The 228,513-nt window shown below is 69.3% G+C and carries 211 protein-coding genes and 1 pseudogene (1 of these 212 only partly in view); 111 read left to right on the top strand and 101 right to left on the bottom strand.

Going from position 1 to position 228,513, the window contains the following annotated elements:
• Positions 1–820, top strand: the 3' portion of a protein-coding gene (locus VF632_RS27395; RefSeq protein ID WP_331026148.1) for a hypothetical protein. Its footprint begins 296 nt before the window's first position; 820 of the gene's 1,116 nt are visible here — the last part of the coding sequence; its start codon lies off the left edge, out of view; its stop codon occupies positions 818–820.
• A 1-nt stretch (position 821) separates the two neighbouring features.
• Here VF632_RS27395 and VF632_RS27390 read toward each other — a convergent pair whose 3' ends face one another.
• Positions 822–1,376, bottom strand: coding sequence for a metal-dependent hydrolase (locus VF632_RS27390; RefSeq protein WP_331026147.1), 555 nt, complete (start codon positions 1,374–1,376; stop codon positions 822–824).
• A 156-nt stretch (positions 1,377–1,532) separates the two neighbouring features.
• Between VF632_RS27390 and VF632_RS27385 the strand changes: the two genes are divergently transcribed.
• Positions 1,533–2,186: a 4-vinyl reductase gene (locus VF632_RS27385; RefSeq protein WP_331026146.1), complete on the top strand. Its 654-nt coding sequence runs from the start codon at positions 1,533–1,535 to the stop codon at positions 2,184–2,186.
• 4 nt (positions 2,187–2,190) lie between these two features.
• Here the strand turns inward: VF632_RS27385 and VF632_RS27380 are convergent, their stop codons facing one another.
• From VF632_RS27380 to VF632_RS27335, 10 genes are all read right to left on the bottom strand, one after another.
• Complete coding sequence (locus VF632_RS27380; protein ID WP_331026145.1) at positions 2,191–3,357, bottom strand: bifunctional oligoribonuclease/PAP phosphatase NrnA; 1,167 nt, start codon at positions 3,355–3,357, stop codon at positions 2,191–2,193.
• Between the two features lie 385 nt (positions 3,358–3,742).
• Positions 3,743–4,435, bottom strand: coding sequence for a hypothetical protein (locus VF632_RS27375; protein WP_331026144.1), 693 nt, complete (start codon positions 4,433–4,435; stop codon positions 3,743–3,745).
• A complete protein-coding gene (locus tag VF632_RS27370; RefSeq protein WP_331026143.1) occupies positions 4,432–4,710 on the bottom strand; it encodes a hypothetical protein in 279 nt (92 codons plus the stop codon). Before VF632_RS27370 ends, VF632_RS27375 begins: the two co-directional genes overlap by 4 nt.
• Positions 4,711–4,744: 34 nt before the next feature.
• Positions 4,745–5,677 carry a serine hydrolase gene (locus tag VF632_RS27365; protein WP_331026142.1) on the bottom strand — a complete coding sequence of 311 codons (933 nt, stop codon included), beginning with the start codon at positions 5,675–5,677 and terminating at the stop codon, positions 4,745–4,747.
• A 93-nt stretch (positions 5,678–5,770) separates the two neighbouring features.
• Entirely contained in the window at positions 5,771–6,529 is a 759-nt protein-coding gene (locus VF632_RS27360; RefSeq protein ID WP_331026141.1) for a class I SAM-dependent methyltransferase, read from the bottom strand.
• A 14-nt stretch (positions 6,530–6,543) separates the two neighbouring features.
• Positions 6,544–7,398: a DUF3667 domain-containing protein gene (locus VF632_RS27355; protein ID WP_331026140.1), complete on the bottom strand. Its 855-nt coding sequence runs from the start codon at positions 7,396–7,398 to the stop codon at positions 6,544–6,546.
• A gap of 404 nt (positions 7,399–7,802) precedes the next feature.
• Complete coding sequence (locus tag VF632_RS27350; RefSeq protein WP_331026139.1) at positions 7,803–8,201, bottom strand: hypothetical protein; 399 nt, start codon at positions 8,199–8,201, stop codon at positions 7,803–7,805.
• Positions 8,183–10,075 carry a KAP family P-loop NTPase fold protein gene (locus VF632_RS27345; RefSeq protein WP_331026138.1) on the bottom strand — a complete coding sequence of 631 codons (1,893 nt, stop codon included), beginning with the start codon at positions 10,073–10,075 and terminating at the stop codon, positions 8,183–8,185. Before VF632_RS27345 ends, VF632_RS27350 begins: the two co-directional genes overlap by 19 nt.
• Before the next feature lie 47 nt (positions 10,076–10,122).
• Complete coding sequence (locus tag VF632_RS27340) at positions 10,123–10,515, bottom strand: hypothetical protein (RefSeq protein ID WP_331026137.1); 393 nt, start codon at positions 10,513–10,515, stop codon at positions 10,123–10,125.
• The gene (locus VF632_RS27335; RefSeq protein WP_331026136.1) at positions 10,515–10,754 is read right to left on the bottom strand and encodes a helix-turn-helix transcriptional regulator; all 240 of its coding nucleotides are present in this window, start codon (positions 10,752–10,754) and stop codon (positions 10,515–10,517) included. Before VF632_RS27335 ends, VF632_RS27340 begins: the two co-directional genes overlap by 1 nt.
• Before the next feature lie 124 nt (positions 10,755–10,878).
• Between VF632_RS27335 and VF632_RS27330 the strand changes: the two genes are divergently transcribed.
• Positions 10,879–11,160: a hypothetical protein gene (locus tag VF632_RS27330; protein WP_331026135.1), complete on the top strand. Its 282-nt coding sequence runs from the start codon at positions 10,879–10,881 to the stop codon at positions 11,158–11,160.
• Here VF632_RS27330 and VF632_RS27325 read toward each other — a convergent pair.
• The 4 genes from VF632_RS27325 to VF632_RS27310 all read right to left on the bottom strand — a co-directional run bounded on the left by VF632_RS27325 (position 11,149) and on the right by VF632_RS27310 (position 14,411).
• Entirely contained in the window at positions 11,149–11,385 is a 237-nt protein-coding gene (locus VF632_RS27325; RefSeq protein WP_331026134.1) for a hypothetical protein, read from the bottom strand. The two genes, VF632_RS27330 and VF632_RS27325, sit on opposite strands and share 12 nt — an antisense overlap.
• A gap of 72 nt (positions 11,386–11,457) precedes the next feature.
• The gene (locus VF632_RS27320) at positions 11,458–12,471 is read right to left on the bottom strand and encodes a site-2 protease family protein (protein ID WP_331026133.1); all 1,014 of its coding nucleotides are present in this window, start codon (positions 12,469–12,471) and stop codon (positions 11,458–11,460) included.
• Positions 12,468–13,139 carry a hypothetical protein gene (locus tag VF632_RS27315; protein ID WP_331026132.1) on the bottom strand — a complete coding sequence of 224 codons (672 nt, stop codon included), beginning with the start codon at positions 13,137–13,139 and terminating at the stop codon, positions 12,468–12,470. The genes VF632_RS27320 and VF632_RS27315 overlap by 4 nt, the downstream gene beginning before the upstream one ends.
• Positions 13,140–13,274: 135 nt before the next feature.
• Positions 13,275–14,411, bottom strand: coding sequence for a cellulase family glycosylhydrolase (locus tag VF632_RS27310; protein WP_331026131.1), 1,137 nt, complete (start codon positions 14,409–14,411; stop codon positions 13,275–13,277).
• 110 nt (positions 14,412–14,521) lie between these two features.
• Here VF632_RS27310 and VF632_RS27305 point away from each other — a divergent pair, with 110 nt between their 5' ends.
• Positions 14,522–15,055: a GNAT family N-acetyltransferase gene (locus VF632_RS27305; RefSeq protein ID WP_331026130.1), complete on the top strand. Its 534-nt coding sequence runs from the start codon at positions 14,522–14,524 to the stop codon at positions 15,053–15,055.
• Positions 15,056–15,068: 13 nt separating this feature from the next.
• Here VF632_RS27305 and VF632_RS27300 read toward each other — a convergent pair whose 3' ends face one another.
• Positions 15,069–15,536, bottom strand: coding sequence for a DUF1579 domain-containing protein (locus VF632_RS27300; protein WP_331026129.1), 468 nt, complete (start codon positions 15,534–15,536; stop codon positions 15,069–15,071).
• 269 nt (positions 15,537–15,805) lie between these two features.
• On the opposite strand from VF632_RS27300, the gene VF632_RS27295 reads away from it, so the two are divergent.
• From VF632_RS27295 to VF632_RS27285, 3 genes are all read left to right on the top strand, one after another.
• Entirely contained in the window at positions 15,806–16,954 is a 1,149-nt protein-coding gene (locus VF632_RS27295; RefSeq protein ID WP_331026128.1) for a lamin tail domain-containing protein, read from the top strand.
• A 150-nt stretch (positions 16,955–17,104) separates the two neighbouring features.
• The gene (locus VF632_RS27290; protein ID WP_331026127.1) at positions 17,105–17,272 is read left to right on the top strand and encodes a hypothetical protein; all 168 of its coding nucleotides are present in this window, start codon (positions 17,105–17,107) and stop codon (positions 17,270–17,272) included.
• Positions 17,273–17,488: 216 nt separating this feature from the next.
• A complete protein-coding gene (locus VF632_RS27285; protein ID WP_331026126.1) occupies positions 17,489–19,681 on the top strand; it encodes a DNA/RNA non-specific endonuclease in 2,193 nt (730 codons plus the stop codon).
• 62 nt (positions 19,682–19,743) lie between these two features.
• On the opposite strand, the gene VF632_RS27280 is transcribed toward VF632_RS27285, so the two are convergent.
• The 3 genes from VF632_RS27280 to VF632_RS27270 form a co-directional block, all read right to left on the bottom strand.
• Positions 19,744–21,030: an RNA polymerase sigma factor gene (locus tag VF632_RS27280; RefSeq protein ID WP_331026125.1), complete on the bottom strand. Its 1,287-nt coding sequence runs from the start codon at positions 21,028–21,030 to the stop codon at positions 19,744–19,746.
• Complete coding sequence (locus tag VF632_RS27275; RefSeq protein ID WP_331026124.1) at positions 21,027–21,425, bottom strand: YciI family protein; 399 nt, start codon at positions 21,423–21,425, stop codon at positions 21,027–21,029. Before VF632_RS27275 ends, VF632_RS27280 begins: the two co-directional genes overlap by 4 nt.
• A 143-nt stretch (positions 21,426–21,568) precedes the next feature.
• Positions 21,569–22,009: a hypothetical protein gene (locus VF632_RS27270; protein WP_331026123.1), complete on the bottom strand. Its 441-nt coding sequence runs from the start codon at positions 22,007–22,009 to the stop codon at positions 21,569–21,571.
• A gap of 255 nt (positions 22,010–22,264) precedes the next feature.
• Here VF632_RS27270 and VF632_RS27265 point away from each other — a divergent pair, with 255 nt between their 5' ends.
• A complete protein-coding gene (locus tag VF632_RS27265) occupies positions 22,265–25,384 on the top strand; it encodes a CHAT domain-containing protein (RefSeq protein WP_331026122.1) in 3,120 nt (1,039 codons plus the stop codon).
• 57 nt (positions 25,385–25,441) lie between these two features.
• On the opposite strand, the gene VF632_RS27260 is transcribed toward VF632_RS27265, so the two are convergent.
• Both VF632_RS27260 and VF632_RS27255 read right to left on the bottom strand, forming a co-directional pair.
• Entirely contained in the window at positions 25,442–26,431 is a 990-nt protein-coding gene (locus tag VF632_RS27260) for a hypothetical protein (RefSeq protein WP_331026121.1), read from the bottom strand.
• 73 nt (positions 26,432–26,504) lie between these two features.
• Positions 26,505–27,284 (bottom strand): sigma-70 family RNA polymerase sigma factor, encoded by a 780-nt coding sequence (locus tag VF632_RS27255; RefSeq protein ID WP_331026120.1) that lies wholly within the window; start codon positions 27,282–27,284, stop codon positions 26,505–26,507.
• A gap of 206 nt (positions 27,285–27,490) precedes the next feature.
• Here VF632_RS27255 and VF632_RS27250 point away from each other — a divergent pair, with 206 nt between their 5' ends.
• From VF632_RS27250 to VF632_RS27230, 5 genes are all read left to right on the top strand, one after another.
• Positions 27,491–28,330 (top strand): hypothetical protein, encoded by an 840-nt coding sequence (locus VF632_RS27250; protein ID WP_331026119.1) that lies wholly within the window; start codon positions 27,491–27,493, stop codon positions 28,328–28,330.
• Between the two features lie 65 nt (positions 28,331–28,395).
• Positions 28,396–29,259, top strand: a complete 864-nt coding sequence (locus VF632_RS27245; protein ID WP_331026118.1) for a caspase family protein — start codon at positions 28,396–28,398, stop codon at positions 29,257–29,259.
• A gap of 177 nt (positions 29,260–29,436) precedes the next feature.
• Positions 29,437–30,531 (top strand): serine hydrolase, encoded by a 1,095-nt coding sequence (locus tag VF632_RS27240; protein WP_331026117.1) that lies wholly within the window; start codon positions 29,437–29,439, stop codon positions 30,529–30,531.
• Between the two features lie 147 nt (positions 30,532–30,678).
• Positions 30,679–31,773 carry a hypothetical protein gene (locus VF632_RS27235; protein ID WP_331026116.1) on the top strand — a complete coding sequence of 365 codons (1,095 nt, stop codon included), beginning with the start codon at positions 30,679–30,681 and terminating at the stop codon, positions 31,771–31,773.
• 165 nt (positions 31,774–31,938) lie between these two features.
• Positions 31,939–32,493, top strand: a complete 555-nt coding sequence (locus tag VF632_RS27230) for a carboxymuconolactone decarboxylase family protein (RefSeq protein WP_331026115.1) — start codon at positions 31,939–31,941, stop codon at positions 32,491–32,493.
• 37 nt (positions 32,494–32,530) lie between these two features.
• On the opposite strand, the gene VF632_RS27225 is transcribed toward VF632_RS27230, so the two are convergent.
• The 6 genes from VF632_RS27225 to VF632_RS27200 form a co-directional block, all read right to left on the bottom strand.
• Positions 32,531–32,830, bottom strand: coding sequence for a hypothetical protein (locus VF632_RS27225; protein WP_331026114.1), 300 nt, complete (start codon positions 32,828–32,830; stop codon positions 32,531–32,533).
• Positions 32,831–32,885: 55 nt separating this feature from the next.
• On the bottom strand, positions 32,886–33,662 hold the full coding sequence (locus VF632_RS27220; RefSeq protein WP_331026113.1) for a M90 family metallopeptidase: 777 nt from the start codon (positions 33,660–33,662) through the stop codon (positions 32,886–32,888).
• 48 nt (positions 33,663–33,710) lie between these two features.
• On the bottom strand, positions 33,711–35,138 hold the full coding sequence (locus tag VF632_RS27215) for a peptidylprolyl isomerase (RefSeq protein WP_331026112.1): 1,428 nt from the start codon (positions 35,136–35,138) through the stop codon (positions 33,711–33,713).
• A gap of 64 nt (positions 35,139–35,202) precedes the next feature.
• Complete coding sequence (locus tag VF632_RS27210; RefSeq protein ID WP_331026111.1) at positions 35,203–35,553, bottom strand: VOC family protein; 351 nt, start codon at positions 35,551–35,553, stop codon at positions 35,203–35,205.
• Positions 35,554–35,648: 95 nt separating this feature from the next.
• Positions 35,649–37,010 (bottom strand): solute carrier family 23 protein, encoded by a 1,362-nt coding sequence (locus VF632_RS27205; RefSeq protein ID WP_331026110.1) that lies wholly within the window; start codon positions 37,008–37,010, stop codon positions 35,649–35,651.
• 686 nt (positions 37,011–37,696) lie between these two features.
• Positions 37,697–38,044 carry a hypothetical protein gene (locus tag VF632_RS27200; protein ID WP_331026109.1) on the bottom strand — a complete coding sequence of 116 codons (348 nt, stop codon included), beginning with the start codon at positions 38,042–38,044 and terminating at the stop codon, positions 37,697–37,699.
• Between the two features lie 366 nt (positions 38,045–38,410).
• Between VF632_RS27200 and VF632_RS27195 the strand changes: the two genes are divergently transcribed.
• The gene (locus VF632_RS27195) at positions 38,411–38,599 is read left to right on the top strand and encodes a hypothetical protein (protein ID WP_331026108.1); all 189 of its coding nucleotides are present in this window, start codon (positions 38,411–38,413) and stop codon (positions 38,597–38,599) included.
• A gap of 335 nt (positions 38,600–38,934) precedes the next feature.
• Positions 38,935–39,141: a hypothetical protein gene (locus VF632_RS27190; protein WP_331026107.1), complete on the top strand. Its 207-nt coding sequence runs from the start codon at positions 38,935–38,937 to the stop codon at positions 39,139–39,141.
• Between the two features lie 202 nt (positions 39,142–39,343).
• Here VF632_RS27190 and VF632_RS27185 read toward each other — a convergent pair whose 3' ends face one another.
• Positions 39,344–41,872, bottom strand: a complete 2,529-nt coding sequence (locus VF632_RS27185) for an excinuclease ABC subunit UvrA (RefSeq protein ID WP_331026106.1) — start codon at positions 41,870–41,872, stop codon at positions 39,344–39,346.
• 516 nt (positions 41,873–42,388) lie between these two features.
• Here VF632_RS27185 and VF632_RS27180 point away from each other — a divergent pair.
• Complete coding sequence (locus VF632_RS27180) at positions 42,389–42,673, top strand: hypothetical protein (RefSeq protein ID WP_331026105.1); 285 nt, start codon at positions 42,389–42,391, stop codon at positions 42,671–42,673.
• A gap of 10 nt (positions 42,674–42,683) precedes the next feature.
• On the opposite strand, the gene VF632_RS27175 is transcribed toward VF632_RS27180, so the two are convergent.
• The 4 genes and pseudogenes from VF632_RS27175 to VF632_RS27165 form a co-directional block, all read right to left on the bottom strand.
• Positions 42,684–43,907: a pentapeptide repeat-containing protein gene (locus tag VF632_RS27175; protein WP_331026104.1), complete on the bottom strand. Its 1,224-nt coding sequence runs from the start codon at positions 43,905–43,907 to the stop codon at positions 42,684–42,686.
• A gap of 372 nt (positions 43,908–44,279) precedes the next feature.
• A pseudogene (locus VF632_RS28155) lies at positions 44,280–44,626 on the bottom strand (excinuclease ABC subunit A); the annotation flags it as partial.
• Between the two features lie 869 nt (positions 44,627–45,495).
• On the bottom strand, positions 45,496–47,124 hold the full coding sequence (locus tag VF632_RS27170; protein WP_331026103.1) for a sensor histidine kinase: 1,629 nt from the start codon (positions 47,122–47,124) through the stop codon (positions 45,496–45,498).
• 194 nt (positions 47,125–47,318) lie between these two features.
• Positions 47,319–48,374, bottom strand: a complete 1,056-nt coding sequence (locus tag VF632_RS27165) for a serine hydrolase domain-containing protein (protein ID WP_331026102.1) — start codon at positions 48,372–48,374, stop codon at positions 47,319–47,321.
• A gap of 238 nt (positions 48,375–48,612) precedes the next feature.
• Here VF632_RS27165 and VF632_RS27160 point away from each other — a divergent pair, with 238 nt between their 5' ends.
• Positions 48,613–48,825, top strand: a complete 213-nt coding sequence (locus tag VF632_RS27160) for a hypothetical protein (protein ID WP_331026101.1) — start codon at positions 48,613–48,615, stop codon at positions 48,823–48,825.
• Positions 48,826–49,010: 185 nt separating this feature from the next.
• On the opposite strand, the gene VF632_RS27155 is transcribed toward VF632_RS27160, so the two are convergent.
• Together VF632_RS27155 and VF632_RS27150 are read right to left on the bottom strand one after the other, a co-directional pair.
• Positions 49,011–50,486, bottom strand: coding sequence for a protein adenylyltransferase SelO (locus VF632_RS27155; protein ID WP_331026100.1), 1,476 nt, complete (start codon positions 50,484–50,486; stop codon positions 49,011–49,013).
• A gap of 132 nt (positions 50,487–50,618) precedes the next feature.
• Positions 50,619–51,818 (bottom strand): serine hydrolase domain-containing protein, encoded by a 1,200-nt coding sequence (locus VF632_RS27150; RefSeq protein WP_331026099.1) that lies wholly within the window; start codon positions 51,816–51,818, stop codon positions 50,619–50,621.
• A gap of 693 nt (positions 51,819–52,511) precedes the next feature.
• On the opposite strand from VF632_RS27150, the gene VF632_RS27145 reads away from it, so the two are divergent.
• Positions 52,512–52,724 (top strand): hypothetical protein, encoded by a 213-nt coding sequence (locus VF632_RS27145; protein WP_331026098.1) that lies wholly within the window; start codon positions 52,512–52,514, stop codon positions 52,722–52,724.
• 663 nt (positions 52,725–53,387) lie between these two features.
• Here VF632_RS27145 and VF632_RS27140 read toward each other — a convergent pair.
• Both VF632_RS27140 and VF632_RS27135 read right to left on the bottom strand, forming a co-directional pair.
• Positions 53,388–54,242 carry a hypothetical protein gene (locus VF632_RS27140; RefSeq protein ID WP_331026097.1) on the bottom strand — a complete coding sequence of 285 codons (855 nt, stop codon included), beginning with the start codon at positions 54,240–54,242 and terminating at the stop codon, positions 53,388–53,390.
• A 482-nt stretch (positions 54,243–54,724) separates the two neighbouring features.
• Complete coding sequence (locus VF632_RS27135; protein ID WP_331026096.1) at positions 54,725–55,771, bottom strand: 5'-nucleotidase; 1,047 nt, start codon at positions 55,769–55,771, stop codon at positions 54,725–54,727.
• A 621-nt stretch (positions 55,772–56,392) separates the two neighbouring features.
• On the opposite strand from VF632_RS27135, the gene VF632_RS27130 reads away from it, so the two are divergent.
• From VF632_RS27130 to VF632_RS27120, 3 genes are read left to right on the top strand one after another with little or no spacing between them, the layout of a single operon-like run.
• Entirely contained in the window at positions 56,393–57,766 is a 1,374-nt protein-coding gene (locus VF632_RS27130; protein WP_331026095.1) for a S41 family peptidase, read from the top strand.
• A gap of 11 nt (positions 57,767–57,777) precedes the next feature.
• A complete protein-coding gene (locus tag VF632_RS27125) occupies positions 57,778–58,878 on the top strand; it encodes a sensor histidine kinase (protein ID WP_331026094.1) in 1,101 nt (366 codons plus the stop codon).
• A 5-nt stretch (positions 58,879–58,883) separates the two neighbouring features.
• Complete coding sequence (locus VF632_RS27120) at positions 58,884–59,630, top strand: LytTR family DNA-binding domain-containing protein (protein ID WP_331026093.1); 747 nt, start codon at positions 58,884–58,886, stop codon at positions 59,628–59,630.
• 84 nt (positions 59,631–59,714) lie between these two features.
• Here VF632_RS27120 and VF632_RS27115 read toward each other — a convergent pair whose 3' ends face one another.
• The 3 genes from VF632_RS27115 to VF632_RS27105 all read right to left on the bottom strand — a co-directional run bounded on the left by VF632_RS27115 (position 59,715) and on the right by VF632_RS27105 (position 63,637).
• On the bottom strand, positions 59,715–60,707 hold the full coding sequence (locus VF632_RS27115; protein WP_331026092.1) for a heme-binding protein: 993 nt from the start codon (positions 60,705–60,707) through the stop codon (positions 59,715–59,717).
• 117 nt (positions 60,708–60,824) lie between these two features.
• A complete protein-coding gene (locus VF632_RS27110) occupies positions 60,825–61,346 on the bottom strand; it encodes a PEGA domain-containing protein (protein WP_331026091.1) in 522 nt (173 codons plus the stop codon).
• A 365-nt stretch (positions 61,347–61,711) separates the two neighbouring features.
• Positions 61,712–63,637 carry a hypothetical protein gene (locus VF632_RS27105; protein WP_331026090.1) on the bottom strand — a complete coding sequence of 642 codons (1,926 nt, stop codon included), beginning with the start codon at positions 63,635–63,637 and terminating at the stop codon, positions 61,712–61,714.
• Between the two features lie 391 nt (positions 63,638–64,028).
• On the opposite strand from VF632_RS27105, the gene VF632_RS27100 reads away from it, so the two are divergent.
• Complete coding sequence (locus VF632_RS27100; protein WP_331026089.1) at positions 64,029–65,141, top strand: hypothetical protein; 1,113 nt, start codon at positions 64,029–64,031, stop codon at positions 65,139–65,141.
• 162 nt (positions 65,142–65,303) lie between these two features.
• Here VF632_RS27100 and VF632_RS27095 read toward each other — a convergent pair whose 3' ends face one another.
• The 3 genes from VF632_RS27095 to VF632_RS27085 form a co-directional block, all read right to left on the bottom strand.
• The gene (locus VF632_RS27095; RefSeq protein ID WP_331026088.1) at positions 65,304–66,863 is read right to left on the bottom strand and encodes an amidohydrolase; all 1,560 of its coding nucleotides are present in this window, start codon (positions 66,861–66,863) and stop codon (positions 65,304–65,306) included.
• Between the two features lie 119 nt (positions 66,864–66,982).
• On the bottom strand, positions 66,983–68,257 hold the full coding sequence (locus VF632_RS27090; RefSeq protein WP_331026087.1) for a hypothetical protein: 1,275 nt from the start codon (positions 68,255–68,257) through the stop codon (positions 66,983–66,985).
• A gap of 231 nt (positions 68,258–68,488) precedes the next feature.
• Positions 68,489–68,731, bottom strand: a complete 243-nt coding sequence (locus VF632_RS27085; RefSeq protein ID WP_331026086.1) for a hypothetical protein — start codon at positions 68,729–68,731, stop codon at positions 68,489–68,491.
• A gap of 201 nt (positions 68,732–68,932) precedes the next feature.
• Here VF632_RS27085 and VF632_RS27080 point away from each other — a divergent pair, with 201 nt between their 5' ends.
• Entirely contained in the window at positions 68,933–69,226 is a 294-nt protein-coding gene (locus VF632_RS27080) for a hypothetical protein (protein ID WP_331026085.1), read from the top strand.
• A 108-nt stretch (positions 69,227–69,334) separates the two neighbouring features.
• Here the strand turns inward: VF632_RS27080 and VF632_RS27075 are convergent, their stop codons facing one another.
• The 6 genes from VF632_RS27075 to VF632_RS27050 form a co-directional block, all read right to left on the bottom strand.
• On the bottom strand, positions 69,335–70,273 hold the full coding sequence (locus tag VF632_RS27075; RefSeq protein WP_331026084.1) for a hypothetical protein: 939 nt from the start codon (positions 70,271–70,273) through the stop codon (positions 69,335–69,337).
• Between the two features lie 62 nt (positions 70,274–70,335).
• Positions 70,336–70,614, bottom strand: a complete 279-nt coding sequence (locus VF632_RS27070) for a hypothetical protein (RefSeq protein ID WP_331026083.1) — start codon at positions 70,612–70,614, stop codon at positions 70,336–70,338.
• 110 nt (positions 70,615–70,724) lie between these two features.
• Complete coding sequence (locus VF632_RS27065; protein ID WP_331026082.1) at positions 70,725–71,147, bottom strand: DUF6998 domain-containing protein; 423 nt, start codon at positions 71,145–71,147, stop codon at positions 70,725–70,727.
• A gap of 486 nt (positions 71,148–71,633) precedes the next feature.
• Positions 71,634–71,864: a hypothetical protein gene (locus VF632_RS27060; protein WP_331026081.1), complete on the bottom strand. Its 231-nt coding sequence runs from the start codon at positions 71,862–71,864 to the stop codon at positions 71,634–71,636.
• Between the two features lie 60 nt (positions 71,865–71,924).
• Complete coding sequence (locus VF632_RS27055) at positions 71,925–74,795, bottom strand: FAD-binding and (Fe-S)-binding domain-containing protein (protein WP_331026080.1); 2,871 nt, start codon at positions 74,793–74,795, stop codon at positions 71,925–71,927.
• Positions 74,796–74,992: 197 nt separating this feature from the next.
• Positions 74,993–77,254: a hypothetical protein gene (locus tag VF632_RS27050; protein ID WP_331026079.1), complete on the bottom strand. Its 2,262-nt coding sequence runs from the start codon at positions 77,252–77,254 to the stop codon at positions 74,993–74,995.
• A gap of 51 nt (positions 77,255–77,305) precedes the next feature.
• Between VF632_RS27050 and VF632_RS27045 the strand changes: the two genes are divergently transcribed.
• Positions 77,306–77,497, top strand: a complete 192-nt coding sequence (locus VF632_RS27045; protein WP_331026078.1) for a hypothetical protein — start codon at positions 77,306–77,308, stop codon at positions 77,495–77,497.
• Positions 77,498–77,641: 144 nt separating this feature from the next.
• On the opposite strand, the gene VF632_RS27040 is transcribed toward VF632_RS27045, so the two are convergent.
• The 10 genes from VF632_RS27040 to VF632_RS27000 all read right to left on the bottom strand — a co-directional run bounded on the left by VF632_RS27040 (position 77,642) and on the right by VF632_RS27000 (position 86,920).
• Entirely contained in the window at positions 77,642–78,892 is a 1,251-nt protein-coding gene (locus VF632_RS27040) for a GGDEF domain-containing protein (RefSeq protein WP_331026077.1), read from the bottom strand.
• A 74-nt stretch (positions 78,893–78,966) separates the two neighbouring features.
• Positions 78,967–79,656 carry a DUF1707 SHOCT-like domain-containing protein gene (locus VF632_RS27035; protein ID WP_331026076.1) on the bottom strand — a complete coding sequence of 230 codons (690 nt, stop codon included), beginning with the start codon at positions 79,654–79,656 and terminating at the stop codon, positions 78,967–78,969.
• 134 nt (positions 79,657–79,790) lie between these two features.
• Entirely contained in the window at positions 79,791–80,771 is a 981-nt protein-coding gene (locus VF632_RS27030) for an NAD(P)H-quinone oxidoreductase (RefSeq protein ID WP_331026075.1), read from the bottom strand.
• Complete coding sequence (locus VF632_RS27025; protein WP_331026266.1) at positions 80,771–82,402, bottom strand: N-acetylmuramoyl-L-alanine amidase; 1,632 nt, start codon at positions 82,400–82,402, stop codon at positions 80,771–80,773. The genes VF632_RS27030 and VF632_RS27025 overlap by 1 nt, the downstream gene beginning before the upstream one ends.
• A 63-nt stretch (positions 82,403–82,465) precedes the next feature.
• Positions 82,466–82,765, bottom strand: coding sequence for a DUF433 domain-containing protein (locus VF632_RS28150; RefSeq protein WP_349264039.1), 300 nt, complete (start codon positions 82,763–82,765; stop codon positions 82,466–82,468).
• Between the two features lie 17 nt (positions 82,766–82,782).
• Positions 82,783–83,241 (bottom strand): hypothetical protein, encoded by a 459-nt coding sequence (locus VF632_RS27020; protein WP_331026074.1) that lies wholly within the window; start codon positions 83,239–83,241, stop codon positions 82,783–82,785.
• A 3-nt stretch (positions 83,242–83,244) separates the two neighbouring features.
• Positions 83,245–85,875 carry a M1 family aminopeptidase gene (locus VF632_RS27015; RefSeq protein WP_331026073.1) on the bottom strand — a complete coding sequence of 877 codons (2,631 nt, stop codon included), beginning with the start codon at positions 85,873–85,875 and terminating at the stop codon, positions 83,245–83,247.
• Positions 85,876–85,906: 31 nt separating this feature from the next.
• On the bottom strand, positions 85,907–86,089 hold the full coding sequence (locus VF632_RS27010; protein ID WP_331026072.1) for a hypothetical protein: 183 nt from the start codon (positions 86,087–86,089) through the stop codon (positions 85,907–85,909).
• A gap of 90 nt (positions 86,090–86,179) precedes the next feature.
• Complete coding sequence (locus tag VF632_RS27005; RefSeq protein ID WP_331026071.1) at positions 86,180–86,617, bottom strand: HigA family addiction module antitoxin; 438 nt, start codon at positions 86,615–86,617, stop codon at positions 86,180–86,182.
• A gap of 9 nt (positions 86,618–86,626) precedes the next feature.
• Complete coding sequence (locus VF632_RS27000) at positions 86,627–86,920, bottom strand: type II toxin-antitoxin system RelE/ParE family toxin (RefSeq protein ID WP_331026070.1); 294 nt, start codon at positions 86,918–86,920, stop codon at positions 86,627–86,629.
• A 227-nt stretch (positions 86,921–87,147) separates the two neighbouring features.
• Between VF632_RS27000 and VF632_RS26995 the strand changes: the two genes are divergently transcribed.
• The 3 genes from VF632_RS26995 to VF632_RS26985 are packed head-to-tail and all read left to right on the top strand — an operon-like array spanning position 87,148 to position 89,836.
• Entirely contained in the window at positions 87,148–87,786 is a 639-nt protein-coding gene (locus VF632_RS26995; protein WP_331026069.1) for a hypothetical protein, read from the top strand.
• Complete coding sequence (gene ligD, locus VF632_RS26990) at positions 87,783–88,805, top strand: non-homologous end-joining DNA ligase (protein WP_331026068.1); 1,023 nt, start codon at positions 87,783–87,785, stop codon at positions 88,803–88,805. The genes VF632_RS26995 and ligD overlap by 4 nt, the downstream gene beginning before the upstream one ends.
• On the top strand, positions 88,802–89,836 hold the full coding sequence (locus VF632_RS26985) for an ATP-dependent DNA ligase (protein ID WP_331026067.1): 1,035 nt from the start codon (positions 88,802–88,804) through the stop codon (positions 89,834–89,836). The genes ligD and VF632_RS26985 overlap by 4 nt, the downstream gene beginning before the upstream one ends.
• 416 nt (positions 89,837–90,252) lie before the next feature.
• Here VF632_RS26985 and VF632_RS26980 read toward each other — a convergent pair whose 3' ends face one another.
• Positions 90,253–91,101 carry a hypothetical protein gene (locus tag VF632_RS26980; RefSeq protein WP_331026066.1) on the bottom strand — a complete coding sequence of 283 codons (849 nt, stop codon included), beginning with the start codon at positions 91,099–91,101 and terminating at the stop codon, positions 90,253–90,255.
• Positions 91,102–91,487: 386 nt separating this feature from the next.
• Between VF632_RS26980 and VF632_RS26975 the strand changes: the two genes are divergently transcribed.
• Positions 91,488–92,135, top strand: a complete 648-nt coding sequence (locus tag VF632_RS26975) for a hypothetical protein (protein WP_331026065.1) — start codon at positions 91,488–91,490, stop codon at positions 92,133–92,135.
• Between the two features lie 360 nt (positions 92,136–92,495).
• Here the strand turns inward: VF632_RS26975 and VF632_RS26970 are convergent, their stop codons facing one another.
• Together VF632_RS26970 and VF632_RS26965 are read right to left on the bottom strand one after the other, a co-directional pair.
• Complete coding sequence (locus VF632_RS26970; protein ID WP_331026064.1) at positions 92,496–93,329, bottom strand: L,D-transpeptidase; 834 nt, start codon at positions 93,327–93,329, stop codon at positions 92,496–92,498.
• A 146-nt stretch (positions 93,330–93,475) separates the two neighbouring features.
• Positions 93,476–94,264 (bottom strand): hypothetical protein, encoded by a 789-nt coding sequence (locus VF632_RS26965; protein ID WP_331026063.1) that lies wholly within the window; start codon positions 94,262–94,264, stop codon positions 93,476–93,478.
• A gap of 268 nt (positions 94,265–94,532) precedes the next feature.
• Here VF632_RS26965 and VF632_RS26960 point away from each other — a divergent pair, with 268 nt between their 5' ends.
• The 7 genes from VF632_RS26960 (at position 94,533) to VF632_RS26935 (ending at position 101,388) form a co-directional block, all read left to right on the top strand.
• Positions 94,533–96,656, top strand: coding sequence for an FAD-dependent oxidoreductase (locus VF632_RS26960; RefSeq protein ID WP_331026062.1), 2,124 nt, complete (start codon positions 94,533–94,535; stop codon positions 96,654–96,656).
• A 53-nt stretch (positions 96,657–96,709) separates the two neighbouring features.
• Complete coding sequence (locus tag VF632_RS28145; protein ID WP_349264038.1) at positions 96,710–96,895, top strand: type II toxin-antitoxin system HicA family toxin; 186 nt, start codon at positions 96,710–96,712, stop codon at positions 96,893–96,895.
• Positions 96,896–96,899: 4 nt separating this feature from the next.
• Positions 96,900–97,118, top strand: coding sequence for a type II toxin-antitoxin system HicB family antitoxin (locus VF632_RS26955; protein WP_331026061.1), 219 nt, complete (start codon positions 96,900–96,902; stop codon positions 97,116–97,118).
• A 102-nt stretch (positions 97,119–97,220) separates the two neighbouring features.
• Complete coding sequence (locus tag VF632_RS26950; RefSeq protein ID WP_331026060.1) at positions 97,221–97,727, top strand: HIT family protein; 507 nt, start codon at positions 97,221–97,223, stop codon at positions 97,725–97,727.
• Positions 97,728–98,116: 389 nt separating this feature from the next.
• Positions 98,117–99,208: a thiamine pyrophosphate-dependent dehydrogenase E1 component subunit alpha gene (locus VF632_RS26945; protein WP_331026059.1), complete on the top strand. Its 1,092-nt coding sequence runs from the start codon at positions 98,117–98,119 to the stop codon at positions 99,206–99,208.
• A 355-nt stretch (positions 99,209–99,563) separates the two neighbouring features.
• Positions 99,564–100,133, top strand: a complete 570-nt coding sequence (locus tag VF632_RS26940; RefSeq protein ID WP_331026058.1) for an NUDIX hydrolase — start codon at positions 99,564–99,566, stop codon at positions 100,131–100,133.
• Entirely contained in the window at positions 100,114–101,388 is a 1,275-nt protein-coding gene (locus VF632_RS26935) for a hypothetical protein (RefSeq protein WP_331026057.1), read from the top strand. The genes VF632_RS26940 and VF632_RS26935 overlap by 20 nt, the downstream gene beginning before the upstream one ends.
• Positions 101,389–101,501: 113 nt before the next feature.
• On the opposite strand, the gene VF632_RS26930 is transcribed toward VF632_RS26935, so the two are convergent.
• The 6 genes from VF632_RS26930 to VF632_RS26905 all read right to left on the bottom strand — a co-directional run bounded on the left by VF632_RS26930 (position 101,502) and on the right by VF632_RS26905 (position 107,975).
• A complete protein-coding gene (locus tag VF632_RS26930) occupies positions 101,502–103,334 on the bottom strand; it encodes a long-chain fatty acid--CoA ligase (RefSeq protein WP_331026056.1) in 1,833 nt (610 codons plus the stop codon).
• Positions 103,335–104,132: 798 nt separating this feature from the next.
• Positions 104,133–104,546: a BrxA/BrxB family bacilliredoxin gene (locus VF632_RS26925; protein WP_349264037.1), complete on the bottom strand. Its 414-nt coding sequence runs from the start codon at positions 104,544–104,546 to the stop codon at positions 104,133–104,135.
• A gap of 30 nt (positions 104,547–104,576) precedes the next feature.
• Entirely contained in the window at positions 104,577–105,176 is a 600-nt protein-coding gene (locus tag VF632_RS26920) for a cob(I)yrinic acid a,c-diamide adenosyltransferase (protein ID WP_349264040.1), read from the bottom strand.
• Positions 105,177–105,178: 2 nt separating this feature from the next.
• Positions 105,179–105,892, bottom strand: a complete 714-nt coding sequence (locus tag VF632_RS26915; protein WP_331026053.1) for a hypothetical protein — start codon at positions 105,890–105,892, stop codon at positions 105,179–105,181.
• Positions 105,889–106,824 (bottom strand): LD-carboxypeptidase, encoded by a 936-nt coding sequence (locus VF632_RS26910; RefSeq protein ID WP_331026052.1) that lies wholly within the window; start codon positions 106,822–106,824, stop codon positions 105,889–105,891. The genes VF632_RS26915 and VF632_RS26910 overlap by 4 nt, the downstream gene beginning before the upstream one ends.
• Positions 106,821–107,975, bottom strand: coding sequence for an MFS transporter (locus VF632_RS26905; protein WP_331026051.1), 1,155 nt, complete (start codon positions 107,973–107,975; stop codon positions 106,821–106,823). The genes VF632_RS26910 and VF632_RS26905 overlap by 4 nt, the downstream gene beginning before the upstream one ends.
• A gap of 495 nt (positions 107,976–108,470) precedes the next feature.
• Between VF632_RS26905 and VF632_RS26900 the strand changes: the two genes are divergently transcribed.
• Positions 108,471–109,097 (top strand): hypothetical protein, encoded by a 627-nt coding sequence (locus tag VF632_RS26900; protein ID WP_331026050.1) that lies wholly within the window; start codon positions 108,471–108,473, stop codon positions 109,095–109,097.
• Between the two features lie 164 nt (positions 109,098–109,261).
• Complete coding sequence (locus tag VF632_RS26895) at positions 109,262–109,576, top strand: tetratricopeptide repeat protein (protein WP_331026049.1); 315 nt, start codon at positions 109,262–109,264, stop codon at positions 109,574–109,576.
• A gap of 64 nt (positions 109,577–109,640) precedes the next feature.
• Here VF632_RS26895 and VF632_RS26890 read toward each other — a convergent pair whose 3' ends face one another.
• The 4 genes from VF632_RS26890 to VF632_RS26875 all read right to left on the bottom strand — a co-directional run bounded on the left by VF632_RS26890 (position 109,641) and on the right by VF632_RS26875 (position 113,008).
• The gene (locus VF632_RS26890) at positions 109,641–110,987 is read right to left on the bottom strand and encodes a serine aminopeptidase domain-containing protein (RefSeq protein WP_331026048.1); all 1,347 of its coding nucleotides are present in this window, start codon (positions 110,985–110,987) and stop codon (positions 109,641–109,643) included.
• Between the two features lie 34 nt (positions 110,988–111,021).
• Entirely contained in the window at positions 111,022–111,669 is a 648-nt protein-coding gene (locus VF632_RS26885) for an SdpI family protein (protein WP_331026047.1), read from the bottom strand.
• Positions 111,666–111,938, bottom strand: a complete 273-nt coding sequence (locus tag VF632_RS26880) for an autorepressor SdpR family transcription factor (protein WP_331026046.1) — start codon at positions 111,936–111,938, stop codon at positions 111,666–111,668. The genes VF632_RS26885 and VF632_RS26880 overlap by 4 nt, the downstream gene beginning before the upstream one ends.
• A gap of 113 nt (positions 111,939–112,051) precedes the next feature.
• Positions 112,052–113,008 (bottom strand): cyanophycinase, encoded by a 957-nt coding sequence (locus VF632_RS26875; protein WP_331026045.1) that lies wholly within the window; start codon positions 113,006–113,008, stop codon positions 112,052–112,054.
• Positions 113,009–113,340: 332 nt separating this feature from the next.
• On the opposite strand from VF632_RS26875, the gene VF632_RS26870 reads away from it, so the two are divergent.
• The 10 genes from VF632_RS26870 to VF632_RS26825 all read left to right on the top strand — a co-directional run bounded on the left by VF632_RS26870 (position 113,341) and on the right by VF632_RS26825 (position 127,702).
• Positions 113,341–114,378: a TerC family protein gene (locus tag VF632_RS26870; RefSeq protein WP_331026044.1), complete on the top strand. Its 1,038-nt coding sequence runs from the start codon at positions 113,341–113,343 to the stop codon at positions 114,376–114,378.
• Positions 114,379–114,629: 251 nt separating this feature from the next.
• Positions 114,630–115,880 carry an AI-2E family transporter gene (locus VF632_RS26865; protein WP_331026043.1) on the top strand — a complete coding sequence of 417 codons (1,251 nt, stop codon included), beginning with the start codon at positions 114,630–114,632 and terminating at the stop codon, positions 115,878–115,880.
• A gap of 76 nt (positions 115,881–115,956) precedes the next feature.
• Positions 115,957–116,124: a hypothetical protein gene (locus VF632_RS26860; RefSeq protein ID WP_331026042.1), complete on the top strand. Its 168-nt coding sequence runs from the start codon at positions 115,957–115,959 to the stop codon at positions 116,122–116,124.
• Between the two features lie 77 nt (positions 116,125–116,201).
• The gene (sigZ, locus tag VF632_RS26855) at positions 116,202–116,795 is read left to right on the top strand and encodes an RNA polymerase sigma factor SigZ (protein ID WP_331026041.1); all 594 of its coding nucleotides are present in this window, start codon (positions 116,202–116,204) and stop codon (positions 116,793–116,795) included.
• Between the two features lie 81 nt (positions 116,796–116,876).
• Complete coding sequence (gene polA, locus VF632_RS26850) at positions 116,877–119,690, top strand: DNA polymerase I (protein ID WP_331026040.1); 2,814 nt, start codon at positions 116,877–116,879, stop codon at positions 119,688–119,690.
• 122 nt (positions 119,691–119,812) lie between these two features.
• Positions 119,813–120,787 (top strand): MoxR family ATPase, encoded by a 975-nt coding sequence (locus tag VF632_RS26845; protein ID WP_331026039.1) that lies wholly within the window; start codon positions 119,813–119,815, stop codon positions 120,785–120,787.
• A gap of 588 nt (positions 120,788–121,375) precedes the next feature.
• On the top strand, positions 121,376–122,446 hold the full coding sequence (locus VF632_RS26840) for a DUF58 domain-containing protein (protein ID WP_331026038.1): 1,071 nt from the start codon (positions 121,376–121,378) through the stop codon (positions 122,444–122,446).
• Positions 122,443–124,584: a transglutaminase TgpA family protein gene (locus VF632_RS26835; protein WP_331026037.1), complete on the top strand. Its 2,142-nt coding sequence runs from the start codon at positions 122,443–122,445 to the stop codon at positions 124,582–124,584. The genes VF632_RS26840 and VF632_RS26835 overlap by 4 nt, the downstream gene beginning before the upstream one ends.
• Positions 124,585–125,303: 719 nt before the next feature.
• A complete protein-coding gene (locus VF632_RS26830; RefSeq protein WP_331026036.1) occupies positions 125,304–125,858 on the top strand; it encodes a hypothetical protein in 555 nt (184 codons plus the stop codon).
• A 146-nt stretch (positions 125,859–126,004) separates the two neighbouring features.
• Positions 126,005–127,702, top strand: coding sequence for an alkaline phosphatase family protein (locus tag VF632_RS26825; RefSeq protein ID WP_331026035.1), 1,698 nt, complete (start codon positions 126,005–126,007; stop codon positions 127,700–127,702).
• Positions 127,703–127,972: 270 nt separating this feature from the next.
• On the opposite strand, the gene VF632_RS26820 is transcribed toward VF632_RS26825, so the two are convergent.
• The 3 genes from VF632_RS26820 to VF632_RS26810 are packed head-to-tail and all read right to left on the bottom strand — an operon-like array spanning position 127,973 to position 131,324.
• On the bottom strand, positions 127,973–129,535 hold the full coding sequence (locus VF632_RS26820; protein ID WP_331026034.1) for an amidase family protein: 1,563 nt from the start codon (positions 129,533–129,535) through the stop codon (positions 127,973–127,975).
• Between the two features lie 50 nt (positions 129,536–129,585).
• Entirely contained in the window at positions 129,586–130,209 is a 624-nt protein-coding gene (locus tag VF632_RS26815; protein WP_331026033.1) for a thermonuclease family protein, read from the bottom strand.
• Entirely contained in the window at positions 130,209–131,324 is a 1,116-nt protein-coding gene (locus tag VF632_RS26810) for a PilT/PilU family type 4a pilus ATPase (RefSeq protein ID WP_331026032.1), read from the bottom strand. Before VF632_RS26810 ends, VF632_RS26815 begins: the two co-directional genes overlap by 1 nt.
• Positions 131,325–131,565: 241 nt before the next feature.
• Between VF632_RS26810 and VF632_RS26805 the strand changes: the two genes are divergently transcribed.
• The 3 genes from VF632_RS26805 to VF632_RS26795 all read left to right on the top strand — a co-directional run bounded on the left by VF632_RS26805 (position 131,566) and on the right by VF632_RS26795 (position 133,980).
• Positions 131,566–133,044, top strand: a complete 1,479-nt coding sequence (locus tag VF632_RS26805) for an MBL fold metallo-hydrolase (protein WP_331026031.1) — start codon at positions 131,566–131,568, stop codon at positions 133,042–133,044.
• Positions 133,045–133,122: 78 nt separating this feature from the next.
• Positions 133,123–133,473 (top strand): hypothetical protein, encoded by a 351-nt coding sequence (locus tag VF632_RS26800; RefSeq protein ID WP_331026030.1) that lies wholly within the window; start codon positions 133,123–133,125, stop codon positions 133,471–133,473.
• 3 nt (positions 133,474–133,476) lie between these two features.
• Positions 133,477–133,980, top strand: a complete 504-nt coding sequence (locus VF632_RS26795) for a GNAT family N-acetyltransferase (RefSeq protein ID WP_331026029.1) — start codon at positions 133,477–133,479, stop codon at positions 133,978–133,980.
• Between the two features lie 4 nt (positions 133,981–133,984).
• Here VF632_RS26795 and chrA read toward each other — a convergent pair whose 3' ends face one another.
• Complete coding sequence (gene chrA, locus VF632_RS26790) at positions 133,985–135,331, bottom strand: chromate efflux transporter (RefSeq protein ID WP_331026028.1); 1,347 nt, start codon at positions 135,329–135,331, stop codon at positions 133,985–133,987.
• Positions 135,332–135,466: 135 nt separating this feature from the next.
• On the opposite strand from chrA, the gene VF632_RS26785 reads away from it, so the two are divergent.
• The 8 genes from VF632_RS26785 to pdeM all read left to right on the top strand — a co-directional run bounded on the left by VF632_RS26785 (position 135,467) and on the right by pdeM (position 143,282).
• On the top strand, positions 135,467–135,595 hold the full coding sequence (locus VF632_RS26785) for a hypothetical protein (RefSeq protein ID WP_331026027.1): 129 nt from the start codon (positions 135,467–135,469) through the stop codon (positions 135,593–135,595).
• 512 nt (positions 135,596–136,107) lie between these two features.
• Positions 136,108–136,653, top strand: a complete 546-nt coding sequence (locus VF632_RS26780; RefSeq protein WP_331026026.1) for a hypothetical protein — start codon at positions 136,108–136,110, stop codon at positions 136,651–136,653.
• A gap of 106 nt (positions 136,654–136,759) precedes the next feature.
• On the top strand, positions 136,760–137,557 hold the full coding sequence (locus VF632_RS26775) for a DUF5995 family protein (RefSeq protein ID WP_331026025.1): 798 nt from the start codon (positions 136,760–136,762) through the stop codon (positions 137,555–137,557).
• 13 nt (positions 137,558–137,570) lie between these two features.
• Positions 137,571–138,437 (top strand): class I SAM-dependent methyltransferase, encoded by an 867-nt coding sequence (locus tag VF632_RS26770; protein WP_331026024.1) that lies wholly within the window; start codon positions 137,571–137,573, stop codon positions 138,435–138,437.
• Positions 138,438–138,539: 102 nt separating this feature from the next.
• Positions 138,540–139,385, top strand: coding sequence for a hypothetical protein (locus VF632_RS26765; RefSeq protein WP_331026023.1), 846 nt, complete (start codon positions 138,540–138,542; stop codon positions 139,383–139,385).
• A 109-nt stretch (positions 139,386–139,494) separates the two neighbouring features.
• The gene (locus VF632_RS26760) at positions 139,495–140,049 is read left to right on the top strand and encodes a nuclear transport factor 2 family protein (RefSeq protein WP_331026022.1); all 555 of its coding nucleotides are present in this window, start codon (positions 139,495–139,497) and stop codon (positions 140,047–140,049) included.
• A gap of 87 nt (positions 140,050–140,136) precedes the next feature.
• Positions 140,137–142,632, top strand: coding sequence for a ligase-associated DNA damage response DEXH box helicase (locus tag VF632_RS26755; protein ID WP_331026021.1), 2,496 nt, complete (start codon positions 140,137–140,139; stop codon positions 142,630–142,632).
• A complete protein-coding gene (gene pdeM / locus VF632_RS26750; protein WP_331026020.1) occupies positions 142,629–143,282 on the top strand; it encodes a ligase-associated DNA damage response endonuclease PdeM in 654 nt (217 codons plus the stop codon). Before VF632_RS26755 ends, pdeM begins: the two co-directional genes overlap by 4 nt.
• 58 nt (positions 143,283–143,340) lie before the next feature.
• Here pdeM and VF632_RS26745 read toward each other — a convergent pair whose 3' ends face one another.
• From VF632_RS26745 to VF632_RS26720, 6 genes are all read right to left on the bottom strand, one after another.
• Positions 143,341–145,071: a PQQ-dependent dehydrogenase, methanol/ethanol family gene (locus tag VF632_RS26745; protein ID WP_331026019.1), complete on the bottom strand. Its 1,731-nt coding sequence runs from the start codon at positions 145,069–145,071 to the stop codon at positions 143,341–143,343.
• 12 nt (positions 145,072–145,083) lie between these two features.
• Positions 145,084–145,650: an MSMEG_3727 family PQQ-associated protein gene (locus VF632_RS26740; RefSeq protein WP_331026018.1), complete on the bottom strand. Its 567-nt coding sequence runs from the start codon at positions 145,648–145,650 to the stop codon at positions 145,084–145,086.
• A 335-nt stretch (positions 145,651–145,985) separates the two neighbouring features.
• Positions 145,986–146,918, bottom strand: coding sequence for a TIGR01777 family oxidoreductase (locus tag VF632_RS26735; RefSeq protein WP_331026017.1), 933 nt, complete (start codon positions 146,916–146,918; stop codon positions 145,986–145,988).
• A 242-nt stretch (positions 146,919–147,160) separates the two neighbouring features.
• Positions 147,161–148,219, bottom strand: coding sequence for an alkaline phosphatase D family protein (locus tag VF632_RS26730; protein ID WP_331026016.1), 1,059 nt, complete (start codon positions 148,217–148,219; stop codon positions 147,161–147,163).
• A 336-nt stretch (positions 148,220–148,555) separates the two neighbouring features.
• Positions 148,556–149,932: an aspartate aminotransferase family protein gene (locus tag VF632_RS26725; protein WP_331026015.1), complete on the bottom strand. Its 1,377-nt coding sequence runs from the start codon at positions 149,930–149,932 to the stop codon at positions 148,556–148,558.
• A 149-nt stretch (positions 149,933–150,081) separates the two neighbouring features.
• Positions 150,082–151,023, bottom strand: coding sequence for a hypothetical protein (locus tag VF632_RS26720; RefSeq protein ID WP_331026014.1), 942 nt, complete (start codon positions 151,021–151,023; stop codon positions 150,082–150,084).
• Positions 151,024–151,333: 310 nt separating this feature from the next.
• Here VF632_RS26720 and VF632_RS26715 point away from each other — a divergent pair, with 310 nt between their 5' ends.
• From VF632_RS26715 to VF632_RS26675, 10 genes are all read left to right on the top strand, one after another.
• A complete protein-coding gene (locus VF632_RS26715; RefSeq protein WP_331026013.1) occupies positions 151,334–151,876 on the top strand; it encodes a DNA-3-methyladenine glycosylase I in 543 nt (180 codons plus the stop codon).
• A gap of 828 nt (positions 151,877–152,704) precedes the next feature.
• Entirely contained in the window at positions 152,705–154,030 is a 1,326-nt protein-coding gene (gene egtB / locus VF632_RS26710) for an ergothioneine biosynthesis protein EgtB (protein ID WP_331026012.1), read from the top strand.
• On the top strand, positions 154,023–154,988 hold the full coding sequence (gene egtD, locus VF632_RS26705) for an L-histidine N(alpha)-methyltransferase (RefSeq protein ID WP_331026011.1): 966 nt from the start codon (positions 154,023–154,025) through the stop codon (positions 154,986–154,988). The genes egtB and egtD overlap by 8 nt, the downstream gene beginning before the upstream one ends.
• Before the next feature lie 8 nt (positions 154,989–154,996).
• Positions 154,997–156,247, top strand: coding sequence for a glutamate-cysteine ligase family protein (locus VF632_RS26700; RefSeq protein WP_331026010.1), 1,251 nt, complete (start codon positions 154,997–154,999; stop codon positions 156,245–156,247).
• A gap of 123 nt (positions 156,248–156,370) precedes the next feature.
• The gene (locus VF632_RS26695) at positions 156,371–157,672 is read left to right on the top strand and encodes a hypothetical protein (RefSeq protein ID WP_331026009.1); all 1,302 of its coding nucleotides are present in this window, start codon (positions 156,371–156,373) and stop codon (positions 157,670–157,672) included.
• A 53-nt stretch (positions 157,673–157,725) separates the two neighbouring features.
• Entirely contained in the window at positions 157,726–159,141 is a 1,416-nt protein-coding gene (locus tag VF632_RS26690) for an amidohydrolase family protein (RefSeq protein WP_331026008.1), read from the top strand.
• Positions 159,142–159,180: 39 nt separating this feature from the next.
• Positions 159,181–159,471 carry a CBU_0592 family membrane protein gene (locus VF632_RS26685; protein ID WP_331026007.1) on the top strand — a complete coding sequence of 97 codons (291 nt, stop codon included), beginning with the start codon at positions 159,181–159,183 and terminating at the stop codon, positions 159,469–159,471.
• 32 nt (positions 159,472–159,503) lie between these two features.
• A complete protein-coding gene (locus VF632_RS28340) occupies positions 159,504–159,737 on the top strand; it encodes a DUF4160 domain-containing protein (protein ID WP_414682917.1) in 234 nt (77 codons plus the stop codon).
• Complete coding sequence (locus VF632_RS26680) at positions 159,727–160,200, top strand: DUF2442 domain-containing protein (protein WP_331026006.1); 474 nt, start codon at positions 159,727–159,729, stop codon at positions 160,198–160,200. The genes VF632_RS28340 and VF632_RS26680 overlap by 11 nt, the downstream gene beginning before the upstream one ends.
• Before the next feature lie 27 nt (positions 160,201–160,227).
• Positions 160,228–160,620 carry a DUF2442 domain-containing protein gene (locus VF632_RS26675; RefSeq protein ID WP_331026005.1) on the top strand — a complete coding sequence of 131 codons (393 nt, stop codon included), beginning with the start codon at positions 160,228–160,230 and terminating at the stop codon, positions 160,618–160,620.
• Positions 160,621–160,679: 59 nt separating this feature from the next.
• Here the strand turns inward: VF632_RS26675 and VF632_RS26670 are convergent, their stop codons facing one another.
• Positions 160,680–162,515, bottom strand: coding sequence for a DegV family protein (locus tag VF632_RS26670; RefSeq protein WP_331026004.1), 1,836 nt, complete (start codon positions 162,513–162,515; stop codon positions 160,680–160,682).
• A gap of 205 nt (positions 162,516–162,720) precedes the next feature.
• Between VF632_RS26670 and VF632_RS26665 the strand changes: the two genes are divergently transcribed.
• Genes VF632_RS26665 through VF632_RS26650 form a run of 4 tightly spaced genes read left to right on the top strand, consistent with a single transcriptional unit; the run spans position 162,721 to position 164,867 of the window.
• The gene (locus VF632_RS26665; protein WP_331026003.1) at positions 162,721–163,623 is read left to right on the top strand and encodes a deoxyribonuclease IV; all 903 of its coding nucleotides are present in this window, start codon (positions 162,721–162,723) and stop codon (positions 163,621–163,623) included.
• A 2-nt stretch (positions 163,624–163,625) separates the two neighbouring features.
• Positions 163,626–164,138 carry a CAP domain-containing protein gene (locus VF632_RS26660; protein ID WP_331026002.1) on the top strand — a complete coding sequence of 171 codons (513 nt, stop codon included), beginning with the start codon at positions 163,626–163,628 and terminating at the stop codon, positions 164,136–164,138.
• Between the two features lie 4 nt (positions 164,139–164,142).
• The gene (locus VF632_RS26655) at positions 164,143–164,415 is read left to right on the top strand and encodes a hypothetical protein (protein WP_331026001.1); all 273 of its coding nucleotides are present in this window, start codon (positions 164,143–164,145) and stop codon (positions 164,413–164,415) included.
• Positions 164,412–164,867, top strand: coding sequence for a YhcH/YjgK/YiaL family protein (locus VF632_RS26650; RefSeq protein WP_331026000.1), 456 nt, complete (start codon positions 164,412–164,414; stop codon positions 164,865–164,867). Before VF632_RS26655 ends, VF632_RS26650 begins: the two co-directional genes overlap by 4 nt.
• 453 nt (positions 164,868–165,320) lie before the next feature.
• Here the strand turns inward: VF632_RS26650 and VF632_RS26645 are convergent, their stop codons facing one another.
• Positions 165,321–166,181, bottom strand: coding sequence for a L,D-transpeptidase (locus VF632_RS26645; protein ID WP_331025999.1), 861 nt, complete (start codon positions 166,179–166,181; stop codon positions 165,321–165,323).
• A 54-nt stretch (positions 166,182–166,235) separates the two neighbouring features.
• Positions 166,236–166,943 carry a hypothetical protein gene (locus VF632_RS26640; protein ID WP_331025998.1) on the bottom strand — a complete coding sequence of 236 codons (708 nt, stop codon included), beginning with the start codon at positions 166,941–166,943 and terminating at the stop codon, positions 166,236–166,238.
• A gap of 206 nt (positions 166,944–167,149) precedes the next feature.
• Here VF632_RS26640 and VF632_RS26635 point away from each other — a divergent pair, with 206 nt between their 5' ends.
• Entirely contained in the window at positions 167,150–167,527 is a 378-nt protein-coding gene (locus VF632_RS26635; protein ID WP_331025997.1) for a DUF423 domain-containing protein, read from the top strand.
• Positions 167,528–167,552: 25 nt separating this feature from the next.
• Positions 167,553–168,239 (top strand): uracil-DNA glycosylase, encoded by a 687-nt coding sequence (locus VF632_RS26630; RefSeq protein ID WP_331025996.1) that lies wholly within the window; start codon positions 167,553–167,555, stop codon positions 168,237–168,239.
• Between the two features lie 6 nt (positions 168,240–168,245).
• On the opposite strand, the gene VF632_RS26625 is transcribed toward VF632_RS26630, so the two are convergent.
• Positions 168,246–169,394 (bottom strand): PQQ-dependent sugar dehydrogenase, encoded by a 1,149-nt coding sequence (locus tag VF632_RS26625; RefSeq protein WP_331025995.1) that lies wholly within the window; start codon positions 169,392–169,394, stop codon positions 168,246–168,248.
• A 120-nt stretch (positions 169,395–169,514) separates the two neighbouring features.
• Here VF632_RS26625 and VF632_RS26620 point away from each other — a divergent pair, with 120 nt between their 5' ends.
• The 3 genes from VF632_RS26620 (at position 169,515) to VF632_RS26610 (ending at position 173,682) form a co-directional block, all read left to right on the top strand.
• Positions 169,515–171,017, top strand: coding sequence for a CoA-acylating methylmalonate-semialdehyde dehydrogenase (locus VF632_RS26620; RefSeq protein WP_331025994.1), 1,503 nt, complete (start codon positions 169,515–169,517; stop codon positions 171,015–171,017).
• Positions 171,018–171,080: 63 nt separating this feature from the next.
• Entirely contained in the window at positions 171,081–172,442 is a 1,362-nt protein-coding gene (locus tag VF632_RS26615; RefSeq protein WP_331025993.1) for an aspartate aminotransferase family protein, read from the top strand.
• A 4-nt stretch (positions 172,443–172,446) separates the two neighbouring features.
• Positions 172,447–173,682 carry a P1 family peptidase gene (locus tag VF632_RS26610; RefSeq protein ID WP_331025992.1) on the top strand — a complete coding sequence of 412 codons (1,236 nt, stop codon included), beginning with the start codon at positions 172,447–172,449 and terminating at the stop codon, positions 173,680–173,682.
• A gap of 9 nt (positions 173,683–173,691) precedes the next feature.
• Here the strand turns inward: VF632_RS26610 and VF632_RS26605 are convergent, their stop codons facing one another.
• The 4 genes from VF632_RS26605 to VF632_RS26590 form a co-directional block, all read right to left on the bottom strand.
• Entirely contained in the window at positions 173,692–174,153 is a 462-nt protein-coding gene (locus VF632_RS26605) for a hypothetical protein (RefSeq protein ID WP_331025991.1), read from the bottom strand.
• Between the two features lie 205 nt (positions 174,154–174,358).
• Entirely contained in the window at positions 174,359–174,817 is a 459-nt protein-coding gene (locus VF632_RS26600; RefSeq protein WP_331025990.1) for an HIT family protein, read from the bottom strand.
• Positions 174,818–174,888: 71 nt separating this feature from the next.
• Complete coding sequence (locus tag VF632_RS26595; RefSeq protein WP_331025989.1) at positions 174,889–176,367, bottom strand: M28 family metallopeptidase; 1,479 nt, start codon at positions 176,365–176,367, stop codon at positions 174,889–174,891.
• Positions 176,368–176,684: 317 nt separating this feature from the next.
• Positions 176,685–177,005 (bottom strand): hypothetical protein, encoded by a 321-nt coding sequence (locus tag VF632_RS26590; protein ID WP_331025988.1) that lies wholly within the window; start codon positions 177,003–177,005, stop codon positions 176,685–176,687.
• Positions 177,006–177,351: 346 nt separating this feature from the next.
• Here VF632_RS26590 and VF632_RS26585 point away from each other — a divergent pair, with 346 nt between their 5' ends.
• The gene (locus tag VF632_RS26585; RefSeq protein WP_331025987.1) at positions 177,352–178,035 is read left to right on the top strand and encodes a hypothetical protein; all 684 of its coding nucleotides are present in this window, start codon (positions 177,352–177,354) and stop codon (positions 178,033–178,035) included.
• Between the two features lie 121 nt (positions 178,036–178,156).
• Positions 178,157–178,933, top strand: a complete 777-nt coding sequence (locus VF632_RS26580; protein ID WP_331025986.1) for a creatininase family protein — start codon at positions 178,157–178,159, stop codon at positions 178,931–178,933.
• A gap of 9 nt (positions 178,934–178,942) precedes the next feature.
• Here VF632_RS26580 and VF632_RS26575 read toward each other — a convergent pair whose 3' ends face one another.
• The 5 genes from VF632_RS26575 to VF632_RS26555 all read right to left on the bottom strand — a co-directional run bounded on the left by VF632_RS26575 (position 178,943) and on the right by VF632_RS26555 (position 184,276).
• Positions 178,943–179,269, bottom strand: a complete 327-nt coding sequence (locus VF632_RS26575) for a hypothetical protein (protein ID WP_331025985.1) — start codon at positions 179,267–179,269, stop codon at positions 178,943–178,945.
• A 406-nt stretch (positions 179,270–179,675) separates the two neighbouring features.
• Positions 179,676–180,011 carry a hypothetical protein gene (locus VF632_RS26570; protein WP_331025984.1) on the bottom strand — a complete coding sequence of 112 codons (336 nt, stop codon included), beginning with the start codon at positions 180,009–180,011 and terminating at the stop codon, positions 179,676–179,678.
• 140 nt (positions 180,012–180,151) lie between these two features.
• The gene (locus tag VF632_RS26565; RefSeq protein WP_331025983.1) at positions 180,152–180,673 is read right to left on the bottom strand and encodes a hypothetical protein; all 522 of its coding nucleotides are present in this window, start codon (positions 180,671–180,673) and stop codon (positions 180,152–180,154) included.
• A 159-nt stretch (positions 180,674–180,832) separates the two neighbouring features.
• Positions 180,833–182,791 carry an acyl-CoA dehydrogenase family protein gene (locus VF632_RS26560; protein ID WP_331025982.1) on the bottom strand — a complete coding sequence of 653 codons (1,959 nt, stop codon included), beginning with the start codon at positions 182,789–182,791 and terminating at the stop codon, positions 180,833–180,835.
• A gap of 201 nt (positions 182,792–182,992) precedes the next feature.
• Entirely contained in the window at positions 182,993–184,276 is a 1,284-nt protein-coding gene (locus tag VF632_RS26555) for a tetratricopeptide repeat protein (protein ID WP_331025981.1), read from the bottom strand.
• A 319-nt stretch (positions 184,277–184,595) separates the two neighbouring features.
• Between VF632_RS26555 and VF632_RS26550 the strand changes: the two genes are divergently transcribed.
• A complete protein-coding gene (locus VF632_RS26550) occupies positions 184,596–186,119 on the top strand; it encodes a DUF1990 family protein (protein ID WP_331025980.1) in 1,524 nt (507 codons plus the stop codon).
• A gap of 221 nt (positions 186,120–186,340) precedes the next feature.
• On the opposite strand, the gene VF632_RS26545 is transcribed toward VF632_RS26550, so the two are convergent.
• Positions 186,341–187,624, bottom strand: coding sequence for a DUF1343 domain-containing protein (locus tag VF632_RS26545; protein ID WP_331025979.1), 1,284 nt, complete (start codon positions 187,622–187,624; stop codon positions 186,341–186,343).
• A gap of 170 nt (positions 187,625–187,794) precedes the next feature.
• Here VF632_RS26545 and VF632_RS26540 point away from each other — a divergent pair, with 170 nt between their 5' ends.
• The gene (locus VF632_RS26540) at positions 187,795–189,045 is read left to right on the top strand and encodes a GNAT family N-acetyltransferase (RefSeq protein ID WP_331025978.1); all 1,251 of its coding nucleotides are present in this window, start codon (positions 187,795–187,797) and stop codon (positions 189,043–189,045) included.
• A gap of 88 nt (positions 189,046–189,133) precedes the next feature.
• Positions 189,134–190,825, top strand: a complete 1,692-nt coding sequence (locus VF632_RS26535) for an ABC transporter substrate-binding protein (protein ID WP_331025977.1) — start codon at positions 189,134–189,136, stop codon at positions 190,823–190,825.
• 146 nt (positions 190,826–190,971) lie between these two features.
• Here the strand turns inward: VF632_RS26535 and mrdA are convergent, their stop codons facing one another.
• Positions 190,972–192,819, bottom strand: coding sequence for a penicillin-binding protein 2 (mrdA, locus tag VF632_RS26530; RefSeq protein ID WP_331025976.1), 1,848 nt, complete (start codon positions 192,817–192,819; stop codon positions 190,972–190,974).
• Positions 192,820–193,156: 337 nt separating this feature from the next.
• On the opposite strand from mrdA, the gene rho reads away from it, so the two are divergent.
• Positions 193,157–194,335 carry a transcription termination factor Rho gene (rho, locus tag VF632_RS26525; RefSeq protein ID WP_331025975.1) on the top strand — a complete coding sequence of 393 codons (1,179 nt, stop codon included), beginning with the start codon at positions 193,157–193,159 and terminating at the stop codon, positions 194,333–194,335.
• Between the two features lie 181 nt (positions 194,336–194,516).
• On the opposite strand, the gene VF632_RS26520 is transcribed toward rho, so the two are convergent.
• The gene (locus tag VF632_RS26520) at positions 194,517–195,050 is read right to left on the bottom strand and encodes a superoxide dismutase family protein (protein ID WP_331025974.1); all 534 of its coding nucleotides are present in this window, start codon (positions 195,048–195,050) and stop codon (positions 194,517–194,519) included.
• Positions 195,047–195,634: a superoxide dismutase family protein gene (locus VF632_RS26515; protein WP_331025973.1), complete on the bottom strand. Its 588-nt coding sequence runs from the start codon at positions 195,632–195,634 to the stop codon at positions 195,047–195,049. Before VF632_RS26515 ends, VF632_RS26520 begins: the two co-directional genes overlap by 4 nt.
• A gap of 164 nt (positions 195,635–195,798) precedes the next feature.
• Here VF632_RS26515 and VF632_RS26510 point away from each other — a divergent pair, with 164 nt between their 5' ends.
• From VF632_RS26510 to VF632_RS26495, 4 genes are all read left to right on the top strand, one after another.
• Positions 195,799–196,173 carry a BlaI/MecI/CopY family transcriptional regulator gene (locus tag VF632_RS26510; protein ID WP_331025972.1) on the top strand — a complete coding sequence of 125 codons (375 nt, stop codon included), beginning with the start codon at positions 195,799–195,801 and terminating at the stop codon, positions 196,171–196,173.
• On the top strand, positions 196,173–197,816 hold the full coding sequence (locus VF632_RS26505) for a M56 family metallopeptidase (protein WP_331026265.1): 1,644 nt from the start codon (positions 196,173–196,175) through the stop codon (positions 197,814–197,816). The genes VF632_RS26510 and VF632_RS26505 overlap by 1 nt, the downstream gene beginning before the upstream one ends.
• Before the next feature lie 1,003 nt (positions 197,817–198,819).
• Positions 198,820–200,121, top strand: coding sequence for an amidohydrolase family protein (locus tag VF632_RS26500; protein WP_331025971.1), 1,302 nt, complete (start codon positions 198,820–198,822; stop codon positions 200,119–200,121).
• Positions 200,121–201,323: an amidohydrolase family protein gene (locus VF632_RS26495; RefSeq protein WP_331025970.1), complete on the top strand. Its 1,203-nt coding sequence runs from the start codon at positions 200,121–200,123 to the stop codon at positions 201,321–201,323. Before VF632_RS26500 ends, VF632_RS26495 begins: the two co-directional genes overlap by 1 nt.
• Before the next feature lie 90 nt (positions 201,324–201,413).
• Here the strand turns inward: VF632_RS26495 and VF632_RS26490 are convergent, their stop codons facing one another.
• Positions 201,414–202,247, bottom strand: a complete 834-nt coding sequence (locus VF632_RS26490) for an EAL domain-containing protein (protein ID WP_331025969.1) — start codon at positions 202,245–202,247, stop codon at positions 201,414–201,416.
• A 206-nt stretch (positions 202,248–202,453) separates the two neighbouring features.
• Entirely contained in the window at positions 202,454–202,891 is a 438-nt protein-coding gene (locus VF632_RS26485) for a hypothetical protein (protein WP_331025968.1), read from the bottom strand.
• 315 nt (positions 202,892–203,206) lie between these two features.
• Between VF632_RS26485 and VF632_RS26480 the strand changes: the two genes are divergently transcribed.
• Both VF632_RS26480 and VF632_RS26475 read left to right on the top strand, forming a co-directional pair.
• Complete coding sequence (locus VF632_RS26480) at positions 203,207–204,133, top strand: S1/P1 nuclease (protein ID WP_331025967.1); 927 nt, start codon at positions 203,207–203,209, stop codon at positions 204,131–204,133.
• A 221-nt stretch (positions 204,134–204,354) separates the two neighbouring features.
• A complete protein-coding gene (locus tag VF632_RS26475; RefSeq protein ID WP_331025966.1) occupies positions 204,355–204,714 on the top strand; it encodes a hypothetical protein in 360 nt (119 codons plus the stop codon).
• Between the two features lie 309 nt (positions 204,715–205,023).
• Here the strand turns inward: VF632_RS26475 and VF632_RS26470 are convergent, their stop codons facing one another.
• Positions 205,024–206,040, bottom strand: a complete 1,017-nt coding sequence (locus VF632_RS26470) for a diacylglycerol kinase family protein (protein ID WP_331025965.1) — start codon at positions 206,038–206,040, stop codon at positions 205,024–205,026.
• A gap of 194 nt (positions 206,041–206,234) precedes the next feature.
• Here VF632_RS26470 and VF632_RS26465 point away from each other — a divergent pair, with 194 nt between their 5' ends.
• The 22 genes from VF632_RS26465 to VF632_RS26360 all read left to right on the top strand — a co-directional run bounded on the left by VF632_RS26465 (position 206,235) and on the right by VF632_RS26360 (position 228,346).
• Positions 206,235–206,666, top strand: a complete 432-nt coding sequence (locus VF632_RS26465) for a division/cell wall cluster transcriptional repressor MraZ (protein ID WP_331025964.1) — start codon at positions 206,235–206,237, stop codon at positions 206,664–206,666.
• Between the two features lie 22 nt (positions 206,667–206,688).
• Positions 206,689–206,889 carry a hypothetical protein gene (locus VF632_RS26460; protein ID WP_331025963.1) on the top strand — a complete coding sequence of 67 codons (201 nt, stop codon included), beginning with the start codon at positions 206,689–206,691 and terminating at the stop codon, positions 206,887–206,889.
• Complete coding sequence (gene rsmH, locus VF632_RS26455; RefSeq protein ID WP_331025962.1) at positions 206,886–207,827, top strand: 16S rRNA (cytosine(1402)-N(4))-methyltransferase RsmH; 942 nt, start codon at positions 206,886–206,888, stop codon at positions 207,825–207,827. Before VF632_RS26460 ends, rsmH begins: the two co-directional genes overlap by 4 nt.
• Entirely contained in the window at positions 207,824–208,219 is a 396-nt protein-coding gene (locus VF632_RS26450) for a hypothetical protein (RefSeq protein WP_331025961.1), read from the top strand. The genes rsmH and VF632_RS26450 overlap by 4 nt, the downstream gene beginning before the upstream one ends.
• Positions 208,216–210,213, top strand: coding sequence for a penicillin-binding transpeptidase domain-containing protein (locus VF632_RS26445; RefSeq protein ID WP_331025960.1), 1,998 nt, complete (start codon positions 208,216–208,218; stop codon positions 210,211–210,213). The genes VF632_RS26450 and VF632_RS26445 overlap by 4 nt, the downstream gene beginning before the upstream one ends.
• A complete protein-coding gene (locus VF632_RS26440; protein WP_331025959.1) occupies positions 210,210–211,724 on the top strand; it encodes a UDP-N-acetylmuramoyl-L-alanyl-D-glutamate--2,6-diaminopimelate ligase in 1,515 nt (504 codons plus the stop codon). Before VF632_RS26445 ends, VF632_RS26440 begins: the two co-directional genes overlap by 4 nt.
• Positions 211,721–213,133 carry a UDP-N-acetylmuramoyl-tripeptide--D-alanyl-D-alanine ligase gene (locus tag VF632_RS26435; RefSeq protein ID WP_331025958.1) on the top strand — a complete coding sequence of 471 codons (1,413 nt, stop codon included), beginning with the start codon at positions 211,721–211,723 and terminating at the stop codon, positions 213,131–213,133. The genes VF632_RS26440 and VF632_RS26435 overlap by 4 nt, the downstream gene beginning before the upstream one ends.
• A gap of 3 nt (positions 213,134–213,136) precedes the next feature.
• Positions 213,137–214,246 carry a phospho-N-acetylmuramoyl-pentapeptide-transferase gene (mraY, locus tag VF632_RS26430; protein WP_331025957.1) on the top strand — a complete coding sequence of 370 codons (1,110 nt, stop codon included), beginning with the start codon at positions 213,137–213,139 and terminating at the stop codon, positions 214,244–214,246.
• Positions 214,246–215,622: a UDP-N-acetylmuramoyl-L-alanine--D-glutamate ligase gene (gene murD, locus VF632_RS26425; RefSeq protein WP_331025956.1), complete on the top strand. Its 1,377-nt coding sequence runs from the start codon at positions 214,246–214,248 to the stop codon at positions 215,620–215,622. The genes mraY and murD overlap by 1 nt, the downstream gene beginning before the upstream one ends.
• Complete coding sequence (locus VF632_RS26420; protein ID WP_331025955.1) at positions 215,619–216,845, top strand: putative peptidoglycan glycosyltransferase FtsW; 1,227 nt, start codon at positions 215,619–215,621, stop codon at positions 216,843–216,845. Before murD ends, VF632_RS26420 begins: the two co-directional genes overlap by 4 nt.
• On the top strand, positions 216,842–217,969 hold the full coding sequence (gene murG / locus VF632_RS26415; protein ID WP_331025954.1) for an undecaprenyldiphospho-muramoylpentapeptide beta-N-acetylglucosaminyltransferase: 1,128 nt from the start codon (positions 216,842–216,844) through the stop codon (positions 217,967–217,969). Before VF632_RS26420 ends, murG begins: the two co-directional genes overlap by 4 nt.
• Positions 217,966–218,472: a hypothetical protein gene (locus VF632_RS26410; protein WP_331025953.1), complete on the top strand. Its 507-nt coding sequence runs from the start codon at positions 217,966–217,968 to the stop codon at positions 218,470–218,472. Before murG ends, VF632_RS26410 begins: the two co-directional genes overlap by 4 nt.
• 97 nt (positions 218,473–218,569) lie before the next feature.
• Positions 218,570–219,976, top strand: a complete 1,407-nt coding sequence (murC, locus tag VF632_RS26405) for a UDP-N-acetylmuramate--L-alanine ligase (protein ID WP_331025952.1) — start codon at positions 218,570–218,572, stop codon at positions 219,974–219,976.
• Positions 219,977–219,978: 2 nt separating this feature from the next.
• Positions 219,979–220,743, top strand: a complete 765-nt coding sequence (locus VF632_RS26400; RefSeq protein WP_331025951.1) for a cell division protein FtsQ/DivIB — start codon at positions 219,979–219,981, stop codon at positions 220,741–220,743.
• A complete protein-coding gene (gene ftsA / locus VF632_RS26395; RefSeq protein ID WP_331025950.1) occupies positions 220,743–222,002 on the top strand; it encodes a cell division protein FtsA in 1,260 nt (419 codons plus the stop codon). Before VF632_RS26400 ends, ftsA begins: the two co-directional genes overlap by 1 nt.
• A 71-nt stretch (positions 222,003–222,073) precedes the next feature.
• Complete coding sequence (ftsZ, locus tag VF632_RS26390; protein ID WP_331025949.1) at positions 222,074–223,375, top strand: cell division protein FtsZ; 1,302 nt, start codon at positions 222,074–222,076, stop codon at positions 223,373–223,375.
• Between the two features lie 112 nt (positions 223,376–223,487).
• Positions 223,488–224,774 carry a M23 family metallopeptidase gene (locus tag VF632_RS26385; protein WP_331025948.1) on the top strand — a complete coding sequence of 429 codons (1,287 nt, stop codon included), beginning with the start codon at positions 223,488–223,490 and terminating at the stop codon, positions 224,772–224,774.
• 180 nt (positions 224,775–224,954) lie between these two features.
• Complete coding sequence (locus VF632_RS26380) at positions 224,955–225,155, top strand: hypothetical protein (RefSeq protein WP_331025947.1); 201 nt, start codon at positions 224,955–224,957, stop codon at positions 225,153–225,155.
• Complete coding sequence (locus VF632_RS26375; protein WP_331025946.1) at positions 225,152–225,559, top strand: type II toxin-antitoxin system VapC family toxin; 408 nt, start codon at positions 225,152–225,154, stop codon at positions 225,557–225,559. The genes VF632_RS26380 and VF632_RS26375 overlap by 4 nt, the downstream gene beginning before the upstream one ends.
• Positions 225,560–225,680: 121 nt before the next feature.
• Positions 225,681–226,436 carry a 1-(5-phosphoribosyl)-5-[(5-phosphoribosylamino)methylideneamino]imidazole-4-carboxamide isomerase gene (gene hisA, locus VF632_RS26370; RefSeq protein ID WP_331025945.1) on the top strand — a complete coding sequence of 252 codons (756 nt, stop codon included), beginning with the start codon at positions 225,681–225,683 and terminating at the stop codon, positions 226,434–226,436.
• A complete protein-coding gene (locus VF632_RS26365; protein WP_331025944.1) occupies positions 226,433–226,666 on the top strand; it encodes a hypothetical protein in 234 nt (77 codons plus the stop codon). The genes hisA and VF632_RS26365 overlap by 4 nt, the downstream gene beginning before the upstream one ends.
• A gap of 246 nt (positions 226,667–226,912) precedes the next feature.
• A complete protein-coding gene (locus tag VF632_RS26360; RefSeq protein WP_331025943.1) occupies positions 226,913–228,346 on the top strand; it encodes an ATP-binding protein in 1,434 nt (477 codons plus the stop codon).
• Positions 228,347–228,513 lie beyond the last annotated feature (167 nt).

The raw sequence follows: 228,513 nt of genomic DNA, 5'->3' as shown, positions 1-228,513 counted from the left end.
GGCCGGGCCGGAGCGGCGGGGAACGCACCACGTGCCCGACCTGGCCCTGTACGATGCCGCGCTGCGGGCGGGCTTCGCCGCGCACCTGCTGCCGGACGGCGCCCGCCCACGGGTAATCTCGCTCGTCCCGCCACCGTCCGCGCTGCCCGACTCGTCGCTTTCGCACATGGCGGGTGCGGTGATGGCGGATTTCGGCGGGGAGGGCAGCGGATGGTTCGTGTCCCCGGACGGCGGCATCGACCACCAGGGGCTCGGTGACGCACTGTGTGCCGCGGAGAGGGATGGCGAGCCGGTGTGCATCCTGGGGACGGCCTTCGCGTTCGTGCACTGGCTGGATGCGCTGCGCGAGGCCGGCGTGCGCCACCGTCTGCCAGCGGGGTCGCGGCTGATGGACACGGGGGGATTCAAGGGGCGCTCGCGAGAGGTGACGCGCGAGGAGCTGTACGCCGGGTTCGACGAGCTGCTGGGGGTTCCGTTCGCCTGGTGCGTGAACGAGTACGGGATGACGGAGATGAGCTCGCAGTTCTACGACGGCGTCGCGGGGTCGGCGCTCCCGCCTTCGCGGCGGCTGCACATGGGCCCCGCGTGGGTTCGGACGCAGGCGACCGATCCCGAGACGCTGAAGCCGCTTCCGCACGGCGAGACGGGCGTGCTGCGCCACGTGGACCTGGCCAACCTCCACTCCGTCGCCGCCATCCAGACGGCGGACCTGGGCATCACCTCGCCGGAAGGCATCCGCGTGCTGGGCCGCGCCCGGGGGGCGGAGGCGCGTGGCTGCTCCATCGCCATGGACGACCTGCTTTCCGACATCGGCCGCTGACTCAGGCGACCGACACGCGCTCCCGCCGGCCGCGGATCAGCCGCGCGAGCAGGAGGAAGACGGCGAAGAAGCCGGTGGCCATCGCCGTCTGCGCCGCCAGCAGCATCAGCGACTCCGGGCTCAGGACGTTCAGCGCCGTGTCGGCCATCCCGTCCCCCTCCACCGGCACCTTGGGGAAGAGCTTGCCGATGGAGTACGGCCGCTGCCCCGAGAACGGCCATCCCAGCATCAGGTTGGTGGGCCCGCTTTCGTCCAGCAGGTCCGCCACCAGGTGCGAGGCGTAGCCCACGCCGAACACCGCGGCCCACCGCCCCCCGCCGACGGCGTACCCGATCAGCGCCCACACCACCACCGCCGACAGGCTGTGGGTGAACGTGCCGTGGTACGAGCCGCCCTTGCCCAGCAGAATCCCCAGCACGATGTCCACGTCCGGCAGCGCCGCCATCCCCGCGCCGACCGCCCAAGCCTGCCAGCGGGGCAGGGGGTCGCGCATTCCGGAGCGGGCGACCTCCGCCAGGCCGGCGCCGATCAGCATGTGTGCGGGAGGAAACGGCATCGATCTCCAGGTACGGTGGTGCGGTGGACGCTTCGGGACGACGGACGGCGTCACGGCAAGGCAGGAGTCGTTCCGGCGCCCCACCTTGCCAGGAGGCGGGTATCCGGGCGAGATTGGGCGCCTTCATCCACCGAGATGCACGGATCCTCCGCGAGAATGAGCAGGACCTCCAGCCGCCGGCCCGTTGGGCCCAACACGCCCAGCGTGACCCCCGTCTTTCCGTTGATCCTGCTGGAAACCATGCGCGACATGGACCGGCCCGAGGAGCTGCTGGAAGGCGAAGACCTGGCCGCCAGCATGCCCCGCCGCCTGGGGCTGAGCGACGTGGTGTACCTGCAGATCCACAAGTTCCGCGAAGAAACGCGCAAGAAGAGCCTGCAGAGCAGCGCCACCGTCGAAGACCTGATCCGGCTGGTGATCCGCCGGCCGGACTGCGACGAGATCTTCGAAGAGGCGGGGCGCCGCGTGGCGCGCCGCGCGTGGGAGGAAAAGTCGGGGGCCTCGCGGCGCTGGGCGCGCCTGCTCCCCTCGGGAATGAAGATGCGCGCCGCCGCCCGCGCCGCGCGCCGGGTGATCGGGCAGCTGGCGGGCACGGCGCAGCTGCAGGTGCAGCCCCGGCCCTTCACCGTTCGCCTGCGCGGTGCCCTCACCAGCAACGCCGACCCCGGCGGCGCCGCCTGCGCCTTCTACACCGGCGTGGTCAGCGAGCTGATGTCGCAGTACGGCGCCCGGCCGCACAACGCCAAGCACGTGGCCTGCACCGCGCGCGGCGCGGACGCCTGCGAGTGGAACGTGTTCGTCGCCGGCTGACGCCTCACTCTTCGTCGGGCCCGCAGATCTCGTCCAGCTCTTCCACCCCCGCCGCGCGGAAGAGCTTCCGCCGGATGCGGCGGTCGAACAGGGCCCACTTCATGGCCTGCTGGTTCGGATCGTCCTCGTCGCCCTTCAGGAACCCCACGTCGATCTCGAACCCGCCCGCACGGCTGCGCCCGCCGCCGTACGGGCGGCCGCGCAGGTCTTCGCCCAGGGCGCGCTTCAGGAACTCGTCCACGTGCAGCGTGGGCCGGTGCGTCCGCAGGCTTCCCGACACCACCTCGCGCCCGTCCTCTTCCGCCAGCAGCCCGAAGACCACGGAGGTGTGCACGTTCTCCTCCGTCAGCAGGAAGTCGGCGGCCACGGGAATGGAGTCGCGCTCGGCCCACCGCACGTAGCCCACCCCCGCCACCGAAAAGCCGTTGCGCACCACGCGGTTGTGCAGCGCCTGCTCGATCACCGACAGCGTGGCGTGCGACTTCTGCACGCACAGCACTTCTTCCAGCAGGTCCGGGTCGATGAAGGGCGCCAGGTGTGCCGCCGCGCGGTACTCGGGCGCCCGCGCGTGCACGAAGCCGTCGGTTTCGCTGTGCAGGCCGTGCATCAGCGCCGTGGCCAGGCGGGTGTGGTGCTCGTTGTTCCGTTCCAGCGTCAGCAGCTCGCCGCTGGACAGGTACTCCACGAACATGGTGGCCGCGGCGCCCATCGGCCGCACGTCGGAAAAGATGGGGTCCAGCACGTCATCGGGGTCGTGGTGGTCCACCACCGCCAGCGTGGGCACGCCCGCTTCCTTCAGCCGGTCCGTCAGGTGGGTGGTGGAGCCCTGGTTGTCGACGAACACGGCGGCGGCGTACGTCTCCAGGTCCATCTCGGGCTCGTACTGCTGGATGGGAACGCCCAGCAGGTTCACGAGCGCGCGGTTTTCCGGGTGGCTGATCTGCCCGTCGTACACCAGGTCGGCGGCGATGCCGAACCGGTGGGCGATCTCGCGGTAGGCCAGGCCGCACGAGATGGCGTCGGGGTCGGGAAAGTCCTGCAGCGCAACGATGTGCCGCTCGCCTCGCCGCCCCTGGAGCAGCTGCGCCAGCTCGGCGGCGCGGCCGGTGCTGGCCAGCTGCGACGGGGGCGTCACTTCCAGGGCGGCCACGGGACCGGCTTGCTCGGACACTGCGTTCTCCTGGTGACGAGTCGGGTTTGCGGGCGGGTGCATCGGAAGCTGCGTGCCAGAGGGGACAGCAGTGCGTGAGTGCGTCAGTGCGGAAGTGCGGGACGCATCGGGAGCGGGTGAACCCTGCACGCACGTCGCACCTGCCGAAGCACACGCTATCATCCCGACGGAGCGGCCACGTAGAACCTGCCGGTTGACCAAACTTCGCAGCGACCGAGGGATCCGCCACACACCGCGCACCACGCGCCGTTCTCCGCCATCGCCATACTCCGGCACCCCTCCGGCCGGCGGCACACCGGCCGGGATTCGCGGCTCAGTCGTCGGTGAACCACGGGGTTTGGCGCTTGAACCGGTTCCAATGGCGAACAGCGAACTCCCGGAACGCTCAGGCGTGGGCGTGCGCGGGCACCAGGTCGCAGTACGCGAAGCGTTCGCCGCGCATCACCACCTCGCCGACATCGTACGGGATGGGCTCGCGGAAGCCGGGGCCCGCCGAGACGAACGTGTGGAACTCGCCGTTCTCGCCGCACGCGTCGGTGCCGTCCGGCAGGTCCGCCAGCAGCGATTCGTCGTACGGCCGTCCCGCGAACGCGGCGGGGAGTGCATCCGTGTCTACGCAGACCAGCCGGGCTTCCATCCCGCGGCTGATCACCTCTCGGGCGAGCAAGTCCGTCGCCTCGCCCCACAGCGGGAATACGGCGCCGTACCCGGATGCGGCGATGCGCTGCTCGCGGTACTGCCGCACATCCTCCAGGAAGATGTCGCCGAACGCGATCCGCCGGACCTCCGGGTGCCGTTCGCGCAGCCGATCCAGCGCCTCCGCCAGCGCCGCATCGTACGCCTCGTTGCTGCTTTCCGGCTGCAGCGTCACCTCGTGCACCGGAACGCCGATCGCCTCCGCCTGCGCATCCAGCAGCGCGCGCCGGACGCCGTGGATGCTCACGCGGTCGTAGCCGGCGGTCACGGTAGTGAGCAGGGCCACAACTTGGAAGCGCGGATCGTCGAGGAGTCGCGCCAAGGCAAGCGCGCTGTCCTTGCCGCCGCTCCAGCTCAGGACGATGGACTCGGGGGCGCTCACGGATGAGCACCGGCTTCAACCATGGCTACGTACTGGCGCATCGCCGATCCGTAGTTTCGCACGGTGTTGTCGGCTCTCATCCCGCGGATCCGCCTCAAGATCCGTTCGACGTCTCCCTCGTCGGACAGGATCTCCGGTGAGATCGCCTCACCGAGGAGACTGGAAACGGACCGGAGATAGGAGATGTACGACGCCGCGGAATCTGCAACGCGATCCTTGGAGCCGACTCCCTGCTTCTGCAGCCAGCGCTTGTAGCTGGATTCGTGGACGATCATGACAGTAAAGCAGAGGTCGTAAGATGTGGACCCATCATCGCGCCGGGCGCCAGGTGTCTTCCGGGTTGAAGTGCTCGTAGACCGCGCGCGAGACGGCCTGCAGCAGGCGCGATCCCTCGTTGCCGGGCTGGTAGCCGGTATCCACCTGGTTCTTGGTGATGATGGCCAGCACGTAGTCGCCCGTGGGCGCGTTCACCAGCAGCACCTCGGAGCGCGACCGGTCGACGAAGCCCTGCTTGGAGGCGGCCTGGATGGTGGGCGGAATCTGCGAGAGCGCTTCCTGGTCCCAGTAGCTCCGGGTGAGCATGCGATACATCTCTTCCGACGCGCGCGGGCTGACGGCGCGTCCCTCCCGGATCATCACCAGCGCCTCGGCGATCTCGCGGGGCGTGGTCTGGCCCCACCCGTAGACGGACCGCGCCTGCTCGCGCCCCGGCGTCCGCGAGTTCACGCGGGTGTGGCGGAACCCGTGCTCATCCAGCCACTCGTTCACCGCCGCGCCGCCCCCCACCAGCGCCTGGATCCACAGGCTCGCGTGGTTGTCGCTGATGGTCAGCATCAGGAACGCGAGCTCCCGCAGCGGCAGCGTGTCGCCCGCCGCCATGTAGCCCACCACGTCGGTCGCTTCCGTGTAGCGGTAGGTGAGCGTGTCGGGGTAGGGCACGCGCGCGTCCAGGCTCAGCCGGCCCTGCTGCACCTGGTCGTACAGCGTCAGCAGGATGGGTACCTTGATCATGCTGGCCGTGGGGAACACCGTGTCGGCGTCGATGGCCACGGTGGCGCCCGTGGGCAGGTGCCGCACGTAGATGCCCACGTGGCCGCGAAAGCCGCGCACCAGGCTGTCGAGCCGCGCCGTGAGCGCCGCGTCCGTCCGCTCCGGCGGCGGAGGCGCACCCTGCTGCGCCCGCGACGGGGCAGCGAGCACCAGCGCGAGCATCAGCGAGAGCCGGGCGATGCGGATCATCATCAGGGGAAGGCGAGAGGTGAACGCGGCGTACCTGACGCGGCGGAAGGGATGCCGCGTGCCCCGGGACCGCCGGAGGAGGCTCGGACCGACCGTTCAGTATGCGTGACGGGACCCCGCCGAGGCAACGATCAGGCGATAGCCGATGTCGAGCGCGGTGCGAGCCAGGAGGTAGCCGTGGCGCACGTTCCACGAGCCATCCGCGAGGTCGGCCCGCAGCCGCTCCAGGCCGGGGCGCGGATCGCGGAGCTTGGCGAACGCCGAGATGGCCCCGCGCGCGCCGTCATCCAGGTAGCGCTCCGGCCGGCGCCAGTAGCCGCCGAGAAAGCCGTCCGTGCAGTCCGCCGGGACAAAAACGGGACGGACTTCCACCGGGCCCAGGACGCTCTCCATCTGCGCGATCGCAGGCATGGTGAGCAGGTCCATCTCCACGATTTCGGGGAAATAGTCCTGCACCAGCCAGAACCCGGGATGCTCGGGATCCCACGTGAGGATGACGACGCGGTCGCGGGCACTCCGCCGCATCTCCTGCAGCCCGGCTCGCCAGTCCGGCCAGTGGTGGATGGTCAGCACGGCAAGCGCGGCATCGAACGAGCCGTCGCGGAAGGGCAGGTGGTCGGCGTAAGCGCGTACGGCCGGCCCCGCGCCGGGAAGCCGCTGGCGGATCATCTCCCCGGACGGCTCCACCGCGGCCACCCTCCGGTCCGCCGGCTCGTACGATCCTGCCCCGGCGCCCACGTTCAGGACGGTGGACGCCGTGCCCAGCGCGTCGGCGATCTGCGCGGCGATGCGAGGGTCGGGGCGGCGATAGGCGGAGTAGCCGATGCCGATGGTGTCGTAGATGGGCTGTCCCATGCTGCCGGCCGTCGTCAGAGGAGCACCGTAAAGGCGAGCGCGATGGCGGAGAGCATCCAGAGGCTGAGCAGCACCTGATAGAGGAGGTAGAGGCACACCGTCTTGAGGACGGTTGGCAGCCAGCCTCCCCCGTACACCCGGTGAAGGGCGACGCCCAGGTAAACGGACGCGATGAGTGCAATCAGCGCGTCCGTCAGACCGGGAAGCTGGCCCGGGGGGCGCGCCGGCAGCAGCCGGTCGAGGATCATCAGGAGCAGGAAGAACGCGCTCCAGTGCAGCGAAAACACGACGTGGCCCACGTACCCGGCGGGCGCGCGGCGATGGAACAGGTGAAGCACCAGCCCGAACAGCAGCACCGACGCCACCAGGAACGCGGGCAGGTATCCGGTTACCGTCGCCTCGAAGCGCTCGCGGAACAGCTCCATCGAGATGCCGCGCGACGCCAGCGGCGCGAGCGATTCCCTGCTGACGGTGCCGCTGACGCCGATGGCGTTGAGCGAGCTGACGACCCTCGTGGTCCGCGGATCGAACGTCAGGAACGGGCGATACGCGTTGACGAAGAAGAACGCCGCCGCGGCTCCCAGGTACAGCTGCAGAGGCTGCGTGTACCGGACGCGTCGCCCGTCCAGGTACTCGCGGGTCAGCCGCCCCGGACGCCCCAGCAGCGTGCCCAGCGTGCGGAGAAGGCGCGAGTCCAGGTTGGTGAGGTCGGCCGCTGCCTGGCTGGCGAACGCCCGCACCGACGCCGCTGGCGGGCCGGCCGCCTGCCCGCAAGCATGGCAGAACGCGCCGACGAGCACCGTCGCGCAGTTCTCGCACGCGGGATCGCTCATGTTCTCCGATGCACCCAGCGCAATAGTATTCGTCACTCCGCAGTCTGCGCCCCGGCCGACACGGCCAACGTGATGTCGCAGCCCGCCGCGCACGCACCGAGCCAGCAAACGACGATCAGCGGGAGTGTGGACGGAGGCATCGGGAGGGACACGCGGCTGTTGGAGTGTTTTACCGTCCCGGACGGGGCGGCGACGCCTGCCAAACATAGACGCATCGAGCCCGGCCATCAACGCGGCCTCTGCGCGGCTCTCGCGGTCTGATGATTAGCTTCGGTGCCCCGCAGCATCGCCCCATCAACCGCGTCTCCGGGCGCCGCAACTCGTAGCTACCCAGCATGTCATCACACCTGGCCGATCATGCAGCGCGCAGGGGTAACGGCGTTAGGGGCCATCACCTCCCGATTGTCAATCAGCAATTTACAATTTGGGGCTGATCACCTTCAAAGCGGCTCGTCATCATCGTCATCCCAGGTGTCTAGGCGGCGGGAGCCAACTTCATTCGACTGCGCCCAAAAGCCGCTCTCCTCTAAGCGTTGCCACCATGCGGGCAGCGGCATGGGTTCATCCGTGCCTAGGTGAGCTGCAATCTGTTCGCGGTGTTGCCGAAGTGAGCCAGCGACACGCGGATTCAAAGGCCGGGCGGTGGAGGCACGCCAGATGAGACGCAACAGCTCTGTATTCTCGAGCAGGCGCAGACAACCGGAACGAGAGAAGCTTCCTCCCTCTGTTGCTCCATACGCAAGTTGTCTAAAAAACGTTAAGAAATTCAGTTGCACCACGATGTTGTCACCTGCCTCAGCGCTGAGGATCTCAAATCTTTCTAGATGTTTTTGGTCCAAAAAATCGGCTTCGATTCGGACAGCAATGCCTTTTTACCACTCAAGTCCTGCTCGCCCCACAGGAGTGCAACCCCGCCGGGAGAAGTGAAGCTCGCGAGAAACTCCTGGACAAGACTATTCCTCGCTTGGCTCCGCAGGCCCTTTGACACGGCAACAAAGCCGGCTCCAGGCGCAGGATCACGCGTTGTGACTACTCGTAAGGTGGTATACAGTCTGCCCTGATCAGCCGGTGACAATTGAGAGAACGAGTACTCAAGAAAACTCCACTCATCTCGACGGATTCGCTCCTGCACCTCGCCGTGCGTAAAATGCGCCCAACTGATGATGTGGCTTCGCAGTGTTTTCCATTCATCGGCTCCTAAGAAACCCGCGCGGTAACCGAAGCGACCGGCCCAGAATTCGCGCAGGAGTTCAAGTAGCTGGCCTGCGGTTTCGAGACCTTCGACCAGTTCATCCTCGAGCTCCTTATCAACGACTGCATCAACATGGTTGCTGCGCATTTCGATGAAGGTAGCCCAGATTGCATGCACCTTGTCCGGATCTCTCCGTCCAATGCGATCCAATGCCAACGTGAAGTCCTGTACTTTGGATACATCGTTAAGGGCGGTAAGCCATCGATCAGCGATATCATTCGCTTCCTTCATAGTTATCGCGGGGATGAGTTCCGGAATCGCTAGCAGACCAGCCAGTCCATACCGTCCCCATGCGAGCATGCCACGTTCGCGGAGTGCATTGCACAAGAGGATGAATCGGGGGCGGTCCGGGTGATCGGCGGCTATGTGATCGTACTCGGGACGGACGGCATTCTCGTCATTCTCCGGGCTCACGTCGGATAAGCTCCTACCCACATTCCGAAAGAAACTTAATTCGATGTCCTTAATGGCTTCTATATCCCCAATGAGTGATTCGACTTCCTGCGGGAACTCAGTTTTCAGTAACTGCGCGATGTAGAAGGCCCGCCTGTCGAACTCATTTGTGTCGAAGCGATCTACAAGAGAGCTAATACTAGCAAGGTATCGGATGAACAGCTTGATCCTCCGCGGATTCGACGGTAAGTAGGAGGCGACGTCCAAAACTGCGGCCGGATCAATCTTGGGCCCAGCAATGGTGAGCAGGTCACGCACGTAGCGCTGAACGCTTTGTTGTGATGGCTTGGGGAGGAACCGAGGAAGCTCGACAATTTTTTCTAGAAACTGTCGTGGTTCTCCCCACCCTGCGTGGATGGAAGCCAGGCCGCGCTCCACTACCTCCGGTGCCAGGGCCAAGACGTAATAGTAGTCAGGATGATCAAGTGCTTCTCGGAGCGTCAGCAATAATGTTGGTACGAGGTCTGGGCGAACACGGTCGAGATCATCAACAAATACGATGAGCTTTCTCTGCCCTAGCCGCTCTTGAACTTCGGCAATCAATGTTCGAGCAGCTCCTTCGCCATACTTGCCGAGAATACTCTCCAGTGCCGGGCCAATCACGGTATCAGCAGCTTTCACTCGAATATCAACGTCAGCGAACGTTCGAACTTTCTTGAGAGCGCGAGTGGAAGACTCGGCGTGCTTCAGTTTCTTGAGGTCAATGCCGAGCGCACGAGCAATCTCTCGAGTAATTTGTGAAGAAACTGCATCTTTCGACTCGGTGATCCATGGATTTAGCCATATACAGACGTGACCGCGCTCCTGTAAAAAGCCGCGCATCATCGCCAAGACTGAGGTCTTGCCCTCGCCCCAACCCCCATAGATGCCTATTCGAAGGGTTGAGCCCGCAGGAGCATTGTTTACGGCCTCGGCCATATTGAGCGCGAAATCCCGTCGGCCGAGTAAATCATCCTCGCCACGGGCAATCGGCCGGTCAGGAAGGAGCGATAAATTGCTTATCTGCATCGTCTACACCGAAGAGTGGACATCTGCCTTGCACATCGCCGTTTGAGTTACTCACTGAAGTGAGCGATCCAGCGTGGTAGACGTGTTCTCTGGCCGCCGAGCGTCTCGACGACGCCCAACAGGTGTTGCACCGCGCCGTTGCGTTCGCCGGGCGGGAGGTGCGCCACCAGTAGCGAGAGCGCGCCTGCGGCGCCCTCGCTGCTCACCTCGCCGTCGTCACTCGCCTGCCTCTGGACGTACCACTCGTTGAGCTTGCGGAGGGTGCCCGCGTGCGGCTCGGAGCCGCTCAGGAATGCGCGAAAGCCGGTGCCCGACAAGCCGATCGCGCGCGCGGCTTGCCGCTGCGAGGTCGCTTCCGCATAGGCGCGGGCAGCCTCGCGAAGCGCGTCCAGGGAGACGACGCGATCACGAATCCGAGCACTCACTCCGTCGGTCACCATCAGCCGCCCGCATCCAAGCCCTTCAGCAGGTCAGCCGGCGCGATCTCCAGCGCCTCCGCGAGCCTGACGATGTTCACCAAGGCAACGTTCCGCTCGCCGCGCTCAGCGCCGCCCACGTACGTGCGGTCGATCCCGGCTTTGGCCGCAAGCTTCTCCTGCGAGAGTCCAGTCGGTTGCCGGGCTGCGCGCAGATTCTCGCCAAAACGCTTCAGGATGTCGGCTCGGGATAGTGCGGGCATGCGGAGGGAGCGCTGGAACTGGAGGGGACCTGGCTATGAGGATGATGCGAAGCTTGCCGACGATCCGTCCACGGATTATAAGTATCAGATGATTATAAGTAGCAGGCGGAAGAGGAGGAGCCGGATGAGGACCACGGGGGAGGGCGGGAAGCAAGCCTCGCCGATAAGGTTGCTGGAGATGCTGTCGGACCGCTTCGGTGCGTTCGAGACGATCGCGTTTGCATCGTTGCATATGGCTGGGACTGGCGATCACGAGAACGCCCCGCCGATGAGCCGGATGACTGCGAACGCGATCCTGGAGTTCGGGGATGATCTGCGGCAGGCCTATGAGGCAGCGCAGCAGTGGGCTGATGCGCGGAACACAACTGGCGCGGCGAAGGAGGATCGCGGGATGTCAGTCGGCTGATTCGTCGAGGGGGGCGGCCCGCCCGTGTTCAAGGACCATCCCACTCTCGCGAGTCAAGCGCTCGATTTTCCGATCGCTCCGATGGACGAGGACGCACCCGATGATCGTAATCGTGCCCTGCAGCACCAGGAACCCTCCGTGGATCAGGTCCAGCGTCTTGCCTTGCCTGAATTGAGGAACGCTGATCCCGATCAGCGCCACGCCGAGCAGCGCGTATCCCCACAATGGGATCCTGAGAGCCCAGCGCTCCCGACCTGTATTCATCTCATCGCCCGGTGATTCCTGTCAGTGCCCGGATCAGCCGCCGTACGGCACGATCATCATCAGCGCGGTGAGTGCGGCGACCAGGAAGAGGTACGTGCCCAGGGCGCCGTTGTCCTCCTGCTCCGGGGCAGGCTGAAAGAGCTGCCACCCGGCGCCCAGCAGGAGAAGGAACAGCATCCCCTCGTGCGACACCGCCCATGCACCCGCCACGAACGCCGCCGCCACCGCCCGGTGCGTGCGGGTGAGCGCCTGAAAGCCTCGTCCGCCGTCAAGCTGCCAAATGGGGATCAGGTTGAACAGGTTGAGGAAGGCGCCCGTATGGGTGATCGCGGCCCAGATGGGCGAGCCGGTGGCGAGGTACACCCCGTACGCCGCGACCGCCGCGCCCAATCCCCAGACCGGCCCCGCCAGCCCGATGCGTGCGTCCGTGCGCGCGTCGGGCGGGTTCATGTGCAGGCGCACGAACGCGCCCAGGCCGGGGATGAACACCGGCGCCGACGCCGGCATTCCAAAGCGCCGCAGCGCCGCCACGTGCCCCATCTCGTGGATGTAGATGGAAACGACGATCCCCGCCGCGAACTTCCACCCGAAGAGGCTCCAGTAGACGCCCAGGAATGCCAGCATGGAGAGCAGCGTGCTCATCTTGGTCAGGCCCAGCACCAGCAGCTTGCCCTTCGTCACGATGAACAGGAGCGCGGCCGCGCCGATGGCACCCGCCTTGGCCCCCGCGTGAGATCCGTGCGGCTTCGCCGTTCCCGGCGTCGCGGCGTCCAGGGGGCCCAGCGCGGCGAGGCGGGCGGCGATGGCGTCGCGCTGGGCGGTGCCCTGCGGCAGCAAGGCCAAAGCCCGGTACCACAGCTCCGCCGCGCGGGCACGGTCGCCGGCGTGCGTGGCGGCCTCGGCCTCGGCGGCCACGCGGCGCAGTTCGTCGCCGTGCAACAGCCGCCGGCAGGCGGGGCAGGCGAGCAGCCCCGCCGCCACCTGCGAGCCGCACCCGGCACAGACAGCCGCGGCAGGCGGCGCTGGCGAGACGACGAGGTCGGTCACCCGGCGAGCTGCGGCTGGGGAGTGGGCGCTACGGCGTACGGGCCGGTGACGGTGAGCTCGGGCCGCTTGGTCTCGCGCCACGCCTGGTAGAGTCCGAAACCCAGGATCAGCACCCCGATCGGCGCAGAGGTGATGGTCAGGACGGGCAGCGTGAGCGAGAAGATGAACGCCCCGATGTAGATCAGGGCACCGGGGACGCCGGCGGCGTCGCCCGATGCACGCCATGCCTCCAGGATGGCCGGGATGAAGCTCGTGCAGATGGCCAGGTAGGTGAACCCGATGGCTACCACCTGGTACACCCACCCACCGCGGCCATGCGAGCCGATGCTCACGGCGCGGCCGACCATCCAGCCCACCAGGATCGCGATCAGCCCGATCTCGTAGCCCGTGGCGGCCAGCACCACGAAGTAGAGGAGGCTGCCCGCCACCGCCGCGCCCGCGCCAAAGAGGATCGCGCGGCCGATGCGCCCGGTCCGGCTCCCCTGCGGCCCCGCCTCCAGCGCATGGCGGCACGGAGTGCAGACCACCTGCATGTTCGCCATGTGGTACTCGCCCTCGATGGGGCGCTTGCAGCCGGTGCAGGACCGCTCGGTGGTGGCGGCCGACGGCTCGGCCGTGTCGAACTGGAGCGCACCCGTGGCGGGCGCCGCCGGCGTAAGGTCGGACATGGTTGTCTCGGGGAGATTGGAACGCTTGAAGGGGTGGCGGGACCCCCGAACGTTACACGACATTCCGGCGTCGCGCAACATGCGTTTCCCCACGCGGGGCCGCCTTGTCTACGATGTGCTCGATGGTACCTGCGCTCACGAACCGCGCGCGCCCGTGAGCGACCGGATCAGCTGCACCTCTTCCGCGCGGTACGGGGTGCCGTCGGGGCGGAAGATGTCGTGGAACCAGACGGGCGGCTCCGACGGGTAGGCGCGCTGCCACGAGTCCCACGGGTAGATGGTCTGCGACTCGCCCGAAACGAAGCCCCAGTTGTACGCATCCACCGCCTGCTGCTTGAAGTACGGCAGGATGCTCTCGAAGGTGCTGCCGCGTGGGCGCGCCATGTACTCCGTGCACAGCACCGGGCGCCCGTGCTTTTGAAGCGCCGCCACCTGCCGCTGCAGGTTCGGAAGGTCGTCGTAGCTGTGGAAGGTGATGACGTCCGAGTTTTCCAGCATGAACGTGGTGATGGGCAGCGTCTGGCTGGGATCCACGTAGTCGCCCTTCCACGGCCCTGCGGTCAGCGGCTGCGTGGGGTTCATCTCCCGCGCCCACTGGAAGGTGCGGCGCAGCAGCGCCAGCGCCATCTCGCCCTTGTTCACCGGCTCGAACGCGCTGTACGAGCCGCCGTTGCGGTTGTCGGGCTCGTTGAACAGGTCCCACGCCACGATCCGCCGGTCATTCGCGAACCGCCCGACCACGCCCTTCACGTACGGCTCCAGCTCGCGATGCCGCATGCTGTCGCGCAGGATTTCCACGCCCGGCGACTGCAGCCAGCCGGAGTTGTGGAGCCCCGGCACCGGCTGCCGCTGCGGGCCCAGCCGCGGAAACGGGTCCCACACGGCGTCGAACAGCACCAGCATGGGCCGGATCCTGTGCCGTTCGGCGATGGCCAGGAACTGGTCCACGCGGTTCAAAAAGCCCTGCGGGTCCTGCTTGTAGGCCAGGTCGTGAAGGAACACGCGCATGGTGTTCATCCCCAGCCCCTGCGCCCAGCCCAGCTCACGGTCGATCGTCCGCGGGTCCCAGCTTTCCGCCTGCCACATGTCCAGCTGGTTGATGGCCGACTGCGGCGCGTAGTTGGCGCCCACCAGCCATCCGGTCTCGCGCTCCCACGCCATCGCGCGTTCCGCGGACCAGCGCCCGGGAAGCTGCTGGCCCTGCGCGGCGGCGGCCGTGGCGACGACGGCCAGCAGGGTGAAGGTGCCGCGGAGAATCCTGCGCTGCATCATGGGAAATCCGGGGGATCGGTGGAACGGGAGGGCCGCCCGGCAAGCTAACCACGCCGGGACGGCGCGCAAGCGAGTGGCGTGGCGGGGATGGCGCGGATAGAGTTCAGCCCATGCCGAACGATTCCATCGACACCGAGCGCCTGACGCTTCGCCAGCCCACGCTGGCCGACTTCGCGGACTCCACCGCCATGTGGTCGTCCCCGGACGTGGCGCGGTACACCACGGGCCGGCCGTCCACGCGCGAGGAGGTGTGGGCGCGGCTGCTGCGCTACGCCGGCCTGTGGGCGACGCTGGGGCTGGGATACTGGGTGGTGCGGGAGCGCGCGACGGGGCGGTACCTGGGCGAGGTGGGTTTCGGCGACTTCCGCCGCGACATCACGCCTCCGCTGGACGGCATCCCGGAGATGGGATGGGTGCTGGACCCGCGGGCACACGGGCGCGGCTACGCCACCGAGGCCGTGCGCGCGGGCCTCGCCTGGGCGCACGAGAACCTGCCGCGCGCGGCGGACGGGTCGCCGGGGCGGATCGTGGCCATCATCCACCCCGATAACGCGCCCTCCATCCGCGTCGCCGAAAAATGCGGATTCCGCCGGGGCGCGGACGCCATCTACAAGGACGAGCGCACGCTGGTCTTCGAGCGGTAGCCCACTCGTCCGCTCAGGTGACGCGGCGGTAATGCGAGGTCATGAAGTGCTTCCACTCGCCATCGCCGCCCACATAGCGGGACGTCAGCACCCGGTGGTCGTCGCCCCTGAACTCGATGGTGTCCTGGTACCTGGCCATCGTGCCTTCCTGCTCGTAGCTGGGTCCCTCGGTGTCCAGCGTCAGAAGGTTTCCCGAGGCGTCCAGCTCGCCGTCGTAGATCCAGATGTGCGTCATCATCGATCCCACGAAGGTGCCCTTGAAGCGCTGCGTGGCGGGGTCGTAGCCCAGCGTCATCAGCGTCGACATGCTCTCCCCGTCGCGCCCGTCGCACAGCGCCCACGTGGTGCCCAGCAGCCGCACGCTCTCCGAACCGGTGCCCTTCATCGGCGTGCCGTCCGGCTCTGAGGCGTCCATTTCCCACGTCCATTCGCCCACCAGGCGCTCAAGGAACTCGTGCGGGGTCTGCGGTTCGCCGTTCATCGATGTCTCTCCATGGGGACGAGGTTGGATCAGGGCCAGCGGATGCGCAACCTAAACGCGCCCGGTGCACGGGCCAAGGCGTTCGTTGGCGGCATGGGCACGTTCTCCGCCCGCGCGACAGGTGGCGATGCCCGAATGACCAGCGAAGCGTCGGTTTACGCTCGCTGGGCGTCAAACCCTTGTTTACCGGGATGAATCCGTTAGGTTGTGAAGCTCCTTCCGACTGTGGCCGCACCGGCCGCCCTCCTCCGTAGTCCCCGCGAGACAGCTTGAACAGCATCGTCCGTATCCTGTCGCAGGCGCGGTTTCCGCTTGCGATGCTGCTGGTCACCGCCGCGTGCGGAGACGTGCAGCTCACCGGGCCCAGCCTCGCGGCCGAGAAGTTTCCGGCACTGCAGGTGCTCGACTGCACGGCGAACGTGGCCTCCGGGAGCGTGTCGTGCACCAGCCCGCTTCCGGTGGGCGCGAGCATGGCCATCATCGGTGGGCAGAACGACAACGTCAGGCTCACCTCGTCGAACGTGACGGCCGGCGGGGGGATCTTCGAGTTCGAGGTCACCGTTCAGAACCTGTTGCCGGAGGCCATGGGTACGCCCAACGGCGTGGCTCTCGACACCGCCGGGATCTCGGTGTTCTTCCACCGGGGGCCGACCGTCACCGCGGGAACCGGCACCGTGACCGTGGCCAACGCGGACGACATCAGGGAGTTCACGGCCCCCAACCAGCCGTTCTTCCGGTACAACGAGGTCCTGTCGCAGGACGAGGTCTCGGCTTCCAGGACCTGGCGGCTGGCCTACACGGCTGGCGTGCAGACGTTCACCTTCCGGGTGTACGTGGCCACCGTGCTGCAGCCGCTACTGGTGATCAACGAAGTGCTGGCGAACCCCAGGAGCGGCACTTTGCCGCCGGGAACGACGGGCATTACGGACGCCAACGGCGAGTGGTTCGAGGTCTACAACGCGGGGCGGTTCCCGGTGCAGATGCAGGGGATGACGATTTCCGATTCCTCCTCCGGCACCAGCGGCAGACAGAAATACCACGTGATCGCCTCGTCGCTGCTGGTTGAGCCGGGCGCGTACGTCGTGCTGGGCAACAACGCGAACACGGAGACGAATGGTGGAACGCCCGTCGACTACGCGTACGGGAGCACCGCGCTGATGCTGGCCAACGGGATAGACGCGATCAAGCTCTCGCGCTCGCTCACCCCGGGCGACACGCTGGCCCTGTTCACGGTCGATCGAATCCAGTTCGCCACCTCGACCAAGGACGGCATCTCGCGCGAGCTCCTCAACCCCGCGCTCGACAACGCGAACATGGACGGTGCCTTCTGGGCGGATGCCCTGTCGGCGGCCGCGTACGGTCCGTCGGGGCTCACGCGCGGCACGCCCAAGGCGCAGAACTCCACGTACACCCCCTGATTGCCCGCCGCGGGCCCCGGCGAGCGTCTCGCCCGGGCATGGCCGCGCATCCACGTTCGTCAGCGTTCCCGGGCCGCCCCGCGGCCCACGAGAGACACGTTTCCGTGCACCGGCGCACGCCGGTGCACTCGACCCCTGAGGCTGAAGCTGATGTCGACCAAGAACTCTTCGCCCGCAGAGAAGCCCGCCGCCGGCCGCAAGGCCTGGGTGGCCCCCCGCGTGGAAACGCTCCCGCGGCTGACCAACCTGACGCTGGCGACCGGCGCTGCCATCGACGGTAGCGGCGACGTGAACAACCCGGGCAGCAGCGTGTTCTAGCCCGCGGCTGCACGCGCTCCGACCATTCCCCGCCCCCAGCCGCGCGCCCCGGGTCGGGGATTGTTTGTTTCCGGGCAAAGTCCCTGCCGTTTCACTACCTGCGGGGCCTTGTCGAAACGCCCGGAATGCGGTAGTGTAGTACATAATCCGCCACAGCGGGGTCCCCCTCCGCATTCCCGCATCCTGGGCTACCTGGTGCTGCGCACTCTGTCTTCCGTGGCCGCTCGCCGGCCGTGGCGCTCTGCGTTTTCCATCATCGCGGGCGCACTTCTCGTCATCGGCTGCACAGACAGCATCGTCACGCCCACGGTAACGGAGCCCACGCCCGTGCCCCCGGCGGGCCCGGTGAGCATGCAGCTGACCTGCGTGGCCAGCGTGCAGAGCGGCTCCGTCTCCTGCAGCACCCCGGCCATGCCGGCCGGCGTGCGCGGCGCGGTGACGTACGGCGGGCAGAACCAGTACGTGAAGCTTACGTCCACCAACGTGACGTTCGACGCGGGCACGCGCATCATGGGCGCCGACGTGACGCTGCAGAACCTTCTGCCGCAGATCATCGGCTCGCTGGACAGCGCCACGGTGCACCCGAACGGCATCCGCGTGTTCTACGCGAGCGGCCCCACCACGTCGGACCCGGGCACCGTGACGGTGCGCAGCCCCGACGGAACCGAGACTTTTCTCAATCAGTCGGCGCCCTACTACCAGTGGTCGCAGGCGCTGCGGACGAACGCCGTGTCCACGGTCAAGCGCTGGGAGTGGAACGTGGGCGCGGGGGTGAACACGTTCACCTTCTCCGTCTACGTGCAGACCGAGGTCACCCCCACGCTGGTCATTACCGAGATCATGGCCAACCCCAGCGCCGTGGACGACTCCGTGGGCGAGTACATCGAGGTGTACAACCCGGGGCTCGCGACGGTGGACCTGAGCGGGTACCGCATCGTGTCGCGCTCGGGCTCGTCGACGGAGCAGGTGACCATCGCGTCGGGCGTTACGCTGGCGTCGCGCGCCTACGGCGTGATCGCCGCGCGGTCCAGCACCGCGCGCAACGGCGGCGTTACGGCCATCGCCGAGTGGGGCGGCACCGCCATCCAGCTCAGCAACAGCACCAGCGCCACGGCCCCCGACTACGTGGCCATGCGCCGGCCCAGCGTCGTCGCCGGAACGTTCTTCACGATGGACTCGGTGGTGTGGGCGCCCACGGGCAACACCACGGCGCCGCCCACGGGCCGCACGCGCGAGCTGCTGGATGTAAAGGCCGACAATACGCAGATGACCAGCGCCGTGTGGAACACGGGCTACACCAAGTACGGCGTGGGGGACGGGAACGGCGAGTTCGACCGCGGCACGCCGGGCGCGGCCAACGGCGCGCTGGTGGCACCCGGCCCGGTGGTGTCGGTGCGCATCTCGCCGGGGTTCGCGGTCATCGACACCCTGAAGCAGTTCCGTCGCTTCTCGGCCGTTGCCGAGGACACGCTGGACCAGGCGTCGTCGACCACCATCACGTGGACCACGGACAACCCGGCCATCGCCACCATCGACCAGACAGGGCTGGTGACGCACGTGGACACGGGGCAGGTGCACATCATCGCGACCGCCTCCAACGGCGTCGCCGACACCACGCTGTACTCGATCTTCAAGTACTCGCCCGCGTCCATCTACCGGAACCACGTGGAGTTCGGCGTGCCGGTCACCGGCCTGCCGAACGACAACGACAACATCGTGATCCTGAGCGACCGGCGGACGCACTACAACCTGTCGTACAACGCCAGCCGGGGCGGGCCCAACTGGGTGAGCTGGAACCTGAACCGCACGCAGTTCGGCAAGATCCCGCGCGCGCCCACGTTCTACACCGACCCGCTGCTGGTTTCGTACGGCGCGTACCAGGTTACCACCTGCGACTACACCGGCAGCGGCTACACGCGCGGCCACATGGTGCAGAGCGAGCAGCGCACGCAGACGCGCGCGGAGAACGACACCACGTTCCTGATGACCAACATCCTTCCGCAGACCAACGAGCTGAACACCGGCCCGTGGGGCGACCTGGAGGAGTACGGGAACGAGCTGGCGCGCTTCCACCAGAAGGAGATCTACAACGTGGCCGGCGGCACCTGGCCCGCGTCGCCGCAGTACCTGACCACGACGTGCGGCAACGCGAACAAGGTGCAGATCCCCACCACCACGTGGAAGGTCATGGTCATCATGCCGTACGGACAGGGGCTGGCAGACGTGACTTCGGCCAGCAGCGTGCGGGTGATCGCGGTGGACATGCCCAACACCTTCACGGCCAACAACCAGCCGTGGACGGCGTACAAGGTGACCGTCGACCAGATCGAGGCCATCACCGGCTACGACCTGCTCGCCGCGCTTCCGGACGCCATCGAGGCCGCGGTCGAGTCGTCGATCGACCCCTGATCGCCGGCTCCTGGTGAGGAAGGAACGCCGCCCCGGGCTTCGTGCCCGGGGCGGCGTTTCTTTCAGGCTGCCGTTCCGCTCGGCTTCTCGTTCTCGAGCGCGGAGAGGCGGGCCGCCTTGAGCGTCAGGTAGTCGCGTTCGGGGATGCTGGCCGTCCGCTCCGCCGCGGCGCGGTAGTGGGCGAAGGCGCGCGCGGGGTCGCCCGCCCGCTCGTACAGGTGCGCGCGCACGGCATCCAGGCGGTAGTGCCCGCGCATCCGCGGTTCGTCGTCCAGCGCCTTCAGCAGCTCCAGCCCCGCTTCCGGCCCCTTCACCATCGCGGCGGCGATCACGCGGTTCAGCGTCACCATCGGGTTGTCCGACATCCGCTCCAGCACGCCGTACAGCGCCAGCACCTGGGGCCAGTCGGTGTCGTCCGCAGTCGCGGCTTCGTCGTGGACGGCCGCGATGGCCGCCTGCAGCTGGTACGGCCCCACGGCTCCGCGCGAGAGCGCTTCCGAGACGAGCGCGACGCCCTCCACGATCATCCCTCGATCCCACAGCGCGCGGTCCTGCTCGTCCAGCGGGATCAGCTCGCCGTGGGGCCCCGTACGCGCGGCCCGGCGCGCGTCGGTCAGCAGCATCAGCGCCAGCAGCCCCGCCACCTCTGAGTCGTTCGGGAGCAGGGCGTGGAGGGTGCGGGCCAGGCGGATGGCTTCGTCCGACAGGTCGGGCCGGTGAAGGTGCGGGCCGGTGCTGCTCGTGTATCCCTCGCTGAACAGCAGGTAGAGCACGTGCAGCACGGATTTCAGCCGCTCCGCGCGCTCGGCGGCGGAAGGCATTTCGAACGGAACCGCGGACGACTTGATGCTCGCCTTCGCCCGGCTGATCCGCTGTGCCATGGTGGCCTCGGGAACCAGGAACGCGGCGGCGATCTGCGCCGTGGTGAGTCCTCCCACGGCGCGCAGGGTGAGGGCGATGGCGGATGCGGGCGTCAGCGCGGGGTGGCAGCACATGAACAGCAGCACCAGCGTGTCGTCGCCATCCACCCCCACCTCCACGTCCGGCGGGGGGACGAAGGCCCAGTCGGCCCACACCTGGCTGGCGACGGCGTCCTCACGGCGGCGGCGCGCCATCTCGCCGCGCAGGTGGTCGGTGAGGCGCCGGAGGGCGACGTGGTACAGCCAGCCGCGCGGGTTCCGCGGAACGCCCTCCGCCGGCCACTGCGCCGCCGCGGCGATCAGCGCCTCCTGCACGGCATCTTCCGCCGCCTGGAAGTCGCCGTGCCTGCGCGCCACCGCGCCGAGCACCTGCGGCGCAAGCTCGCGCAGCAGGTGCTCGATCGTGGGTTGGATGGAATCCGCCGTCACGCGTCCGTGGTCGGCGGCGCGCTCATCACCTGGCGCACCTCGATGCCCATGTTCAGCGGCGCGCCGCCGGGGCCGGGCGCGGCCGATGCCTTGGCCGCGAGCTGGTAGGCGCGCTCGGGCGAATCCACCTCCACGATCCAGTAGCCGGCCAGGAACTCCTTGGATTCGGGGAACGGGCCGTCCGTGACCGGCGCGCCGTCCTTGCCCGCGCGCACCAGCTTCGCTTCGCCGGGCGAGGCCAGCCCCTGCGCATCCACCCACTCGCCGGAGGCCGTGAGATCCTGGTTGAACTGGTGCATGAACCCGATGTGGGCCTGGAAGTCTTCCGGCGACCACTGGCCGACCTGGTAGTCACCGGTTCCGCGCGGCGCGTGCATCATCATCATGTACTTCATGGTCGTTCTCCCGTTCAGTGGTTCGGCCGTCGATCGGCCCGTGCGAAGCAGCCCTCGTTGGCGCTTGCGTACAGTAGTCGGAGCCGGCGGCGCGTTCTCTACATCATCTTCCCAACGACTTCAAATGATCGTCATCGCGAACCTCATCTCCCGTCGACCGCCGGGATCCAGCGGCCCTGGATGCGGAACGCTTCCAGTCGCGGGAACGCGAGATCGGACGGCACCCGCCACCACGCGGCGAGGTAGACGCCATTGGCCACGGGCTCGATGCGCGTCTCTCCGCGGAAGGATACCCGCACCTGGTCCGCACCCTCAGGGGCGACGTCCCAGTCCACGAGGGTTCCGAGTTCGCCATCCTTCTCGGTGCTCGTCCAGCCGGGCCCGTTGCTGCTCGTCCCCTCCCTCCAGCCCTCATCCTCGCGAGCCACGCACGACCCGTACAGGTATGGGTACCCGGGTTCACCGGTGTCCAGGAGAACGTACGCGTCGTCTCCAGAAACGCGAGTGGCGACGACCCGGCAATGCGCGCCCGGAAAGCCGTCCAGGGCCGCGGCTTCCGGCGTGTCGAAGGTGTCGGCGTGCATGGACCTGGCTACGCTGGCAGAGCGGGAAACGCCGGAGCGGGCGGGACAGAGTAGTGGTGCCAGCCTCTCCGGTCCACCTTGCACCGGCCGGCGGAACAGGTTGGACAGGCCGGAGTGCGACAATCTTGTGTTGCAGCGCTTCGCGGCCCACCTTCCTGCCAGCGCTTTCCCGCGCCCTGGCCGATCAACGTCGTACATTGCGGTCCCGCTGATGTGCATTGCCTGCCGTATCGCGATCCACCTCAGGGTGGCCCTATGAAGCGCCGCGGCCTCGCGGGCGCGGCCGGGGTGCTGTTGGCCGCGGCGGCGGGCGTCCGCCTGCTCGGCGGCGCCTCCGAGCCGGCCCGCTCGCTGATGGGGGAGCTGGTGCACACGCGGCCGGACCGCGCTTTTGCGGCACGGCTGTCCATCCCCGTGACGTACCAGCACTGTGCGGTGCCGGTCGATGCGGCAGCGGCGCAGGTGCCTCGCGAGGTGTGCGGGGACGCCGCCGATCCGCCCGTGGACCTGGAAGCGTTCGCCGCCGCCAGGGCCAGCGTAGACGCCGACTCGCTTCATGCGTCGGCATTGGCTGACGTGATCTGGCCCGACCGCTCGGAACCTACGGCGCACGCGGTGCTCCTGCGGCTGGAAAAGGCACTTCGGCTCAGCCGCCGCCCGGTTCCGCTGCTGGTGGACCTGTCGGCGGTGTACCTGGTGCGCGCCGAGCGGATGCAGGACCCGCGCGACCTGATGAAGGGACTGGACCTGGCCCGTGAGGCGCTGGTGAGCGACCCGCGCAACGCGGCCGCCCTGTTCAACACCGCCCTCGCGCTGCAAGCCTTCGGAGTGGATGGCGAGGCCGCCAGGGCCTGGGACAGGTACCTGGCCGTGGACTCGAACTCGGCTTGGGCCCGGGAGGCGCGCGAGCGGCAGCGCGCCGTGATTTCGCGTCCCGCCCTGCCGCCCCGGCCCGTGCCCGGCGCGGCTCCGGCCCAGGTGCGGGCCTATGTGGACAGCGCCCCGCAGGAGGCGCGGCTGCTAGGATGGGACGTGGTCCTGGGCGAGTGGGGCAACGCGGTGGCGAAGGGTGATCGCGTGGCCGCCGCGGCGCACCTTGCCGTGGCCGAGTCGCTGGGAGCGGCCCTGGAGCAACGCGGGGGAGATGCCTCGCTGGCCGACGCCGTCCGGGTGATCCGCCGCGCGGAGGGCGACGCCCGGGCGACGGCGGCCCTCGCGCGGGGCCACAGCGCGTACGCCGTGGCGCAGGCGCTCTATGGCGCTACGCGATACAAAGACGCCCGGGCCGCCTTCAGCCGGCTTCTGCGCGCCGCGCCACCCTCGCCCACGCTCGTGGAATGGGCGATGGTATTCCACGCCGGCACGCAGGTGTACGCAGACGAGATGGAGGTGGCGAAATCCGCTCTCCGCACGTTGCTCTCCGCCGTGGATTCCAGCCGCTACTCCGCCGTGGAAGGGCGGGCGAGGTGGATGCTCGGCACGCTGCTCTCCCGGACGGACTCGTCGGCACAGGCGCGGGCGGAGTATCGACGGGCGGAGGCGATTTTCGGGCGCTTGGGCGAGACCGAGCACCAATCGGCCGTCCTGAACCTGGATGGCGGGCTGGCCTACGACCAGGGAGACGCGCTCGCCGGCTACAACGCCATGCACGGCGCCCTGCGGGCCCTGCGGCACTACCCAAACTCGCTGCGGCTGCACAACCAGTTGGTGGACCTGGCCGACCGCGCCAGCCAGGACGGCATGCCTTGGGCTGGCTCCATCCTTCTGGACGAAGCCGTGTCGGTGGCGGCACGGTTCGGCGAACCGCTGGTGATGCTGGAGGCGCGGCTCGCGCGAGCGGACCTGCGCGCCGTGCTCGGCGATCACCGGGGCGCGGTGAGCGACCTGGATTCCATCGCGCCGCTGCTGCCGCTTCTCAACGATCAGGACGCGAGGGATTGGACCGCTGCACGGCTGGGGTACACGCGGGCGGTGGTGATGTCGGCGATGGGCCAGCCCCCCGCACCCGCCGTGATGGATTCGGCGGTGGAGTACTTCCGCAGCGCGAAGAACCTGGCGTGGCTGGTTCCCACGCTGCTCCGGCGCGCGGACGTCAGGATGGCCGCGGGCGACGGTGCCGGCGCCACGGCCGACCTCGAAGCCGCGGTGGGGTACATCCGCAACGCGCCGGGCGACGAGCGTGACGTGATGCTGCGTTCCGCGGTAATGGAGCGTGTGAGGAGCCGTTTCGATCAGCTGGTGATGCTTCGCCTGCGCGAGAAGCGCCCCGACGATGCCCTGCGTGCGCTGGAAAACGGCCGCACGTCGTTCGCGACGGCGCCGCTGCGCCGCGCGTTCTTGAGGGCGCCGAATGGAGAAGTGGCGGTGGAATACGCGCTGATCGGCGACACCTTGTTGATATGGACCGTCCGGGGCAACAGCTTGCACTTGGTGCGTAAGACGGTGAACCGCGGCGAGTTCCTGCTGACCGTGGAGGAAGTGGGCGCGGCGCTGGAATCGCCCGCGGGCGAAGCCCGCGCCGTTGCCGGCCTGACGCGGCTGTACGACTGGCTGGTGCGCCCGGTGTGGGACCGCCTAGGTGAAACCGAGACTCCGGTGGTGATCCTGGCGGATGGCGAGATTGCGCGCGTTCCCTTCGCCGCGCTGGTGGACTCCGCTTCAAAGCCGCGCGGCCGGGCGCCGGGCCGCTACCTCGTGCAGGACCACCCCCTGCGCTTCGCTGCGACCCTTTCCGACGCGCGGCGCACGCTGCCTCGCGCACCGCCCGGGCGGGCGCTGCTGGTGGCGGACCCTGCGTTCGACCGGCTCGCGCATCCCACCCTGGACTACTTGCCGGGCGCGCGCCAGGAGGTCGACTCGCTCAAGAAGCTCTACCCGGATCACGTCCCCCTGGAACGGGCGCACGCCACCCGAAGCGCGGTGACGGCCGAGGCCACCTCGGCACAGGTGATCCACTACGCGGGGCACGCCGTGTTCAACGATGCGCGCCCGGAGCGCTCCATGCTGGTGTTGGCCGGCCCGGATACCACCGCTCCGCTCACTGCCGAAGCCTTCCACCGGATGCGGCTGCCCAACGTTCGGCTGGTTGTGCTTTCCGCGTGCGGCACCCTGCGCTCCCGCAACGGCCGTTCGGGCGGCTTCGCGGGGTTCTCGGGTGCGCTGCTGGCCGCGGGCGCGGGCGGCGTGGTGGGAAGCCTGTGGGACGTGAACGACGAGCGCACGCGGCACCTGATGTGGGCGTTCCACGCGGAGTACGTCGATTCAGGCAACGCCGCGGCGGCGCTTCGGGCGGCGCAGCTCAAGATGCTGAGCGACCGGGATCCCGACCTTAGTTCACCCTCCACGTGGGCAGCGTTCCGCTACGCCGGCCGCTGATCGACAGCTTCCGGCCGAAACGGCGCGGGCCGCTCCGGAGAGCGGCCCGCGCGTCTTTCATCCACCCGTGATCTTCGCCTGCAGGGTGTCGAGGGCCGCCGTGAGCTCGTCCCAGCGCGGCGGACCCGTGGCCGGAATGGCCGCCCGTACCTGCTCCAGCGCCCGTGCCGCGGCGATGTCGGCGGCCAGCAGCCCCTCTGCGCTGGGCGGCACGGCGCCTTCTCCCCGGAAGAACTCGCCGTTGCGACCATGCGCGGCCAGACGTGCCGCTTCTACCCAGGCGCCCAGCTCCAGCGATTCGCGCCCCAGGCGGTTGGCCAGCCGCTCCGTCCCCGCCGACAGAAGCCGCTGAAGCGAGTCTACTGGCGCTCCAGGGCGCTCGGATATGCGCTGAAAGGGGCTGGCGGATGTTTCCGAATCGAAGCCGTACCGCAGTTGGCCGGAAAGCTCCCGGATGTCCACCGTGTCGCGGGCCTGCACCGCCACGGAAAGGTCTACCAGCAGCGCCCCGGCGTGCGCGGCCCGGGCTGCTCGTACGTCGCTCCCTTCTCCACCGCGCGCCAACTCCAGGGAGCGCTCCCACTCATCGGGCAGTCCTCCCTGCAGGTGATTCAGCTCGCCCGCCAGTCGCATGGGAACGGATTCGGCGGAAGAGCCCTGCCGCGCGACGAGTGCGGCCGCAGCGGCAATCCCCGCGATGCCCGCGGCAATCGCCCACCGCCGCCACGGACGCGTGCGCGTCCGTGGGCGAAGCGGGATGACATCCTCCGCGACGAGCGTAGCGCCGGCCCCGTCGCCCTCGTCGATGTGGCGGAAGACAGGCGCGGTGTCGGCGATGTGCTCGTGATAGACGCTCTCCTGCACGAGCGAGGCAGCGGCCGCGTCTTCCTCCTCCATCCTGCGGAGGACCGAGGCGGTGTTCGTCAACACCTGGTAATCGTGATCAGACGCGGCTACGTCCGCGAGCAACTTCTCGCGCTGCCGTCGATCCAGCTTTCCGTCGAGGAGGGCAGCCAGCCTCTCGTCGTCGTTCCGGGGCTCCTTCACGGTCACCCTCCCGCAGTGGATATAGAACATACCCATTGGACGGCCGTGGGGGGCAAAAGTCTCCGTCCCGCCATCAAGAACCATCCTCTTCCAGAAAGATTCCACGGACGTCGGTGTCCTGCACCCCTTCTGCCTCAAGCGCCGTACGCAGCCGCTGCCTGAGCTTTTCTACCCTACGGTAGAGTGGCTTCTGCTCTAGCCCCAGCACTCTCGCAACATCGGCTAAACTGTGGCCGTCAGCGAAGCGCATTCGGAAGATCAACCGGTTCTCGGGATCCAATTGCGACATGACCCGATCCAGGGCGGACAGCATCCTGGCGCGAAAGGCATCGGTCTCCCCCAAGTCCATGTCCGGCTGAGATTTACTGGGCATTTCGTCCAGCACGGAATCGGTGGACACCTCCTTGGGGCGGTGCCGCGAGTGCTCGGGAAGCCGGGCCAGCAGACGGGCGAGCTCTGTGTCGGAAAGCTGGGTGCGCCCTGCGGTCCTCAGCTTTTCCCCGGCCTGAGCCAGCGAATATCCCTCGCGATACACCAGAATTTCCAGGTCCTTCGCCGGCGGCCCCAGCCGCTCCGCCATGGCCGAGGCGCGCCACCGGCCACGCATTGCTCGCCAGTACTCAAAGAACTGCCGCGAGACCACCGTCGCGAGGTACGTCTTGATGCTGCTCTCGGCGCGGAATCTTTGGATGATGGCGTAGTCATCCTCCATCAGCCTCAGCTTGATCCAGGAGACGAAGTCTTCGGCCTCGGCGCCCCGCACACCGTGGTCGTTGCAGGTCATCTCCGCCACTCTCTCGATGTGGCGGAGGTGCTCCAGGAACAGGCTCTCGGACTCAAGCCGGTCAGGCATCCGCTACCCGGGACGGAGGATCGCGTGCAAGCACGTGTGGAACCCGTCCCCAAAGTATCGGCTCACAGGGCGTGCATCAACACGGAAGAGACAGGAGTGGGGGAAATCCGCAAGCCACGGCCGACTCTTGTTCCGCACCGCAGAACACCCCGCTCCGCACGGTGGCGGTTTGGGGATGAGACGTCCACGCCGCACCCACTGGTACAATGGCTTTCACCCTCCGCATGACCTTCTCGGGGCTGTGCCTGTTCGCCCCCGAGCCCGCCGGCCGCGGCAACGTCCGCGGCGCCACGGGACGCATGCACGTGCTGATGCCCGGCATGTTCGGGCACGAGCACGGAACCGACCGGCACGTTCCCGTCCTGTCGTACGACGCCGGCTACCTGGCGCAGGGCGGCTCCCTCCTGGGCATTCCCGCGCTGGCCAAGCTCACCGGGCTTACGCTGGCGCCGGTGGCCGGGCAGGAAGCCAGCCTGGCGCTGTGTGGCCACATCGTGGACCTCAAGGAGATCACCAACCGCCCGGTAGACCCCGACCACCTGGGCGCCGACACCAAGAAGAAGCTGGTGTCGCGCGTGACCCTGGGCGGCGGCGGCATCACCCGCGTGGCACCTGGCGCGTGCTGGGAGTGGCGGCCCGGCGAGTTCCGGCCGATCGCCAACAAGGTGGAATGGGAGATCCGCGACGTCCAGGGCGATCGGCTGGAGCTGGTGGGCGAGGCGCTGGGCGGCGGCGGTGCTCCCAAGCCGCTGGGGACGCTGTACCCGGTGAACGGCCGCATCAACCTGGACGTGCTCCACGACACGGGCGAAGACCTGCTAGCCGACCCGATGGCGATGGACCACTCCGCGCCTCCCATGCCGGGCGAGAGCCCGCGGCACTTCTCCGCGTACTACGGGGTGTTCGGCGGCCCGGTGCCCATCGTGCTGCCTAAGTACTGGGGCGCGCTGAGTGATGCTCCCCAGATCGCGAACGGCTGCGAGGTCATTCCGCCGGACATGGGAACCAAGATCTACAACTGCCTGGTCGCGTCCGTGTCGGCTTGACGGGAGCCCGGGGCGCGCCGGCGCGCCCCGGGAAGGGGATCGTCCACTGGGGAGAAGCAAACGACATGTCACGCGCCGTTTCCATTCACATCGGGGTCAACCAGCCGCAGGGGCGGCACGCCGGCCGGCCCCTGCAATACGCCGAAGGGTCCGCCTGGCGGATGGCGGAGCTGGCCAGCCAGGCGGGGTTTGGCTCCATCCTGGTGCTCCGGGGCTCCGAGGCCACGACGCAGGCGCTGCACGAGGCCCTGGCGGGGGCGGCGCAGGCGCTGTGCGGGGGCGACCTGCTGCTCCTGTCGTTCTCGGGGCACGGCAGCCAGGTGCGCGACCGCAACCGCGACGAGGGGTTCGGCTGGGACGAGACGTGGTGCCTGGCCGACGAAGAGATCCTGGACGACAAGCTGGCCGGGTACTGGCGGCTGTTCGACGCCGGCGTGCGCATCGTGGTGGTGTCCGAAAGCTGCTACGGCGGCGGAATGGGCCGGGACGACGAGGATGTGCCTCCGGCTTCGCCGCCCGTGCATCGCCCGCCCGTGATGCGCAACGGCGGGCGGGGCGGATGGGGAACGGCGCGCGGCTTTCGGGCAGAGCCGGAAATGGAGGCGGCGGCACCGTGCATCGCGTCCGCCCCGGCCGACGACCTGGGCATCCGCGCGAGCCTGCTGCTGATCTCCGCGTCCAGCGAAGACCAGGCGGCGCGCGACGGGCTGTTCACCCGCTACCTGCTGGACGTCTGGAACGACGGAACGTTCCGCGGCAGCTACTGCGACCTGTACCGCCGCGTTCGCAAGCACGTGATGGACGAGGCGTGCAGCCAGGAGCCGCAGATCCTGATGCTGGGCGCGCCCGACCTCGCGTTTCCCATGGAGCGCGCCTTCCGCCCGCGCGAGCGGGGCCCCGTCACCCGCGGCCCGCTCGTCCATCGGTAACCACGCCGACGTTTTCCACCGCGTCGGGCGGCATCATCGCGGGGCCATTCATCATCGACGGCTTTCATCCAGAGCGGGGCAGGCTCCTTCGGGCGCCTGCCCCGCCGCACTTCGTCGCGCCGGACGGGTATCATCCCGCGTTCCCGTCGTTCCGAAGGCCCGGATCTGCTCCGCCCCATGATTGCTCGACCGATTCTCCTTCTGGCCCTGCTGCTCGCCGGCTGCGACGCCCCGCGGGAGCGCGGCGCCGAAGCCGACGCCGGGCCGCCCGCCGCCGCCCGCACGCTCGCCCCCGCGCCGGCCGTGGAGCGTGGCGACACCGCGCTGCTGGCGCAGGCCCTGGCGCGTGCGGCGGAGCTGCCGAACCTGCGCGGCATCCTGGTTTCGCAGCGCGGCGAGATCGTGCTGGAACGCTACATCGGCGGGGCGGGCGCGGACCGGGGGACCAACGTGAAGTCCGCGTCCAAGAGCGTGCTTTCCGCGCTGGTGGGCATCGCCATTTCCGAGGGCCACATCCGCGGCATCGACCAGCCGATCTCCGACTTCTTTCCCGCGTACTTCGCGCGTCCGGGCGTGGACCCGCGGAAGCGCGCGATCACCGTGGGCCACCTGCTGTCGATGCAGTCGGGGCTGGAGTCCACCAGCTTCAGCGAGTACGGCGCCTGGGTCAGCAGCCGCCACTGGGTGAACGCCGCGCTGGACCAGCCGATGGTGGACGAGCCCGGCGGGCGCATGCTGTACAGCACGGGGAGCACGCACCTGCTTTCCGCCATCCTCACGCGCGCCACGGGCCGGAGCACCTGGGCGTACGCCAACGAGAAGATCGCGGCGCCGCTGGGCTTCCGCATCCGACCCTGGCAGCGCGATCCACAGGGCATCTTCTTTGGTGGCAACGACATGTACCTGACGCCGCGGCAGATGCTGCGCTTCGGGCAGATGTGGCTGGACGGCGGCGTGTACCGGGGCCGCCGGATCGTCCCCGAGGCGTGGGTGCGCGAGAGCGCCCGCCAGCGCACCACGTCACCTTTCAACGGGCATGGCTACGGGCTGGGCTGGTGGACGCGCGAGTCCGGCGGGCGGCGCGTGGCGTTCGCCTGGGGGTACGGCGGGCAGTACATCTTCGTCGTCCCCGAGCTGGAGATGGTGGCCGTCTTCACCTCGCGATCCGACGGCCCCCGCGCGCCCGGCCACCTCCCCGCCATCCACCGCATCGTCGACGAGAACCTGGTGCCCGGCGCGGCCGCCCGGCTGAACTCGAGCCCCGCGCGCTGACCCGGCGGGCGAACGCGAAGGCTGCCCAATCGCGCTTCCGACCCCGTTCGCGACCTTGCGTCGGGTGCGTAAACATCCGGCACGCCGGTTGCCTACGTGCGTTCCCCCCGGAAGGAGCCGGGGGATGTACAACCATGGAGGTACCCGATGCGCGCCAGGCCCACGCTCGCCCTCGTCGTCACGCTCGCCATCACGGGGTGCGACCGGTCACCGACCGACAATACGCAGCGCCCCACCGAGCCGGTAGACCCGTTGACCGCGCAGGCGGCCAGCACGGGGTGCTCCAGCCGGTGCGGATACCTGATCGACGTGCAGCCGTCCGGCTCGTCGCTCGTGTTCCGCATTACCGAGGATGCCCGGCTGCTGGGCGATCACTCGGACCAGGCGTACAACACGACGGGGGTCTTCGCCTGGAGCCGCGCGCGGGGCACCGTGAGCACTCCGCTGGGCATGCCCCCCGGCGAGGCAGAAGCCCATGCCGCCGCGCGGAACAACTGGGGGCAGACGGTGGGAACCACCTACGGCAATGCTACGGCGTGGGAGCCCAACGGGACTCCCGTGCCGCTGCGCGACCCCGCGACGTCGCGCCGCATCCGGGGCTGGGGGCCGTCGGACATCAACGAGAACTCCGTGATCGTCGGCGGCGGCTACCTGGACGGCTCGCCCAACAATTCGCGGCCCTTCCGCTGGCACTACCAGGAAGGCTTCCAGTTCCTAGTTCCCGACAGTACGACCGGCACGGCGGCGCGGGTCAACGACGCCGGCACCATCATTGGCAGCTACAGGCAGGCGGGATCCGAGGGACCGATGACCTGGTTCACCTGGACGAAGGCTGCCGGCCGCGTCGACATGGGCCCGGGCGAAGCCAGCGCCATTAGCGAGAACGGCCACATCGTAGGCGTGGATGGGGCCGGGGATGGATGGATGCGCACGCCGCAGGGCGAGATGGTCGCGCTGCCCAAGGGCTGGCGGCCGGTCGACGTGAATGATTGGGGCGAGGTGCTTCTGCGCGGCACCGCGGGCGTGGTGCCGCCGAACACGTGCGTGGGTGCCGTCTGGTACAAGGGATACGGGCTGCTCCGGCTGACCTCGCCGAACCCGGATATCCCCTGGTGCAACGTGGTGTCCATCAACTCCTGGGGCGACGTCGTGGGCCACCTGCTCATCGGGAGCAACCAGCCGCGGCGCTACCCCGTCGTCTGGACCTGGAAGAACAACGCGTACCGCTACGTCGCGCAGTAGCGGATATTCCTCCGCAACCGCACCCGCGTTCCGAGCCGCCGCCGAACTTTCCGTTCGGCGGCGGCTTCCGCATGTGCGGTCCCACCCTTTCCCCCGCGCCCGGCGCCCGTGTATTCTGGGCGGTGCGTCGGCACCCGCGTCCCTCTTGAGAATCCTGGTGGAACCATGCACCTGAGCGCCATCGAAAATCCCTCCAGCTCGTGGCTGAAGCTGGCGTACAAGGCTTCGGCGAAGCGGTTCGGAAAGGTGATCGGCCCGCTGAAGGTGATCTATGCCCGCAAGCCGGGGCTGATGGTGCTGGCCCTGCACATCCAGCGCACGATGGAGCACGGGCTGTCGCTGGAGCCGTCGCTGCGCCGGCTGGTGCAGACGCAGGCGGCGCGGCAGAACGGATGCACGTTCTGCGCAGACATCACCCTGGCCGAGGCCATCCGCCAGCGGGTGGGGGCGGAGAAGTTCGCGGCGCTGCCGGACTACCGCACGAGTCCGGTCTTCACGGACCGCGAACGCGCCGCCCTGGCGTTCGTGGAAGAGGCCACCATGCACCGCTCCGTGTCGGCCGAGACGGTGGCGGCGTTGCGCGAGCACTTCAGCGAGGTGGAGATCGTGGAACTCACCTGGCTGAACGCGGCCGAGAACTACTTCAACCTGCAGGCGGCGGTGCTGGGCATCGAGTCCGATGGGCTGGCGGCGCTGGCCTCGGCGCCCCGGAGGGGCTGAATCGGCTGCACGGACGCGCCGCCCGCCGTGCAGACACTCACGGTCCGCACTTCGGGCAGCGGGCGACGAGCTTGCCGTCCCCCGGCAGCTCGCGGGCGAGCCACGCGCGCAGGGCCGACTTGGTGTCGGCGCACACCTGCCGCGCGCCCTTGGCCCCCAGCCGGCCCGGGTGCACGTCGCGGTCTACCTCCGGGCACGTCGCGCGGTGCAGCAGCGGGGCCGAGCGGGTGCGCACCGCCAGCACGAACCCGTCGGGGTGCGTATTGAGCCACCAGCCGTACTCCGCGTCGTCCGCGAACTCTTCCGTCGCGGTCATCGGATCGGGTGAATCGGTCATTCGTCTCCAGGGTAAGCACCAGATTCCAGGAACGCGGATCGGCTGGGCCGCGTCCTCAGGCCGGCGTCGCCGCGCGGGCCGGGTCCTGGCCGTAGTAGCTCGAAAGCTCGTCGTACAGCTCGGGATGGCGTGTGCGAAGCTGCACCGGGCGCTCGAAGAAGCACTCGCTGGCGACGGCAAAGAACTCGGCCTCGTTGGTGGCGCCGTACTGGTCCAGCAGCGTCTTGCGCCCCGTGCGCGCCGCCTTGCGCAGCGCCAGGTAGTGCTCGCTCAGCACCCGTGCCCACGGCGCGTAGAACGCCAGGCGGTCCAGCTCCGGCGTGCCGTCCGCGGCGCCGTCTTCCTGGTCCAGCTGGTGCGCGAACTCGTGCAGGACCACGTTCTTGCCGTCGCGCGGATCGGCGGCGCCATGGCGGGCGCTGTTCCACGACAGCACCACCGCCCCGTCGCCCCACGACTCCCCCAGGTGCACCGCATCGTGTTCCCGCACGATCTCCCCGGCCCTCGCCTCGCGCGGCACCTTGTACGCGGAGGGATACACGATGATGGACCGGAGCCGCGGATAGTAGTCGTCATCGTCCAGGCGCAGCAGGAGCATGCAGGCCTGCGCGGCGATGGTGACGCGCACCTCGTCCGTCATGGTCAGCCCGCCCGCCCCCTCGAAGTTCTTTTCGGCGATGAACACCAGCACCCGGCGCAGCAACTCGTCCCGGTCGGCCTCCGAAAGGCGGGCGAACATGGGCACGTTGCGCTGGATGATCACCAGCCACTCCGGCGGAAACGGCTCCGCGCGGATGCGATCGCGGCGGCGCTTCTTCAGAAATCCAAACACGATGAACCCTGGGTTGCGGGGCGGATAGGAATCTGCGCAACGCGGTGATCAGCGCCGGCGCGCATCCGGCTCCACTCGCATGGACGCGACCACGTCCCCCTCCAGGATGCCGTCGACCACCTCGATCCCCTCGATCACCTCGCCGAAGACCGTGTACTCGCGAACCAGGCGGGGATTGTCCTTGAGGTTGATGAACCACTGCGCATCACCCGTGTCGTGCCCGCGCGTGCTCATCGCCACGGTGCCGCGGGGATGCGCGACAGTGCCGAGCTCGTCGCGCAGGTAGTGGTGATGGCCCACGTACTCGTTGGTGCCCGGGGCGCCGCCCTGGATCACGAAATCCGGCTCCACGCGGTGCCAGTTGCCGCCGTCGTAGTAACCGCCGCGCACGAGCTCCAGCACGCGAGCCGCCATCATCGGCGCCACGTCGCCGCGCAGCCGCACCACGAACGACCCGCCGCCGGCATCGGGGGACATCGTCACGCGGACGCGCACCTCCTGGCCGAGCGCGAGTGCCACCGCGTCCGGCGGGAGATCGAACCGCGGCGCGGGCGGGCGATCGTCGCTCACGGGGCGTCCGGCCGCTTCGAGCAGCGCCACGCGAACGTCGCGCTCCGATTCGTTCGCGCGGTGCACCCAGCGATCGAAGGCGTCGTTGGCGGCTGTGCGCACGCCGGGCGCGGAGGACCCCTTCAGCGCGATGGCGGCGGCGCGGACGGCCTGCGCCTGATCGCCAGCCAGTGCCGCCAGGTACACGTCATCTTCCGCATGGCCCGTCAGCTTCGACAACGCGTCGAGCGCCGCCTCCTGCACGTTGCCGTCCGGGTCGCGTGCGAGGGCGCGCAGGCGAGCGGTGTCGGCCAGGATGGCGGCGGCGCGCGCGGCGTACAGGCGCACGTGCCAGTCGGAATGCGTCGCGAGCCCGCCGAGCCGCGCCCGCGCCTGCTCCGGCGCGATCCGCGCGAGGCTGACCGCCGCGTGGGCGCCCGCATGCCACGACACGCCTCCCGCGGCGCGCCTGCGTGTCTCGCCCGGCAGCGAATCCACCCACCCGCTCAACACGCGCACGAAGGCCGAATCGGCCCCGCACGTGGTGTCCGCGACGGCGGCGGCGCGGAGGCGCACGTGCCACACGCTGTCGTCCAGCGCGGTCCGGAGTGCGCCACAGTCGGCGCGCTGGGCGGCGAGCGCACGGTAGCGAAGGCGCCACGCGGGCTCGGGCCATGCGTGAGGCGCGGCGACCGAGGGCAGCGAATCGCGCGCGCCGAAGAGCGGATCGCGGATGCGCCCCAGCGCGCGGCGGGCGATCAGCCGCACGCGCGGGTCGGCGTGCCGCAGCCCCGCCGGGATGGCCATGGTAGAATCACGCCGGTCTTCTGCGACGAGAATCCGCCCGATCAGGGCCGAGTCCACACGCGTTTGCGCCAGGGTGGGCGCGGGCGCGAGCAGCAGGAGGAGGATCCAGAGCTTTTTCATCGATCGGAGCCGGATTCGGGAGCGGCCGTTTGTCAGGGCTGAGGAAGTTGGCGCCCGGAGCGCACTATTCGGGCTGCCACAACTCGATGGCGTTCCCCTCCGGATCATGGATACGCGCGAAGCGGCCGACGCCCGGCATGTCCCACTCGGGCTTGGTGATTACCTCGATCCCCGCCGCGCGGAGCGCCGCGCACTGGCCGTCGAGATCGTCCACGCGCAGGTTGAGCATCCACTGGCGGTCCGCGGCAAAGTAATCGGTGTCGGACTTGAACGGCGCAAAGACGCTGGGCCCCGCCTGCGTGTCCCACGAGCCGTAGGGGGCCGACCCCACGCCGAGATGCTCGGCATACCAGGCCTGCAATGCCTTCGGATCCTTTGCGCGGAAGAAAAACCCGCCGATTCCGGTCACGCCCATTCTCGCCTCGCCGTTGAAAGCTTCGAAGATCCCGCGGCCCACTCCAGCCTTGTGCAGATCGTGGCGCTGCCGGCATCCCGTTCCCCTGCTGGGCCTCAGTGTACCGCCGTGGATGGCACCGTGGCGAGGTCCACGCCGGAATCCGCCACGGCCAGGGCGTCGTGGCGGCCGGCCGGCTCGCGCAGCAGCTGGTAGATGATGATGGCGCCGAACGTCGCGGTGCCGATGCCCCCGATGGAGAACCCGCCCAGCTTCAGCACCAGGTCGCCCGTGCCGATGATCAGGGTGACCGAGGCCGTCACCAGGTTGCGGTTGTTGGAGAAATCCACCCGGCTCTGCACCCAGATACGCGCGCCCGTAACCGCGATCAGCCCGAAGAGCACCAGCGACAACCCACCGAGCACCGGACCCGGGATGGTCCCCACGAGCGCGCCGAACTTGGGTGACAATCCCATGATCACCGCCGCGACCGCCGCCACCACGAAGATGAGGGTGGAGTAGATGCGCGTCACCGCCATCACCCCGATGTTCTCGGCGTAGGTCGTCACACCCGTGCCGCCGCCCGCCCCCGCCACCATGCACGCCAGCCCGTCGCCCAGGAACGCGCGGCCCAGGTAGCGGTCCAGCGACTCCCCCGTCATGGCCCCCACCGCCTTGACGTGCCCCAGGTTCTCCGCCACCAGCACCAGGGCCGCCGGGGCGAAGAGCAGCGCCACGTCCCAGCGGAAGACGGGACGCGAAAAGTTGGGAAGGCCCACCCACGCCGCCTCGCGCAGCGGCGCGAAGTTCACCGCCGGCCCCAGCCCCATTCCGTTGGCCAGCACCAGGTACAGCAGGTAGCCGAGCACTCCGCCCAGCAGGATGGGCACGCGGCGCAGCAGCCCGGGCGCGTAGACGGCCACGGCGCAGGTCGCCAGCACCGTCGCCAGCCCGATCGCCGTGTCGAAGCCGCTGCCGCTGATGCCGCGCACCGCCACAGGCGCCAGGTTCAGCCCGATCACCGCCACCACCGCGCCGGTGACCACGGGAGGCATCAGCCGCTCCATCCACCGGTATCCGGTCGCCATCACGATCAGGCCGATGAGGGCGTACAGCGCCCCCGCCGCGATGATGCCGCCCAGCGCCACGCCGATGTTGGGGTTCGGCCCCTTGCCCGCGTACCCCGTGGCCGTCGCCGCGACCGCCACGAAGGCGAAGCTGCTCCCCAGGTAGCTGGGCACCCTGCCGCCCACGACCACGAAGAAGAGCAGCGTTCCGATCCCCGAGAAGAACACGGAGGTGTTGGGATCGAAGCCCATGAGGATGGGCACCAGCACCGTGGCGCCGAACATGGCGAACACGTGCTGCACTCCGACGACGAGTGTCTGTCCCCATGGCAGGCGCTCCTCGGGGCCGATCACCCCGCCGGCGGCGGGCGTCCAGCGTGGGAAAAAGCTTGCGCGTGCGGGCGAGGGCATGGATGGACCGATGGGGACGATGTGGACGTGGCAGGGCGGGAGGCACCAAACAAGCACACCGGAGGCGGGCCGCGCAAGGCGGACCGCCCTACGACGGCGGTGCCCGGGCCAATGTAAGTCGCTGCCGGCGATCACGCCCACGTCGTGGCGCCACGCGCGCAGTTGCATATATAAAATGGCATATTAAGTTTGCTGGACCTGTGAGCGGCTCGTCCGGACCGGACGAGTACCCCCGACAGCCAGCCTTTCGTCAGCGAGGTGGACGATGAAGAAGAAGCTCAGATTGCAGATCGACGAACTGCGCGTGGAGCAGTTCAACACACATCCGGACTCGCCAGTGAGCCGCGGAACGGTTCATGGATTCGAAACGGACGGTATTGGCCTCAGCGAGCCGTGCAGGTACTGCCTCCCCCCTCCGTATGAAACTTGGTCCTGTGATTGGAGCGGGTGCTGCTGAGCCTCCGTTCACCATCAACAACAAGTGGATAAGGTAAGTGCGGAGGCACTCCCTGGTCGAACGGAGCGCCTCCGCTGCGTCGTGCGAACGTCTTGCTTTGTCCGCTCACCCCAGCCCGAGCGGGCGGCTATCCTGATGGAAAGTGACGGGTGAACGAAGGTCCGGCCGCGCAACGTTGCGCTGAGGTCGGCGGCGCCCGCCGGACAGCGCGCGGTCGTCGGCTGGGAAATCAGCCCAGGGTGAGCACCAGCGCGACGATCACCGCGATCGCGACGGCTACCGCGGCGAGCATCCCCACTCTCGACGGGGAGCGCGAGGGGGCAGCGGCCTCAGCCCGGGGCACGCCGCCGCCGGCCTTTTCCACCATCACCTCGTACAGCGGAAACAGGTCGGCCGCGGTGAACTCGGTCGCGTACCCGCCGCGCTCCAGGGGCTCACGAACGTCCCGCGCCTGCAGGATCCAGGCATCGAGCTCTTCCGGCGTGCCCGCTACCGTCCCGTCACGTACGGTTTGGGCGGCCATCTCGCGTGTGGCCGAGCGGACTTCGTCGGGAAAGTGGTACCGCGGCGGTCGCATGGATGATCTCTTCTCTGGGTTCGGCTGGCTGCCTGGTGGCGCGTCCGAACGATCCCGACAAGCAAGAACCCCACCGCCCATGTGACGGGACTGCCCTCCCTCCAATTCTCGTGCGAGATCGGGTGCGGCTCTCCGATGTCTGCGCCACGACGGCGGGCGGGTCGGCGGTGACGCGGACGCCTTCCGCGCCAGGGCTGATGTCGACCACGCAGTCGCTGCCGGCGATGACGTGCATGCCGTACACTCCACGTACGGTGCCTTGCTTAGCGAAATCAGTCGTATTACGTTTTGTCGCAACGTCGGATGCGGCTTGCCCAGCATGGGCGAGTGCCGCCCGGTCCTAACGTGTCAGCAGCGAGGTGAGCAATGAAGAAGAAGCTCAAATTGGAGATCGAGAAGCTGTCCGTCGAGCAGTTCGAGGCACAGCCGGACTCGCCGGTGACCCGCGGAACGGTGCATGGCTTCGATTCCCACTATTCCTACAGTGAGCCGGACCGCTGCATCTGCCAACCTATGCCGGGCAGCCAGCACCTGTATTTCAGCGACTGCTGCTGAACCTCACCGCGCACCAGCATCAACAAGCGAAGAACGCGTGCGGAGGCGCTTTCCTGGATTGAAGGGAGCGCCTCCGCTGCGATTATGCGAATCGTCGTGCTTTGGCCCCTCACCCTTAGCACCCGCGCGAGGTAGGGCGCGGTGCGGCTCCCTGGCGCGGCAGCCATGGCGGGCGGACCGGCGGCGACCACGCGCCCGCCTTCCTCGCCCGCGCCGGGGCCGACGTCGATCACCCAGTCGCTGCCGGCGATCACGTGGGTTGCGCTGTGCGCCTACTCCAGGTAATTTCACCTCAACCGATACGTAATCCGCAACATTTTTGAGGAGGGCGAAACATGAGCATCAACCCGAAGAAACTGCGGCTGAACGTGGACGAGCTGAAGGTAGAGGCGTTCGCGACCGGCAAGGGCGCGGCAACGCAGGGGACTGTGAACGGCTACGACCCCAGCGGCGGCACGGACGGCACCTGTGACGGCAACAGTTGCAGTGGTCCCGACAATTGCTTCTGCCCGCTGACCGAGCCCCCGACCGCCTGCTGCTGAGGACGGCCCTATACCAGGAGGCGTCGGGTTATCCCGGCGAAAGGACGACCGAGACATGGCTTTTGCCGTGGCGCGGTCGTTTTTGTCTGCGGATGAGTCCTGTCAGGGGGCGCTGAGCCAAAGCGTGCAGATCGGCAGCTTCATACTGGCTGATTGGCTGGCGCCACCGGGGCCTCATCTGCCGCCGATGCGAAGGGCTGCCTCACCCCAACTCTCGTGCGAGATAGGGCGCGGTGCGGCTTTCCGGCGTCTGCGCGACTACGGCGGGCGGGCCCGCGGCGACCACGCGGCCGCCTTCCTCGCCCGCACCGGGGCCGATGTCGATCACCCAGTCGCTCCCGGCGATCACGTGCATGTCGTGCTCGACCACCACGACCGTGTGGCCGGCATCCACCAGCCCGTGCAGCTGCGCCACCAGCTTCTCCACGTCGGACGGGTGCAGGCCGGTGGTGGGCTCGTCCAGCACGTAGAGCGAGTGGCCGCGTTGCGAGCGCTGCAGCTCGGTGGCGAGCTTGATCCGCTGCGCCTCGCCGCCGGATAGCTCCGTGGCGGGCTGGCCCAGGCGCAGGTAGCCCAATCCGACTTCCCGCAGCACGTGCAGAGAGCGGCGCACGGTATCTTCCCCCGCGAAGAACTCGTACGCGGCATCCACCGTCATCCCCAGCACCTCGGCGATGTTGCGCCCTCGCAAACGGATCTCCAGCGTCTGCGCGTTGTAACGCGCGCCGTGGCAGGCGGGGCAGGGCGCGTAGACGCTGGGGAGAAAGAGCAGTTCCACCATCACGAACCCCTCGCCCTCGCACGTCTCGCAGCGCCCCTTAACCACGTTGAACGAGAACCGGCCCGCGTCGTAGCGCCGCTTCTTCGCGTCCGGCGTGGCGGCGAAGAGGCGGCGGACGTGGTCGAACAGCCCCGTGTACGTCGCCAGGTTGCTGCGCGGCGTGCGCCCGATGGCCTTCTGGTCCACCTGCACCAGGCGGCGGATGCCCTCCATCCCGCCCGCGATCCGCCCGCCGACGGGGATGGTGGACGGATGGTCGGCATCGTCCTCGTCTTCCGCTGACGTGGGGATCTCGTGGCCCAGGTGCCCGGCGACGAGCTCCACGAGCACCTGGCTCACCAGGCTGCTCTTGCCTGATCCCGATACGCCGCTGACGCTGGTGAACACGCCCAGCGGAAAGCGCACATCCAGCTCGTGCAGGTTGTTGCGGGTGACGGATTCCAGGGCCAGCCATCCCTTCGGCTCGCGCGGCATGCCCGCGGGCGGCCGCGTCTCGCCGAAGAGGTGGCGGCGCGTCTGCGACTCGGCCACGTCCGCGAGGCCCGCGGGCGGGCCGCTGTAGAGCACGCGTCCGCCGCCCTCGCCCGCTGCGGGGCCCACGTCCACGATCCAGTCGGCGTGGCGGATGACATCCATCTCGTGCTCCACCACGAAGAGCGAGTTGCCCGCGGCCAGCAGCCCGTCCAGCGCGCGGAGCAGCGCCTCGGTGTCCGCCGGATGCAGGCCGGCGGAGGGCTCGTCGAGCACGTAGACCACGCCGAACAGGTTGGATCGCACCTGCGTGGCGAGCCGCAGCCGCTGCAGCTCGCCAGGGGAGAGCGTGGGCGTGCTGCGCTCGATGGACAGGTATCCCAGTCCCAGGTCCAGCAGCACCTCCAGCCGCGCCGCCAGGTCCTGGGCGATGCGGTGCGCCACGAGCGCCCGTTCCGGGTGATCCACATCCTCCGCTCCCCCCGCCGTTCCTTGCGCGTACGGGCGGACGAGCGCGGCCAGGCGCGCCAGCGGCAGGCGGCCTAGCTCGGTGATGTCCATCCCCGCGAACGTCACCGCCAGCGACGCCGGGTTCAGCCGTTTGCCGCCGCACGCGGGGCAGTCGGTGCTGAGCATGTACTGCATCACCCGCCGCCGCATGGACGCGCTCTGCGTGTTGGCGAAGGTGTGCAGCACGTGCCGGCGCGCGCTGCTGAAGGTGCCCATGTAGTTGGGCTCCTCCTTGCGCTTGAGCGCCTTTCGCGTCTCCTCCGGCGTATAGCCGGGGTAGACGGGGACGACGGGCTGCTCGTCGGTGAAGAGGATCCAGTCGCGGATGTCCTGCGGCAGGTCGCGCCAGGGACGGTCCACGTCGTAGCTAAGGGTGACCAGGATGTCGCGCTGGTTCTGCCCGCCCCACGCCTGCGGCCACGCGGCGACGGCGCGCTCGCGGATGGTGAGCGACGGGTCGGGCACCATGGACTGCTCGGTGACCGTGTAGATGCGGCCGTGCCCGTGGCACTGGGGGCAGGCGCCCTCGGGGGTGTTGGGGGAGAAGGCCTCGGCGTAGATGATGGGCTGGCCGGGCGGGTAGTCGCCGGCGCGCGAGTACAGCATCCGCAGCAGGTTGCTGAGCGTGGTCACGCTGCCGACGGACGAGCGCGTGGTGGGCGTGCCGCGCTGCTGCTGCAGGGCCACGGCGGGCGGAATGCCGTCGATCTCGTCGACGTCGGGGATGCCCATCTGGTGGAACAGCCGCCGCGCGTACGGCGCCACCGACTCCAGGTATCGCCGCTGCGCCTCGGCGTACAGCGTGCCGAACGCGAGCGACGACTTGCCCGATCCTGAGACCCCGGTGAACACCACCAGCGCGTCGCGGGGAATGTCGACGTTCACGTTCTTGAGGTTGTGCTCCCGCGCCCCCCGCACCCGCACGAACTTATGTGCGCCACCCGTCCCGCCGCTGTTCCGTGCCTTCATGCCTTCAGCCGCCCGTGGTGTTTCTGATGATGCAAATTTTCCGAAGCGTGGTAGACAAGATCGTATACGGATTTAGCCATCCTGCTCCAGTCCGTTGCGGAGCCGGAACGCCAAGTATTGGAGCCGCGTCGCACGCCGCTCCAGCCCAGCAGCTAGCTGTTCCGCGCTCTGTGACGTCGGATTCCGATTACCGGATAGCCACGCTTCGATTGCAGCACGGCTAATCTCCGCATCCTTCGCGAGAAGGGTGCGGGGCAGCTCACTCTCCCGGATGATCTCCTGTACTAACCGTTGCAGCTTCTCCGATTCACTCACGCTCCAGCCTCCGACGAGCGGTACGGGAATCCGTTGACAAAATCAAGTAGGCGGATTACCATACAGAGACAAGGAAGGGCAGTCGCTCACCCCGCCAAGAGTTCGCGACTGCCCTCTATCTCCCAATCTGCCGGATGGCAGATCAGGATGTCTACACGATAGGCATCCTCCGCCGGAGGCGCAAGCAACGAGGAGGATGCGATGAAGATGGATGGAGCCTCACCCGCGCGCTGGCTGGAGATGCTGGTTGATCGCTTCGGTGCTCTGGAGGCCGTCGCGTACTCCTCAATCAAGCTCTCCCGCTACGTCTCCGAGTGCGAGATGTCAATGGACCTGCTGGTTGCCGAGGCCGTGCTGGAGTTCGGTGAGGATCTACGCAACGCGCAGGAGGCCGCGGGCGAGTGGACCGACGAGGTGCTGGCCCAAGCTTCCGGCCGAGACGTGACGCATGAGAGCCTCCACAACGCGATCTCACAAAGCTCGTAGCGCGCGGTAGCTACGGCTCGGTCTGAGTAACGTTATGACGTAACTTCTGTGCACAATCGCTGTCGGTTGCCATCTCGGTTAGGAGAGCCGCTGAAATTAGAGAACCCTCAATGCTGCTTGCTCGACAGAGCCTTGCTCCTAAAGTCCGAACTTCGTTATGGCGACCCAAGTTGATTGTAGTGTTGATCATTTTTGCGCCCTCAAACACAACATGTTGTAAATTAGCGTCTGTGAAATCAACTCCTGTCAAGGTCGCGTATGAAAAATCGGCCCCTATCAGTTTTGCCTCCTCAAAATCTACGCTGCTCAGATCGGCATAGCGAAAATCCGCCTTTTCAAGCCGTACTAGTTTAAACGATCCATCTTCAAGGAGGGACGATCGGAAGTTTGACCCGGCGAGTGATATTTCATCCGGTCTTAGGATTATAGTATCACCGATAATCGTGACCTGCGAGACAACCATCCTCTCTTGACCAAGATCAAAATCACGGAAGCGTATTCCGGGCAAATCAGAATATTGGAAATTGGCTTGAGTGAGTATGCGAGACATGTCAATTTGGGAGTTCATCAATGCCGTGAGGAGTTGGCCCCGTTCTGGGCTAAGGGCCATGGGGGTAAGGTTATCCCCGTCTAGGTAGCGATACGGTCGTAGTGACCTACTCAGGGCAATGATACGACCCTCTAGCCTTAATGGGAGACGCGGCTTACCTGAGTCAGCCTCCGCGACAGTCAGCGCACCCATTTCCTCGTCTATCTTATCCAAAATCGCAGTTTGCTCGAAGATCAGGGCGGAACGCCGTGCTGATTCGGCGAGTTCCGTTTGCCGATTTATCAATTCAGTCTGTCGCGTTAGAGCGATAAGCTGTAGAACCGTAATAATGAGTGGTAAGGAAGCGAGAATAACAAAGGTCAGTCCAACCCTAGTGAACCGAGCTACCAGTGCGGCGGCGAAGTCGCGCGTTGGCGACTCGGGCCATGGTAACCCCTCGCCGGAACGAACCCAAGTGCTCCATGCGTTCCACAGGTCAACCGTTTTCCGAAAGAGCTGCGATCCAGCAAAGGTTCTGAGGCCAACCGTAGACACGAAGAAACCGATTCGGCTCCTGCGTCTTGCACGTAGCTGCGCTTCGTGTTCCAGTTTCTGCAAAGCGGCTTGCAGGCGGTGGATCTCGTTGCGCAGGGCTTCCTGCGATTGACCTTCAAGGTTGGACGTATCGCGAGTATTTTGTTTCATATAGGCCCTGTAGAGGAGGGAAAGGCTCTTCAGAACTGCGGTTCACCTCCCCTCCGACGACGGCTTGCCAGTTGCTTGGAGAAGATGGCTTGCCTGCCGATGCAACCCCCGGGAGCGGTGCTCCAGCCCTTCCGCCAATTGAATGCGACTAGCCCGTCCGCGGCGAGCGTGCACCGATGTGCTGGCCCAAGGCTATCGCCCGAGACGTAACCCATGAACAAGTTACTATTTCCTCTCCGTCCCTGCACCATAGCGGCGACGCGGCCGGCATCAAAATACATTTGGCCTGTCCGAGCACGCGGGCGGCCGGTCGGACGAACGACCCTTGAGCACGGCCGGGGACACGCCATCGTTTGCCGCACATGGCTGTTCCGATCCCTGCGGTAAGTGCATGGTGGGCGTACCCCGCTGCTGCAGGGCCACGGCAGGCGGAATGCCGTCGATCTCGTCGACCTCGGGGATGCCATCTGGTGGAACAGCCGCCGCGCGTACGGCGCCACCGACTCCAGGTAGCGCCGCTGCGCCTCGGCGTACAGCGTGCCGAACGCGAGCAACGACTTGCCCGACCCCGACACGCCGGTGAACACCACCAGCGCGTCGCGCGGGATGTCGACGTCCACGTTCTTGAGGTTGTGCTCCCGCGCTCCCCGCACCCGCACGAACTCGTGCTGCCGCGCGGCCTCAACGCCCGGCGTCTCGCCGCTGTTTCCTGCCCTCATCCGCCCCGCCTACCCGAAGGTGTGTACTTGGACAGCGGGGATGATGAGGATCGGAAGATGGAGATGGAACACGCATCATGCAGGGCCCAAGATCTCGCGGCGCTTTGCCTACATATCGCGACGCGGCGGAGTGCCTCTCCTTTGTGGATCTTCTGGATGTGCGGACGGGATGCTGCTGGCCCAGTACTTCAACATCCCCGAATGTAAGCCTCTGTGGCGCCCTCTGTGGCGGAACATCGATGGTGACCAGTGGTGCGGCGGCGGGTGCTGATTCGACCGACTCTGCTGCACTACTTCCGCGCTAAGCCGGGGACAAGAGGAGGGTCGAGATGAGCACCAAGAGTTCGCCAATGTCACGGAGGGGGATAACGACACCTCTTCAGTTGGTGGCAGTTGCCCACGGGCGTCTGATCATGTTTTGTGCACCGCTCGCAACGGCAGGCGTCGGAACTGGTCATTCCGAACTGGCATGGGCCGCAGTCACGCTGGTAGGCGTATCCTCACTATTCATCATCTTTCGTCCAGTTCTTCTAGCGAAGTCGTACACAGAACTGGGCAGTTAGTCTGAGTGCGATCACAACCGCCTTTGGGAAGTGTTGTCGAGCGCCCATCGACGGGAGCAGAGCTTCTCCCTTTTACGGGGCAGCTGATGCTGATCTTCGTGAGTCGGTATACTCGTGGAAGGGCACGGTGCAGGCGGCGCTACACGCGAGCGACGATTTCGCCGGTGAACACCACCAGCGCGTCGCGGGGGATGTCGATATTCACGTTCTTGAGGTTGTGCTCCCGCGCCCTCGCACCCGCACGAACTCATGCTGCCGCGGGCCCTCCGCGTCCGGCGGCCCGACGCTCTTCCGTCCTCTATGCCCTCAGGCTCGTGGCAGTGTCAGCGTGAAGGTGCTTCCCACGCCCGGGGTGCTCTCCGCCGTCAGGTCGCCGCCCATGCCGCGCGCGAGCTCGCGGCTGATCGCCAGCCCCAGCCCCACACCCTCGTGCTGACGCGTGAGCCCCTGGTCCACCTGCACGAAGGGCTCGAAGATGCTCGCCAGCTTCTCGGCCGCGATCCCCACCCCGGTGTCGGCCACCGCGATCGCGACCTGCGCCTCGCGCTCGGCGCAGGTCACGTGCAGCTCGCCCCCGGTCTCGGTGAACTTCACCGCGTTCGTGAGCAGGTTGAGGAGCACCTGCTGAAGCTTGTCGGGGTCTGCCCGCGCCACGAGCCCGGGCGGGCATTCCCCGAGCGCAAGGGTGAGCCCGCGCGCCCGGGCCTGCGGGAGAACGAGTGCCTCCGCCCCCACGAGCGCGTCCGCCAGCGGCACCCGGGCCAGGTCGTAGCGCACGGCGCCCGCGTCCACGCGTGTGTAGTTGAGCACCTGGTTGATCAGCCCGAGCAGGTGCTTCTGGCTCGCCTGGATGCGCGCGAGGTCGGCCCGCTGCGCATCGGTGATCGGGCCGCGGATGCCCAGCTCGAGCAGCTCGGCGTAGCCGCCGATAGCGTTGAGGGGCGTACGCAGCTCGTGGCTCATCACCGCCAGGAACTCGCCCTTGGCGCGGTTCGCGGCCTCGGCGGCCGCCTGGGCGCGCTCGGCCGCCGCGCGCGCCTCGCGCTCGGAGGTCACGTCGGCGTTCGTGCCCACCCAGCGCACCACCCGTCCGCTGGCGTCCCGCAGCGGCACGACGCGCGTGAGGAAGGGGCGGAACTGCCCGTCGGCGCCGCGGAGCGGAAAGGTCATCTCGAACACCGCGCCGGTCGCGATGGAGGCCTGCCACCGCGCGATCACGTCGGGGAGCGCCGCCGGATCGTGCACCGACTGCCATCCCCAGCCTTCCATCTGTTCGGGCGTGGTGCCGGTGTATTCGTACCAGCGCGCGTTGTACCAGTCGATGTAGCCGTCGGCCTGCGCCGTCCAGGCGAGCGTGGGGATCGCGTCCGCCAGCATACGGAACTGCACCTCGCTGGCCGCGAGCGCCGCCCGGGCGGCCTCGGCCTCGGCGCGGGCCCGTTCGCTCCGGGCGAGCAGCTCCTCGACCGCGCGCCGCGCGCCCACCTGCTCGGTGACCTCGACCGCCAGGTTCAGCACACCCACCACGCGTCCCTCCGCGTTGCGCACCGGCTCGAAGCGCAGGTCGAACCATGTGTCCATCACGCCCGTGCCGTCGCGGTCGAAGCGCACCAGCGTCTCGGGGCCCACCCACGGCTCGCCGGTGGCGTACACCTGGTCGAACACCTCGTGGATGCCGCTGCCCGCCAGCTCGGGAAACGCCGTGCGCGGCGTGAGGCCCGTGACGTCGCGCCCGCCGCCGCTGATCCGCTTGTACGCCTCGTTGACGAGCGTGAACCGGTGGTCCGGGCCCTCCGTCAGCGCGAGCGGCGCCGGCGTGTGCAGGACGACGGACCGCAGCCGCTCGCGCTCGGTCGCGAGCTCCGCGACCAGGCGCGCGCGCTCGGCCGCCGCCTCACGCCCGCTGCCGTCTCCTTCGCTGGTGGTGCGTGGCACGTATCCCCGCGCTCCGAATGACTCTGGTCCGTGTCCCGCCGCCGGCACCTCCGGCTGGCTGCCTGGACCGCCGCCGCGAACCTATGGCATGTCCGGCCCGCTCGCGATGCGCACGAGGCGGGCCGCCGACCCTTACGGAACCCGCATCCCGAGCTGCCTTCCCGGCCCGGCTCGGGGCTTCGCTCCGATGACGGTCAGGGGGCAGAGAGGATGATGCGGAGTGCTCCACGGCTTACCTGGCCGGCGAGCTCTTCCGGGGAGTTGGAAAGCAGCACCAGCGTCAGGCCGCTGGCGGGAAGGACGTACACCCAGCCGTAGTGGTCCAGTCCAGTCTCCGCGCCGGAGTGGGTGATCAGAGGAACGCCGCTCCGTTCCGCGAGGAACCAGCCGTATCCGATGTCCGAGGCGTCGCCGGACCGGTCCACCTGGGTGCCCATGGCGCGGGCCGCCGATCCCGGCGAAACGATGCGCCCGCCGCGCAGGGCACGGGTGAACGCCAGCAGGTCGTCCACGGTGCTGTACATCCCCGTGGCGCCGCGATACCCCCAGTTGGGGCGCGCGATCTCCGGCCGCGGCATGCTCCCGACCGGCGCGATGGAGGCCGCGGGACCCGGCCAGAACCCGCTGTGCGCCATCCCCGCGGGGTTCAGCACCGCCTGCTCCACGAATTGCTCGTACGGGCGGCCGGATGCGATCTCTACGATGGCCGCCAGCAGCGTAAAGGCGTCGTTGCTGTAGGAGGCCTGCGCCCCCGGCCGCCGTTCGAGCGGAAGAGCAAGGATGGCACGCACCGCTGCGCCGCGGTCCGTGATCCCCTCAGCCACGTACGCGTGGGGAAGCCCGGACGTGTGCGTGAGCAGATGATGGACGGTGATCTCCCGTTTGTCCGCGGGTACGCCGCCCAGGAACCGCCCGATGGAATCGTTCGTCGAGAGCCGCCCCTCGTCCACGAGCTTGAGGATGGCGGACGCCGCGATCGGCTTGACGAGCGATCCAATCCAGAAGGCGTTCTCCGGAGTGATCGTCCCACCGGGTGAATAGCCCGCCCTCAGCACCGTCTCGCCCTCGCGCGCGACCAGCACCGCGCCCGAGAACCCGGAGCGGGCCGCCGCCTGGAAATGTGCATCGAGCCTCGTCCGGAGGTCGGCGGCCGGCGCCGGCTCCATGCGGGACTCCAGGTCCGCCGCCGGTGGGGAGCAGGCCGCGACCGCCAGCGCGCAGGCGAGGGTTACGGGGGAGAGACGCCGCATGCTTTCACTCCAGGAGGGAAGCTCGAACCAGGGAACGCCCAAGATGCCGGGTGGCCGGCGTTACGACAATCCGTGCACTCCGGGTCCTCGCATGCCACCTTCTGCGCGCGTCGTCGGCACCGGGCTCGAAGACACTGCTTGGGAATTATGGCAGTATAGGTTATTGTAAGTGGCGGTGCGGCCTCGCCAGCGCAGACGAGTGCCGCCCGCATCCCACCCTGAATGCAGGAGCTGGACGATGAAGAAGAAGCTTAGATTGCAGGTCGAGAAGCTCAACGTCGAGCAATTCGAGGTCGAGCCGGGCTCCCCCGACGCCCGCGGAACGGTGCACGGCTTTGAAACGCAGGGCCCCGACACGTGCAACTGCGGCTCGATGGGCCCTAGCGATCCCTGCCTGTACTGCGTGGACATGCCCATCACGTGGTCCTGCGACGTGAGCCCCTGCGGTTGAACTCCAGGCCCATCAGCCACTGGAGGCAGCAGCAAACCGGCACCACATGGGGAGGAGCTTCCTGGATACCAGGAGGCTCCTCCCTTGCTTCGTGGTCTCGTCATCCGCTACGCCGCACCCCCGACACCAGGGCGAAGCAGGGCGGCGGTGGCGGTTCTTCGGGAAGCGCGCCACCGTGCATTCGCCTACGTGCCGCAGAAGGTCTGGTGCACCCGCTCGTGCGCCGCCGGCGGCTCCATGTACCGCGCGAAGGCCGGCTGCGAGTCGAACGGCCTGGCCAGCACCGTCAGCAGCTCCTCGAAGGGGGCGAAGTCGTTCCGGTCGACCGCCGCGCGGATCACTGCCTCTATGCGATGGTTGCGCGGGATGAAGGCGGGGTTCACGGCGAGCATGGCTTCGCGGCGCGCGGCGGCGTCGCCCGGCTCTTCCCCGAGCCGGTGCCGCCACCGGGGCGCCCACGCGTCGTATGCGCCGGGGTCGTTGAAAAGGCTCCGCACGTGCGCATCTGCCTCCTCGTCCGCCGCCGCCTCGCTCAGCCCGCGGAAGGTGAGCGTAAAGTCAGCGAGGTTCGCCGCCATCGCCTGCAGCAGTTCCTCCGCGAGCGCGGCGTCACCTGGACGTTCGGTAGACAGGCCCAGCTTGCGCCGCAGGCCGCCCTGGTAGGCCCGTTCGAACGCCGGGCCGAATGCCTCCAGCACCTGAACGGCATCCTCGGCCGCGGCGTCGGCGTCGTCCCCCAGGAGCGGGAGAAGGCACTCCGCCAGCCGCGTCAGGTTCCACTGGGCGATGGCCGGCTGGTTGCCGTAGGCGTAGCGTCGGTAGAGGTCGATGGAGCTGAACACCGCCTGGGGATCGTATTCGTCCAGGAAGGCGCACGGGCCGTAGTCGATGGTTTCACCGGCGACCGACGTGTTGTCCGTGTTCATCACGCCGTGGACGAAGCCGACCAGCAGCCACCGGGCGACCAGCTCGGCCTGCGCCTGGACCACGGCCTCGAGGAGCGCGCGGTGAGGGTGCTCGGCCTCGGCGGCGTGCGGATAGTGCCGCGCGATGACGTGGTCCGCGAGCGTGCGTACGCCCTCCACGTCGCCACGGCTGGCGAAGAACTGGAACGTACCCACCCGGATGTGGCTGGATGCCACCCGCGTCAGCACCGCGCCGGGAAGCATCGTCTCCCGGACCACCCGTTCCCCGGTGGTCACCGCGGCCAGTGCGCGGGTGGTGGGGATGCCCAGCGCCTGCATGGCCTCGCTGACCAGGTACTCGCGCAGCACCGGGCCAAGCGCCGCCCGTCCGTCGCCGCGGCGCGAGTAGGGGGTGGGGCCCGCGCCCTTGAGCTGCACGTCGCGCCGGGTTCCGCCCCGGTCGATGACCTCGCCCAGCAGGATGGCGCGGCCGTCGCCCAGCTGCGGTACGAAGCCGCCGAACTGGTGGCCGGCGTACGCGGTGGCGATGGGCGTGGCCGTGTCGGGAACGCGGTTCCCGGCCAGGACGGCCACGCCTTCCTCGCTGGCGAGCCAGTCCGGGTCGATGCCCAGCTCCGCCGCCAGCGGCGCGTTCACCCGGATCAGCCGTGGTGCCTTCACCGGGGTGGGCGTGACACGGGCGAAAAACCGGTCCGGGAGCCGCGCATAGGCGCTGTCGAAAGCGGGTTGAGCCATGCGGAAAGCGCTGCGATTCGGGTGTCGGACTCGCACCGCTCGATTCCATCGACGGTGCGAAACGTCCGAGCATCCCTCGCACAAGCCACGCCTAACGTGATGCACAACGCGCGGTTCCGCGTCCTCGCCGCTCTATTCCCTGTTCCCCAACGCGGAGTAGACCAGCTCCTGGAACGTCGCCTCCAGTGGAACGCGGCTTCCGGGGGAGAGCTGGGTCCAGACCATGGCGATCAGGTCGTTTTCCGGGTCCACCCAGAAGTACGTCCCCAGGTACCCGGACCAGCGGAAGATGCCGGCCGGTCCCGGCCGCGTCGCCCGCGCGGTGTCGACCTTGACGGCTACGCCCAGCCCGAACCCGTACGTGGGGTCGCGCAGCGTGCCGCTCGGCACCGGGGTCAGTTCCGGCGGCACCGTATTGTGGGTCATGAGCGCGACGGTCTCCGGCCGCAGGATGCGCGTCTCCCCGAACACGCCGCCGTCCAGGAGCATCTGCGTGAACCGGAGCATGTCGTCGGGCGTGGAAAGCAGGCCGCCGCTCCCCCAGAAGAAGCGCGCCTCAGGCTCGAACATCGCCATGAGCCCGTCGCCCCGGACGGGTTGCAGCGTGCCATCGGGGCCGGTGGTGTACACGGTCGCGAGGCGGTCCCGCATCTCCGGGCGGATGCGGAAGCCGGTGTCGCGCATCCCCAAGGGGCGGAAGAGCTGCTCGTCGAGAAAACGGTCGAGCGTCTGCCCCGACGCGACCTCTATCACCCGTCCCGCGACGTCGAGCCCGGAGCCGTAGCTCCACTGCGTTCCCGGCGAGAAGAGCAGGGGAATGCGCGCGAGGCTGTCGGCGAACTCCTCCAGCGTGCGGCCCGCATCGTACAGCTTCGCCCGGCTGAAGATGGTATCGACTGGCCCGGGCGTCAGCCCGTACGCCAGGCCGGAGGTATGGTTCAGGAGCTGGCGGATGGTGATCGGCGAGTCGGGCGCCCGGAGGATCGGGGCATCCGCAGTTCCCCCGGCGAACACCTTCACGTTCGCGAACGATGGGATGTACTTCGACACCGGATCATCGAGCCCCACCCTGCCCTGGTCCACGAGGCGGAGCACACCCACGGCGACCACCGGCTTGGTCATGGAGTAGATGCGGAAGATCGCGTCCGGGCGCATGGGGGTGCCGCGCGCCAGGTCCATCCGCCCGAAAGTGCGCTCGTACCGGATGCGGCCGTGGCGGGCGATCACGGCGTAGATGCCGCTCACCTTTCCCGAGTCGACGAACGCCTGGAGAGCGGGGTCGATGCGGTCGAGCGCCGCCTGCGAAAAACCGAGCGTTTCAGCGCGCGCCATGGGGAGCGCGGGCGTTCTGGTCGCGGCGCAGGAGGCGAGCGCGCCCACGCACGCGATCGCGACAGCCGTCCTCAGAAGCCGGTTGAACATGCCTCGGCGCGGATTTGGGATATCCCCACTCTGGAGGCATTCTGAGAAATTTGGTGGTCAGATAACACGTGGCCCCCCTCGATGCTCGCCAAAACGAAGAATTTCTGATCCTACGCGAATCCGAGTGTGAGCTATATATCAATACACTGCGCTACTTTGGTTCGTCCATCTGCTCCCGCAGCGCGAGCAATCTGACCGCAAGTTGCTGGAGGTGGTTTACCCGTCGCATAAGGCCATTGGCCAGTTGCTCTACGCTCTCGCTCTGCGGGGTCCGTACGCCAGACATCCAAGCTTCGAGCGCAGCGCGACTCAATTCCGCGTCGCGTGCGAGTAGCGCGCGTGGAAGCTCGCTCTCTTGAATCACCTCTCTGACGACCCTCTGGATTCGCTCAGGCTTAACCATACAGGCCTCCGTTTATGGTGTAGGAAGAAACCGTTGACAGGTGTCCGCCTACACATTATTCATACAGCCAATGCCGAAGGGCAGCCGCTCACCCCGCCAAGAGTTCGCGACTGCCCTTACAATCCACCCGCCGCGAGGCAGATGGGATGTCTACACGATAGGCATCCTCCGCCGGAGGCGCAAGCAACGAGGAGGATGCGATGAACATGGAAGGAGCCTCAGCCGCGCGGATCTTGGAGATGCTGGCGGACCGCTTCGGCGCGCTGCAAGCCGTCGCGTACTCGTCGATCAAGCTCTCCCGCTATGTCTCCGAGTGCGAGATGTCGATGGACCTGCTCGTCGCCGAGGCGGTGCTGGAGTTCGGTGAGGATCTGCGCAACGCGCGTAAAATCGTAGGAGAGTCAACGAAGTAGTGCCTCCACTTCCTAAAGGATGGGCCGTTTCGAAGTGTTTGCTGTTCCTTCAAGTGTCTCCGGATGGGAGTCAGCTTAGTATGAAAATCCTTGTAGGCAGATTCGGCGTTCTTTCCCGAATGGAATGAGTGTACGCGGGGAGCCGCGTAGATGGTTTTGTCCAAGCGATCGATCCAACCATTAACGTTCGCAGAAAACAGCGACTGCGCCAGTTCTGGACAGACGACATTGGCCGACAGCAGGCGCTCAAGATCGACGATGAAGTGTTCAACCTGCGATACGCACGCGATGAACCTTTCATCTGAGGCGTAGGCATCAAGCGGCATCCTGCCGAGCAACACGTCGTCGCAGATACGCGCTGCGTAGCCCCGCGCGTCCATAAGGTGTGGCGAAGACCACATTTGGTGAAGCGCAAAGGCTGCAGCACGCCTCTCTGAGCGGCGCTGCTGGCGGTGTGTGTAGACGGCGAATATGAAAGCCAAAATGCTGGCCGCAGCCGCGCACACGGTGGCTATATCAGTGGGAACTTCGAATTGTGCGTCCATCTGCTGTAGGGGCAGGAGGGGGGGCGTCTCTGCGAAACCCAGGAACGGTTTCCATCTCGGATCCGATGAACTCTCGCGGCCACATACTCGTCCCGTGTAGTGTCCGACGCGCAGTATATCATCTCCGGGCGGGCTTACCGCCGCGCTTCTTTCTTGAACTCCGCACTCGTTCTGAATTGGGTAGCATTTTTTCTGCGTTTGCTGCTGGGGCGGCACTTCTTGGCGAACGTTCCACCGTTGCCGGAGAACGGACTCTGCCGTTCCGCAGCGTTAACCACAGATCATGCATGAAGCGATGCACCTGCATTGGCCTTGAAGGCCTATCGGAGTGCGTTGGATTGTGTACACCGCTTAGGTTCTCCATCCTACGCACGGCTGAATTAATACCCTCAATCCATCCTGCTTGGAGATGCCGATGCACCGGGGCGTGGTCGTTAACCTGATCCTGTAGCGCCTTCGCAAAGTGGGCGAGGAACGCATAATAGTGCAGGAACCAAGAGTAGAGAAATAGATCTGCAAGCCGCTGGTCAAGCAAATTCTTGTCACAGCAGATCTGCACACGGGCAATGAAGTAGATGAAGTTCGCCAGTCCATGGCTGCGGACAAACTCTTCCTCGTTGCGGTCGTCTCTCGCGGCATCGATCAGCACGGGCTGTTTGTCGTGCCCGCGGCCGAAGTGAGAATATCCACAGCCCGGAGACCACTCCAGATGGGACGAGTCGACCAAAAAGCTCCAGACTTCCCGCTCAAACGCCTGTGCGCCGGTGGGGTTCTCGCTGAACTTCCGGAGCGCCAGCACGGCATTGTGCCGATCACGCATCATCTCTGTGCTATTCAATTCACGGAGAAATTCCAGAACAATCCGCCGGCGTTCGATAGTCCGCGCGATCCGGAATGCGAGGAACGAAATGATTGCGGTGATCGCGATTGAGATCAGCGTGATAATGAGTGGTGCGTCGTCGCGCAGTGTCATGCTATACCAAGGGGCGGTAGCAGTATCGGAGTTAAGCAGATCGTAAGGCCACATGGTGTGATTATCTGAGGCGAGAGGGTGGGTTAGGTATTGAAGCGAGTGCTTGGCGATATTGGGAATGAAGCCATTCGTTTTGCCATATATGTGTTCCCGTGGACAGCTTCACCGTTCTGCGGACAAGATTGAGGGTAGGCACACATGAGAATCCTAATCGGTCTAGAAGCGTTGTGCAACCGGAGAGGTGGCGTCACATTCGGCAGAGGTTTTTACCCAGGCCGTTCAGCACGTAGGCCACACCGAATACTGAAGATGCTGTTGGACCGCTGCGGCGCGCTAGAAGCCCGTCGCATAATCCTCGATCAAGCTCTCCCGCTACGTCTCTGAGTGCGAGATGTCGATGCACCAGCTGGTGGCTGAAGCTGTGCTTGAGTTTGCGGATGATCTGCGGAATGCGGCAGCGGCAGTCTCCACTTAACCGACGGTTACTCTGGAGGAGAGCCAAAGTCATCGCCGAGTCGTTCACTTTCCGCATTCGAGCCAGGCTCAGCCCCGAGTGGCTCCGCCTCTTTCAGCACTGCCGGGGAGGCTAATAGTGAACCAGTGAGGTAGGGGACGCGCCCGCTAGGCACTAAGCCGGCGGCGTCGCGTAAGTGTACCTCTTGGTCATCAAAGAAGATATGTGGTTTGAATGCACCGAGCACTTTCCCTTTACCAACCCCGCCAAGAAAGAATGCCTGGTCTACGTAGACACCCCACTCCCGCATAGTGCGAATCACACGCATCTCTGCGGGGCTGTTGCGGGCGGTCACGATGGCGATTCTAACCGGTGAATGCTCTACCCGCATCGGGAGCCGCTCCTGCATTTTCGCCAGCTTTTTCAAAAAAGCCGCATACGGGCCTTCCGGCAGAGGGACATGCTGGAGGTTGTCCTCAGCTTGATGGAATGCGGCGAGCCCATGCTTCTTGTAAACCAATTCGCTCTCTTCATCAAAAAGCACAGCATCACCGTCAAACGCGATCCGCACCTGCTCTTCCGGAGGTTCCGGCGCGTTTCGAGGAGGGGGCGACAGAACAGCGGCAGCGCACGTACGGCTATCAATAACCCGTTGCGCATCGGCAACACTCGTCGTGAGGAATAGATCAACGTCGAACGCTTCAAGGTAATCCGTTACAGGTTCGCCAGCTGTGAACGCGGAGCGGGAGATCCCAAGGTCCATCGCCCTGATGGTTTGAAGGACGCGGATTCCGGTTTCCGGGCTATTCCGCGACATCACGACTACCTCAACGATGGGCGGAGCGCCTGGAAGTGTATGCTGATTGAGACGGAGTAGTGCCTTGATCAGAGGAAAGCCCGTTCCAGGGGAAAGCAGATCATCCTCCCGCGCCAGCATGTACGCGCGGTATTCGTCGATCGCGGTATCGGGATCTAGTGCCGCTTTCTCCGAGAACATGCGGTCCGCCTCATGAAGATCAAACAGCGCGGTAGCACTGATACCTATAACGAGTGTCGTGGACAAATCGAGGGGCATTGGATGTACAGAGTTCGGGTGGTGTGTTGTTATCCCGGCCCTAGGTTTCACACATCCACAGGACTGGACTCGAATTCGCCCTGCTCTAGCTCGGAACTGGCTACACAACCGCCTCGCCCGAGGCGGCTCACCGACGGCATTCACGTCGAGGATGTCGAGACGTTCAGGGCTCGGCGATCCACGATATTCATGCCGCAGACACATCGGCCGCACCGACCTGCGCTAGTCGGTGATTACCCCGCTACTCCGGCCCTGATCAGCACGAAATCGATCGGGCACTCCAATGCTGCATTATTCCCAAACAGTCGGAGCGCAGAACTCCCTCGGTTCCGAGCATCCGCTCGCATCGAAAGCCCCCCTCCATCCCACAGCATCCACTCTCCGCTACCGTACCTCCAACCGCTCCACCTTCGGCAGCACCTGCAGCGAAAGGCTGCATACGGCCAATCTATCACCCTTGGTCCATTCCCGCACCAGGGAGATGACGGCTCGCCACCCGGCGCCGCTACCGCCCGCTCGGGCGCGCGGGTGGCCGGTTGGGCGAACGACGCTTGAGCGCGGCGCGGGGACACGCCACCGTTGCTGCACGTGGCAGTTCCGTTCCCCGCACCGTTTCGGTCGATGATGCATTCTCTCAGCCGTCTTCTGATCCCCCTCCTGCTCACGCCCGCGCTCGCGTCCGCCGCCCCTGCGCAGGAGCGGCCCGAACTCGCAGGCAACTGGCTCGTCCGCGTGGCCGGCCCGCGGCCGTTGACGACCGTGCTGTCGCTGGACGAGCGCGGCGGTGTGCTCACTCCCCGCGCCTTCTCCTGGCAGCAGACCGTCGTGCCCACCTCCGCCACGCGGACGGACTCGGGGCTCGTGGTCGCCCTGACGGCGAGGGGAGTCGAGTCCGCGCTGGACGTGGCCGTGCGAGGCGATTCCCTGCGCGGCAGCTGGCGCGCCGCTGGCCAGGCGCCCCGCTCCGTGTCCGGCATGCGCCTGCCGCGCGAGACGCTGGCCCCGTTGACCGGGACGGCGGTGTTCGACAGTGTTGTGGGGGTGCTGCAACGGCACTTCTTCGATCCCGGGTACAACGGCGCCGACTGGGCCGGGCTGGTGGCCGAGGCGCGCGGCCGCGTCGCCGCCGCCAGCTCCGACGGCGAGGCGTACGCGGTCATCAGCGGGCTCCTTCGTGCGCTGGGCACCTCGCACCTGGGCTTCACCCCCGTGGTGCGCCTTGCGGCGCCGCCGTCGGCGAACACGGCAACCCCGCCCGCGCCGGCCGCGCCCGCCCCGTCCGTGAGCTGGCAGGTGCTGTCGCCGTCGATGGGGTACCTGCGCATCGCCAGCTTCAGCCCGTCGGGCGCGGCGCTGATGCCCGAGGTGATGCGGATGGACAGCGCCTTCGCGGCGATGGCGGGGCTGCCGGCCATCGTCATCGACCTGCGCGGAAACGAGGGCGGCTCGGTAGACCTGGCCTACCGACTGGGGCAGCACCTGAGCGCCAGGCCCGTGCCCGCCGGCTACTTCGTCGTTCGCCGCGGGTTCGACAGCCGGGGCATGCGATCCGCGGCCGCGCTGGACCCGGCGACCATCCCTCCGCTGCCCAGCGACGGCTCGGTGAGCGGCGCCATGCTGACGGGCGCGGTGGATGCCGCCGGGGGGGCGGCCATGCTGTACATCGGCGGCGGCATCGCGCGGCCGTACACGGGGCGCATCGCCATCCTCACCGACCAGAATACCGGGAGCGCCGCGGAGGCCGTGGCCGCCATCCTCAAGGAATCGCGTGGAGCCGTCACCATCGGCGAGCGCACGGCGGGCGCCATGCTCTCGGCGGCGGACGTGATGGTGGCGCCCGGATGGCGGCTTCGGTACCCCGCGATGGACTTTCGCACCGCCGCCGGCGTCCGCGTAGAAGGGAATGGCGTGGCGGCGGACGTGCCCGTTCCCCCCGCGGACCGCGCCGCGCTGCTCCGCGCCGCTGCCCAGGCCCTGCGCGTTCCCGCACCCTGATCCGCATGACCATGGCAATGACCGCCGGCTCCGGCCGGCGCCGCTGGGCCCTGTACGCGGTGGCGTGGCTCCCCATGCTGGCCGCGTACTTCGGCGCCATCATGGCCGCTGGCGGCCCCGTGGGCCCCATCTTCATGCTGGCGGTGAGCAACACCCTTCCGGCCGCACTGGCCGGGATCGGGGTGGTGCACGCGTGCGCGCGCATCCCGTGGGGCAGCCGCGGCCGCGTCGCGTTCTTCGGCATCCACGTTGGGCTGGCCATCGCCTACTCGTTGGCGTGGTGCGGCGGAATGCTGGCCGTGCGCACCCTCGTGGAGTCGCTGTGGATGGGGCGGCTGCAAGTCGCCACGCTCACCTTCGAGGAGCTTCGCTGGCAGCTGGGGGCCGGCGTGCTGCTGTACGTGACCATCGCGGCCGTGCGCTACGTGGCCGAGGTGGGCGATCGCCTGCGCCAGCAGGAGGCGCGCGCCGCCCGGGCCGAGGCGCTGCGGACGCGCGCGGAGATGCAGGCACTGCGCGCGCAGATCAACCCGCACTTCCTGTTCAACACCCTTCATTCGCTGCTGGAGCTGGTGAGCGCGGGCGATGGGCGGGCCGAGGAGGCCATCGAACGATTCGGCACGCTGCTTCACCGCACCTGCGACGTTCGCCTGGACGCGGCCGACGACGTGCCGCTGAACGAGGAGATGCAGCTGGTGCGCGACTACCTGTGGATCGAGCAGCTTCGCCTGGGCGCGCGCCTGATCGCCGAGCTGGAGGTGGATGACGACACATTGCGGTGCACCGTGCCGGCGTTCGTGCTGCAGCCGCTGGTGGAGAACGCGGTGAAGCACGCGGCGTCCATGCGCGTGGCGCCGACGTGCATCCGCATCCGCGCGGCCCGGGACGGCGGCCGGCTGCACCTATCGGTGGAGGATGACGGGCCGGGCGCCATCCTCGAGCAGGTGGAGCGTGCGCCGGGCGCGGGGCTGCGGCTGGTGCGCGGCCGGTTGGTGGCGCGCGATGGAGACAGCGGACAGATGCGGATCACCACCGCGCCCGGGGCAGGGTTCCGCGTCGATGTGGGGCTTCTAGCGGGCGCTCCTGCGTTAGCCGCGGCGGGGCAGGGGTGAGTGCGATGGCGCTGCGGACGGTGATCGCGGAGGATGAGCCGCTGGCCCGGCAGCGGCTGCGGCGCTTCATCGAGCGCGACCCGCGCCTGGAGCTGGTGGGCGAGGCGGAGAGCGGGATGGCCGCGGTGGAGCTGATCGACCGGCTGGCGCCGGACGTGGTGTTCCTGGACGTTCAGATGCCGGAGTGCACCGGGCTGGAGGTGCTGGACCGCGCCGCGCACCGCCCCGCGCCGGTGTTCACGACGGCGTACGCGGAGTATGCCCTGCGCGCGTTCGAGGTAGAGGCGTACGACTACCTGGTGAAGCCGTTCGGATGGACGCGCTTTCAGGCCGCGGTGGACCGGGTGGCGCGCCGCCTGGCCGCCCCGCCGACAGCGCCGACAGCGCCGACAGCGCCGTCACCGCAGGTCCCCGCCGCGGAGCCGTACCTAGAGCGGCTGTTCGTGCGCAGGCGCGGCGAGATGGTGCCCGTGAGCATGCGCGACGTGCACCGCATAGAGGGCGCGGGCGACTACGTAACGCTGTGCACCGGCGCTGGCCAGGTACTGGCCGACATCAGCCTGAACGAGCTGGAGCGCCGGCTGGATCCGGCGAGCTTCCGGCGCGTGCACCGGGCGCACATCGTGAACCTGGACCACATCTCCGCCATCCGCCCCTACGACGAGCGGCGCCTGTCCATCCGCTTCGCCAACGGCTCGGAGGTGGTAGCCAGCCGCGCCGGCTCCCAGTCCCTGCGCGAGATGGTGCGCTGACGGCGATTGGCGGAGGGACAGCGGCTGTGCGGGATGCCCGGCGGGGCGTGGAACGGTGGGGGTTCCACGCCCCGCCTGCGGTAGCTATTGCTTGACCAGCGTATTGACGTTGACGTGGGGCCACACGATCAGCCCGCTGCCGTCCGGGCTGCACCCGCTGCCGCACTTGATGAACTCCAGGTTTGTCTGCTGCGAATACTGCAGCTGGTCGAACGTCTCGCCCGTTGCGTCGTTCTTCACCGTCTCGATCCAGAAGATGGCCTCGAAAGTCGTGGCGTTGGCGTTCTTCTGGATGAACGGGATGTTCACGATCCCGCCGCCGCCGCTGGGCGGCTGCGTCGAAACCGAGATCGTCAACGTGTTCAGAATGTCCTGGCCCTCGATCGCCGTGCGCAGCACGGCGTTGGCGTCCGCGGTGCTGAAGGGCGGCAGCCCCGGCACCTGGGGCAGCTCCGGGTGCAGGTACACGTCGGTGTAGCCAAGCCGCGGCGGGTCCGGGCTGCCCACGGGAAGGGTGTTGAGTTCGGCAATGGTCGGCGGCCCGTCGAACTGCTGCGAGTTGCCCAGCGCGAGCACCGAGTTGCCGTGCGGGATGGCGGCCTGGCGCACGATCGTCGGCGCATTCGGATCCTGCGGGTCCGGTGCGTAGAGCCACATCCCGTTCTCCAGGTGCAGCGGCTCGTTCGTCACCAGGTCGCTCACTTTCAGCGAGTACTCCAGGCCGTTGATGTTCAGGATTTCGGAGGCGCCGCGGTCGGGAACCATCACGCCCAGCGGGGTGAAGGTGATGGTCTCGTAGTACGGCCGGATGAGGAGTGTGAAACCTTCGGGCTTGCTGCGGGGGGTGGGCACGGCGATCAGGTTCCACCCCTGTCTGCCGGTCCAGGTGCCAACGAGGCGCGCGAGCGGACCGAGCTCCGGGACGATCTCGGCGGGGGCGAGGCGAACGAACTGCGGCAACTCGAGCGATCGTTGTTGTCCTTTGATCTGCATGAATGGGCTCCGTGGATGTTTGGGGGGCTGTAACAGAGTGTTGCAGAGACAGAGTAGGGTGCCGCCGGCCACGGTGTCAATCATTTTCTGTCGGATGGGGATCTTGCACGGGGCAGGCGGATCGCACGGACGCCCGCCAGGAATCGATGTCCTGACGGGCGTCGGTGCTCTACGCCTACCACCAGCGTACCCGCGGCACTGCTACTTGGCGACGATGACCTGCTGAGTCTGCGTGTCCACGATGGCGATGCTGCCGCCGAACACCTGCGGGATGATGCTGTTCCCCTCGGCGTCCCGGGCGAGCTCGTCCATCAGAACCACGTGCTGAACCCCTAGCTGCTGCGCCATGCTGGTGCGCCGCTCCAGGTCCATCTGGTAGTCCTTGCGGTCGTACTTCATGATGGAGCCGGTCGCGGCATCGATCCCCCACCCGAGAATGCTGGCCAGGTTCAGCACGCTGACGACGTTGAACTCCTGGCTCAGCTCGAACGTGCGGTCCTGGTAGCCGGCCATACGGAGGATGACGGTCTTGCCCGACAGGCTCCTCTTCACGGGAACGGTGATCGGCGTCTTGCCGACTTCGATCCCGTCGATCAGCACCGTCGCGCCGGCCGGATTGGAGTTGAAGTTGATCGTGTCCTTGGTGCCGGTGAACAGCGTGGCGCAGGCATTCAGCGCCAGGGCCGTAAGGGGGACGAGGGCCAACATCATCTTCTTTCGCATGAACCATCTCCTGGAGCGGGGGTGGCGTCGCGTGACGAACCGGTGGGTTCAGGCAAGCGAGCGCCGTGAACGGCGGAGCGTGGACCGCCCCGACAAGGCGAGCGTCGATGTACGCTTCGCGGGTATAGGGCCCCAAACAGGGGGCGCGTACTGGATCGTGGGTCGTGGGTCGTGGGTCGGGGAAGAGCGGTTTTCGGGAGCTACGAGGACCAAGCGGGCGGCAAACTATCGTCCCTGGGCCGCGTTGTCGAGTGGGTGTCCTGAACAGCCCACGACCGGCCGGAAAGGACGGCGCCGATCATCGGGGGGGTGGTGAGCTCCGCCGGCCGGGCACCGTCGCGATGGGTCCGGCGGAGAAGCCCGGTTCAGGAGGATGGTTCGGCCCAGGGCCACGCGGGGGGCTTGGCGAGGCCGATGAAGATGACCACGCCGTCGCCGCCCGGGTTGCCCGTGTCGGTCGGAAAGTTCGTGCGAAAGCGCGGCTTCCAGTTGTTGACCACCCACACGTTCCCCGCCTGGTCGATCTGGCAGCTGGTGGCACGCATCAGCGGGCTGTAGCACTCCGTGCCGTCCTTGTAGACCGGATCGCCATTGTGCAGCAGCACGGGCTGCCCGGCGCTGGGGAGCGTGTAGCCGGTGGGGGGAGAGATGGCGTCGCCCGCGTTCAGCCCCGCGGGGCGCGTGGCGGGGTTGGCGCCCGCCAGCCGGGTGAGCCCGGCGTACGTGTAGTCGCTCTCCAGCCCCAGCGCGCCAAAGTTGCCCACCCATACGTGGTCGTCCCCGTCCACGCACAGGCCCCACGGCGCGTCCATCCCGCCGACGCCCGTGTACGCGCCGACCACTTCGCCCTCCGGGTTCAGCTGGTACACCCTGCTGTCCGCGCCCGAGGCGAGCCACGCGTTCCCCAGCGAATCCGTCGCGATCACCTTGCACCCGGCGCCCACCGTGACGGCGTCGAGCGTCTGCGTCAGCGCGCCGTCCTCCAGGCGGTAGCGCGTAACGCTCCCGTCGCCCACCTTCGGCCACCCCAGGCCGCCGCTGTTGGAAACCCACGCGTCCCCGTCCGGGCTAAAGGCGATGCCGAACGGCTCGTCGCCGCTGGGCAGCGAAACCGCCTTCTCCGGGTCGCCACCGGGAAACACCACCACGTCGCCGCTCCCGAAGCTGGCCATCCAGATGTTCCCCTCCGCGTCCGCCACGGTGGCCTGCGGGCGGTCCAGGCCCCCGCCGCCGTAGCCCGCGTCGCCCGACAGCGGCGTGCCATCGGGGCCAAAGGCAGACACGGTGCCATTCACCGGGTACTGCGTGTCGGGATCGCCCCAGCCGAAGTTGCCCACCCACACGTTGCCGTTCGGGGCGATGGTGATGCCCCAGCCGGGCCCGATCAGTCCGCCGCCGGACACGGGCGACTTCGGAGTGCCGTCCCGGCCGTCCGCCGGCGTTCCGTCCGGCTTGAGCACGACGACGAAGTTTCCCGAGTTGGGCGTGCCCTGCACCACGTTGTTGGCGATCCAGGCGTAGCCGTTCCGGTCGAATGCCATGTTGGCCGGCCCGCCGAACATGTACTGGTCATCCCCCGAATCGTTCACCTTTACGGCCAGCGTCCAGGCGTTCGGCGCGCTGAACAGCGGCGGCGAGTACACCGTGGGCACCCCCTGCGACTGGTTGAACAGGGGGCCTGCGTTGTTGGCGGGATGCTGGGCGATACTCGCCAGCGCCTGGAAGGTGTTGCCGGGCCGGGCGCCGCCGGCGGGCGTGGCGAGCTCCATCAGCCGGTCTTCCGCGCCGGGCACGCCGCGCACGCACCCCGCCAACAGGTTGGCCAGCGAGCGAGTGGAGCGCAGCGCATTGGTCTGGTCGGCATTGGGCGGAGACAGCAGCACCTGCGACGACGCCCCCGTCCGTGGATCGACCAGGTTCTCGTTCATCATCGCGGCGATGCGCAGCCCGAACGCGCTTCCCGCGATGGCGGCCCCGTCCGTGAACTGCGCCATGCTGAACGCCGCGGCCACGGTGGTGAGTTCGTTGATCACGGCCTCGTCCCCGATCCGCGGCCCCACGATGGTCGCCAGGACGGCCCCCTCGCGGACCGCCGTCGCGTAGAAGATGCTCTCCGTCTCGTCCTCCGCGAGCGGGATGGAGAAGCTGCCGTCCTCACTCGTCGTGGCGCTCCCGAGGCGGGTGGGGGCGGCCGGGGTGGCGCGGTACAGCGTGACGGTGTAGCCCGGCAGGGGCGCGACGGGCCCCGTGCCGCCCGACTGGACGGTGCCCGCGAAATTCTGATTGGCCATGGGGGGGTGGCTCCGGGAAGTGAATGCAGGAGGAAATCAAGCCGGCCTGCTCAACGATCGTCGCGAATGAATGGGGTCGCGCCAAATGTAGGGCAAGCGCCATCGCGCGCAGCCGACGCGATTCGGTGGATTTCGCGCGGAACAGCCGGGAGCGCCGACGGGGCGAGATGGTCCCCGATCCATGCGCGACGCGCACCGCATCGAGGGCGCGCGGGCGACTACGTGCCGCTGTGCACCGGCGCTGGCCAGGTGCTCGCCGACATCCCCAACCGCAGCGCTACTGCCGTGGAACTGCTCGTTTTGTACGCGCCGTGGCGATAAACATACGGCACACCGATTGCCTGCGTGGCCTGCTCCACGGTCGGGGAGGAGTACACACAGGGAGGTATCCATGCGCGCCAGGTCCACGCTCGCCGCCGTCGCCGCTCTCGCTATCACGGGCTGCGACGGCTCACCCACCGGCAACGTCGGGTCGGAGCCCACCGGCCCGGTAGACCCCATGACCGCGATGGCGGCCAGCACCAGCTGCTCCGGCCGCTGCTCGTTCGTGCTGAACGTCTCCGGGGCGGGGCAGCCCGAGGTGTTCCGCGTAACGGAAGACGCGCGCGTGCAGGGACGCCGCGACGCGGCGGGCGCCCCCTCGGTGTTCACCTGGAGCAAGAGCGGCGGTACGAAGACCACCACCCTGGGCGAACCCGCGCCGGGGGCGGGCGGCATCGCGCTGAACAGGAACGGCTGGGGGCAGAGCGTTGGGCACTCCGAGTATCGCGCCGTGGCGTGGGAGCCGGACGGCACGGGCGTGTACCTTCGCGGGCCCAACCAGGTGCAGGTCATCGGCGTGGCGACGCACATCAACGAGAACTCGGTGATCGTGGGCACCGGATATCTGCCGGGCGACAACTCCGACCTTCCGCGGGCGTTCCGCTGGCACTACCAAGACGGATTCCAGTACCTGCTCCCCGCGAACACCCGCGGTGAAGCGTTCGACATGAACAGCTCCGGCGCGGTCGTCGGCTCGCTGGGCAAACACTTTCGGGGGGCGTCGTCCGACTGGTTCCTGTGGACACCCGCGAACGGCTTTCAGGACATGGGCGGGGGCCGGGGACTCGCCATCAGCGACAACGGCCACATCGCCGGGTACGACGGCGGAGGGGTGAACTTCCTGCGGACGCCCCAGGGCGAGACGCTTGCGCTGCCCGGCGGTTACCTGGCCAAGGACGTGAACGACTGGGGTGAAGTGGTCCTGGTGGGCAACGGCATCTCCGCCGGGACCGACGGTACCTGCGGGTCCGCGGTGTGGTACCGCGAGTACGGCCTGCAGAAGCTGCGGTCGCCCGTTCCCGATGCTCCGCTCTGCTTCCCCGTTTCCATCAACTCGTGGGGTGACGTGGTCGGCACGGTGGCCAGGGAGATCGTGCAGGAGGGCCAGCCCAAGATCTTCCAGCACGCGGCGGTGGTGGTGTGGACCTGGAAGAACAACGCGTACCGCTTCGTTGCGCAGTAGCGGCAGGCGTTCCCGCGGGAACGCAAACCGCCGCCGAGCCCCGGCTCGGCGGCGGTTTGCGTCTGCGGGGCTCTCCTCCCGTTCCCCATACGGTACGTGTGCCCGAAGGATAGCGTCCGCACGGCGGGATTCCGGCATGCCAGGCCCGCCGATCCGCGCGATTCAGGGCGCCGCGGCCGAGAAGTCGGCTGCCTGATATGCCACGCGGCCCCCGACGAGGGTCAGCACGCTCACGGTATGGGGGAGCATCTCGGCGGGAACCGTGAAGATGTCCTGGGAGAGGACGGCAAGGTCGGCGAGCATTCCCGGCACGAGCCTGCCCTTGTCGCGTTCGGCGAATTCCGCGTACGCCGAGCCCAGCGTGTACATGGTCACGGCCTGCTCGCGCGAGAGCGCCTCCCGGGCGTCGGACGGCGACGTGGCGACCATCAGGTTGTGGAAGGGGCTCGCCACCCCGTCCGATCCGTAGGCCAGCGGAATGCCGGCCGCGCGCCACGTTGCCAGCGGCGCGCCCGCCCGTGGCTGGGCGATGATGATCCCCAGCCGCCGGGCGCGGTCCACCTGCGTACCCACGATCCCGCGCCCGTGCTCGATGCGCACCCGCCGCACCCGCCACGCCGAAGCCGGCGCGAGCGCCTCCATCTGCGCCAGCACCAGCTTTGTCGCGCTGTCGCCCACCACGTGCAGGTGAAGCTGCGGCGCGCCCGGCCGCAGCCCTTCGGCAAGGATGGAGCGCACGGTATCCAGCGGAAAGTTCAGGCGGCCGTACCACCCGGGGCGGCCCGGATACGGCGTGCGCCTCAGCGCCAGCTCTTCGTTGGGCGTGCCGTCGATCACCCACTTCCGCCCGGATACCGTGACTCTCGGCGCCGGGTGCGGATCGGCCGCGTCCCACTCCCGCTCCAGGCGAGCGCGAGCCGAGGGAATGGGCCAGCGGATGAGCCGCACCCGGATGGGGAGTGCCGCCGCGCGGAACACCCGCACCGTCTGGGCGGCCTCGGCGTTGCTCGCCATGTTCTGCACGGAGGTTACGCCCATCCGCAGCGACTCGTCGGCGAAGCGGCGCAGGCTGAACACCAGCGCGGTGTCGGGGAGAAACGAGTACAGCCGGCGGAGCGCGCCGTACTCGGCGTACTCGTCCATGCGCCCGGTGAGCCGCCCCGCGGCATCGCGCTCGTACCACCCGCCCGGCGGATCGGGCGCGTCGTCCGCGATTCCCAGCGTGCGCAGCGCGGTGCTGCTCGCCACGGCGCCGTGCCCCCACCACGTCCACAGCAGCACCGGGTGATGCGGCGCCGCCGAATCCAGCGCGGCGCGGCGCGCGGCCGGGTCGTTCAGCATCCCCAGGCCGATGGTGGTCTGGATCCACGTTCCCGGCGGAGTTCGGGCGGCGAGCGCTCGGATAGAGTCGAGCACCGGCCCGAGCTCGGGATTCGGCGTGGGCGAGGGGCCGGTGCGGAACGCGCCGGGCAGCGCCACGTCGGGCACGTGCTCGTGCGCGTCGTTGATGCCGGGGATGACCACGCGTCCGCCCAGGGCGATGCGGCGCGTGGCCGGGCTGGCGAGCCGCTCCACCTGCTCGTTGGTGCCCACCGCCACGATGCGCTCGCCGCGGATGGCGAGCGCTTGGGCCCACGGGCGCGCGGAATCCGCCGTGAAGACCTTCCCTCCGGTCAGAATGAAGTCCGGCGGCGCCGCACCGGACTGCGCCGTCGCGGGCATCGAAAGCGCGGCGGAGAGCGCTAGGCACGCTGTGATCCGGGAGAGGGTCAAGAGAGTCTCCGGTAGGGCCGGACGGGGTCTCGGTGCTGAGCCCCCGGATGAATGCGCGAAATCGTGCCTCAGGGCCGGAAGAGCGCCGCGTGCCCAAAGGCCTCGCCGGTGTCGCCGTGCGGCCAGCGCTCACGGCGGAAGCTCACGCCCAGGCTGCCGTCCGGTGACCGGAACGAGTCGTCCCACGACAGGCGCCCGGTGGCGGGATCCACCCGCGCCATCAGCATGCGCTCCTCACCGCTGGTCTCCGCGCCCACGATCAGCCGTTGCGAGCCCGGGTCCTTCGCCAGCCAGTGCGGCCGGAAGAGGGTATCCGCCACCAGGCGCGAAACCTCCACGGGGCGCGCGGGGTCCCGCACGTCCAGGGTCACGAGCATGTTCATCCGGCCCACCGGCATCACCCAGTAGGGGCCGACCACGACCGGAATGCCGCAGGCACCCCTGCGGTCGGCCGGCACGCCTGTGAGCTCGACCGTGTACACGTTCCGGAGCCGCGGCGCGTCCGTGCCGATGCCCGTCAGGTGGTACAGGCCGCACCCGAACGCGTTCAGCAGCACGCTCCCGTCCGGCATCGCGCGCGGCTCGAAGGGGAGCTCGTGCCCCTTCGGCAGCACGCTTCCGTCCTGTCGCCGGGCGGGGGGCACGGCCAGCGTGTGGAGCAGCGCGAGGTCCGAAAGCCGCCAGACCTGCACCACGTCGGCGCTGCTGTGCTCCATCATCCCGGCGCTGGTGGTGACCACCCGGTCCGATTCGGGGAGCACCGCAAAGGCGTAGGGGCGGATGGGCACAGTCCAGGCCGGGTCCGCCGCGCTGGCGGTGCGGAGCGGGCGGCCCTCCGGGTCGAGCTCCGCGATTCCGCCGTGCCCGCCCGGCATGGTGGTATCGCCCGGCTCCGGGCTGGGACCCTCGCTGCGCAGGTAGCCCACGAGCACGTTGCCGTTGGGCAGCCGGAAGAAGTCGTGCGGATAGCGCAGCGGCGCCGGCGGCGGCAGCGTGCGGGCCAGCCGCGGCCGCTCCGCCTCCCGGGTGTCGAAGAGCAGGATCTGCTCGTGGTGGTGCGCGTTGGCGAACAGCAGGCGGTCGGATCCAGGAAGCTCGTACTCCAGGTGGTGCGGCATGGAGCCCGTCAGCCCCACGGGCTCGGTGGCGATCACCTGCGCGTAGGTGGCGCTGCCGGGCTGAACGTCGACCACGGCCAGGAAGTCCTGGTGCTTCTCGTCGGCGTCGCCGGCCCACACGTACAGGTAGCGGGCGGGCGCCGATTCGGGGGCGGGCGGGCCTGCCGGCACGGCGTGGGCCGTACAGCCGGCCGCGCACAGCAGCAGGGTGAGCAGCTGTTTCATGCGAGTGGTTCCTGCTGCGGGAGGAAGGGACCGCCGGCGAGACAAGTAGTATACGGGTGTGGCACTCGCCTTACCACAATGGCGGCTGTCCGTCCGCTTCGCGACGACTCCGAGGTGGTGGCCAGCGGCGCGCGCTCCCAAGTCCCGGCGCGACATGGTACGCTGATCGGCCGATCCGTTACGCGCGGAAACCCCGTTCAGTTCGCCTGGTAAACAAAATTGTTCACCCGATCATCCATCCTGCTCCAGTCGGTTGCGGAGCCGGAACGCCAGATACTGGAGCCGCGTCGCCCGGCGCTCCAGTCCCGCGGCCAGTTGTTCCGCGCTTTGGGACGTAGGATTGCGATTACCAGATAGCCACGCTTCGATAGCCGCGCGGCTGATCTCCGCATCCCTCGCGAGCAGGGTGCGCGGCAGCTCGCTCTCACGGATGATCTCCTGAACCAGCTTCTGCAGCCTTTCCGATTCACCCACGCGTCACCCCTCCAACAAGCGGTACGGGAATCCGTTGACAAAATCGAGTAGGCGGATTACCATACAGAGACAAGGAAGGGCAGTCGCTCACCCGGCCAAGAGTTCGCGACTGCCCTCTATCTCCCAACCGCCGGATGGCTGATCGGGATGTCTACACGATAGGCATCCTCCGCCGGAGGCGCAAGCAATAAGGAGGATGCGATGAACACAACGGGAGCCTCACCCGCACGCCTGCTGGAGATGCTGTCGGATCGCTTTGGCGCTCTGGAAGCCGTCGCGTACTCCTCGATCAAGCTTTCCCGCTACGTCTCCGAATGCGAGATGTCGATGGATTTGCTGGTTGCTGAGGCCGTGCTGGAGTTTGCGGACGACCTGCGGGATGCTTGTGCGGCGACAGCGGATACGGTGCTAGCGGAAAATAATGCATCCTTGACTAACGCGCGCGTGGCGACTGAATCGCGAGAAGCACCACGCGCTCGCCGCAGGGCCGGCTAACCCTCGGGGTGGCCCTGCTCGGACGAAAGCTGCCTGCCATCCCGCAGGATCCGCATCCAGAGGTTAAACACGACACCGCCTTTGGCACCCTCGGAGCAATCGGTGGATTCAACTTGAACTCGGCGCGTCTCCTTCGCCAAGAACCTGAGTGATTTGATCGTAGGCTGAGTTCAGGGCTTCCAGTACCGCGTCGCCTTCTGCCCAGAATTCCCGCCGGGATGCTCCCCCATCCAGGAAGAGCATGTGCTTTCGAAGGCTACGCAAACGCTTCCCCGCATCATCAAGTATCCCTGAGACACCAGATGAATCATCTGTAATCATGCTGCGGAAATGCGCAACCTCATCCGCTGCCCGCGCGAGGATGTATTTGCCTTCGTCTATACTGTGCGGATGGCTGTCGCGTTCAGCTACCCATTCAGCTGTAAGCCTTCGCAGAAAGGCACCGAACTGCAGTTGAAATTCGCGAACCGCCGCACGTTGTTCAGCCAACGGATCAGCATTCGGCGACGGAGCAACGGAATGCTGTGGATCCGCCGCTTGTAGAAGGTCGATCATCGTCCCGGCAATGTGCCGCTGGAGTTGCTCCCGAAACTCACCCAAAGAATCGTATCGAGAATAGAGACCATCTCGTGCCAGACGCTCACGATAGCTGACCAATGCTCGATACTGATCCTGATCCAGACTTTCTGGTACCACGGGAGCAGATGAAAAGTACAGGAGCACTGGTTTACCAGCCGCACGAAACTGCTCGATTTCTTCAGCGGTACCGGATTCGGCTACCCCGGTTGGTGTGCCTAACCGCGTCCAAAAAGCTCCGATGAGCAGATCACAGCGTTCGACGAGTTGCTTGTTGATGATGCCCTGCGGCCGGTCTCCCATCGCCGGCCGGACATGCGTCTCCCACAAGACTGGTTCGATGACAGCGGCGCTCGCGACGGAATGCACAGCATTCCACGCTGCTATCACCTCAGGGATGATTCTTCTCTCGTCAACGCAGTCGCCCGGTGAAGCTACGAGCACTCGGAATATCAAGCCCTGCTGTGGCATGTGCTAGCGCTCCGGAATAGGATGGAGTATACGCCTTTAATCGACCCGTTGGGGCTGTGAGGTCACCCCGCCATCGCCAGCAACTCCGGCGTGGACACCGACCGGCGCTCGTCGCAGAAGTCGGCGATCTGGTGGCGGCAGCTGAAGCCGGGGGCGACGACCAGGTCGTCGGCCTTGGCGCCGCGGACGGCGGGGAAGAGCACGCGCTCGCCGCAGGCCTTGCTCACGTCGTAGGGGCCTTCCTCGTAGCCGAACGAGCCTGCCACTCCGCAGCATCCGCTGTCAGGGATCTCGAACTCCGGCCCTTCCACCCGGCTCAGCACTTGGCGCGTGGGCTCCATGCTGACCAGGCCCTGTGATGGCGCGCGCTCCGAGGGGCCGAGCCATGCTGGCGCCTACCTTGACGTTCGTGCCCAGACACGTCGGCCGATTGACTTGAACTTGCTTACTGCTAGCGCGCCACGTTCGTTTCGCGCTTTAGACCTGGTGCGAGCAATGCGGCTTCGATGGCGTCCCGATCCGCCTCGTAGATTTCCACGGCGTCGAGATCCTCGTCCATCAGAACCACCAAAACAGCATCCCACTCTTTCTCCAGTCGAATACTGCCGAGGCGCTGACTCGGGCTGGAGGCATCGGGTACACACCGGCCCTTGATCTGTAAGCGCCATTCACCGTCAGGTGTATGCAGGACTGCATCGTAACCTGGCTGTCGGGCAGTGGAGAGTTCTAGCCCGAGGAGCCGAGCCGCTTCGTACTCTGCTACCTCACCTGTGATACCGAGTGGTTTACCGGTGAGTTGGCGGAACTCTTCCGCGAGCTTCTTAGCCTCGGCTAGAAGCTCGAACACACGTTCGGAGGTGTTCGGCATCTGCATTTTAGTTGTGGGATCAGAGAAACTTTATGGCAAGTTTCCACCTGATCGGTCCTGCAACCATCTCAAGATACTGATAACGTACTTTGATTCCCGCGTGAGTGGGTTGAACGTCTTTCGTGGAATCTCGCGACGAAGATAGTCGTCCCACCTCTCGTACACGGCTTCGACGTCTGTACGCCTGACCGACTGAAGGGTAATCGCGCCTGGCGCATCGACCATGACCATGTTGGCGCTGATGCTGGCGATCTTGAACGGCTCGCCGATGACCCCGCTGTGGACAGTCCAATTCGGAATCGTTGTGCCGGGTTCCAAGTGGGCCTGTAGAGCGGCCCAAGTCTGGACGAATGCCATAGACTCTCCGAGTTCTCGTAATAGCACATCATACCCAGGCCGCCAGCAGTTCAGCCGTGTGCAGCGATCAATGGTTGTCGCACGAATCAGATCTGCTGGCAGTGTCTGACGCCTAAACTTGCGCGCTATCCGGAGCTATCTCCGCAGATCCTCAATGAACATCCGAACGTTGATGCGGGAAGCCCGCCCAACACTGTTGATGATCTGCCGCGCGACCTGATCGTCAAGCTCCCTGTTCCACTCAGCGAAGCTTTCGCGAGGGAACTCATCGCGGAAAACCTGCTCTACAGTACGCTCCGCATCCTCAAGCCGGTTGATCATGTTCGAATTGACCAAACAGGTTCCTATGATGGTGCTGCACGTCATGGCCAAGTCCCGGGTTGAGGTTTACGCGGATGGTTGCTGCTCAGGAAGCGCGCGACTCAGTTACCCCGCCATCGCCAGCAGCTCCGCCGTGTGCAGGCTCCGGCGGTTGTCGCAGAAGTCGGCGATCTGGTGGCGGCAGCTGAAGCCGGGGGCGACGACCAGGTCCTCGGCCGAGGCACCGCGGACGGCGGGAAAGAGCACGCGCTCGCCGCAGGCCTTGCTTACGTCGTAGTGGCCTTCCTCGTAGCCGAACGAGCCCGCCATCCCGCAGCATCCGCTGTCCAGGATCTCGAACTCCAGCCCCTCCACCCGGCTCAGCACCTGGCGCGTGGGCTCCATGCCGACCAGCGCCTTCTGGTGGCAGTGGCCGTGGACCACGGCGCGCGCGTCCAGCCGCCCCGGCTTCCAGTCCGGCAGGCTGGCCAGGAACTCCTCCAGCGTCACCGACGCCGCGGCCAGCGACTTGGTCCGCGGGTCGCGCACCAGGTCGGGAAGCTCGTCGCGCAGCGTAAGGATGCAGCTGGGCTCCACGCCCACGATCCACGCGCCGTTCTCCACCTCGGGCGCCAGCGTGTTCAGCAGCGTGGTCTGCAGGTCGCGCGCGTGGTCCAGCAGCCCCTTGCTCACCGCCGCGCGCCCGCAGCACACCTGCGTCTTCGGCAGCTGCACGTTGAAGCCGGCGCGCTCCAGCACCGTCACGGTGGCCTTCAGCGGCTCGGTGCCGAAGAAGCCGTTGAAGGTGTCGTCGAACAGGATCACCGTCGGGCGATCGGCCGTCGCGGGCTGCGGGCGGCGCTTGAACCAGCGGCGGAACGGCTCCGGCGCGAAGGTGGGCATGTCGCGGCGCGGATCGATGCTGCCCATCCGCTTGATCATCCCCGACAACATCTTGTTCCCGAAGTTGGCGAACCCTGGTGCGATGGATGCCGCGCGCGCCACGTCGTGGATGCGCCCGAAGAACTGCGCCTTGCGGTCCACCCCGTGCTCGCGGTGGTGCTGGGCCAGGAACTCGGCCTTGTAGCGCGCCATGTCGACGCCCACGGGGCACTCCGTCTTGCACGCCTTGCATTGCAGGCACAGGTCCAGCGACTCCAGCACCTCCTTGCTGCGCATTCCCGGCAGGCTGCCCGTCATCGCCTCGCGCAGCGCGTTCGCGCGGCCGCGCGTGCTGTGCTGCTCCTCCAGCGTCACCATGAACGACGGGCACATGGTCCCCGCGTCCAGCTTTCGGCAGACGCCCATGCCGTTGCACTTCTCCACCGCCACGGCGTAGTCGCCGTCCTCCGAGTAGTCGAACCACGTCTCCGGCGGATGCGCGCGATACGCCTCGCCGAAGCGCAGGTTCTCGCTCATCCGCTGCACGGGCGGCACGATCTTGCCCGGGTTCATGCGGCCTTCCGGGTCCCACGCGCGCTTCACCTGCCGGTGCAGCTCCATGATCTCCGGCCCGAACATGATCGGCAGGAACTCGCTGCGCGCCAGCCCGTCGCCGTGCTCGCCGGAAAGCGATCCGCCGAACTCCACCACCAGTTCCGCCACCTCGTGCGCGATGGACTGCATCCGTCCGACGTCCTCGCCGCGCTTGAGGTTCAGGTCTACGCGGATGTGAAGGCAGCCCTGCCCGGCGTGCCCGAAGAAGCCTAGCGTGGTGCCGTTGCGCGCGACGATCTCCTCGAACCGGCGCGTGTAGGCGCCCAGCTTCTCCGGCGCAATGCCGGTGTCCTCGACGAACTCCTGCGGCTTGATGTCGCGATGCGCGGTGGTTCGATACAGCAGCCCCGTCGCCGCTTGGCGCAGTGCCCACGCGGCAGTCTGCTCGCGCGCGGAAAGGTAGACGGCCGCCGCGGGACGGCCCGGCAGCCCCGGGGCGCGCCGCGCAAAGTCGTGCGCCAGCTCGGCCACCTCGTCCGCCGTCTCCCCGCTGAACTCGCAGAACAGCACGCCCAGCGCGTCTGGCGATGCCATCAACGCGGTGGAGCGGAAGTCCAGCAGCTCGCGCGCGCCCTGCATCACCCGCGAATCCACGATTTCCAGTGCGGAAAGGCCGGCCTCGTTCAGGATGTGCGGCGTGGCGTCGAAGGACGTGAACCGCTCGCGGAAGCTCAGCAGCACCAGCGCGCGATGCGGAGGCACGGGCACCAGCCCCAGCTCGGCCTCCACGACGGTGGCCAGCGTCCCCTCGGACCCGACGACCAGGTGCGCCAGGTTCAGCTCCGGCGCCTCGAGCATGGCGTCGAGGTTGTAGCCCGAAACGCGGCGCGGCACCTTGGGATAGCGCGAAAGGATGCGCTCGCGCTCCGGCTCCAGCAGCCCCAGGACCTTTCGCGCCAGCTCGCCCTCCACGCCCGCCATCCCCTCCACGCTGTCGCGCCCCACCGGCCCGAAGTGCGCGCCGCCGCCGTCGTGAAGCACGCAGTCCAGCGAGTGCACGTGGTCGCCCGTCTTCCCGTAGACGAGAGACCGCGCGCCGCACGAGTTGTTGCCGATCATCCCGCCCAGGCAGCACTGGCGGATGGTGGCCGGGTCCGGCCCAAAGGTCAGCCCGTGCGGCGCCGCGGCGCGGTTCAGCCGATCCAGCCGCACGCCCGGCTGCACGCGCGCGCGCCGGCGGTCGGGGTCGATCTCGATCACGCGGTTCATGAACTTGCCGAAATCCAGCACCAGCGCGGGACCCACGGTCTGCCCCGCCAGCGCCGTCCCGCCACCGCGCGGAAGCACAGGAACGCGGTTCTCCGCCGCCAGCCGCACCGCGTTCTGCACGTCCTGCGCGTCGCGGGGCACCACGACGCCCACGGGGAGGATCTGGTAGAGCGAGGCGTCAGTGCTGTAGAGCAGGCGCGACTTGGCGTCGAAGCGAACCTCGCCGCGGATGCGCTCCTTGAGGGCGCGCTCCAGGCGGGCTCCCTTTGCGTCGGGCTGAATGACGAGCATGTGCCGTGGTTGTCGAGTTCCGTGCGGGCGAAGGCGGGATGGCACCCCGCCGCTGCGCCGGGCGTTTGGAAGAAGATACGATGCCGCGCCTGCTGCGGCACGCACCGGGCCAGCGGGACGGTAGCGAGCGATCTCGATAGAAGCGGCGCGCCCGCCGAGCACAGTGCTCGGCGGGCGCGATGGGTGGCGCTCAGGTTTCAGGGCTTGGGGTCGCCGCCACCGCCCCTCGTATCGCTCTCGCTCTCGCCCTCGCCGCCGCCGCCCTCTCCGCTGTCACCGCCTTCCTCTCCGCTCTCCCCGCCTTCCCCTTCCTCTACGCCCTCACCCTCCTGCCCGCCATCCTCCTCCGTGTCGCCGGATCTCTTCGCGTCCAGGCCCTTCTTGCCGGACCCATCCGCCTCGTCCGGCTCTTCCCCGCCCAGGTTCAGCCCGAAGCGCTTCTCTGCCCAGTGCCAGACGTTCTCACTGAAGACGGCGCCCACCAGACAGGTGAACAGCAGGGCGTAGGGGTTGGGCTCGGCCTCCTGCGTAAGCACCGACAGGCCGCCCATGATGCCCAGGAACACGACGATGGCGGCAGAGCCGCCCCGGATCACTACGCTGGGCAGGTTGAGCACCAGAGGCTGCGACGGCCTGTCCGGGGTTGCGGCATCGGCCTTGGCGGCGGCATCGGCCGCGGCTTCCTTGTGCGAGTCGGAGGGCGGCCGCTTCGCGTACTCCCGCTGCCAGCGCCGAATCCAGGCGGATTCCCGGCGCTCGCGCCGCGTTTGCTCCCGCACGAACGTGGACGCCGCCGCGCCCAGCAGGCCAAAACCCAGCATCCCCACGATGAGGGTGAGGGGCATGGAATCCGTCTTCAGCAGCCACCCGCTGACGTATTGGAACGGACCCAGCCCCTCGCCCCGTTCTGGAAGCGGGTCGCGGAGACGGGGCGTGCGCTCGTCGCCGACCGCGGCTTCGGCGCTCAACCGCAGGCCATGCCGGCGAACCGCCTGGAACTGCGCGGGATCCGGAGCATCGCTGGTCAGGTAGCCCGAAGCAGCCATGCTCCAGTTCCTCAGCCTGCGCTCCAGGCGAAGCACATCCACGCGAGAGTCGTCATAGTCGGCCCGCAGGTCCGACTGCACCTCCACGAACCATCGCTGCAGCCGGTGGAAGTACGTTCGCTGCTCGCGCAGCCGACGCGTGGTGTCGGTGTCCACGTAGGCGGCTGCGGCCAGGAGCCGGGCTTCGCTGCTCTCCCGGTTCAGGGTGGAGACCGTGGAATCGAGCTCGGCCGTTCGATCTCCCCATACCTGCCGCAGCTCATGCAGTTGAGCCTGCAGCGCCGTTTTGTGCTGCGCCGGAATGCGGGGATTGATGCGCGGGATCGCCGGGGCTCCGGTGGCAGAGTCGGGCTGAGCTACCGGAGCCGGGGCTCCGGTAGAAGAATCGCGTTGCGCCACCGGTTCCGCTGTCGTCGCGGGTTGATCCGCGCGGCCCTCACCGACCACCGTCTCCGTCTGCGCATTCTGAGGGCCCGCGCCGGTCGTCGTGGTTTGGGTTGCGGCGCCATCCTGCGCCCGATCGTCGCTCGCGATCCGTGGAGCCTCGTTCCTCCCGGTGTCGGCGGCGACATTGGCTCCCTTTCTGGTGAGAGTCCCGGGACTACGCCGCGCAGATTCGCCCGTCGGGCGGTTCCTGTTTTCGGCGGTGGCGCCGGTGGCGGCCGGAACGAGGGCTGGGTACAGGATGCGCTCCGCGAGCGCGAGCGGGTTGTCTAGATTTTGTGACCCCTCCCCGATCGCCAACTGCTGTTTCACCAGGTTCTGCGTGAGGGTAACGGACGAAAACGCGGTGGGAACGCTCCCCTTTTCGGGTCTCAGGTCAGGGATGGCGGCGATGGATGCAAGGCTGAGATACGCGCCGATGAACAGGATCAGGAAGAAGAGGAAATTCTGCCTGGCGACCTTGAAGTCTTTGTCCACCAGCAGGTCGCGCACGTCGAGGTCTTTGCCCTCCTTGCCCCGTGTGAAGATCGCGTTCAGTGCGTGGGTGGCCAGCGCCCAGAGCGCCAGAAAAAAGATTACGTAGCCGAACCCGATGGACAGAATTCCGGATGCGCGAAACGCGGAGGCGATCCCCCCGCCCGTGGCTTGCGCAAGCACCAGCAGGGTGTCACCGACGCAGCGCGCCCCCGCGGGATCGCAGACGTCTACCTGCGTGCGCCAGTGGGCGAGGAGGTGGCGGGGGAGGCGGTCGGTAAGGGCCACCAACAGGTTGAGCACCGCCCGAGCCAGGCGGTTGATGAGCGGCGTAAACAGCAGCGCGCTGATCGCCAGGCCCAGCAGCTTGATGCGCGCGCTGCCGGCCAGCACCGTGCCCCTGGTTCCGAACGAGCCGCCCACCGCACGAGCGGCGGCCCAGAGCCCGCGGAACACGGCCCACAGGACCAGGAGCGAAAGCGCGACGTACAGCACGGCCGCGACAAGCGTCCAATCGATGGATGTCATAAAACGGATGCAGGGGTGATGAACAGGAAGGAGGTACTGCGGAGCGGAACGAAAGAGTTTTCCGACACGTCCTATCTAAGGCGCAAGCGCGAGCGCCGCAACAGCCTTGTACGCGCGAAACAATCAGGGGACGACTGGCTGCTGGCCGAAACCGGGCGAGCAGATCGAAAAATGAAGGGAACGCTGTGTTTCGCTGAGGCGGGGGCGTGATGGGGGACTCTGAGCCGCAGGCAGTTTCCGAGCGGGGCGATGACAGCGATGCGCGCTAGAGAGCTGGCGGGTGCGTGCAGGTGAAGCCTCGCGGGGTTTGCGAGGCTTTCCGCGGTTGTTGCGGCGGATTCATCCGCTCCAGCGCTACGCCACGGGCACCCGCGGGGGTGCCATGGCGCGGTTGCGCGCCTTTTCCTGGTACATGGCCTGATCGGCGCGGTGGACGGCGGCGGGCAGATCTTCCAATCCTCCGAAGTCCGCCGCGCCCATGCTGGCTTCGATGCCCAGGCGCTCGTGCTGTCCCGCATCCAGCCCCTCGTTCGCCTCGCGAAGGGCCGCGCGGATTCGCGGCATCACGTCCTCCGCCCGCGCTGCGGGAAAGAGCACCAGGAACTCGTCGCCGCCCAGCCGGTACACGCGGTCCAGCGGGCGGACGGACTTCCGCAGCGTCTCCACGGTGCGCCGCAGCAGGTCATCGCCCGCGGCGTGGCCGTAGGTATCGTTGACGGACTTCAGGTTGTCCATGTCCATCACCAGCGCCGTCCCGAAGCGCGCGCCCACCGCCTCCAATCCCACGCCCTCGTCGTACGCCCGGCGGTTCAGCGCGCCGGTGAGTGGATCGTACAGCGACACGCGGCGCAGGTGATCGTGCGCCACCGCCAGCTGCGCGCGCGCGTCGTCGGCCTCGCGGCGGGCATCCTCCAGCAGCACCACCACCATCCCGAACCCCAGCAGCATCTGCGCGAGCAGATCGAAGTAGCTGTTGTACTGCAGCACGAAGTTCAGCGGCCGCGCAACTCCCAGAACGCCGTAAATCTTCACCATGGCCAGCGCGACGCCGTACAGGGCCCACAGCCCCGCGATGCTCCCGAACACCACGCCGATGGCCCTGCTGCCCAGCGTCGCGCGCGACCGGGGCAGGCGCAGGAAGAGAAGGGAGCACGCGCCGAACGCGGCGACCACCACGGGCGCCTGCATCAGCATCACGTAGTTCAGGTCCAGCCCGGGGATCAACGAGGTGACCAACGCGAACCCGAGCGCGGACGGGAGCGCCACCCGGCGGAACCGGAGCGGGTCCAGCCCCAGCAAGTAGTTGAGGGTTCCGCCGACGAGGTAGGCGATGAACAGCAGCTTGCCCACCTGGTAGATCACCCCGGCCGCACGCACGATGGGCGTGGGATCGCCCGTGGGCAGCACCGGCAGCAGGTACAGGATGCCGACGCCCGCAAGCGCGGTGACGAGTGCCGCCCAGCCGCGCGTCCAGTACGCGAAGTACGGCCGGCGCTGGTTGGCCCGCAGCAGCACGGAAAACAGCACCAGCATCAGCACGGCGCCGCCGGCCTGGGTCAGCAGGCCGACCGTGGAGATGAGTGCGCCGATGTCCTCGGGTGTCATGTCGGGCGGGAAACGCGGGGAGGGTGGAACGGGCCAGGGACGGGGAGTGCCCTGGCCGTCGGATGGGGGCGGAGCTACGAGCCCAGGCTGCGGCGGCCGGAGGCGAGCTTGGCGGCTTCGCGTGAAAGGCGCTCGCGGCGCTTGGCATCGCTGGCCTTTTCGCCGGGGTAGCGCACGCTCACCTCCACGCCGCCCATCAGGCAGAAGCCGCCGATGCGCAGGATGGGCGCGCTGCCGTCGCCCGGCGCCTCGGTGTGCCCCTTCTGCGTAAAGCCGCCCATGATGGCGACCCCGCTCATGTCCAGGTGCACGCCGGGCGGAATCACGATGTTCGCGCCGCCCATCATCGCCAGGATGTTGATTTCCGTCACCCCGGGCGCGAACCGCGCCTCGCGCAGGTCCAGCTCCACCCCGCCCATCAGCGCGATCACCGTCGTCATCCTGGCGGGCGACCAGGCGCCGTTGCGCTCGGCGCCGCCCATGATCCCCACGATGATCTGCGAGTCGGCGTTGTACGACCCCATCTCCGCGGGCGCGTACGCCGGCGACTGCGCGGTGGCCATGCTTGCCTGGGTGTGCAGCACGGGCAGGTCCGACACGAGCGAGCGAAGCTCTTCGAGCGAACCTGCGGCGTGCGCGCGGTCCAGCCGCTCCTCCAGCCCCGCGTCGGTCAGGTTGTCGACCGCGTAGTGCTGGCAGAGCTGCTGAATGGTCTGCTCGCGCGTCCGCTCCAGCGGTACGGGAACGGAACTGGGCTGGGACATGGACTCACTCACCTGCGAGGGGACGATCTGCACCGAGCGTCAAGCGACGCCCGGTACGCAACAACAAGATGGCGAACGAAACGCCGGACGGGAAGTTTCAGATGCGCCGGCCCCTGATCCTCATCCCCCGGCCCCTACCACGTCAGCACGATCTTCCCGAAACTCTCGTTGGCCTCCATCCGCGCCTGCGCCTTGGCCACCTGGTCGAAGCGGAAGACGGAATCCACCACCGGCTTGATGCGCCCGGCCGAGATCAGCGGGATTACCGCGTTGGAGAACTCGCGCGCCAGGGCGATCTTTTCCTCCAGCGGCCGGCTGCGGAGCACGGTGCCGAACAGGTGGATGCGCCGGCGCAGCAGCAGCCCCAGGTCCACCTCCACCTTGGAGCCGCCCGTCGTGCCGACGACCACCACGCGGCCGCGAAGGGCCACCACGCGCAGCGATGCCTCCAGCAGCTTGCCACCCACCAGGTCCAGCACCGCGTGCACGCCGCTGCCGTAGGTGGCCTGGTTCACCGCCTCGGCCAGGTCTTCGCGCGAGGTGTCGACGCCGGTCTCCAGCCCCAGCTCGGCCGCGCGCTTCAGCTTGGCCGCCGTACGCGACGTGCCGATGACGGTGGCCCCCGCCGCGCTGGCCAGCTGCACCGCCGCCGTCCCCACGCCGCTGCCGACGGCCAGGATCAGCACCCGCTCGCCGACGGTCAGGTCCAGCTGGCGGAAAAGGGAGTCGTACGCGGTCAGGAACGCTTCGGGGATGGCAGCGGCGTCTTCCCACTCCAGGTTCTGGGGAATGCGGATGCCCTCGCGCTCGTGCACCACCACGTATTCCGCGTGCCCGCCGCCGCCCACGATCCCCATCACCCGGTTGCCGACGGCCCAGAGCCCGGCGCCCTCGCCCACCGCATCCACCTCGCCGGCGTACTCCAGCCCCGGGATGTCGGCCGGGGCGCCGGGCGGGGCGGGGTAGGCGCCCCGCCGCTGCAGCAGGTCCGCCCGGTTGAGCGCCGAGGCGTGCACCTTTACGCGAATTTCTCCCGGCCCGGGCTGCGGAACCGGGCGATCCTGCATCTCCAGGACTTCCGGCCCGCCCGGCTTGGTGATGACGAGCGCCTTCATCAGCGAGCCCCGCCCGCGCGCTCGCGCAGGAACGCCTCGATGCCGCGGAGGTGCGCGTCGGCCAGGCGCTCCACGAACTCGGGATTGCGCAGCGCGGCTTCCTGCTCGGGGATGGGCATGAAGAGCGATTCCGTCAGCGCGGTGGGCATCCACGTGGGCCGGGCCAGCGCCAGGTTGCTCGATCGCGCGCCGATGTCGGGAATGCGCGTGACCGCCACGATCTCGCGGTCCAGCGCGCGGGCCAGCGCCGCCGAGAACGGGTGGAAGTAGTACACGCTGGTGCCGTGCGCCCGGAACGGGTTGGCCCCCTCGCCGAACGCGTTGTTGTGCACGGAGATGAGCATCTCGGCGTCGCGCTGGACGGCCAGCGCCACCCGCGCGCGCAGCTCCGGCCCGGACTGGGTGGAGCTGACCATCCCCTCGCGGTTCGTACGCGTCATGATGACCTCGGCGCCCGCGGCACGGAGCTTTTCCGCCAGCGGCAGCGCAATCGCCAGGTTCGCGTCGCCCTCATACAGGCCCGTGGGCCCGGTGGCGCCCGCGGGCGGGTGGCCGGGGTCGATCACGATCCGGCGTCCGCGCAGGGGATTGGCAGGGTCGATGGCGGGCGGCCGGCGCACGCGGACCACCAGCGTTCCATCACCCTCGTACCACGCCTTGTAACCCCAGGGCGCGCTCGCCAGCTGCAGCGCGTACTGCGTCGATGCTCCTGCCGCCGTGGTCGTGGCGCCCCGGTACCAAGCATCCGCCGGGGCCTCGCTGCGCGCCTGAGCGCTCGTCGCGCCGTAGACGGTGATCGTCGCCCCCGTCTCCGACGTCTCCACCAGGAACGGCCGCCCGCGCGCCGCCACCCTCACGTCCAGGTTCTGGCCGGAGCGAATGACGCGCGCGGCCTGGATCGGGGTGGCATCCGGCGGCGTGGCCGTCGTATCCGCCAGGCCGATGTTCTCCGCATCCACCCAGGCCTCGGTCGCGCCGTCGAGCTGCACGCGGTACTGGCTGCCGCGCCGCTCCAGCACGCTCAGCCGGGCGCCGCGCGGAAAGAACCAGCGGTAGGAGCCGGTCGGCGTCGGGCGGGCGTAGATGGCGTCGCTGCCGGTAGCCAGGGTGTCGGCGCCGCCGGTGACGGTGCCCAGCCGCGCGCGGCTGAACACCGCGTTCTGCGATGGCGTCGCGGGGGTGGCCGGGCTACCGCCGCCGGACGGTTGCGCGTAGGCGACCTGCTCGGTGTCTTCCTGCCCGTCGGCCATGGCGCGCAGACGCCACACGCCATCGCTCGGCATCGGCAGGTAGCCGATGAACGCGCCGTTGCGGGCCACGGGAACGGGCGTGCCGTTGATCAACAGCGCCACGCCGCCCCTGCCCACGGAGCCGTAGATGAAGGTGGAGTCCACCCGCGGCCGGCCCTGCGTGGGCGTGGGATGGATTACGCGGATGTTCAGCGCGCCGTTCGCCTCCGGGATCGGTGGCAGGGCCGGGCTGATCGGCTGATATTCAAGCGCGCGCGGCGCGGCGGGTCTCCCCGGCGTGGGGTCGGGCCTGGGATCAGGCGAGGGGCCGGTCGCCGGGGCACCGGGGGTGCAGGCGGCCAGCAGCGCGGCAAGCGCCAGGGGCGCGTAGATGCGATCCATCACGGCAGTACCAGGAACGGTTGTGAAACGCGGGGGAGCAGCCACTCCCCCGCGCGTTTCATCTCACCCGCCCTCTACTGCAATCTGCGGGCAACCCGATCTGGCGGGCGCTACTACGGGTTTATCTTCCCCCGAGCGTGGCGGCAAAGAAAACGAGGGTTCCCGCATGGATTCCGCGGCGAACGCGAAGATCGAGCGTAGCGTTTCCGGAGTAAGTTGAGGATAGGCCTTCAGGATCTCAGCCGAAGGCCATCCTGCCGCGAAGAGCCCCAGCAGGAACTCGACGCCCAGCCGGCTATTCCGAAGGACGGGCTTTCCCGCCAGGACAGCTGGATCCGAATGGATGTGCTCGCGCCAGTCCACGTTCGAGGCCGTCCTTCTTAGAAATGGAACCCGCCCTTGACGAACTGCGGCACGGCCACGATCACACCGAAGCGGATCAGGCGTCCGAGCGAGCCCAGGATGATGAACCAGGCCAGGTTCATCCGCGCCGCGCCAGCTGCCACGCTCATGATGTAGAACGGCGGGAGGCCCACGCTGGCGCTCGCGAACACGAGCGCGCCGCCCATCCGGGGATGCTGTTCCATGTGGCTGTTCACCTTTTCCATCGCCACCTTCCAGCGCGTACCCGGCAGCTTCAGCGCGCCCATCCCCATGTAGTACATCGCCGTTTTTCCCAGCATCTGCCCCGCGGTCGCCGCCACGATCAGCGGCACCACGAACGCGGACGGTGCCAGGGCCGAGGCGCCGAGCAGGTAGATTTCGATGTTCACCACCGGCACCAGCGCGCTGAGCAGCGCGACGCCGAACGTCGTCAGCCAGACCGTGAGCAGCGACATCCGCTAGCGCGCCGCCGCTGCCGCACGGACGCGAACCGTCCGCTCCAACTCGTCCCGGGACTGCAGCACCTTGCGGCGGATGTCCATCGGCAGGCCGGGGTTCTCGGCCAGGAAGCGGTCGATGATGGCCAGCGCCTCGGGGCTGTCCTGCCCGCCGACGAAGGCGCTGATCCAGCGTGGAAGGAAGAAGATGCGCCGGTTGTCGCGAACCCATTCCAGCCGGTCCAGCGAGGGACGCAGGTACTTGAGCGTGAGCTCGGAATGCAGTGGCGTGTTGAACGGTCCCGTGGCCGCCGTCACCCACTCCTCGTTCAGCCGCGGATCGTCCAGGAACCGCGCGAAGTACCCGGCCTTGGCATCCGCCGTGGGGATGCCCGCTGCGGCGATGAACGCGCGGCGCGGGCTTTCCGGCGTGGTGTCGCGCGCGGCCTCGGCGTCGATCAGCGCCTGCGGCCCGGGCGCTCCCAGCGCGATCAGGCGCTCGACCATGGACCAGCGCGTCGGCTGCTTGATTGCCGCGCCCTCGAACGTACGGGTCTCCCCCAGGAACTCCAGCAGCAGCCCGCGCCCGAAGGCGGTCCGCGCCGTGCCGGCCAGCATGTCCAGACTGGCCTTGCGTGCGCCATAGGTCAGCGAGGCATCTTCGGAGCGCGCGAGCAGCAGCCGCTCCCAACCGCCCATCAGTGGTGCGGCGCGATCCTCCAGCAGGTAGGACGAAAGCGCTGTCCAGGCGCGGCCCATGTTCAGCCCGGCGATCTGCTCGTCGCGCTCGCGCGGCAGCTCGCGCATGGCCGTCCGGGCGAACGCCGCCGGGTCCATCCGCCCCTCGCGCACCTCGTCCCACAACGCGCCCCACAGCATGGCGCGGCGCAGCCCGTCCTCCTCCCGCCCGATGTTTTCCGCCACGTACGCCGCGCTCGCGGAGTCCAGCAGGAACAGGCCGTAGCCGTAGTCGCCCTCGTTGCTCCACACGTAGTCGGGCGCGGGCAGCCCCTCGGCCGTCGCGACACGCGTCACCTCGCCGGTGAACGTCACCGGGATCGCCACGTCTTCCTCGTCGTGGTACGCCAGGCGCACGAGCACGCGGCCAGGCCACCATCCGCCCGGGTCGCCGGCCAGCTCGCGGGCGGGGCGCTGGTGCAGCGTCAGGCCAGTGATCCGCCCGTTCACGATCTCCATCCGCGGCTGCACCACCGGCATTCCGGCGCGCTGGATGTACTGCTCGCCGAATGCGTCCAGGCTGGTTCCCGACGTCGCCTCCAGCGCATCCAGCAGGTCCCGCCATGTCGCGTTGCCGTACGCGTGGCGGGTGAGGAAGCGCGTGAGCCCCGCCTGGAACGCCGAATCACCCACCAGAAAATTCAACTGCTTGATGATGGATGGCGCCTTGTTGTAGACGATGGGGCCGTAGTTGCTCTTCGCGAGGTCCAGGTTGGGCAGGTCCTGCCACACGGGCGTGGTGCCCGACGTCTGGTCCGTTCCGTAGGCCAGCGGCTTATTGCGCAGGTAGAACGTCTTCCACGCCTCGCTTTCCGGGTCCAGCTCGTCCTGCATCCGCGCGGCCATGTAGGTGCTGAACCCCTCCTTCAGCCACAGGTCGTCGAACCAGCGCATGGTCACCAGGTCGCCGAACCACTGGTGCGCCACCTCGTGGTAGATGGTGGACTTGCGCCCGATCTGCTGGCCCAGCGTGGGCGCCTCGCGGAAGATGAACTGGTTTTCGTTGTAGAAGATGGCGCCCACGTGCTCCATCCCGCCGAACGGAAAGGCGGGGGCGAGCAGCATGTCGAACTTGTCGAAGGGATACGGCACGCCGAAGTAGCGCTCCAGCCACGCTACGGCGCGCCGGTTCACGGCGATCAGCGTGTCGGCCTCCACCTCCGCGGCGCGGCTGGCCCGGGCGAACAGGCCCACGCCCCCCGTCGACTCCGGCCTCCACACTTTCCACGGCCCCGCCGCGAACGCCGCGAGGTAGGTGCTGATGGGATCCGTCTCCGCAAACGACCAGCGCCTGGCCTCCCCGACCGGCACCACACCCGTCGCCGCGCCGTTCGCCAGCACCTGCCACTCCGTGGGCGCGACGATGCCGACGGTGAAGCGGGCCTTGAGGTCCGGCTGATCGAAGCAGGGAAAGAGCTGGTTTGCGTCGGCCGGCACCAGCAGCGTGTACAGGTACGTGGAGCCGTCCGCATCGTCCTTGAAGCGGATGATGCTCGCACCCGACGCCGCGATCCGCGCCGTGAACTCGGCGGTGACGGTGTTCTCGCCCGCGCGCAGGTGCCGTGCCGGGATGCGCAGGTGCCCGTTCCTCCACTCCCGGTCCGCCACCGTCCGCCCGTTCGCCGTCACAGTCCCGAGGGACGGCCCCCGGAAGTCGATCACCAGGTCGCCCGCATCCGCGGCGCGGGTGAACGTGGCCGCAACTCGGCCGGACGCGGTGGAATCGCGCGTCACGTCCAGCTCCAGGCGATAGCGCACGTCGCGCAGCGTGGCCGCGCGGTGCCGCGCCAGCGCGGCGGACACGCCCGGGCTCATCATCTCGCCCACAGGCGGCGCGGCGGCCTGCGCCGCGAGCGGGGGCACGGCGGACAGCATCGCGACAGCGAGAAGGAGACAGGCACTTCGAGAGATCATCGTCAGTCCAACGTTGAGTCGCGCATCCGCGTCACAGGCCCTTGAGCATGCAGCCCAGGATCAGCAATGCGCCGGCGAGCAGGAGCGCCCATCGCCCCAGTTCCCACGGCAGCTGGATACCCGCGAGCATCTCCAGCGCTCCCACCAGCCACAGGACGATCGCGATGCCCAGCGTGATGCCGCGGGGAGACTGCGGGCGGATGTAGAAAGCCATGCGACGCTCCGAGCAGGGGGGCGCGGAAGAGGAGAGCCCAAGTTAGGCGCGCGCGGAGCTGGGGGACAAGCAGCGCGCCGCCCTGGCAGATCAGTCGGCGGCGGACTGCTCGGGCACGGCGGGGAATTCGTCTTCTTCCTCGATATCCGCCTCACCCATCTCCGGCCACATCGGCTCGATCTTCTCAATATCAGTGGCCACGGGCGAGTAGATCACGTGCCACATGTCCCATAGCATCTGCCCCGTCATCCAGAACTCCACGCTAACCCCGAATAGGCGGGCCAGCCGCAGGGCGGTATCGGGCGTGAGGCTACGCTTCCCATTCACCAACTCGTTTACACGCGGGTACGAAACGCCGATGCGCCTGGCGAGTTCGGCCTGTGTCATCCCCGTCGGCTCCAGAAATTCGTGCAGCAGCATCTCGCCCGGGGAACTCGGAGGGCCACCGATCGGGAGCATGTGGTGGATGTGCACGCTCAGGCTTTCGGCCGCCGCCGTCCGATGTGAGTGTCGTTTGATGGCCATCATGGCTCCTCATCAGTGGTAGTCGACGATCTCAACGTCCCCCGCGCCCCCTTCTTCCCATCGGAAGCAGACACGATACTGGTCGTTGATCCGGATGCTGTACTGCCCGAATCGGTTCCCCTGCAACGCCTCTAGGCGATTTCCCGATGGCGTGCGCAAATCTTGAAGCCTGTTCGCTCGCTGAAGGCGCTCGAGCCGCGCGCGTGCCGACGGCCACAGAATGGGAGGGCAGGTTCGCCGCGCTGCCCGGGTATCGAGCTTCACCGAAACGTCGTATGTGCCCTGATCTCTGAACGAGACGATCATCGTACGGGCGGGAGGGCTGGGGGGGGCGAGTGGCCGTCCAGATCCTCTCCTCGCCGACTATAACGGATAGCGTTATACGTAGCAAGAGTGTGCATCGTGGACAGACGGGCGCGGTACTATGCTCTCCCGTCCCATCCTCCGCAACCCCATGCACTTAACTGGTACCACGTGTGGCGGGATGTGAACGGGGTGCACAGCCCGGCACGCGTTCTGCTCGGCCGTGTCTTATGGATTACCCTCGAATTTTCCTGCTGTCGCCTGCGTACTCCGGGGGCAAGCGCGGGCAGATGGTGATGCGCGACGCGGCCTCGTTTCCACTCGCGCAGAAGCTGCGCGAGCCGGGCGGCGCGCCGCTGGGCGACGTGTTCAGCTTTCTCAGCGGGTTGTACTTCCGAGGCAAGATCGCCTACTCCCGCGCCTTCGCCGCGCCGCCGGCGGGATTGCCGGGTGCGCTCGTGATCACGCCGACGCGCGGGCTGGTGCCTCCGGAGTCGCCCATCCCGCTCTCGGTGCTGCGCGAGTTCGCCGAGCAGGGCGACGTTTCGGTGACCAACGCCGGCTACCGCGGGCCGTTGGAGGAGCACGCGCGGGCGCTGAACGAGGCGGCCGGGCCGGGAACGGCATTCGTTCTGCTGGGAAGCGTGGCGTCGGGCAAGTACGTCGACGTGCTGGCGGGGATCTTCGGGGAGCGGCTGCTGTTTCCCGTGGACTTCGTGGGGCGCGGCGACATGAGCCGGGGCGGGCTGATGCTGCGCGCCGCCGCCGACGGGCCTGAGCTGGAGTACGCGCCCGTGCTCGGGGCGGTGCGCACCGGCAGGCGCCCGCCCAAACTGTCACCTCGATCGTGGAAGAAATCCGCCCCATGACGCCACGCGCCGCACAGCCCGCCTCTCCCCGCGCCAAGCCCAGGGCGGCCTCGCGGCCCCGGCCCGCCACCGCCAGCGTTCCCGACGCCGAGGCCACGCCCGACATCATCCCCCAGAAGGGCAAGGCGTGCGAGGTGCGCGTCGGCGGGCGGGCGGTGAACCTCACCAACCTCCACAAGCCGTTCTGGCCCGAGCTGGGCATCACCAAGGGCGACCTGCTGCGCTACTACGTCGCCGTTTCGCCGTACCTGCTGCCGCACCTGGTGGACCGCGCCATGGTGATGAAGCGCTATCCAAACGGGTGGAACGGCAAGTTCTTCTTCATGAAGCGCACGCCCGAGAACGCGCCTTCGTGGCTGAAGACCTGCTCCATCGAGCACGCATCGGCGAGCGTCATCGACTTTCCGATGGTCAACAACCTGGCGTCGCTGCTGTGGCTGGTGAACCTGGGGTGCATCGACCTGAACCCTTGGTACTCTCGCTGCGACGACACCGACCGGCCGGATTACCTGCACTTCGACCTGGACCCCGTGCCCGGCGCCGACTTCGCGAAGGTGCGGCAGACGGCGCTGATGGTGCGCGACAACCTGCGGAAGCTGGGGATGACGTCGTACGCCAAGACCACGGGCTCCAGCGGCATCCACGTGTACGTGCCCATCGTGCACGGGCCCACGCAAAAGCAGGTGTGGAGCTTCGCCAAGGAGTTCGCGCGGGCGATGGAAAAGATCGATCCCGCGCTGGTGACGGCCGAGTACCGCGTCGCCAAGCGGCCGCACGGGCGGGTGCTGGTGGACTACAACCAGAACGCGTGGGGCCGCACGCTGGCGTCGGTCTACTCCGTTCGCGCCAAACCGGGGGCCACGGTGTCCATGCCGGTGACGTGGGAGGAAGTGGAGGGCGGCGTCGAACTGGAGGCGTTCGACCTGCGCAACGCCCCCGCGCGGCTGGCGAAGACGGGTGACCTGTGGAAGCCGCTGACGCAGAAGCGCGGACGGTTCAACCTGGCGGGGCTGCTGTGAACCTGCCGATCGCCACCGACTTTCCCGTCGCCGAAAGCGAGCAGTGGGACGAGCTGCCGACCGGCGACGAGTGGCAGTATGAGCCCAAGTGGGACGGCTTCCGCTGCCTGGCTTTCCGCGACGGCGACGAGGTGGAACTCCGGTCCAAGGCCGGCAAGCCGCTGGGCCGCTACTTTCCCGACGTGGTCGACGCCCTCCGCGGGCTGAACGCCAGCCGGTTCGTGCTGGATGGCGAGATCGTCGTTCCCGTGGGCGACGCGCTGTCGTTCGAGGAGCTTCAGCTACGCCTGCACCCGGCGGCGAGCCGCGTGAACAAGCTGGCGGCGGCGCATCCCGCGATCATGGTGGGCTTCGACCTGCTGCTGGGCGCGCGCGGCGGCCCGCTGACGGACCGCCCCCTGCGCGAGCGCCGGGAAAAGCTGGAGGCGTTCGCCGGGCAGTTCTTCGGCGGGGCCGTGCGCCTGTCGCCCGCCAGCTGCAGCGAAACGCAGGCGCGCGCGTGGCTGGAGCAGGGGGAGCGGGGGCTGGATGGGGTGATGGCGAAGCGGCTGGATCTGCCGTACCTGTCCGGCGAGCGCACGGGGATGGTGAAGATCAAGAACGTCCGCACGGTGGATTGCGTCGTCGGCGGGTTTCGCTACGCGCAAAAGGAGCCGATCGTCGGATCGCTGCTCCTGGGCTTGTTCGACGACCAGGGCCTGCTGAACCACGTGGGGTTTTGCTCGGCGATCAGCCGCGAAGAGCGCGAAGCGCTCACGCCGCGGCTGGAGGCGCTGCGCGGGCCGCCCGGCTTTACCGGCTCTGCGCCCGGAGGCCCCAGCCGGTGGACGCGGATGAACGAGCGGTCCACGGAATGGGAGTCCCTGGCGCACGAACTTGTCGTGGAAGTGGGCTACGACCACATGAGCGGCGGACGATTCCGCCATGGGACCAGGTTCGTCCGCTGGCGCCCCGACAAGGCCCCGGAGCAGTGCACGTACGCACAGCTCGGGGTGGCGGGCAGGTCGTCGCTGCGGCTGCTGGCTGGATAGCTGAGACAGGTATGAGCGTAGTTCGTGTGCGTGGCCTCGGCTGCCGTGGGGCCCTCACCCGGCCGCGCTGACACGCGTGCCACCCTCTCCCACAAACAGCGTGGGAGAGGGGGTACACCCCAGGGTGGAGGCGTGGGTGGGCAGGCCCGGCGCGCGGGCCGGCGCCCCCCATCCCCAACCCTTCCCCCGCAAACGGCCGCAGGGGAAGGGAGCCAGTACGGTGCACCTTCCCAAGCCGAAGTGCAATCGAATTCTCCCTCTCCGGATGCGCAGCATGCGGGGAGGGGCCGGGGGAGGGGCCCACCCGCGGCATGCGCCGGCCTCCATCGAAACTCACCTTGATCACGAGGCACAAAAAATCCGCCCCCAGCCCGGAATCCCGGGCGGGGGCGAATCTTCACATCACCTTCCGTGCGTCAGCGCACCGTGATCTGGCGCGCCATCCCGTGGGCGATGTGCGGCTTGCCGTCCTTGGCGTCGGGCAGCATGCAGAGCAGCGCGTACTCGCCCGGCTGGAAGTCGGCCGTGATGTAGTTCACCTCGCCGCGGTCCAGGCCCGTGGTCCCGGCGACGGGGCGCCCCGGAGGGGGCCCGTTCTCGTTCATCATCCACGCCATCATGTCGTGCAGCGTCTTGCCCGGGGCCAGCTGCACCAGGACCACCTCGTGCGGCTGCACGGCCACGTTCTGCACCTTGATGGTCCGGCGCCCCGCCGTGAGCTCGGTGTTCGTGGCGAACGAGTAGTCCGCCAGGTTCATGTCCAGGTCCGCCACGGGAGCCGCGGCCGGGGCGCCTTCCGCGGGAACCACGGTCAGCGGCTTTACCATTCCCTTGGCCACGTGCGGTACGCCGTCCTTGGACGGAATGAAGCAGAGCATGGCGTACGTGCCGGCCTTCAGGTCCAGCGTGGCCTCCGACACGCCACCGCCCGGGACGGGCGTGTTGGGCCCGCCCACGAAGTGCACCCAGGGCGGCGGCGGCCCGTCGTGCCCGCCCATGCCCTGCATCAGCTCCTGCACGGTGTGCCCGTCGTCCAGCCGCACGAGTTGAACGTGGTGCAGCTCGGTGCCGTCGTTCACAAGGCGGATGGTCGTCATCCCGGCGGGGATGGTGGCCGGCGACTGGTAGGTGAAGTCGGCGGCGGTGATGGTCACCACGTTGGGCGCGGCGGCGGTGTCGGCCGTCTTGGCGTTGCCCTGCGTGCAGGCGGCGGAGGCGGCGGCGAGCGCCAGGGCGGCAAAGAACTTCAGCGAGGTGCGTTGCATTTTCGTCGCTCCGAGGTCGGCGTTCCCCGTCGTCGTCGCGGGGAGGTCAGGCTCCGGGGCACCGTGCCCCGGAACGCGCCACAAGGATAGGCGGTTCTACCCATGCCTACATGAGTCGGTTGACCCAGACCAGGGCGGTGCCCCGGTAGCAGTTTCCGAAGGAGGTGCGTGCTGCTCCAGAGGTTTGGAATCCAACTTGCTGATCTGCATTGGCTTGCGTGCGGAACGGCCGATTTCAGGACGAGGCGGGGTAGGCCGAATGGGTCGCCCGACCTTTGACCCGCCCGGCCATTCGCCGCATATTATCTCCCAACCGGAGCCCTGCCGTGCTCCGGCACAGGCGCGGAAATGGTCCGCGTGAAACCTGTTTCGTAAAGGATCGAGCGATGAAGAAATCTGTCGCTGGACTGTTCGCGGCCGTCGCCACGCTGGCGTTCGCGGGCACTGCCCAGGCCCAGATCTGCGCGGGCTTCCCGTCGTCCGACCGCGGCTTCTACTTCGGCGTGCGCGCCGACTTCCCGGAAGACGTGGATTCGTACGGCGTCGAGGCCAACTACAACTTCTCGGGCCCGCTGGGCGTGTACGGCGGGCTGAACGTGATCTCGGCCGAGGACGGGGAGGAGGGCGAGGACAACAGCCTGGACGAGCTGTACGCGGGCGTGGCGTTCGAGGCGGTGTCGCTCGGGCTGATGGTTGGGCCGCGCGTGTCGGCATGCGCCGTCGGTGAAGTGCGCAACATTTCCGAGGACGGCTTGAACTACACCGAGATCCCCCTTGGCGTCGGCATCGGTGCCAGCCTCGGCATTCCCCTCGTGGAGGCGGCGGGCTACGTGCAGCCGCAGGTGGTGTTCACCCGCGCCAGCTTCGAGGACGAGGACGAAACCGACACCAACTTCGGCATCAAGGCGGGTGCCACGCTGGGGCTGGGCCTGGTGACCGTGGGCGGTGAGGTGCGTCACATGTTCCTGTCGGACGACGCTCTCTCCATCCGCGATGAGACGACGTTCGGCATTCGCGTCGGCATCGCGCTCTGATTTCACCCGCAGTTGCACAAGCCGCCGGGCGCACGAAAGTGCGTCCGGCGGTTCTCTCTTTCAGGGATGTCGAGCGGACCGATGTTATCCCGATGGAGCGGCCACGGGAGAGCTGCCGGATGCACCATCGATGGAAGCGACTGAGGGATCTGCCACACACGGCGCGCGATGCCACCGACCGGGGGGCACGAGCCTGATCGCGTTGCTTCCTCTCGCCCCGGCGCGCGATCCAACCCAGAGAACTGCAACTGCGGGCCTCACGCAGAGCCGCAGAAGAGAACGGCAGAGGGAACGTGGACAACGACAAGAGGCCCCATCCGCGGCGGCGGATGGGGCCTCTCCTCTTGATCCAGCCTGCGCTTAGTAGATGTAGACCGGCGTGCCGACGGGGGCGTTCTCGTAGACGAACTGGATGTCGTCGTCGAACAGGCGCACGCAGCCGTGGGTGCCCCAGAAGCCCACGGCCAGCGGATCGTTGGTGCCGTGGATCAGGATGCCGTCGCCCGTGTCGAGCTTGAACTTGCCCAGCACCTCGGGGATCTTGCGGTTGACGGTGCCGAACGGCGGAATGTACAGCACGCCGTTGAACATCAGCGGGCGCTCGGCGGGGATGGCCTCGAACTCGCCCCCGCGCACGATTCCAACCTTGTCGCCGCGCCGCACCACCCGGCCGCTGTCCCCCAGCGAAATGCCGCCCGCGGGGAACGGACGCACCACCTCGGCCTGGCCCCAGTAGTGCCAATCGGGCGGGTTCCACAGCGGGTTTTCTTCCTTGGCCAGCACCGTGCGGCGCCCGCGCGGGGTGGAAAAATCGTAGCTGCCGATGCCGCGTGGCCCGCGCACCACGCCCATCCCCACTCCTGCCGCCGCCTCGATCAGCGTGTCCTGGCCGTTGATCAGCCACAGCTTGCGGTCGTAGATGGATACCACGATGCGCCGGCCCGTCGCCGTGTTCGCCGCGCGCCGCCAGCGCACCCACTCCACGCTGTCGGCGCGGTTGCGGGGCGCGGTGGGCGCCGGGTCGGGGTTGTCGACGCCCAGCTGCCGCAGGCGGTTTTCCATCAGCTCCTCGCGGGTCACCAGCCCGCGCGGGCGGTTGTCCACCATCTGCGCCGGCGTGCCGGTGCCCTGCGCTTCCGCCCCGGGCACGGCCGCGCAAATCCCGAGCGCCGCCAGCCACAGGGCCGTAACCATCCGTTTTGTCACAGTACAGCTCCCGCGGGGTGTAACCGAAATCCAGGTCTATAATTGGGGCCAAACATCCGGCGCGTCAATGCCGGGCGCACGCACGAGCGGGCCCCGGGGACGCCCGGAGCCCGCTCCCGCCGCCATCGGCGCGGTTACGGCCGATGGCTGTTTCCCACGCCGTACCCGGTGTAGTACTGGCCGGTGGGCACGCCGCCGCTGCTGCCGTTGCGGAAGCGCTCCATGCCGTACGGCCCGTACGCGCCGTAGCGCCCGCCCATCCCGCCGTCGGCATCGCCCACGCCCATGTTGCCGGCGTTGTACTCGCCGCCGCCCGAGCCCAGGTTGCCCGTGTTGCCGCCGCGGTAGTCCGCACCGTAGCGGCCCATTCCGCCACGGTTCGCGCCGCCGTAGCCGCCGCGCATTCCGGGCTCGTCCATGTCGTTGCGGTAGCCGCCGCCGTACCCGGCGTTCCCCTGGCTGCCCATGTAGCCGCGGCCCCCGACGTGGCCGCCGTACCCGCCCTGGCCGCCGCCGCGATAGCCGCGGTCGTCGTCCCAGTCCACATCCGCGAAGCCGTGTGAGGGGCGGTAGCCACCGGTGTCGTGGCTGCTCCAGCCGTCACGCCCGTGGCCGGCACGGTAGCCCGCGTCGTACCGGTTTCCGCCGCCCTGGCCGGTGTAGTTGGTGCCGGTGTACCCCGAGCCGAAGTTGCCGCGGCCCATTCCGCCGGTGTACCCGCCGTTGACGTCGCCCATCTCGCGGTAGCCGCCGTGCTGGTTCCAGCCGCCGCGGTCGTGGCCGCCGCCGTACATGCCGCCGTTGTGCATCCCGCCGCCGCGGTAGTCGTGGCCGTAGTCGTCGCGGCCGCCGAACCAGCCGCGCACCGTCTCGGCCGCGCGATCCATGAAGTTGCGGTTCCCGTAGTCCCGTCCGTAGTTCATCCTCCGCTCCTTTTCCCGGGTTCTCCGCCTGCTCCCGCCGCGTGGCGGCGGGGTGGGCCCGGGTTGCAAGAGGCGGGCCGCTTTCCGTCCCTATCTCCTTGCTAGATGGTGCTTTGACTCGGCTTTAGGGGCGCCTGCGCCAGAACCCGCCACCGGTCGGCCGCGTTGACAAACAGGAGTGTGCGCCGCAACGTTCACCGGCCCCACCCGTCCCCATCGCACGTCCTCCCCTTCCGGGCCTCCAGGCCCGAACCCGCTGCGCATTCGAATGCTTTCGCCGCGCCAGCAAGCCACGCTCGTCGCCCTGTGCAGGCGCATGGTGCCCCTGCCGGACGAGCCCGACCCGTCCGCTGCGCGGCTGGCCCGGGCCGTGGAGGTGCGCATCGGCACGCTGGACGCCGAGCGTGCACGCCGCGCCGGGTTCGTGCTGAACCTGCTGGATTCGCGCCTCGCTGGGCTGGCCGGCGCGGCCCGGCCCTCCGGCTTTTCCGCGCTGGATTCGGCGCGGCAGGATGCGTGGCTGCGGCGGTGGGAGGTGAGCCCCGCGCCGGCGCTCCGCACGGCGTTCCAGGCGCTGCGCCGGCTGGTGCTTTCCACCTGGTACGCCGATCCCGCCAACCATCCGCCCGGCTACCGTGCCCCGTTCCACCTGCGCCGTCCCGAGCTTGCGTGGGAGGGCCCGCTCCCCGGGCCCAACCAGCCGGACGAGCCGGTCGCGCGGACGGGCGCGGGAGGGCCGCGGAGCGCGCGGGTGATCTCCATCCGCCCGCAGCTGGATCTGCTGTCGGACCCGGAGATCAGCGGCGTGGTGCAGGGCGCGCGGCTGCGGGGCGACACGCGGGTGCGCGCCGGGGTCTGCGTGATCGGCAGCGGGGCGGGTGGAGCGGTGGCGGCCGCACGCCTGGCCGAGGCGGGCCACGAGGTGGTGCTGCTGGAGGAGGGTGCGTTCTGGCGGGCCGAGCAGTTTTCGGAACGCGAGTCGGAGATGATGCCGCGCCTGTACGCGGATGGGGGAACCCGCGCCACGGACGACCTGTCGATTCCCCTGCTGCAGGGCCGCGCCGTCGGCGGGGGCACGACGGTCAACTGGCTGGCGATGCTGCGCACCCCCGACTGGGTGCTGGACGAGTGGGCATCGGAGCACGGGGCGGTGGGGATGCGCCCGGCCGACATGGCGGCCGTGTTCGACCGCGTGGAGGAAGAGACGTCGGCGCGGCGCGTGCCGGACGACGCGCACAATCCGCCCAATCGCGCACTGCTGGATGGCGCCCGCGCGCTGGGGTGGAGCGCGGGCGCGGTCCGCGTGAATGCGCACGGGTGCGTGCGGTCGGGCTCGTGCGGGCTGGGGTGCCGGTACGGCGCGCGGCGCGGGGCGGCGGACGTGTACGTGCCCGCCGCGCTGGCCGCCGGCGCGCGCCTGTTCACGGATGTGCGCGTGGAGCGGATGGAGCTGGCGGAGCGCGGAGGCGGGTCGCCGCTCAAGCGGGTGCACGCCACGGTGCTGGACAGGGAGACCGGCACGCCGCGGGGCACCCTCGTCGTCGAGGCGCCTATCGTCGTGGTGGCGGCGGGCGCGGTGGGCACCCCGGTGCTGCTGCAGAAGTCGGGGATGGGCGGCGGTGGCGTCGGCGACTTTCTGCGGCTGCACCCCACGACGGCGGTCATTGGCCGGTACGCGCGGGAGATGTACGGCGGGGCGGGAATCCCGCTCTCCGCCATCTGCGACGAGTTCCTGCGCGGCGGTGACGGATACGGGTTCTGGATCGAGACGCCGCCGATGTACGCCGGGCTGGCCGCCGCGTCCATGCCGGGGTTCGGCGCGCCTCACCGCGACCTGGTCGAGGCGGGGCCCCACCTGGCGTCGATGATCGTGCTGGTGCGTGACGGGGCGGAGCGCGGCCGGTCCAGCGGCGGGGTGACCGTGGATCGCGCCGGCCGCATCCGCATCCGCTACCGGATGTCTTCGCCGGACCGCGACCGGCTGCTTCGGGGGATGGAGGCCGCGGCACGCATCCAGTTCGCCGCGGGCGCGGAGGAGGTTTCGACCCTTCACGCCACCGCCTGCCGGATGCGCTCTCCCGCGGAGCTGGGGACGATCGCGGCGCGGCCGGCGGGCCCCAACCAGCTGGGGGTGATGTCGGCGCACGTGAACGGCACCTGCCGCATCGGCAACGACCCGCGAATCAGCGGCTGTACGCCCGACGGCGAGCGGCACGGCGTCCCCGGTGTCTACGTGGCGGACGGCTCGCTGCTGCCCACCGCACCCGGCGTGAACCCGCAGGAAACCATCATGGCCGTCGCCACGGTGGTCGCCGAACGCATCGCCACCCGCCACCCCGCGGGACGGTCCGGCAGTGCGGGCAGTACTGGCGCTTTGGTCAGCAGCAGGTAATCTGCTCCGAGTCGTTCATCTTTCGGAGCAGAAGGAGGGCTGGACCTGTGCCAATGACCGTAGCGCAGGTAGTCGCAATGCTGGAGGCGGATGGTTGGGTTCTTGCGCGGACGAAGGGAAGCCATCGTCAGTTTAAACACCCGGTGAAACGCGGAACCGTCACCGTTGCCGGGAAGCGGAGCAAAGATGTGCCACCGGGGATATTGAAGAGTATCGTCAAACAAGCATCGCTGGAGTAGCCAAATGGAATACGCGATCGTCATCGAAAGGGGCGAAACCAGCTACGGCGCTTATGTTCCGGACCTGCCAGGCTGTGTCGCCGTGGGAGATTCAGAAGCGGAAGTACGCGCCCTCATCCGTGAGGCCATCGAATTCCATCTGGACGGGATGCGGGAGGACGGGGAGCCGATCCCCCCACCCGCTTCACGGGTGGAGTACGTGAAAGTGCCGGTGGCGGCGTAGGATTCTGCTCGCTCTCGGCCTGCCTCTTGCACCCCGCGTGGTACTTGAGCGCGGCGTGCGCGCCGCATTTCGAGAGGTCAGACAACACCGCCGGAGGCCGGAGTGGATCCCAATCAGAACCCCAACTGCGTCTTCTGCCGCATCATCGGCGGGGACGAGATGGTGAGCGTCATCCACGAGGACGAAGAGATCATCGCGTTCCTCGATATCCAGCCGCTGCACCGGGGGCACGTGCTGGTGGTGCCCAAGGAGCACTACAAGAACCTGTTCTACGTTCCCGAAGAGCTGGCGACGCGCACGTTCGCCGTGGCGAAGCGCATCCTTCCCGGGCTGCGCAAGGCGACCGGCTGCCGGGCGGTGAACATCTTTTCGCCCAACGGCGCCGACGGCGGACAGGACGTGTTCCACTTTCACGTGCACCTGATTCCGGTACCCAAGGACGCGCCGTTCCCGCTTCAGCTACCGGACCCCAACGCCGAGGTGCCCACGCGCTCGCAGCTGGACGTGATGGCCACGCACATCACGCGTTGCGTGCACGACGAGGACGCCGACGCGTATGCCGCCGCCGCCCCGCAGGAGCAGCCCGAAGCCGAGCCGGCGACGGCCTGATCGGCCCAGTGGCGGATGGAATGGAACTGCCCCGCGCGATGCCTGCGCGGGGCAGTTTGCGTGGTGGGTGCGGGTCGGCCGACGGATCTGCCGCGCAAATCGAGAGATGCCGTGGTGCCCGCGGTTGGGGAGCGCTTCGGCGAGTGTGTGGCGGATTCCTCAGTCGCTGCGGGCGGCGGTGTGCGGGCCGGGTTGGTCGTGGCCGCTCCTTCGGAATGACAACCGAGGCCCGTCACGCAGTTTCGCACTTTCGCACTTTCGCACTCCCGCACTCCCGCACTCCCGCACTCCCGCACTCCCCCACTCCCCCACTCCCCCACTTCTTGCCGTCCCCGCCCCCACACCGTAAGCTCCCCCGCCCTGAAATCCCCGCGCCCGAGCCGACGCAGATGAAGCGTTTCGCAGCATACGACCCGCCTGAGTACCAGAACTGGACTGCCGCGCCCGAGCAGCTTCGCGCGTACCGCGAGCGCATCGACGCCAGCGGCGAGCGCGCGGAGGTCATCCGCGCGCTCTCGCAGGAGCAGCTGCTCGACATCTACGCCGGGCTGCTCCGCAACCGCCTTCACGACGTCGCGCTCAAGCGCTGGGTGAAGAACGGGGTGATCAGCAAGGCGTGGCTGGGCGTGGGCGAAGAGGCCGCGACCATCGGGCCGGTGCACGCGCTGCGGCGGTCCGGGCCGGGGCACGACGTGGTGGCGCCCATGATCCGCAACTCGGGCGCGTGCCACGAGATGGGGATGCCCGTGGCCGACATCTTCCGCAGCTACCTGGGCACCGCGGACGGCCCGTCCATGGGCCGCGACCTGCACGTGGGCGACCTGGGCACGGGGGTGCTCCCCCCCATCAGCCACGTGGGCGACGTGGTGCCGGTGATCGCCGGAATCGCGCTCACCTTCAAGCAGCGGGGCGAAGACCGCGTGGGCCTCACCTGGGTGGGCGACGGCTCCACCAAGACGGGGGCGTTCCACGAAGGAGTGAACTTCGCGGGCGTGCACCGGTTGCCGGTGATCTTCATCATCCAGAACAACCAGGTGGCGCTGGGAACGCGGCTCACCCAGCACGCCGCAGGGTCGTTCGAGGACTGGCCGGCGATGTACGGCTTGGCGGGCGGCCTGTTCGACGGCAACCACGTGCTCGACGCGTACGCCGCCACGCGCATCGCCGCCGACCGCGCGCGCGCCGGTGAAGGCCCGTCGCTGCTCGTCGCCGAGACCTTCCGCATGGGCGGCCACGCCACGCACGACGAGCGCGAGGCGCGCAGCATGTTCGACGCGGAGCTGTTCGCGTCGTGGGGCCGCCGCGATCCCGTGGGGCTGTACGAGGCGTGGCTGGAGGAGGAGGGGATCGCGCGCGGCACGCTGGACGACATCGAGGCGCGCGTCACCGCCGAGATCGACGCCGCGGCCGAGGACGCGCTCCGCAGCCGCGAAACCGCAATGCCGTCGCCCGAATCCGCGTTAGTCGGCGTCTACGGCTGACGTCGCCGCGCCGGGGCTGGGCCCCGTTGCGCGGGGCGTCGTATGAAGCGGGCGGCGACTACGTCGTCGCGTCTTGGACGGTGCAGGGATTCCAACGCAGTCACGGATGCCACCGACAACGAACACGGCTTTGGTCCCACACACGTTGTTTCGTCACGCCCTCCGGGCGTCCCGGCGGAACTGTCCACGGACGCGCTCTAAGCGATTCGCCGCCCGCGTTCCTGCCCGCTGGAGCACGACGGCTTGGTCCCAGGCGATGTGACCATAGCTGGCTGACCCCGTAATGACGCGCGCATCGCCAGCTTTTCGCGCAAGCACTCCGCGGAGAAACGTCGGGAACGTGGGAGGGCAAGTGATGAGTGACCCCGAGATCCGAATCATTCAAGAGAGACTCGTCTACGAGAGCCGATATGGGCGGCTGTACGACGACTTCGTCGAGTTCCTTCCACAAGGCGCTACTGGAACATATCTAAGATGGGAGTGGGAGGCGCCGTACTCCATCGCTGTCCTCCCGATTTTGCTAACGGGCGAGATCATCCTTGTGGAGAGCTTCCGGCATTCCGCGCGTGGAACCGTGTTAGAAGTACCCAAGGGATTTGGCCGGACCGGCACTGCTCCCGTTCAGATCGCGCACGAAGAACTCGCGGAAGAAGTGGGGCTCCAAAGCACCGAGATCCGATCAGCGGGCATGATCTACACGGACCCCGCGTTTGCGTATGCTCCCTTCCACCTCTTCGTTGCGCAAGGGTGTTCAGGAACGCAGGCGCGACCTGAAGAGTCGGAAGTGATCGTGCGTTCCATGAAGTATGCGTTGAGTGAAGTACCGGGGTTGCTTGCAGCAGGAACGGTCAATGACGCCGTGACCGTTCTGCTTCTACAGCAATATCTTCTCGGAGGATTGAATCATGAGGAAGCCGACAGCTAAGCTTTTTCTCAGCGAGATCGATACACATCATGAAAATCCACTCGCCGGCGGAAAACTCCGGGCGTACATCCTCTCGCAGGCGCTGTTTTTCGACCGCCTCATCATCGGGGATTCACAAATCAACAACAATTTCCGGTTGCGCGCGCTACTGTGGGATGCCGAGAACTCTGCTCGCGTAGATAGTTCTCCGAGCGACCTCTGGGTACTATTGCGTCTAGGGCTCCTTACTCCTGCGCTGCGTAGCGGGAGCGGTTCGCTGGACGAATTACGACGAGAGCATCATGCAAGAGGGGTCGCGAACGTGCCCTCGCCTGCGTTTGTGGAGTACGTCGAAGAGCATCTAGCAGGAGTACGGGAAGAATACGATATCGCCAAGGTCAGTTCGTTGTTCAAACACAGAACGCTAGCGTCGCTCAGGGATGATGCGGCTATTGGAAGGGGTCGTCTCAGCCGAGACGTTCGGGCCCGGGTGTACGATTACGTGCAGAACCAGCCGACGCTCCTTTACAAAACTCTTCGCGATTGGCTCGACACACAACTCAGCAGTGGAGCTCTGGCGCCCCGTGCAGCGCGGCGGATTGATCGTATCGTCGCAAGTGCATACCGCCATAATGTCGCGATCGCAATGCATACAAACCTGGATGTCCCCGCTCCTATCGGCCAACGCCTCTCTCCGGTTGACCTAACGCTCGGGGATCGGCGTCTGGTCAGGCGTCTTCGGGAACAGAAAATATCCTCGAAAGCCTATGACTTGCCACCTACTGCGGTTCTGTCTCGGGAGTTCCTGAACTGGATGCCAGCGTCGTCCCTAGCGGCAGTGACACAGTTGAAGTCCAGGGCAAAGGTTGTCAGAGCGATGGAGGCGTTTCGCAATGGACGGGTTCCGAACATGCCAGAATTCCTCGCCTCTTTGGAGGCATATCTGTTCGAGGTGGACTACGCTGTTGCATCTCACCTGACCCAAAAGCAGGCAACTCGCTTCAAGGATCTTAAACGCCGGGAGACGGCCCGGACACAAGTCAACCTGATTGTCGAAGGCACACTCACTGCCGTGCAGTTTGCCTTTCCTGCGTTGAGTGCGGTCGCGGCTATCGCACAGGGATTGGAAGCGACTCACATGGGGTATGCGGCCCTCGGGGACTTTCGCTCACCACGGGCACTCTTGTTGGGAGGTTACATACTAGGACGGAGTATAGAGTGCGAGCGACTGCTGTTGGACGTAGTATCTGGCGATGAGCGCGGGACTGCATCATGAGGTAGGCGATATCCTGTTGGGGGATCGAGGCGGTGCGTAGGTAGGGGGTGCAGGTGGCGAAAGCGGCGGCATCCTCTCGGGATGCCGCCGCTTCGTTCTGGTGACGGTGCGGGTCAGGTCGGCAGCGCGGGGCCGCCGTACAGGCCCTCGATCACCTCGCGGTACACCTGCTCCACCACCTTGCGCTTGATCTTGAGCGTGGGTGTGAGCATCCCCGACTCGATCGTGAACTCGTCCTGGATGACAGCGATCTTCTTGGGCCGCTCGTGCTGGGCGAAGTCGCGAAGCGCACTCAGGACCTCCGCCTCCAGCAGCTTCCTGACCCTGGGATCGGCGGCCAGGGCGGCGGAATCGCTCGACGGGAGGCCGTTGGCGGCGGCCCAGGGGCGCAGGTTCTCCCACTCCGGCACCACCAGCATCACCGGATACGCCCGCCGGTCGCCGAGCATGACGGCCTGCGAGATGTACTGCGACATCACCGCCAGGTTCTCCATCGGTGCCGGCGCCACGTTCTTGCCCCCGGCGGTAACGATCAGGTTCTTCAGCCGGTCGGTGATGCGCAGGTAGCCATCGGCCGTCAGTTCGCCGATGTCGCCGGTGTGGAACCAGCCCTCCGCGTCGATGGCGTCCTGCGTGCAATCCGGATCGTTCCAGTAGCCCCGCATCACGTGCGGGCCGCGGGTGAGGATTTCGCCCGTGGACGGCTCGATGGCCAGCTCCACCCCCGGCACCGGCTGCCCCACGGTGCCCATCCGCATCTTCCCCGGCGCGTTGACCGCGATCACCGGCGACGTTTCCGTCAACCCGTAGCCCTCGTACACGGGAAGACCGGCGCCCAGGAAGAAGCGCGCGACCTCCGGCGACAGCGGCGCCCCGCCCGAGACGAAGGCGCGCACCCGCCCGCCGGTGCGCTCCCGCAGCTTGCTGAACACCAGCCGGTCCGCCAGCCGGTTCTGCACGGCCAGCAGCCCCGCCGGCTCGCGGCCCTCCTCGCGCAGCGCGGCCACGCGGCTTCCCACGCCCCGGGCCCAGGCGACGACCCTGGCCTTGAATCCCTCCGCCCCGATGGCCTTGCTGTAGATCTTGTCGAACAGCCGGGGCACCGAAACCGTCACCATCGGGCGCGTCTCGGTAAGGTGGTCGGCCACCTTTTCCACCTGCGTATAGGCGATGGTGGTGCCCACGTCCCAGTACAGGTAGTCCACCATCCGCTCGAACACGTGCGAAAGCGGCAGGAACGAGAGGGTGACGTCGCCCGGGCGGATGATCTCCGTCATCCCGTGCTGCAGGCAGGCCGCCAGGTTCGCCGCCAGGTTGAAGTGCGTGAGCATCACGCCCTTGGGGTTGCCCGTGGTACCCGACGTGTAGATGAGCGTGGCCACCTGCTCGCGCGGCACCGACAGCGCGCGCTGGCGGAAGCCGGTGTATCGCCCGGCGGCCAGTTCGCGTTCGCCCTCCGCCAGCCAGTCCGCGAACGATTCCACGCCGTCCGCGGCGCCCTCGAAGGCCACCAGTCTCTCCACTTCCGGGAGCTGAACCCGGAACTCGCGGATCTTGGCCGCCTGGGCGGCATTGGAGACGAACACCACCTTCGCGCCGCAGTCCGCGACGATGTACTGAACCTGGTTGGCGGGAAGGGTGGGGTAGATGGGGACGGTGATGGCGCCCAGCCCGGTGATGGCGTAGTCACAGATGGCCCACTCCGGCCGGTTCTCGGCCAGCACCACCACGCGGTCGGCGGAAGCCACCCCGGCCGCCGACAGCGCCACCGCGAGCGTGGTTACCCGCCGCTCCACCTCGGCGTCGGAGAGCGCGTGCCACTGCCCCGCCGCCTTGTACATCATCGCCGCGTCGCGCCCGTGCCGGTCGATGCCCCCGAAGAAGATCTTGGGGATGGTGTCGCGCTCGACGGTGCGGAGCGGAACGACGGTGTTCATCTGCCGCATCAAAGCTCCTGAATGGCTGCCTAAATGATGAGCCGCGTGTACGTGGGGCGGTGCGGGCGGAACGCGACCTTCCCGGGAAGATGCCGGGCGCTACGGACGTAGACAAGTGGCGCCCCACCCCCCCGCTCGCGTGCGATCCGCGAGCGGGCCCCTCCCCCGGCAAACTGCGCCGGGAGAGGGGGGAACGCCGTGCCGGATCGGCTGACACTGGCGCATGCCGCGGCCGCCCCCCTCTCCCGGCCTCTCCCCCATACACCCCATGGGGGAGAGGAGAATTCGATTGCGCTCCGGCTAGCTTCGTCGCATGCTGCGGCAGCCCCTTCCCCCGGTCCCCGCTGCGCAGGGGAGGGGGAGACCTTCGATGCGCTCCGGCTGCCGAAGCGCGCCAAACTGGCTCCCTTCCCCCGCGCAGTTTGCGGGGGAAGGGCTGGGGATGGGGGGCGCCGGCCCGAGCACCGAGCTTGCCTCGACGCGCCAACTCCTGAAGTGTACCCCCTCTCCCACGCTGTTTGTGGGAGAGGGTGGACGAGCATAAGCGAGGACGGGTGAGGGCCCCACGGCAGCCGAGGCCTCGGCTACGGTGACCGCTGCCGCGCCCCTGGCCTGTACGTGTCCGCGGCTAGATCCTTCGGCCCGCGAGGCTTGTACTGCGGGCTAGTCTGGTGCGCCTGGGCCTCAGGATGACAGGCTCTCGTTCAGATGACAGGTTCTCGTTCAGGGGCCGCCCCTTCGACGGCAAACGCCCCCGCCCGGAACTCCGGGCGGGGGCGTCTGCGTCTGCGTCTGCCAAAAACGCGATCAGCAGTAGCGGTTGAAGGCTTCGACCAGGTCCTGGGCGATGTCCTCGGCCGTGCGGCCCTCGATCTGGTGGCGCGGGATCATGTGCGCCACTTCGCCGTCCTTCAGCAGGGCGATGGAGGGCGACGAGGGCGGGTAGCCATGGATGAACGCGCGCGCGGCCGCCGTGGCTTCCTGGTCCTGGCCGGCGAAGACCGTGGTCAGCTTGACCGGCTTCTTCTCGTTCTGAAGCGCCAGCGCCACAGCGGGGCGCGCGTTGCGCGCCGCGCAGCCGCACATCGAATTGACCACCAGCAGCGTGGGCTCACTGGTGTCGGAAAGGGTGGCCTGCACCTCGTCGGGGGTCTTCAGCTCCTGCACGCCCAAGCGCGTAAGCTCCTGGCGCATGGGGGCGATCAGCATCTCCGGATACATATGGGCATCCTCTCTAGTAGGATCGGTTCATCACGGCGGGGCACCCTCTTCGGCCGCGCCGCGCGGGTTCGGCATCCACGGAACATCATCGACCCCGGCGCGCCGGTTGGCAAGGCGCGCCAGGGTGAACAGCAGGTCCGAAAGCCGGTTGAGGTATCGTACCCATTCCGGGCCCACGTGTGCCTCTCGCGACAGCGTGACGACGTGCCGCTCGGCCCGGCGGCAGACGGTTCGCGCCAGGTGCAGGTACGACGCGCCGCCCGATCCGCCGGGGAGCACGAACGATTTCAGCGGCTCCAGCTCCGTCTCCGCCGCGTCGATCCACGCCTCCAGCTCCTCGATGCGGCCCGGCGCCAGCGCGGGAATCCACGGCGACTCGCGGCCGCCGTCCTCCACCGAGGGCGTCGCCAGGTTGGCGCCGACGGTGAACAGGTCCGACTGCACGCCGCGCAGCCCCCCCGCCAGCTCCGCCTGCCCATCCGCCTCCAGGTGCCACACGGCCACGCCGAGCAGCGAGTTCAGCTCGTCGACGTCGCCGTAGGCCGCCACGCGCACGTGGTCCTTGGCCACGCGCTGGCCGCCGAACAGCCCCGTCTCGCCCCGGTCGCCCGTCTTCGTATAAATTTTCAGCGTCATCCGTTCTCCGCTTCCGCCGCTTGCAGCCCCGCCAGCGCGATCACCCCGAGGGTCCATTCCAGCCCCAGCAGCCGCCGCAGCACCTTGCGCGGCGTCCACTCTTCGCCGTCCAGCTCCAGCCGCCGCGCCCGTGCGTCGTCCGGCAGCGTGGTCATCCGGTCCACCACCAGCGCGGCGGCAGTGTCCAGCCGGGCCAGCGTGTGGTCCGGCGCCCCAGCCATGGGGCTGGCGCCCAAACGGCTTAGCAACAACCACTGCGCCCGCGCCAGTTCTTCCAGAACCTGCCGAACCGTGGCGCTCGTCGCCGGCGCGGGCACGTCCAGGTTCAGGTTCCGCCGCCGGCGCACGCGCGCCAGCAGGAGCCCGCGGATGTCGCCCAGCCGCCGCACCCCCAGCTCGGCCTCGTCCTGCAGCAACGGTGCGAGGTCGGCTTCGAAGAGCGCGGTAGACACGGCCCCGCCGACCCGCGCGTCCGTGGCGATCCACTCGTCCACGGAAACCTGGATCTCGTCGTCCGGCGCCGGGACGCGCTCCCCGGTGGAGGCAAGGAACCGCAGCCAGAGAGCGAGAGAACGCTCGAACTCCCGCATCGCCTCCTCTGCAGACGCGCCGATCGCGACGCATCCGGGCAGGTTCAGCGCATGCGCCATCAGCATGCCGTCCGCGCCTTCCTCCAGCCCCACGCGAATGTGCCTGAGGTCGTCCATCATCCTCGCTCCGCCACCGCTGGCTCCAGCAGTTCCAGCGTTCCCGCGCCCGCGTCCAGCCGCGCGCGCACGCCCAGGGGCAGCGTCCAATTGTCCTCCACGTGGCCGAAGGGGAAGCCGAACGCTACAGGAATGCCCAAGTCGCCCAGCCGGTCCTGCAGCAGCTCGCGCACGGTCGGCCGTCCTTCGCTGCCCTCGTCCGGCACCTCGCTGAACGCGCCGATGGCGATGCCCGCTACGGCGTTCAGCACGCCCGCCAGCTTCAGGTGCGAAAGCAGCCGGTCTAGGCGGTAGACGTGCTCGCCCACCTCTTCCAGGAACAGGATGGCGCCCCGCGGCTGGATGGCGAACGGCGTCCCCAGCGTGGACGCGACCAGCGACAGGTTTCCGCCGAGGAGCGGCCCCTCGACCCGGCCCTCCACCAGCGCCTCCGCGCATCCCGCCGAGCCGGCGGGGAAGGGGAGCACGCCCGCGGGCCGCGCCTCCGTCAGCACGGGAAGAAAGGTGTCGCGCGCGAAATCCGGGAACTCGGCGGTGTGCGGATGCGGACCGTGGAACGACACGACTCCGGCGCGCTGGGCGGCCAGGTGCACCGCCGTGTTGTCGCTGAAGCCGATCAGCGCCTTGGGATGCGTCGCGAGGGCCGGCCAGTCGATCCGGTCAAGGATGCGCATGGTCCCGTAGCCGCCACGCAGGAACCAGATCGCGTCGAGCCCGGGATCGGTCAGTGCCGCCTCCAGGTCCGCCGCGCGCTCGTCGTCCGTGCCGGCCAGGTAGCCGCTGCACCGCTCCCGACAGAACCGGCCCGCGACGGGCTCCCAGCCGAAGGCGCGAACGCGGTCCATCGCGCGCTCCACTCCCCCGGGGGGAAGCGGCCCCGCGGCGGCGACCAGGGCGACGCGCGACCCGGGACGAAGGGCGGGCGGGCGGATCATGCGGCCACCTCCCCGCCGCGAACCGCCACCGCCAGCACGCCCAGGGCGACGAGGGCCAGCGCCGCCGCGGCCAGGTAGGGGACCGAGATGCCCACGTGGGCGAACGCGATCCCCGCCCACCAGGGGCCGACGACGCGCGCGGCGGCGGAAAGCGACTGCGAGGCGGAAAGCACGCGGCCCTGCTCGGACGCGCCGCCCTGGCGCGAGATCATGGCGCTGACGGACGGCACCGTGGCACCCTGGCCGACGGCGAACACCGCCGCGGCGGCCAGCACCCAGGCGGGCGAGGGCGCCAGCGGAATGCACGCCATCCCCACCGCCGCGAGTGCCAGCCCCAGCAGCGCCGCGCGCCGCTCGCCGACGCGCCGCACCAGGCGGCCCACCATCAGCCCCTGCGCGAGGGCGGCGACCACGCCCATCGCCGCGAATCCGTAGCCTACGGCCTCCTGCGAAAGGCCCCAGCGCCGGTCGGCCCAGAGCGAAAGTGTGGCTTCCATTCCCGCCAGCCCCAGCGTGGTGATGAACGAAACGGCGAACAGGCCGCGCAGCACCGGCGGCGACGCGATGACCGTCCGCAGCCGCGCCCGTAGCCCGGTTTCGCGGCGCGGGATGCTGGCGCGGACGTGCGCGGGAAGCGACTCGGGGAGCCGGAAGTACGCCAGGACGCCGTTGGCGCCGGCCAGCGCCGCCGCCCCCAGGAACGGCGCCGCGGGATCGATGCGCGAAAGCAGCCCGCCGATCGCCGGGCCGAAGATGAAGCCCAGCCCGAACGCCGCGCCGATCATCCCCATTCCCCGCGCCCGCTCCGCCGGTGGCGTGATGTCGGCGATGTAGGCCTGGGCCACGCCCACGTTGGCGCCCATCGCCCCGTTCACGATGCGCGCGGCGAACAGCATCCCCAGCGACCCGGCAAGGCCGAACGCCAGGTACGAGAGTGCCGACCCCGCGATGCCCACCAGCAGCACGGGGCGCCGGCCCACGCGGTCCGACAGGCGGCCCCACCAGGGCGCCAGGAAAAACTGCATGAGCGAGTACACCGCCAGCAGCCAGGTAACGGCTACGGGACCGGCACCGAACCGCTCGGCGTACAGCGGCATCAGCGGAATGACGATGCCGAACCCCACCAGGTCCAGGAACACGGTGAGGAACACCACGGTCAGCGGCGAACGCCCGCGCCCTGGTAAGCCGGCGGGACGCGGCACGAGAGGCCGCCCGGCTACCGCGCCGAAACCGCGTGAGCCCGCGGAAATGGTTGATCTGCTCAAAGCCCTGCTTTCACCCCTTCCGTGTGAGGGCGCTAAGATACCGCCTGCCCCCGCCGCTGACAACGCGCCAAGTGCCGCCACCGCCGCGATTTCGCCCGAGCCGGTGGCAACGGGATCGCGAGCGCCCCACCCCGACTCGCTCGTGTAGCAAAGTGGAAATCCCTCGCATCATTGCCCAACGTGGGGCGGATCTCTACCCTGTCCCGATTCGCCCCGTAAGGCGTTCTCGCTTCCACGTGGCTGCGCCTTCCCCACATCCGATCCATCTGGCTCCGCCTTCTCCACATCCGATCCCCTCTCATGCTTCGATTTTCCCCTCGTGCCGGACTTCTCCTGCTCACGCTCGCGGCAGCATGCGTACTTCCTACCACCCCCGGTCGCGTGATCGTGGCCGAGGTGCAGGTGAGTACGCACGGCCGTGGCGCCGACTCCACCCACGTGCAGGCCACTTTCATCGCGTTGAGCGGTGGCGAGCGGATCGATTTCCGAAGTGACACGCTCCGCGTGCAGAATGCGATCGGAACGCGAACGCAAAAGCGGCAATTCTCCGCCAGGGTGCCGCTGGACAGCGCGGTCGTGGCGAACGGCCTTGGGGTGCGGCTTCCCGTGCCGACGCTTGGCGCCGTGCCGTTTTCGAACTTCACGGTGTATAGCGTGGCGCGCCGGGGCAGCCCGTCGATGACGCTCCGCGCCCGGCAGGACCTGGTGCTTCCCATCTTTCCTGGCTCTTCCGGTACGCTCCCGGCGCCGGGGTACGAGCGATGGCACGTATCCTTCACGAGGGGAGGCCCCGGCTTCAGCATCTCCGGAGAGGGGCCGCTCCCCTCGCCCATCCTGATTCCGTGGGAGCTCATTCCCACCGTGGGATCGGACACGATGCAGGTCAGGGTGTTTTCCAGCCGCGACTTCCGCGTGAGCGCGCCGCCCGCGGCCGGATCCGCGCCGCGACTGCTCACCGAGATTCGAGCCGACGCGAACCTGGAGTGGGTCGTCCTGATCGTCCCCTGAACACCCGATCCAGCCTGATCGGGCTCATTCGATAAGCCGCCTCCGCGGCCATGTTTTCGAACCGTTGGACAAGGCCCGAATCTACCGGCATTCGCTCCGCTGGATCAGCACGAACTTCAGCGGCACTACGTAGATTGCGCGCCGCGCCGCAACCAGGAGGCACCGTGACGACAGAAGCGCGAATCGCAGCGCTCAGGAAGATGCTGGATGCCCATCCCGACGACCCGCGGCCCCGGTTCGGGCTGGCGCTGGAGTACGAAAAGGAGGAGCGCTGGGACGACGCGGTCGAGGCCCTGCGCGGCTACCTGGCCCGCACCGACGACGAGGGCAACGCGTGGGGGCGGCTGGGTACCGCGCTGCGCCACCTGGGCCGCGACGACGAAGCGCGCGAGGCGTACCAGAAGGGGATCGAGGCGGCCAACCGCCACGGGCACCCCACCATGGCCGGCGAGTTCGAGGACGTGCTGGACGCGTGGTGACGGCGGGGGAACGAAAGCGGGGACGCAGCCTGGTGGCGGCGCCCCCGCTTTTTTGCAGCCGTGGTCAGCGAAGGCGCTGCGCCAGCCAGTCCGCGAGTGAGCCCAGCACCTCGCCGGGAACCCGCTTTTCGGGGAGGCGGGCGTAGCGGGCTGGATCCGCCGTTCCTTCGGCGTCCGGGAGGAACAGGTGGTTCAGCGCGGGGAACACGCGCACCGTCACGTCGCGGTTCCCCCCCGCGCGGATGGCGGCCTCCAGCTCCGGCGCCTGGTCCGGCGTCACCTGGCGGTCGGTGGCGCCGTGAAGGATCAGCACGGGCGCGCGCACCTGCCGCGCGACGGGCAGCGGATCGTGCTCCAGGAACCACCGCACCCACGGCACCTCCGCCGCGGCGGATCGGGCGGCGACGGCCGCCGCGAAGGCTGAATCCAACGAGGCGCCGGCCAGACCCTGTGCGATGAGCGCATCCCGCACCTGGAAGTCGACGATGCGGTTGCCTGTGCGCGACGTGGCCGCCAGTAGCACGACGGCGCGGATGCGCGGGTCGCCGGCCGCGATGAGCGGCGCGATGATCCCGCCCTCGCTGTGCCCCGCCAGGCCGATGCGCTCGGGATCGATCTCCGGCCGGGCGCGCAGGAAGGCGATGCCGGCGCGGATGTCGTCCGCGAAGTCCGCGGTGGTCGCGGCGGACGGGTCGCCCTTGGAACCGCCCCAGCCCTGGTCATCCATGCGCAGGACGGCGATGCCGCGGCGGGACAGCGTGTCCGCAACCTGGCGGAAGAAGCGGTAGTCCGGGATCAGCGGCGAGTGCGCGTCGCGGTCCTGCGCCCCTGATCCGGTGATCAGCACCACCGCGGGCACCCGGCTCCGCGCGTCCTTCGGCAGGGTGAGCGTGCCGGCGAGGGTGTGGCCGCCCGCGTTCACCGTCACCTCCTCCGCCGTGTACGGCGCGTCCGCGGGGGCGGCGTAGTCCGACGCCTGCGGGCGCGGCGCGATGAAGTAGCCCGCCGCTCTCCACTGGCCCTCACCCCCGAGCGCGATGGCGCTTTCCGTCGCGACCCTCCCGCCTGCGAACGTCACCACGAACCGCACGCGCACCCACTCGCCCGCGGGCGCGCCGGGCGGGGCGGGGACGACCTCGGACGATTCCAGCACGCGTCCCGACACCGTGCCCAGGCTGCCGCGTGCACCGCGCAAGCTGGCCTCCCACGCCGGCAGCGGAACGCGCTCCTGCACGGCCGGGGCAGCCTGCCGCCACGCCTCGTCATAGCGGCCGTCGTCCACCAGCTTCGTCCACGCTTCCATCGCACGCGCCGCGTCCTGCTCTGGCGTCTGCGCATCCACGGCAGGCGCCGCGATCAGCAGGCCAACCAACGCCGCCATCATGCGGACCGCCATCATCCGTCCGTTCATCGGAGTCACGTTTCGATTGGGAGAGAATGCGTGATCACAGCGGCCGGCCGGCCACGTCGCGCCGCCATGCCACGTACGAGTAGATCAGGGGAATCACCACCGCGACGACGATGGACACGAGTGTCAGCGCCGGCCTGACGGCCACCGGCAGCAGGGCGGCCACGCCCAGCATCAGTCCCGCGGTGACGAAGGTGCGTCCGCCCACCCGGTGCGTGGCGCGCCAGACGCGCTCGTTGTCCATCGTCCACGGGGTACGGATGCCCATGAACCAGTTGCTGCGCACCCGCGGCAGGTAGTTGCCGATGCCCACGAACAGCAGCGCCACCGACACCAGGCTGGCCCGGCCCAGGTCCACCGGCCAGCCGAGCGCGTGGCCCAGCGTGGTGACCTCCACCACGGCGAAGAACAGCACGATCAGGTTCAGCAGCAGCCGCCAGTCGCCCTGGAACTTCTCCACGTTCGCCGCGCGCGGGTCGATGCGGGGCACCAGGTGGATCAGGCCGACCATCGCCGTGGCGATGATGGCGGGGAGGAACGCGCCGTAGGCGCGCGGCATCCAGCCGTCCACCTCACCCGCCAGGTTCACGTGCGACGGCACCATCGCGGGCAGCCGCCCGAACATGGCCAGCGCGAACGCCCACATGGCCAGCGTGACGGCCGGGGCCAGCCAGCGGTTTCTCATCGTTCGTCTCCCTTGCCGAAAAGATCCAGCATCTGCTGAAGGAACTCCTGGAAAACCGTGGTTTCCAGCGAGTACACAAGGTTGCGCCCGTTGCGCTCCGACTTCACCAGCCCCGCCTCCTTGAGCACGGACAGGTGGTGCGACACCGAGGCGGCGGTCATGGGAAACCGGCCCGAGATTTCGCCCGCCGTCAGGTCGCCCGCGCGCAGCACCCGCAGGATCTCCCTGCGGGTGGGGTCGCCCAGGGCGCGCAGCGTTTCGTCGAGCATCGGTGGCCGGAGCGGTCGCGTGTAAGGCTCGTCACTTAGACGATCGTCTATTAGACGATCGTCTAAATAAGCGGATTGGGACCGGAAAGTCAACCTTCCCGGAAAGCGGGGGATCAGGGCAGTGTGGCTCGCCCGGTGGCAGGGTCGAACACGGTGCCGGGAACGAGCAGGTGGGTGCGGATCGCGGATGCGCCCAGGACCGGCGCGCTGGCCGGGGTTACGCGGGCGTCGCGGGCATCGTAGACGAATACCGCGCTCGCGCCGCGTACGGTCCAGCGGCCGTCGGGGGCCACTTCGAGCGCGGTGGATTCGTCGATGCCGACGCCCAGCAGCGTCGGGCGTTCCAGCACGGCCGCCAGCAGCCGGTTGTGCCGTTCGCGGCGGATGAAGTGCTGGTCGATGAGGGTGCCGGGGAGAAACCCCAGCCCGGCGACCACCTGGATGGCGCCGCGGCGTACGTCCGGGTACTCGTCTCCGTAGTAGCCCACCGTGTCGGTGCCGGCGCGCACCTGGTTGCCCGTGAGCATGGAGTCGGGCATCACCGCCGCGCCCGCGCTGGTGCCCGCCACCACGGCCCCGGCGCGCCAGCGGGCCCGGATGGCATCCAGGGTGGGCGTCCCCGCGAGAACGGCGGTCAGCCGCGACTGGTCGCCGCCCGAGAACCACACCCCGGTGGCGCCGTTCAACAGCCGCGCCGCCGAGTCGGTCAGCGCCTGGGCACGCGACAGGTTCAGGACGAAGGCGTCGGCCCCGAGCCTGCGGAGGTCCGCGGCTTTTTCGCGGCCGGACTCCTCGGCTGCCTCGCTGGCCATCGGCACGACGGCGATGCGGGCGCGGCCGGGCCCGCCGGCGAGCTCCACGAACCGCTCGACCAGCTCCGCGGGCTGCGTACCGCCACCTACGATCAGCAGGTGCCCGTGGGCGGACGGCGTCGCGGCGGAGGCGCCGTCCGGCACAGCGGGAGCGCAGGCGGAGGCGGTCAGGAGCGAGGCGGCCGCGGCGCACAGGGCTCGGCGAAGCCGTTGGTGCGTGTGCATCAGCAGGTTCGGTTGCTCCACTCGAGTGATCATCGCGTGAATGATGTGGCTGTCGCACTCCGCGGGCCAGCACCGGGGAGCGGCTTGCGTTGACGGCAGGGGAATTGCCGGATAGCTTCCGCACTCAGGAAGGGGAGTAGCTCACCGGCGAGACAGCCGGCGGCCGGATCGTCAAGACTGCGGGGCAGCCCGCACGGTCCGGTTGGGACGCAGGCGCCGCGGGGCGCCCGCCGTCAGGGCGAGACCTTCGTCGCACGGGAACGTGCCGCACGCGCGGCCGGGTCCGGGACGAGGGTTTCGCCCCTTTTCGTGCGCGTAACCGAACTTCGCGCCGCGACCATCGCGGCGCCGCACCGGAGGAAGGCTTGAGCAGAGACGTTCTGGCATACGGGGGGTTCACGCTCCTGGTGTTCGTCATCCTGGCGATCGACCTGGGCGTGCTGAACCGCAAGGCGCACGTGGTAAAGGTGCGCGAAGCGGGCATTTTTGCCGCGATGACCGCGGCCCTGGCGCTGATCTTCGCCGGGGCCATCTGGACGGGGTACCTGCCCGTCGAGGGCGTCGAAGGCAAGCAGAAGGCCCTGGAGTTCCTGACGGGCTACCTGATCGAGCTGGCGCTGTCGGTCGACAACATCTTCGTCTTCGTCCTGATCTTCGCGTACTTCAAGGTGCCTCCGCAGTACCAGCACCGGGTGCTGTTCTGGGGCGTGCTGGGCGCCCTGGCCATGCGCGGCATCATGATCGCCGCGGGCGCCCTGCTGATCGAGCGCTTCCATTGGATCATCTACGTGTTCGGCGCATTCCTGGTGTACACCGGCATCAAGATGGCCACCCAGGACGAGATGGACGTGGAGCCGGAGTCCAATCCCGCGCTCAAGCTCATCCGCCGCTTCATTCCCATCACCAGCCAGTACGAGGGACAGAGCTTCTTCGTCAGGCAGAACATCGGCGGGAAGATGCAGAACGCCGCCACGCCGCTGTTCGTGGTGCTGGTGCTGGTGGAAACGACGGACCTGATCTTCGCGGTGGATTCCATCCCCGCCATCTTCGCCGTCACGCGCGACCCGTACCTGGTGTACACGTCCAACGTGTTCGCCATCCTGTGCCTGCGGTCGCTGTACTTCCTGCTGGCGGGGGTGATCGACAAGTTCCACTACCTGAAGCTGGGGCTGTCGGTGGTGCTGATGTTCATCGGCGCAAAGATGCTGGTGACGGCGCTGCACTTCCACATTCCCGTGGCCATCTCGCTGGTCGTGGTGGCGGGCGTGCTGGGGTTCTCGGTGGTCGCCTCGCTGATCTGGCCCAAGGCGCTCGAGGAGCACCAGCCAGTCACGCACGACCCGCTGGACGCGTCCGACGACCCTCCCGGGCCGATCATCCCGCCAGAGGACCCGCGCGGCTGATCTCGCGTCCGCGGGAGCTAACGGCGGTTTCACACGGAGGGCACGGAGGCCACGGAGGAAGTTCTTCCTTCGTGGCCTTCGTCGTATACGCGGCCGACGCGCAGATGGATCGCTGATTCGTTAGATTACGGCCCTGCTAACTTACAGGGCTGTAACTTACACGAGTGTAACCAACCGGCGCCCGAAATCCGGCGGGGCGCAAGTTCTGCACACCTGATGGAAGATGGTCTTCCGCCCCTGTGACACGGCCCATGTCTACCAATCTCCCAGGCGAATCCACGCCACAGCCCGAGGGTGACGTTCCCGCCGCCGCTCCAAGCGGCGACTCGGTGCTCACGCCCGACGTGGACGCCACCGCGCAGGCACGGCCGGTGGAAGCGGGCGCGCCCACGCCGGACCTGGGCAGGACCGGCGAGGCCATGGACAGCGCGCGTGGGCGCTCCGCCGGCATCACCACGCTCACCGTGCTGGCCCTGCTCTACACGTTGTACTTCGCGCGGCCCTTCCTGCTGCCCATCGTGGTCGCGCTGCTGCTCAGCTTCCTGTTCAGCCCGCTGGTGCGGGCGCTGGCGCGGTTCAAGATCCGCCCGCCCGTGAGCGCGGGACTCATCATCCTGGGGCTGCTGGGTACCGTGGGCTTCGTGGGATACGAGCTTTCGGGGCCGGTGCAGGGGTGGGCGTCGAGCGCGCCGCAGACGTTCGCCACCGCGCAGGCGCGGATCCGCGAGGTGCTGAAGCCGTTCGAGCGCGCCAGCCAGACGGCGGCGCAGGTGGAAGACGCGGCGGGCGCGGTGGGCGGGCCGGAAACGGCGCAGGAAGTCGTCGTGCGCCAGCCCAGCCTGGTCGCCCGGGTGTTCGGCACCACGCAGAAGTTCCTGATCGCGGCGATGGAAGTGCTGATCCTGCTGTACTTTCTGCTCGCGGCCGGCGACCTGTTCCTGCAAAAGCTCATCAAGGTTCTCCCCAACCTGCGCGACAAGCAGAAGGCGGTGGAGATCGCGCGGAAGACCGAGGCGTCCATCTCCACCTACCTGCTCACCACCTTCGCCATCACCTTTACCGAGGGCATCGTGGTAGCGCTGGCCATGTGGGCGCTTAAGATGCCCAACCCGCTGCTGTGGGGCGCGATGGTGGTGGTGCTGGAGTTCATTCCGTACCTGGGCGCGGCGATCATGACGGCCATCCTGACGCTGGCCGCGCTGACCGTGTACGACACCATCGGCCAGGCGCTGCTGGTGCCCGCCGTGTTCCTGGTGATCAACATCATCCAGGGCAACTTCATCAGTCCGGCGCTGATGGGGCACCGGCTGGCGCTGAACCCCGTGGCGCTGCTGGTGGGGCTTACCTTCTGGTTCTGGATCTGGGGGCTGCCCGGCGCGTTCATCGCCGTGCCCCTGCTGGCGACGTTCAAGATCTTCTGCGACCACATCGAGTCGCTGGCGGCCGTCGGCGAGTTCCTGGGTGAGCGCGACCGCGGCGAGCGGCGGGCGGTGATCCGGTAGGCTGCGTCCTTTTCGTGACCCGTCCGTCTCCCTGAGTGAAGGCCATTGAAGGACACACTCAACGGGAGACCCGACCATGACCACGCAGACCCACCCGGAGCCCGCCCGCCCCGTCGTCGCGGAAATCCCCGCGCCCTCCTCCTGCTGCTCGACGGCCAAGCAGGAGGTCTGCTGCGAGCCGGCGGCGAAGTCGTCGTGCTGCGGCACGGAGCCGGCGGCGGGGCAGGGGTGCGGGTGCCAGTAGCCGCGCACATCGTGGGACGGCGGACATCGCGTCCGCCGTCCCTTTCCGTCCGCGACGATACCGCTGACACTCCGCCGATGATCGCCGTCCACGACGAATCGCTCTGGCGCACGTACCGCGAGCAGCTGTTCCGCTTCGTCCAGCGCCGCGTGGAGGACCACGCAACGGCGGAGGACATCGTGCACGACGTCCTGGTGCGCGCGTACCAGAAGCGCGACACGCTGCGGGGCGGGCAGAAGTTCGAGCCGTGGCTGTACCAGATCGCCCGGAACGCGGTGATCGACCACTACCGCGCCCGCCGGCCCACGGAGGAGCTGCCCGCGGACCTGGCGGAGGCCGAAGGAGAGAGGAGCGATGCCGCGCGCCGGGAGCTGGCGGAATGCATCCATCCTCTCGTGGACGCGCTTCCCGAGCACTACCGCGACGCGGTGCGGCTTTCCGAACTCCACGGACTCACGCAGCAGGAGACCGCGCGGCGGCTGGGCCTTTCGCTCTCCGGCGCGAAGTCGCGGGTGCAGCGCGCCCGGCGGAGGCTGGAAGAGATGCTGCTGGCGTGCTGCCGGGTGGAGTTCGACGGCCGCGGCGCCATCGTGGATTACGAGTCTCCCGACGGGTGCGGCCCAGGCAGGGGCGGCGCGGAAGACGGCTGCGGGAGCTGCGGAGGCGCGTAGCTCCCGCCGGGGCGCCTGTCGGACGGGCGGCGCGGCGGGTAGATTGGCGGCGCCCGAAGACCCCTGTACCCGGCCCGCCCGATGCCCGTAGAAAAGCCAGAGAAAACCCGCGAGCGCCTGTACCTGATCGACGGCTACGCGCTGATCTACCGCGCGTTCTTCGCCCTGATCTCGCGGCCGCTGATGTCGTCCAAGGGCGAGAACACCTCCGCCGCCTGGGGCGTCGCGCGCTTCCTGATCAAGGTGATGGAGAAGCACCAGCCCGACTACCTGGGCATGGTGTTCGACGCGGGCGACTCCGAGCGCGTGGAGATGTATCCGCAGTACAAGGCCACGCGCGAAAAGATGCCCGACGAGCTGGCGCTTTCCATCCCCCGCATTCGCGAGCTGGTGCAGGCCTTTCGCATTCCCGTGCTGGAGCTGGAGGGCTACGAGGCGGACGACGTGATCGGCACGCTGGCGCGGAAAGCGGTGGACCAGGGGCTGGAGGCGGTGATCGTTTCCGGCGACAAGGACTTCTACCAGCTCATCCGCCCCCACGTCTGCCTGCTGAACCCCGGGCGCGGCGGCCCCACGGCGGTGGAAGAGGAGTGGGTGGACGAGCGCAACGCCCACGAGCGCCTGGGCGTAAAGCCGGATCGCGTGGTGGACTACCTGGGGCTGATCGGTGACGCCAGCGACAACGTGCCGGGCGTCAGCGGCATCGGGCCGAAGACGGCGGTGCAGCTGATCGAGCAGTACGGCAGCATCGAAGACATCATCGCCCACACGGCGGAGATCAAGAGCAAGCGCGCCCGCGAGGCGCTGGAGGCGTTCGCCGACTCGGCGCGGCTTTCCAAGCGGCTGGTGACCATCCGCGAAGACCTTCCGGTGGAGCTGGACCTGGAGGCCATCAAGCTCCAGGAGCCGGACCGCGCCCGGCTCAAGGACCTGTTCCTGGACCTGGAGTTCCACACGCTCGCCCGCGATTGGGCGGCCCCGGCCGAGGAGCCGGAGGTGCGGACCAACCGCCTGGCCGGCACCTACACGCTCCTGTCCACGGTGGACGAGGTGCGGGCGGTGGTGGACCAGGCGCGCGGGGCCGGCCGGTTCGCCGTCGACACGGAAACGGACAGCACCGATCCCATGCGGGCGTGCCTGTGCGGCATCTCCATCGGCGTGAACCCCGGACAGGCGTACTACCTACCGTTCCGCCACCGCACGCGCGGGCCGGAGCAGGGCGAGCTGCTGGGCGACGCCACGCCCATCACCGGCACCGAGGGCGGGCCGCAGTGCGAGGTCGTCCGCAACCTGCCGGACCTCCATTCCGAGGCCATGCGCCCGCTGCTGGACCTGCTGGAGGACGAAGGCGTCAAGAAGGTCGGCCAGAACCTGAAGTACGACTTCCTGGTCTTCCGCCGCGAGGGGATCGACATCCGGGGGATCGACTTCGACACGATGGTCGCAAGCTACGTGCTGGAGCCGGGGCGCCGCGAGCACGGGCTGGATTCCATCGCCCTCCAGCACCTGGACCACAAGACCATCTCGTACGAGGAGGTGGCGGGGAAGGGCAAGGCGCAGATCCCCTTCGCCGAGGTGGAGCTGGAGAACGCCTGCACCTACGCCGCGGAGGATGCCGACATCGCGCTGCGCCTGGCCGAGAAGTTCGGGCCGGAGATGGAGTCGCTGCACCTGGACCGGCTGTTCCGCGAGGTGGAGATGCCGCTGGTGCACGTTCTCGCGGAGATGGAGTGGAACGGCATTCGGATCGACGAGCCGTTCTTCGCGCGGATGGGCGAGGAGCTGAGGACGCAGCAGAGCCGCGTGGAGCGCGAGATCTACGCCGAGGCGGGCACCGAGTTCAACATCGGCAGCACGCCGCAGCTGCGGGAGATTTTGTTCGGCAAGCTGGGGCTCCCCGTCATCAAGAAGACCAAGACGGGCGCGTCGACCGACGTCGACGTGCTGCAGGCGCTGGCCGCGCAGGGCCACACCCTGCCCACGCTGCTGATGCAGTACCGGCAGATCGACAAGCTGCGCGGCACCTACGTCGACGCGCTTCCGCGCATGGTGAACCCCGACACGGGGCGCATCCACACGTCGTTCAACCAGACCGTGGCCGCCACGGGACGCCTTTCGTCCACCGACCCCAACCTGCAGAACATTCCCATCCGCACGGAGATGGGCGCCGAGATCCGCCGCGGCTTCATCCCCGCCGAGGGGCACGTGTTCGTCTCCGCCGACTACTCGCAGATCGAGCTGCGCATCCTGGCCCACTACTCGGGCGACGAGGCGTTCGTCACCGCCTTCCGCGCCGGCGCCGACATCCACCGGCAGACGGCCGCGCTGATCTTCGACGTGGCGCCGGACGCGGTGACCAAGGAGATGCGCGACCGGGCCAAGACGGTGAACTTCGGCATCATCTACGGGCAGGGGCCGTTCTCGCTGGGCCAGCAGCTGGGCATCCCCCAGTCGGAGGCCAAGGCGTTCATCGAGCAGTACTTCGAGCGGTTCCCCGGCGTGCGCCGCTACCTGGACGAGCAGATCGAGCTGGCGAAGTCGCGTGGGTACGTCGAGACGCTTACCGGGCGGCGGCGCTACATCCCCGAGCTGAAGTCCAAGAACTGGAACATCCGTGCGTTCGGCGAGCGGGCGGCGACGAACGCGCCCATCCAGGGCTCGTCGGCGGACCTGATCAAGATCGCCATGATCCGCATTCAGGACGACCTGGCCGCCGGCGTGGTCCCCGCCAAGATGCTGCTGCAGGTGCACGACGAACTGCTGTTCGAAACGCCCATCGGCAGCGAGGACGCGGTGCGGGAGTTCGTCCGCGAGCGGATGGAGGGCGCGGCCACGCTGAACGTTCCGCTGAAGGTGGAGGGCGGCGTGGGGATGAACTGGCTGGAGACGAAGTGAGAGTGCGTGAGTGCGAAAGTGCGAAAGTGCGAAAGTGCGAAAGTGCGAAAGTGCATCGATCGCAGGGCGGCGGTGTACATGGAAGCTTCCCGTCCCTCTTCAGATCCTGATCCCGAGCCGGCATGCTGAACGCCGTTTCCGTTGAAGCTCCCGAGGTGGACCTCGGTCTGCTGGACGACCTGATCGCGCAGGTGGAGACGGCGTTCCGCGGCAAGCGCGAGACGGTGCGCCTGTCGCTGGCGGCGCTGCTGGCCCGCGGGCACCTGTTGTTCGAGGACATCCCCGGCGTGGGCAAGACCACGCTGGCCCGCGCGCTGACCGCCGCGCTGGGGCTGGAGTTCCGACGCATCCAGTTCACCAGCGACCTGCTGCCCAGCGACGTCCTTGGCGTCTCCGTCTACAATCCGCGCACCCACGAGTTCGAGACGCGCCCGGGGCCCATCTTCACCAACGTGGTGCTGGCGGACGAGATCAACCGCGCGCCGCCCCGCACGCAGAGCGGTCTGCTGGAGGCCATGCAGGAAGGCCGCGTGACCATCGACGAGCGCAGCTACGACCTGGCGCGCCCATTCCTGGTGATGGCCACGCAGAACCCGCTGGAGCAGCACGGCACCTATCCGCTGCCGGAGAGCCAGCTCGACCGCTTCATGATGCGCCTGTCGATCGGCTATCCGGACGCGGACGAGGAGCGCAACGTGGTCCTGCAGTCCGCGGGCACCCACGACGCGGTTGACCGCATCCGCCCGGTGCTGAACGCCGAATCCGTGATCGCGCTGCAGGAGCGGGTGGATTCGGTGCACGCCGACGCGTCCATCGTGGACTACCTGATGTCCGTGGTGCAGGCCACGCGCGCCGAGCCTCGCTTCCGTGCGGGCGCCAGCACCCGCGGCGCAATCGGGCTGCTGCGGGCCGCGCGCGGATACGCGCTGGTGGACGGCCGCGAGTTCCTGGTGCCCGACGACGTTCGCCGCCTGGCGGTTCCCGTCCTGGCGCACCGCCTGCTCCCGGCCGGCGCCTCCGCCGCGACGGGTGAGGCGTACCAGGAAGCGGTCGGCGTGCTGGAAGAGGTGATCGCCCGCATCCCGATGCCGGTCTAAAGGCAGACACCGCAGCCTGTCATCCCGCTCCCGGTTTAAAGGCAGACACTGCAGCCTGTCATCCTGAAGGCCCAGGCGCACCGGACCGGCCTGCACGGCGAACCTCGCGGGCCGAAGGATCCAGCCGAGGGCACGTACAAGCCCGGGCGCGGCAGCGGTCACCGGGGGCGGAGGCCTCGGCTGCCGTGGGGCCCTCACCCGTCCTCGCTTAGGCTCGTCCACCCTCTCCCACAAACAGCGTGGGAGAGGGGGTACACTTCGGGTTTGCGGTGCGCGGCCGAAGAGGGAGCGTCCGACCAGGCCCGGTCCCGGCGGTTGAAACCGCAGCTGGAAAGTCACGAAGTCCGCCTTCGCGGACTGCACGCGTAGTAGAGTGCGCGGGGCCAGCCGGAGCGCAGATCAGGTCTCCCCCTCCCCTGCGCAGCGGGGGACGGGGGCCGGGGGGAGGGGGCTCCCAGACGCATGCACCGGCGCCCTGTCGAACCCCGACCGAAGTTCCCCCCTCTCCCGGCGCAGTTTGCCGGGGGAGGGGCCGGGGGAGGGGCCCCCGCCGAGGCATACGCCCAAGTTCCTTTGCTGTTTCCAAGCGTGAAAATTCCAACTCCCACGTCGCTCGCCCACGTTCGCACCCGCGTCCGTCGCTGGCTGAAGCCGCCGCGGCGGCTTCACTTTTCGCGCGGCGGATGGTTCTTCACCGGCGGCTCGGTGATGCTGGGCTTCGCCGCCGTGGGCACCGGCAACAACCTGCTCTTCCTGCTGCTGGGCGGCATGCTGGGCTTCATCACCCTCAGCGGCTTTCTTTCCGAGCAGATGGTAAGGAACCTGGAGGTGCGCCGCCGCGTGGCCCGCGCCACCGCGGGTTCGCCCGCGCGCATCACCTACGAAATCCGCAACGGCAACCGCCGGCTTTCCGCCTATTCCATCGAAGCCGGCGAGGACGGGCACGAGGCCCGCGGCTGGGTGGCGGCCATCGCGCCCGGCGCCCACGGCGTCGCCCGCGCCGAGCACACCTGGGAGCGCCGCGGCGTGTATCCGCTGGAAACCATCGTGCTTTCCACCACCTTTCCCTTCGGCCTGTTCGTCAAGGAGCGCGACCGCGATGTGCCCGGCGAGGCGGTGGTCTGGCCCCGCGCCGACCGGCCCGTGCGCGAGCCCCGGCCCTCGGGCGAGCGCGTGCGCCAGGCGGGCGAGGCGTACGCAGGCTCGGCCGGCGCGCGCGGCGAGTACCGCGGCCTGCGCCCGTACCGCCCGGGCGACGACCCGCGCGACGTGCACTGGCGCACCACGGCGCGCGTGGGGCATCCCGTGATCCGCGAGTACGAGCGCGACCGGTCACGCGCGCTCTGGCTGTGCCTGGACCTGCGCGCGCCCGACGGCGACCTGGCCGAGGACGCGGTGGAGATCGCCGCCGCGGTGGCATCCGCCGCCCTGAAGCGCGGCGAGGCGTTCGGCCTGGCGACGCAGGATGCGCGCGTGCGGCCGGCCGGCGGGGCCGCGCAGATGGAGCGCGTTCTCGACCTGCTGGCCCGTGCGCGCTTTCGCCCCGACGCGCCGCGGCTGGAGGCGCCCGTACCCGCGGCGGAGTGCGTGCTGGTGACGGCCGGCACGCCACTCCCCGGCTGGGGCGACGTCTTTGCCGCGGCGGAGGGCGGGCGATGAGCGCCGCCCTGCTGCACCGCCGGCTGACGGCCGGGATGGCGTTCGCGGCGCTGCTGGCGTATGCCGTGGGGGCCGGGTGGACGCTGGACGTGGTGGCCAGCGCGCTGGGGCTGGCGGCGGCGATGGTGCGCCTGCCGCCGCCCTCGTGGGGTCCGTCGATCGAGCGGGTCACGCGCATCGTCATCGTGGCGCTGTGCCTGTGGATGCTGTACGTGGCGTTCGTCGTGGTCGGCGACTTCATGCCGGCCGTGATGGCGATGCTTCTGGTCCTGCTCGGCGGCGAGGCGCTGCGCCCGCTGGAGGCGAAGAACGACGGGCGGCTGTACCTGCTGGCCTTCGCGCTGATGATTGCCGCGACGGCGTACTACCCGGGGCTGGCCTTCGGCGCGGCGTTCGTGGCCTTCGTCGTCCTGTCCACCCTGGCGATGATGGTCGGCTCGCTGCGGCGGCAGGCGGAACGCTTCGACGCGCCCGGCGTGCGGGTGCCCCGGCGCACGCTGGCCGGCGCGGCCGCACTGTCGGCGGTGACGCTGCTGGTGAGCGTGGCGTTCTTCGTCATCTTCCCGCGCCTTCCGCGGCAGTGGAACGTGCAGGGGCGCGCAGGAACGGGCGACGTGATGGCGGGCTTCGGCGACGGCGTGTCGCTGGGCGAGCACGGCGGGCGGCTGACGCCCAATCCGGAAGTGGCGTTCCGGGTGGAGTTTCCCGACGGCGGCCCGGCGTACCCCGAGGCGACATACTGGCGCGGCCGCTCGTTCGACCGCTTCGACGGGGTGCGCTGGTCCCGCACCCGCGGCCTCCCCGGGCAGATGTACGGGTCGGACTACGCCCGGCGCTGGGGCGGGCCCGCGCGCCGCACGCGCATCTTCGGCGGGCCGGCCGGCGCGGACGTCCTTTTCGGCCAGCACCCGATCCTCTCCGTGCAGCCTCGCTCCGCCATCCGCGTGCGCCAGGATCCCACGGGCGACCTGCGGTTCTTCGGGTCCGACGAGCCGGTGTACACCGTCACCTCGGGCCGCGAGCTGCCTCCCGAACGCCTGCTGGCCAACAGCCCGCAGGAGAATTCGCCGCTGGTTTCGGCGTACCTGCAGCTTCCGCGGCTGGCCCCCGCCGTCCGCGCCCTGGCCGACTCGCTGACGCACGGCCAGCCGTCGCGCGTGGGCAAGGTGCGTGCGGTAGAGGCGTACCTGCGAACGTTCGAGTACTCGCTGGACCTTCCCGAGACCCGCCGCGACGCCACCATCGAGGGATTCCTCTTCCGCCGCCGCGCGGGACACTGTGAGTACTTTTCGAGCGCGATGGTGGTGATGCTGCGCTCGGTGGGCATCCCCGCCCGCAACGTCACGGGGTTCCTGGGCGGCGAGTGGAACGACTTCGGGGCCTACCTGGCCGTGACGGGAAACGACGCTCACTCGTGGGTGGAGGTATGGTTTCCCACGTTGGGCTGGGTGCCGTTCGATCCCACGCCGCCGTCGCGCGGCACGCTGGTGAACCTGCGGACGGGGACGGGATGGTCGTGGCCGGCCCGCTTCTGGTTCGACGGGCTGGAGCACCGCTGGTACAAGTGGGTGCTGGACTACAACCTGGAGAGGCAGCTCGCGGTATTTCGCGGCCTCGGCGACCTGTTCAGCCGCGGCAACGGAGACAGCTCGCCCTGGTCGCGCGGCCGCCGGCCAGGTGCGCCCGGGGTTCCACCGCTGGTGGCACTCGCGATGGCGCTCCTCGTCGTCGGCGCGGGGGTGATGTGGATCCGGCGCGGACGAAGCGGCCCTCGATCGGTGGAAACGCGCAGCTACCTGGCGCTGCGGCGCGCCTACGAGCGCGCGCGGCTGGGCGGCGCCGCGGGTCCGATGGACTTCGCCGACCGGCTGGAGCGGGAGCGCGCCCCCGGCGCGGCGGCGGGGATGGAACTGGTGCGCCTGTACGTCCGCGCCCGCTTCGGCGGCGAGGACATCGGCGAGGCCGGCCGCGCGCGGATGGACCAGGCGCTGCGAGAAGCCCGTGCGGCCCTCCGCGCCGCTCGCCGCCGGCCGCGGCCGAACGACGATCCGCCACCGCCCGGGAACTCGACGAATCCGCCCACGGACAGCGCGGACGAGCTGCGGCGGAAGAGGGAGCGGGATCCGGCTGGGGTGTAGGCCTCAAGTTATTGATAGGAAACGAGTTATCATCCTGAGCCCAGGCGCACGACACTGGCCCGCAGCACCAACCCCGCGGGCCGACGGATCTAGCCGCGGACACGTACGAATCAGGGCGCGGCAGCGGTCACCGAAGCCGAGGCCTCGGCTGCCGTGGGGCCCTCACCCGGCCGCGCTGACACGCGTGCCACCCTCTCCCACAAACAGCGTGGGAGAGGGGGTACACACCAGATCGCGTGCACCTGGCCCGCCCAAGCGCAATTGAATTCTCCCCTCTCCCGGCGCAGTTTGCCGGGGGAGGGGTCGGGGGAGGGGCCGCCCGCGGCATGAGCCAGCCCAGCCGAAGCGCAGTTCAGGTCTCCCCCTCCCCTGCGCAGTGGGGGACGGGGGCAGGGGGGAGGGGCTCCCTCAGCATGCGAGGCAGCCAATCGAACCCCGCCCGAAGTTCCTCCCCATCCCTGCCCGCGCATCCATCCACATCCCTAACCGAATGCGCCATCAGCACCTGCGGCCTCACCAAACCGTTTTCACTCTCCGTGTTTATCAACCCGAACAAATCCCCAAGACACTAAAGTGCCATCTGCCATTATATTCTGCACCATCACGCGTATCACGACGTGAGCACGATATTGGCAGATACGCCGCGCATTGCGGGCTTCTGCCGCCGCCCAGCCGGCCCCAGCGGCCCGCGTTCTGAGTCACCCCCCGGAGAGGCGAGGATGGACCAAAAGCGCTACGAGGTGGAAATCACGTTCCGCCAGACGATCCGCTATGCCGTGGACGCCGTGAACAGGAAGGTCGCCGAAAAAGCCGCGCTGGACCGGTGGAAAGCCGGTGACGAAGCCACCCTGGTGGGCAGCGAATGCTGCGACGTCGTTGCCGTGCATACCGATGCGGTGCCCTGCGACGACCGCTGCGAAAAGGACGCCCGCGACGCCTATCGCTACCTGCGCGACCGCGAGCTGGTGCTGGAGATGCTCGACGAAGACCAGTTCAACCCCACCGTACACGACGCCGTCTCCGCCGAAGAAGTCGCCCTTCACCTGCACTGGAAGCGCCACGGCGGCAGCGTCGAAGGCCACGCCGACACCCCCCGCGCCGCCCGCGCGCTCGACCGCCTCTGCGCCGACCGGCGGGTGGTTTGCTTTACGCGCGACCGCGTTCGCGCCGGCGAAAAGGGCGAGATCCGCCTGTACTGCACGCCTCAGCACCTGGCGCTGCTTTCGTCCATGATCCTGGACGAGGAGCCGGTCGCCGCCGGAGCCGCGGCCTGACCGCCTGACGGCTTCCCATCTTCGAGCCGGACGCGGGCTCGCGGGGCATGGTCCCTGCGAGCCCGCGCCTTCGTTCATCCCTGTGCACGGGGCGCGCGGTCCAGCGCACCCCATCCGCCACCGCCCGCACGTTCGGCTCTCCCACGATGAAACGGCGCGCCTGGATCACCCTCGCCGTCGTGGCGCTGCTCGGCGCCGCGGGGGTCGTCTGGTATTATGAGATCGAGGGCGACGCCCCGCGCGAGATGGTGGAGCTGGTGGCGGAGGGCGGCGAAAAGGTGCTGCGCGATCCCATGCGCCCGGCCCGTGGCGGGTCGCGCGTGCTCGTCTTTGCGCTGGATGGGGTGGGCGAGGGCGCGCTGCGCACCGCCGTCAGCTCCGGGCGCATGCCGCGGGTCGCCGCGCTCCTCGGCCGGCCGACGCCCGACAGCAGCACCTGGGAGCACGCCTGGATGCAGCCCGGCGTGCTGAGCGTGCTCCCCTCCACCACCTTCGCGGCGTGGGCGTCTCTCTTCACGGGCCAGCCGCCGGCGTACACGGGCGTGCCGGGAAACGAGTGGTTCGCGCGCGAGGAGCGGCGCTTCTACGCGCCCGCGCCCGTGACCATGACGGAGCACGAGCACGCCCTGAAGGTGTTTACCGACCAGTACATGGGGCAGGTGCTGCGCGTGCCCACGGTGTACGAGCGGGCCGGCGTGCGGTCGTACGTGTCGCTGCAGGCGTTTCACCGCGGCGCCGACCTGCTGACCATGCCGGAGCCGCGGGCCTACACGCGGCTCGTCACCGAGGCCGCCGAGGGGCTGGTGAACGGCGAGTCGCCCGGCCAGGAGGTGTACGAAGAACTGGACGTCACCGCCGTGGAAAGCCTGCTGAAGAGCGTCGACAGCCGGGGCGTGGCGGACCTGCAGGTGATCTACTTTCCCGGGGTAGACCTGTACACCCACGTGGCGCGCAATCCTCTGACCGACCAGCTTCGGTACCTGGCCGAGGTGGTGGACGCGCGGGTGGGGGAGGTGCTGGAAGCGTACCGCCGGGCGGGGGCGCTCGATTCCACCTGGGTGATGTTCGTCGCCGACCACGGCCACACGCCCGTGCTGGCGGACGACCGCCACTCGTTAGGGACCGACGGCGACGACGAGCCGCCGCAGGTGCTGCGGAACGCGGGCTTTCGCGTGCGCGCGCTGCGCCTGAACCCGCACCCGGACGAGGAAGACTACCAGGCCACGGTGGCGTACCAGGGCGCGTTTGCCTACGTGTACCTGGCCGACCGCTCCACCTGCGCCGAGCAGGGCGCTCCGTGCGACTGGAAGCGGCCGCCGCGGCTGCGGGAAGACGTGCTCCCCGTCGTCCGCGCGTTCGACGCCGCGAACCGGACCGGCGCGGGCGTCCCAGGCCTTCGCGGCACACTGGACCTGGTGTTCGCGCGGCAGCCACGCGCGCCGGGGCAGGACGCGCTCCCCTTCCAGGTGTGGGACGGCACCCGGCTGGTGCCCATCCGCGAGTACCTGGCCGCGCATCCACGGCCGGAGCTGCTGGACCTGGAGCGGCGGCTGCACGGGCTGGCCGCCGGCCCCTATGGCCACCGCGCGGGAGACGTGCTGCTGCTGGCGCGCACCGGAATGCATCTTCCCGTCGCGGATCGATACTACTTTTCGGGGCACTACCAGTCGTGGCACGGCAGCCCCACCGCGCAGGATAGCGAGATTCCTCTCCTCGTCGCCCGCGCCAACACCTCCGGCGACAGAATCCGCGACCGCGTTCGGCGAGCCGTGGGGCCGAACCCCACGCAACTGAGCATCACCCCGCTGATCCTGAACCTGCTGGGCTCCGGCGGCGCCCGCTGACGGGCGGTACCGCCTGCAGCATACGACAGGCGCCAACGAAAGAACCGCCTGGGAGCGCATCCCGAGGCGGTTCTTGTTTCCATCAGCGATTTGCGGAGTCACAGCACGATGTCGCCACCCGGATCATTCGTGGGGCGCATGGCCTGCAGCTGGTCGCGCGCGCGCTGCAGTGAATGCGGCAGCCGGCAGGAGAACCAGGAGCACTCGAACTAGCAACATCGTAGAGATCATAGAGCCCATCCAGGTAGATGCACCATCAGCGTAGAGGCCTTACAGCGGCGGTGTCGACTGCGGCGGGCGGCGGTGCCGGGTCGCCTGCTCGAAGGCGTACCCGATCTGGATCAGCACCGGTTCGCTCCAGGCGTCACCCAGGATCTGGAGCCCGGTGGGAAGGTTCCCCTGCACGTAGCCCATCGGCACCGAGATGGCCGGAAAGCCGGTGGGAGGCGAGAGCTGCCAGCTGTTGTTGCCATGCGGGGTGTTGAGATCCCCGATCAGGCGGGGCGGGTTGCTCCACGTGGGGTACACCAGTGCGTGCAGCCGCCCGGACGAGAGCACGGCCCGCACCCCCGCGCGTAGCTTGGGCACGTTGGCGACGGCCTCGCGGCACGCCTCGTCCTCCTCCGGAGAGGTGAAGCGCTGGAACTCACGCAGGCGCCCCGCGATCGACGGGTGGAACTTCCCCGACGCCACGATCTCGTCGAGGCTCTTCACGGGGGCACGCGCCCCCAGGCTCGCCAGGTAGGCGTTGATGTCCGTCTTGAAGCGCCCGCACCACAGGGAGCCCGAGATGGTGTCCAGTTCCGGGATCTGCACGTCCACCACCTCCGCGCCCGCGTTCCGCATCACCCGCAGCGCCTCCTCGAAGCGCGCCAGCACCGCGGTGTCGGTGGTCGGGGTGTTCGACAGCTGCCGCACCACGCCGATCCGCTTGCCGCGAAGGCCGTCGGCGCGGAGGTGCGCGGCGTACCCCTCGCGCGGCACGCGCCCACGGCTCTCGGCAGTGACGGGGTCCGCGGGGTCGGGTCCAGCGATGACGTCCAGCACCCGCACCGCGTCGGCCATGGTGCGCGCCATGGGCCCACCCACGTCGCGGTCCAGGTACAGGGGCACGATCCCGTCGCGGCTGGTCAGCCCCATGGTGGAGCGGATGCCGACCAGCGCCGTGTGCGAGGCGGGTCCGCGGATGGAGTTGCCCGTGTCGGTGCCCAGCCCCACCACGCCCAGGCTCGCCGCCACCGCCGCCGCCGTGCCGCCGCTGGACCCGGCGGTGCCGCGGGTGAGGTCGTACGGGTTGCGGGTGTAGCCGGGGAGCATGGACCCCACGGTCTCGTACGGCGTGAAGGCAAACTCGGCCATGTTGCTCTTGGCCAGGACGATGGCGCCGGCCTCCCGCAGGCGGCGCACCTGGAACGCGTCGTCCGGGGGAACGGAGCCGGCGAGCGCGAGCGAACCCGCGGTGGTGGGCAGGTCCCGGGTGTCGTAGTTGTCCTTGACGATCACCGGAATCCCGTGGAGCGGTCCCATCAGCCGCCCCGTCCGCTGGAACTGCCGATCCAGCGAATCCGCCACCGCCAGTGCGTCGGGATTCACGGTGATCAGCGAATTCAGGTAGGGGCCCCGCCGGTCGTATGCGTCGATGCGCGCCAGGTGCGCCGCCACCAGCGCCCGTGCGGTCAGCTGGCCGGCGCGGAATGCCCGGTGGATCTCCTCGATCCCGGCTTCCCGGACCTCGAAGCGCGGCGTCTGGGCCTCGCCCGAAGCGGCGCTGCCGAAGACGAGGGGAAGCGCCACGGCAAGGGCCGCCATCCATCCACGAAGCAGAGATCGCATGCAGTTCACTGTACCTCCTGGAAACGAAACTACGTCAGCGGGTAGAGGGATCAGCGCTCGCACTGGCCCGCGCGCCACTCCCGCGGTTCGCAATCGAAGCCGCCTTCCGCCCACAGCCCCCGGCGAGCCGCCCGGGCCTGCCGCACGGCCGCGCGGATGCGGTCCGCGTGGCGCACGTTCGGGGGATAGACGAGCGCCACTGCATATCCCGACCGCGCCATCTCTTCGTTGACCATCCGCCCGTCTGGCAGCCAGGCGTATGCCAGGAGGCGCTCGAACTGGTCCCGCTCCCGCACGTCCGTTTCCAGGCGCACGCGGGTTCCCGGCGGGGCGAGCGCGCGCAGGGCATCGCCCGCCGCCTCGCCGCTGGCGCCCTGGCCCAGCTCGGGCGCGTCGATCATCAGCAGGCGCACGCGCTGGCCATCCCTGCAGCGCAGCGTGTCGCCGTCGCGGATCCCGTCGTGCGCCACAACGCACGCCAGTCCCCCCGCGTCTCGATCGTCGGAACGTCGGGACGCGGCGGCCGAGTTGCGTTCCTCCTTGGGTCCGAACTCGATCGTGGGGACGATCGACGGCGTGGCGCCGGGCGTGCCCGCGTCCTCCACCGGTGGCGGCTCGCAGGCGGCAAATGCGGCCGCGAGAAGCATCCAGCTGCCCGCTCGCCGAAGGCCCATCAGTAGCTGGAGCCCATCATGATCCCGCTCAGGTCCGCGTCGGCGGAGGAGGGGGCGGCCAGGCGTGCGTGCAGGTCGAAGTCGCCCGGGTTGCTGGCCGCCGCGCGCGCCACCTCGAAGCTGACGGTGCCGGCGCGCACAAGGTCCGCCAGGTGCTGGTCGAACGTTTGCATCCCGTAGCTCTCGCGCCCGGCGGCGATGTGGTCGCGGATTTCCGTGGTGCGGTCGGGGTCGCGGATGCAATCTTCAATGGTCCCCGTGCGCAGCATCACCTCCGCCGCCACCGCGCGGCCCTGGCCCTCTGCCCGGGGGAGCAGGCGCTGCGAGATCACCCCGTGAAGCGCGTCGGAAAGCCGCAGCCGCACCGTGTTCTGCTCGTCGGTTGGAAAGGCGGCGATCAGGCGGGAGATGGTGTTGGTGGCGTCCTTGGTGTGCAGCGTGCTGATCACCAGGTGCCCCGTTTCGGCGGCCTTCAGCGCGATTTCGATGGTTTCGCTGTCGCGCATCTCGCCGATCAGGATCACGTCCGGGTCCTGACGCAGCGCCGCCCGCAGCCCCTTGTGGAACGAGTCGGTGTCGGTGCCCACCTCGCGCTGCGAGATGGAGCTGTGGTTGTCGCGGTGAAGGAACTCGATGGGGTCTTCCAGCGTGACGATGTGGCGCTCGGAATGCAGGTTCATGTGCTGGATCATCGCGGCCATCGTCGACGTCTTGCCGCTCCCCGTCACGCCCGTCACCAGCACCAGCCCGCGCTCGGCCAGCGCCATCTGCTCCACGACTCTCGGCAGCCCCAGGCTTTCCAGCGTGGGCACCTCGAAGGGGATCACGCGCAGGATCACGTTGAAGCTTCCGCGCTGCCGCATGATGTTCACGCGGAACCGCCCCGTCCCCGACAGCCCCCACGAGCAGTCGAAGTCCATCATCTCGTCGATCTGCGACCGCGCGCGCTCGGTCGGCAGCACCTTCAGGGCAAAAGCGCGCGAATGGTCGGGCGTCAGCTTCTGCCTGGTGAGCGGCACCAGGCGCCCGTTGATGCGCGCGCGAACGAAGTCGCCGCCCTTCACGTGGATGTCGCTGGCCCCGCGCTCCACCGCCGCCGCAATGATCTTTTCCACCGGGTACGGACTCCGGGCTGCGACCGCCCGCCCACCGGGCTTGCGTCTTCGGGAGATGAGGTTGCGCGGACCGGTGCCGCGCGCGTGGTCGTGTGCCTAACGATAACATTCGCAACGTCGCACGGCACCCGCCACCAACCGCCTATTCTTGTGATTCTCCGCGCCGGAGGCGGCGGAACGCGCGCCGACCTGTTACCTTCGGGATGGTTCCGGACCCACGCACCCGCACCCACGCACTGTCATGATCGTCAAGCGCTTCTACGACGAAAAGCTCGCGCAGGCCAGCTACCTGATCGGCTGCGGCGCCACCGGCGACGCGCTGGTGGTAGACCCCAACCGAGACGTGGAGCAGTACGTGCGCGCCGGGGAGGCGGAGAAGCTTCGCGTGACAGCGGTGACGGAAACGCACATCCACGCCGACTACGTCTCGGGAAGCCGCGAGCTGGCGGCGCGCACCGGCGCGCGCCTCTACCTCTCGGCCGAGGGGGGCGACGACTGGCAGTACGCCTTTGCCGCGGCGGACGGCGCGACGCTGGTGCGCGACGGCGACCGGTTCTCCGTAGGGAACGTGCGGGTGACGGTGCTTCACACGCCCGGGCACACGCCGGAGCACCTGAGCTTTCTGATCACCGACGCGGCGGCCGCCGACCGGCCCATCGCCGCGGTGACCGGCGACTTCATCTTCGTGGGCGACGTGGGGCGGCCGGACCTGCTGGAAAAGGCGGCCGGCGTGGCGGGAACCATGGAAGCGGGGGCGCGCAGCCTGTTCGCCAGCCTGCGGCGCTTCAAGGCCGAGCAGCCCGACTGGCTGCAGATCTGGCCGGGGCACGGCGCCGGCTCCGCCTGCGGTAAGGGGATGAGCGCCATTCCGCACAGCACGCTCGGCTACGAAAAGCTGTTCAACTGGGCGGTGTCGGAAGAAAGCGAGGACGCATTCGTCCGCACGGTGCTGGCTGGCCAGCCCGAGCCGCCGAAGTACTTCGCGCAGATGAAGCGCATCAACCGCGAAGGCCCGGCCCTGCTGAACGGCTTCCCCCGTCCGGCGCGGATGGAGGCGGACACGCTCGCGGCGTTGCTGGAAGGCGGGGCGACCGTGGTGGATACGCGCTCCACAGACGCGTTCGGCCAGGGGCACGTCCCGGGCACCATCAACATCCCGTTCAACAAGTCGTTCAGCACCTGGGCGGGATCGCTGGTTCCCTTCGGCCAGCCGTTCTATCTGCTCATGGCCGACGAGTCGGGCGCGGCCGTGGCCGAGGCGGTAAAGGACTTGGCGATGATCGGGCTGGACGAGGTGGCCGGCTGGTTCGGGAGCGACGCGGTGGCGGCGTGGGCGAGCTCCGGCCGGCCGATGGAGCGCATTCCGCAGATCACGGCGGCGGAGTTGCGGGCGCGGATGGAGGCGGGCGACGTGGAGGTGATCGACGTGCGGGGGCGCGCGGAGTGGGACGCCGGCCACCTGCCGTCGGTCCCCAACGTTCCCCTGGGCTACCTGCCGGACCGCCTGGACGAGGTGCAAACAGGGAAGCCGGTGGTGCTGCAGTGCCAGGGAGGCGCGCGCTCCGCCATCGCCGCAAGCGTCCTGCAGGCCCACGGCATCACCGACGTCATGAACCTCACCGGCGGATACCAGGCCTGGCACGCCGCGGGCCTCCCGGTCAAAACGCCGGAAGAAAGGCTGGTTCCTGCTAGATCCGGCACCCCGGCTTCCGGAAAATAGCGGTCGCAGGCCCGGAGAACTCCGGGAACTGAGCCGCAAGCTTCAGTGTATCAATGCTTCCGCACACCCGGAGAAGAGATGCGCATTGAGACGAAGATCAAGGAACGAGCTGACATCGAACAGATCGAGCGAATCCAGAAGCTCCTGGAAACCGGCAGTTCCGATCTGGTACGAAACGCTGTCTCGTTGTTCGCGTGGGCCGTTGAAGAATCCCTGGCCGGGCGTCGGGTCGGGAGCATGGACGCGGCCGGAACGCGGGTCAGGGAAGTAGTCAATCCCCTTTTGGACCGCGCGCGAAGGACGGCCACCTACAACCTGGAACCCGAGGGCTTCGCGTTCGTTCAGCGGTTGATCACCCGCCCGCCGGAACCCACGGATGCGCTCCGAGCCCTGATGGGGGCCGATGCAGCCGGTATGGAAGCGTCGTGACCGATGGTCATCCGGCCGCTGGAAAGAGGAGATGATCGGGAGGGCTTCCGTTGCGGAGAGCCCGCTCTGGACACGTTCCTCCGCAAGCACGCTCTCTCGAACCATGAGAGTGGGCTTAGCCGCATCTACGTAGCGGTGGACGATCCCGCGTCACGCGTCCTCTTGGGCTACTACGCCCTGAGCAACACCTCGATCGCGGCCGACCAGCTAGCCGCGATTGTCACCCAACGGCTTCCCCGTTACCCGATTCCCGCGATCCTGATCGGAAAGCTCGCAACCGACGAGCGCCGCCACGGCCGGGGGCTTGGCCGCGACCTCCTCAAACACGCTCTGCAAACCTCATTGCGGGCCGCCGAACTCAGTGCCGCTCTCGGGGTGCTGGTAGACGCGAAGAGTACCGACGTCATGGGCTTTTACGAGAGATACGGATTCCAGGTGATCCCGCCTTCGAAGCTACCCCAGCCCATGTTCCTCCCGATGGCAACGCTTCGGACGTCGCTCCCCTGAGGGTTCAGCCGAGCAGCAGGCGATAGGCGATGCCGCACGCGGCGGCGCCGGCCAGGACCGGGAGCATGCCGGCTTTGAAGCGGAAGATCGCTACGGCGGCGCCGACAGCGATGAGCAGGGAGGCGGGGTTCAGGGTGGCCCAGTCCGGGACGAGCACGCGCAGCCCAAAGCCGCGCACCTCGCCGATGCGGCCGAACAGCACGTGCAGGGCGAACCAGACCGCCAGGTTCAGGATCACCCCCACGACCGCGGCGGTGATTCCCCGCAGCGCCGCGGCGAGCCCCCGGTTGCCGCGCAGGCGCTCGACGTACGGGGCGCCCGCGAAGATGAACAGGAACGACGGCGCGAAGGTCACCCACGCGGTCAGCGTGGCCCCCAGCACCCCGGCCAGCATCGGCGGGATCGCGCCGGGATCGCGGTAGGCGCCCACGAACGCCACGAACTGCAGCACGAGGACCAGCGGCCCGGGCGTGGTCTCCGCCATCCCCAAGCCGTCCAGCATCTCCCCCGGCATCAGCCAGCCGTATCGCTCCACCGCCTGCTGCGCCACGTACGCCAGCACCGCGTACGCCCCGCCGAACGTCACCGCCGCAGCGTGGCCAAAGAACAGCCCCTGGTCTACGAACACGCTCGCGCGGCCGAACACCATCCACACCAGCGCCACCGGCATCCACCAGATCACCAGCCACAACGCCACGACACGAATGGTGTGCATCCACTCCGCCTCGCGGCTCCCCGCACGCGGAACGACGCCGGGCGGCGGGGCTTCGGGGGCGACGCGGCGGCGCTCGACGATCCATCCGGCGAAGCCTGCGCCAAGGACGATCACCGGAAAGGGAACCTGCAGGAAGAAGATGCCCGCGAACGCCGCCGCCGCCAGCGCGACCAGCGCACGATCCTTCAGCGCCCGCCGGCCGATGCGGATCACCGCTTCGACCACCACCGCGATGATCGCCGGCTTCAGCCCGAAGAACAGCGCGGCCACCAGCCCGGTGTTGCGGTACGCCGCGTAGGTGGCGCTGAGGGCCAGCATGGTCAGGAACCCGGGGAGCACGAACAGCAGCCCCGCCACCAGGCCGCCCCTCGCGCGGTGCAGCAGCCATCCCACGTACGTAGCCAGCTGCTGCGCCTCGGGGCCGGGCAGGAGCATGCAGTAGTTCAGCGCGTGAAGAAAGCGCGCCTCGCCGATCCACCGCTTCTCGTCCACGAGGATGCGGTGCATGACGGCGATCTGCCCAGCCGGCCCGCCAAAGCTCAGGAACCCTACACGCGCCCACGTCCGTACGGCCTCGCGGAAGGGCACGTCGGGAAGGGCGTCGGTATCGGTCGGGGATGCGGTCGGGGGGAGCATGGGCGGGACGATAACGGGCGGACGGGACGAGCACAAACGCAAGGCGGGGGCGATGGATTGAAACTCGGGCTTCACCTGCCGCGTACGGTACCGGGCAGGACCTGAAGATCCCTAACGGAAAGACGGAGCACCAAGATGTTCGCCTCTACATACAAGCTCGTTTCGAAGTCGGTGCGCAGCGTGATGATCGCCGTGGGCCTGGTGCCCGCCGCCTCCCCGGTTCCCGGGCTCGCCGGATGGCGCCGCGCCGCCGTGGCTCGCTGACCCAGCCCGAACCACAACGACACGAGGCGCCTCATCCAACCGGTTCCGCGCCTCGTTTCTATCTATCTTCCTGCAGCAGGTGAACAGCCGCAGGGCCGACGACGGCGGGATCTGGCGCTCTGTCGGAGGGTCGAAAGCAAAAAGGCGCGGGGCCACTGGGCTCCGCGTCTTTTTCTTGATGTCACGGCTGTCCGGAAAAGTTCCTTGGATGAGCCTGTCCACGCTGCTAACTTTACGTCCGGACAAAAGAAAACCCCGGGTTGATCACCGACGCGAGGTCGGGAGAGCAATAGCCCGGGGACAGTGCTCACAATGATAGCGTGATAACCGACGTTGCGCAAGACCCGTACGCTCGTGCCGTTTGGCAGGCACTCTCACGGGAGCGCCTGGGCGGGTACGGTGGGGCCGGCGTGCCCTGGGTGGATGTTCTGAGCAGATACCTGTGGAACATCGCTCTGTGCGAGGCCACGTATCCGACGCTGCAGACGCTGGAGGTCGCCCTTCGGAACGCGGTGTTCGACGCGGGCTGCGCATCGTACCCGTTCACCGCGTCGCCAAGCCTCGCGCAGGTGCCCTGCTGGCTGGACACGGCTGTCCTGCTGCCGGGCGACCGTAGCAAGGTCGCTGGCGCCAAGGCGCGCCTCCGCGATGCGGGAAAACCGCCCGAGCCCTGTCGGCTTGTCGCGGAGCTGACGTTCGGATTTTGGACCACGCTCTTCGACGTGCGCTACGAGAACACGCGCATCCTGTGGCCGAGGCTGTTCGGGCAGAAGATCTTCGCCGACGCACCCAAGCGGTTCAGGAATCGAAAGGCGCTGTCTCCCTTGCTGAACCGGGTGCGGCACCTGCGCAACCGCGCGTTTCACCATGAGCCCATCTGGCACTGGCGCGACCTGCGCGAGCAGCACGCGATTGCGCTGGACCTGATCGGATGGATGAGCCCACCGCTCCGCGAAACCGTCGGGGCGCTGGACCGGTTCGACGCAGTGTATGCTGACGGGCTGGACCCGTTTCGGGAGATCGTGCTCACCGCTGCCGGGACGGCACGGGCCGCGTGACTGGGCCGTGTCGCTTGCTGGTGGATTGGTGGGCAGGTAATGTTTGTGGCGGATTCGGATTCGTTCCTCCGTTCGTCCCGCCGGCCCACCCCACCTCTACACGACCATGCAACCGCAGAGCATCGACGACGTCATCGCGCGGCTCGAATCCATCATCGACGACGCGGTCGCGCGCGGCGATCGCATCGGCTATTTCGCCGCACTGTACAACCGCGTGACGCTGGCCGTGCGCGAGGGCATCCGCACGGGAGAGTTCCAGGATGGGCCGCGGATGGAGCGGCTGGACGTGACCTTCGCCACGCGGTTCCTGGACGCGCTGGATGCATGGCGCGCGGGGCAGCTCCCCAGCCGGGTGTGGCTGAAGGCGTTCGAGGCCACGCTCAGCCCCACGCCCGTAATCCTTCAGCACCTGCTGGCGGCGATGAACGCACACATCACGCTGGACCTGGGCATCGCCGCCGCGCGCACCTGCCCCGGCGCCGAGCTGCCCGGGCTGAAGACCGACTTCGACCGCATCAACACCGTTCTCGCCTCGCTCACGCCCACGGTAGAAGGCGAGATCGGCCGCGACTCGCCGGAGTTCGCGCTGCTGTCGCGCGTTGCGCCGGCGGTGGAGAATCACATCGTGGGCTTTGCGATGGACGACGCGCGAGCGATGTCGTGGGCATTCGCCTCGGCGCTCGCGCCGCTGCCGCTGCAGCAGCAGGTGCCGCTGATGGCCCGGCGTGACGACGAGGCCGCGATCGCCTCCGCCGCCATCCTGGCCGACGGGATCTTCGCGCGCGTCCTGCGGCACAAGGAGAGTACCGACGTAGCCGCGAACATCCGCTCGCTGGCGCAGGGCGAGTTCCGCATCTCCGTCGCCGCCGCGGACGTGGCCACGGCCGCATCCATCCCCGCCTGACGGCGTCTGCCCCATGTCGGAATCCGTTCGCACCGATCTTCACGAAGCCAACCGCCTGTCGTGGAACGCGGCCACGGTGGCGCACAACAGCCACAAGGGCGACCAGGCCGCGTTCCTCCGCGGCGGCGGCAGCACGCTCTTTCCCGAAGAGCTGGAGCTGCTGGGTCCGCTCGCCGGCCGAACGCTGGTGCACCTGCAGTGCAACGCGGGGCAGGACACACTCAGCCTGGCGCGGCTGGGCGCCGTGGCCACCGGCGTGGACATCAGCGACGAGGCGATCGACTTCGCGCGGCGCCTCTCGGCCGAGAGCGGCGTTCCCGCCACCTTCGAGCGTGCCGACGTCTATGCCTGGCTGGCCGAGGCGGCGCGCGGCGGGCGGCGCTTCGACCTGGCCTTCTCGTCGTACGGCGCCGTGTGCTGGCTGACGGACCTGGATGCGTGGGCGCGCGGAATCGCGGGCATCCTGGCCCCGGGTGGGCGGTTCGTGCTGGTGGAGTTCCATCCCGCCGCCACGATGTACGACGAAGACCTGCGCCTGCGCTTTCCCTACTCCAGCCGCGAGCCCATCGAAACCGAAGAAGGCGTGGGTGACTACGTCGCTGTTTCCGGCGACGGTCTGATCGCGGGCGAGCGCACGGAAGGCGTGAAGGACTTCCACAATCCGCATCGCTCGTACGACTTCCAGTGGGGCGTGGCGGAGATCGTCCAGGCGCTGATCGGCGCGGGGCTGCGCATCGAGGTGCTGCGCGAGTGGATGTACAGCAACGGATGGGCTCCCTTCCCCGGAATGCGCGCCGAGCCGGGCCGCCGCTTCCGGATGCCGGAGGGCTATCCGGACCTCCCCCTGATGTACGGTGTGTCGGTCCGCCGCGACGGCTGACGTTCGGCTGAATCTTCGCGGCCAGCGGTCCGTATTTGCCTGCACGACCTCCGCCGTCCGTCGCGGAGCGCGCGAGCCCCGGATCCTGGCCATCAGGCGATAATGCACGTCGCCCAAGCGCAGACCCGCACGCCCGATCCGTGGGCATTGTTCGGGACGGACCTGGAACCGGCGCACCTGCCGGTCGTCGCGGGTCTGGACGAGGCGCCGCGTGAGGCTCCCCACGCCCGCATCACCCTCCGCACGGTGGACGGGGACGTCGCGGTGACGGTCGCCGCCGCCTGGATCATGCTGGCGCTCCTGTCCCTGATCGGGATGTTCATCGGCTGGACGACGGACGCGTCCAGCCTGGTGATCGCGGGCGGATGCGTCCTCGTCGCCGGCGCGGCGGGCGCGCGGGCGCTGTACCGCAGGCTCGCCCGGCCGATGGCGGAATTCGTCGTGGACGAGCGGGGCATCAGCCAGCGGATGCTTCGCGCGCATGGCGGCGAGGTGACCACGCTGATCCGGTGGGACGGCATCGCCTCGTATCGCGATTCCGAGAGCCTGGACAGCGCGTACCTGCGCGTGGTGGGCACCAGCGGCGCGGCGATGACGCTGCGCCAGGCGCCGCCCACGGACGAGATGTACCGCCTGATCCGCGCCTTCGCCGCGGAGGCGGAATGGCATGGCGTACGGGCCTCCGAGCCATTGGCCGAGCTGCGGAGCTACGCGCCGGGGATCAGGACCACGCTGGTGCTGCTGGCCGTTACGAAGGTGATCTTCGGTTTTTTTCCCGACGCCGCGGAAGGGATCGGGATGGTCGTTCTGCTCCTGTTGATCGGCGGGTGGAACGCGTACGCGATGCTTTCCGATGACGACCTGGCCCTGGAGGATCGCCAGTCCGCCCGCTGGGACGCCGGCCTTCGCGACAGCACCCGCCGACTGCTCGGGATCGAGACGGTCTGACCCGGTTGTGCTCGGCCCGCCCAATCCGATGGCAGTGATTCGCGCGGTTCTGCGCGTTCATCCGCAAGGGCAGGTACCGCCCGGCCATCCCCCCGTCCCGCCGCATTCGATGAACATCTTCTGCCACCCTCGCCAGCACCCGTTCGTGCGCCGGCTGAAAGCGGGGAGCGCGCCCATCTGTGCCGTGAGCGGCGCCTTCTGGAAAGCGTTCGGCGTGGTGATGCTTGCCATGCTCCCCTCCTGCGCGCCGGCCGCGGTGCAGCCCGCCGTGACGGGAAAATCACCCGCCGAAGCCGAACGAGAGGTGCGGCGGCTGGAAGAGGTGGAGTGGGCTCGCGCCGTACAGCAGAAGGACACCGCCTGGTTCCAGCGGCACCTGGCTGACGAACTGGTCGCGACCACCGGCCGGACGGGACGCGTGACCACCAAGGCACAGGAGATGGCCGGCATCCTATCCTCCACGGGCGGCGGGGCGGACCGCGTGACGGAGCTTCGCGTGCAGCCGTACGGCGACGTGGCGGTCGCCACCTTTCGGCTGGAGACCTCGGGGAGCGACGACACGGGTCCGTACACGCGCACGGCCCGGTACACGGAGGTTTGGCACTTTCGCGATGGGCGGTGGCAGCTGGTGGCGTCGCACAGCAGCCTGATCCCGCCGCCCTGACCGATGCCGTCCTGCGCGGGGTGCTGAAATCACATCCGTCTGACGGCACCGACGTTCGGGCGCGGATGTTGATTGGGGATCCGTTCCATGATCCGCATCCGCCGCCCTGACACGACTTCCGACCCACGGATCGAGCCCGCCGAGCGCTGGTTCGCCTCGCGGGGTTGGGAGCCGTTCGCGTTTCAGCGCGAGGTGTGGAGCGCGTACCTGGATGGCGAGAGCGGGCTGATCCACGCGGCGACGGGAACGGGCAAGACGTACGCGGCGTGGATGGGCGCCGTGCTCGAGTCCCTCGCCGAGGGATCGGCCACGGGAGCCAAAGCGCCGCCGCTGCGCATCCTGTGGATCACCCCCCTGCGCGCCCTTGCCGCCGACACCGAGGCCGCCCTGCGCGCGCCGCTGGCGGACCTCGAACTCTCGTGGACCTTGGAGTCGCGCACGGGCGACACCTCCGCGGCCGTCCGTTCCCGCCAGCGCACGCGCCTTCCCACCGCGCTGGTCACCACCCCCGAAAGCCTGGCCCTGCTCCTGTCCCGCGACGACGCCCAGGCGCTGTTCTCTGACCTGCGCGCGGTGATCGTCGACGAGTGGCACGAACTAATGGGCAGCAAGCGCGGCGTGCAGGCAGAACTGGCCCTGGCGCGGCTGCGCGCCTGGCGGCCCGGGATGCGGACGTGGGGGCTGTCGGCGACCATCGGCAACCTGGACGACGCGCGGGACGCGCTGCTGGGCGTGCGCGCAGAGTCCAGCCCCGGGCGGATCGTGCGCGGGCTGGTGCCCAAGGACATCGTGGTGGATTCGCTGATTCCGCCCACGATCGAGCGGTTTCCCTGGGCCGGGCACCTGGGCACGCAGATGCTTCCGCAGGTGGTGGATGCCGTGGAAGAGGGCGAAACGGCCATCGTCTTCACCAACACGCGCTCGCAGACGGAGATCTGGTACCAGGCGCTGCTGGAGGCGCGGCCGGATTGGGCGGGGCAGATCGCGCTTCACCACGGGTCGCTGGACCGCGCGCGCCGCGACTGGGTGGAGGACGGCCTGCGCACGGGCAAGCTGCGCTGCGTGGTGGCGACGTCCAGCCTGGACCTGGGCGTGGACTTTTCGCCGGTGGACCGCGTGCTCCAGATCGGCTCGCCCAAGGGCGTGGCGCGCCTGCTTCAGCGCGCGGGGCGCAGTGGGCACCGCCCGGGTGCCGTCAGCCGCGTCACCTGCGTGCCGACGAATACGCTGGAGCTGATCGAGGTGGCCGCGGCCCGTGACGGGGTCCGTGCGGTCTCGGTGGAGTCGCGCCATCCCGTGGAACGGCCGCTGGACCTGCTGGCCCAGCACGTGGTCACCGTGGCGCTCGGTGGCGGATTCCGCCCGGACGAGCTGAAGGCGGAGGTGCGCACCACCCGCTCGTACGCCGGGCTGATGGACGACGAGTGGCAGTGGGTGCTGGACTTCGTCACCCGCGGCGGCGATGCGCTGAGTGCGTATCCCGAGTTCCAGCGCGTGGTGGTGCGCGACGACGGGATGTACGTGGTGGAGGACCGCGGCGTGGCCCGGCGGCACCGGATGTCCATCGGCACCATCGTCAGCGACGCGTCCATCACGGTGAAGTACGTGGCGGGTGCGCGGCTGGGCAGCGTGGAGGAGAGCTTCATCGCCCGGCTGAACCCCGGCGACCGCTTCGTCTTCGCGGGGAAGCCGCTGGAGTTCGTCCGCGTGCGCGACATGACGGCCTGGGTGCGGCGTACAAAATCCACCAAGGGGCTGATCCCGCGGTGGATGGGGGCGCGGATGCCGCTTTCCACCGAACTGGCCGCCTCGCTGCGCGCCCGGCTGGAAGAGGCGTCGCGCGGCGTGTTCCGCGATCCCGAGATGGAGGCCATCCGTCCCATCCTGGAGGTGCAGGCGCGCTGGTCGCGCATCCCCCGCGCCGACGAGCTGCTGATCGAGCGGGTGAAGACGCGCGAGGGGCACCACCTGTTCCTCTTTCCCTTCGACGGCCGGCTGGTGCACGAGGGGCTGGCGGCGCTCTTCGCGTACCGCATCTCGCGGCTGGTGCCCATCTCGTTCACCATGTCGATGAACGACTACGGCGTGGAGCTGCTGTCGCCCGAGCCTGCCCCGCTGGGCGAGGCGTTGGCCGCCGGCCTGCTCTCGCCGCACGGCCTGGTGGACGACGTTCCCGCTTCGCTGAACGCGGCGGAGATGGCCCGCAGGCAGTTCCGCGAGATCGCGCGGGTGGCGGGACTGGTGTTCCAGGGCTTTCCGTACGCGGGCAAGTCCGCCCGGCAGCTGCAGGCCTCCAGCGGCCTGTTCTTCGACGTGTTCACGCGGTACGATCCCGGCAACCTGCTGGTCAGCCAGGCGCACCGCGAGGTCATGGAGCGGCAGCTGGAAAGCAGCCGCCTGGGCCAGACGCTGGAGCGCCTTTCGGCTGGCCGCGTGGTGATCACCGAGCCGAAGCGCACGCCGCCGCTGGCCTTCCCGCTGCTGGTGGACCGCACGCGCAACTCCGTCACCAGCGAGTCGGTGGGAGACCGGGTGCAGCGGATGAAGGTGGCTCTCGAAAAGGCGGCGGACACGGGGCGATGAAGGACCTGGAGATCGAGTTGTGCGGCGAGCGCCTGGTGCTTCTCCCGGAGCGCGCCGCGTATCGCCCATCCAACCGCACGCTGCTGGTGGCGGATCCGCACTTCGGCAAGGCGGCGGCGTTCCGGGCGCACGGGCTGGCCGTCCCGGGCGGCACGACGGCGGACACGCTCGCCCGGCTGACGGCGGCGCTGGAGCGTACGGAGGCGGAGCGCCTGGTGTACCTGGGCGACTTCTTCCACGCGCGTGCCAGCCGGGCGCCCGCGACGCTGGATGCGCTCGCGCGGTGGCGGGACGCGCATCCGGATCTGCGCATCACGCTCGTACGCGGCAACCATGACCGGCACGCGGGCGACCCGCCGGGCGAGCTGGGCATCCAGTGCGTGGACGGCCCGCTCCCCGATGCGCCGTTCGCCTACGCGCACCACCCGGAGCCCGCGCCGGCGTGCTACATCCTCGCCGGGCACATCCACCCCTCCGTCACCCTGCGGGGGATCGGGCGTCAGCGTCAGCGGCTCCCCTGCTTCCACTTCGGTCCGCGGGTGGGCATCCTCCCCGCGTTCGGGGAGTTCACCGGCACCGCGGACGTGCCCGTCAGCGAAGGCGACCGGCTGTACGTGGTTGCGGACGCGCAGGTAATCGAAATCACCTGAACGAGAGCCGGCCCCGGGACGCTCCCAGGACCGGCTCCACGCACCAACGCACTGCAGTTCAGTCCGGTAGCGCAAACACGAACAACGCCGTCCCACGTGGCGCGCCGAACATCTCGGGCGCGAAGCCTTCCAGCCAGCCGCCCCAGCCGGTCGGGACGGCGATGTACTGCTTGCCGTTCACCGAGTACGTCACGGGATTGCTGTGGATGCCGTTGCCCGTCTGGTAGCGCCACAGCACCTCGCCCGTGCGCGCGTTCCAGGCGCTGAAATAACCGTTGGGCTCACCCGTGAATACCAGGTCGCCCGCGGTCGTCAGGATGGAGGCCACCATGGGGTGCGGCGCGCGCCACGACCACGCCTCGCGCCCGGTCATCGGGTCGATCGCCTTCACCTGGCCCCACTGCTCGCCCTTCACCTCGGCCTCGCCGCCCAGGTAGAACAGTCCCTCGCGGAACTCCACCGGCCGCACCCGGAACTCGGCGCACGCCTCGATGATGGGTGCGTAGAGCAGGCCGGTGCGCGGGTTGTACGCCGCGTGCGGCCACTCCTTGGCGCCCGCGGGACCGGGGCAGATCTCCGTGCCCTGCGGCGTGGGCTTCAGCCGCGGCGTCACGCGGCCGGCGCGGTCGATGTCGCCCCAGGTGGCGCGCGCGAAGGGCGTGACGGTCACCAGCTGGCCGTTGGTGCGGTCCAGCAGAAAGTAGTAGCCGTTCTTGTCGAAGTGGGCCAGCAGCTTCCGCCCGTCGCGATCGATCAGGATGTTCTCGTTCACCCCGTCGTAGTCCCACACGTCCGTGGGCGTCCACTGGTAGTGCCAGCGGGTGGTGCCGTCGTCCGGGTCGATGGCGACGACGGAGCTGGTATACAGGTTGGCGCCCGGGCGCTCGCGGTCGTCGAAGACGGGGCCGGGGTTACCCGTGCCCCAGTAGACCAGGTCCAGCTCCGGGTCGTACGTGCCGGTGATCCAGGCCGTGCCGCCGCCGCGCTCCCACGCATCGCCGCCGCCCCACGTCTCGATTCCGGGCTCGCCTGGGCGGGGCACGTTGTAGCGCCGCCAGATGCGCCGGCCCGTGTCGATGTCGAAGGCGTCCATGTGGCCGCGCACGCCGTACTCGGCGCCCGAGCTGCCCACGATCACCATGTTCTTCACCACCAGCGGTGCCATGGTGGCGCTCTCGCCCGCTCGCACGTCACCGAACACCTGCTCCCACACCTTTTGGCCGTTGGTGGCGTCGAGCGCGACGAGGTGCGCGTTCTGCGTGGCCACGATCACCTTGCCCTTCGCCACCGCCACGCCGCGGTTCACGTTGCCGCAGCAGAGGGGGACGTCCAGGGGAATCGCGTGCTGGTACTGCCACAGCACCTGCCCGGTGACGGCGTCGAGCGCCCACACGTAGCCGTCCCACCCGGAAACGAACATCACCCCGTCCACCACGATGGGCGCCGCCTCGAACGAGTAGGTGGCGGGGGTGGCGATCAGCCCGATGGGGGCGAACTGAAAGTTCCACGCGGGGCGCAGCCGCGACACGTTGGTCGTGTTCACCTGGTCCAGCGAGCTGAAGCGCTGGCCGTCGTACGCGCCGTAGTACGTCATCCAGTTCTGCGGCTCCGCCCGTGCGCGCGTCAGCCGGTCGCCGGTGACGGTGGCGGTGACGTTGGGGGCCGTGCCGCGGATGGCCTCGTTGTACGCGGGGAACGGTGCGGCGGTGCGGGTGACGGGATACTGCGGCCGCGGGCCCGCGCAGGCGGCGGCCGAAAGCGCCAGGACAGCGATGAATGCTGTACGCATCAGATGTCTCCTTTACGGCCGGCGCTGGCGGGGACGGTCCAGCTTGGCCTCGGGGGGCACTTCGCCCTCCACCAGCACCAGCCCCAGCATGCCGCGGGGTGCGTGGTTGGCGACGGGGCAGCCGAACCAGTACATGCCCGGTGCGTCCAGGCGAATGCGGGCGCGCCCGCGTGTCTGCATCGGCAGCATCATCGCCTGGCGGTTGCCGGAGTGCGGGAGCGTCACGGCGTGGTACGAGAAGGGGTCGTCGTTCTGGAACTCCAGCTCCAGCTCGCCGCCCTGTGGCACGACGATGATGGCGGGCTGCCAGATGTACTCGCCTGGCGGGATGCGCACGAACTGGCGATACACGCCGTCGGCGCCGCGCTCGGCGTGGCTCAGGCCGCCGTGGGCGAAGAGGCGGGCGACGATGGCCTCGTTGGGGTCTTCTACCTTCGGCAGGTAGTTGACCAAGTTCACCATCCGCGGGTTTAGCTGGCGGAGCACGCTGGGCCGCAGGAGCTTGACGTAGTTGCACGAGCTCAGCGATGCGCCCAGGAGCACGGCCGCCGCCACCTTCCCCAACGTTCCCACCCTCATGCGCCCCTCCCGAGGTTTTCGTGGCCCGGCGCACGTGCCAGCGCGCAGGGTGACAGGCGGCATTCATCCACGCGGGATTGATTGCCGGCCGCGCGGGGCCAGCAGGAACGCCCACGCACGCCGCCGCGGGTCACGCAGGGGTGCCCGAGCAGCGGATGGCGAGCCGCCCGCAGAGAATGTGCCGGGTTTGTCCAAGGCGGAAAAGCGTACGGAAGGCGTGATACGGCCTCCCGCAGACGCAGCGTCGGATGAGGGTATCCGAGAAAAGAGGGATGCGGCGCCGAGCGGCAGAGCAGGGGGAGTCGGCCCGCCACTCTCGGGGCGTGGCGTGCGGGTCAGCGGTCGCGGAGGGCGGCGTGCAGGGCGTCTTCGAGCGTGGGATGACGATAGGTGAAGCCGATCTCGCGCAGGCGCCGGGGCTCGGCGCGCTGGCCGGCGAGCAGCGCCTCGTCGGCCATCTGCCCGAACACCAGGCGCAGCCCGAAGCCAGGGACGGGGATCAACGCGGGGCGGTTGACGGCCCGGCCGAGCGTGGTGGTGAAATCGGCGTTGCGCACGCTGCCGGTGATGGCGTTCACGGGGCCGTGCAGCCGGTCGTCGCGGATGGCCGTCATCGCGATCTCCACCGCGTCGGGCAGCGAAAGCCAGGGCATCCACTGCCGCCCGCTGCCGATGGGCCCGCCGACTCCCATCTGGAAGGGCAGCAGAAGCCGCTGCAGCGCGCCACCCTTGCGGCTCAGCACCACGCCGAACCGCAGCTTCACCAGGCGGATGCCGGCCTGCTCGGCGGGTGCGGACGCGGCCTCCCACTGCCGTCCCACGTCCGCCAGGAAGCCGGTGCCGGGAGCGCTGGATTCGTCGACGGCCTCGTCCCCGCGATCACCGTAGATTCCCGTCGCCGACGCCTGCACCAGCACGCGCGGCTTCTGCTGCAGCCCTGAGATCGTCTGGGCGATCAGCCGCGTCCCGTTCACACGGCTTTCCATGATCTGCCGCTTCTTCTGCTCTGTCCACCGCGTGCCGACGTTCTCGCCAGCCAGGTGAACGACGGCATCCACCCCTTCGAGCGCCGCGGCGTCGATGGTCCCCGCGCCGGGGTCCCACATCACGTCACCCGGCCCGGCCTTGGCGCGCGAGCGGACCAGCCGCGCCACCGTGTGCCCCTCCGTCCGAAGCCGATCCACGAGTGCGGCGCCGATCAGGCCGGTGGAGCCGGTGATGGCCACGCGCATCGGCGGGGCGGGGGAGGTCGGCGTGTGATCAGTCATGGCTGCCATGCTAGGGAACAGGATGCGGGCCCGGGCTGGGCCGGGTGCAGGGCCCGGCTGGCGGTGCAATGCCCGGCTGGGACGGTGCAGGCTCCGGCTGGGTGGGTGCAGGTCCCGGCTCGCCCGGGCGAATGAATTCGCAGCAACAACCACACGATGTCCACCTTCGTGGACTACACGCCGCGTCGTGAGTTACAGTCTGGGGCGCGCCTCGGTACTTTCGCACTTTCGCACTCACGCACTTACCGCGCTTGCAGCTCTGCGAGCGGAATCACCTGCTCCAGGCGCGTCCGGCGCTCGTCGTCGCGGATGGTGAATCGCAGGGTGCGGGCCTGCCAGTCGATGTCGAGCACGCCGTAGTTGAGCGCCACCACCTTTTCGCCCACCCGATGCCGGTTTTCTTCGGGCCGGTCCTCGAGCCACGTGTGCGTCAGGCCGCTGGAGGTGATGTCGTATAGCGGATAGCCGGCTGCGCTTCCCTCCAGCTTCGAGATCTCGGCGATGTGCCGGTCGCCGCTGAGGAACACCACCCCCGGCGCGCGGGTCTCGGCGATCAGCCGGAACAGACGATTCCGTTCCGCGGGAAAGTTCGCCCACTTCTCGAACCGATGGTCCTGCGGCACCACCTGGATGCCGGACCCGATCAGGTTCACCTGCGCCCGGCTGTTCCGCAGCTCGCGCTCCAGCCACGCCCACTGCTCGTCTCCCAGGATGTCGCCACCCGAGCCGATGGTGTCGCGATGGAATCGGGTGTCCAGCAGGATCACCTTTACCTGGCGCCCGGGCGTGCCGTAGACGTACGACTCGTACACGCCGGCACGGGTACGGCGCGGGCTGTCAGCGGGCACGTCGAAAAAGTCGAGCAGGACCTGCTGGCTCTCGCGCCTGGCCGGAAACTCCTTGCCGCCGTTGTTCACCCCGTAGTCGTGGTCGTCCCACGTGCCGATGATAGACGCCGTGCCCAGCAGCGCCTGGTACCCCGGGTGCGACTTCTGGCGGGCGTACTTCCGGCGCATCACGGCCATGTCCGTCGTGTCGCCGTAGATGTTGTCGCCCAGCCACACCCACACGTCGGGATCGTCGGCGACCACGTGCTGCCAAAGCGGCTGTGGCCGGTCCTCGTCGCTGCACGACCCGAAGGCGATGCGCGACACCGCCCCCGACGTGGTCGCGGCGGTGGTCGCCGACGACGCGGTAGATGCTGGCGCGGGCGGCGGCGCTTGCGGGCCGGGTGATTCCACACACGCGGCTGCCGTGAGCGCGGTGAGCACGAGCAGACTGCGGATGTTGATCGTCGGCATCGTCAGGTTCGGTCCAGGGACGGTGCGGCTGTGAGTGTACTTCGGCCGGGGTTCGACTGGGCTCGGCGCATGCCGCGGCGGGCCCCTCCCCCGGCCCCTCCCCCCATGCTGCGCATGTGGAGAGGGGAGAAATTCGATCGGGGTTCGATTGGCTGCCTCGCATGCCTTGGTAGCCCCCTCCCCGGCCCTCTCCCCCGCTTCGCAGGGGAAAGGGAGAATTCGTTCGCGGTTCGGCTGGCGTCGTGCGCTCGACTGCGCGTGCAGTCCGCGAAGGCGGACTTTGGGCCGTGGTTGCCGCGACTTCAGTCGCCCCAGCCCAGCCGGGGCGAGCGCTCCCTACCCGCGTATCTCGTCGAGGATCTCGCCGATCACTCCCAACGCGTGATCCGCCTGCTCGTCCGTAAGCACGAAGGGCGGGGAGAAGGAGAGCACGTTTCCATGAATCCCCCCGCCTAGCAGCAGCAGCCCGCGGCGCAGTCCCTCCACCATCATCCACCCCGCCAGCTCCGGCGCGGGCTTGCGGGTGCCGCGGTCGCGCACCAGCTCCGCCCCGATCATCATCCCCCGCCCTCGCACTTCGCCCACGCGGGGATGGTCCGCCGTCATCTCCGCCAGCCGGGCCATCATCCGCGCCCCCAGCTCCGCCGACCGCTCCACCAGCCGCTCGTCCCGGAGCACGGCGATGGAAGCCAGCGCCGCGGCGCATCCTACGGGGTGGCCCAGGAACGTGGAGGTGTGGATCGCCTCACCCGTCGACACGGGCCAGGCGCCCATCACCGCGTCGGTGCCGATGCAGGCGGCAAATGGAAATCCGCCGGTGAGCCCTTTGCCCACCACCATCAGGTCCGGCACCACGCCCCAGTGCTCGCAGGCGAACCACCGCCCCGTGCGGCCAAAGCCGGTGTAGATCTCGTCTAGGATCAGCAGCAGCCCGCGCTCGTCGCAGATGCGGCGCAGGCCGGGGAGAAAGTCGTCCGGTGGCACCACGTCGCCGCCGCGGGCCTGGATGGGCTCCGCCAGGATGGCGCCGATCCCTTCGTGCGCGGTTCCTGGCGTGTCGAGCACGTGCTCGATGTACCGCAGCACCGCCGCCCCCACCTCCTCCGCGCCGCCACCGAAGGGTGAGCGGTAGGCGTAGGGATACGGGACGAACACGCCGGGCGCGCCCAGCTGCGATGAAAAGGGCGCGCGAAAGTCCTCGCGGCTGGAGACGGAGAGCGCGCGGTAGGTCAGGCCGTGGTAGCTGCCGTGGAATGCCAGGACGCGCGGCTTGCCGGTCGCCATGACGGCCGTCTTGAGCGCCGCCTCCACCGCCTCGGCCCCGGAGCTGGCCAGCACGCTGCGGGTGAGCCCGCCGGGCGCCACCTCGGCCAACGCGCGAAGCAGGTCTACCTTGATGGCCGGGGGATGGACGTCGCCCATTCCGTGCAGAAGCCGCCCCGCCTGGTCCTGGATCGCCCGCACGATGCGCGGATGAGCGTGCCCGGGCCCCGCCACCGCGAACGCGGACGTGAGGTCCACGTACACGTTTCCGTCCACGTCGCGCACGTTGGCGCCACGCGCTTCGTCCCAGAACACAGGGAAATCCGGCGCGCGATAGGTAACGTTGGGCGATTCGTAGCGCGCCAGCTCGTCGGACAGGCGCCGCGACGCCGGCCCCGGCGGCGGGACTGCGATGGAGGGGAGCGCGGTTCCGGACAGCGGCTCGGGCACGTGGCTCGGCTTCGTGGTTGATCGTGGCGTCCGCGGGGAGTTTGCCGATGTGTGCATCCCACGGCAAGAAGTGCGTGCTCGCGAACCAACGAGAACGGGCGCCGTGGATCACCACGACGCCCGTTCGGAGTTCTCCATGGCCGTAGAACTCAGACGGCTGATCCGGCGGCGTTGGCGAGGGATTCGGTCGGGCGCCGAAGCTTTTGCGTAAGGTCGGCGATCAGGATTTCGGTGAACGCCAGCGGCACCAGGTGCCCTTCTTCGCCCGCCTCGTCCTGGTAGGTGCCGAACGCGGCCTGGTCGTAGCTCTCCGGGAACCGGTCGCGTCCCCACGCATCCACCACCTCGCGGGGCAGGGTGCTGGCGACGCGCACCGTCAGGTCGCCGCCCTCGCCGTCCTCCATCGCCACGTGCGCGCCCAGGCTGTGGATTCCATCGCTGCGCACCGCGTCGGCCGCGGCGCGGCGAAGGACCAGCGTGGTCTGCACCTCGGAGTCGGGCGCCTCCCAGTCGGGAATCTCGTAGCGCACCACCAGGTCGGCGCGGTCGGCCTGGGGCAGCACGTACAGCTTGCTGTCTACCAGGTGGCGGGCGATGCTCTTGAGCACCTCGGCTTCGGTATAGCCGCGCGACTTGGTGTCGCGCCGAAGCTTCCACCGGAAGAGCAGGTCCGGCTCGGGATACAGGAACACCGCCAGGTCGTACACGGACCGCAGCTCGTCGGTGGGAAAGCCCAGCAGCCCGCGGGCGAGCACCACTTCCTCGGGCTCCAGCGTGCGCATGGGGCCAAAGCTGCCGTCGGTGTGGTCGTAGCTGCGGTTGCGCACCGGCCGCCCGCGCCGCAGCAGCTGCAGGTGCTCCTGCATCAGCGCCAGGTTGTGCACCAGCGGGTTCAGCGGCGTCAGCCCCAGCTCGTGGCGCTCGGCGCGGCTGTACCGGTGGTAATCGTCCAGTTCCAGCGTCGACACGCGCGCCGGGCCGATGAGCTCGCGGACGCCGCGGGCCACGGTGCTCTTGCCGCTGCCCGAGTCGCCGACGATGCCCAGGACGAACGGAAGGTGCCGCGGCGCGTCGCCCTGGAGGTCAGACATGCTTTGCCGCGCGTGGGCGCGCCGTGTGTTTGCCGGCCATGAACGGATCTCCGGATCAAGACGGGGTGAACGGGTATACTAGCGCGCACCCGCCGTTCGGGAAATAGGAAGGCGATCGGGCGAAAGCGGCGTTGCGGAAAATGGCCGCAGGGGCGCCGTCAGCCACGCCGATCACACTTGCTCTACCCGCTTGGATGCGCCACGGTCCCCGAACGCTGCATCCGCCCGCCAGGATCGTTGCCAATCCCGCGACGCCGCCGCATCGTCAACCAACGCGCACTGACGCACCAACGCACCCACGCATCTCCCAATGTCCTACTGCGACGCCGCGCCCGGCCATCCCGTCCACGGCCCCTATCACGATCACGAATACGGCTTTCCGCTGGAGGGGGACGATGAGCTGCTGGAGCGGCTGGCGCTGGAGATCAACCAGGCCGGGCTGTCGTGGCTGACGATCCTCAAGAAGCGCGACGCCTTCCGCGCCGCGTTCCACGGGTTCGACGTGGATCGGGTGGCGGCGTACGGTGACGAGGACCGCGCGCGCCTGCTGGCGGACGCCGGCATCATCCGCAACCGGCTGAAGGTGGACGCGGTGATCGAGAACGCCCGCCGAATCCAGCAGCTTCGCGCGGAGTACGGGGGATTCGCGGAATGGCTGAACGCGCACCATCCGCGGGAGAAGGCGGAGTGGGTGAAGCTGTTCAAAACGACGTTCCGCTTTACGGGCGGCGAGATCGTGGGCGAGTTCCTGATGAGCACCGGCTACCTTCGCGGCGCGCACACGCCCGAGTGCCCGGTCTACGCGCGAGTGCTCGCGGCGGGGCCGGCGTGGGCGGAAGTTCGGTCCGGGTGAGGCTGGATCGGGTGGGTGCGACGAGCGCCCCCCATCCCCAGCCCTTCCCCCGCAAACCCCGCGGGGGAAGGGAGCCAGCCCGGTGCCCCCTCTCCCGGCCTCTCCCCCGCAAACTGCGCGGGAGAGAGGAGAACGTCGATCGCGGTTCGACTGGGTGCCTCGCATGCCGCGGGTGGCCCCTCCCCCGACCCCTCCCCCGGCAAACTGCGCCGGGAGAGGGGAGAACTTCAGGTGGGGTTCGATGGGGTGCCGGTGCATGCCGCCAGAGCCCCCTCCCCCCGGCCCCCGTCCCCCGCTGCGCAGGGGAGGGGGAGACCTGAACCGCGCTCCGGCTGGCCTCGCGCACACCACTGCGCGAGCAGTCCGCGAAGGCGGACTTTGGGCCTTTGTTGCCGCGACTTTAGTCGCCCCAGCGGAGCCGGGGCCCCTGCTCTGTGGGCGCTGTCGTGCGCCAAACCCCCGAAGTGTACCCCCTCTCCCACGCTGTTTGTGGGAGAGGGTGGACGAGCCTAGGCGAGGACGGGTGAGGGCCCCACGGCAGCCGAGGCCCTCTGCATCCGTGACCGCTGCCGCGCCCTGGCTTGTACGTGCCCCAGGCTGGCTCCTTCGGCCCGCGGCGGGTGTGCTGCGGGCGAGTTCTGTGCGCTTGGGCCCTCTGGATGACAACTCGCGCTTCGAGCCCTCCAACCGGGCGCGGCATCAAATTTTCGTGCGACAAACCTGCGACATGCGCACACGCCTCCCGTGATCATCCACAACATCGTGGCGTTCCCCGGCGGGCAGGTCTAGCTTGATCCCGCCACTATGCGACCACCAGAGACTGGTTTCATGTCCCGCCCCCACCCGCCCACTCCCACTCCGCGCGAAGTCGCGGCCCTGCTGCAGGACGCCCGCGAGCGCACGCTGCTGCTGGTTTCGCCCGTCCCCGAGGCCGAGCTGATGAACCAGCACGACAAGCTCATGAGCCCCGTCGTGTGGGACATGGGCCACATCGCGCACTTCGAGGAGCTATGGCTGGTGCGCAACCTGGAGGGGCCGGTGCGCTTCGGCGAAATGCCGGGGATGTTCAACCCGTTCGAGAACCCCCGCTCCGTCCGCGGCCAGCTGGCGCTTCCCCGCCTGGCCGACACGCTGGACCACATGGCCTCCGTCCGCCGCACCGTGCTGGACCACGTGCAGGCGGGCGACGCCGGCCGCGCCGATCCCGGGCTGCTGGACGGCGGCTACGTCTACCGCATGGTCGCCCAGCACGAGTACCAGCACAATGAGACCATCCTGCAGGCCCTGCAGCTGAGGGGCGACGAAACGCGCTACCGAGCGCCGCGCGCCATCGCCACGCCGCGCGGGCGTCCGATGGCGGCTGACGACGACGGTATGGTCCGCTTTCCCGGCGGCACCGTGGAGATCGGCACGGACGACCGCACGGCGGCGTACGACAACGAGCGGCCGCGGCACGCGGTGGAGCTGGCGCCCTTCCGCATCGGCGCGTGGGCGGTGACCAACGGCGAGTTCGCGCGCTTCATCGAGGACGGCGGATACCAGGCGCGGGCCCTGTGGTCCGACGCGGGATGGAAGCACCGCGAGGACGCAGGGCTGGTGGCGCCGCAGTTCTGGGAGCGGCACGACGGCGCGTGGTGGACGCGGTCGATGGACCGCGAGATGGCCGTCGATCCCGACCGCCCCGTGTGCCACGTCTGCTGGTACGAGGCCGAGGCGTACTGCAACTGGGCCGGCAAGCGCCTGCTGACGGAGCACGAGTGGGAGGCGGCCGCGTCGTGGGATCCCGCATCCGCCACCAAGCGCACGTATCCCTGGGGCGACGAGCCGCCGACCGCGTTCGACGCCAACCTCGACCAGCTCTCGTTCGAGCCGGCGCAGACGGGCGCCTATCCGGGCAACCTGTCGCCCATCGGCTGCTACGGAATGATCGGCGACGTGTGGGAGTGGACGTCCAGCGACTTCGCGCCCTGGCCCGGCTATCAGACGTTTCCCTATCCCGAGTACAGCGAGGTGTTCTTCGGCCCCGACTACAAGGTGCTGCGCGGCGGATCGTGGGCCACGCGGCCGGGCGCCATCCGCAACACCTTCCGCAACTGGGACTACCCCATCCGGCGACAGATCTTCAGCGGCTTCCGGGTGGCGCAGGATGACTGACGTCGCCCTCCCGCCCTCCCCGGCCGTGGATGCCACCGCCGTGCGCGCCGTGGCGGATGGATTGTCGCGCCCGCGGAAGGAGCTGCCGCCGCGCTTCTTTTACGACGAGCACGGCTCGCGACTGTTCGAGGAGATCACCCGGCTTCCCGAATACTACCTGACGCGCACCGAGCGGACACTCTTGGCGCGCTGGATGCCCGTGTGGGTCGCCGCGCTGAAGCCCCGAGCCCTCATCGAACTGGGGGCCGGCAGCGCGGAAAAGACACGCATCGTGCTGGACGCGATCAGCGCGGCGGCGGATTCGTCCGTTTACGTGCCGGTGGACGTGAGCGCCGAGTTCCTGGACGAGTCGGCCGGGCGGATCGGCCGCGACTATCCATCCATCCAGGTCGTGCCGGTGGTGGCGGATTTTACGGACGCGTTCGCCCTTCCGGATGGATTGCCCGCGCCGGCGATGCACGCGTTCCTGGGCAGCACCATCGGCAACTTCGCGCCGGACGACGCGGTGGCCCTCCTGCGGCGGGTGCGCGAGCGGATGAGCGGGGGCGACCGGTTCCTGATGGGCGTAGACCTGCGCAAGGACCCCGCGGTGATCGAGGCGGCCTACAACGATGCAGCGGGGGTGACAGCCGCGTTCAACCGCAACATGCTGCGCGTGGTCAACGCCCAGGCGGGGGCGGACTTCGACGTGGACGCCTGGGAGCACCGGGCGTCGTACAATGCGGTGGACCACTGGATCGAGATGCACCTGGTGGCGCTTCGAGAGCAAGTGGTGGCCGTGCCCGGTGCCGGCACGTTCTCCTTCACGGCGGGCGAAACCATCCGCACCGAGATTTCCGCCAAGCACGACCGCGGCAGTGTGGATGCGATGTTCGCCGCGTCGGGGCTGCGAGTGGACGAGTGGACGACGGACGACGACGCGCTCTACGCGCTGGTGCTGGCGTCACCGGTGGGGTGAGCGGAGCGATGACGCTGGACCGCGCCGCCCTGCTCTCCGACCTGCGTGAAAACTCGTTCGCGCTGTCGCCCGCCCGTTCCGTCCCGCGCCCGCGCATCGGCGCGGAGGTGGAGCTGATCCCTGTCTCCGCCGAAAGCGGGGTGCAGGTGCCCATCCAGGCGGCGGACGGGCCCTCCACGCTGCCGCTCCTCCGCCAGTTTGCCGAGCGCCACTGCTGGCGCGAAGAGCCCAGTTCGTACGGCGTCCCCAGGTTCGTCCTCCCCGACGGCGGGATCATCACGTACGAGCCGGGCGGGCAGATCGAGTTGAGCGCCCCGGCCTTGCCGTCCGCGACGGCGTTGGTCCAGGGCCTTCGCGCCGCCGTCGCGCCGCTGACCCGGGAGATGCGGGAGGAGGGCGTGGAACTGCTGTCCGTGGGCATCGAGCCGCGGAACGGGCTCGAGACGGTGCCGCTGCAGCTGCCTGGCGCGCGCTACGTGCGGATGACGGAGTTCATGCAGTCGCTCGGCACCGGCGGCGAGCGGATGATGCGGCAGACCGCCGCCATGCAGGTGAGCCTGGACTTCGGGGCGGATCCGCTCGCGCGCTGGCGGGTGTGGAACGCCATGGCGCCGTACGTCACCGCCATCTTCGCCAGCTCGCCCGTCTACCGCGGCGAGCCGACCGGGGACCGCAGCTTTCGCGCGCGGGTGTGGCGCGAGCTGGACGGGGGCCGCACCGGGTGCTTCGCCTGTGACGACCCCGTGGCCGAGTACCTGGACTTCGCCCTGCGGGCGCCGATGGTGATGTCACCCGGCCCGGGCTTCCTTTCGTTCGACGAGTGGAACCGGCGCGGGTGCGTGCGGATGGAAGACTGGCACCTGCACCTGACCACGCTCTTTCCCGAGGTGCGCCCCAAAGGCTTCGCCGAGGTCCGCTCGGCCGACGTCGTGGCGCCGGAGTGGTACGCCGCGCCCTTGGTTCTGCTGGCCGGCATCGCCTATCACGCCCCCAGCCTGCATGCCGCCGCCGATCTCCTCGGCGACCCCGATCCCGCGCTGCTTGTCGGGGCTGGGCGCGACGGGCTCTCCGACCCGCGCATTGCCGCGACCGCCGCGGAGCTGGCCGGCATCGCGCTTTCCGGCGCCGCGGCGATGCCCGCGTTCTTCGGCGGAGAGGACATCGACGAAGCCGCCGAGTTCTTCGCCCGCTACACGCGCCAGGCGCGCTCCCCCGCGGACGACATCCTCGACGCGATCGCCGGCTCCATCCCCGCCTGACGGCCGCACGCAAACGATGTTCGCCGGGCCGGAACCCGGCTGGTGCGTCCGGGTACGCCGCACGCCAGCGTTGTACTCCCGGTCGCAATCCCCGCCTTTGCCGTCCCCCCGAACACCACACACATGAAGATCCTGCGGATCGCCGCGGCCGTGCTCGTTTGCGCAACGACGGCAGCAACCCTGTCGCCCGCCGTCCACGCGCAGACGACGGGCACCCCCCATGCCCAGGGCACGGCCGTTCGCGTGTACCTGGACTGCAGCGGGTTCTACTGCGACCGCGACTTCTTTCAGACGGAGATCGCGTTCGTCACCCACGTGCGCGACCGCGGCGACGCCGAGGTGCACGTGCTGATCACCAGCCAGGAGACGGGGGCGGGGGGCAGCGCCTACACCCTGGCCTTTCTGGGCCAGGGCAGGTACGCGGGGGTGAACTCCACGCTCACGTACAACAGCGAGCCCAATGCCTCGGAAGAGGCGCGCCGGTCCGGGCTCGCCGGGGCCATCAAGCTGGGGCTGGTGCGCTACGCCGCCGAGACGCCGCAAGCCGCCAACCTGCGCGTAACGTACACCGCGCCGGACTCGCCGAAGGCCGCAGCGCCGGCGCGCGACCCGTGGAACCACTGGACCATGCAGGTGAGCGGGCGCACGTTCCTGAATGGCGAGCAGACGTACTCCAGCCGCAACCTGTACGGATCGCTGAGCGCGTCCCGGATCACCGAGCAGTGGAAGCTGAGGCTTTCCCTGAACGGCAGCGAGAGCGAAACGCGGTTCGAGATCGATTCCGCCACGGTGTTCACCAACGCGCAGTCCGGCCGTGGCCTGGACGTTCTCGCGGTCCGCAGCCTGGGCGCACACGTTTCGGCGGGCATCACCGGCTCCGCGTCGCGGTCCACCTACTACAACCAGGACATGGCGGTCCGCATTGCCCCGGCCATCGAGTACAACTTGTTTCCGTACTCCGAGTCCACCCGGCGCCAGCTGACCGCCCGCTATTCGGTGGGCCCCGCGTGGTACGACTACCTGGAGCGCACCGTCTTCGAGCGCACGGAAGAGGGGCGCGTGCAGCAGATGCTGCGGGTTGGCGCGGTGGCGCGACAGCCGTGGGGCAGCATCGACGTGGGGGCGGCGGCGGGGAGCTTTCTGGACAATTTCGCCCAGAACCGCTTTCAGCTGGGGGGCCAGGTAGAGCTGAACCTGATGCGCGGGCTGTCGCTGGACCTGAGCGGCTCCTACAACCGCCTCCGCGACCAGATCTACCTGGCGGCCGGCGAGGCGACGGACGAGGAGGTGCTGCTTCGCCGGCGGCAGCTGGCGACCGGCTTTCAGTACTTCATGACGATGGGAGTGTCGTATACCTTCGGCTCTCGCGTCAGCCCCGTGGTGAACCCGCGATTCAGCGGGGGCGGTGCCGGCTGGATCGACTGATGCCCGCGCCGGATTCGTCCGGACGCTTCCGGGCACATCAGCTGATGTCCGCCGTGCGACTCGCAGCCGCGCTCGTAATCGCCCTGTCGGGCAGCGGATGCGCGGCCGCCGACGCGGCCGATGCGCCGATTGCCATCACACACGTGGTGGTGATCGATGGCACCGGCGCGCCTGCGCGGGTGGACCAGACCGTCGTCGTGGTTGGCGGCCGCATCGCCGCCGTGGGGCCGAGCGCGTCCACGGCGGTGCCGCGCGGCGCCAGGCGCATCGACGGGCGCGGGCGGTGGCTGATCCCCGGGCTGTGGGACATGCACGTCCACGCCTTTGGCAACGAGTTTCCGGACTTCGCCGCGCCGCTCCTGCTGGCGCATGGCGTGACCGGGGCGCGCGACATGGGCTTTTACGTCGACAGCGCGCGGTTCTGGACGGGCGAGGTGCGCGCGGGGCGGCTGGCCGGCCCGCGGATGGTGATTGGCGGGCGGCTGGACGGGCCCGCCAACCGCACCCCGTGGGTGGCGCACGCCGCCACGGCGGACGAGGCGCGGCGGGCGGTCGATTCGCTCGTGGCCGCCGGCGCGGACTTCATCAAGATGTACTCCAGGGTGCCTCGCGATGCGTACTTCGCCGCGGCGGACCAGGCGCGGCGGCGCGGGGTGAAGATGGCCGGCCACGTCCCCCACGGCGTGAGCACGCGCGAAGCGGCCCGGCACCAGGACGGTATGGAGCACGAGGACGACCTGATGCGCGCCTGCTCCTCCGAGGACGAGGCGCTGCGGCGCGAACTCGCCGAGGCGCCGCCCGACGCGCCGCCGGCGCTCCAGCTTGCGACCATCCGCGACCACGCGCGCCGCATGCGGGCCACGTACGATCCCGCGCGTTGTGCCGCCGTGATCAGCATGCTGGCGCACTCCGGCACCGCCCTGACGCCCACCCTGGCCGTCTACCAGCCGTACATGGCCCGGGGCGACACCTCGGTGATGCACCCGTCGGCGCACCGCTACGTTCCGGGCCCCATGCTGGCCCTGTGGCGTACCCGCCTCCAGCGCGCCGAGCCTAGCGACACCTCCACCGTCGCCGCCTTCTTCAGCCTGGAGCGCACGGGCGAGATGCATCGTGCGGGTGTGCGGCTGCTGGCGGGGACGGACGCGCCGCTCCCCTATCTGGTCCCCGGCCTGTCGCTGCACGACGAGCTGGCGCTGCTCGTACGCGCGGGGCTCACGCCCATGGAGGCGCTGCGGACGGCGACGTACAACCCGGCCGCCTACCTGGGCGCGCTCGACTCGCTCGGCACCATCCGGCCCGGCAGGCTGGCCGATCTCGTGCTGCTGGATGCGGATCCACTTTCCGACATCCGCAACACACGCCGCATCCACACCGTCATCGCGAACGGGCGCGTGGTCGACCGCGCCGCGCTCTTCCGCCGCGCGGAGGAGTACGCGCGCCGCTCCGGGCACGGGAACCGCAGGTAATCCATCTGTCCGATTGCGATTCCCCGTTCCCGGCGGCCCGTGTTCCTCCAGGTCATCTCCTTTGTCGGCGCGCTGTTGATCCTGGGCGCGTACTTTTCGTACCAGCGCGGCTGGATGGGGCGGGAAAACCGATGGTACTCGGCGATGAACCTGGTGGGAGGGGCGCTGCTGGCCTGGGTGGCCACCATCGACCAGCGATGGGGGTTCGTGCTGCTGGAGGGAACGTGGGCGCTGCTCTCCATCCCGCCGCTCATCAAGCCACCGAAGCCGCCACCGCCCGCACGCGCAAGTGCCGGTGGTGCAACGAGTTTCGGCAATCATGATCCTTGACGGGAGCCGCCGGACCGTGTTCTGTAGGGTGCATGGGCACCGTACATCGCGAATCCGGCTTCACGTTCCGCATCTGGTCTGAAGACCACGAGCCTCCCCACGTTCACGTGTGGAAAGGGGGCCGGCAGATGCTGATCAACCTTTCACCCGTCGGAGTTCGGAACAGGCGAGGAATGAAGGACAACGATGCGATGCGTGCGCTCGCAATCGTCCAGAGGGAGCGCGAGAAGATGCTACGCAACTGGAGGGAGATCCATGGCACGTGAGAGGCGGCTGACGAAGGCTGAGATCCTGGAGCAGCTTGCCGCTGCCGACGCGAGGACCGCTGAAGCCGACCGCACTGAGCCACGCGCGCGCGCAGCGACGTTCGATCCGGTAACCAGGCGCGTACGCATCGAGTTGAAGAACGGGTGTGCGTACGAGTTCCCGGCAGACCTGTGTCAGGGCCTGCGGGGCGTCTCCGGCGACGTTCTCTCACAGGTTGAGGTTTACCCGTATGGTATCGGCCTGCGGTGGGACGCCTTGGATATCGACTTCAGCATCCCAGGGCTTGTGGCGGGCAGGTTCGGCAACAAGGCGTGGATGCGGCAGATCGAGAGCGAGTTGGCCGACAAGGACAGTGCGGCTGAATCCACTCCCAAGGCCAACGTTACGACTGCGACCACGAAAGCGACACGCCGTGTGCCCCGCGGGCGTAAGGCCGAAACCGATCCGGCAGCGGCGGCTTGAATCCGCGGCCGTGTGGGAGGCGATTGCATGGCGGCTAGAAAGCGGTTTTCCAAAGCTGAAGTGCTGGCGCAGATCGCCGAGGCCGATGCGAGAACTGCGGAAGAGGACCGGACCGAGCCGCGCGCTCGCGCTGCTTCGTTCGATCCGGCCACGAGGCGCGTGCGCATCGAACTGAAGAACGGCAGCGCATACGAGTTCCCGGCCGATCTGGGGCAGGGTTTGCGCGGTGCCTCCGCCGACGACTTGGCGCAGATCCAGGTCTTTCCCGGCGGCATCGGTTTACGCTGGGATACGCTCGACGTAGATCTGAGCGTCACCGGGTTAGTCTCGGGCGTGTTCGGCACGCGCCGATGGATGCGGCAGATCGAGAGCGAGATGTCGGACCGGGACACGCAGGCTCGGTCCGGTGTCGCGGGTTGAACGAAAGCGGGCCCCCGCCAGTGCGAGGGGCCCGCGTCTCGATCCACACAGCGTGGATGTCAGTCCTCGACCAGGTACGCGATTCCCCAGGCGCCCTCGCCCGCGTGCGTGCCGAAGATGGGCGTTCCCGCCATCGTCACCACCTCCGCGTCCTTGCCGTAGCGGGCGCGGATCTCCCGCGTGACCGGCGCCAGCACCTCGTGCGCGCCGATGTGCATGATGCCGAAGCGCATCTTCTTCGCCCCGCGGGGCACCTTGCGCTCCAGCACCTCCAGCATCCGAGGCATCATGTTCTTGCGCCCGCGCACCTTGTCGATGGGCACCAGCTTGCCCGCCGCGTCGATGTCAAGCACCGGCTTGATGTCGAGCAGGCTGCCCAGCCACGCCTTGCCGCGCCCCACCCGCCCCGACGCCAGCGCCCGCTCGAAGGTGTCGAGCACGATGAAGAAGCCCGACTGCGCGCGGATGCGCTCCAGCTCGGCGACGATGCGCTCCGGCGTCCACCCCATCTCGCCCAACTCGCTGGCCTTGAGCGCCAGCAGCCCCTGCAGCAGCGAGCCACCCTTGCTGTCGAACAGGTGGATCGGAACGTCGTCGCCCTCGGCCCGGTGCTTGAGCGCCGCCTGGGCAGAGGCGTAGGTGCCGGACAGCGCCGACGAAAGGAGGACGGCCACCACGCTCTCGCCCTCCTCCGCGGCGCGCCGGAAGCCCTCGATGAAGGCCGCGGGCGCGGGCTGCGAGGTGCTGGGGTGCGCCCCCGTCTTCAGCTGCTCCACGAACTCCTCGGCCGAGATGTCGAGCCGGTCGCGCAGTACCCGGTCTTCGAAGATCAGGTTCAGCGGCACCAGGTGCATGCCGTGGGCGCGGATGATCTCGTCGGGGAGGTCGCAGGCGCTGTCGACCACGATGGAGATGGGGCGGCGGGCCAACCGCATGTGCCCCGTCGCCGCACGCTCCGCTACGGCGTGCTGGGCCTGCATGTCTTCCGCCTTCTTCGTCGCCAGCTCGCCGAAGCCACGCAGGTACGCGAACACCGCCTCGGGCTCGTCGGTGTGCACGTGCACCTTCAGCAGGTCGTTGCTGCGGATGACCACCAGCGAGTCGCCCCGCTCGCGCAGCCACGCCGACACCGTCTCCTGCGTGGGCAGCTCGCTGCCGCGCACCAGCGCCTCGGTGCAGAAGCGGTACTGCTCGCTGGCCGCCGAGTACTCCGCCTGGGCAGCCGCGAACACCGCCGGCTCCGCGCCGAACTCCGGCGTTTCGTCCAGCGCCACCAGCGGGTCGCCCGCCAGGTAGCCGGCGATCCCCTCCAGGATGTGCACGAAGCCCTTGGCCCCGGCGTCCACCACGCCCGACGCCTTGAGCTGGGGAAGCAGCTCGGGAGTGTTGGCCAGCGCCTCGCGCGCCTTGATCAGCAGGCGCTCGAACAACACCACGAAGTCCGAATCCCGCAGCCGCTCGGCCTCGTCGGCGATGGCGCGCATGATGGTGATCATGGTGCCCTCCACCGGCTTTTCCAGCGCGCGGTACACGTGCTCCGTGGCGCTGCGCAGCACCTGGCCGAATTCGGCCACCGTCAGCCGCACGCGGTCGCCGATGGCGTCGGCCATCCCCAGCAGGAAGTGCGAGAGGATCATCCCGCAGTTGCCGCGCGCGCCCATGATGCCGGCCTGCGCCGCGGCCTTGGCCACGGCGCCGACGGACGTGTCCGTGCTTCGGCGCAGGTGGTCGGCGATGGAGCTGACGGTGAGCGCCAGGTTGGTGCCCGTGTCTCCGTCCGGAACGGGAAAGACGTTGATGCGGTTGAGGTCCGCGCGGTGGCGCTGAACGTACTCCGCCGACATGATCAGGGCGCCGCGCAGGCCGCTCCCGTCCAGGTAGTTGACAGCAGTCATGCGGGAGATGTCTCTAGTCCGGTTGGCGCGTTCGGCGGCGCGTGGCGGTGCGGCCGGGCGTGGGTGTGCGCCGCATAGTGCGCCCGGTGCGGCACGGATGCAAGGGGCGGGCACGGTTGTCGCCGTACCCGCTCTCGCCAGGCCCGGCCGTCCGGCGATACCATGCACGCCCGGGAACCCGCGTTCTCCGCATCAGCCCAACACCATGCCCACACACATCATCGGCGCCCACACGGTCGACAACGGCGGCATCCACATGACCGCGCTCCGCGCCGGCAGCGCGGGGATGAAGGCGCTGCAGTGCTTTACCGCCATCCCCAAGTTCTACGGCGACAAGAGCACCATCAAGCCCGAGCGGGTGGAGCGGTTTCGCCGCGCGCTCGACGAGGCGGGGATCGAGCCGCGCAACGTGGTCGTTCATGCGGCGTACGTGCTGTCCGTCGCCACGGCAGAGCCCGACAAGTGGGTGCGCGCCGCGGCCGGGCTGGCCAAGGAGATGGAGCGATCCAACGCGCTGGGGGTAGGCGCCGTGTGCTTCCATCCCGGGTCCGCCACCGACGGTGATCCCAAGGCGGCCGCCGAGCGGGTGGCCAAGGCCATCACCCAGGCGCTGAAGTCGGTGGACGGCCCCACGCGCCTCCTCGTCGAGAATACGGCGGGGGCGGGCAAGACCGTCGGCCGCACGGCCGAGGAGGTGGCCGACATCCTGCGGCACGTGCCCGACGAGCTGCGCGGGCGCACCGGCTACGGGCTCGACACCTGTCACCTGTTCGCCTCCGGCTGGGCCATCCACGAATCGGCCCAAAAGCTGCGGGAGATTCTGGACGAGTGGGAGCAGACCACGGGCGAGCGCCCGGGCTTCTTCCACCTGAACGACAGCGAGGGCGCGTTCGCCAGCAACCGCGACCGGCACATGCTGCTGGGCGACGGGCAGATCGGCGCCGAGCCCTTCCGCTGGCTGCTGGCCGACCCGCGCAGTCAGGGGATTCCGCTGATCCTGGAAACGCCGCAGCAGAACTACGACATCGGCGATGACGATTCCTCGGCCGATCCGTACGACCTGCGGATGATGGAGCTGCTCACGGGCTTTCTGAAGAAGGAGAAATAGCCATGCGATCGACTGTCTTCGCTGCACCGCTGCTGCTGGCCGCATGCATGACGATTCCGATCGGTGCGCCGCCCGCGGGGGGCAGCGCGGGGACCACGGGCACCACGAGCGGCGCCGCCGCGGGAGGTTCGGCGATGGGGCAGGCGGAGGTGCAGCTGATGGAGCAGCTCGTCAACCGCCACCGCGCGTCCGTCGGCTGCCGGCCGCTGGCGCCGCTGGCCGGGGCCGCGCGCGCGGCCCAGCTTCACAGCGAAGACATGGCGGGCCGCGACTACTTCGACCACAGGTCGCCGGACGGCAGGCGGCTGCAGGACCGGCTGGCGGCCCAGGGTGTCGGCTACCGCATGGCGGCCGAAAACATCGCCCACACGCCCGGCGCCACCCCGGACGCCACGCTGCGCGGGTGGATCGAGAGCCCGGGGCACCGCCGCAACCTGGAAGACTGCGCGTACACCCACCACGGCGTCGGGCTGAGCAACGCGCGGTGGACGCACGTCTTCGTCACCCCTCCCTGAACCGATGAGCGACGCCGTCCGCCAGCGGCGCGAAGTCCGCCGCCGCTTCCTCGAGTTCCTGTACCGCGCGTCGGAAGAGGAGGCCAGCGAGTACCGCGACGGCTACGAGGTGGCCGAGGAGCTGGAGATCCCCCGGCAGGACGCGGAGCGCATCGTCCGCTACCTGGAGGACCACGGCTTCGTCACCAAGAGCGGGGGGATGGGGATGGTCGTGCGCATCACGGCGCAGGGCATCGACCACGTGGAGCGGACGCTTGCGGGCGAGGACGACGCGTGATCCTGACCACCCTGGCGGATTCCGCCGCGTACGAGGTGCTGGGAAGCCGCGTCGCGGCAGGATTGAGGTGGCTGCGGGACATGGACCCCGCGATCGGGGACGGGCGCCACGCCATCGACGGGGACGACGTGTTCGCGCTGGTGTCGTCGTACCAGACCGGCCCGTCCACTGAAAAGCGCTTCGAGTCGCACCGCGTGTACGTGGACCTTCAGTACGTCGCCGCCGGCCACGAGCGCATCCTTCACGCGCCGGTGGACGCGCTGGCGGTGGAGACGCCGTATGATCCCGCCACGGACGTGGTGTTCTACGCCGAGCCGCCCTTCGCCAGCTCGCTGCTGATGCGGCCGGGCGACCTGGCCGTCTTCCATCCCGGTGACGGCCACAAGCCCGGGTGCATGGCCGGGGGCCGGCACGAGGTGAAGAAGGTGGTGGTGAAGGTGGCGCTCAAGTAGTGTGACCCCACGGGAGACTGAAGTCGCTGCAACGACCACACGAAGTCCGCCTGCGCGGACTGGCTTGCCCGGGTGTGGGTCGAAGCCCGGTGCGCGCCCGGAAGGTGGTGCAGTTCTCCCCCTCTCCCGCTTGCGGGAGAGGGGGCCGGGGGGAGAGGGCAGCCGGGGCCCGCACGGCCCTCTCCGAAGCGCTCCGACCTGCCTTTTGGGAGCGACCGCGGTCACCGCGGGCGAATGAATAATGAATTCGCTGCAACGACCACACGAAGTCCGCCTGCGCGGGCTGGCAGGTCGCGGTGCATCTCATGGCCGTCGTGCGCGCCCGTGCTCCGGGTTCACCCGCTCACGGTGCACGGCATGCGGCTTCCCTCTCCCGCCCGCACTCACACGTACGAAGCCCCGGAGCGCATCCGCGCCCCGGGGCTTCGATCACAGTCCGCTGACGCGGCCAGGTTAGTAGATGTACACCTGCGTGCCGACCGGCACGTTCTTGTACATCCACAGGATGTCGGCCTTGCGCATGCGGATGCAGCCGTGGCTGGCGTTGGTGCCGATGGACGACTCGTCGTCGGTGCCGTGGAAGTAGTAGCCGTCGTACATCTCCAGCTTGGCTACCCCCAGCACCCCCTTGTGCGCCCGCTGCGGGCTGCCCCAGGGCGGAATGATGACGCTGCCGCCGCGCACCGGCACCCGCCCGGCCGGGTACCCGGCCAGCGCGCCCGGCGAGGCGTTGCTCATGTCGATGATGCCGCGCCCCGTCTTCCGGGCGTACTCGATGTAGTGCCAGTTGGGCGGAACCCAGATGGGGTCCAGCTCCTTGTGGGTGATGGCCATGCGGCCGCGGGGCGTGACGAACCGCTTGGTGACTCCGCCCATCACCAGTGTCTTGCCCGACCCCACCGCCACGGGGGCCTTGTACAGCGTGTCCTGCCCCTTCAGGTACAGCACCCGCTTTTCGGCCAGGCTCACCACCAGGTAAGGCCGGTCCTTCGGGGCGATCTCTTCCTCGCGCTTGGCCAGCGCCCGCTCGCGCTCGGCGGCCTGGCGCACCAGCTCGGCCTCCTTCTGCCGCACGTACTCCAGCGAGCGCGTGTCCTTCAGGTACGTCATCTCGGTCACGCGGCGCGTCAGGCGCTCGTTGACCGCCCATGCCGACGTGGCCGCGAACAGCCCGGCGGCCACCAGCACGGCCAGCACCAGCGTCAGCGACGCGCCGCGATAGTTGTGGTAGATGCGGCGCAGCCGGCCCTTGGGCGTGTAGTCGCGCCGCTCGGGGATGCTGTCGGGCCTGCGGGGCCTGAATTCCTTTTCCATCGTGCTGCCTCCCGGCCCGCCGGTTTACGCGGGCCCGTCACCGTGGTTTCCGGCTCAGTAGATGTAAACCGGCGTGTCCTGGCCCACCGCGTCGAAGATGGCGGCAAGGTCCCGCGCCTGGGCCATGAAGGCGCCCGGCTTCACCAGGTCCTTCAGCGGCCCGGCGGACGGCTGGCTGTAGATCTCGGTGCCGTCGTCCAGCCGCAGCACGTACCGCCCCAGTCCCCCCGGCACCCGCCGCTCGCCTTCGGCCGGCACGGGCTGGCCGCGGCTCACGTACACCCACTCGGGGACCACGTACGCGGGCGAGGTCTGCTTCTGCGCCACCTTCCGCTCGCCCACGGGGCGCACCAGCCGCCACGTACGGCCATCCGGCGCCTTGATGATGGAATCGGCGCCGATGGTGAGCTTCGCGCGGCGCAGCGTGGCCACGCCCTGCCGCAGCTCCAGCACGGAATCGTCGAGGACGATGGCCAGGTGCCGCTTCTTGGTTTCCAGCGAGCGGATGCGCATGTCGCGGCGCAGCACCGCCACCGCCAGCTGCGTGCGCTTCTGCTGCGCCGCCAGCAGCGAGTCGCGCGTGGCGCGCTGGGCCACCGTCAGCCGCTGGTTGAAGTACTCGGTTTCCGAGCGGTAGCGGGGCACGCGCGACGCCACCACCCCCGCGGCGCCCAGCAGCAGCACCGCCAGCACCAGCGTTCCCCAGAAGAAGCCGGGGTGGTCACGCCTCAACCCCCTGCGTCCAGCACGTGGATCGTTCATCTGCCTCGCCGTCCGGTGGTTGCCATGCACCCTCCGCCGCGCGCTTGAGCAAAGAATGTTCCCGAGTCCCCTTTGTGCCGATCCCACAACGAGTTACACGCGGGGCGGCGGGAAGGTCCGGTTCTCTGGATCGGCCGGTGGCGCAAGCGGGCGCCCCTGCCCATCTTTCGGACCCGCGCCGATCGAACCCCGTACGAACACGAGAGATGAACCGCACCTTCTGGATCCTGGGATGCACCTTCGCGCTGCTGGCGGTGGGCGCGGGGGCGTTCGGCGCGCATGCGCTGCGGGCGCGGCTGACGCCGGACCTGCTGGCCGTGTGGGAAACGGCCGCGCGCTACCAGATGTACCACGCCTTGGCGCTGCTGGTGGTCGCTTTCGCGGCGGGGCGCGCGGGGGGCGGCGGGTGGGCGCTCGCGGGATGGCTGTTCACCGCGGGGATCGTGGTGTTCTCCGGGAGCCTGTACGTGCTGGCGCTTTCCGGCGTGCGCTGGCTGGGCGCCATCACTCCGCTGGGCGGGCTGTGCTTCCTGGCGGGATGGGTGGCGCTGCTGCTGGCGGGGATGCGCGCGTCGCCCTCCTGAGCGGCGGCGGACGGATACGGAGTCGATGGCGATGGAGCTGAAGGTCCTCCAAGATGAGGTGGCCGGCTGCCGCGCGTGCGGGCGGCTGGTGGAGTGGCGCGAGCGGGTGGGCGTGGAAAAGCGCCGCGCCTACCGCGACGACGAGTACTGGGCGCGCCCCGTCCCCGGCTTCGGCGATCCGGCGGCGCGGCTGCTGATCCTGGGGCTGGCGCCCGCCGCGCACGGGGCTAACCGCACCGGCCGCATGTTCACCGGCGACCGCAGCGGCGACTTCCTCTACGCCGCGCTGCACCGCGCCGGATTCGCCAGCCAACCCACCTCCGTGCACCGCGCAGACGGGCTGCAGCTGCGCGACGCCTGGGTGACCGCCGCCGTGCGCTGCGCGCCGCCCGACAACAAGCCGCTGCCGCCGGAGCGCGACGCCTGCGCCCCGTTCATCCGCCGCGAGCTGGCGCTGCTCCCCGGCGTGCGCGCCATCCTGTGCCTGGGCGGGTTCGCCTACGAGGCGGCCGTGCGGTTGATCCGCGACACCGGCGGCGTCCTTCCGCATCCCCTGCCGAAGTTTGGCCACGGGGTGGTCGTCCCCGTCCAGGGCGGGCCGGCGCTCGTCTGTTCGTACCATCCCAGCCAGCAGAACACCTTTACGGGCCGCTTGACCCCTGCCATGCTGGACGACGTGCTCGCCATCGCGCGCGGCGTGATCGGCGGCTGAAGGGCGTCAGCGCTGGCGGGTGATGCGCAGCAGGTGATCGTCGGTGCCCGCCGGGTCGCCGCGGCCGTCGCGGTTGCTGGTGGTGAGGTACAGGTGCCCGTCCGGGCCCATTACCACGGCGCGGATGCGGCCGACCGTCCCCCGAAGGAGCGGCTCCGCGGCCACGGCCCGCCATCCCGTCCGGGTTCCGGGCGCCGGCTGCAGCACGATCCTCAGCAGCTGCTTTCCCCTGAGCGCCGCGACGAAGGCGTTGCCCCGCCACGGGAACTCGGCGCCCGTGTAGAACGCCATCGCGCCCGGGGCGATGGCCGGCGTCCACTCCACCAGCGGGCGCACGAACCCGCCCCCGCCCTGGTCGCCCGCGGCGTCCGGCCATCCGTAGTTGCCGCGGGGGACGATGACGTTCAACTCGTCGCGGCCGCGGCGGAACCACTCGCGGGGAAGGCCGCTGGGGCCATGGTCGGGGGCGAACAGGCTTCCTGTCTCAGGGTGCCACGCCAGCCCCTGCGGGTTGCGCACGCCGAGGGCATACAGGTACGAGCCCGCGACGGGGTTGTCGGCCGGGACGCCGCCGTCGGGACGCATGCGCAGCACCTTGCCGGCGAGCGAGGCGGTGTCCTGCGACAGCCCCGGCCGGGTAGCGTCGCCCGTGGTCAGGTACAGCATGCCGTCGGGCCCGAACCGCAGCGCCGCGCCGGCGTGGTAGCGCGTGGCGGGAATGCCGTCCAGGATCACCCGCGGCTCCACCCCGCGCCCGCCGCGCTCCGTCAGACGCACCACGCGCACCTCGGCGCGCTCATCGCCCGTGGCGAACGCGCCCGCCACGAAGACGTGCCCCGTTTGCGCGAAGTCGGGCGACAGGGCGATGCCCATCAGCCCCATCTCGCTGCGGCGCTCCACCGCCAGCGTAGCCCACGCCTCCGGCCGAAGCGCGCCGTCCTGGATGATGCGGATGCGCCCGGCCCGCTCGGTGACGAAGATCCGGCCGCCGGAAGCAAAGGCCAGGTCCCACGGCACCTGCAGCCCGCTCGCGACGGTGTCCAGGGCGACGCCCGGGGTGGGCGGGGCGGCGGAAAGGCGCGTAGGCGAGCCGCCGCAGCCCGTCGATCCGACGGCCAGCAGCAGCGCCGGGATGAGGATACGGATGTGGTTCATCCCTCGGATTGGGTGCAGCTTTCACACCGCGCGTCCTCGGCGGCGGTCGGGCCATGGCGCGGCGCACGGGTTCTCGATAGCATCCATCCACCCGGCCCTTTCCCACGAAACGACGACATCATGCAGTCCACCCTTTCGGCGCCCGAAGCCCCGACCGCCGCCCCGGCGCTCAAGTACGCCGACGTGCGGAACTACGTCGGGGGCCAGTTCGTGCCGGGCGACGGGCCGCTGCTGGACGTGCTGAACCCGGGCGACGGCGGCGTCATCGCCCGTGTCCCGCTGTCGTCCAGCGCCGCCGTGGACAAGGCCGTCGCCGCCGCGCGGAAGGCGTTCCGGGGCTGGGCGGAGACGCCCATCAAGGAGCGGGTGCAGGTGTTCTACCGCTACCGGGCGCTGCTGGAGCGCGACCTGGACGAGCTGAGCCGGCTGATCGTGGAGGAGCACGGCAAGGTGTACTCCGAGGCCCAGGCCGAGGTGCTGAAGGCCATCGAGCTCACCGAGTTCGCCTGCTCGCTTCCGCAGATCACGGCCGGCGAGGTGATGGAGGTCAGCAAGGGCGTGGAGTGCCGCGTGGACCGCTATCCCCTGGGCGTGGTGGCCTCCATCGTCCCGTTCAACTTTCCCAGCATGGTGCCCCACTGGACCATTCCCAACGCACTCGCGCTGGGCAACTGCATGGTCCTCAAGCCCTCGGAACTGGTGCCGCTTTCCGCCGGCCGCATCGCCGCGCTGCTCGCGGAGGCCGGGCTGCCGGCGGGGGTGTTCAACATCGTCAACGGCGCGCAGGAGGTGGTGGAGGCGCTGTGCGACCATCCCGACATCCAGGCGGTGAGTTTCGTGGGGTCCACTCGCGTCGCGCAGGCGGTCTACCGCCGCGGGACCGGGAACCTGAAGCGCGTCCTAGCCCTGGGCGGGGCCAAGAACCACATCCTGCTGATGCCCGATGCGGACGCGGAGATGGCGTCCAGCAACATCGCCGCCTCCATGGCCGGGTGCACGGGGCAGCGCTGCATGGCGGCGTCCGTCCTGGTCGCCGTCGCGGATACGGACGCGCTCATTCAGCGCATCGTGGCGCAGGCCCGCGCGGCGGTGCCGGGAGAGGCCCTGGGGCCGGTGATCTCGGCCGAGGCGAAGGCGCGCATCGAGCGGTACATCACCGAGGCTGAGCAGGGGGGCGCAAAGGTGCTGCTGGATGGGCGGAACGCCGCCGTCCCGGGGTGCGAGGGCGGCTTCTATGTCGGCCCGACGGTGATCGACCACGTGAGGCCCGACATGGCCATCGCCCGCGAAGAGGTGTTCGGGCCCGTGCTGGCCATCGTGCGCGCGGCGGACGTGGACGGGGCGCTGGAGATCGAGAACCGTTCGCCCTACGGCAACGCGGCCTCCGTCTTCACCGAGAGCGGCGGGCTGGCCCGCTACGTCGCGGAGCGCGCCAGCGCGGGGATGGTGGGCGTGAACGTGGGCGTGCCGGTGCCCCGCGAGCCGTTCGGGTTCGGGGGATGGAACGACTCGCGCTTTGGCGTGGGCGACCTTACCGGCCGCAGCTCCATCGAGTTCTGGACGCGCTCCAAGAAGACCACGACCAAGTGGAACCGCGAGGCCGGCGTCAACTGGATGTCGTAGCTTCTGCACCGCGGATCCCGCCGCGCCGGCGGGAACCCGATTCTCCTTATCGATGCTTGCCCGATGACCGATCTCCTGGCCGCACCCGTCGAGATGCCCGCGTTCGAGCACGTGCCCCAGCCGTACCGGGGCCCCTCGCGCGAAGAAGTGCTGGCGATGCGGAAGCAGTACGTGAACCCCGCGGTGTTCACGCTGTACCGCGACCCGCTGATGATCGTCGAAGGAAAGATGCAGTACCTGTTCGACGAAACGGGCCGTCGGTACCTGGACATGTTCGCCGGCATCGTCACCGTCGCCTGCGGGCACTGCCACCCACGCGTCGTGGAGGCCGTTCGCCAGCAGGTGGAGACGCTGCAGCACGCCACCACCATCTACCTTCATCCAAACCTGCCGCAGCTGGCGCGCAAGCTGGCGTCCAAGCTGCCCGAGGGGCTCGACGTCACCTACTTCGTCAACAGCGGCAGCGAGGCCGTCGACCTGGCCATCACCATGGCCCGGCTGTTCACCGGCAACAATGACGTGATCGCGGTGCGCAACGCCTACCACGGCGGCTCGCCCACGTCCATGGGGCTCACCTCGCACCACACCTGGAAGTTTCCCACCCAGGTGAACGCAGGCATCCACCACACGATGTGCCCGGACCCGTACCGCAGCTCGCTGGACGGCACGCCGGACGAGATCGCCCGCCGCAGCGCGGACGACATCCGCGAGACCATCCGATACGCCACGCCGGGGCGCATCGCCGCCTTCATCTCCGAGCCCATCCAGGGCGTGGGGGGCGCCACCCGCGGCTCCGCCGGCTACCTGGCCGAAGCGTACCGCATCACCCGCGAGCACGGCGGCCTGTGCATCGCCGACGAGGTGCAGACCGGCTTCGGGCGGACGGGGGAAAACTACTGGGGTTTCCAGAACTCCGGCGTGGTTCCCGACATCGTGACGATGGCCAAGGGGCTCGGCAACGGCGTGCCGATGGCTGCCGTCACCACTCGCCGCGAGATCGCGGAGAAGCTGGCGCAGCGCATCCACTTCAACACCTTCGGCGGCAACGCGGTGGCCATGGCGGCGGGGCTGGCGGTGCTGGACGTGATCGACGACGAGGGGCTGCAGGAGAACGCCCGGGTGATCGGCGGGCGGCTGATGGCGGGGCTGCGCGCGCTGCAGGAGCGGCACCCGCTGATCGGCGACGTGCGCGGGATGGGGCTGATGCTGGGGGTGGAGCTGGTAAAGGACCGCGCCGCGCGCACCCCGGCCAAGGAGGAGACGGCGGAGGTGCTGGAGGCCTGCCGCGAGATGGGCGTGCTGGTGGGCAAGGGTGGGCTGGATGGCAACGTGCTGCGCATCAAGCCGCCCATGTGCATCACGGCGGCGGACGCAGACTTTGCGCTGGACGTGCTGGACCGGGCGTTCTCGCGCGTGGAGGGCTGAGCCCATGCCCCGCCTTGCTCTCGCGCTCGCCGCGCTGGCGCTGCTCGCCGTGTCGGCCGACGCGCAGTCCCGGCCCCGGGCGCGCGACCTCGGCGTTCCGTTCGATGGCACGCCCGGCCCCCTGAACGGCATCACGGACGTGGCGGGCGTTCAGGTGGGGCACACCACGCTGATTTCCGGGAGCGGCCCGCTCGTCGTGGGCCAGGGGCCGGTGCGGACCGGGGTGACGGCCGTGCTTCCGCGCGGGCGCGAATCCAACGATCCCGTCTTCGCCGCCTGGTTCTCGTTGAACGGCAATGGCGAGATGACGGGCACGACGTGGATCGACGAGTCCGGGTTCCTGGAGGGCCCCGTGCTCATCACGAACACCCACAGCGTGGGCGTGGCGCGCGATGCCGTCATCCAGTGGATGGTCAGGAAGTACCCGGGCTTCCAGTGGGCGCTGCCCGTGGTCGCCGAGACCTGGGACGGCCGCCTGAATGACATCAACGGCTTTCACGTTCGCCCCGAGCACGTCTTTTCCGCGCTGGACGGCGCCGCCGGCGGTCCCGTGGCGGAGGGCGGCGTCGGTGGCGGAACGGGGATGATCTGCCACGGCTTCAAGGGCGGGATCGGCACGTCGTCGCGCACGGTGGCCGCGGCGGCGGGCGGGTACACGGTGGGGGTGCTGGTGCAGTGCAACTACGGCGGGCAGCGGGCGCTGCGCATCGCCGGGGTGCCGGTGGGGCAGGAGCTGACGGAGCCGGGCGTGTGCCTGGCGACGGACCGCCCGCCGGTGCAGGAGTGGATGCGCACCACGCCGCGCTGCGGGCAGCGCGTGTCGGCCCTGGTCGAGCCGCGGCAGGAGGAGAGCGGGTCCATCATCATCGTGGTCGCCACGGACGCGCCGCTCCTTCCGCACCAGCTGGAGCGGCTGGTGAAGCGGACCGCGCTGGGGCTGGGGCGGCACGGCAGCATCGCCAGCCACTACTCGGGCGACATCTTCGTTGCTTTTTCTATCGCCAACCCCGGCGCGGCGGTCGCCACGGGCACGCCCGCGCTGACCATGCTCCCCAACGACCGCCTGGACCCGCTCTTTACCGCCACCGTTCAGGCGACGGAGGAGGCGATCACCAACGCCCTCGTCGCCGCGGAGACGATGACGGGCATCGACGACCTGCGCGCGCACGCCCTGCCCCACGACCGCCTGCGCGAAATCCTGGCCCGCTACAATCGTCTGGCGCCGCCCGCGCGACAGTAACGCTCGCGGTTACGCCGGGTCCGGCTGGGCTGGGGCGGGGCGCGCGAGTAGGCGCAGTAACAAGCCCGCTGAGAAGATCGCCAGAGCCAGGGAAACTTGAACGTCGATGCGTCGGAAGAGCGTTGCGTCCGCGGGCCAGATACCAGGCCAGAACGCGACGCTCACCATTCCGACGAGTCCAGCGCCCCTCAGCAGCTGCATTCGCCTTCCGACCGGGCGCCGGGCCAACAGCACGGCCGCGGTGAAAAGGGCCCAGGCGAGGGGGACGGCCACGTACCCGCGTGGCAGCGATGACAGCATCTCGCCGTCATTCGTCAGCAGGAGGAACCCCGCCAGCGCGCCGAGCCGTTCGGAGAAGTCTCCCGGATCGCGGTTCCGGGCGAAGGGCAGGAAAAACAGCGCAAACGCCGCAAGCGTGGCGATCGAGATCCATCCGTCCAGGCTCCTCCAGCCCTTCGCCAGGGCGGTCAAGGCTCCCAGCAGGCCTATACAGACAAACAGCCACGAAGCGGCGCGAACGTGGGGCGGAACCTCGGGAGGGGCTGATTTCATGAAACCTAATCGACCGAAGGCGGAGACGCTCGAACGCTCGGATCTGTGGGGTGAAACTATTCACGGTCGATACCGGGCGACAGTGCGGAATGGCGGATACCGGACGAAGGCTGTCCGCGTGCCGTCAGTAGCCCTGGAGTGCGGAGATGATGCGCCGTTTCAGCGCCGCATGTCCCGTGATGACGGTCGTGTGGGGCGGCTGGCGGGGATCGATGGGCCGGCCCTCGAACGCATCGCCGGGGTAGCGCGGGAAGAAATGCGTGTGCAGGTGCGGGATGGTGTTGCCGTGGATCTCGTAGTTCATCTTCACGGCACCCGTCGCTTCCTTCACTGCGCGTGAAACCCGCTGGATGTCGCGCATGTAGGCGCAGCCCTCGTCTGGCTCCAGTTCGTGCAGTTCCACGGCGTGGCGTCGCAGGAACAGCGCGCACGAGCCGGGAAGCGGGCCCGGGTCATCACCCATCGTCAGCCACGATACTTCCAACTCGGCGATGATGTGCGTCGGGCCGCCGCCGGTGCAGATGGGGCACCCCTCGGACGTCACCAGCCGCGCCCATTCTTCCGGATCGCCCCACCTGCTCATCCGGCCTCCCTCCTGTTTTTCCGCGCGTAATCGTCAGCCCGCCATCCGGCACAGCGGCTCGCTCGTTTCCCTCATCGCTCCAACCGGAAGCCCGGATCCACCGCTGGCCGCTGAGGGGCGTTGGCGACCGCCCACCCGGTGGCGTACATCCAGCGCGTCATCCGCTCCAGCTTGGTGATGTCGATGCGCTCGGGCTCGTCCTCGGGCGTGTGGTAGTCCGGGTGCAGCAGCGTGGTGAAGAAGATCGCCGGGATGCCCGCGCGGGCGTAGGGCAGGTGATCGCTGCGGAAGTACCAGCCCTCCGGATGCGACGGCGCGTCCCAGGTGGAGTCGATCGCGAAGCCGGGGTTGGCCGCCATCGCCATCTCCACCAGCGCGGTGCTGTTGCGGTGCGGCGGAATCATCCCCAGCAGCGCGGCGGAATCCGGGTGGTTGCGGCCGATCATGTCGCCGTTCAGCACGGCCACGAGCGACGCCTTCGGAACAGTGGGGGTGCGCGCGTACCAGTTGCTGCCCAGCAGCCCGCGCTCTTCCGCGCCGTGCCACACGAACAGCGCGCTCCGCCGCCCCGGCTGCCGCACGAACGCACGGTCGATGGCGAGAAGCGCGACGCTGACCGTGGCGTTGTCGTCGGCGCCGTTCCAGATGCTGTCGCCGTTCACCGGGTGGTGCACGCCGTCGTGGTCCTGGTGGCCGCTGAACACCACGTGCTCGCCGCGGACGGCCGGGTCACTTCCCGGCACGCGCGCGACCACGTTCACGGATGGGTAGACGAAGCTTTCTGTCCGCAGGTCCGCCGTAAGCCGCAGCCCCTCGGTGCCGGCGGGGATCACGCCCGGCCGCACGAGGAAGACGGGGATGGGCGACACGCCGGCCCGCGGGTTCACCCCGGCCGTGTCCAGCAGGTAGCGGCCCTGGCGCTGAAACTTGACCATGTTGTCGAAGGCCATCAGCCCCACCGAATCGGCCACGAGCACGATCGCCGCCGGCGTGGCCGCCGACAGCGCGTTCCGCTGCGCCGCCACGGCTGACGCCGTGTAGCGATACTCCCGCAGGCTGACGTCGGCCGGTGGCGGATTCGGCGGCTGCCGCAGCGCGGCCACCACCACGCGCCCCGCCGCTCCGCCCGCGGGGATCAGCGTACCATCGGCCACCATCATCGGCGCATCGACGCGGGCATCCACCGGCCCCATCACGATGACGTCCCGCCACAGCCGCAACGGCCGGCCGCCGACGTTTACCGTGCTCTCCCCCGACAGGCGGAAGCGGCGCAGGGGAAAGAACTGGAAGTACGTCCCGTCGTCCCCCGCCGGCTCCATCCCGATCCGCCGCGCCTGCTCGGCCAGCCACACCGACGCGCGAAGCTCGTCCTCGGTCGCCCCGAGCCGCCCGCGCATGGAGTCGCTGGAGAGGAAGAAGAGGTCGCGCCGCAGGTCGTCCGCGGTGATCGCCGCCGCGCCCGATCCGCCACCGCCGGGCGCAGAGGCGGCGGTCGCGCAGGCGCCCAGCGCCAGCGCCGAGCCGAGGACAAGAAGGTTGATGGGTTTCATCGCGCGCTTCGGGTGGTGAGCCGACAGGGATGCTTCGGCAAGCTACGCGGTCGGGCACGGGCCAGCAACGCGGTTCCATCGTGCGCGGAATGCGAGTCTGTAACTCGTTGCAAGCACGCATCTTTCCATCGAAAGGGGTCCGCGTGGCCGAGCGGTTGCCGACGGCGGACCCGACAAAATGCCATCGAGTGGGGCCGCACGCTGGTCCTCAGCTGCTCGTCGTAAAGCCGGTCGACGAAAGCCACGGCACGAGGAAGGGGCCGGACCCGGCGAACCGGGGCCGGCCCCTTGGCCGTGCGTCAGGATAAGGCGCGGCGCTACTCGACCACGATTCGCGCGGCGACCACCTGTACCGGAAGCGACCGCATCTCCACACCCGTGGTCCAGACGGACACGATCTCTCCCAGCGCGAGGCGCTCCGCGCGGAGCACGAGGCTCTTCCGCTCCACGCGGGTGCGATCGTTCACGCGCACCCAGGCAGACTCCACGCGTGCGGCGGGGTCGGCCGCCTTCACCAGCATGGCTCCCGAAGGGCCATCGGTCTGTGTTACGGTGCCCCGGATGTACGCGTCCGTCTCCGGCGCGGTCGACTGGCCGCAGCCCGCCGCGAGCACCACGGCCATAAGCATCAGAACCAAGCGTCTTACCATCTGCACCTCGCGTTTGAAGCGGATCCGTCTGATCGATGTACGCGGATAAACGCCCGAAGTCGCCCGTTCCTGACACACACGGAGCGCGTGGACGACGGCCGATCAGCCTGATGTGTGCCACAAACCCTTGCCCGGCAACTGCTTGGAAGCGGGTGCCGTCCTCCTGAGGGTACGGTCGGCGTGCGCTGAGGAGGACCACCCCCGGGACCCAGTGAGGCTTTTTCTATGTGTTTGCCCCGGCGCGAGATACAGATGGCGCGCGGCACTGCTCTTGCCCCGATGAGCCCTCAATCGGAACGAACGAGCGTGCAACCCATCTACGCGGAGCCTTCGCATGTCCATGCTCCATCTTGGCCGCCGGGTGGCGGTCTGTGTACTGGCCCTGTCCACCACTGCCTGCGCGGGTGCAGGCGGCGGGTTGGGCACCCTGGGCGAAATTCTCGCCGGGGCGGCGGGCGCCGGCGGCCAGCAGCAGGGCGGCCAGCAGGGGCAGGGCGGGGTCGTCACCGTCGAGGTGCAGGGCGTCGACCAGCAGCGGCAGGTGATCAACGTTTCCACGCAGCAGGGCCAGCAGGGCTCCATCCGCTACGACCAGCGGACGCAGGTGGTGTATCAGCAGCAGCAGTACCCCGTCACGGCGCTGGAGCGCGGCGACGTCGTCGACATGGAGATTCAGCAGGTTTCGCAGAACGAGTACTACGTGGGCCGCATCCAGGTACGGCAGAGCGTGCAGGAGCGCAACGGCCAGCCGGCGCCCGGCACCAGCGGCCAGGGCGGTATGGGCGGCACCACGACCGGGCAGGCGCAGGTGTTCTCGGGACAGGTGGCGCAGGTGGACCATCAGCGGAACTCGCTGGTGATCCAGATCCGCCAGGGGGTGAACGCCACGGCCTACGTGCCGTCCAATTCGCCCCGTGCCACCATGGACGAGTTCCACCGGCTGCGCGTGGGCGACTTCGTCCGCTTCGAGGGACGGGCCGTCAACAACCAGCAGATCGAAGTCCTCCGCTTCTTCTGAAGCAGGGGAGGGACGACGACAGCCCCGCGCCGGACCTTCCGGCGCGGGGCTTGTCCGTTCTGCCCGCACCGCGTACTTCGTACGTCCGTCTCGTCCCCATTCCGCAGACCGAGGAAGCACCGTGGCCCGACCGTACGTTCTTGCCGAGACCACCTGGAAGACGGTAGCCGACACGCGCTACGACGTGGCCGTGCTTCCCTGGGGCGCCACGGAGGCGCACAACTACCACCTTCCCTACGCCACGGACACCCTGCAGTGCGACGCCGTCGCCGCGGAATCCGCGCGGCTGGCGTGGGACCGCGGCGCGCGGGTGATCGTGCTCCCGACGGTTCCGTTCGGCGTGCAGACGGGGCAGCTGGACATCCCGCTCTGCCTGAACGTCAATCCCACCACGCAGCTCGCCATCCTCCGTGATATCGCCCACTCGCTGGCGGGGCAGGGAATCGGCAAGCTGGTGATTTTGAACGGCCACGGCGGCAACGACTTCCGCGCCATCATCCGCGAGCTTCAGCCGCAGGTGCGCGTCTTCCTCTGCGCCATCAACTGGTGGAACTGCGTGGACCCGCGCCCGTTCTTCGCGGAGCCCGGCGACCACGCGGGCGAGCTGGAGACGAGCGTGATGATGCACATCGCTCCCGACCTGGTGCTGCCGCTGGACGAGGCGGGGCCGGGGACGGAGAAGAAGTCGAAGATCGCGGGCCTGCGCGAGGGCTGGGCCTGGGCCCCGCGCCGCTGGACAGCCATCTCCGCCGACACCGGCGTGGGCGATCCATCCGCGGCCACGCCCGAGAAGGGCGATACGTTCCTCCACGCCGTGGCCGAGCGCATCAGCGGGTTCCTGGTGGATCTCGCCGCGGCGGACGTGGACGACCTGTATGGCGATCCGAACCCCGCGTAACTGCTCCAGTCACTCCTCCCCGGAGTGCGGGCGGCCCTGGCGGGGCGGCAGCAGCGCGGCGATGCGGTCGCCCAGGCGCTGCAACGCCCACCAGTCGTCGTGGCTGTGAAGATCGTCCGCGAGCACGGTCGACCGGATCAGGTTCACGTCCTTCCAGTTGAACCCGAACGGCTGCTGGTGAAGCGCGAGCGCCGCCAGCGCGCGCCGTTCGTCCCCCGCGAACCTCCCCTCCGCCTCGACGGCGTCGCCATCGATGTGGACGGCGCCTCCCTCGTCCTGGAGGCGAAGGGCCGCCCATTGCTCGGGCGTGAGCGCCGCATCCGTCGATTCAGGCATGGGTTCCAGCATTACAGGGTGATGGGAATCGCCCGCGTGTGGCAGGATGTGAACGAAGCGAACGAAATATCTTGACACTCCGAGCGTGAGCGCGCATCATTGGATAGCGCTCCACCACGGCGCAGAGACGTAGCCACAAGGTCGTGCAATGCGTACGAAGAACACACGCTGGTATTCATCTCTGAGCGGCGCCGCAAGCGTGCTTGACTTCAGCGGCAATCCCCGCTGGTTTCACCAGCTTGCTCCGCCGCCGCGTCCCGGCGGAGACGCAGAAGCCATCGCGGGCGATTTCCGTGCGATCGGGGGCGATCTGGAGCGAGCGCTGCTCGCCTACGCGAAGCGGCTGCCAGCGGAACGCCGGGGTGAACTCGCCAGGCGCTTAGCTGCGGACGAGTCCGAGTAGCGTTTACCCGCGGTTGAGGCCGAGCAGAGAGTCCACCGTTTCACGGGCTTTCGCGCTGAAGCGCTGGAACTCCAGGTCCGTGAGCAATCCCATCCGGCGAATGGCCGTGAGCTTCAGGATAGCCATGGAGCGGCGCATGTCGTTGAAGGCGGTGTCGATGTCATCGTCGCGCCGCTGGATCAGCTTGAACGTCTTCAGGTAGCGCTGGTGCGGCGTCAGGCTGGCGTCGTCCATCACGGCGCGGCACTCGTCCAGGATCTGTGCGCAGAGCCGGTCCAGCAGCGTGGGGTGCAATGCGCGAAGCGTTTTCCAGTCTGGTTCGTCGATCTGCAAGCCCATGCGTTCCTCGTTGGGTCAGGCGGGTGATCACTTCGTACATTCGACGCAAACGACGCGTCTCCCGCAAGGCCCTGCAAGGAAAAGTGGCCCCGCGACGAAGCTCGTCGCGGGGCCGCTCGGTTCCGTACGGACGCGCTCGGCTACTTGTACAGCGGCCCGCCGGCCAGTTCCTCGATCGCTGCCATGAAGGCGCGGAACTCGGGCGTCCACTCGCCCTCGTGCTCGGCGCCGCGGCTGTCCGGGTACGCGTTGCTGCCGTACGACTCCACGGTTCGGCCGTCCGCCGAAAGGCGCAGAGACCAGCCCGCCCCGTCGGCGATGTTCTCGGCCACGTAGCTCCTGCGCCAAAAGTTCACGCCGATTTCGTCGACGGTGGTCCAGAAGTTCGCCCAGGCCTGCGCCGACGGAACGGTTTTGACGCTGTCGTTCTGCGCCGGGCTGGTCGGCGCCCAGTGCCCGCGCCGCAGCACGACCGTGTCGCCGCGGAGCACCACGTCGGCGGAAGGGGCCTCGTATCCGCCCATCGAGAACTCCAGCTCGTCAGGCACCCCCGCGCGCGGAAGGGGCCCCGCGAGGTCGGTGCACGCAGCGAGGGTGAGCGCGGCACAAAGCACGGCGAGGCCGGCGCGCGGCGACGGGAAGATCGAGAAGATGCGGATCATGTCGTGGCGTGGGGATGGTGGATCGAGTGGCCCTGGCGCCCGGCAGGGCGGGTCGCTCATCGATAACGTGGCTCGAAAGCAGATTGTGACAGCGCGCGGACGGCCGCGGCCCCGCGACGAAGCTCGTCGCGGGGCCGCGTTCAAGCATCGCCGAGCGAATCAGCCGCTGGCGCCCACCTGGGCGGTGGCGCCGGTCTGGGAGATGTCGCCCCGCTGCGAGCTGGTGCCGGCCGACGTGGAGCCGCCCACCGGTGCCTCGCCCTCATCCGGCCAGGCGCCGATGGCGCCCTCTTCCAGCCACGCGTACTGGCCCTTCAGCACGTCCTGGGCAAGGCGGTAGGTGCTGTCGTCCGCGTTCTGGTTGATCGCACTGAACAGCGCCTTGATGCGCAGGCGGGAGCGCTTACAGAACACGTCGGCCAGGCGCTGCGCGTCGCGGCCGTGCGGCTCCTTGGCCAGCGACTGCGCGCGAACGCAGGCGCACGACATGGCGTACAGCTCGGCGCCGATGTCGACGAAGCGCCCCAGCAGCTTGCCCTTGCGCTCCAGCTTCGCCTGGTACTTGCCCATGGCGTAGAACATCTCGCGCGCCAGCTTGCGCGAGGTGCGCTCGATGTAGCGAACGTGCTTGGCGAGGGGACCGAACTCGCCGTACGCGCCGGGAATCTGCCCGCCGCCCACGAAGCGCTTGGGAAGCCATCCCGCGTACCACAGCCCAGCCTTGGCCATGGCGGCGAACTTCTGCCCCGCGCCGATGCCGGGCTTGATCATGTCGCCCGCCACCGCGAGGTGCGTGTCTACCGCCTCGCGGGCGATGAACAGGTGCATGATCTCGCTGGTGCCCTCGAAGATGCGGTTGATGCGGAAGTCGCGCATCATCCGCTCCACCGCGATGGGCTTCTCCCCGCGCGCCCGCAGCGAGTCGGCCGTCTCGTAGCCGCGGCCGCCGCGAATCTGCATCAGGTCGTCGATCAGCTTCCAGCCCACCTCGGTGGTCCACAGCTTGGCGATGGCCGCCTCGAGCCGGATGTCGTTCTGCGCCTGGTCGGCCAGGGCCGAGGACAGCTCGGCCATGGCCTCGATGCCGAAGGCGTCGGCCGCCATGCCGCCCAGCATCTGCGCCACCTCGTCGTGCTTGCCGACGGCCTGGCCCCACTGCACGCGCTCCGCCGCCCACTTGCGCGCCACCTCGACCGCGGCCTTGGCGCCGTACGCCGCCGACATGGGAAGCGTCAGGCGCCCCGTGTTCAGCGTGATCAGCGCCAGCTTGAGGCCCTTGCCCTCGCCCCACAGGATGTCTTCGCGGGGAACGCGCACGTTCTCGAAGGTGATCACCGCGTTCTGCAGCGCCTTGAGCCCCATGAACCGGCAGCGCTGGGTGATGGTGACCCCCGGCGCGCTGGTGTCGACGATGAAGGCGGTGATCTGCGGGATGGGCTTGCCGTTCTTGATCTTGTCGGGCGTGCGGGCCATCACCACCAGCAGCTCGGCCAGGGTGCCGTTGGTGCACCACAGCTTTTCACCGTTGAGGATGAAGGCGCTGCCGTCCTCGGTGGGCGTCGCCGTCGTGGCGAGCGCGGCCGGGTCGCTCCCCACCCCGTCCTCCGTCAGCGCGAACGCCGAGATGGCGCCCTTGGCGATGCGCGGCAGGTACTTCTTCTTCTGCTCGGGGGTGCCGAACAGCTTCAGCGGCTGGGGCACGCCGATGGACTGGTGCGCCGACAGCAGGGCGGTGAGGTTGCCGTCCTTGCTGGTGACCATGCCGATGGTGCGGCCGTAGCCCACCTGGCTCAGCCCGATGCCGCCGTACTCCTCGGGGATCTTGAGGCCGAAGGCGCCCACCGCGCGCAGCTCGTCCACCAGCTCCGGCGGAATCTCGCCCGTGCGGTCGATGGCGTCGCTGTCGGCCCGTTCGATGATGGGGCGAAGCCGCGCGATGTACTCGTCGGTCTTCCGCTTGTCTTCGGGAGCCTGGCGCGGGTACGGGTGGATCAGGTCCAGGCGGAAGTTGCCCAGGAACAGCTCGCGGACGAAGCTGGGCGCGGTCCACTCGGATTCGCGGGCCGCCTCGGCGACGTCGCGGGATTCCTGCTCGGTCGGGCCGTTCGTGGCACTCATCGCTCGTGGTCTGTCGAGGGGTGTGCGTCAGGGCTGCCGGGCACGTCCGGCCTGGCCTGAAGCTGAACATACGGGTGAGCCGCACTCACGCAACAAATCGTCTCCCACCACGGAAATTCGGAGCCGGGCACAAAGACGCGAAGGCGCGGAGAGGCATCCCCTCTCCGCGCCTCCGCTCGCTCCATCCGTCCAGGCGCAAGCTCAGCGGCGCGCCACGCTCAGCGACCGCACCAGGTCGGCCGCAAGCTCCGGGTCCCCCAATTCCTCCGTGGCCGCGGGGACCGCCGGGTCCACACCGCGCTTGCGCCGGGCGGCGTCGAGCACCGCCTCGCTCTCGATGATCACCTGCCCCAGGCCGCGGCGCTGGGCCAGGTCGCGGGCGGTCTCGGCGGCGCGCTCGGCGCGGGGCCAGTCGCGCAGCGACGAGGCGCCGTTGGCCAGCTCCAGCAGCGCCTGGGGGGCCAGCGGCGTGCGCTCCCACTCCGGCTCGGCCGCCCACACCGACTGCCACGCCTCGTCGAAGCCGGCCCGGTTGCCCGAGCCCCCCGCCGCGCGGCCGGCGTTGGCGGCCACGAGCACCCGCTCGCGCGCGTCGTGAATGTGCGGCAGCACCGCGCGGAACACCTCGAGCGCCGGGGCGAAGCGGCCCTGGCCCATCCAGAAGTACGCCACGTCGTGCGCAAGGGCGGGCAGCCTGGGGTGCCGGGATCCGTAAGCCCGGAACGCAAGGCGCGCCAGCTCCTCCGCATCGCCCGGAGGGCTGGTCTGCATGGCGATGCAGAACAGGTCGTGAAGCGCCCGCGCCTGGATCTCGCGCATGGCGTGGCGCCGCGCGGCGCGAAGCGCGCGGATGTGGAAGCGCCGGGCGGCGGGGTAGTTGCCCCGCTGCTTGTACAGGTTGCCCAGCCCCAGGAAGGCCTCGGCGTAGCTGGCCCAGTCCTTGGCCTGCCGCCCCAGCCCCACGGCCCGGCGGAACCAGGTTTCGGCACGCGCGTTTTCGCCGTTGGCGCGGGCGATCATCCCCACCCGGTGGGCGGCCGCCGCGTTGGTGGGCGAGGCCAGCGCGGCGGCCGTGGCCAGCGTGACCGCGGCGGAAAGCAGCGCCTTGCCCTCGGCCCAGTCGGTCGCCGTGCGGCACGCCGCCGTCACGTCGGCCTCCGGCACCCCCCCCGGGTCCTTGAGGATGGCGGCGACGGCCCGCAGCGCCTGGTCCAGCGGCTCGTCGGCCCCCGCCTCGGCCAGGGCGCGGAGGCGGGTCTCGAACGCCTCGGCGGCAAAGAGCCCGTCGCGTTCCTCGGGCGCCACCGACGACCACAGCACCACGTCACGGTAGGTTTCCCACAACAGCAGCCCCAAGGGTTCCGGCATCTCGTCGAGCACCTGTACGCCTTCCAGGCTTTCTCCGCCGTGCACCAGCGCGGGGGGCACGTGCCACCGCCAGCGGCGGCGCGGCTTGCGGGGGCGGTTTGCCGGGGCTGCTTCCATGGTGCGTCTCGGAGTCAGAGAGGGGCGGACGTAGGCACGCGCGCGCCTGACGGGCCGTGGCGCCCGTCGGGAAACGCTGGTGCCCGGCGCCTTGTGAGCGCCGGTGCGGACCTGTGATTTGTCGATGTAACCCTATTATGCGTTGCCGGACGCCAGGATGCCAGAGTTTCGAATCGGACGACTTGTGCGGAATCGCGGCGGTGTGCTCCCGGGCCCGTTGCGGCGGTGGCCCTAAACGGGCGTGCAGAACGGGTTTGCGGGGGCTGGCACCGGACGTGCCACCCGCCCCGTCCGGACTTTCGAAAAACGGGAGGCGCGGATGAAGGTGCTGGTTACGGGGGGAACGGGCGTGGTGGGGAAGGCGGCGGTCGACCACCTGCTCAAGGCGGGGCACACGGTGCGCCTGCTGTCGCGCGGCGCGGCCGACGACGTGCGCCAGTGGGCGTCGGGGGTGGAGCCGCACGCGGGAAGCGTGTCGTCCGACGAGGCGGTGGCGGGGGCGGCCGAGGGATGCGACGCGGTGCTGCACGTGGCGGGAATCGTGGCCGAAAGCCCGCCCGAGGTCACCTTCCAGGCGGTGAACGTCGACGGCACGCGCCGGCTGGCGCGCGAGGCCCGGCGGGCGGGGGTGCGCCGCTTCGTCTACGTGTCGTCGCTTGGCGCCGACACGGGCGAGTCAGGCTATCACCGCTCCAAGTACCAGGCGGAGCTGGCGGTGCGGGAGGAGGCTCCACCGGGGTGGCTGATCGTGCGCCCCGGCAACGTGTACGGCCCGGGCGACGAGGTGGTGTCGCTGCTGCTGAAGATGGTGCGCACCCTGCCCGTCATTCCGCTCGTCGGCAGCGGCGACCACCCCTTCCAGCCGGTGTGGGTGGACGACCTGGGGCTGGCGCTGGCCCGGGCGGTGGAGCGGAGCGAGCCGGTGGGGACGGCGGTGGACCTGGCCGGCCCCGAGGTCACCAGCATGCGCGAGCTGATCCAGCTGATGAGCCGCATCACCCAGCGCAGCCCGGTGATGGTGCCGGTGCCCGAGTTCCTGGCCAAGACGGGAACGCAGGCCATGGAAACGCTGGGCTTCGACTTTCCCATCAACAACGACCAGATCACCATGCTGCTGGAGGGCAACGTGCTGCCCCCCGGCGCCTCCAACGCGCTGACCGACGTCTTCGGCGTCACCCCCACGCCTTTGGGTGAGGGCTTAAGCAAGCTGGCCGACGCGCTTCCCGAGGCGCTGCCCTCGGAGGGCACGGGGAGCCTTCACCGCCAGCGCTACTGGGCCGACATCCAGGGCAGCCACATGACGGCGGACCAGGTGTTCGAGATGGTGAGGACACAGCTGGGCTCGCTGGCGCCGGACTCGCTGATGAAGGTGGGGGTGGAGCCGGGTACGGCGAAGCCCATCGAGGAGGGCGCCACGCTCACGATCTCCATCCCCCTGCGCGGCCACATCCAGGTGCGCTGCGAGGAGATCGCCGACAACACCATCACCATGGTCACGCTGGAAGGGCATCCGCTCTCGGGTGCCATCCGCTTCGACGTCGCGGAGCCCGCGCCGGGGATCATCCGCTTCGAGGTGCGGAGCTTCACGCGGTCGTCGGACCTGCTGGACCTGGTGGGAATGCGCACCTTCGGCAAGGTGGCCCAGCGCGCCACCTGGCGGTCCGTGGTCGACTCCGTCCTCACCCGCAGCGGCGGGCACGCACCCCAGGGGGTGCAGGAAGAGGAGACCACGCTCACGGGCAAGGACGCCGAGGACGTCGAGAACTGGGTGGAGGAAGTGGTGATGAGGTTCCGCCGCGAGCACTCGCCGCACGGCGCGGCCGACGGCGCAGACGGTCGGTAACAGGCTCGCGCAGCGGGGAGGCGGAGCCTCGACAGAAAACAGCCAGGTTCGGTGTATCCGCTGCTGCTGGGCACCACGCCCGGTGTGCGGCGGATCCCTCAGTCGCTGCGGTCTACGGTGTCAGGTCCAGGCTCGCCGTGGCCGCTTCTTCGGGATGACAGGAAACGACAGCGGGGGGGACGGCACGATCGCCGTCCCCCCCGCCTCTGCTTCCACCGCGGTCAGCGATACAGCCTGTACCGCGCCCGCTTCTGCTCCCACGCCTGCAGCTCCTCTCGCCAGCGGGCCTGGATCAGCCGCGGGTCTTCGCCGCGGTCGAAGGCCGCGCGCGCCCAGGTGCTGCCGATCATCTGCGTGAACCCCGTGTTCATGATGCGGAAGCGCTCCGGGTTCTGCCGCTTGGCTTCCGTCAGCAGCACCAGCGTGGTGAAGACGGGCTGAAAGGCGCGGCGGTCCGTCACCTGGATGCGCAGCGAGGTGAACGCCGTGTCGCGATAGGTGGTGTAGACGGCAGGGTCCTTCGTGGGGCGGATTTCCGTCGGGACCAGGCGGACGCCCGGCAGATCGTAGTGCGCCACCGCCTGCAGCAGCCGGTTCGCGTCCAGCCACGGCGCGCCGAAGTAGTGGAAGGGCTCGTCCGTCCCGCGCCCCGCGTGCACGTTGGTCGCCTCCGCCAGCACCAGCCCGGAATAGATGAGCTCCGCCGTCACCGAGCGGATGTTGGGGCTCGGCCGCACGAAGGGAAGCCCCGTCTGGTCGAAGAACGCGTCGGGTCGCCACCCCTCCGCCGGGACCACGTGGAGGTCCACCCCCAGGTTGGCGTCGCCGTTGTAGTAGCGCGCCACCTCGCCCACCGTCATCCCGTGGCGCAGCGGCGTGGGATAGTAGCCGGTGATCACCTGCGTGACGGTCTTCACGTCCATGTGCATCACCGGCCCCTCGGAGACGTCGGTGATGGGGTTGGGGCGGTCCAGCACCACGAAGGGGATGCGGTGCCTGGCCGCCTCTTCCATGGCCATCGCCATCGTCCAGACGAAGGTGTACGGCCGCGCGCCGATGTCCTGGATGTCGAACACCAGCACCTCTACCCCCTGCAGCTCCTCGGCGGTGGGGCGCTGCGTGCGGTCGTACAGGGAAAAGACGGGAACGCCGGTGCGGGCGTCGCGGCCGGCGGTCACCGTTTCGCCGGCTTCCAGGTCGCCGCGGATGCCGTGCTCGGGGCCGAACAGCGCCACCAGGTTCACCCCGCTGCGCCGCAGGAAGTCGGCGGCGTGCTCGCCCCCGCGCGTGACGGCGCTCTGGTTGGTGATCAGCCCCACCCGCTTTCCGGCCAGCAGGTGCATGGAGTCGCGCACCAGCACCTCCAGCCCGGGCACAACCTGGGCGCGGGGCTCGGGGCCGCCGCCGGTCCGCCCGCCGGCGGCCGCGGCCTGGCAGCCGGCCAGGGAAACGCCCAGCGCCACGAGCAGCGCCGGGATGCGGGAAAGTGAAAGGGCGTGTGGCATTCGGATCCCGTTCGCGAAAGAGGGCCGTCCACCACCGGCGGCGGATGGCACGGTACACGCATCGGCGCGGGAGCATGTTCCCGCGCGTCGGCAGGCCGCCCCGACGCTGCGAAAGGCGGGCCATCGGCAGAACGTGACGGGGGATCGATGACGGTTGGGGGAGGACAGGGGTGAGCGAAACGTTCCGCCCGGCGCGCCCGGATGAGATCGACGACGTGGCCCGGCTGGAGGCGCACAGCTTTCCCGCGCCGGACCGGGGCCACGAATGGTGGGAAGACTTCCTTCTGAACGGCCCGCACGGCGGGATCGAGGCGCTGTGGGCGGCCGAGGAGCGCGGCCGCCTGGTGGGCGCCTGCCAACTCCTGTGGATGCGCCAGTGGATCGGCGGCGTTTCGATGCCGGTGATGGGGCTGGGCTCGGTGGCCATCGCCCCCACGCACCGCAAGCGGGGCCTGGCCACGCGCCTGCTGATCGCCGGGTTCGAGCACGCCCGCGAGCGCGGCGACGTGGGATCGGTGCTGTACCCGTTCCGCGCCTCGTTCTACGAGGGCCTGGGCTACGGCCTGGCGGGCGAGGCGCACCAGTACCAGGTGCCGCCGTCGCTGCTCCCCGACGACAAGCAGGAGCGCATGCGAGTGCGGATGGTGGACGGCGAGGACGACGAGGCTGCCATGCGCGCCATCTACCGCGAAGCCGCGCAGCGCCTGCAGACGGGCCAGCTGGACCGCACGGAGCGCAACTGGCGGCAGAGCTGGAAGCGCGACGACCTGGCGGCCGTGCTGTACTGGGGCGAGAGCGGCGAGGCCGAGGGCTACGCCATCGTGCGCTACCGGGCGGACCTGCCCATCGACCGCCGCTTCATCGAGCTCGAGGAGCGGGTGTGGCTGTCGCTGCCGGCGCAGCGCGGCATCTACGCCTGGCTGTCCAGCCTGGGCGACCAGTGGCGCGAGGTGGTGTACCGCGCCCACCCGGAAGAGGGCTTCGGCGACCGGCTGAGCGAGCCGCGGCTGCCCCTTCTCTCCGCGCCCAGCTGGGGCCTCTGGTTCCCCAGCGCCACCCTGCTGCGCGGGCCGATGTTCCGGGTGCTGGACGTTCCCGCCGCGCTGGCCCTGCGGCAGCTGGCGGGGAACTGCGACATGACGCTGGTGCTGGAGGTGCAGGACGAGCAGATCCCGGAAAATCGGGGGCCGTGGCGGGTGCACCTGGACGGGCGCCGCATGGAGGTGGAACCGTACACGGGAGGGCACGTAGACGCCACCATGCGGCTGCCGGTGGATACGCTGTCGCGCATCTTCATCGGCGCGATCGCCCCGTGGCAGGCGGTGGCCGGCGGCCTGGCCACCATCGACCGGCCGGCGGTCATCCAGCGGCTGGACCAGGCCCTGGCCGTGCCCAAGCCGTGGATGTTCGACCGGTTCTGACGAGGGCGGCGGGTTAGGGAAGAGGGATTCTAAGAAGCAACCGGTTTCGGCACGGGCCGGGGGTCACGCGAGCAATGGGGGAGGCGAGATGCGGGGACAGACGTGGGGGCGGCGGACGGCCGCGTTGACGACGGTGATGCTGGCGTTCGCCATGGCGGCGTGCGGCGGCGGTGGTGGAGACCAGAAGGCGCAGGGGCCGGCGGATGACGACGCCCCGGCGGGCAACTTCAAGACGTTCACGGGCCACGCCCCGGGGGGCAGCCTGATCGTGCTGGCCGAGGGCGACCCCGACGACCTGAACCCGCTGACCTACGACAGCAACACCGCGTATCAGCTGGTGCACCTGATGTTCCGCGCACTGGGCCGGCGCGACAGCACGCTGGTCAGCTACACGCCCGACCTGCTGCAGGGGTGGGAGCAGCCCGACAGCGCCACCGTGCTGCTGAAGGTGCGGCCCGGCCTCAAGTGGCACGACGGCCGGCCGGTGACGGCGACCGACGTGGTCTTCACCATCGAGCGGCAGAAGGACCCCAAGACCGCATCGCCCCGCACGGCCGACGTGGCGGGCGTGGAGACCGTGCGGGCCACGGACAGCATGACGGTGGAGGTGAAGCTCAACCGCACGGGACCGTCCACCCTGAACGCGCTGCTGGAGGTGGTGCCCGTTCCCCGGCACCTGCTGGAGTCCGTGGCGCCCGAGGCGCTGCGCCACGCGCCGTTCAGCAGCAACCCGGTGGGCAACGGGCTGTTCCGCTTCGGCACCTGGCAAAAGGGGCAGCAGGTGACGGTGGTGGCCAACGAGGATGCCCCGGAGGGCCGGCCCGCGCTGGATCGCATCGTCGTCCGCAACGTTCCCGAGCCCACGGCCCGGCTGACGGAGCTGATGAACGGCAACGCCGACCTGGCGAAGATCCCGGCGCACCAGTACAAGGAGCTGCAGAACGCCCGCGGCCTGCAGCTTCACACCGCCGCGCAGGTTCGGCCGGCGTGGATCACCTGGAACGTCAACCGGCCGCCGGTGAACGACCCCGCCGTGCGCCGCGCCATCCTGATGGGCGTCAACCGGCAGGGGCTGGTCTCGGGGCTGTTCGGCGAGAAGGGCTCGCCCGCGATGTCCGTCATTCCGCCCAAGCTGAGCCCCGGCGGCAGCGCCCGGCCCATTCCGTATGACGTCAACGGCGCCAGGCAGCTGCTGGCCCAGGCGGGGTGGGTAGACACCAATCGGGACGGCATCGTCGAAAAGAACGGCCAGCCGCTGCGCGTGGAGGTGGAGTTCAGCAGCTCCGACCCCATCCGCGGCGACATGCTGATCGCCATGCAGGCGCAGCTGAAGCAGATCGGGGTAGACCTGGCCCCGCGGCAGTACGAGCGCACCACCTGGGTGGAGCGGCTGCGCGGGCGCAACTTCACCGGCTCGTTCTGGGGCTGGGGATGGGGGCCGGGGGTGATGGGCCCCAACGCCGAGATGGTGTTCCACTCGCGGTCCATTCCGCCCAAGGGCGCCAACTTCGCGGGGTACAGCAATCCCCGGACGGACGCGCTGATCGACAGCATCCTGGCGCAGAACGACAAGGCGCAGGCGCAGGGGCTGTGGCAGCGGCTCGAGCAGCAGCTGATCGACGACGCGGCGTACGCGCCCATCTTTTTGGACCCGGAGTTCTACGCGGCCAACGAGCGGTTCGGCAACGTGAAGTTCCGCGGCCCCGAGTGGTGGGAAGACGTGATCTACTGGCACATTCCGGCCAACCGCCGCCTGCCGCGCGACCGCGCGCGGGGGTAAGACCCCCCTCTCCCGGCCCGTCCCCCGCAAACTGCGCGGGAGAGAGGGGGCGCGCTTCGGCTGTGATCGCCTGATCGACAGAAAGCGGCCCTCCTCCACATCGGTGGAGGAGGGCCGCGTCTTTAATTTAACGGTCGTGGCCGAGATTACCGGGAGACCCTGGCCGCGATGGACTCCGGCACCAGCTCCGGGTTCCGGAAGCCGTGCTTCTTGTTCAGGTAGTACTCGGCGATCTGCGCCGCGAGGGGGGCCGCGGCGCCCGAGCCGCTGTCGCCGAACTCCACGATCACGGCGATCACCACCTCGGCCTTGCCGCCGCGCGGGCCGGCGAAGCCCGTGAACCAGGCGTGGTCCTTGGTGGGGTCGGCCGAGTTCTGCGACGTGCCCGTCTTGCCGTACAGCTTGAAGCGCCGCAGTTCCACCGCGTGCGCGGTGCCGCCCGCCTCGATCACGGCGGCCAGCCCCTGCCACAGCGAGCCCAGCGTTTCTCCGCTGACGCCCAGGTCCGTTTCCACCGGCGCGTCGCTGCCCATCAGCATGTGCGGCCGCCGTGCGACGCCCCCGCCGGCAAGGGCAGAGTAGAACTGCGCCATGCGCAGCGGCGTCTGCGAGTTGGGGCCCTGCCCGATGGCGAGGTTCATGACCTCGCTGGGGGGCGGGCGCCAGCCGAAGCGGCGGACGTACCAGTCGCGCCCGCTGGGAAAGGTGCCCACGCGCTCGCCCGGAAGGTCCACGCCCGTGGCCCGGCTGAAGCCCAGCCGCGTCCCGGCGCTCGTCAGGTTCTCCAGCCCCAGGCGGATTCCCAGCTGGTAGAAGTACACGTTGCACGAGTTGGCGATGGCCCGCGTAAGGTCCTGCGGGCCGTGCCCCTCGCGCTTCATGCAGCGCGAGTAGCGCCCGGCGTACGCCATGCCGCCCACGCAGGGGATGGGCATCACGTCCGCCGGCTTCATGACTCCGCGCTCCAGCGCGGCGATTGCCGTCGCCAGCTTCCAGGTGCTGGCCGGGGGATAGGTGCCCGCCAGGGCGCGGTTCAGCATGGGGCGCGCGGGGTCCTCGTTCAGCAGCGCCCAGTCCGTACCCGACACGCCGCCCACGAACAGGTTGGGGTCGTACGCGGGCGCCGAGTACATGGCCAGGATCTCGCCCGTGGACGGCACCATGGCCACCACGGCGCCCCGCATTCCCTCCGGAAAGATCTGGTGGGCGTAGCGCTGAAGATCCAGGTCCAGGGTGAGCTTCAGGTCCTTCCCCGGCTCGGGCGGGTCCGACACGGTGGGGGCAAAGCGGCCCAGCACCCGTCCGCGCGCGTCCACCTCCACGTACTGCGCGCCCATGGTGCCGCCCAGGTCCGCCTCGTACTGCCGCTCGATCCCCGTCTTGCCGATGTGCTGGCCCTGGCGATAGCCCTGGAACTCCTTGCTCTGCAGCTCGCGGTCGTTGATCTCCAGCACGTAGCCCACCACGTGCGCCACCGCCGGGCCCGCCGGGTAGCGGCGCACGGGGTAGGGCTGAAGCACCAGGCCCTGGATGCGCCCGTTGCGCTCCTCGAGCTTGGACACCTGCTCGAAGGTGAGCAGCCGCGACACCATCACCGGCTTTCCCCGGCTGGTGGCCGAGGCGCGCACGGCGCCCTCGATGGTGGCGGTGTCCAGGCGAAGGAGCCCGGCCACGGCCGACACGCGGGCGCGCACCGAATCGGCCGGGCCCGGCTCCACCAGGAGCGCGTAGCCCGTCACCGTTTCGGCGACGATCTTTCCGTTGCGGTCGAAGACGGTGCCACGGGGCGCGGCGATGGGAACGACGTCGAAGCGGTTGTCGTCGGCGCGAAGCAGGAACTCGTTGTTCCGCAGGATCTGCGTGCGGAAGAACGCCGACCCCAGCAGCCCCAGCGCGAAGACGCAGAAAAGGATGCCGGTCAGCGCGCGCTGGCGGCGGGAATGGGGGTGAAACGGGTCCGCGGGGCGGACGGAGAATTCCTGGAAGCGTGACATCCGGGAGAACCGGCAGAAACCACTGTGAGGGGACGGTGTAAACTTATATCGACTAACGCGTTCGCGCCAGTCGGAACCCTCGGCTCCCCGGGGTGTCTGATCGTCGCCGGGCAACGGCGCGCAGTGCGTCCCTTGCGCGGCGGCGCGCGGGCGGTATCTTATGCGCTTACATTACCCGCGCCAGATTCGCGCATCCGCCGCGGCCTCCAGGCCCGCACCATGACGGCCTTTCGTCCGCGCGGAACCCAACCCGACACGTGAGGGCAGCTTCCTTTCCATCCGGCGATCCCGCCGGCGGGCCCTGCGTGTCAGCAAAAAAGCAAACCAGAACCACCGCATGAGCCTCTCCACCCAGCCGACCGCCGCGGCGCGTCCCGCCGCCGCGTCCCAGCCCGCGGACGGCATCCTCGAAGTGCTTCCCAGCGGCAGCGGCTTCCTGCGCACCGCCGTGCACGGCTACCAGGCCGCCGACGGGGACGTCTTCGTTTCGCAGTCCGTCATCCGGCGCCTGGGGCTGCGCACCGGCGACCGGGTGCAGGGCACCACGGGCACCCCGCCCGGGCGCGGCAAGAGCTCGCCCCTGGACGAGGTGGTCACGGTCAACGGGCTGGATCCCGCCCTGGCCCGCGGCCGGGTGGATTTCGGCAGCCTGCCGGCGTCGTACCCCGACGAGCGGCTGAAGCTGGAGATCGTGGAAGAGGCGCCCGCCGGCCGCGGCCGCCGCGACTACACCAACCGCATCATCGACCTGATCTCGCCGCTGGGCAAAGGGCAGCGCGCGCTGATCGTGGCCCCCGCCAAGGCAGGCAAGACCACGGTGCTGCAGGCCATCATGCGCGGCGTGCACACCAACTATCCCGACGCGGCGCTGATGGTGCTGCTGGTGGACGAGCGGCCGGAAGAAGTCACCGAAATGCAGATGCTGGGCATCGGCGAGGTGATCGCGAGCTCGTTCGATTGCCCGGCCGAGCGGCACGTGGCGGTGGCCGAGATGGTGCTGGAGCACGCGCGGCGCCTGGTGGAAAGCGGCCGCGACGTGGTGATCGTGCTCGACTCGCTGACCCGCCTGGCGCGCGCCTACAACACCAGCGAGCGCGGCACGGGCCGCATGCTTTCGGGCGGCATCGACAGCGGCGCGCTGGAAAAGCCCAAGCGCTTCTTCGGCAGCGCGCGCAAGGTGCGGGGCGGCACCGGCAGCCTTACCATCATCGCCACGGCGCTGATCGACACGGGCAGCCGTGGCGACGAGGTGATCTTCGAGGAGTTCAAGGGCACGGGCAACAGCGAAATCGTGCTCGACCGCACGCTGGCCGACAAGCGCATCTACCCGGCCATCGACATCGAGAAGAGCGCCACCCGCCGGGAGGAGATGCTGTTTCCGCCCGAGCACCTGGACAAGATCTTCCAGCTTCGGCGCGCGCTTCACTCGCTGAACCCCGAAGACGCGATCAACCTGCTGACCAAGCAGATGAACGACACGCGCAGCAACGACGAGCTCCTCGGCCGCCTGCGCTGACGCACGGTCGATCAACAGAAGAGGGCGGCGATCCTGAACGGGTCGCCGCCCTCCTGTCTTTTCGCCTTCTCCGCTTTTACCGCTGTCTCACACGGAGGGCACGGAGTACACGGAGGAACTGCGGAGGGCACTTCCTACTTCCTCTGTGCCCTCCGTGTCCTCCGTGTGAGGCCTTCTTTCTTCAGTCGTCCGCCGGGATCACGCCGCAGGCGATCCGCGCGCCCGAGTTGCCGCTAGGGTCGGTGACCTGGTCGTCGGCGCTGGCGTGGATCACCAGCGCGGTGCCGCCCGGCTTGCGCAGCGAGTTGGCCGCGCCCCCTTCCAGCGTGGTTCCGCGCGCGGTGCCGGTGAGCGAGCCCCGCCGGTTGGCGTCCACCACCAGGTTGGGCAGGTCGCCCGCGTGCGGCCCCTGTGGGTTCTGCAGCCCGTGCTGCTTTCCCGCCGGGTTCAGGTGCCCGCCCGCGCTGGTGAAGTCCGGCAGGTCGCACCGCCCCGCCTGGTGAAGGTGCACGCCATGCGTTCCCGGCGGCAGCCCGTTGACGCTCAGCGTGACCTGCACTCCGTCCGTCCCCGGCCGCAGCAGCGCCGTGCCCACCGTCGCGCCGTCGGCGCCGCGCACGGTGATGGTGTGCACGTCCGCCGCCATCCCGCCCCCGCCCATCCCGGCGCAGCCGGCCAGGAGCGCGAGGGCGAACAGGGCGAATGGCGTTCTCACCGCGCCTCCCCGTGCGAGCCCGCCACGCCGGCACTGGCCTGCGCGGCCGGGGCCGCCACCACGGCGCAGGCGATGCGCGCGCCGGAGTTGCCGCTGGGGTCGGTCCGCTGGTCGTCCGCGGCGGCGTGCACCACCAGCGCGGTGCCGTCCGCGTCGAACAGGGGCAGCGTCCCGGGCCGCCATGCCGCGGCGACCACCGCCTCCATGTGACCCTCGCGGTTGGAGCCCACGGTAAGGTTCGGAAGGTCGCCCAAGTGCGGGCCTCGCGGGTTGCGCGTCCCGTGCTGGTTGTTGGTGGGGTTCAGGTGCGGCCCCGCCGTGGTGAAGTCCGGTTCGTCGCATCGGCCCACCGCGTGAAGGTGCGTCCCGTGCGTCCCCGCCGCCACGCCCGTGGCGTGCACCATCACGTGCGTGGAATCGCCCCGCTCCGTCAGCGCCACCGTGCCCACCTGCGTGCCGCGCGTATCGTAGAGCGGTGCCGTGAAGGTGCGCGGAACCGCGGCCGGCCCCGCCTCCTGCGCCGCCGGCCCGCACGCCCCCAGCATGACCGCCGCGGCGGCCAGCACGTATCCGTTCCTCGTCATCCTCGTCCCCCATCGGCCAGTTGAAATCCTCGTTCCGCGCCCTCCGACGCCGCCGCGCCGGGAAGCAAGGATCGTGCGTCCCGCGATCTACTAAAAAACTAGTTGACACGATGTGGCGCTGCCTTTATCATCTACTACGACTTTAGTAGAAAGGAGTGGCTGGCGTGGAAATCAGCTTTACAGAGCGTGAGCTGGACGTGATGGGAGTGCTGTGGGACACCGGCGGCGCCACCGTCGCCGAGGTCCGCGAGCGCCTTCACGACGACCTTGCCTACACTACGGTGCTCACCGTCCTGCGCACGCTGGAGGAGAAGGGGCACGTGGGCCACACGGAAGAGGGCAAGGCGCACCGCTACCACCCGCTGGTGGAACGTCAGGATGCCGGCACCAGCGCGCTCAAGCGCATGCTGCGCAAGCTGTTCAAGAACTCGCCCGAGCTGCTGCTGACCCAGCTGGTGTCGGACCGCGACCTGTCGGATGGCGAGCTGCGGCGGATGAAGCAGATGCTGGACGAACGCCTGGAAAAGGAGGCGCCGTGATGGTGCACTGGATGGCGTACTGCCTGGCGATCGGCGCACTGCTCTCCGCCGCCGCCCTGGCGATGGAGGCCGCCCTGCGGGCCTTTCGCCGGCCGGCCCGGTGGGTGTGGGCTGCCGCGCTGGCGCTTTCCATCGGCATCCCCGCCGCTGTCCGCTGGGTTCCGCGCGCCGCCGAGCCGGCCGCTTCCACGCTCGCCGGGGCGGCTCCACTGGCCAGCGGCACGGCGTCCATCGCGCCCGCGGCTCCGGTGGCCGCCGCACGCCCACGGATCGATCTCCACGCGCTGGACCGGCCTCTCATTGTGGGCTGGGCGGGACTGTCGATCGGGGTCGCGCTGGCCTGGCTCGCCGCCTGGGGCGCGCTGCAGTGGCGGCGGCGGTCATGGCGGGAGCGGAAGGTCGATGGCGTGCGCGTCCTGGTCTCCGCCGACACCGGGCCCGCCGTGGTCGGATGGATCCGCGGCAGGATCGTGCTTCCCGAGTGGGTGGTGCGGGACGCCAACCCGTCCGTCCGCCGCATGATCCTGCAGCACGAGACCGAGCACCTGGTCGCGGGCGATCCCCGGATGCTGGCCCTCGCGCTGGTCTGCGTCGCCTTGGTGCCGTGGAGCCCGGCCGCGTGGTGGCAGCTGCGGCGGCTGCGCCTGGCGATGGAGGTGGATTGCGATGCGCGCGTCCTGGCGCGGCGGGCGGACGTTCGGACGTACGGCGAGCTGCTGCTGGAGGTGGGGCGCCGCGGGGCGGGAATTCGCCTGCCTAGTGCGGCGATGTCGGAACCGAGAAGCTTTCTGGAGAGGAGAATCCGAATGATCACGAAGACCAATCCCCCCCGTCGGTTCCGAACGGCTCTCACGGGCGCCCTGCTGTTCGTCGCAGCCCTGGGGGCCACGGCCGCCGTTCCCCTCCCCGCAGGTCCCGTGGTCCGGGCGCTGAATGCGGCCGCCGCTCCGGTACGGGGCGACACGGTGCCGGCCAGGATGACGAACTCGTATGAAGTGCAGCGCGCGTTCAACAACCTGGTGCTTCGGCCCGCCCAGGCCCGCGGCGACTCGGGTTCAGTTTCGGTGGAAATCCATGTCACGGCGATGGGCGGGGTGAGCGAGACGGTGGTCACCGGCAGCTCCGATCCGCGCTACGCCGCGCCCGCGCGCCAGGTACTGGCCCGGGCTCGGTTTCGCCCCGCGACGGTGAACGGTGAAGCCGTACCCGCGTCCGTCACCATGACTTTCTGGTTCGGCTCGGAGGTCACGCTGCGCGAGGGCGACACCGAAGGCGGCGTTCAGCCGGCCCGTGCAGCGGACCCCGCGCACCTTTCGGCGCACGACGCGCTGGAACGCTACTATCCCGGCGTGCTCGAGCACGGCCCCGGCCAGGAGGGCTACTTCGTGTTCATCCTTTCGCCCCAGGGGCAGGTGATCGCCCACTCCCGCTCCGCCGCTCCCGCCGTACCCCAGAACCCGTGGGAGACCGACGCGGTGCGGGCGCTCCTCGAACGGTCGGGATTGCACCGCGACCAGATGCAGAACTCGATGAGTGTATCGCGGATCGGCGGCACCGACCTGGGGCCGGTGCCTATCCAGATGATCCTGCTTCGGGTAAAGGGGCCGGCCCCTTCACCCGGCGCGGCGGGCGCAACCAACTGAGCGCCGTAGCGGGCATTCAGCGGGGCTAACGAGAATCGGCGGATTGCCGGCGGTGAAGATGATGGAGGCGCGAGGGGGGAAATGATGCTCCGCGCGCCTCTTTACGCTTCTTGCAGGTGCGTGCAAGTGGCTCCGTAGATCACGGAAGTGCGATCTGTCCTCCTGAGGCCCAAGCGCGCAAACTCGCCCGCGGATCAGGCCTCGCGGGCCGAAGGATCTAGCGGAGGACACTTCTCAACCTGGGCGCGGCAGCGGTCACCACATCCACGGACGCGTCTCGATTTGCGGTGGCGCATGCCCGCGGTGGCCCCTCCCCCGGCCCCTCCCCCGGCAAACAGCGCCGGGAGAGGGGAGACTTCGATCGGGGTTCGATTGGCTGCGGCGCATGCCTCGGGAGCCCCCTCTCCCGGCCTCTCCCCCGCAAACAGCGCGGGAGAGAGGTGCACTTCCTACGGGGTTCGACTGGCTGCGGCGCATGCTGCGGGAGCCCCCTCCCCCCGGCCCCCGGTCCCCGCTTCGCAGGGGAGGGGGAGACCTGAACTGCGCTTCGGCTGGCCTCGCGCACTCGACTGGCTCCCTTCCCCCGCGCAGTTTGCGGGGGAAGGGCTGGGGATGGGGGGCGCCGGCCCGTGCACCAAGGGCTTGGATGCGCGTCCGCACTGGTGTGTATCCCCTCTCCCACGCTGTTTGTGGGAGAGGGTCGCACGCGTGTCAGCGCGGCCGGGTGAGGGCCCCACGGCAGCCGAGGCCTCGGCTACAGTGACCGCTGCCGCGCCCGGGCTGGTACGTTTCCGCGATAAGATCCTTCGGCCCGCGACGGTTGTGCTGCGAGCAGGTGTCGCGCGTCTGGGCCTCTGGATGACAGCGGTTCGGCCCCAGCGGAGTCGAGGGTGCCGCGGCGGATGGCGCGCCCTATATTGTATTCATCCTTCCCATCGCAGCTCCCGCGCGAGGCCGCACGCCGCCGCCCCGCGCCTTTTCATCCACAGGAGAGACGCAACCCATGCGACGTACCCTGTCCGCGGCGCTCGTGGGCGTGGTGGCCGCCGCCGGCGCGCTGAGCGCCCAGGAGCAGCCACACGCGTTTCGCGGCGCCACCCTCCTTCCCATCGCCGGCCAGCCGATCCAGAACGGCGTGCTGGTGGTGCAGGGCGGAAAGATCACCGCCATCGGCGGCGCCGACACGCCCATCCCCGCGGGCGCCGTAGTCCATGACGCCACCGGCAAGACCATCATGCCCGGGCTGGTGGACACGCACTCGCACATCGGCGGGGGTGACGGCGGCGACCGGTCGTCGCCCATGCATCCGTCCGTGCGGATCCTGGACGCCATCGACGCGCGCGACGACGGCATCCAGAAGGCGCAGGCGGGCGGCATCACCACCGTCAACGTGATGCCCGGCTCGGGCCTGCTGATGAGCGGCCAGACCGTGTACCTGAAGCTGCGCGACGGCAACGACATCTACGACCTGGCGTACTGCCGCGACGTGCTGCGCGACATCTGCGGCGGGATGAAGATGGCCAACGGCACCAACCCGCGCGGCGAGCCGCCGCATCCCGGCACGCGCGCGCGCGCCGCGTCCATGATGCGCGAACGGTTCGTCCGCGCGCAGGAGTACCGCGACAAGGCGCGCCGTGCCGGCGGGCTCGACAAGGTGACGCCGCGCGACCTGGAGATGGAGGGGCTCGTGGAGGTGCTCGACGGGCGCCGCACGGTGCACTTTCACACCCACCGCGCCGACGACATCCTCACCGCGCTGCGGCTGGCCCAGGAGTTCGGGTTCCGCATCGTGCTCCACCACGTCAGCGAGGCGTGGAAGGTGGCCGACGACATCGCGCGTTCGGGCGCGGCCTCGTCCATCATCGTCGTCGATGCGCCGGGTGGTAAGCTGGAGGCCATCGACACCCGCTACGAGAACGGCGTGGCGCTGGAGCGCGCGGGCGCGCCGGTGGCCTTTCACACGGACGATGGCATCACCGACAGCCGCTGGTTCCTGCGCCAGGCGGGGCTGGGCGTGCGCGCGGGGATGTCGCGCGAGCGGGCGCTGGAGGCCATGACCATCGCCGGGGCCCGGATGCTGGGGCTGCAGGACCGCGTGGGCACGCTGGAGCGCGGCAAGGATGCCGATTTCGTGGTCCTTTCCGGCGATCCCTTCTCCGTCTACACCCGCGTGGAGCAGACGTGGGTGGAGGGGAGCAAGGTGTTCGATTTCGGGGATGCGAACGACCGCATGTACGCCGTGGGCGGCTTCGGCGTGTTCGGCGACGGCGCCGCGCACGCCCACGAAGGCGAGGAGGGCCACTGATGCGCAGGCTGACGATTCTCGCGGCCGCATCGGCGGCGATCGCGCTTCCGGTGCACGCCCAGGTGGCGGTGCGGGGCGAGACGGTGTACACCATGGCCGGCGCCGCCATCCGCGACGGCGTGGTGCTGATCGGCGCGAACGGAAAGATCGAGCGCGTGGGCCCCGCCTCCGAGGTGCAGGTGCCGGCGGGCTATCGCGTGCTCACCGGCCGCGTGGTGACGCCCGGGCTGGTGGATGCGCACTCCGTCATCGGCCTCGCCGGCGCGCTGGGGCAGGCGCACGACCAGGACCAGCTGGACCGCACGGAGGCGCTGCAGCCCGAGCTTCGCGCCATCGACGCCTACAACGCCCGCGACGAGCTGGTGTCGTGGCTGCGCGGCTTCGGCGTGACGACGGTGCACACGGGGCATGGGCCAGGCGCGCTGATCAGCGGGCAGACCATGATCGTCAAGACGCGCGGCGACGACGTGGGCGACGCACTGGTCGACACGGCGACGATGGTGGCGTTCACCCTGGGACCGTCCGTGGGCCAGAACTTCCGCAACGCCGGCACGCGGGCGCGCGGGATGGCGCTGGTGCGGACCGAGCTGATCCGGGCGCAGGAGTACGCCCGCAAGCAGCGCGCGGGCGATGCGCAGCCGCGCGACCTGGGGCACGAGATGCTGGGGCGCGTGCTGAACCGCGAGATGCCGGCGCTGGTCACCGCCAACCGCGTATCGGAAATCCTGGCGGCGCTGCGGCTGAAGGAGGAGTTCGGCTTGGACCTGGTGCTGGACGGCGCGGCCGAGTCGTACATGGTGATCGACGAGATCCGGCGGGCCGGCGTTCCCGTGATCATCCATCCGTCCATGGTGCGGCTGACGGGAGAAACGCAGAGCGCCACGCTGGAGACGGCGCGCCGCCTGCGCGAGGCGGGGATCACCGTGGCGCTGCAGAGCGGGTACGAGGGCTACGTGCCCAAGACGCGCGTGGTGCTGTTCGAGGCGGCCATCGCGGCGGCGAACGGCATGGCGTTCGAGGATGCCCTGCGGACCATCACCATCGACGCGGCGCGCGTCATTGGGCTCGGCGACCGCGTGGGTTCGCTGGAGCGCGGCAAGGATGGCGACGTGGCCGTGTTCGACGGCGACCCGTTCGAGTACACGTCCCACGTCTGCGCCGTCGTCATCGAGGGACAGGTGGTCAGCGAGACCTGCCGGTAACATCGGGTCTCACGCAGAGGCGCAGAGCCGCGGAGAGAGAACAGCGGGTTCTCTTCCTGCGTCTCTGCGCCTCCGCGTGATGCCTGCTTTTCAGGCGTACGTGGACGTTGCCCGGCAGGGTTCGACCGTGAGCGGAACCGGCTCGGTCGTGATCGACGCGGGGGCCAGTTCGGCGGCCGCGGCGGCGGAGAGCAGGTTGGGCTGTAGTGCCGGGCGGGCGAGGAAGTAGCCCTGTCCCGCCTCTACACCCAGGCTTCGCAGCGTCGCGAACTCCTCGCGGGTCTCGATTCCCTCGGCGATGACGACGCTGGACAGGGCGCTTCCCATCACCACCAGCGCCGAAACCGCCGCCCGCACGCCTCGCCTGCTGTCCACGTCCTGCACCAGCGAGCGGTCGATCTTCAGGTACTCGGGCTCCACCTCCGCCACGATCCGCAGGTCCGAGTGGCCGGAGCCCACGTCGTCGATCGCCAGGGCGAACCCGGCGGCGCGCCAGGCCCGAATGCCCGCGCGCAGCCGGCCCCAATCGCTCACCCCGTGCCCCTCGGTGATCTCCACCACGATGGACGATGGACGCATTCCCGCGCCGGCCGCGGCGACCTCGATGAAGTCGACGTTCTCGCGGCGGCAGATTTCGTCCACGCACAGGTTCAGGAACAGCTTTCCACGCGATTCGCCACACACGGCCGACGAGCGGTTGATCGCGACCGCGCAGCACAGGCGCTCCAGCGACGACGTTCGCCCCTGCCGGCGCGCTTCGCCGAACAATCGGTCCGCGAGGGCGAACTCGCCTTCCACGCCCCGGCTCAACGCCTCGCAGCCGAGGACGGCGCCGTCGTCCAGGCGGAAGATCGACTGGAAGCTGGTGCGTACGGCCCGAGTCTCGATCACGTGGTCCAGGGTCATCTCGTCCCTCGCTTGCATCGGGGATCCCCCGCGGCTGTCCTGGCGCCGACCGTGGATTGCTGTAGATGCAGAAAGGACGCCTGTGGGGACTGCAACGTCACATCCGCTTATCTGCTACCTGACCGTGTAGGAGGCGCAGGCGATTTATCGGACGAAAGCGGAGGGGCACCCGGCCTTCGGGTGCCCCTCCTCGTCTGCTGCGCTCCGCGATTCCGGCCGGCCGATCACGGCTCGGTGTCGTATCGCTTCTTGGACCCGGTCGTAACGTCTACGAGGTGCATCACCTCGCGCGCGCGGCGCAGTGCTGCCTGGGTGGCCTGCCACAGTGCCCCCGCACGCGTCGATTCGTTGGCGGCCTCCGCCGGCTTGGGACGCTCAGCCGGTGCGGCGCGCCGGGGCGCGGGGGCGGCGCTCGGTTCGAGCACGGCCGTTCCCAAGGCGGCGCCGACGAACTCGCCGGACATGAGCCACGTGCGGAGCGTGTCGTCGTCCACCTCTTCCCAGCGATCGGGAATGGGGTGAAGGCGTCGGCGCTCGCCGTCGGACTCGAAGCTGAGCCAGCCGCCGGCGTACCGGGCACGCACCTCGGCCTTGGAGCGCGGCCGCGTGTCCCACACCTGCCAGCGGCTGCCTGCCGCATCGATGAATTCCCTGTGAGCCATTCCGCAAACGATCCTGTACGAGAAGCCATCATCATGGGCGGCGGCCCAGGCCGCGCCGAATCCATAAATCTAACGGGAAGCAACGGCGCCCGGTATGGCAGCCCGGAGATGACGGAGGCCCCGCCCGGCACGTTGCCAGGCAGGGCCTCGGTCCTCTCGGCGGGCGGGACCGTCAGCGTCGCCGTGTGACGGTCCAGGAGCAGACGATGCCGATTGCCCGCGGATTGCAGTGTCTCGCCCCGCTTGGCCGCCGCGGTTACGTTGGTGCACTTCGCGACCGTGGTTCCCGTGGTCACCTCATCTGAAGACGTGAAGATGAAAGCACGAATCCTGGCCCTTGCACTGGCGATCAGCGCCCTGTTCTCGACGCCCGCGCACGCGTGGGACGAGCTGGGGCACCGCGTGGTGGCGCAGATCGCGTGGGAGAACATGACGCCCGCCGCGCGCGCCCGGGCCATCCAGATCCTGCGCGCCGCCCCGCCGCGGTCTGGAATCGCCGCGCTGCGGCCGACGATGGGCACCGAGGCCGAGCGCGACCGAGAGTGGTTCACCTGGGCCGCCGTGTGGCCCGACCTGATCCGCGACCGCGACCATCCGGGCTTCGTCTACGCGCATTCCGACTGGCACTACGTCAACCTCTTCTGGGAAGTGGGCCCCAACGGCCAGCCGCGCGACCGGCCCGACATCCCCCGGGCGGGGCTACTGATCGACCAGGTGCAGCGGATTTCGGGAACGCTGGGGAGCGCGGCCGTGCCGGACTCGTCCAAGGCGGTGGACCTGGCCTGGGCGCTTCACCTGATCGGCGACGGACACCAGCCGATGCACAACAACGCGCGCATCACCGCCCAGGACCCGGAGGGCGACCGCGGCGCCAACTCGTTCCGGCTGGCGGGGCCGTATCCGTACAGCAACCTCCACGCGTACTGGGACGGATTGGTGGGCATCGCCCTGCCGTGGCGGCCCACCGACCGCACCGAGGCGGAATACGTGTCGAGCGTCACCGAGCGGATCACCGGCCGGCACCCGATCGGGCCCCTGCGGAGCCGCCTGCTCCCGGGCCAGTACGAGGCGTGGTCGCGCGAGGGGTTCCAGATCGCCAAAACCGCCTATCCGTCGTGGCTGCAGCGCAACCAGCGTCCGCCGGCGCGCTACCGCCCGTTCGCCTGGCAGAAGGCAGAGCCTCGCATCGCCATCGCGGGCTATCGCCTGGCCAACTACCTGAACGGCACGCTGGGTTCCTGATCCACCGCTCCTGAAACGGGCGCCCGGAGCCGCTTTCGCAGGTCCGGGCGCGAGAAGGAACACTGCGGCGCTACGTAACTGGAGCGATCCGATAGGGCAACGGATGGGCATTGATGCTCACCTGATTCCCCTTTCGGATCGCTCCCATTTTTTTTCTTGCCGATCGGCTGTTCACGATGTACGCTTTGGGCCGATTCTCGCCCATAGCTCCGGAGCCGCCGATGCACAGAATGGCCATCCCAATCGCCCTGCTCATCCTCGCCCTGCCCGCCACTCCCGCGGAAGCGCAACGCAGTCGTCCAGCAGCCGATGTTCGTCAGGTCGTGCAGCAGGTCGCGACGGCGGAAGCCGCCTATCGAGCGGCCCATGGCAGGTACACGGCGTCGCTGCGGGAACTGGGGATCGAGCGGACGCGGAGCGTGGACGTACGCGTCATTGCGGAGGGAGCGCGGGGCTTCTCCGTCGTGGCGGTGGGCGCCGACGAGGAATGCGCGGTGTTCCACGGCACCGCGCGACCGCCACGGACGTACGCCCGCACCGCCGCCCGCGTCGCCTGCCGGTCGCGACGGGGCGGTCGGTAAAAGAACAAAGGAAGGCCTCACACGGAGGGCACGGAGGGCACAGAGGAGGGGCACGAGCCCTCCACCGTTCCTCCGTGTACTCCGTGCTCTCCGTGTGAGACGCAGTTCGTCACAGATGGGTACGGGCTTCAGAGTGGGGGCGAGCACGGTGCGCTTCGGCGAGTGTGTGGCGGATCCCTCGGTCGCTGCGGGCTTTGGGGGTAAGGCGAGGTGGAGCGTGGCCGCTCCGTCGGGATGACAATCGGCAGCGGCGTGCGTGAGCGGCGGGTTCACTCGCTCACGCGACGGGGTGACGCACGATGTCTTGGATCATCCGTTCTTCGCGGACTCCGCCTCGGCCTCGGCTTCCGCCGCCGCTTCGTTGGCTTCGGCGACCACGGCCGGGTCCGCGCCCGGGGCCTCGCCATGGTCCGGCGCCCGCGGAACCATCAGCGTCAGCCGGTGGCGGCCGATGGCGTACTCGAAGCGGCGGCCCGTCAGCGGCTCGCCGTCGGCGTTCACCGTCATTTCCTCGGGCGATTCCACCACCAGCGACGTCACCTTCCGGTAGGTGACCTTGTCGTGGCTCACGTGCTTGCCCGCGCGCACCAGCGGCGCCAGGCGCACCAGGTCCAGGTGATTCATCCCCTGAACGATGCACACGTCCAGCAGGCAGTCCGAAGGATCCGCCGCGGCCGTCACCCAGTTGCCGCCCCCCGTTCTCCACGCGTTCCCCACCGCGAACAGCAGAAACCCGCCCTCGTACACCACCTCGTCGCCGGATACGAACCGCGCGGTCGTATCCTTGAGCTGCACGAACTTCTTGACGCCGGTCACCAGGTACGCGATGGGCCCCAGCAGCCGCTTCAGCTCCTTCGACGCGTCGTCGGTCGCCTCGGCGCCCATGCCGCCAGTGGACACGTTCAGGAAGTAGCGCCCGTTCACACGCGCCACGTCCACCGTGTACTCCTCGCCGCTCGCGGCGTCCATCAGCGCGCCCTCGGGGTTGCCCGGGGCAATGCCCATTCCCCCCGCCAGGTCGTTGCCCGTCCCCAGCGGCACGATCCCCAGGTTCGGAAGCGCCGCGTCGGGCGTCGTGTCCTCGCGGTCGGCGATCCACTCGTACAAGCCGTTCACCACCTCGTTGATGGTGCCGTCGCCGCCGCACGCCACCACCAGGTCCGCCCCGTACTCCGCCGACTTCCACGCGAACCGGTGCGCGTCGCCCTGCTCGAAGGTCACGCGCGGATGCACCACGTGCCCCTCGTCGCGCAGGCGCTGCACCCCCTGGCGCAGCGCCTGGACGGCGTCGGGCGAGGACGGGTTGATGATCAGGGCGATCTGCACGATTCGGCTCGTGATCAAAAGGATGAGGGATTACCGGGCCGGGAGGGCGGGGGAGCAAGAACTTCGCCAGCCACCGCCTCCGGTTCGGGAGATGTTCTCCTTGACCTGCGGAGGAACGCCATTAGCTTGTGGGCCAGAGTGGGATGTTGTGGGGGATTGTGGGGCAGCGTGGCAGGCCTTATCAGCGGAGCCCGGTGAACGGCTTTCTCGGGAGCTATCAGCACCAGATCGACGACAAGGGCCGGCTCAGCCTTCCCGCCCCGTTCCGACGGGAGGGGGGGGACGAGCCGATGGTCCTGGTGCACGCGTTTCCCGACGCCCTCACCCTGTATCCCCAGCGTACCTGGGCCGAAGTGGAGGCTCGCCTTCGCGAGATGCTGCGGCTGAACCCCCAGGCCCGCGCCTACGTGCTGAAGGTGACCGCCAACGCCGTGGAAGTGGTGCCCGACAAGCAGGGTCGCATCATGGTCCCCGCGCGGCTGCAGGAATCCGTCGGCATCGCGGGGCCCACGCTGATCGTGGGCGCCATCGACCGCATCGAGTTGTGGAACCCGGAGCGCTTCCAGGCCGCCACGGCCGAGCCCGTGGCCGAGGCCGAGCGCTTCACGCACCAGATCTTCGGCTGATCCCCCTCACCCCGTCGGTGACATGATCGTTCAGCCCCGCCCGCCCGTTTCGATGCACTCGCCGCTGGCCGGCTCGGGGGTGCCCTGCGGCCTGGACCGCCACTTCGGGCCGTTCGAGCCCATGGACGGCCTGGGCGCATTCCTGGGCACCGAGTGGTTCACCTGCCGCGGCTGCCGTGCGCTGGTCACCCGCGCCAACGCCGTGCGGCCCGCCGCGGCGTGACGCTGCCCTATGCCTCCGGCTACCACGCGCCCGTCATGGTGCGCGAGGTGATGGATCTCCTCATGCCGGAGCGGGGCGGGCTGTACCTGGACGGAACGCTGGGCGGCGGCGGCCACGCCGAGGCGCTGCTGGAGCGGGGTCCGGAGGCGCGGCTGATCGGCACGGACCGCGATCCGGATGCGCTGCGCGAGGCGGGGGAGCGGCTGGCCCGCTTCGGTGATCGCTTTCGTCCCGTCCGATCGAACTTCGCGGATGCCGTCGCCGCCGCCGGGATCGAGGATGCATCGCTGGATGGCGTGCTGCTGGACCTGGGGATTTCGTCGCACCAGATCGACGTCGACGAGCGCGGCTTCACCTTTCGTCCCGGCGCGCCGCTGGACATGCGGATGGCGCAGGCGACCGCCGCGGAGCCCAGCGCGGCCGACCTGCTGAACGAGATGGACGAGGCCGAGCTGGCGAACATCTTCTATCGCTACGGCGAAGAGAAGCGCTCGCGGAAGCTGGCGCGCATCGTTTTGGAGATGCGGGAGCGCGAGCCGTTCGCCACCAGCGACCACCTGCTCGACGCCGTCCGCCGCACGCTGGGGCCGCGCGCCGAGGCGGCGGACAAGGCCAGGATCTTCCAGGCGCTGCGGATTGCCGTGAACGGCGAGATCCAGGCGCTGGAGCGGGCGCTGGAAAGCTTCCGGAAGGCGCTGGCGCCGGGGGGCGTGTTCGCGGTGCTCGCCTACCACTCGCTGGAAGACCGCCTGGTGAAGAACGCCTTTCGCGACTGGAGCCTGGACTGCGTCTGCCCGCCGGGCTTCGTCCAGTGCCAGTGCCGCGGAACGCCGCTGGGAACGACGATCACCCGAAAGCCCATGTCTGCCACGGAGCAGGAAACCCTGGCCAACCCTCGCGCCCGCAGCGCCCGCCTGCGCGGGTGGAGGGCGGCGTGAGCACCGACGCCATGCCGCGCCCGGCGCGCGCCCGCCAGGCCGAGCGCGCCGCCCGCTGGGAGGCGCCGCAGGGCGACCGGGCGGAGCGCCGCGCCCGCCGACGCGCCTTTCTGGGGCGCGCCGTGCTCGTCTGCGCCGTGGCGGGTTGCCTCGCGTCCGTGGTCTGGCGGCAGACGGAGGGCGTCGCCCGCCAGCGCGAGCTTGCCAAGCTGCAGAACGACATCTCCCTCGCCGAAGCCGAGCGGGTGGAGTGGACCAACCGCATCCAGGAACTGCAGACGCGCGCCCGCATCACGAAGATCGCCGAGCGCCGGCTGGGGCTTCACGTGGCGCGCGACGACGAGGTCGTGCTGCTTCCCATCCCCGCCGCGTCCATGGAGCAGGGCCAGTGAGCCGCGCCGGGGCCTGGGACAGCGAAGAGCGCCTGCGCGGCCGCCGCCGCCTGCTGATCGTGTCCATCGCCATCGCGGCGGTGCTGATCGTGGGCCGCTCGGTGCAGCTGCAGGGGTTCGAGGGCGACAAGTGGCGCGCCGAGGCGGCCGAGCAGCAGCAGGCGCGCGTGCCCCTGCCCGCCCGCCGCGGCGCCATCTTCGACCGCGACGGCGTTCCCCTGGCCCTCACCCGCGAAACCTTCCGCCTGTCGCTCGCCCCCAGCGAGCTGGCGGACCGCGACGCCGCCGTCCGGCAGCTCGCACAGGTGCTGAAGCTGACGCGCTCCGCCGCACGCCGGGCGACGAGCAAGGATCGCAAGTGGGTGGTGCTTCCCGGGCGGTTCACGGCAGAGCAGCGGCGGGAGATCGGCGATCTCCGCGGCTTTCACTGGGAGCGGCGGCTGGAGCGCTTCTACCCCCAGGGCACCGTGGGGCGCGAGGTGCTGGGCGGCATCAGCGGCGACGGGCGGCCGCTGGGCGGAATGGAGCAGGCGCTGGACCGAATGCTGGCCGGGCGCGACGGCTACTCGGTGATGCGGCGCGACGGCAAGGGCCGCAAGGAGGCCTCCGTCGCCCTGCCGGTCGTGCAGGCGACGGACGGCAACGACGTGTACCTGTCCATCGACTTCGACCTGCAGGAGATCGCCGACGCGGCGCTGGGCGCGGCCATCGACAGCACCGGCGCGGCCGGCGGCGACCTGCTGCTGATGGACCCGCGCACCGGCGAGGTCCTGGCCGCGGTCTCCCGGCGGCAGGGCGGCTCGCTGGGCGTGGGCGCGTTCATCGAGCCGTACGAGCCGGGCTCCGTGGCCAAGCCCCTGTTCGTCAGCACGCTGCTGGCGACGGGCAAAGCCACGCTGGGCGAGAGCGTGCACGGCGAAGGCGGCCGGTGGACGGATCCCGATGGCCGCGTGCACACCGATGTGCACGCCTACGACTGGCTGACGCTGCGCGACGCGCTGCGCGTGTCCAGCAACATCGGCATGGTGAAGTTCGTCCCGCGGCTGAGCCCCGGGCAGCAGTTCGGCATGCTGCGCGACTTCGGGTTCGGCACGCCCACCGGGGTGGAGTACCCGGCGGAGTCGTCCGGCCGCCTCCCGCGGCCGGACCGCTGGTCCAAGCCCACGGGGGCCTCGCTGGCCACGGGCTACGAGCTCTCCGTCACGCCGCTGCAGCTGGCCCTGGCCTACGGCGCGCTGGCCAACGGCGGCGTGCTGATGGAGCCACGCCTCGTCCGCGAAGTGCGCGGGCGCGACGGCAAGACGCTGGAGCGCCGCGACCCCCGCGAGGTGCGCCGGGTGATTCCCCGCGCCGTGGCGGGACAGATCCGCGACGTCCTCGTTACCGTGGTCGCCGACGGCACCGCGACGCGGGCGTCGCTCTCCACCTTCGAGGTGGCGGGAAAGACGGGAACGGCGCGGCGCACGGGTGCGAACGGCCGCTACGAGGCGGGCCAGTACAACTCCACCTTCGTCGGCTTCTTTCCCGCGCGCGATCCGCAGCTGACCATCCTGGTGCGGCTGGACCGGCCGCAGGGCGAGTACTACGGCGGCCTGACCGCGGCCCCGGTCACCCGCGAAACGCTGCAGGCCATCCTGGCCGCGCGCTCGCCGGGGCTGGACCGCCGCAGCCTCCTCGCGACGCGCCTTCCCGCACAGTCACCGGTGCGCGCGGCCGGGACGCGGCGCGCCGATCCGCCGCCTTCCGGCTCCGAGGGCGTCTACGTCTTCGTTTCGACCGACAACGTGGGCAGGGCGGTGGACGAGCGGCCTGCGGCTCCCGTCGCCATGCCCGACCTGTCCGGCCTCCCCCTGCGCGACGCTGCCCGGCGGCTCCACGCACTGGGCGTCCGCGTCAGAGTTAGAGGCGGCGGATTCGTCGCCAGCACCCGGCCCGAGGCGGGGCAGCCCGTCGCACGGGGAGACACGCTGGTCATCGTGGGCGACAGCCGATGAGCGGCCGCACGAGCACCCTGGGAGCCATCGAGGCGCGCCTCGCCCGCGAGAACCTGCTCGCGGGCGCCCGCCGTTTGTCTGCGGAAGCCGCGGCGGGCATCGTCACCGACGTCACCGCCGATTCTCGTGCGGTCGGCCCGCGGTCGCTGTTCTGCGCCGTCCACGGCACCGCGAGCGACAGCCATCGCTTTCTCCCCGCTGTGGCCGAATCCGGCGCGGCGGGAGCGACGGTGGAGCGGATGAACGAGTTCGCGCCCCTTCCCCGCATCCATGTCAACAACGGCCGCCTGGCGACGGCGTACGCCGCGGCGGAGTTCTTCGGCGACCCGTGGGACGCGATGACGCTGGTGGGCGTCACGGGGACGAACGGGAAGACGACGAGCGCGGCGATGCTGCGGCACCTGCTGGCGGCCGACGGGCCCAGCGGCTACGTCGGCACGCTGGGGGCGATCGGGTCCGATGGGACGGTGATCCCGGGGACGGAGGGGCTGACCACGCCGGGGCCGGTGGAGGCCGCGCGCTGGATGCGCCGCTTCGCGGACGAGGGCGTCTCGCGCGTGGCGATGGAGGTTTCGTCCCACGCGCTGGACCAGGGCCGTCTCGCCGCCGTGAGGTTCGATGCGGCCGTGTTCACCAACCTCACGCAGGACCATCTCGACTACCACGAAACCATGGAGGCGTACCGCGTGGCCAAGCTGCGCCTCCTGGAGCTGGTGAAGCCCACGGGCGCCGCCATCGTCAACGCGGACGACCCCGCCTGGGCGCGCGTGAAGGCGACGGTCGGGCGGACGATCACCTTCGGCGTGGACCATCCGGCGGACGTACGGGCGGAGGCGGTTCGCGTGGGACCCGGTGGGATGGAGTTCACGCTGCGGACACCGGACGGCGGCGCGGAAGTGGCGCTGCCCATCTTCGGCACCTTCAACGTGTCGAACGCGGTGGCGGCGGCGGCGGTGCTCTGGTCGCTGGGATGGAGCGCGGCGCGGATCGCGGAGCGGCTCGGTACGCTCCCGCAGGTGCCGGGGCGGCTGGAGCGCACGGCGGGGCCGCCGGAGTGCGCTACGGTGCTGCTGGATTACGCCCACACGCCGGATGCGCTGGAGCGGGCGCTGCAGGCCGTGCGCCCCCTCGTTTCGGGCCGGCTGATCGTGGTGTTCGGCGCGGGGGGAGACCGTGATTCCGCCAAGCGCCCGCTGATGGGAAAGGCCGCGGCGGAGAACGCGGACCTGGTGATCGTCACCTCCGACAACCCGCGGACGGAGGACCCTGAGCGCATCATCGACGACGTCGAGAGCGGCATGGGAAGTGCACCCCGGCGGCGGATTTCCGACCGCCGCGAGGCCATCCGCACCGCACTCACCGAAGGGCGCACCGACGACCTGGTTCTCCTGGCCGGCAAGGGCCACGAGACGTACCAGATCGTCGGTACCGAAAAGCGTCCGTTCGACGAGCGCACTGTCGTGCGCGAGGTTCTCGCGGACCTGAAGACCGCCGCTGGAGGTGCCGTTTGAGCGGGTTCCGCTGGACCGCCGCCGAAGTCGCCCGCGCGCTGGAGCTGAACGCTCCCGCCGAGGAGATGGACTTCGCCGGAGTATCGACCGACACGAGAAAGATCGTCCCCGGGTCGCTGTTCGTCGCCCTGTCCGGGGCCAATTACGACGCACACGACTACCTGGACCAGGCCGTCGCGGGAGGCGCCGTTGCCGCGGTCGTCAGCCGGGTGCCGGACGGCTCGCCGCCCATCCCGTACTTTATGGTGCCGAACACGCTGCACGCCCTTGGCGCCTTGGGCCGGCACCGCCGCCGCGCGCTGGCTGGCCGCGTAGTGGCCGTCGCGGGGAGCAACGGAAAGACCACGACGAAGGAGCTGCTGCGGGCCGCGCTCTCGCCGCGCCTGCGCGTTCACGCGACGGATGCCAACCTGAACAACCAGGTAGGCGTGCCGCTGACGCTCCTGGCGACGCCGGACGACGCCCAAGCCGTCATCGTGGAGACGGGGACCAACGAGCCCGGGGAGATTACCCTTCTCTCCCGCATCGTGGAGCCCGACGCCGCCATCATCACGGCCATCGGCGAGGAGCACCTGGAGGGGCTGGGTTCCGTGGAGGGCGTGCTGCAGGAGGAGCTGGCGATCTTCGACGGGCTGCGCGCGGACGGCATCGCCATCGTCGCCGAAGATCCCGCGGAGCTTCCGCAGGGGACGCGCGAGCGGGTCGATTCGTCTCGTGTGCGGGTGTGCGGCTCCGGCGCGGAGGCGAACTTCGGGCCGGACGGCGGGATGGAGAGCGTGAAGGTGCGGCCGGACGGGAGCACGGAATGGAGCTTCCGCGGCGTGCCCGTGCACATTCCCATCCCCGGGATGCACAACGTCCGCAACGCGCTGCTCGCCCTGGCTGTCGCCGAGGAGTGGGGCGTGCCCATCGCCGATGCCGCCGCGGGGCTGGCGGCGATGAAGGCGACCAAGATGCGGAACGAGTGGGTGCGCGTCGGCTCCCTGAACGTGATCGCCGACTGCTACAACGCCAACCCGCCCAGCATGCGGGCCGCGCTGGACCTGCTGGCGTCCGTTCCCGCGCAGGGTGAAAAGGTGGCCGTGATGGGCACCATGCGCGAACTGGGCGACCATGGCGACCGCCTGCACCGCGAACTGGCGCTCCATGCCGCGGGTCTCATCGGCCACGGCATCGACCGCGTGGTGGCGACCGGGGATTTCGTCCGTGCGTTCGAGGAGAACCACTCGGAGCTTGGCGAGCGGCTGGTGGCGGCCGAAGATCCCCTGGAGGCGTACGAGGTGCTGCGGCCGGGATTGACCGGGGGCGAGACCATCCTGCTCAAGGGCTCGCGCGGGGTGGCGCTGGAACGCTGGATTCCGCTGATGGAGCGCGATTTCGCGCAGCATACCGCCGCGACGGAGGGCTGACCGGTGCTCTATCACCTGCTGGTGCCGTGGGCCGAGTACTACATCGGCTTCAACCTCTTCCGCTTCGCCACCTTCCGGGCGGCGGGGGCCGTGGTCACGGCGTTCTTCGTGGCGTTCTGGCTGGGCCCCGCCATCATCTCTCGCCTGCGGATGCTCAAGGTGGGGCAGGTGGTGCGCACCGAGGGCCCGCAGACGCACCTGGGCAAGAGCGGCACGCCCACCATGGGCGGCGTGCTGATCATCCTGGCCACCGTCATTCCGACGGTGCTCTGGGCGCGGCTGGACAACTGGTATACCATCATTGCCCTGGTCGTCCTGCTGTGGCTGGGCGCGGTGGGCTTCATGGACGACTACCTGAAGATCGTCCGCAAGAACACCGGCGGCCTCAAGGGGCGCTACAAGATCGTGGGGCAGGCGGGCGTCGGCATTCTGCTGGGCATCGTGCTGATCGTGTTCGACGTCAGCAATCCCATTCCGCCCACCTGGACTCAGATCCCGTTCTTCAAGAGCTGGCACGTAGACTTCTGGCCCGTGACGTACGTGCTGTTCGTCACCTTCATCATCGTCGGCTGTTCGAACGCGGTGAACCTGACGGACGGGCTCGATGGGCTGGCGGCGGGGCTTTCGGGGATCGCGGCGGCCACGTTCGGCGTGTTCGCGTACCTGCTGGGCCGGGTAGACTCGTCGGACTACCTGAACGTGTTCTATCTGCCCGGCTCGGGCGAGCTGGCCATCTTCTGCGTGGCGCTGGCGGGGGGATGCATGGGCTTCCTCTGGTTCAACGCCCACCCGGCCGAAGTGTTCATGGGCGACACCGGCTCGCTCGCCATCGGCGGCGTGCTGGGCGCGGTTGCGGTGCTGCTGAAGGCGGAGTTCCTGCTGGCCATCATCGGCGCGGTGTTCGTGGCCGAGGCGCTGTCGGTGGCCACGCAGACCATCTACTACAAGTGGACCAAGAAGCAGACGGGCACCGGCAAACGCATCTTCCGGATGGCCCCGCTTCACCACCACTTCGAGCAGATCGGCTGGCACGAGAGCAAGGTGATCATCCGCTTCTGGCTGATGGGCATCATCTGCGCGCTGGCCGCCTTCGCGACGCTCAAGATCCGCTGATGAGCCGTTCGCTGGCGGGGGAGACGATCGGAATCCTGGGGCTGGCGCGCAGCGGGCTTGCCGCCGCGCGTCTGGCGCTGTCGCGAGGCGCGAAGGTCTATGCCAGCGACGCGGGAGATTCCGAGTCTGCCCGTGCGGCGGCGGAACAGGTGCGGGCCCTGGGCGGCGACGCCGAGACCGGCGGGCACGATCTGCAGAAGCTGGGCGCCTGCACGCGGATCGTCCTTTCCCCTGGGATTCCGCCCACGGCGAAGGTGCTGCGGGAAGAGGCGATCCGGGGCGTGCCGGTGGTGCCGGAGATCGAGCTGGCGTTCGGGCAGCTGAACTGCCCCGTCATCGGCATCACGGGAACGAACGGCAAGACGACGGTCACCTCGCTGATCGAGCACCTGCTGCAGTCCGCCGGGATCGACGCCATCGCGGGCGGCAACATCGGCACGGCGTTGAGCGAACTGGCGCTGCGCGAGCCCCAGCCCGCCTGGGCCGTGGCGGAGGTCAGCTCCTTTCAGCTGAGCGGCATCCGGGCCTTTTCGCCGGTGATCGGGATTCTGACCAACCTGGCGCCTGACCACCTGGACTGGTACGACGACGTCGAGGACTACTACGCCGACAAGGCGCGCCTCTTCGTCAACGCAGGCCCGCAGAGCCGGTGGATTCTGAACGCGGAGGACGAGCGCGCTCGGGACCTGATCGGCGACGCGCCGGGAACGCGCTACTACTTTCGCGTGGAGACGCCGCCGGAGTCCGAGGAGGAGCTGGGCGGGTGGCTTTCCGCCGGGGTGCTGCTGGTGCGCACCGAGCCGGGGGTGACGGAAGCCGTGGGGGCCGCAGCCGACCTGCAGATTTTGGGGCCGCACAACGTCGCCAACGCGCTGGCGGCCGCCATCGCCGCGCGTCTCGCGGGCGCCACGGCGGTGCAGATTGCCGACGCACTGCGGACCTTCAGGGCGCCGGCGCACCGGCTGGAGCCGGTCGGCGAGATGGACGGCGTGCTGTGGATCAACGACAGCAAGGCGACCAACATCGCCTCTACGCGCGTCGCCATCCGCGGCATGGCCCGGCCCACCGTGCTGCTGCTGGGCGGCACGCACAAGGGAGAGCCCTACACCGAGCTGCTGCCGGACCTGCAGGGACGGGTGAAGACGGTGATCGCCTACGGCGAAGCCGCGCCCCTCATTGAAGCCGATCTCCAGGGCAAGGCGCCGGTCGAGCGGGTTGACGGGCCGTTCGAAGCCGTCATCGCCCGTGCGCGCCAGGTCGCCGCGTCGGGAGACGCGGTGCTGCTTTCGCCGGCGTGCAGCAGCTTCGACATGTTCAGGAACTACGAGGAACGGGGCCGCCGCTTTTGCGAGCTGGCCCGGGAAGGGCAGGAATGACGAGCATTGCGCTCCGCTGGAAGCGGGGCAGGGAACAGGCGCCGGTGCAGCCGGTGGTCACGCCGATGGCGCGCGCGCGCACCGTGGCGGCACCGGGGGCGGCCGTGCGCGAGCAGACGTGGGAAAGCCGCGCGCTGGTGGCGCTGACAGCCGCGGCGTTCGCGTTCGGCATCACCGAAATGTACAGCGCCAGCTCGTTCGACGCGGCGGCGCTGGGGCTGCCCGGGCACTACTTTGCGCTCAAGCAGCTGGGCGGGGCCGTGGCGGGCGTCGTCGTCGCGGCCGTGCTTTCGCGCATGGACTACCGCCAGCTGCGCCGCCTCGCCTGGCCCATGCTGGGCATCGTCGCCTTCCTGCTCCTCCTCGTGGTGATGCCGGGCACCGAGGCCATCTCGCCCCGACTGAACGGCGCGCGCCGCTGGCTGAAGCTGGGCGTGATGTTCCAGCCCTCGGAGTTCGCCAAGATCGCGCTGATCGTGTGGACGGCCATGCTGGCGGTGAAGAAGGCCGACCGGCTGCACTCGCTGAGCAAGGGGCTGATGCCCTTTCTGCTGGTGTGGATGGGCGTGGTGCTGCTGGTGATGAAGCAGCCCAACATGAGCGCCGCGCTGCTGCTGGTGCTCCTGTCGTCGCTGGTGCTGTTCGCGGGCGGGGCGCGCATCGGCCACTTCATCCTGCTGGTGCTGCTGGCCGTGCCCGTGCTGTACAAGCTGGTACAGGGCGAGGGCTACCGGGCGCGCCGCATCGCCGCGTTCCTGGACCCGGCCCACGACACGGGCGGCGTGAGCTACCAGATCCACCAATCGCTGATCGCCATCGGCTCCGGCGGGCTGGGCGGCGTGGGATTCGGCGAGAGCCGGCAGAAGTACGGCTTTCTTCCCGAGGCGCAGAACGACTTCCTCTTCTCGATGATCGCCGAGGAGTGGGGGCTGCTGGGCGTGCTGTTCGTGGTGACGATCTTCGCCGGGTTCCTGGTGGTGGGCTACCGGATCGCCGCTCGGGCGCCGGACCGGTTCGGCTACCTGGTCGCCATCGGGATGACGAACCTGATCTCCGTCTCCGCCTTTCTGCACATGGGCGTGGCGCTGGCGCTGCTGCCCACGACGGGCGTGGCGCTCCCCTTCATGTCGTCCGGCCTTTCGGCCCTGCTGACGTCGTTCGCGGCCGTCGGCATCCTGCTGAGCATCGCCCGCGTGGCGAAAGACCCCGAGGCCGCACGATGACCACACCCCGCGTGCTCTTTGCCGGCGGCGGCACCGGCGGCCACCTGTACCCGGCGCTGGCGCTGGGCGAAGCCTTCAAGCGGCTGGACCCGGCGGCGGAGGTGATGTTCATCGGCGCCAGGCGCGGCGTGGAGGCGCGGGTGCTGCCGGAGCTGGGGGTGGCGCACGCGCTGCTGCCGCTGGAGCCCATCCGCCGGGCCAAGCCGTGGCAGAACTGGCGGCTGTTTCCCGCCATGTTCGGCTCGTTCTCGGCGCTGAACGGCGTGTTCCGCCGCTTCAAGCCCAACCTGGTCGTGGGCACGGGCGGGTACGCCAGCGGGCCCGCGGTGGCCTTTGCGATGATGCGGGGCGTGCCCGCGGCGGTGCAGGAGCAGAACTCGTATCCCGGCTTCGTCACGCGGCTGGTGGACAAGCGGGTGCGGCAGATTCACCTGGCGTTTCCCGAGGCGCTGAAGTACCTGAAGCCCGGGCCGCGCACGCAGGTGTTCGAGTTCGGCAACCCCATCAAGCCGCCCGACTTCTCCGTGGACCGCGCGGCGGCCCGGGCCAAGTTCGGGCTGGGACCGGGCACCGTCTGCCTGGTGACGGGCGGCAGCCAGGGCGCGCGCCCGGTGAACGAGGCGCTGCTGGCGGACCTGCGCGGCATCCGGGAGGGGCGCCTTCCCGCGCCGCCGGAGGGCTTCCAGATCCTCTGGGCCGCGGGAACGGGCAATTTCGCCCGCGTCGAGAAGGGGCTGGAAGACCTGGGGCACCCGGCGTGGGTGCACGCCATGCCCTACATCAACGACATGCCGTCCGCACTGGCGGCGAGCGACTTCGCCATCTCGCGCGCAGGCGCCATGTCGCTGGCCGAGCTGTGCGCGTGGGGCATCCCCGCCGTGCTCGTGCCGCTGCCCCACGCCGCGGCCAATCACCAGTACCACAACGCGGTCGCCCTGGCCGAGGCGGAGGCGGGCGTGATGGTGCAGGAGCAGGAGCTGGGGGGCGGCCGCCTGTGGGGCGAGGTGATGACGCTGGCGTCCAACGAGGCGCGCCGGACGGAGCTGGCCACGCGCGCCCGCAGCCGCGGCCAGCCCGACGCCGCGGACCGCATCGTCCGCGAGCTCGCCCGGCTGATTGGATGAGCGACATGCCGTGGGAGCACGACCGCCGCATCCGCGAGCTGTCCGAAATCTTCCGCGACCTGGGCGCGGACGACTACGAGGACCGGGCGCGGTCGGAGGTGGAGGAGGACACCCCACAGCTCGCTACCTTCCTGGCCCTGCGGAAGATGTGGCGACACGCGATGCCCTGGAGAGACGATCCGCACGGGTGGATCGAGGTGGTCGTGGAGGAGGCGGACGATCCCAACGCCCCCTTTCCCGATGCGGGCCAGGCGCTCCGCCGGATGCTGGCCGCCGGCGCGGACCCCGACGACGTGCTGAAGGTGACGCGGATGGTGGCCCTCGAAACGCTCTTCTCCACCCTGCACACCGTGGACGATGGCCGGGACCACGCCGCGCCTGAAGGCACGCCGGGCTGGCGCCTGGTGGAAACCGATCCGGAAGGCGAGCCAACCGGCCGGGTGGTGTCGGGGCTGCACAAAGAGGTGCTGTTCCTGGAGCCGAGGCGCGGAGGACGACGGTGAAGGAGCGGGCGTCGGATGTTTGGTGGCAGAAGCGTAGCACCGTGGGGCGCAAACCCGCGCCCGGCGATTCTTTTCCCGCACCCGCGCGGCGGTTAGATTGAGCACCGAGTTCGACCTGGTTCAGCTGGCGAAGCACGGGCCCATCCACTTCATGGGGATCGGCGGTGCGGGGATGTCGCCGCTGGCCGAGATGGCCTTGCTGGGCGGCGCGCGGGTGACGGGATGCGACTCGTCCCCGGGCCCCGCGACCCAGCTGCTCGAGGAGCGCGGCGCGACGGTCTACCAGGGCCACGATGCGGCCCACGTGGCCGATTGCGCCGCGCTGGTGATGACGGCCGCCGTCCCCGCCGACCACCCGGAGCTGGCCGCCGCCCGCGCGCGCGGCATTCCGGTGCTCAAGCGGGCCGAAGCGCTGGGCGCCATCGTCAACCACGGCACCGTCGTGGGCATCGCCGGGACGCACGGAAAGACCACGACGACGACGCTGGCGACGGCGGTGCTGGACGCGGCCGGGCTGCACCCCACGGGCTTCGTGGGCGCGCGGGTGCCGGCCTGGGGCGGCAACCTGCGCCGCGGGGGCGACCAATTGTACGTGGTGGAGGCCGACGAGTACGACCGCTCGTTCCACCAGCTGCGGCCCACCGTGGCCGTGGTGACCACCCTCGAAGCCGACCACCTGGACATCTACGGCTCGCTCGAGGCCATCGAGAAGGCCTTTGCCATCTTCTGCGCCTCGGTGCCTGAAGACGGCCTGATCGCCGGCTGCGCCGACGACCACGGCGCCGCGCGGCTGGTCAACCGCCTTCACGGCGGCCCCGAGCGCGTGGTGACCTACGGCCTCTCTGCCGGCTCCATGCTGCGCGCCGAAGAGGTGGTGATGACCGGATCCGGCGCCGCCTTCACCGTCCGCGAGCGGGGCACCGTCCTCGGCCGCGCGCAACTGAACGCGCCGGGCGAGCACAACGTGAGGAACGCGCTGGCCGCCGTGGCCGTCGCCCGCCACTTCGGCGTGGAGTGGAACGCCATCGCCCGGGGGATCGCCTCGTACGGCGGGGTGGCGCGGCGTTTCGAGACCATCGGAGAGGGGCGCGGGGTGCTGTTCGTGGACGACTACGCGCACCATCCCACCGAGGTGCGCGCCACGCTGGGCGCGGCGCGTGCCGGGCACGGCGAGCGGCGGATCGTCGCCGTCTTCCAGCCGCACCTCTACTCGCGCACGCGCGACTTCGCCCGCGAGTTCGGCGAGGCGCTGGCGCTGGCGGACGTCGTGTTCCTCACCGACATCTACGCCGCGCGCGAAAAGCCGATCGAAGGGGTGACCGGAACGATGATCGCCGACGCCGCCCGCGCCGCCGGGGCCGACGTCCGCTACGTTCCCGCCCGTGCGGACGTGGTGGACGCCGTCGGGGACGAGATCCGCTCGGGGGACCTGTGCCTGACGATGGGCGCCGGCAACCTGGACGCGGCGTCGCGCGAGCTTCACGCGCGCTTCGTGGAGGGGTGACGGTGCGCCGCGCCCGGCTGATCGCCTTCGCCCTGGTGGCCGCCGCGGCGGGCTCGTCTCCCTTCTGGGGGCCGCCCGCCCTGCGCCAGGTGCCGTGGTTCGCCGCGGACCGGGTAGAAGTGGCCGGCGCGCGGCTCCTGGCGCCCCACGAGGTCGTCCAGGCGTCGGGGGTGCGGATCGGGATGAACGTGTGGGCCGATCCGGCCGCATGGGAGGCCGCGCTGCGGAAGCATCCGGTGATCGCCAGCGCGACGGTCGAGCGGCGGCTGCCCTCCACGCTGCGGATCCGCATCGTCGAAAAGCGCCCCGTCGCGTTCCTCAGCGGCACGCTGCGGCCGGCGACGGCAACGGGGGAGATCCTTCCGGTGGACCCGGCCCGCGTGCCCGTGGACCTGCCCATCGCGGGCACCGCGCCCGACAGCGCCAGCCGCGTCCGCGACCGGGCGACGCTCAGGGTGCTGGCCGAGGCCGCGCGCCTGTCCGACGCCGACCCCATGCTCATGGCGCGGGTCAGCGAAGTGGGCATTCGCCGCGACGGGGCCACGCGCCTGGTGATGGCCGCGCCCCGCGCCGAGGTGCTGCTGGCCGCGGGCGCCGCCGAGCCCCGGCTGACGCAGCTTCGCGCCGCCCTGGCCGACGTCGACCGGCGCCTGCCCGGCGGAGGACGCGCCGTGCTCGACGCCCGCTTCGCCGACCAGGTGGTGGTCCGTCTCCTGGCGCCCACGCCGGCCCCCGCGCCGGCGCCGCAACCGCCTTCGCAGAACTGATGCGCCCTATCATCGTCGCAGGCCTGGACATCGGGTCGAACAAGACCTCCGTGGTGATCGCCGAAGTGTCCGGCGAGGCCCCGCAGCGCGCGCAGGTGAAGGTGCTGGGCGTGGGCCAGGCGCGCACCGGCGGCATCCGCCGGGAGATCGTCGCCGACATCGAGGCCACCACCGAGTCCGTCCGCAAGGCGGTCAAGGAGGCCGAGCTGATGGCGGGCGTCACGGTGCAGAAGCTGTACACCGGCATCGCGGGCGAGCACATCCACGCCCGTCCTTCCACCGGCGTCGTGGCCGTGGGCCGCGGCCCCGGCGCGGACGGCGAGATCCGCCCCGGCGACGTGGACCGCGTTCACGAGGTGGCGCGCGCCGTGGTCATCCCCGCCGACCGCGAATTGATCCACGCAATCCCGCAGGAATACATCGTCGACGCGCAGGACGGCATCCGCGACCCCGTCGGCATGGCGGGGACGCGGCTGGAGGCCGAGGTGTTCATCGTCACCGGCAGCGCGTCGGCGTGCCAGAACGTGCGCAAGGCCGTCAGCCGCGCGGGGTACACCGTCGCTGAGCTGGTGCTGGAGCCGCTGGCCTCGTCCCTTTCCGTGATCAGCGAGGACGAGAAGGAGATCGGCGTGGCGCTGGTGGAGCTGGGCGGGGGGACGACGGACGTCTGCGTGTTCCTGGGGAGCAAGATCCGGCACCTGGCGTCGCTTCCCTGGGGCGGCGCCACGGTGACCAACGACATCGCCAAGGGCCTCTCGCTTCCGTACGCCGAGGCGGGACGGGCCAAGGAGCGCTACGGCGTGGCCCGGGCCGACTTCGTGAGCCCCGAGGAAACGTTCGAGGTTCCCGGCGGCGCGGGCGGCCAGCCGCGCCACGTCGCGCGCGAGCTGCTGGCGCACATCATCGAGCAGCGCGTGGACGAGATCTTTTCGCTCGTGGCCGCCGAGCTGGACCGGGGCGGTTTCACCAATCAGCTGGGCGGGGGCATCGTGCTCACCGGCGGCGGCGCGTCGCTGCAGGGCGTGGTGGAGCTGGCGGAGCGCAACTTCGCCTGTTCCGTGCGCATCGGGGTGCCCGGTGAAGAGCTTGGCGGCCTTGCGGATTCCGTTCGGCGCCCCAAGTTTTCCACGGCCGCGGGGCTGGCCATCTACGGCTCGCGGCGCGTCATCTCCGAATCTCCGGAAGGGGGCGCCATGTCCGGCGCTTCCGTCAACGGCGTCATCAAGCGGATGCGCGACTGGTTCTCGGACTTTTTCTGAAAGCCGGGTCCGTCGCTGCTGTTTTATCATTCTGAATCTTTGCCCCTCCCCCTCGTGAGGAGCCACCGCACATGGTCTTCGAGTACGACGAAACGATGACGCAGAACGCCCGCATGAAGGTGGTGGGCGTGGGCGGCGGCGGCGGAAACGCCGTCAACCGGATGATCGAAGAGGACCTGGAGGGCGTGGAGTTCATCTCGGTGAACACCGACGCCCAGGTTCTCAAGCTCTCCAAGGCCGACGTCAAGATCCAGATCGGCCACAAGCTCACTCGCGGGCTGGGCGCCGGCGCGCGCCCGGAAATCGGCGCGCAGGCGCTGGAGGAGAACCGCGACGAGATGCGCCGGGCGCTGGACGGCGCCGACCTGGTGTTCATCACCGCCGGCATGGGCGGCGGCACCGGCACCGGCGCCGCCCCGCTGATCGCCGAGATGGCGCGGGAGATGGGCGCGCTGACCATCGCCATCGTCACCAAGCCCTTTCTGTTCGAGGGCAAGAAGCGGATGAAGCAGGCCGAGGCCGGCCTGGCCGAGCTGAAGCGCGCGGCGGACACGATGATCGTCGTGCCGAACGAGCGCCTGCTGGCCGTCGTCGGCAAGGGCACCAGCTTCAAGGACGCGCTCAAGAAGGCCGACGAGGTGCTGCTGCACGCCACGCAGGGCATTTCGGACCTGATCCGCGTGACCGGCGAGGTGAACGTGGACTTCGCCGACGTGCGCACGGTGATGAGCAACCGCGGCGCGGCGCTGATGGGCACCGGGTTCGGTCGTGGCGAGAACCGGTCGATGGAGGCCGCGCAGGAGGCCATCAGCTCGCCGCTGCTCGACAACATCTCCATCTCCGGCGCGGCGGGCGTCCTGATCAACATCACCGGCGGGATGGACCTGGCGATCGACGAGGTGACGACCATCTCCTCCATCATCCAGGAAGCCGCGGGCGACGATGCCGAGATCATCTTCGGCGCGGTGCACGACCCGTCCATGAAGGAAGAGGTGCGCGTGACGGTGATCGCCACCGGCTTCGACCGCGACATGCTGGCGGGAATGCCCGACAACGTCATCCGCCCGGACTTCCGCTCGCACGGAGCCGGGCGCCCCGCGGCCGACATCGCGGGCACGCGCACGGCGTATCCCCCGCGCGGCGGCGAGGTTCGCCACGCCAGCGACACGCGGCCCGCGTTCGGCCGGCCCGAGCCGCGGCCGGAGCCCCGCGCCGACGCGCGGCTGGAGCCGCGGCTGGAGCACCGCCCCGAGCCGCGCCCGCAGCCGCTCGACGAGCCGGGGGTGACCCCGCTCCACCGGACGCCGCGACCGGAGCCCAAGGTGCCCAGCGACCTGGAGATCCCCACCTTCATCCGCCGGCAGATGGACTGACGGCACCCCCCGCCTCCCCGGCCTACCCGCCGGGGAGGTGTCTTTGGTGCCCGCGCGCCGGTCCTGTGGCCGCCGCGGGCGAAGATCCCGACACGAGATTCCTGGAGGCCGGATGGCCAACGCGTATCGCATTGCCGCGGCGGGTGTGCTGTGCATCCTGGGCGCCGCCATGGGCGTTCACCGCGAGCAGTCCCGCAACGCGGGCAAGACCGTCGCCCCGCCCACGCTGCTTCCCACGGCGCTCGCCCGCCCGGCGGAGCTGTTCTTCGCCGACACCCTGCGCCGGGGCGAGACCCTGTCGGAGTTGCTGGCCCGCACCCAGCTGGACGTGGATGCCAGCCGCGCGCTGCTCGCCCAGCTTTCCGAGGTGCAGGACCCGCGCAGCATCCGGCCGGGGCTGGTGGTGGAGTACCGCAAGTCCACGCGGACGGGTGCCATCCGCCGCTTCAGCACGCGGCTGGACGCCGACCGCCACCTTGCGTTCCACCGCGAGGGCGCGGGGTGGGCGGGCGAGGTGGAGGAAGTGCCCGTGCACCCGGAAACGGCGGTGCTGGCGGGAACGGTGAAGGCCTCGCTGTACCAGGCGCTGATGGACGGCGAGGGCGACGTGCCCCGCGCCGAGCGGCAGGTGGTGGCCGACCTGCTGGCCGACCGCATCTTCGCCTGGAAGATCGACTTCTCACGCGACCTGCGCCCCGGCGACCGCTACCGCATCCTGCTGGAGCGCTCGGTGCGCCCCGACGGCTCCGCGCGCACCTCGCGCATCCTGGCGGTGCAGTTCAGCATCGGCGGCGCGGAGCACGACGCCTACCTGTTCACCGCGGGCGGGGTGGACGACTACTACGACCGCGACGGTGAATCCCTGCGCCGCGCCTTTTTGCGCGCGCCGCTGGAGTTCCGCCGCATCAGCTCCGCGTACTCGACGGGGCGGTTCCACCCCATCCTGCGCCGCATGCGGGCGCACCACGGCATCGACTACGCGGCCTCGATGGGCACGCCCATCCGCGCGGTGGGCGACGGCGTGGTGGGCAAGGCGGGATGGGGCGGCGGATACGGCAACGTGGTAGAGATCCGCCACTCGCGCGGATACGGCAGCCGCTACGCGCACATGCGCCGCTTCGCCGAGGGGATCCGCCCGGGCGTGCGGGTGAAGCAGGGGCAGCTGATCGGCTACGTGGGCTCCACGGGCCTGTCGACGGGCCCGCACCTTCACTACGAGTTCCACGAGAACGGGCGGCCCATCAACCCCACGTCCATCCGCTACCTGACGGGCGATCCCGTCCCCGGCGGCGCCCGCGCCCGCTTCCGCGCCGCGCGCGACCAGCGGATCGCGCTGATGGACCGCTCCGGCCCGCTGCTGGCGGCGAACGGCGACAGCGCCCGCCTGGCCCGCCGCTGATCGCGCGGGGAGGCGCTACGCGGGCCGGATGGACGGGTGGTGAACGACGAGGCGGCGATCCCCCCAGGATTGCCGCCTCGGCATTTGGGACCAGGCGATACTTGTGTCTCTCGTGCACATCAGTACCCTCGCGCCTCTCAGGCGATTAGATTCCAGAGGTCTCGAACAGGAGGAATCGGCATGAGCATTCAGGAACTCGAAGCGGAAGCCCTCAAGCTCTCCCCGGTTGAGCGCGAGGAACTGGTTCGCCGGCTGCTCAGTCGTCTGAACGAGGATGACACCGCCGACCCGCTCCTTGGAATGGGTGCCAATCCGGTCGTCTGCGGTGTCGCCGATGCTTCGGAGAACCACGACGCCCACCTGTATGGGACCCCCGATTGACACCGACCTTCGTTGACACCGGGTACTTGGTGGCTCTCGAAGCGGCGGACGATCAGCACCACGCCGCCGCTCTACGCCACTGGCGCGCCTTCATGCAAACACGCCCGCAACTCGTAACCACGTCGTTCGTGCTGGATGAGGTGGCGACGTTCTTCAACAGCCGCGGGCGGCATGGGAAGGCGGTCGAGATCGGTGAGCGGTTGCTTGAAAGCCCATCGGTACACCTCATTCACGTGGATGAGGAGCTGTTCGCAGCCGCATGGTCCTACTTCCGGCGGCGCGGAGATAAGCGTTTCTCGCTGACCGACTGTGTCTCCTTCGTTGTCATGGAGCGGCTCGGGATCGACGCGGCGCTCGCCTTCGACGCACATTTCACTCAAGCTGGTTTCCGAACGCTTCCGTGAGCCGCGCCCGATTCAACGAGGGCTTTGACATCGGGCTTGTGTGCTCCCGGATGGCAGTGCATGTTCTCGCCCCCAAGCCCGGCCGTAGTGGGCCCGCGAGTTCTTTCCCGATGAGCTACCCGTGACCGACACCACCACCCCTGAGGGATTCGCGCTGTATCCGGCCATCGACCTGCGCCGTGGGCGCTGCGTCCGGCTGGAGAAGGGCAGGGCCGACCGCGAAACGGTGTACGGCGACGACCCGCTCGCCGTCGCACGCGGCTTCGTGGAGGCGGGGGCGGAGTGGATCCACGTGGTGGATCTGGACGCGGCGTTCGGCGACGGCAGCAACCGCCCTCTGATCCAGTCCGTGGCGGCCGGTGTGGGCGCCAAGGTGCAGACGGGCGGCGGGCTGCGCACGGAGGCTGACCTGGCCGAGGTGCTGGACGCGGGGGTGGCGCGGGCGGTGATCGGCACGGCGGCGATCGAAAACCCCGAGCTGGTGCGCCGCGCCGTCGAGCGCTGGGGGGCGGAGCGGATCGCCGTGGGGCTGGACGCGCGCGGTCGGCGGCCGGCGGCGCGGGGGTGGACGGAGGAAAGCGGTGCCGACCTCTTCGACCTGGCGCGCTCGCTCGTCGGTCTTGGCGTGCGCACCATCATCCACACCGACATCGAGCGCGACGGGATGATGATGGGTCCGAATCTCGATCTCTCCGCCAAGCTGGCCGCGCACGCGGGGGCGGAGGTGATCGTTTCCGGCGGCATGCGCGGGATGGACGACGTCCTTGCGGTGGCCGCGGCCGCGCGCGAGGCGCGGGGGATCGCGGGGGCCATCATCGGCAAGGCCATCTACGAGGGCGCGCTGGATGTGGCCGCCGCCGTCCGGGCGGTGCGGTGATCGCGCGCGTGGTGGTCACTGGCGCGCGCCCCAGCGTCAGCGTTCATTCGGTGATCGGCGTGCTTCAGACCTACACGGGGCTATCGCTCCCCGATGCCCAAGCCCTCCTGGACCGCGTCCGCGGTGGCGAGCGGGTGGAGCTGGAGGTGGACGACGAATACGCGGCGTACGACCTGGCATCGCTGCTGTCCGACCTGGGCGTTGTGGCCGAGGTGCCGGAAGACGGCTGACCCCCGCGGTAGGGACGATGATGTGAGGCGCACTCCGTGACGTGGGGTGCGCCTCTCGTTTTGTGCCGCCGTGCACACGTTTTCGGCCCAATGTGCGACAGCCCGTCGCACCTGTGTCCCTGCCGGAGCGCACAGGATACGCCTGTGGTGCGACGGAATTGATCCAGCCCGGTTTTGCCCCTTGACCGCTCCGTTTTCCGTCGCAAGTATACGAAGTGAACAGCGAGTCCCCGTGCCCGTACGCCCGTGTTCCATCTCCCGGAGTCCGCCGCTGAAACCAATGCATCCATCCTCCGCGAGGTGGAGCAGATCGTCGCGCGTGGCGAATCGGAGCAGGCCGAATTCAAGCGGTCCACGGGCCAGCGGACCGAGGCGGCAAGAACGGTTTGCGCGCTGCTGAACGGCTCCGGCGGGTTCGTTCTCTTCGGCGTGACGGACGGCGGCGTGCTCGTGGGTCAGGAGGTGTCGCCCGAAACGCTGGAAAGCATCATTCGGGAGATACGTCGGATCGATCCTCCGGCCCTCCTGTCGCCGGAAACGGTGGACCTGCCGAATGGGCGGGCGATCATCCTGATTCGCGTTCCCCGTGGCGAGGGCCCGTACATGTACGACGGGCGGGCGTACGTCCGCCTGGGCCCCACCACCAGCGTGATGCCCGCCGCGCACTACCAGAAGATGCTGCTGGACCGGGTGCACTCGTCCCGACGATGGGAGCTTACGCCCACGGAACTGGGCATCGGCGACCTGGACCACGACGAAGTCATCCGTACGGCCGAGGAGGCCATCTGGCGGAACCGCATGGAAGATCCCGGGACGCGCCGCGTAGAGGAACTGCTCCTTGGATTCGGCGTGATGCGCGATGGCGCACTGCTGAACGCTGCCGTGGTGCTGTTCGCGCGGTCAGGGGCGCTGGTTTCGATCTATCCGCAGTGCACGCTGCGCCTCGCCCGGTTCCGGGGTCGCGACATGTCGGAGTTCGTGGACGGACGCCAGGAGATCGGGAACGTGTTCCAGCTCTTCAACCGCGCCCAGAGGTTCCTGCGAGACCACGTTCCCGTAGCCGGCCGCGTGGTGCCCGGCCTGTTCGAGCGGGTGGACGATCCCATGTACCCGCCCGTCGCGCTGCGTGAGGCCATCGCGAACGCCGTGTGCCATCGCGACTACGTGTTCCCGGGGGGCTCAGTGGGCGTGGCGATCTTCGACGACCGGGTAGAAATCTCGAGCACAGGCCAGCTGCGGTTCGGGCTGACCGTGGGAGACCTGCGCCACCCGCACCCGTCGCTGCCGTGGAACCCGACCATCGCGACGGTGCTGTACCTGCGCGGGCTGATCGAGCGCTGGGGGCGCGGCACGCTCAAGATCAACGAGCTGACGCAGCGCGCCGGGCTGTCGGCGCCCGAGTTCGAGGAGCGCGCCGGCGAGGTGGTCGTCCGCTTCTTTCCCAGCAGCTACATCCCGCCCACGCGGGTGCCGCACGATCTAACCGATCTTCAGCGGGAGATCCTGCTGTCCCTGGCGGAACACGGCCCTTCGTCCTCCGTCGCGCTCCAGGGCAAGCTGCCGGGCGTTACCTCCAATGACCGCGTGATCCGATCGCTGCAGACGCTGCGGCACCTGGGATTGGTCGAGAAGATCGGGATTACTCGCGGGGTTCAGTGGCGGCTGGTGGATCAGCGCTGACCAGGGGTTTGCTGGTGGAACGCCGCTGTCTTGCGCGAGGGTGAAGAGAAGGTACTCTGCGGGAATCTGCGGGAATCTGCGGGAATCTGCGGGAATCTGCGGGAATCTGCGGGAATCTGCGGGAATCTGCGGGAATCTGCGGGAATCTGCGGGAATCTGCGGGAATC

The organism is Longimicrobium sp. (assembly GCF_036388275.1).
Classification (GTDB): Bacteria; Gemmatimonadota; Gemmatimonadetes; order Longimicrobiales; family Longimicrobiaceae; genus Longimicrobium.
This window is presented reverse-complemented; position numbering and strand designations above follow the sequence as displayed.

Excerpts from the sequence above, each read along its gene's own strand:
- VF632_RS26585 (WP_331025987.1), top strand. The coding sequence starts at position 177,352 with ATGTCCATGCTCCATCTTGGCCGCCGGGTGGCGGTCTGTGTACTGGCC.
- VF632_RS26735 (WP_331026017.1), bottom strand. The coding sequence starts at position 146,918 with ATGACTGATCACACGCCGACCTCCCCCGCCCCGCCGATGCGCGTGGCC.
- VF632_RS26675 (WP_331026005.1), top strand. The coding sequence starts at position 160,228 with ATGGCGGCTAGAAAGCGGTTTTCCAAAGCTGAAGTGCTGGCGCAGATC.
- VF632_RS26755 (WP_331026021.1), top strand. The coding sequence starts at position 140,137 with ATGATCCGCATCCGCCGCCCTGACACGACTTCCGACCCACGGATCGAG.
- VF632_RS26475 (WP_331025966.1), top strand. The coding sequence starts at position 204,355 with ATGCACAGAATGGCCATCCCAATCGCCCTGCTCATCCTCGCCCTGCCC.
- VF632_RS27230 (WP_331026115.1), top strand. The coding sequence starts at position 31,939 with ATGCACCTGAGCGCCATCGAAAATCCCTCCAGCTCGTGGCTGAAGCTG.
- VF632_RS27240 (WP_331026117.1), top strand. The coding sequence starts at position 29,437 with ATGATTGCTCGACCGATTCTCCTTCTGGCCCTGCTGCTCGCCGGCTGC.
- VF632_RS27200 (WP_331026109.1), bottom strand. The coding sequence starts at position 38,044 with ATGCGACCGCCGCGGTACCACTTTCCCGACGAAGTCCGCTCGGCCACA.
- VF632_RS26835 (WP_331026037.1), top strand. The coding sequence starts at position 122,443 with ATGAGCGCCGCCCTGCTGCACCGCCGGCTGACGGCCGGGATGGCGTTC.
- VF632_RS27225 (WP_331026114.1), bottom strand. The coding sequence starts at position 32,830 with ATGACCGATTCACCCGATCCGATGACCGCGACGGAAGAGTTCGCGGAC.
- VF632_RS26555 (WP_331025981.1), bottom strand. The coding sequence starts at position 184,276 with ATGGAAGCAGCCCCGGCAAACCGCCCCCGCAAGCCGCGCCGCCGCTGG.
- sigZ (WP_331026041.1), top strand. The coding sequence starts at position 116,202 with ATGATCGCCGTCCACGACGAATCGCTCTGGCGCACGTACCGCGAGCAG.
- VF632_RS27030 (WP_331026075.1), bottom strand. The coding sequence starts at position 80,771 with ATGAAGGCGCTCGTCATCACCAAGCCGGGCGGGCCGGAAGTCCTGGAG.
- VF632_RS27365 (WP_331026142.1), bottom strand. The coding sequence starts at position 5,677 with ATGATGATCCGCATCGCCCGGCTCTCGCTGATGCTCGCGCTGGTGCTC.
- VF632_RS27145 (WP_331026098.1), top strand. The coding sequence starts at position 52,512 with ATGAACATGGAAGGAGCCTCAGCCGCGCGGATCTTGGAGATGCTGGCG.
- VF632_RS26995 (WP_331026069.1), top strand. The coding sequence starts at position 87,148 with ATGGATTACCCTCGAATTTTCCTGCTGTCGCCTGCGTACTCCGGGGGC.
- VF632_RS26760 (WP_331026022.1), top strand. The coding sequence starts at position 139,495 with ATGAACATCTTCTGCCACCCTCGCCAGCACCCGTTCGTGCGCCGGCTG.
- VF632_RS27005 (WP_331026071.1), bottom strand. The coding sequence starts at position 86,617 with ATGATGGCCATCAAACGACACTCACATCGGACGGCGGCGGCCGAAAGC.
- VF632_RS26830 (WP_331026036.1), top strand. The coding sequence starts at position 125,304 with ATGGACCAAAAGCGCTACGAGGTGGAAATCACGTTCCGCCAGACGATC.
- VF632_RS27245 (WP_331026118.1), top strand. The coding sequence starts at position 28,396 with ATGTCACGCGCCGTTTCCATTCACATCGGGGTCAACCAGCCGCAGGGG.
- VF632_RS26420 (WP_331025955.1), top strand. The coding sequence starts at position 215,619 with ATGACGAGCATTGCGCTCCGCTGGAAGCGGGGCAGGGAACAGGCGCCG.
- VF632_RS26765 (WP_331026023.1), top strand. The coding sequence starts at position 138,540 with ATGCACGTCGCCCAAGCGCAGACCCGCACGCCCGATCCGTGGGCATTG.
- VF632_RS26955 (WP_331026061.1), top strand. The coding sequence starts at position 96,900 with ATGGAATACGCGATCGTCATCGAAAGGGGCGAAACCAGCTACGGCGCT.
- VF632_RS27100 (WP_331026089.1), top strand. The coding sequence starts at position 64,029 with ATGCGCGCCAGGTCCACGCTCGCCGCCGTCGCCGCTCTCGCTATCACG.
- VF632_RS26930 (WP_331026056.1), bottom strand. The coding sequence starts at position 103,334 with ATGCGGCAGATGAACACCGTCGTTCCGCTCCGCACCGTCGAGCGCGAC.
- mrdA (WP_331025976.1), bottom strand. The coding sequence starts at position 192,819 with ATGTCACGCTTCCAGGAATTCTCCGTCCGCCCCGCGGACCCGTTTCAC.
- VF632_RS27345 (WP_331026138.1), bottom strand. The coding sequence starts at position 10,075 with ATGCAGATAAGCAATTTATCGCTCCTTCCTGACCGGCCGATTGCCCGT.
- VF632_RS27105 (WP_331026090.1), bottom strand. The coding sequence starts at position 63,637 with ATGGCCAATCAGAATTTCGCGGGCACCGTCCAGTCGGGCGGCACGGGG.
- VF632_RS27370 (WP_331026143.1), bottom strand. The coding sequence starts at position 4,710 with ATGATCGTCCACGAATCCAGCTACAAGCGCTGGCTGCAGAAGCAGGGA.
- VF632_RS26440 (WP_331025959.1), top strand. The coding sequence starts at position 210,210 with ATGAGCGGCCGCACGAGCACCCTGGGAGCCATCGAGGCGCGCCTCGCC.
- VF632_RS26460 (WP_331025963.1), top strand. The coding sequence starts at position 206,689 with ATGATCGTTCAGCCCCGCCCGCCCGTTTCGATGCACTCGCCGCTGGCC.
- VF632_RS26500 (WP_331025971.1), top strand. The coding sequence starts at position 198,820 with ATGCGACGTACCCTGTCCGCGGCGCTCGTGGGCGTGGTGGCCGCCGCC.
- VF632_RS26560 (WP_331025982.1), bottom strand. The coding sequence starts at position 182,791 with ATGAGTGCCACGAACGGCCCGACCGAGCAGGAATCCCGCGACGTCGCC.
- VF632_RS26495 (WP_331025970.1), top strand. The coding sequence starts at position 200,121 with ATGCGCAGGCTGACGATTCTCGCGGCCGCATCGGCGGCGATCGCGCTT.
- VF632_RS26965 (WP_331026063.1), bottom strand. The coding sequence starts at position 94,264 with ATGAACTACGGACGGGACTACGGGAACCGCAACTTCATGGATCGCGCG.
- egtB (WP_331026012.1), top strand. The coding sequence starts at position 152,705 with ATGTCCCGCCCCCACCCGCCCACTCCCACTCCGCGCGAAGTCGCGGCC.
- VF632_RS26740 (WP_331026018.1), bottom strand. The coding sequence starts at position 145,650 with ATGAGGGTGGGAACGTTGGGGAAGGTGGCGGCGGCCGTGCTCCTGGGC.
- VF632_RS27265 (WP_331026122.1), top strand. The coding sequence starts at position 22,265 with ATGAAGCGCCGCGGCCTCGCGGGCGCGGCCGGGGTGCTGTTGGCCGCG.
- VF632_RS27340 (WP_331026137.1), bottom strand. The coding sequence starts at position 10,515 with ATGGTGACCGACGGAGTGAGTGCTCGGATTCGTGATCGCGTCGTCTCC.
- VF632_RS26720 (WP_331026014.1), bottom strand. The coding sequence starts at position 151,023 with ATGTCTGACCTCCAGGGCGACGCGCCGCGGCACCTTCCGTTCGTCCTG.
- VF632_RS27020 (WP_331026074.1), bottom strand. The coding sequence starts at position 83,241 with ATGTCGCTGCTCACGGTCTGGCTGACGACGTTCGGCGTCGCGCTGCTC.
- VF632_RS26535 (WP_331025977.1), top strand. The coding sequence starts at position 189,134 with ATGCGGGGACAGACGTGGGGGCGGCGGACGGCCGCGTTGACGACGGTG.
- murG (WP_331025954.1), top strand. The coding sequence starts at position 216,842 with ATGACCACACCCCGCGTGCTCTTTGCCGGCGGCGGCACCGGCGGCCAC.
- rho (WP_331025975.1), top strand. The coding sequence starts at position 193,157 with ATGAGCCTCTCCACCCAGCCGACCGCCGCGGCGCGTCCCGCCGCCGCG.
- VF632_RS27080 (WP_331026085.1), top strand. The coding sequence starts at position 68,933 with ATGAACACAACGGGAGCCTCACCCGCACGCCTGCTGGAGATGCTGTCG.
- VF632_RS26770 (WP_331026024.1), top strand. The coding sequence starts at position 137,571 with ATGTCGGAATCCGTTCGCACCGATCTTCACGAAGCCAACCGCCTGTCG.
- VF632_RS26505 (WP_331026265.1), top strand. The coding sequence starts at position 196,173 with ATGGTGCACTGGATGGCGTACTGCCTGGCGATCGGCGCACTGCTCTCC.
- VF632_RS26745 (WP_331026019.1), bottom strand. The coding sequence starts at position 145,071 with ATGCGTACAGCATTCATCGCTGTCCTGGCGCTTTCGGCCGCCGCCTGC.
- VF632_RS28340 (WP_414682917.1), top strand. The coding sequence starts at position 159,504 with ATGGGCACCGTACATCGCGAATCCGGCTTCACGTTCCGCATCTGGTCT.
- VF632_RS27205 (WP_331026110.1), bottom strand. The coding sequence starts at position 37,010 with ATGCCCTCGCCCGCACGCGCAAGCTTTTTCCCACGCTGGACGCCCGCC.
- VF632_RS27150 (WP_331026099.1), bottom strand. The coding sequence starts at position 51,818 with ATGGCGCGCGCTGAAACGCTCGGTTTTTCGCAGGCGGCGCTCGACCGC.
- VF632_RS27315 (WP_331026132.1), bottom strand. The coding sequence starts at position 13,139 with ATGTCCGACCTTACGCCGGCGGCGCCCGCCACGGGTGCGCTCCAGTTC.
- VF632_RS27015 (WP_331026073.1), bottom strand. The coding sequence starts at position 85,875 with ATGATCTCTCGAAGTGCCTGTCTCCTTCTCGCTGTCGCGATGCTGTCC.
- VF632_RS26680 (WP_331026006.1), top strand. The coding sequence starts at position 159,727 with ATGGCACGTGAGAGGCGGCTGACGAAGGCTGAGATCCTGGAGCAGCTT.
- VF632_RS27210 (WP_331026111.1), bottom strand. The coding sequence starts at position 35,553 with ATGGGCGTGACCGGAATCGGCGGGTTTTTCTTCCGCGCAAAGGATCCG.
- VF632_RS27235 (WP_331026116.1), top strand. The coding sequence starts at position 30,679 with ATGCGCGCCAGGCCCACGCTCGCCCTCGTCGTCACGCTCGCCATCACG.
- VF632_RS27135 (WP_331026096.1), bottom strand. The coding sequence starts at position 55,771 with ATGCCCCTCGATTTGTCCACGACACTCGTTATAGGTATCAGTGCTACC.
- ftsZ (WP_331025949.1), top strand. The coding sequence starts at position 222,074 with ATGGTCTTCGAGTACGACGAAACGATGACGCAGAACGCCCGCATGAAG.
- murD (WP_331025956.1), top strand. The coding sequence starts at position 214,246 with ATGAGCCGTTCGCTGGCGGGGGAGACGATCGGAATCCTGGGGCTGGCG.
- VF632_RS27130 (WP_331026095.1), top strand. The coding sequence starts at position 56,393 with ATGATGCATTCTCTCAGCCGTCTTCTGATCCCCCTCCTGCTCACGCCC.
- VF632_RS26815 (WP_331026033.1), bottom strand. The coding sequence starts at position 130,209 with ATGGGCCTTCGGCGAGCGGGCAGCTGGATGCTTCTCGCGGCCGCATTT.
- VF632_RS26655 (WP_331026001.1), top strand. The coding sequence starts at position 164,143 with ATGAGCGACGCCGTCCGCCAGCGGCGCGAAGTCCGCCGCCGCTTCCTC.
- VF632_RS26615 (WP_331025993.1), top strand. The coding sequence starts at position 171,081 with ATGACCGATCTCCTGGCCGCACCCGTCGAGATGCCCGCGTTCGAGCAC.
- VF632_RS27035 (WP_331026076.1), bottom strand. The coding sequence starts at position 79,656 with ATGTCCCAGCCCAGTTCCGTTCCCGTACCGCTGGAGCGGACGCGCGAG.
- VF632_RS26865 (WP_331026043.1), top strand. The coding sequence starts at position 114,630 with ATGTCTACCAATCTCCCAGGCGAATCCACGCCACAGCCCGAGGGTGAC.
- VF632_RS27305 (WP_331026130.1), top strand. The coding sequence starts at position 14,522 with ATGCCGAACGATTCCATCGACACCGAGCGCCTGACGCTTCGCCAGCCC.
- VF632_RS26640 (WP_331025998.1), bottom strand. The coding sequence starts at position 166,943 with ATGAACGATCCACGTGCTGGACGCAGGGGGTTGAGGCGTGACCACCCC.
- VF632_RS26910 (WP_331026052.1), bottom strand. The coding sequence starts at position 106,824 with ATGATCCGCCCGCCCGCCCTTCGTCCCGGGTCGCGCGTCGCCCTGGTC.
- VF632_RS26880 (WP_331026046.1), bottom strand. The coding sequence starts at position 111,938 with ATGCTCGACGAAACGCTGCGCGCCCTGGGCGACCCCACCCGCAGGGAG.
- VF632_RS26570 (WP_331025984.1), bottom strand. The coding sequence starts at position 180,011 with ATGGGCTTGCAGATCGACGAACCAGACTGGAAAACGCTTCGCGCATTG.
- VF632_RS26595 (WP_331025989.1), bottom strand. The coding sequence starts at position 176,367 with ATGAAACCCATCAACCTTCTTGTCCTCGGCTCGGCGCTGGCGCTGGGC.
- VF632_RS26845 (WP_331026039.1), top strand. The coding sequence starts at position 119,813 with ATGCTGAACGCCGTTTCCGTTGAAGCTCCCGAGGTGGACCTCGGTCTG.
- VF632_RS27055 (WP_331026080.1), bottom strand. The coding sequence starts at position 74,795 with ATGCTCGTCATTCAGCCCGACGCAAAGGGAGCCCGCCTGGAGCGCGCC.
- VF632_RS26915 (WP_331026053.1), bottom strand. The coding sequence starts at position 105,892 with ATGATGGACGACCTCAGGCACATTCGCGTGGGGCTGGAGGAAGGCGCG.
- VF632_RS26660 (WP_331026002.1), top strand. The coding sequence starts at position 163,626 with ATGCGATCGACTGTCTTCGCTGCACCGCTGCTGCTGGCCGCATGCATG.
- VF632_RS27190 (WP_331026107.1), top strand. The coding sequence starts at position 38,935 with ATGAGCATCAACCCGAAGAAACTGCGGCTGAACGTGGACGAGCTGAAG.
- VF632_RS26490 (WP_331025969.1), bottom strand. The coding sequence starts at position 202,247 with ATGCAAGCGAGGGACGAGATGACCCTGGACCACGTGATCGAGACTCGG.
- VF632_RS26410 (WP_331025953.1), top strand. The coding sequence starts at position 217,966 with ATGAGCGACATGCCGTGGGAGCACGACCGCCGCATCCGCGAGCTGTCC.
- VF632_RS27290 (WP_331026127.1), top strand. The coding sequence starts at position 17,105 with ATGTCGACCAAGAACTCTTCGCCCGCAGAGAAGCCCGCCGCCGGCCGC.
- VF632_RS26775 (WP_331026025.1), top strand. The coding sequence starts at position 136,760 with ATGCAACCGCAGAGCATCGACGACGTCATCGCGCGGCTCGAATCCATC.
- VF632_RS27075 (WP_331026084.1), bottom strand. The coding sequence starts at position 70,273 with ATGCCACAGCAGGGCTTGATATTCCGAGTGCTCGTAGCTTCACCGGGC.
- ftsA (WP_331025950.1), top strand. The coding sequence starts at position 220,743 with ATGCGCCCTATCATCGTCGCAGGCCTGGACATCGGGTCGAACAAGACC.
- VF632_RS26785 (WP_331026027.1), top strand. The coding sequence starts at position 135,467 with ATGTTCGCCTCTACATACAAGCTCGTTTCGAAGTCGGTGCGCAGCGTG.
- VF632_RS27000 (WP_331026070.1), bottom strand. The coding sequence starts at position 86,920 with ATGATCGTCTCGTTCAGAGATCAGGGCACATACGACGTTTCGGTGAAG.
- VF632_RS27120 (WP_331026093.1), top strand. The coding sequence starts at position 58,884 with ATGGCGCTGCGGACGGTGATCGCGGAGGATGAGCCGCTGGCCCGGCAG.
- VF632_RS27330 (WP_331026135.1), top strand. The coding sequence starts at position 10,879 with ATGAGGACCACGGGGGAGGGCGGGAAGCAAGCCTCGCCGATAAGGTTG.
- VF632_RS26925 (WP_349264037.1), bottom strand. The coding sequence starts at position 104,546 with ATGTATCCGGAGATGCTGATCGCCCCCATGCGCCAGGAGCTTACGCGC.
- VF632_RS26600 (WP_331025990.1), bottom strand. The coding sequence starts at position 174,817 with ATGAGCAGGTGGGGCGATCCGGAAGAATGGGCGCGGCTGGTGACGTCC.
- VF632_RS27125 (WP_331026094.1), top strand. The coding sequence starts at position 57,778 with ATGGCAATGACCGCCGGCTCCGGCCGGCGCCGCTGGGCCCTGTACGCG.
- VF632_RS27180 (WP_331026105.1), top strand. The coding sequence starts at position 42,389 with ATGAAGATGGATGGAGCCTCACCCGCGCGCTGGCTGGAGATGCTGGTT.
- VF632_RS26945 (WP_331026059.1), top strand. The coding sequence starts at position 98,117 with ATGAAGCGTTTCGCAGCATACGACCCGCCTGAGTACCAGAACTGGACT.
- VF632_RS28145 (WP_349264038.1), top strand. The coding sequence starts at position 96,710 with ATGACCGTAGCGCAGGTAGTCGCAATGCTGGAGGCGGATGGTTGGGTT.
- VF632_RS26485 (WP_331025968.1), bottom strand. The coding sequence starts at position 202,891 with ATGGCTCACAGGGAATTCATCGATGCGGCAGGCAGCCGCTGGCAGGTG.
- pdeM (WP_331026020.1), top strand. The coding sequence starts at position 142,629 with ATGAAGGACCTGGAGATCGAGTTGTGCGGCGAGCGCCTGGTGCTTCTC.
- VF632_RS26935 (WP_331026057.1), top strand. The coding sequence starts at position 100,114 with ATGAGGAAGCCGACAGCTAAGCTTTTTCTCAGCGAGATCGATACACAT.
- VF632_RS26480 (WP_331025967.1), top strand. The coding sequence starts at position 203,207 with ATGAAAGCACGAATCCTGGCCCTTGCACTGGCGATCAGCGCCCTGTTC.
- VF632_RS27165 (WP_331026102.1), bottom strand. The coding sequence starts at position 48,374 with ATGCGGCGTCTCTCCCCCGTAACCCTCGCCTGCGCGCTGGCGGTCGCG.
- VF632_RS27065 (WP_331026082.1), bottom strand. The coding sequence starts at position 71,147 with ATGCAGATGCCGAACACCTCCGAACGTGTGTTCGAGCTTCTAGCCGAG.
- VF632_RS27185 (WP_331026106.1), bottom strand. The coding sequence starts at position 41,872 with ATGAAGGCACGGAACAGCGGCGGGACGGGTGGCGCACATAAGTTCGTG.
- VF632_RS27010 (WP_331026072.1), bottom strand. The coding sequence starts at position 86,089 with ATGGCTTTCTACATCCGCCCGCAGTCTCCCCGCGGCATCACGCTGGGC.
- VF632_RS27335 (WP_331026136.1), bottom strand. The coding sequence starts at position 10,754 with ATGCCCGCACTATCCCGAGCCGACATCCTGAAGCGTTTTGGCGAGAAT.
- VF632_RS27360 (WP_331026141.1), bottom strand. The coding sequence starts at position 6,529 with ATGGGACAGCCCATCTACGACACCATCGGCATCGGCTACTCCGCCTAT.
- VF632_RS26715 (WP_331026013.1), top strand. The coding sequence starts at position 151,334 with ATGTCCTACTGCGACGCCGCGCCCGGCCATCCCGTCCACGGCCCCTAT.
- VF632_RS27250 (WP_331026119.1), top strand. The coding sequence starts at position 27,491 with ATGGCTTTCACCCTCCGCATGACCTTCTCGGGGCTGTGCCTGTTCGCC.
- egtD (WP_331026011.1), top strand. The coding sequence starts at position 154,023 with ATGACTGACGTCGCCCTCCCGCCCTCCCCGGCCGTGGATGCCACCGCC.
- VF632_RS26515 (WP_331025973.1), bottom strand. The coding sequence starts at position 195,634 with ATGACGAGGAACGGATACGTGCTGGCCGCCGCGGCGGTCATGCTGGGG.
- VF632_RS26795 (WP_331026029.1), top strand. The coding sequence starts at position 133,477 with ATGGTCATCCGGCCGCTGGAAAGAGGAGATGATCGGGAGGGCTTCCGT.
- VF632_RS26960 (WP_331026062.1), top strand. The coding sequence starts at position 94,533 with ATGCTTTCGCCGCGCCAGCAAGCCACGCTCGTCGCCCTGTGCAGGCGC.
- VF632_RS27095 (WP_331026088.1), bottom strand. The coding sequence starts at position 66,863 with ATGCCCGCGACGGCGCAGTCCGGTGCGGCGCCGCCGGACTTCATTCTG.
- VF632_RS27215 (WP_331026112.1), bottom strand. The coding sequence starts at position 35,138 with ATGAAAAAGCTCTGGATCCTCCTCCTGCTGCTCGCGCCCGCGCCCACC.
- VF632_RS26805 (WP_331026031.1), top strand. The coding sequence starts at position 131,566 with ATGATCGTCAAGCGCTTCTACGACGAAAAGCTCGCGCAGGCCAGCTAC.
- VF632_RS26620 (WP_331025994.1), top strand. The coding sequence starts at position 169,515 with ATGCAGTCCACCCTTTCGGCGCCCGAAGCCCCGACCGCCGCCCCGGCG.
- VF632_RS26940 (WP_331026058.1), top strand. The coding sequence starts at position 99,564 with ATGAGTGACCCCGAGATCCGAATCATTCAAGAGAGACTCGTCTACGAG.
- chrA (WP_331026028.1), bottom strand. The coding sequence starts at position 135,331 with ATGCTCCCCCCGACCGCATCCCCGACCGATACCGACGCCCTTCCCGAC.
- VF632_RS26800 (WP_331026030.1), top strand. The coding sequence starts at position 133,123 with ATGCGCATTGAGACGAAGATCAAGGAACGAGCTGACATCGAACAGATC.
- VF632_RS26890 (WP_331026048.1), bottom strand. The coding sequence starts at position 110,987 with ATGAACGGACGGATGATGGCGGTCCGCATGATGGCGGCGTTGGTTGGC.
- VF632_RS26575 (WP_331025985.1), bottom strand. The coding sequence starts at position 179,269 with ATGCCTGAATCGACGGATGCGGCGCTCACGCCCGAGCAATGGGCGGCC.
- VF632_RS27300 (WP_331026129.1), bottom strand. The coding sequence starts at position 15,536 with ATGAACGGCGAACCGCAGACCCCGCACGAGTTCCTTGAGCGCCTGGTG.
- VF632_RS26645 (WP_331025999.1), bottom strand. The coding sequence starts at position 166,181 with ATGGAAAAGGAATTCAGGCCCCGCAGGCCCGACAGCATCCCCGAGCGG.
- VF632_RS26565 (WP_331025983.1), bottom strand. The coding sequence starts at position 180,673 with ATGATCCGCATCTTCTCGATCTTCCCGTCGCCGCGCGCCGGCCTCGCC.
- VF632_RS27025 (WP_331026266.1), bottom strand. The coding sequence starts at position 82,402 with ATGGATCGCATCTACGCGCCCCTGGCGCTTGCCGCGCTGCTGGCCGCC.
- VF632_RS26610 (WP_331025992.1), top strand. The coding sequence starts at position 172,447 with ATGCCCCGCCTTGCTCTCGCGCTCGCCGCGCTGGCGCTGCTCGCCGTG.
- VF632_RS27155 (WP_331026100.1), bottom strand. The coding sequence starts at position 50,486 with ATGGCTCAACCCGCTTTCGACAGCGCCTATGCGCGGCTCCCGGACCGG.
- VF632_RS27195 (WP_331026108.1), top strand. The coding sequence starts at position 38,411 with ATGAAGAAGAAGCTCAAATTGGAGATCGAGAAGCTGTCCGTCGAGCAG.
- VF632_RS27255 (WP_331026120.1), bottom strand. The coding sequence starts at position 27,284 with ATGCCTGACCGGCTTGAGTCCGAGAGCCTGTTCCTGGAGCACCTCCGC.
- polA (WP_331026040.1), top strand. The coding sequence starts at position 116,877 with ATGCCCGTAGAAAAGCCAGAGAAAACCCGCGAGCGCCTGTACCTGATC.
- VF632_RS26630 (WP_331025996.1), top strand. The coding sequence starts at position 167,553 with ATGGCGATGGAGCTGAAGGTCCTCCAAGATGAGGTGGCCGGCTGCCGC.
- VF632_RS27090 (WP_331026087.1), bottom strand. The coding sequence starts at position 68,257 with ATGAAACAGCTGCTCACCCTGCTGCTGTGCGCGGCCGGCTGTACGGCC.
- VF632_RS26695 (WP_331026009.1), top strand. The coding sequence starts at position 156,371 with ATGAAGATCCTGCGGATCGCCGCGGCCGTGCTCGTTTGCGCAACGACG.
- VF632_RS26980 (WP_331026066.1), bottom strand. The coding sequence starts at position 91,101 with ATGCAACGCACCTCGCTGAAGTTCTTTGCCGCCCTGGCGCTCGCCGCC.
- VF632_RS26820 (WP_331026034.1), bottom strand. The coding sequence starts at position 129,535 with ATGCGATCTCTGCTTCGTGGATGGATGGCGGCCCTTGCCGTGGCGCTT.
- ligD (WP_331026068.1), top strand. The coding sequence starts at position 87,783 with ATGACGCCACGCGCCGCACAGCCCGCCTCTCCCCGCGCCAAGCCCAGG.
- VF632_RS27385 (WP_331026146.1), top strand. The coding sequence starts at position 1,533 with ATGAGCAGGACCTCCAGCCGCCGGCCCGTTGGGCCCAACACGCCCAGC.
- VF632_RS26700 (WP_331026010.1), top strand. The coding sequence starts at position 154,997 with ATGACGCTGGACCGCGCCGCCCTGCTCTCCGACCTGCGTGAAAACTCG.
- VF632_RS26975 (WP_331026065.1), top strand. The coding sequence starts at position 91,488 with ATGAAGAAATCTGTCGCTGGACTGTTCGCGGCCGTCGCCACGCTGGCG.
- VF632_RS27115 (WP_331026092.1), bottom strand. The coding sequence starts at position 60,707 with ATGATTGACACCGTGGCCGGCGGCACCCTACTCTGTCTCTGCAACACT.
- VF632_RS26665 (WP_331026003.1), top strand. The coding sequence starts at position 162,721 with ATGCCCACACACATCATCGGCGCCCACACGGTCGACAACGGCGGCATC.
- VF632_RS26970 (WP_331026064.1), bottom strand. The coding sequence starts at position 93,329 with ATGGTTACGGCCCTGTGGCTGGCGGCGCTCGGGATTTGCGCGGCCGTG.
- VF632_RS27270 (WP_331026123.1), bottom strand. The coding sequence starts at position 22,009 with ATGCACGCCGACACCTTCGACACGCCGGAAGCCGCGGCCCTGGACGGC.
- VF632_RS26380 (WP_331025947.1), top strand. The coding sequence starts at position 224,955 with ATGAGCATTCAGGAACTCGAAGCGGAAGCCCTCAAGCTCTCCCCGGTT.
- VF632_RS26385 (WP_331025948.1), top strand. The coding sequence starts at position 223,488 with ATGGCCAACGCGTATCGCATTGCCGCGGCGGGTGTGCTGTGCATCCTG.
- VF632_RS26635 (WP_331025997.1), top strand. The coding sequence starts at position 167,150 with ATGAACCGCACCTTCTGGATCCTGGGATGCACCTTCGCGCTGCTGGCG.
- VF632_RS26670 (WP_331026004.1), bottom strand. The coding sequence starts at position 162,515 with ATGACTGCTGTCAACTACCTGGACGGGAGCGGCCTGCGCGGCGCCCTG.
- VF632_RS26825 (WP_331026035.1), top strand. The coding sequence starts at position 126,005 with ATGAAACGGCGCGCCTGGATCACCCTCGCCGTCGTGGCGCTGCTCGGC.
- VF632_RS26860 (WP_331026042.1), top strand. The coding sequence starts at position 115,957 with ATGACCACGCAGACCCACCCGGAGCCCGCCCGCCCCGTCGTCGCGGAA.
- VF632_RS26550 (WP_331025980.1), top strand. The coding sequence starts at position 184,596 with ATGAAGGTGCTGGTTACGGGGGGAACGGGCGTGGTGGGGAAGGCGGCG.
- VF632_RS27040 (WP_331026077.1), bottom strand. The coding sequence starts at position 78,892 with ATGACACCCGAGGACATCGGCGCACTCATCTCCACGGTCGGCCTGCTG.
- VF632_RS27275 (WP_331026124.1), bottom strand. The coding sequence starts at position 21,425 with ATGAAGTACATGATGATGATGCACGCGCCGCGCGGAACCGGTGACTAC.
- VF632_RS27140 (WP_331026097.1), bottom strand. The coding sequence starts at position 54,242 with ATGACACTGCGCGACGACGCACCACTCATTATCACGCTGATCTCAATC.
- VF632_RS27160 (WP_331026101.1), top strand. The coding sequence starts at position 48,613 with ATGAAGAAGAAGCTTAGATTGCAGGTCGAGAAGCTCAACGTCGAGCAA.
- VF632_RS27060 (WP_331026081.1), bottom strand. The coding sequence starts at position 71,864 with ATGACGTGCAGCACCATCATAGGAACCTGTTTGGTCAATTCGAACATG.
- VF632_RS27110 (WP_331026091.1), bottom strand. The coding sequence starts at position 61,346 with ATGCGAAAGAAGATGATGTTGGCCCTCGTCCCCCTTACGGCCCTGGCG.
- VF632_RS27310 (WP_331026131.1), bottom strand. The coding sequence starts at position 14,411 with ATGATGCAGCGCAGGATTCTCCGCGGCACCTTCACCCTGCTGGCCGTC.
- VF632_RS26885 (WP_331026047.1), bottom strand. The coding sequence starts at position 111,669 with ATGAGAAACCGCTGGCTGGCCCCGGCCGTCACGCTGGCCATGTGGGCG.
- VF632_RS26730 (WP_331026016.1), bottom strand. The coding sequence starts at position 148,219 with ATGCCGACGATCAACATCCGCAGTCTGCTCGTGCTCACCGCGCTCACG.
- VF632_RS27390 (WP_331026147.1), bottom strand. The coding sequence starts at position 1,376 with ATGCCGTTTCCTCCCGCACACATGCTGATCGGCGCCGGCCTGGCGGAG.
- VF632_RS27175 (WP_331026104.1), bottom strand. The coding sequence starts at position 43,907 with ATGAAACAAAATACTCGCGATACGTCCAACCTTGAAGGTCAATCGCAG.
- VF632_RS26545 (WP_331025979.1), bottom strand. The coding sequence starts at position 187,624 with ATGCCACACGCCCTTTCACTTTCCCGCATCCCGGCGCTGCTCGTGGCG.
- VF632_RS27070 (WP_331026083.1), bottom strand. The coding sequence starts at position 70,614 with ATGGAGCCCACGCGCCAAGTGCTGAGCCGGGTGGAAGGGCCGGAGTTC.
- VF632_RS27045 (WP_331026078.1), top strand. The coding sequence starts at position 77,306 with ATGAACAGGAAGGAGGTACTGCGGAGCGGAACGAAAGAGTTTTCCGAC.
- VF632_RS26625 (WP_331025995.1), bottom strand. The coding sequence starts at position 169,394 with ATGAACCACATCCGTATCCTCATCCCGGCGCTGCTGCTGGCCGTCGGA.
- VF632_RS26875 (WP_331026045.1), bottom strand. The coding sequence starts at position 113,008 with ATGATCACTCGAGTGGAGCAACCGAACCTGCTGATGCACACGCACCAA.